This window comes from Paraburkholderia sediminicola, assembly GCF_046027355.1.
Taxonomy (GTDB): Bacteria; Pseudomonadota; Gammaproteobacteria; order Burkholderiales; family Burkholderiaceae; genus Paraburkholderia; species Paraburkholderia sediminicola_B.
Genome location: NZ_JAQQEK010000005.1, coordinates 228,734 through 411,424, shown reverse-complemented (window position 1 = coordinate 411,424; position 182,691 = coordinate 228,734). Strand labels below are relative to the sequence as shown.

Genomic DNA, 182,691 nt, shown 5'->3' with positions numbered 1-182,691 from the left:
GGCGCTGTGGGTTGGCGCTGTGGGTTGGCGCTGTGGGTTGGCGCTGTGGGTTGGCGCTGTGGGTTGGCGCTGTGGGTTGGCGCTGTGGGTTGGCTGGTTTGGGCGGCAGCGGCTGGGCTGCCTGTGGCTGTTGCGGACGGGCTACACAGCGCGGCGGGACGATGTTGCCATCGCCCCGCCGCGCTGCACCGCTAAAGCACGTGGCTTACGCCGTCGCCTCTTTCACCGCGCCGGCAATCGACTCCGCATGATGAAGCGCGTCGGCGACACTTTCCGCTTCCACCATCACGCGCAGCACCGGCTCGGTGCCGGACGCGCGGATCAGCACGCGGCCGCGGCCGTTCAGCGCGCTCTCGGCGCTGGCGATGGCACGGCGGATCAGGTCACTGCTCTTCCAGTCCGCGTCGGGCTTCATGCGCACGTTGATCAGCTTCTGCGGGAACAGCGTGACGCCGTCGAGCAGGTCGGCGAGCGATTTGTCGCTGCGCTTCATGGCCGCGAGCACCAGCAGCGCGGAGACGATGCCGTCGCCCGTGGAATGGCGGTCGAGTGAGAGAATATGGCCGGAGCCCTCGGCGCCGAGCTGCCAGCCGTGTTCGCGCAACTGCTCGAGCACGTAGCGGTCGCCGACCGCCGCGCGGACGAACTTCACGCCGGCTTCCTGCAGCGCCATTTCCACCGCCATATTCGTCATCAAGGTGCCGACTGCGCCGTCCACCTTGCCGTCGGTCGCAATACGGTCCTTGACCAGCACGTACAGCAGTTCGTCGCCGTTATAGAGGCGCCCTGCCGCATCGACCACCTGCAGACGATCGGCGTCGCCATCGAGCGCAATGCCGAGGTCCGCGTGATTCGCGCGCACGGCGCGCACCAGCGCATCCGGCGCGGTCGCGCCGACGCCGTCGTTGATGTTGAAGCCGTTCGGCGCGACGCCGATTGGAATCACATCGGCGCCGAGTTCGTGGAACACGTGCGGCGCGACGTCATACGCGGCGCCATGCGCGCAGTCGACCACCAGCTTCAGACCGCGCAGATCGAACGCAGCCGGGAACGTGCTCTTGCAGAACTCGATGTAGCGGCCCGCCGCGTCGTCGAGACGCCGTGCCTTGCCGAGTTGCTCCGATGCCGCGCAGGCAAGCGGCAGATCGAGTTGCTCCTCGATCAGCGATTCCACTTCGTCCGGCAGCTTGTTGCCGTCGGCGGAGAAAAATTTGATGCCGTTGTCGTAGTACGGGTTGTGCGATGCGCTGATGACCACGCCCGCGGCGAGCCGCAACGCGCGCGTCAGATAGGCGATGCCGGGGGTCGGCATCGGGCCGGCCAGCATCACATCCACACCGGCCGCGGAGAAGCCCGATTCGAGCGCGGCTTCGAGCATGTAGCCCGACACCCGCGTGTCTTTACCGATCAACACGGTTGGCCGCGTGCCTGTCCTGGCCCAACGGTCCGCACCTGCCAACACCTTGCCGGCCGCGTAGCCGAGCCGCAATACGAACTCCGGCGTGATAGGTCCTTCGCCGACTTTGCCCCGAATGCCGTCCGTTCCGAAATAACGACGTGCCATGTTTTATCTTCCTCCTTGGCTTGTGGGTTCAGCCGCGCGCGCGGCTGTGCTTCGCCGCGTCGCGCATGGCTGCCCATACTTTCAATGCATCTACTGTTTGCGCGACGTCGTGCACGCGCAGAATCGCAGCGCCCCGTTCAGCGGCGCACACCGCCGCCGCAATACTGCCCGCGACGCGTTCCGGCGCCGGGCGTCCCACCACCGCGCCGACCATCGACTTGCGCGACATGCCGGCAAGAATCGGGTACGGCGGCTCCGCTCGCGGCGCCGTTTCCGGCAGGTGCGCAAGCAGCGCGTAATTATGCTCGACTACGGCCTTGCCGAAGCCGAAACCTGGGTCCACGCTGATACGAGCACGTGCGATGCCCGCCTGCTTCAGCGCCGCGACACGCTCCTCGAGAAAGTCGCGAACCTCGCTCACCACATCATCATAGACGGGCTCGCCGAGCTGCATGGTCCGCGGCTCGCCCAGCATGTGCATGACGCACAGGCCGCATTCACTGTCGCGCACCGCGTCGATCGCGCCGGGCATCCGGAAGCCCCAGATGTCGTTGATCAGATCCGCGCCCGCAGCCAGCGTGTGGCGCATCACTTCGGGCTTGTACGTGTCGATTGACAACGGCACATTCGCGCCGCGCAGTTGCTCGACGAGCGGGATCACCCGCTCCAGCTCTTCGTCGAGCGGCACCGGCGGCGCGCCGGGACGCGTCGATTCGCCGCCGATATCGATGATGTCCGCGCCGTCGAGCATCATGCGCTCGGCCTGGCGCAACGCATCGCCGCGCATCGCGTACTTGCCGCCGTCGGAAAAAGAATCGGGCGTGACGTTCAGAATGCCCATGATCAACGGGCGTTCAAAGGTCAGCTTGAAGCGGCCGCATTGCAGCGGCTCGGGAATAGGCAGAAAAGGGAATTCGACTTTCGACACGTGGTGGTGCTTCACGCAAAACGGATAAATGCAAAACGGGCCGGTGTGAAACACACCGGCCCGCACTTTCTACTGGTCGCCTATCAGGCCGGCGCGGTCGCGCTGCCCGGCTTGACCTCGGTGCCCGGGCTGCCGCCCGACGAGGCGTCGCTTGCCGACGGCGCCGAGCTCTTCGGCGAACGCGGCGGACGGCCTGCCATGATGTCGTTGATCTGATCGGCGTCGATCGTTTCCCACTCCATCAGCGCGGCGGTCATTGCCTCGACCTTGTCGCGGTTCTCGTCCAGCAGACGCTTCGCGAGGTTGTACTGCTCGTCCAGCACACGACGGATTTCGGCGTCGACCTTCTGCTGCGTCGCTTCCGAAATGGTGCGCGTGAAACCGCGGCCAAACGGCGTGGCGTCGTTTTCGTCGTCGACGTAGACCATCGGTCCGAGTGCGTCCGTCATGCCGAAGCGAGCCACCATGGCACGCGCCGTTTGCGTCGCCTTGTTGAAGTCGTCAGAAGCACCGGTGCTGATCAGGTTCAGGAACAGCTCTTCCGCGACGCGGCCACCGAACAGGATCGCCAGACGATCCAGCAGGTAGTCCTTCGAATACGTTTCGTTGTCATGCTCCGGCAACTGCCACGTCACGCCCAACGCACGGCCACGCGGAATGATCGTGACCTTATGCACCGGATCGGCCTTCGGCAACAGCTTGGCGATCACCGCATGACCCGACTCGTGGTACGCCGTGGCACGCTTCGATTCTTCGCGGATCACGGCCGACTTGCGCTCCGGACCCATGAAGATCTTGTCCTTGGCATCTTCGAAGTCGTTCATTTCAACGATGCGCTTGCCGCGGCGAGCGGCGAACAAAGCTGCTTCGTTCACGAGGTTCGCGAGGTCCGCGCCCGAGAAGCCCGGCGTGCCGCGTGCGATCACCGCTGCGTCGACGTCGTTCGAAATCGGCACCTTGCGCAGGTGAACCTTCATGATGTGCTCACGGCCGCGGATGTCCGGCAGACCGACATACACCTGACGGTCGAAACGGCCCGGACGCAGCAGCGCCTTGTCGAGCACGTCCGAACGGTTCGTTGCAGCGATCACGATCACGCCGGAGTTCGCTTCGAAACCGTCCATCTCGACGAGCATCTGATTCAGCGTCTGTTCGCGTTCGTCATTACCGCCGCCCATGCCGGCGCCGCGATGACGGCCGACCGCATCGATTTCGTCGATGAACACGATGCACGGTGCGTGCTTCTTGGCCTGCTCGAACATGTCGCGCACACGAGCCGCGCCGACACCGACGAACATTTCGACGAAGTCCGAACCCGAGATGCTGAAGAACGGCACTTTCGCTTCGCCGGCGATAGCACGCGCCAGCAGCGTCTTACCGGTTCCCGGCGGGCCGACCAGCAGCACGCCGCGCGGAATGCGACCGCCCAGCTTCTGGAATTTCTGCGGATCGCGCAGGAAGTCGACCAGTTCGGAGACTTCTTCCTTGGCTTCGTCGCAACCGGCGACGTCGGTGAAATTGATTGCGTTGTTGTTTTCGTCGATCAGACGTGCACGGGATTTACCGAACGAGAACGCACCGCCTTTCCCGCCCCCCTGCATCTGTCGCATCATGTAGAACCAGAAACCGATGATCAGGATCGTCGGCCCGAGGTAGTACAGCGCGGACACCAGCGCATTGGGTTCGTCATCAGCCTTGCCGCTCACCTGAACGCCATACTTCATCAGATCGCCGACCATCCAGATGTCGCCGGGCGACACGATCTGGTACTTCTGGCCGTCTGCTGGAGTGACCGTGAGGTTCCGCCCCTGGACAATGACGTTCTTGACTTTGCCGTTCTTCGCGTCGTCCATGAACTGCGAATAGGAAACGCCTTCCTGGACACGGGGCTTGTCGAACTGCTTGAACACCGTAAACAGCACCAGTGCGATAACCAGCCACACTGCTGCTTTCGAAAACATATTGTTGTTCAAAGCACCACTCCTTCACTTAGACGGGCGCCTACATTTGCCTTGCGGCACCACGAAAGCATTCTAATCCAGTCCGCAGACCCCTGCCATAAGGTTTCACTACCACAGAAATAGGACAGCGGGTCATTGCCGCACCCATTTCCAAGGCCATGATCGCATTATCGGCAGATGCGGAACCGTCCTGCAGCGCCTCTATGCGGGCCGCTTGAGATGCTTACCCAAAATAAACGTTTCTGACGACTTGTCCCGCGAGGCTTTCGGCTTACGGGCCGCCACCACCTTGAACTGATGCTTGAACTTTTCGACAATCTGGCTGTAACCGCTGCCGTGAAAGCATTTGACTAAAAGGGCACCATCCGACTTCAGGTGATTTTGTGAGAATTCCAGCGCGAGATCGCATAAATGCTCGATTCGCGCGGCATCCGCCACCGCCACCCCCGACAGGTTGGGCGCCATATCCGAAATTACAAGATCAACCTGACGTTCTCCGACCAATTCTTCCAACTGGTTCAGCACCGAGTCTTCGCGGAAGTCGCCTTGAATGAACGTGACGTCGGCGATCGGCTCCATCGGGAGGATATCTAGCGCGATGATTGTGCCCTCGATGCCACCTTCGCGCTCAGCGTCGCGCTGCGAACCCTTGGCGAGCTTGTTACGCGCGTACTGACTCCAACTGCCCGGCACCGAGCCGAGGTCGACGATCACCTGCCCCGGACGGATCAGCTTGTCCTGTTCATCGATTTCCTTGAGCTTGTAGGCTGCGCGGGCACGGTAGCCCTCTCGCTGCGCCATTTTTACGTACGGGTCGTTGATGTGATCATGCAACCACGCCGTGTTGAACTTGTTTTTTGCCATTAAGCGTTGAACTCTTGCTGCGTTATGACACGCTTTAGGGGATAATACGCGGTTAATTCGCGCGGACACCGCCAAAACTGGCAGTCATCCGCGATTCTGTTGTTCTGACGCGCCGCCCTGCGCTATTGGCCGAATCTCTCGGAAATGCAGGTGCCGCCATTTTAGTCGAGTCTCCCACTTTCCATGCCCGCCCTCAAAGTCTCTTCCGACCAACGCGCCGAGTTGCGCTCCCAGGCACATGCGCTCAAACCGGTCGTGCTCGTCGGCGCCGAAGGCTTGACCGACGCTGTGCTCTCCGAGATCGAGGTCCACCTTGGCGCTCATCAGCTCATCAAAATCCGCGTGTTCGGCGACGAACGCGAAGAGCGCATCGCGATCTATGAGGAAATCTGCGACAAGCTGAACGCCGCGCCCATCCAGCATATCGGCAAGCTGCTCGTGATCTGGAAGCCGGAAGCCGCACAACCGGCGGTGAAGACCAAACGCGGTGCCTTGCCGAGTGCCCGCGAAGCCGCGGTGGAAGCCAAACCGGGTAAAGGCCGCGCCCCGCGCGTCGTGACCGTGGTGAAACCCAGCGAAATCCCGATGCGCAAACCCAAGGCCAAAGCGGTAGTTGTGCGCGGCAATGAGCGCGTGACGCAAGGCGGCAACATCAAGCGCGCCAAGAAGCGCCAAACCAGCGCGAAGCGCTCGCATCAGTCGTCGAAATAAGCGAATGATGAAAGGTGCGGGCGGCGTCCGCACCTTGACGTGGGCTGCTTGAGCAAAACCTGAAAGCTCAACGTTACCCAGCAAGCTCGCAGCGCCCGTTGGCAAGCTCAGGCGCCGCAAAGCAGCTTCGGTGGCTTGCCTCAGCCGGCAACCTTCCCCGCCGTGCCGCGAACGCCCTGCTCCGCCGCCGCAACGCCTGCGCCCGCAGGCAGTTTCCACACCAGCGCCACGCCCAGCAGGCTTTCGATCAGATAGAACAGACTCGACACGCCGTGCAGAATGCCGAAGCGCGTCGCATAAGCCGAATGTCCGACATCGCTGCCCGCTTCGAGCGCGGCGATACGCATTGCATTCATGAACGGCTGCAACGCGAAGTAACCGACCAGCACACACACCAGCATGCCGGCGATCAGCCAGCGCAAACGGCGATACGCATCGCTGCCGCGCCGAACCAGCACGTTCGCGAGACCGAGCAGCAAAATGCCGCACACCGCGCCCAGTACGCCTTCAATGCGAAACAGTTGCGCCGCCACCGCGCCGGCCGTCATGCGGTCGAGCGAGGTGAACAGCACGGGTGCGACGGCATAGCCGATAGTCAGCAGACTACCGACCCACACTACCGTCAACAAACGGAAAAATCGATGCGGCATCAGGGACACCGGAGCCGCCTTCAAACGTAGCTAACCGCGATGATTTCGTATTCGCGCACGCCGCCCGGTGCCTGCACCGACGCAACGTCGCCTTCCGACTTGCCGATCAAGGCGCGCGCGATCGGCGAACTGATCGAGATCAAACCATGGTCGATATCCGCTTCGTCGTCGCCGACGATCTGGTATTTGACCTTCGCGCCCGAATCGAGGTCTTCGAGTTCGAGCGTCGCGCCGAACACCACGCGGCCGTCCGCTTCCACCGCCGCCGGGTCGATCACTTGCGCGCCGGCCAGCTTCGATTCGATTTCAGCAATCCGGCCTTCGATAAAGCCCTGCTTTTCCTTCGCCGCGTCGTATTCCGCGTTTTCCGACAGATCGCCCTGGGCACGCGCTTCCGCGATCGAATTGATCACCGAAGGACGCTCAACCGATTTCAGGCGCTGCAATTCATCGCGCAACATTTCCGCGCCGCGCTTCGTCAATGGAACAGTGCTCATAAACAACTCTATGCAAAAAACAGCCGTAAAAAAAATCACCGCGGTTAAGTGCGTTCCGCGGGGGCCAGAGCGCCGGGCAAAGCCCGGTGCCAAGCACCTGCGGAACGCCGCTTAACCGCGGCACTTACATCTTGGACAGGTATTCGAAGCCTTAGTTTAGGCGAGCGTGGAGGCCTTGTAAATCATAGACTTCCAGGTCCTTCAAATAGCGCAAACCTTCGACGGCAGCACGCGCACCCGACATGGTCGTGTAGTACGTGACCTTGTTCGCCTGCGCGCTCATGCGGATCGAGCGCGAGTCGGCGATCGCGGCGCGGGTTTCGTCGACGGTCGTGAAGACCAGCGCGATTTCGCCGTTCTTGATCATGTCGACGATGTGCGGACGGCCGTCCTTCACCTTGTTGACGACCTTCACCGGCACGCCGGCCGCTTCGATCGCGGCGGCCGTGCCCTTGGTCGCGACGATCGGATAGCCGAGTTCGTGCAGCATGCGCGCGACTTCGACGGCCTTCGGCTTGTCCGCGTCCATCACGGTCAACAGCACCGTGCCCGACTCCGGCAGACGCGAACCCGCCGCGAGCTGCGACTTGAACAGCGCTTCGCCGAACGTCTGACCCACGCCCATCACTTCGCCGGTCGAACGCATTTCCGGTCCGAGCACCGGATCGACTGCCGGGAACTTGACGAACGGGAACACGGCTTCCTTCACGCTGAAGTACGGCGGCACGATTTCCTTCGTCACGCCTTGCTGCGCGAGGGTCTGGCCGACCATGGCGCGCGCCGCGATCTTCGCGAGCGGCAGGCTGGTCGCCTTCGACACGTACGGCACCGTGCGCGAGGCGCGCGGGTTCACTTCGAGCACGTAGATGACGTCTTCTTTCGAGCCGTCTGCCTGCGGCACCTGCTGAATCGCGAACTGCACGTTCATCAGGCCGACCACGTTCAGCGCCTTCGCCATCGCGCCGGTCTGGCGCTTCAGCTCAGCCACGGTTTCCTTCGACAGCGAATACGGCGGCAGCGAGCACGCCGAGTCGCCCGAGTGCACACCGGCCTGTTCGATGTGTTCCATCACGCCGCCGATGAACACGGCTTCACCGTCGGAAATGCAATCCACGTCGCATTCGATCGCGTCGTTCAGGAAGCGGTCGAGCAGCACCGGCGAGTCGTTCGACACCTTGACGGCCTCGCGCATGTAGCGCTCGAGGTCGCGCGGCTCGTGGACGATTTCCATCGCGCGGCCGCCCAGCACGTACGACGGACGCACCACCAGCGGATAGCCGATTTCGTCGGCGAGCTTGAGCGCTTCGTCTTCGGCGCGCGCGGTGCGGTTCGGCGGCTGACGCAAGCCGAGGTCCTGCAGCAGCTTCTGGAAACGCTCGCGGTCTTCGGCGGCGTCGATCATGTCCGGCGACGTGCCGACGATCGGCACACCGTTCGCTTCGAGATCGAGCGCGAGCTTCAGCGGCGTCTGACCGCCGTATTGCACGATCACGCCGACCGGCTTTTCCTTGTCGACGATTTCGAGCACGTCTTCGAGTGTCAGCGATTCGAAGTACAGACGATCGGACGTGTCGTAGTCGGTCGAAACGGTTTCAGGGTTGCAGTTGACCATGATCGTTTCGTAGCCGTCCTCGCGCATGGCGAGCGCGGCATGCACGCAGCAGTAGTCGAACTCGATGCCCTGGCCGATCCGGTTCGGGCCGCCGCCCAGCACCATGATCTTCTTGTTGTTGGTCGGGTTCGCCTCGCACTCTTCCTCGTAGGTCGAGTACATGTAGGCGGTTTTCGTGGCGAACTCGGCCGCGCAGGTGTCGACGCGCTTGTACACCGGACGCACGTTCAACTCGATACGGCGTTGACGCACTTCCGCCGGCTTCGCGCCGAGCAGCTTGGCAAGGCGACGATCCGAGAAGCCGCTTTGCTTCACGTACTTCAGTTCTTCCTTCGAAAGGCTCGCGAGCGTGCGGCCTGCCAGCGCCTTTTCCTTCAGGATGATCTGTTCGATCTGCGCGAGGAACCACGGGTCGATCGAGGTTTCTTCGAAAATCTCTTCGGCCGTCATGCCGACGCGGAACGCGTCGCCCACGTACCAGATGCGATCCGGACCGGCTTCGCCGATCTCGCGGATGATCTCGTCGCGGTTATCGGTCTTTTCGTCCAGACCGTCGACGCCGACTTCCAGACCGCGCAGCGCCTTCTGGAACGACTCCTGGAAGGTGCGGCCAATGGCCATCACTTCGCCGACCGACTTCATCTGCGTGGTCAGGCGCGAGTCGGCTTCGCGGAATTTCTCGAACGCGAAACGCGGGATCTTGGTGACGACGTAGTCGATCGTCGGTTCGAACGATGCCGGGGTTTGGCCGCCGGTGATTTCGTTCTTGAGCTCGTCAAGCAAGTAGCCAACCGCCAGCTTCGCGGCGATCTTCGCGATCGGGAAACCGGTCGCCTTCGACGCCAATGCCGACGAGCGCGACACACGCGGATTCATTTCGATCACGATCATCCGGCCATCTTTCGGATTGATCGAGAACTGCACGTTCGAACCGCCGGTGTCGACGCCGATCTCGCGCAGCACCGCGAGCGATGCGTTACGCAGGACCTGATATTCCTTGTCGGTGAGCGTTTGCGCCGGCGCGACGGTGATCGAGTCGCCGGTGTGGATGCCCATCGGATCCAGGTTTTCGATCGAGCAAACGATGATGCAGTTGTCCTTTTTGTCGCGGACCACTTCCATCTCGTACTCTTTCCAGCCGAGCAGCGACTCTTCGATCAGCAGCTCGCGCGTGGGCGACAGATCGAGACCGCGCTTGCAGATCTCTTCGAATTCGTCGCGGTTGTACGCGATGCCGCCGCCCGAACCGCCCAGTGTGAACGACGGACGAATCACGACCGGATAGCCGCCGCTGCCCGTTTGCGCGGCGATCTCAGCCTGCACCTGGAGCGCTTCTTCCATGGAATGCGCGGTGCCCGATTTGGCCGAACCGAGGCCGATCTTGGTCATCGCGTCCTTGAACTTCTGGCGGTCTTCCGCCTTGTCGATCGCTTCCGGCGACGCGCCGATCAGCTCGACCTTGTACTTCTCCAGCACGCCGTGCGCGTGCAGATCGAGCGCGCAGTTCAGCGCGGTCTGGCCGCCCATCGTCGGCAGGATCGCGTCCGGGCGCTCCTTCGCGATGATGCGCTCGACCACTTCCCATGTGATCGGCTCGATGTAGGTCACGTCGGCCGTGTTCGGGTCGGTCATGATCGTCGCCGGATTGCTGTTGACGAGAATGACCTTGTAGCCTTCCTCACGCAGCGCCTTGCATGCCTGCGCGCCCGAATAATCGAACTCGCACGCTTGGCCGATGATGATCGGACCCGCGCCGATGATGAGGATGCTCTTGATGTCTGTCCGCTTGGGCATAACGCTCTCGCTAATGTATTCCTGAATTCTTTCCGTCGGCGCGCGCCGCTGTGACGTTGCGCGCGCTCTGCTCTGTCTGGTGCGGCTCGCCGCGTTTGCGTCGCATTTGCGTCGCGCTTGCGTCGATGACGCGCGGCGCGGCGCGAGCCGTGCGCCGCCGAGACTTGTTGCCGCTTTATGCCGCTGCGGTCTTGCCAGCCTTCTTCGTATCCATCAACGCCGTGAAGCGATCGAACAGATAGGCGATGTCATGCGGGCCGGGCGACGCTTCCGGGTGACCCTGGAAGCAGAACGCCGGCTTGTCGGTCAGCGCGAAGCCTTGCAGCGTGCCGTCGAACAGCGAGACGTGCGTGGCGCGGGCGTTGGCGGGCAGCGTGTCGGCGTCGACAGCGAAGCCGTGATTCTGCGACGTGATCACCACGCGGCCGTCGTCCAGATCCTTCACCGGATGATTCGCGCCGTGGTGGCCCGTCTTCATCTTCATGGTTTTGGCACCGACCGCGAGGCCCATGATCTGATGGCCGAGGCAGATGCCGAAAGTCGGAATACCGCGCTCGATCAGTTCCTTCGTGGCGCGAATCGCGTAGTCGCACGGTTCCGGGTCGCCCGGGCCGTTCGACAGGAAGATGCCGTCCGGATTGAGCGCGAGCGCGTCAGCGGCCGTGGCTTGCGCCGGCAGCACGGTGACGTGGCAGCCGCGTTCGGCCAGCATGCGCAGGATGTTGTATTTGACGCCGTAGTCGAACGCCACGACGCGGTACTTCGGCGCCTTCTGCGTGCCGTAGCCCTCGCCCAGACGCCATTCGGTCTGGGTCCACTCGTAGGTTTCCCTGGTCGACACGACCTTCGCGAGGTCCATGCCCGAGAGGCCCGGGAACGAGCGCGCGAGTTCGATCGCCTTGGCTTCGTCGTCCGAACCGGCGAGGATCGCGCCGTTCTGCGCGCCCTTGTCGCGCAGCACGCGGGTCAGCATGCGGGTGTCGAGACCGGCGATGGCGACCACGCCTTCGTCCTTCAGGTATTGCGGGAGCGTGCGCTCCATGCGGAAGTTCGACGCGAGAACCGGCAGATCACGGATGATCAGGCCGGCGGCATGGACTTTCGTAGCTTCGACGTCTTCGGCGTTCACGCCGACGTTACCGATATGCGGATACGTGAGGGTCACGATCTGGCGCGCGTAGCTCGGGTCAGTCAGGATTTCCTGATAGCCGGTGATAGCGGTGTTGAACACGACTTCGCCGATGGTATGCCCGGGGGCTCCGATCGAGTAACCACGAAAGACCGTGCCGTCGGCGAGCGCGAGCAGAGCGGGAGAAAATGACGGCAACACGGGAGACTCCTTGGGGGAACACCCTGTTGCCGACCTGTCTATCCGACTGCGAGCCGCAGCGAAACGCATCCGGGATGCGTGCGCAGACTCGCTCGCGAACTGCCGTTGACGTTGCAAGGGGCGCGAAGGGTCCATTGTGTGGACGGATCGGCTGGGGACGGGGCCCTGCTTGCTACGCCGGTGGCGCGCGGCGGATGAACGGTATGGGAGAGGTAGGCGCTAGGGTGCGGGTTGATAAGCTCAAACCTTGGAATTATAGCGTGAAACTACCCTTCCCTCCAAATCCGAGATGGCTTCGACCCGTGGGACAGTGCGACTCGAAATCGCTGAAAGCCTTGCTGCGGCTGGCGCGGGCATCGCTCTGCGGCGTTTCTGCGAGCCCGAATCGGGATAGTGCCGGCAGATGGGGCACGACCGGCGCAATACCGGTGGCAAGCGGGGTGACGACCGGCGAATCGACGTGCCCGGCGGCATCAACACGGACTCGCCTCAGCCTCAAGCGTCCTGTTCGACGTGAACCTCAGCCGGACGAACCACCTTGCGGCCCGGCAATACGTACCAGATCGCGCTCAACACCTGCAGCGTGACCAGAATGCCCCACGCGGTCAGATGCGCGGCCGCCGGATAGTGGCCGCCGCTCGCCGGCCAATGCGACAGCACCGCACCGACACCGATCTGGAAGCCGAAAATCAGCAGGAAGATGATCAACGTCAGCGTGGTATTGACGCGGCCGATCATCTGCGCCGGGAAGTGCCGCGCCATGACCGCGTAACTGAGAATGCCGGTGCCGCCGAAAATCCCGTACGCCGCCCACAACAGACCCGCGGGCAGCGGCGCCTTGAACATGATCAGCAACTGCGTCAGAACGTACAGCGCCATGCCGATGCCGCAAAACGCATGGAGTGAGATGCCGCGCCGCTCGAGACTGCGCGCCGCCGCGCCGAAGCCCACGCAGCCGGCCATCATCGCGAAGCCGAGAATGGACACGAGCGCGGCGGCCTCGCGCGGCTCGAAGCCTTGCACGTCACGCAGCCACGCGCCGACCCAAAGCGATTGCATCGCGTAAAAGACGCCTTGCGTGACGACCGAGAACGACGCGATCTTCCAGAACGCCGCGCTGCGCAGAATATGCAGCGTGCCTTTGAACTGGGCGCCGATACTGGCCTGGCGATGCGTTTCCTTCGTGTCGGGCGCGAGCGTCCACTGAGCCAGCGCAACCAGCACGGTCAGCAAACCCAGCCCGATGCAGACCGCGCGCCAACTCGCGAACGTAAGGACCCACGTCAGCGGCGAACCAACCATCACGCCGCCGAAGCCGCCGATCGCCATCACCAGACCGTTCATCAGCGGCAGACGCGCCGCGGCGAAGTGCTGCGCCAAGGCCTTGAACGCGGCGCCAAGACACACGGAGACGCCGACGCCGATCAGCAGTCGCCCCACCATCATCACGCCGACGCTCTGCGCGGCGCCAAACACCCAGATGCCGAGCGCGGCAAATAGCAGCGTGACGGCCGTGACACGCCGCGCGCCGTAGTGATCCAGCAGCACGCCGGCTGGAATCTGAGCACCCGCGAACCCGAGGAAATAGAGACTGGTGAGCAAACCCAGATCGGCGGCCGACAAACCGAGATCGTGCGTGATGAACGGCGCAAAGCCGAGGTTGACGCCACGGAACACGTAGGAAACGAAATACCCGGCGGAGAACAGCAAAAAGACGCGCAACTGGGTCGACGACATGAGCTTTGAATTAGGCGCTGGCTGAATGGGTTTGAGCGAAGCACGAAAGATAAAGGAAAAGCGCCGGCTCTGCCCGAAATGATCTGCACAATGAAAAACGCCGTCACCACAGGTGACGGCGTTGGAAAAAGCACGGCGCGTGATCGGAGCGCAATTCATGCGCTGCCCCCGCAACGCATGTGGTCACTACCGTGTGAGCCGCTATTGGTCTACTTACCCTTCTTCGCGTTGGCCACGGTCTTCGGGCGGCTCTCTGCCGCAGCCTTCGACGCCTTGCTGGACGTGGAAGCCGACACCTTGGTCACCTTGCCCTTATTGGCGCCGGATGCCGTCGGCTTGCTGACCTTGCCTACCGGCTCGGAGACTTTCACCACCTCCGTCCGGCCACGACCCTTCTTCTTATCGTAGCGCGATTCGCTGCGCGTGTCTGCGACGCGGGTGCCGATCTTCTCGACGCCGCCGCCTTGCACGTCGGTCGCGATGCGCTCCGGACCCGGCTCGCTCGGCATGGCCTTGCCGACCGGCACGTGCAGCACGATCACCTGACCGCGGGATACGGCATCGCGATGCGTGCGGTTCCATGCCTTCAACTGGCCAACCGACACGCCGTAACGCACAGCGATGGCCGCCATCGACTGATTGCGGCGCACGCGGATCAGCATCTTGCGCGTATCGGGGACGTCCGGCTCCATGGCCAGCACGGCGCTTTCGGCGACGTCGGCGCTGATGTCTTCGTCATCGTCCGTACCGCGCGGCACCACGATCGTGGAGCCGGGTTTCAAGCGCATGCCGACCGGAATCTTGTTCACTTCCATCAGCGTGTCGGCGTCGACACTGATCTTCTGCGCGATTGCCGCGGGTGTCGCGCGTTCGGTGACCGTGTACGTGGTCCACGACGACAGCGAGCCGGAGTACGTCTTCAGATTGCGTTCGAAGGCGCTGGCATTGTCGAACGGCAGCAGGATCTGCGGCTGCGTGGCGCCGAGAATCACCGGCTTCCTGAACGACGGATTCAGCGAGCGGAATTCGTCAGCGGACAGATTCGAGAGCTTGGCGGCCATGTCCACGTCGATGTCGTGCGAGGTGGTCACCGTCACGAAATACGGGTGGTTCGGAATGCTCGGCAGCGTGAGCCCGTACATTTGCGGGTTCATCACGATGTTCTTCACCGCCTGCAGCTTCGGCACGTAGTTGCGCGTCTCGTTCGGCATGCGCAGGCTGAGGTAGTCGGTGGGCAAGCCCGCCGCTTCGTTGCGCGCAATCGCGCGCTGCACGTTGCCCTCGCCCCAGTTGTACGCCGCGAGCGCCAACTGCCAGTCGCCGAACATGTCATGCAGACGCGACAGATAGTCGAGCGCGGCGCTGGTCGAGGCCAGCACGTCGCGGCGCTCGTCCTGCCACATGTTCTGCTTGAGGTTGTAGGTGCGGCCCGTGCCCGGCATGAACTGCCACATGCCGGCCGCCTTCGCCACCGACAAAGCCTGCGGGCTATACGCCGATTCGATGAACGGCAGCAACGCGAGCTCGGTCGGCATATGGCGCGCCTCGAGCTCTTCGACGATGTGGTACAGGTACTTCTGCGAGCGCTCGGTCATGCGCTGCACGTAATCAGGACGCTGCGCATACCAGTTGACCTGCATGTCGACGAGGTCGGTTTGCAGGTCCGGCATCTGGAAACCACGGCGAATACGGCCCCAAAGGTCGGCGTCGGCGCTCGTCAACTGAGTGACGGAGCCTTGGTCGACGTTAATCGTCTCTTTGGCGGTGGCTGACTTGCGAAGGGCGTCTGCTACGGCTTGCTGACTAGCGGGGTTGGTTGCGGTGTTCGGAATACTCGTCGTCGGTCCCTGGCTCGCGCAGGCGGCAAGCGTCAGGACCAGCAACGCACTAAAGATAAATCGCATGAAAATCTCGGCTTCCACAAGGGCTGGAATTTGCAGCCGATAGTACGAAACGGCAACGTTTACGTCAATCGGAAAATTACGAAAAAATCAAGTAAATCTTGGGCTTGGCGAATTTTTCCGATTCATCGCGTGAGGAATACCCTTCCTGGGATCGGGTCAACGGAAGCGGTTTTTCCATTCGCGCATCAAGGTAAAGGCCGTCAATCGATCCGGCACCTTCTCGTGCAACTGCTCCTGCAAGCTAGTCTGCACCGCCGGATCCCCTGCGCGTAAAAACGGATTCACGGCGCGTTCGTGGGCGATGGTGGTGGGCAGCGTGGGCACGTCGCGCGCGCGCAGTTCGGTCGCTTTGTCCCGCCAGGCTTGCAGTTCGACGTTGCCCGGCTCGCAGGCGAGCGCGAAGCGGATATTCGACAGCGTGTATTCGTGCGCGCAGTGAACCTCGGTCGCGCCGGGCAGCGCGGCGAGCGCATCCAGCGAGGCGAGCATCTGCTTCGGCGTGCCTTCGAACAGCCGGCCGCAACCGCAGGCGAACAACGTGTCGCCGCAAAACACGTGCGGCGTGCCTTGCGGGTCGGCGGCCTGGAAATAGGCGATGTGGCCGCTCGTGTGACCCGGCACGTCGAGCACGCTCAATTCGAGCGCGGGCGCCGCAATCGACACGTGATCGCCATTTTTCAGACGGCGCGTGAGATGCTCGATCGCTTCACCGGCGGGGCCGTAGACGGGTACGGCCTGGCCATTCAGCAGATCGGCCACCCCGCCGACGTGGTCTTGATGATGGTGCGTGAGTAAAATAGCGCTCAGCCGCCAACCCCGTTTCGCCAGATAGGCTTTTACGGGGGCGGCCTCACCCGGATCGACGACCACCGCGCGGTGTCCGTCGGAAACGACCCAGATGTAATTGTCATCAAACGCCGGGACCGGTACGTACTCGAGCGCATTCATAGGCGACGCATTCTTTGATATGACTGACCGAGCGATTATAGACTGGCCCGCCTGGACCGACTCGCCACCTGGCCGATACGTACTCGAGTGGGAGCAAACCCAGCTCGACCGCGTGGTGTCGGACGTGTTCGGTTACCATGCGCTGCAACTCGGCTTGCCGCAACTCGACGCCTTGCGTGAGAACCGCATGCCGTGCCGCGGGCTCGTGCTCGACGCCGCGAGCGGGGCGAGCGCGCCATACGCGTATCCGCGCGGCGCGGGGCGTACCGGCAATGGCAATCGCAACGGTTCGAGCAACGGCGCGGCGCAAGGCGCACTCGCGGGTTTGCCGGCGCCAGATGGACGCAGCGCCGTGTGGTGCGACCTGCTGGACCTGCCGTTCGAAGCGCAAAGCGTCGATCTGATCGTCATGCCGCACACGCTGGAGTTCACGAGCGATCCGCACCGTCTGTTGCGCGAAGCCGAGCGCGTGTTGATGCCCGAAGGCCAGTTGATCATTCTCGGCTTCAATTCGCTGTCGCTGTGGGGCGCGCGGCAATCGGTCGGCAAGATGACCGGCCGGCCGTTCGTGCCGGCGGCCGTCGACCTGATCGCCTTTACGCGCCTGAAAGACTGGATCAAGCTGCTAGGCTTCGACCTTGAACGCGGGCGCTTCGGCTGCTATCGTCCGCCGCTTGGCAGCGAACAATGGCTCGCCCGCTACGGTTTCATGGAAGCCGCCGGCGACCGCTGGTGGCCGATTTTCGGCGCCACCTACATGATCAAGGCGATCAAGCGCGTGCGCGGCATGCGTCTCGTCGGCCCGCTGAAAGTGAAGAAACCCGTCCTCGCCGCGGGCCTCGCGCCCGCCGCTACACCGAACACACGCAACCATACTCAATGACTTCCGATCTCATCGATATTTATACCGACGGCGCCTGCAAGGGCAACCCCGGCCCCGGCGGCTGGGGCGCGTTGCTGCGTTTCGGCGACCAGGAAAAAGAACTGTTCGGCGGCGAAGCCAACACCACCAACAATCGCATGGAGTTGATGGGCGTGATCGCCGCGCTCGAAGCATTGAAGCGTCCCTGCAAAGCGGTCGTGCATACCGACTCGCAGTACGTGCAGAAAGGCATCAGCGAGTGGATCCACGGCTGGAAGAAGAAAGGCTGGATCACCGCCGCGAAGCAGCCGGTCAAGAACGCCGACTTGTGGAAGCGGCTCGATGCGCTCGTCGCGCAACACGAAATCGAATGGCGCTGGGTGCGCGGGCACAATGGCCATCCGGAAAACGAGCGCGCCGATCAGTTGGCCAATCGCGGCGTCGCGTCACTCGCGCACGTGTAATTCCTGCTGCGACGGCCGGGCGCGCCGGCTAACCGCGCGCGTCATCTTTTTGCTGAAATTATCTTAAGCAGGCTAATCCGACATGCGTCAACTCATCCTCGATACCGAAACCACCGGATTGAATGCCCGCACCGGCGACCGGATCCTTGAACTCGGTTGCGTCGAAATGGTGAACCGCCGGCTGACGGGCAACAACCTGCACTTCTACATCAATCCAGAACGCGATAGCGATCCGGGCGCACTGGCTGTGCACGGACTGACCACCGAGTTCCTGAGCGACAAGCCGAAGTTCGCCGAGATCGCCGATCAGTTTCGCGACTTTATCCAGGACGCGGAACTGATCATTCATAACGCACCGTTCGATATCGGCTTTCTCGATGCCGAATTCGCGCTGCTGGGCTTGCCGCCGGTGAAGACCTATTGCGGCGAAATCATCGACACGCTGGCGCGCGCCAAGCAGATGTTCCCCGGCAAGCGCAATTCACTCGACGCACTGTGCGATCGCTTCGGCATCAGCAACGCGCACCGCACGCTGCACGGCGCCCTGCTCGACTCGGAACTGCTCGCGGAAGTCTATCTGGCAATGACGCGCGGCCAGGAAAGCCTCGTCATCGACATGCTCGGCGAGTCGCATGGCGGCGGCGATGCGCACGCGCCGCGCATCGCGATCAGTTCGCTGGATCTGGTCGTGATCGCCGCCAGCGACGAGGAACTCGCTGCGCACCAGACGGTGCTCGACGGTCTCGACAAGGCGATCAAGGGGACAAGCGTGTGGCGCCTCGAACCCGCGCCCGCCGCGGATGAGCAAACCGCTTAAAAAGTACTGGACGAGGCCGAAAATCCCTGGCATAATTCGGCTCTCTTCGGGTGGTTAGCTCAGCGGTAGAGCACTGCCTTCACACGGCAGGGGTCACTGGTTCGATCCCAGTACTACCCACCAGAATTTTGGTGTGTCGATCACCGAAGACAAAAGGGCTCACGTAGAAATGCGTGAGCCCTTTTTCATTTCCTGCCTGAGCGTGTGAAAACCGTATGGAATGCCAGGCAGATTCCGGCGCTCAACATCCGGCTCAGCCGTCAACTCCGGATCTTCGTACGTTTGCGGACGCCAGACACTGCTGATATAGTTGGCGCTCGGGCATTCGCCCCGTCCATTTTCTTCACTTCATTCGACCATAGGGAGGCGCCACATGTTTGCAATGCGTATCGCCGTCCCCGGCATGGTCTCGCGAGCGGTTTCGCGATCTTAATCCGTCCGCCGTCCGATTAAGTCGCCGAATCGCCGTTCACGTGGTGTCGCCTGAAAAGGCGCTCCGCGCAATTCCCAGACAGTCCGCAGCTCAATCGCCGATGCATTCCGGCGCGTTTTGACTGTCTCGTCCTTTCGCTTCTGACTGGAACCTCGGTGCGCTCGTGCGCCACCGGGTCGTGGCAAATGACCAGAAAAAAACTCGACTTTCGCGGACAAGCCTTCAAGGACGTCCTCGGTTTTACCTTCCATCACTGGGCGCAGCAGCCGTGGCGCATTGTCGTCATTACGGCGCTGGTGCTGCTCTCGGCATTGGCCGACGTACTCACGCCGATGTACGCGGGACGGCTCGTCGACGCCATCGCGTCCGGCGCGGCGAGCAATGCCGTCGCCTGGCACGCAGCGGTCACGGCCTTCTGCGTGCTGGGCGCGCTGGGCCTCGGCGCCACGTTGCTTCGGCAAGGCGTGTACTTCAACATCATCCGGCTCACGCTCAAGATGATGAGCGAGATCGCCGCGAACGCGTTTCATCGCGTGCAACGCTTTTCGACCGACTGGCACGCCAACAGCTTCGCCGGCTCCACGGTACGCAAGATCACTCGCGGCATGTGGGCGCTCGACCTGCTCAACGACACGCTGCTGATCGCGCTGTTGCCGTCGCTTGTGATGCTGGCCGGCGCGACCGTCCTGCTCGGCTGGCGCTGGCCGATGATGGGCGCGGTTGTCGGCATCGGTTCGGTGCTGTATATCGCGGTGACGGTGGCCATGTCGCTCGGCTTCGTCGCGCCGGCCGCGCGCCTCGCGAATGCGTGGGACACGCGCATGGGCGGCGCGCTCGCCGACGCGGTCAGTTGCAACGGCGTGGTCAAGGCGTTCGGCGCGGAAGAGCGCGAAGAACTGCTGCTGTCGCGCGTGATCGGCAAGTGGCGGCACCGCACGCGCCGCACGTGGATGCGCGGCACGATCAACGGCGGCGTCCAGGGCGGCATGCTGGTGGCGATCTAGGCCGCGATTCTCGGCGCGGCGCTGCTGTTGTGGGCGCGCGGCGAAGCCGGCGTCGGCGACATCACGTTCGCGCTGACCATGTTCTTCATGCTGCAAGGCTATCTGCGCGACGTGGGCATGCACATCCGCAACCTGCAACGTTCGGTCAACGACATGGAGGAACTGGTGTCGCTGGAGAGCCAGCCGCTCGGTATCGAGGACCGCCCCGGCGCGGGTCCGATCAAGATCGGCAAAGGCGAGATCCGGTTCGAGCACGTCACCTTCCACTACGGAACGAACGGCCAGCCGCTTTACGACAACTTCTCCGTGCGCATCGCGCCGGGCGAGCGTGTTGGACTGGTCGGGCATTCGGGCTCGGGAAAGACCACGTTCATCAAGCTGATCCAGCGGCTCTATGACATTTCGGAAGGCCGGATCACGATCGACGGTCAGGACATCGCCCAAGCGCGGCAAGCGTCGTTGCGCAGCCAGATCGCGATCGTGCAGCAGGAGCCGGTGCTGTTTCACCGCTCGCTCGCCGAGAACATCGCGTATGCGCGGCCCGGCGCGAGCCGCGCCGAGATCGAGCGCGCCGCGAAGCTCGCGAGTGCGCACGACTTCATCGCGGCGCTGCCCAATGGCTATGACACGCTGGTCGGTGAACGCGGCGTCAAGCTCTCGGGCGGCGAACGTCAGCGCGTCGCCATCGCGCGGGCGTTTCTCGCCGACGCTCCGATCCTGATTCTGGACGAAGCGACGTCGAGTCTCGACAGCGAAAGCGAAGTGCTGATCCAGCAGGCCATGGAGCGCCTGATGATGGGCCGCACCACGCTGGTGGTGGCGCACCGTCTTTCCACCGTGCGTGCGCTGGACCGGCTGCTGGTGCTGGATAAGGGCAAGGTAATCGAGGAAGGCAGCCACGAAGCGCTGATCAGACTCGAGAACGGTTTGTACCGGCGGTTGTTCGAGCGTCAGGCGTTGGAGCTGATCAAGGGGCTGGGCGAGCCGGAGATCACGAGCCGGGTCGCGGCGCGGCCGAGCGTGAACCGGACGGACGATTCCAGCTTGTTGGTCGGGAAGTAGATTGAACTGGGCGTGTGGGACGTCGACTGGAAACCGCCGATATGGCGGCGCTTTCGGTTGACGTTCCACCGCCCGTTTTTTATGAGCGCGAGCGAGCGCCAGTCAAACACCCCGCGTGATCTGGAAATCGCCGCGCCGGTAGGCGGCGCTTCCCATTGTCGATCTGCCGCACTTTTTTCGCACGCGAAAGTGCGAGCGCGTAAGCGCCGCCCTGCTCGCGCCGACTACGCAAGCGCCCGCACCGCCCTTACACCACGCCCGCCGGCAATCCCACGCCGCGCGCCATACCGGTGGCCGCAAACACCATCAGCACCAGCAATATCGTCTGAATCACGCTGTAGCGCGCATAGGAGCGCGCCTTGTGCAGATCCGGCACAGTGCCTTTCCTTACTGCGGCGCGCCAGCGCATCAGCGCGAGCATCGATGGCACTTCAAGAATGAGAATGATGACGAGCAGCGTCATCTTGAGATGAAAGAGCGGTTCGTGGAGGTAGTAGTCGGCGCCCTTTTCGTAACCGCCGAAAGCGCGCATCAACCCGGTGACGACCAGCACCAGCGCCGAAATGCCCCACCTCGTATCCGCCCGGAACAAGGAGCGCAGCGCGGCTGGCACGGTGGCGCGGCGTAGCGCCCACGTGCGCCGCAGAATCGACGCGAGCGCGAAGCCATAAGCAAGCAGATGGATGGCGGCAAGCAACCAGCGAACCAGCATAGCGACTCCTGCAAAGGACGCGATACGATCGTTGTATGTCTCACTCGCCCGCGCTGAAGCGCCGGGCGCCATGACTTCATTATCGACTACGGCTCAATCTACAACGCCTGCTTCGGCCACGGGGTGTGGCCGACTGCACAAATCGGCAGACTCAGACCTGCTGCAAGGATGTATCAAGCGCGCGGGCGGCGACCCGATCGCCCTCGGTCGTCAACGCTGTGCGGAATACGGTTTGCCTGTTGTGTCCCGCGGCGGCCGGCGAATCCCACAGCAACTCGATCTTCGGACGGCGCCCGAAGGTGCCGTGCGCCAGCGACGGCGCAGCGGCCGAGCCCAGCGACGCGCCGGATGCGCCCGGCTCGCCCGCGGCGCCGAACGCCACGGCGGGCGTAGGCGTCGGCGTCGTTCGCACGCCCTGCCCGGCCGCCCAGCGCACGGACAATTCGCGCGCGTCGTACTGCCCCACCTTACGGCGCTCCGCCCACACGATCACCGTCCGCGTGACCGGATCGAGCGCGACCGCATAGCGGCCGATTGCGAAACGGCGCGCGGCGATATTGGTGCGCCACAGCGCGCGCGGCCGGCAGATCCACAGCACGGCCGCATACAGCGCCGGCGCGGCCAGCAACCAGCCGTTGGAGGCCGCCACCGCGTTGGCGGCACGCCGCCAGCCGGCGCTCGCGGTAAACGCGCCGACCGACCAGACCGCAAACAGGAACCCGAGGAAAGCGAACAGACGCAGCGTTTGCCGCAGCCATTGCGGCAGCGGATGAAACGGGCGCTCGGCCACGGCGCGCGCGCCCGGAAGGAAGATCAGCAAGAACAGGAAAACGAGGTTGATGCACGCCCAGGGCGAGGACAGCATGGCCAGCATCGACGCGCCCGCATCCATGTCCGCCATTGAAAAAAGCCAGCGAGCAAGGATCACGAGACCGATGGCGCGCAACGCGAAAATCGTTCCGGCGCCGGGCGCCGCGTTCGCACGCGTCTCTTTCGTTCTCGCCAAGGCATCCTCCTGTCGTCGGCGGCGCCGCAGCCAAAATTGCGGCAGGGCCATTATAGGGATATTACGGAGAGTGGCTCGTTCTTACCGGCTGAAACGCGCACTTTCGTCCGTTGATTGAGAAAAACGCGGCGCGCTTGCAACAACGCCCCGTGAGCGAGTGGCGCACGGGGCGTTGCTGGCGGCCGACGGAGCGCCCTAAGCCGCTCCTCGAGCCGATGCGACTTTTTACCTGTCGCGCATTAGCTGGCGTTGACTTCGCGCAGCACGGTACGGTGCTTCTGACGCAGCAGTTCTTCGTAGGTGGCGACGTAGTTTTTCGCCATGACCTTCGACGAGAAGCGCGCTTCGAATGCCTTGCGCACACCGGCGCGTGACAGCGTGTGCAGACGCTTGACTGCGGCGACCGCGCTGATTTCGTCTTCGACGACAAAACCCGACACGCCGTTTTCGATCACTTCCGGCACCGAACCGCGATTGAACGCGATCGCCGGCGTACCGCACGCCATCGCTTCGATCATGACCAGACCGAAGGGCTCCGGCCAGTCGATCGGGAACACCAGTGCATGCGCGTTGCCGAGGAACTCACGCTTTTCGCCTTCGCCGATTTCGCCAATGTATTCGACGTGCGGGAGCGCCATCAGCGGCTTGATCACTTCTTCGTAATAGGCGCGGTCGGCCTTGTCGATCTTGGCGGCGACCTTGAGCTTCATGCCTGCCTGGCCGGCGATGCGGATCGCGCGGTCGAGGCCCTTCTCCGGCGAGACGCGGCCGAGGAAAGCGAGGTAGCCCGGCTCGACGTTGGAGATCGGCGTGAGCACGTTCTCCGGCAGACCGTGATAGACGGTTTGCAGCCAGTTCGCCTGTTGCAGCGGAATGCGCTGGTTGTCCGAAATCGACACCACCGGCACGTCGCTGAACGTATTGAAGATCGGCTGCAGTTCCGGCAGATCGAGACGGCCGTGCAGCGTGGTCAGGAACGGCACCGGCTGGCGCGCGAACAGCGAGAACGGGTAGTAGTCGATGTGGAAATGCAGCACGTCGAACTCGTCCGCGCGGCGGCGCACTTCTTCGAGCAGCAGCATGTGCGGCGCCATTACGTCGCGGATGGTCGGGTCGAGGCGCAGCGCCTGCGGCCAGAAAGCCTCGAGTTTCGCCGAGGTCTGCGAATCGCCGCTCGCAAAGAGCGTGACGTCGTGGCCCTGCTCGACCAAAGCTTCAGTCAGATAGGACACCACGCGTTCCGTACCACCATACAGCTTGGGAGGAACCGCCTCGTGCAACGGAGCGATTTGAGCGATTCGCATATGAAGAACTCCTCGTAAAAAATCAGGCAAAAGTACTGCGTTTGGTAAAAGCGACTCGCTTGCTCGCCAGGGCAGTCGGGCCGGACATGCCGGCGCGGGCCTGATTCTTTCGAGAAATCCTGCGATGGATCGCTTGGGTAGTGAGCCCAGACCCGTGATCAATGTCTGCGCATGTGCCGGTAAACGCACACATGACACCTACGTTGACAAACTGTCAGAAAATTCGGTGGGCCTACAGAGCATGCATTATCAATGCCGGGATTCTCGCTGCACCACAACATTTCAAAGTCTTTACGTTGTTACAAGGGCGAAACACTTTGCAAACCCTTGTTTTATAAGACAGTTCTACAGTGGCAACTGGCTTGCGGCACGGACCGCCGACGCGGCGTCGTAAGCTCCCGCGTCAACTTTGCCGGCAAGCGTTGAAGAAATGCCGCATCGCGGTTGAATGCAATTTGTAATTATATCCCGAAATGTTGCGCAGCCTGCGTGAACCCTGGCCCCATAGAGGGGTCGAGTAGCAGTGGGTCGCGGACGTCTATCGCGAAATCAATCGCGTCAAGGCCCGGATACACAGGGCGCAATCGCTTTTGCATGTTTACAATGCGAAGCATCGGCTTCGCGGCGAACCTTTTCCATGTGGCCCACGCTTTGCATGCACAACCCGAAACACATCAACCTCACGATCAATTGGAACATTTAACCATCGCCCAGCGTAATGCCGAGAACGCAAAGCTCGCGAGCTATGCGCACCGGCCGCTTGCGTTCCTTTTCCGCTTCATCCGCCGCCATCCGCTCGCGCATGCGATCGTCCTGTGCAGCGTGTTTGCGGCCGTGGGCTGTGCGCTCGCTTCGCAATACGCGATCAAACATCTGATCGACGTGCTCGGCGAAGGCCGGCACCACCCGGGCCCGCTGTGGGGCGCGTTCGCCATCCTGGTTGGCCTGATCGCCGCCGACAACCTGCTGTGGCGGGTCGGCGGCTGGGTCGCCGCGCATACATTCGTCGCCGTGACCGGCGACCTGCGGCGCGACCTGTTCCAGTATCTGAGCGGACATTCACCCACCTACTATTCCGAGAAGCAGCCGGGCATGCTCGCCAGTCGGATCACGGCGACGTCGAACGCGGTCTACACGGCGGAGAACACCACCGCGTGGAACGTGCTGCCGCCGTGCATCGCGGTGTTCGGCGCGATCGTCATGATCATCGCGGTGAATCCGCTGATGGCCTGCGGCCTGATGCTGTGCTCGGCAATTCTGTCGGTCGTGCTGTACAAGCTGGCCGGCCGCGGCTCGGCGCGCCATCACCATTTCGCCACCAAGGCGGCGTCGGTGGACGGCGAGCTGGTCGACGTGATCAGCAACATGGGCCTCGTGCGCGCCTTCGGCATGACGTTTCGCGAGCAGCAGCGGTTCGGCGCAACGGTCAAGGCCGAGATGGACGCGCGCCAGCAGAGCCTGCTGTATCTGGAAAAGCTGCGTCTGCTGCACGCGGTGATCACCGCGCTGCTGTCGGCGGGCTTGCTGGGCTGGGCGCTCTGGCTGTGGGATCAAGGCAAGGCGACTTCGGGCGACATCGTGCTCGTCAGCTCGCTCGGCTTCACGATCCTGCACGGCACACGCGATCTGGCCGTGGCGCTCGTCGACGTCACGCAGCACGTGGCGCGTCTCGCTGAAGCGGTGCGCACGCTGCTCGAGCCGCACGGCATGCCGGATCGTGACGGCGCGAGCGAACTCGTGCCGCAAGGTGGCCGCATCGATTTCGAAAGCGTGACGTTCGCCTACCCGCGCCGCCGCCCGATTCTCGATCACTTCGACCTGCATATCGAACCCGGCCAGCGTGTCGGCCTGATCGGCAAGTCGGGCGCGGGTAAATCCACGGTACTGGCGCTGTTGCAGCGTTTCTACGAGACGCAAGGCGGCGCGATCAAGATCGACGGCCAGGACATCGCCACGATCACGCAGGACAGCCTGCGTCACGCGATCGCGCTGGTGCCGCAGGACATCTCGCTATTCCACCGCACGGTGTACGAGAACATCGCCTACGGGCGCCCGGAGGCGAGTCGTGAAGAAGTGGTCGCCGCCGCGCGCGAGGCGCGTTGCGCGGACTTCATCGAGGCCATGCCGGAAGGCTACGACACGATCGTCGGCGATCGCGGCGTGAAGCTATCGGGCGGCCAGCGTCAGCGGATCGCGATTGCACGCGCGATCCTGAAGAACGCGCCGATCCTGTTGCTCGACGAAGCGACCTCGGCGCTCGACAGCGCGTCGGAAGAAGCGATCCAGAAGGCGCTCGACCGGCTGATGGTCGGCCGCACCGTCGTCGCGATCGCGCACCGTCTGTCGACGCTGAACAACTTCGACCGGATCATCGTGATGAGCGCCGGCAAGGTCATCGACGACGGCAGCCCGGAAGAACTGCGCCAGCGCCCCGGCCTGTATCGCGATCTGCTCACCAAGCAGTATGGCAAGGGCCACACGCTGCACATCGGCGGCAAGAAGGTCGACGAACAGCACGTGGTTTGAACTCGCGCGCGGCATGCTTCGAGCCGCGAGCCGTCACCGCCAAAAGAAAAGCCGCTCTCGAGCGGCTTTTCTTTTTCTTTTACACGCGCTGCAAGCAGCTTCGAACGCAGCCTATCCAGCCTGAGTTTCGCGCGCCGCCTTTTTCCCCGGCGCGGCGCGCGCCTTCCCGCTTCGGGTGCTCTTTGCACCAGCGACGCCCTGCAAATCGCGCATGAAGTTATCGCGCCACACCGACACATTGTTCTCGCGCAACTGCACCATCATGTCGCGATGACGCGCCTGACGCTCCGCGAGCGGCATGTCGAGCGCCCGCGCGAGCGCCTCGGCCATGCCGTCGATATCGACCGGATTGACGATCAGCGCGCCGTCCAGTTCCTGCGCGGCGCCGGCAAAGCGCGACAGCACGAGCACGCCGGGATTCTCGGGATCCTGCGCCGACACATACTCCTTGGCGACGAGGTTCATGCCGTCACGCAATGGCGTGACATAGCCGACGTGGGCGGTGCGGAACAGCGCCGCCAATACCGAGCGCTCGTACTGCTTGTGGATGTAGAGAATCGGCGTCCAGTCCAGTTCGGCGAAACGTCCGTTGATACGCCCCGACTCCCCTTCGAGCTGCAAGCGGATGTCCTGATAAGCGTGCATGTCGGCGCGCGTCGGCGGAGCGATTTGCAGGAACGACACCTTGTTGCGTTGCGCGGTCGCGTGTTCGAGCAGCCGCTCGAACGCGCGAAACCGCTCGACCAGTCCTTTCGAATAATCGAGCCGGTCGACGCTCATGATCAGCTTGCGCGAATGCAGCGTCGCTTTCATCGTTCGCACCGGTTTGCCGCGCTCACCCGCTTTTGCGAGTTCGGCAATCTCGTCCGGATAGACGCCGATCGGATACGCCGCCGCGCGCAGCGTGCGGCCGAATGCGTGAATCGTCAGCGGGCCTTTCGCCGATGCGTCGACCGTGCCGTTCGCCTCATTGACGATGTAGTCGCAGAACGCGCGCAGATCCGGCGCGGTCTGGAAGCCGAGCAGATCGAACGAACACAGCGCTTCCACCAGTTCACGATGCGGCGGCACCGCCAGCAGCACCTGCGAAGCCGGAAACGGAATGTGCAGGAAGAAGCCGATGCGATTCTTCACGCCCGCCGCGCGCAGCGCCTGCGCGAACGGAATCAGATGGTAATCGTGGACCCAGATCACGTCGTCTTCGCGCAGCAGCGGCACGAGCTGTTGCGCCAGCCACGCGTTGACGCGGCAGTAGCCCTCGAAGTCGTGCCGGTCGTATTGCAGCAGGTCGGCGCGGTAGTGGAACGCGGGCCACAGCGTGGCGTTCGAGAAGCCACGATAGTACTGATCGTAGTCGCGGCGCATCAGCGCGATGGTCGCGAACGTCACCGGGCCGCGCTCCTCGACCTTGATCTGCGGCTGGCCCGAGGTGAGCACGTCGCCGCTCCAGCCGAACCACATGCCGCCGGTTTCCTTCAGCGCGTCGTACACGCCGACCGCCAGACCACCCGCCGCCGGGCCGCCCTCCGAGATCGGCGCCACCCGGTTCGATACGATGATCAGTCGACTCATGAAGCCCGATTCCCGATGCAGTGCGTTGTTTGCCTTGAGCGATGCGGCGCGGCGATCATGCTGTGCGCGCTGCCGCGACGATCGATGCGAGCCAGTCGAGCAGTCCCGACACCGAGTCGATGCGCGTATGCGCCATCGTCTCGCCCGGACCGACCTTGATCGACACGCCGCCGCGCTCGTTGACGACGGCAAAGCCTTTCTCGTCGGTCAGATCATCGCCGGCAAAGACCGGCTTGCGGCCGACGAACGGCGGTTCGTCCAGGAACGCGCGCAGCGCGCGGCCCTTGTCGACATCTTTAGGTTTGATTTCGTAGACCATCTTGCCGGGCTGCAGAACGTAGGAGCCGGCGTAATCGGCCACCAGCCGCTCGGTCGCCTCGCGCGCCACTGGCTCGCGATCCGGCGCATTCCGGTAGTGCAGCGCCACGGCCGCGCCCTTGATCTCGAGCAGCATGCCGGCGTTCTCGTTGACCACCTGCGCGAGCACCTGCTCCATGCGCAGCAGCCGCTCGTCATGAAAGCCGATGCGCTGCGTGTCGCCGTTCGAGTCGCGCCGCTCGGCGCCGTGCAGGCCGGCAATCGGCAGATCGGGCATGTTGAGAAAACTGTCGATGCTGTCGATACCGCGACCCGACACGACCGCGACCGCGCCGTTCGTCAAGCTGCGCAACTCGCTCAGCAAGTCGTTCACGCGAGGTTGGACCAGCACGCCGTCCGGCGTGGGGGCGAGTTCGACGAGCGTGCCGTCGAAATCGAAGAAAAATGCCGTCTCGCTCGGAGACAGAACAGCCGGAAGTGCTTGCATCGGTTAGTTTTGCCTTTCAGCCTTCTGCGGCCGGAAAAGTGTGCGCATCTTACCGCGCATCCACCAATTTTTCGAGAAAGTAAGGCTGGGCATAAGCCCAGCCGGGCGCCGCGCGCGAGCCTCGCCGGCGATTGCGTTCAAAACGGGAACAATCGGGCTTCACCCAGCTTTCAGCCGCCTGCGTCAAATTGCCTCGCAAACCGCGCGCCCGTGGGCGCTGCGCGACGCCATCGGGAAATTTGCGCTAAAGTCGCAGCCACGCGGATCATTGCCGTTACGACCATATTTGCACACTATGACCGCGCACGCGCCGCATGCATCGAGCGGCGCCGCAATTCAATCGAGTCACTGAACCCTGCTTTGTTCCCGATCTTCTCATCCCGGCACCCGCAACCGCACCTCGCATTGTCACGCAGGCCGTGGTCCGCGCGCCTGTTTGCGGTGACGGTGATGCTGGGCGCACTGACGGCGCTCGCCGGCTGCACGCATCGCACGGAAACCTGGCAGTTGACGAATGTGACCGGTCACCTGCCGGATCTGGATTTCACGCTGACCGGCGACGATGGCCGCCCCGTCAACGGCGATTCGTTCAAGGGCCGCGCCTCGCTCGTCTATTTCGGCTACACGCATTGCCCGGACGTCTGCCCTGAAACGATGGGCCGGCTGATGCAGGTGCTCGGCAAGCTCGGCCCCGACGCGCAGAAGGTGCGCATTCTGTTCATCACCGTCGATCCCGCGCGCGACACGGCGCAGGCGTTGCACGATTACGTCGGCGCCTTCGACGCGAAACATGCGGAAGGGCTGACCGGCACCGACTGGCAGATCGAGTCGCTCGCCAAGCGTTACCGCGTCGCCTATCAGATGGAAAAGCGCGACCCCGGCGGCAACTACGAAGTCACCCACAGTTCCGCCGTCTACGTGTTCGACAGCCAAGGCCACGCACGCCTCCTGGCCACCGACCATGACACGCCCGATGCGATCGCACAAGACTTGCGCCGCATCGTCGATGACCGTTCCTGACCTTTCCCGAGTTCAACCATGTCGATCAAGATCAAAACGTTCGCTGCACTGAGTTGCGCCCTCGCCCTTTCGTTCGGTGTCGCATCGACCGCGCAAGCGGCGGGCGCCAATGCGATCAGCGCGAAGGACGCGTGGGTCCGCTGGCTGCCCAACAATCTGCCCGCCGCCGGCTATGTGACGCTCGTCAATGCGAGCGACAAACCGGTCGACCTCGTCGACATCTCCAGCAACGACTATGGTGACGCGATGCTGCATCAGACCGTGTCGAACGGTTCGTCGCAGAAGATGGTGATGGTCGACAAGCTGACGGTGCCCGCGCACGGCCAGGTCGCCATCGCACCCGGCGGCTATCACGTGATGCTCGAAGACGCGAAGCACAAGGTCGCGCCGGGCGACACCGTGCATCTCACGCTCAAGTTCTCCGACGGCGAAACGCTCGACACGCCGTTCGCCGTCAAGTCGCCGGCGCAAACCAAGTAACCGGGTAACGTGCCGCGATGAACCTGCTCTACTGGCTCGATCCCTGGGAGTTTTCGCCGACCGTCGTGATCGCGCTGCTGGTGCCCGCGATCCTGTTCGTACGCGGCGCGCGCAAAGCGAAGGTGACGGTCGCGCGGCGTATTTCCTTCTGGTTCGGGCTGGTGGCGCTGTATGTCGCGTTGCATACGCGGCTCGATTATTTCTTCGAGCATGAGTTCTTCATGCATCGCGCGCAGCATCTGGTGCTGCATCACCTTGGGCCGTTTTTTATCGCGCTGTCGTATCCGGGCGCCGCGTTGCGCGCGGGTATTCCGTTCAGTTGGCGGCAGCGTTTCGTGCGGCCCGCGCTGGAAACGCCGCTGGTGCGCAAACTGCTCGACGTGGTGATGCATCCGGTCGTCGCGGTAACCTTGTTCGTCGGGTTGATCTACTTCTGGCTGATGTCACCGATTCATTTCATGGCGATGCTCGACTGGCGGCTTTATCGCGTGATGAACTGGAGCATGGTGATCGACGGCCTGCTGTTCTGGTGGCTCGTGCTCGATCCGCGTCCCGCGCCGCCCGCGCGTCTGTCGCCGGGCAAGCGCGTGCTGGTGGTGATCGCCGCGATTCCGCCGCAGATCATTCTCGGCGCGTTCATCTTCTTCACGCCGCACGAGCTGTATCCGATCTACTCGATCTGCGGCCGCGCGTTCACGTGGTTGAGCCCGATGCGCGATCAGCAGATCGGCGGGCTGTTGCTGTGGATTCCGGGTTCGATGATGAGCGTGATCGGCGCATTGCTCGCCTTGCGTCACTGGATGCGGCTGTCGGCGCGCGGACGTTTGCATAGCGAACGGCGTGCGAAAGCCAGGCAGTCTGTGGCCCACACCGTTTCGGCGCCGGCGCGCGGTCAACACTGATATCCACGTCGAGGCAAACCGACGCGCCCGCGCCGGGCTCAGCTCGATTTAGCCGCTTCAGGCCGAACGCATCCACACATGCGGGATGCCGTCTTCTTCGTGAATGTCTGAAACGGGCGCAAAGCCGAACGCGCCGTAGAACGCTTGCAGATGTGCCTGCGCATGCAATCGAATCGGCGTGCCGGGCCACTGCGCGCGAATATGCGTCAGCGACCGTTCGAGCATCGCATTGCCCAGACCGATGCCACGGAATTCGGCGGTCGTCAGCACACGGCCGATGCGGATATCGGTGTCGCCCGCATCGGGCAACAGCACGCGCAAATAACCCGCGAGCGCCGGCCGTTTTTCATCGGGGCCATAGACCAGCAGATGCCACGCATCCATATCGAGTCCATCGATATCGCCGTACAAGCAGTTCTGCTCAATGACGAACACCGCGCTGCGTGCGCCCAGCATCGTATAGACCTCGAGGCCCGTGAGTTCGTCGAAGGATTTCCAGCGCCAATCGAGTTGCGCCAGCCGCGTGGCGGCGCTTTGCTGCGGTTCGTTCATGACAACGTTCTAAAGAAAGAGTCGCACCGCACGGAGAGCGGCGATGCGTGATTATGCCGCGCGCGACGGCTTTTTTTTCGCCGCCGTGCCGCGCTCAGTTGCGATGCGCGGCGCGCGCCTTCGACGCCTGTTTGTGGCTGTACATCGCGGCGTCAGCGGCCGCCAGCAGCTCGGCAACCGATACGTGCCGGGCAGGATCGTATTGAATCTGTCCGACGCTATAGCGGATGTCATAGCCGCGCTGCGCTTCAGCATTGCGCTCGTTCAGCAACTGAGTGAGGCGCTGCGTCACTTCCTGCGTGGCGCCTCTGTCCGAATCGGTGAGCAGCACGACGAACTCGTCGCCGCCGAGCCGCCCGATCACATCGCTTTCGCGCAGCGCGGTGCGCAAGACGTCGGCGAAGGTCTGCAGCGCGCGATCGCCTTCGGCGTGGCCGAGCGTATCGTTGATCTGCTTGAAATCGTTCAGATCGAAGAACAATAGCGACGCCGGTTTGTGCATCCGCTTGCAAACGTTCAGCGCATGTTGCGCGAGTGCCTCGAAACCGCGCCGGTTCGACAGCAGCGTCAGGTCGTCGAGCGTCGCCAACTGCACCGCCGCCAACTCCTGCTCGGCCATGCGCGCCAGATCGCGCAGCAGTTCGCGCTCTTCTTCGTCGAGGCCACGCGGCTTGGTGTCGATCAGACAGAGCGTGCCGAGCTTGCTGCCGTTGGGCACCGTCAGCGGACAGCCGGCGTAGAAGCGGATATTCGGGTTGTCGGTGACGAGCGGATTGTCGTGAAACCGCTCGTCCGCGAGCGTGTCGGGCACCATCAGGATTTCGTCGCCGAGAATCGCGTGCGCGCAGAACGAGACGTCGCGCGAGGTCTCGCTCGCCGTCAGGCCGACGCACGACTTGAACCATTGACGGTCCGCATCCACCAGACTCACGAGCGCGATGGGCACACTGAAGAGTCGCTTGGCGAGCCGGGTCAGCCGATCGAAGCGCTCCTCCGGCAACGTATCGAGAATATGCAGCGCACGCAGCGTGTCGAGACGGGCGCTTTCGTTACTGGGCGTCGGTGGGACATGCATGTTGTATTCCCTAGGGCGACCGGCGTGGCCGAAGTGGCAGGCGGGTAGTGTATAGCGGCGTACTTTACGTTGGGGCAAAACCACGGCGCGAGAGTTCCCTCCGATTTCGTGCGCGCCGGATCCGCATTCGAACCGATGCAGGCCGCATCGGGCTGCCACGCTCGCGCGGCGATGAGTTCGCTATAGGTCGGCGAAGACCGGTTCGACGGGCCGCGCGAGACAGTCGATCAGATTGCCGGGGCCGCACAGATGCAGCGCGCCGACGACCACCAACGTGCGCTCCGGCCGCGCGAGGAACTCGGTCAGCCGCGCCGCCCATGCGCGATTGCGCGCGTCGAGAATCGCGTGCCGGATGCCCGGCAGATTGAACATCGGCGACTCGATGGCGATCTGGTGCACGGCGAGCAGGTCGCCATCCAGCCAGGCCGCGTGCATTCGCTCGAGCGTGCGCTGCGGTTCGTCGAGATCGGCCATCAGCAGGCCGAGCGCCGCGCCGACAGCATCGAGCGGAATCGATTCGAGCGCCGCCGCTACCTCTTGCGCGCTCTCGAGATAACGATAGGGCTTGGCCTGCGTGATCGCCGAGCGCAGCATGCGCGGCTCGACACCTTCGACGACCTGTTGGAACAGCGTCGGCGCGACGATCAGCGCGGCCCACGGACGCAGATCGGCGAGCGGCGCCAGCGGCCCTTCAACGGGCCATGCTGCGTGAAGTTGCCGCCATGCGTCGGCGGATAGCAAGGGCTGCAGTTGATCCGCGCCGCCTTGTTGGTCGGCTTTCAGAAACGGCAGGATCGTCGGCGGATCGGACTCGAAGACGAGCGCTTCGGCCCAGTCATACGCTTCGGCGATCCACGGCGGCGTTCTTCGGCTCGTCGCCGGAAACAGATGCATCGAGCCGAGCAGGCGAACATGGGTGCCGGTGAGTTGTAGGTACATGCAGCCTCGGTGTGGACAAGCAATGACGCAAAGCAGGCGCGCCGGTTCACAGCCTCTCGCCAGGCCGTACGGACCGTAAACGCGACGAACAGTTAGATATAGAAAAGATAAAGCCCCAACGATGGAGCTCTATTGTGCGGAAAAAATCTGTGGCTGAGTATTCGCATGCGAGGGGCTTGTTCGACGCTTTCTTGAACGAGCTACCCCAGTCGCCTGCCGCTTCGACCTTGATCGTCTGGAATATGCCCGCCGGCACTTCGACTAGCAATGAGAACTCCTGCCGCGCCAGTATCTGCATCAACCCCCCGCCGAAGAAACCGACGCCGGAAAAAGAAAAGCCCCGACAAGTCGGGGCTTTTCTTTACATCAACTACTGGAGGCGCGAGCCGGAGTCGAACCGGCCTAAACGGCTTTGCAGGCCGCTGCATAACCGCTTTGCTATCGCGCCGCAAGCGGACTGGAACCTAGCAACAGATTCGCAGATTTTGTTTAGCGGACAACCGGAAGGACCGGGCCACCAAACAAAAAGGGAAGCGTTGCTTCCCCTTATGTATGGAGCGGGAGACGAGGCTCGAACTCGCGACCTCAACCTTGGCAAGGTTGCGCTCTACCAACTGAGCTACTCCCGCATTGAACTGCTTCACAACGCCCTGCGTCGCATTTGCCAAACTACGCTTCGCCAAACAATACGTTGCTTCGAAAATTTGGAGCGGGAGACGAGGCTCGAACTCGCGACCTCAACCTTGGCAAGGTTGCGCTCTACCAACTGAGCTACTCCCGCATTGTGCTGCTTTTGCCTTACTACGTTCTGCCTTGTTACTGCAACTACTCTCTTACTGCCACCGATGTTTCGAACTGCGTGCATCGGAGAAACGAGATTATGGAGAAACGACTGAAACGTGTCAACCCCTTTTGCGAATCTCTTTTACTGAACAGATTTCACTCATGCGGCAGCGAAGTTCGGACACGCTGCGGGTGTCCTCCACGACTGCGGAAACTCAGACCACGCCGCCCCGCTCGCGAATCTGCGGCCACGCGAGCTTCATGTAGTAGAGCATCGACCAGATCGTCAGGAACGCGGCCAGATAGATGAGCCACAGGCCCCACACGCGCGTATCGACCACCACGCCGCCGCCGAACGACAGCGGGCCGTAGAACAGAAGCATGGGAATCGCCACCATCTGGCAAACGGTCTTGAACTTGCCGAGCGAATTCACCGCGACGCTCTTCGACGCACCGATCTGCGCCATCCATTCGCGCAGCGCCGAGATCGCGATCTCGCGCCCCACGATCACCAGCGCAATCGCCGAATCGATTCGCGCGAGTTGCACGAGCACGAGCAACGCGGCGGTCACCATCAGCTTGTCGGCGACCGGATCGAGGAACGCGCCGAATGCCGAGGTCTGATTCCACTTGCGCGCCAGATAGCCGTCGAACCAGTCGGTCAGCGCCGCCAGAATGAAGATCGTCGCGGCCGCCAGATTGCGGTGGGCGGGGCTCATCATCATGTCGGGCAAATAGAACACACCGACGACGAGCGGGATCAGGACGATCCGCAGCCAGGTCAGGAAAATCGGGAAATTAAACGGCATGGGCAGGCGCAGCGTCTGGCAAGGGAGATGCAATTGTGCCGTGTCATAAGGCCTGCCACAAGCAAAGCGGCGGCAAAGCGGCGCGCCGGGCTGGCCGCGCGCGCCGCGGCGGCGGCGCTCGACGGTGGCTGAGCGGGCAGCCGAAGCCGCCGCGATCAGTGCAATTGCCGGTAAATCTGCTCCGCGAGCGCCTGCGAAATGCCTTCGACGCTCGCCAGATCCTCGACACTGGCGGCGACCACGCCGCGCAGTCCACCAAAACGCGCGAGCAGCCGTTGGCGCCGCTTCGCGCCCACGCCTTCGAGTTCTTCGAGCCGCGAGGTCTGGCGCGTCTTGCTGCGCTTCGCGCGCATGCCGGTGATGGCGAAGCGGTGCGCTTCGTCGCGGATCTGCGCGACCAGCATGAGTGCCGCGCTTTCCTTGCCGAGTTCGAGCGCCGCGCGGCCGTCGGCGAAAATCAGGGTTTCGAGGCCGACCTTGCGCCCCTCGCCCTTCGCGACACCGACCAGCATGCCGGTATCGAGACCCAGTTCCGTGAACACCTGGCGCGCGATTTCGACCTGGCCCTTGCCGCCGTCGATCAGCACGATAGTCGGCAGGATGCCGCCGGCCGCGACCGGCTCCGCGGCGTCCGGCGTGAGCGACGGATCGGCGGCCGCGTCGTTTTGCAACTCGGCGGCTTCGTCAGCGGCATTCGCGGCGGCTTGCTCGACCATCTTCTCGTAGCGGCGCGTGAGCACCTGGCGCATCGCGGCGTAATCGTCGCCGGGCGTAATGCCGGTGATGTTGTAGCGTCGGTATTCCGACGACTGCATCTTGTGATGGTGATACACCACGCACGACGCCTGGGTCGCCTCGCCCATCGTATGGCTGATGTCGAAGCATTCGATGCGCAGATGCGCGAGATCGTCGCACTCCATGCCGAGCGTGTCGGTGAGCGCGCGCGTGCGGGCCTGCTGCGAGCCCTGCTCCGAGAGCAGGCGCGCGAGCGCGAGCCGCGCATTCTGCTCGGCCATCGCGAGCCAGGCGCGCCGTTGGCCTTGCGGCTGGCGCAGCACGGTGACCTTGTGGCCGGCCTGCTCGATCAGCACGTCGACCAGTTCGCGGTTGGCGGGTGCGTGGCTGACAACCAGCACCGGCGGCACCCGGTTGCCCAAGTAGTGCTGCGCGATGAACGCTTCGAGGACTTCGGCTTCGATCCCGCCGGTTGCGCGGCCCTTGCGCGGTTTCGCGGGCTCGGAATCGGCTTCTTCGGGTACGTCGTCGGCTTCATCGGACGCGTCGTCCTCTTCGTCTTCCGATGGCATCTCTTGCGCGATTGCGAGCGCATCGGCGGCATCGGCCGGCTCCGTTTCACCATTCACGTCTTCTTCCGCGAGCGGGACGGAAGCGCTAGCGGCACCGGCCAACGCCGCGTCGTCGTCCAGTCCGCCCTCGTCGGCTGTCAACGCGCTTTCGACATGCGCCGGGAAATACGCCTTGTCGCCCAGATGCCGGCCGCCGCGCACCATCGCCAGATTCACGCACACGCGGCCGCCCAGCGCGACCACCGCGAGAATATCGACGTCGCTGTCGCTGCCCACTTCGATCGCCTGCTGATGCAGCACCGTCGACAGCGAGCTCATCTGGTTACGCACTGCCGCGGCCTGCTCGAACTTCAGCTCGCTCGCGAACGCGTGCATCTTCTGCTCCAGCTCCTTCATCACCTCGCCCTGACGGCCGAGCAGAAAGCGCGATGCGTTGGCAACGTCGCGCGCGTAATCCTCTTCAGTGATCGCCGCGACGCACGGCGCCGTGCAGCGGCCGATCTGATGCAACAGACAAGGCCGCGTGCGGTTGTTGAACACGGAGTCTTCGCAGGTGCGCAACTGGAACACGCGCTGCAGGATCTGGATACTCTCGCGCACCGCCCACGCACTCGGAAACGGACCGAAGTACTGATTCTTGCGATCCACCGCGCCACGGTAGTACGCCATGCGCGGAAACTTGTGTCCGGTCAGCTTGAGGTAGGGATACGACTTGTCGTCGCGAAACAGAATGTTGTAGCGCGGCGCGAGCGCCTTGATCAGATTGTTTTCGAGCAGCAGCGCTTCGGCCTCGGAACGCGTGACGGTCGTTTCGATACGCACAATGCGCGTCACCATCATCGCGATGCGCGGCGACAGCAGCGTCTTGGTGAAGTAGCTCGAGACGCGCTTCTTCAGATCGCGCGCCTTGCCGACGTAAAGCACCGCGCCGTGCGTATCGTAATAGCGATACACGCCGGGCAGATGCGGCAGTTGGGCGAGCACTTTTTTCGGCTCGAAAGCGTCGGTTGCTTCGGGTTCGGTCATGCAGAATCGGTTGGGTGGGACGGTCTCGCGAAGCCTTGTTCTGCGTGCCGCGCGCCTAGGCGAACCGGAATACGCCACGCGCGCGCAATCGTGAACGAGTGCTTTAGAATCGCCAGTTTAGAACATTCCGCGTGCGTCCGAACGCTGTTGCCTTGAATCGGGTGACGCGTCGGCAGCAGTGGATCGGCGCGCAACGCAGCGCGGCGCCGAGGCGCCACTCGCACCGCCCCGCTCCTTCCATCTGTTCGAATCCGCGACCCAGGCCATCATGTCTTCCGCTACGCCCCATTCCGAGCAAGCCGCTGACGCGCCCACGGCGATCGCCTGCGATATCTTCTGCGCGGTGATCGACAATTTCGGCGACATCGGCGTGTGCTGGCGGCTCGCGCGCCAGCTCGCGAGCGAACACGGGTGGCAGGTGCGCGTGTTCGTCGACGACCTGCATGCGTTCCAGAAGCTGTGCCCGTCGCTGACGCTGGAGCACGCTCGCCAGACGGTGGGCGGCATCGTCGTCGAACACTGGCACGAGCCGGCCCATGCGGGCGATACGCTCGAAGTCGCCGACGTCGTGATCGAGGCGTTCGGCTGCGAACTGCCGCACATCTACGTCGCCGCTATGGCGGCGCGCGAACGCACGCCGGTGTGGTTCAACCTCGAATATCTGAGCGCCGAGGATTGGGTCGCGGATTTTCATCTGCGGCCCTCGCCTCATCCGCGCTATCCGCTGACCAAGACGTTCTTTTTCCCTGGACTCGGCCCCGGCACCGGCGGCGTGCTGAAGGAACGGCATCTCGACGGCACGCGCGCGGCTTTTGAAGCATCGCCCACCGCGCACGAAGCATGGTGGCAACAAACCACCGGCTACGCGCCGCCACCCGCCACGGCAACCGTCGTCTCGCTGTTCGCCTACGAAAACCCCGCCGTCGACAGCCTGCTCGAACAATGGCGCGACAGCGCGGAGCCGGTCGTGCTGCTGGTGCCCGAAGGCCGCATTTCAGGCGCGGTGGCGCGCTTTTGCGACCTGCCCGCGTTCGCCGCCGGCTCGCACGCGGTGCGCGGAAACCTCAGCGCGCACGCCCTCGCCTTTACCGACCAGCCCGGCTACGACGCGCTGCTGTGGGCGAGCGACATCAATTTCGTGCGCGGCGAGGATTCGTTCGTGCGCGCCCAATGGGCCGCCAAACCGTTCGTCTGGCACATCTACCCGCAAGCCGACGACGCCCATCTGCCGAAGCTCGACGCCGCGCTCGCGCACTACGCGCGCACCCTGCCCGCCGACGCACGCGACGCCCTTGCGCGCTTGTGGCACGCCTGGAACGGGACAGGCCGGCCAGACTGGGCGGAATTCCAACGTCACTTGCCGGCGCTCAAGCAACGCGCAGCCGAGTGGGCCGGTGAACTGGCTCAAGTGGGCGACCTCGCCGGAAATCTGGCCTTGTTCGCAAAAACTCAGTTAAAATAAGCGGTTATCCAACGGCCGACGACGCAAGCGCGGCCCGATCGCAGCGGCGGAATCCGGCCAACTCGCTTGAGCGGCCCGCCAACCCGGCATCGAAAGATGCGAGACCTTCCCCCACATCAAAGCGCGATAGGTGGAAATGTCAAAAAGGGACGTATGCTGCGGATCGGCGCCACTCGTGTACACGCCCGCACAGGGTAAAAAGCAGGTAACGGATTGCTGGGAATGGCTGAGACCGCGAGTTTGCGGCGCTCCCGCCGCTCCCCGCGGCAAGCCGGCCACGCTTGACTCGCTCGCGACCCGCCGAGCCGCTCCGGCGGCGCGGCGCGCGGTGAGCGAAGCGCCGAAGCCGCTTGCGCCGTATGCCGTTGAGCACAAGTTGAAGCTACTAATTTCGTACAGGACAGTTTTATGAAGACCGCACAGGAACTCCGCACCGGCAACGTCGTGATGATCGGCGCAGACGCAATGGTTGTGCAAAAGGCCGAATACAACAAATCGGGCCGCAACTCCGCAGTCGTCAAGATGAAGTTCAAGAACCTGCTGACCGGCGCAGGCATGGAAAGCGTGTACAAGGCCGACGACAAGTTCGACGTCGTCGTACTGGAACGCAAGGAAGTCACGTACTCGTACTTCGCTGACCCGATGTACGTGTTCATGGACGCCGACTACAACCAGTTCGAAGTCGAAGGCGAAATGATGGGCGACGCTCTTCATTACCTCGAAGACGGCATGGCTTGCGAAGTCGTGTTCTACAACGAGAAAGCCATCTCGGTCGAACTGCCGACCACGCTGGTCCGCGAGATCATCTACACGGAACCGGCAGTCAAGGGCGACACGTCGTCGGGCAAGGTGTTGAAGAACGCCAAGCTGAACACCGGTTTCGAACTGCAAGTGCCGCTCTTCTGCAGCATCGGCGACAAGATCGAAATCGACACGCGTACGCACGAGTACCGCAGCCGCGCTTAAGCGCCCTGCTCGCCTGAATCCAGCGCCCCAACCCGGGCGCTGCGAAAAAAATGGCAAAAAAAGCGCCCAATTTGGGCGCTTTTTCTTTTTTGCGCCGCCGTGTATGGTTGAGGAAAACTTTACCGGCGTGCTTCTCGAAATTGCCATACCGCGACCTCAAATTTCCCGCATGCCGCTCAACAGAGCATTGATAAGTTTAAATAAATTGTCGTGGCACAGTCCATGCTTCTCTCTGGATACAGGCCAGTACGGCTTTATTTTCTTCAACTCCGGAGGTGCGACATGAATAACGACATCGCTGAAGGCAAGTGGAAGCAGATGATAGGCAAGGCCAAGACGGCATGGGGTGAACTGACGGACGACGAGTTGGCCAAGGCCGAAGGCCGCGCTGATAAGCTCGCCGGCCTGATCCAGGAACGTTACGGCAAAACGCGCGAACAAGCGGAACTCGAAGTACGCCGTTTCTTCGACAGCAACCGGGATTTCTGACAGCCCGAGTGAAGGAAATACAGGCGCCCGTCGACGCTTACAAAACGTCAGGACGAGCACCCAAATTAATAACGCAAAGGACCTGAACGACTTGAGTCGAACCGCCGCCTTTCTGCCCGGTGCCGTGCTTGGTGTGCGCGCCGGACGACCTGCCTGCGTCAACCGCGGCCGTTCATGCGCCGCGCAAGTCAAGGTTGCGCGCGCGGCGCTAGATTCGACTCAGAATTCGACCGACAGTACCGGCCAGCATCGCGCCCGTGCCGCGCGCCAACGTATCGGCGCAGCGCGTCGGGTATTCCATCCATCTAAAAATTGCGCTCGCCATGCCACACGCCCTGATTGTTGAAGACGATCCCAATAGCCTGTCAGGCCTGTCCGCCATCCTTGCCGCCGACGGCTTCTCCGTCGACACGGCGACCACGATCGCGGAGGCCCGGGCCGCCCTGACACGCTTCATTCCCGACGTCGTGCTGGTCGACCTGAACCTGCCGGACGGCAGCGGACTCGACCTGTTGCAACATCTGCCCGCGCATCCGCCCGGCGGCGCCTTGCCCGTGATCGTGATGACCGGCAATGCGACGGTGGAAAGCGCGATCGAAGGGTTGCGACACGGCATCTGGGACTACCTGCTCAAGCCGGTCAACATTCCGCGTTTGCGCAGCCTGCTCGCGCGCATCCCGCGGCCATACGAACTGACCGAAGAAGTGCAGACGCTGCGCGCGTCGCTGCGTCAACTCGGCCGTTTCGGCTCGATGCTCGGCCGCAGCGGCGCGATCCAGCACGTCTACGACACGATCGAACATATCGCGCCGACTGAAGCCGCCGTGCTGATTTCCGGCGAAACCGGCACCGGCAAGCAGATCGCGGCGCGCACGATGCACGACATGAGCCGGCGCCGTAAAGGTCCGTTCATCACGTTCGACTGCCGCAGCGCAAACAGCGCGGCCGCGCAACGCTCGCTCGACAGCCTCCTGTTCGGTCACGAACGCGGTGCGTTCAACGGCGCCGAGCAGCGCGAACCGGGCCTGTTCGAGCAGGCGAGCGGCGGCACGCTGTTCATCGACGAAATCGCCGAGTTGCCGCGCGCCCAGCAGGAAGCACTGTTGCGTGCGCTCGATTCGCAGACCTTCATGCGCGTCGGCGGCACGAATCAGGTGGTGACGGACTTCCGGCTGATCGCCTCGACACGAAAGGTGCCACGCGCCGCGGTGGCCGACGGCAGCCTGCACGAAGATCTGGCGCTGCGCCTCGAAGCGGCCGCCGTGACGCTGCCGCCGCTGCGCGAGCGCGGCGAAGATCCGGCGCTGATCGCCCAAGCGGTGGTCGACGAGTTGAATCACGAAGGGATGACGCGCGGCACGGCGGAGACCGCCAAGCAGGTCGCGCCGAACTTCCTGCGCGAGTGTCTCGCCTATGAATGGCCGGGCAATGTGCGCGAATTGCAGGATCGCGTGCGGCGCGCGTATCACGCGTCCGGCGACGTGCTGGAATCGCTGCGCGCCGACGAAGCGGGCTCGGCGAACGGCCGCGATCTGAACGGCAGCCGCGTGCAAGTGACCGTGGGCACACCGCTCGCGGACGTCGAGGAAATGCTGATTCGCGCCACGCTCGATGCAGTCGGCGGTACACGTCACCGGGCGGCGTCGCTGCTGGGCATCAGTCCGAAGACTTTGTACAACAAGCTGCAACGTATGCGGTTGAATTGAGGCTGCTGCTAGGCTAGGTCAAAAAAAACGGCGCCTTCATTTTGAAGGCGCCGTTTTTTTGCTTGCTTGCCGACTGTTCGGCGGCTTATGCAAACGCACTACGCAGCAGCGCCTGCGCTTGCAGATACTGCGGATCGGCGACCAGCCTGCTCCACTTCAACGCTTTGCCGCGCGGCCGCATGCGCTTGAGCCGCCGCTGCGATTCCTTCGACGGCGTGAAGCGCAACGCATCCAGCACCTTTTCCGCTTCGTCCGGCTGATTGCAGATCAGCACCATGTCGCAACCGGCTTGCAGCGCGGCGGTCGCGCCTTCGGTGAGCGTGCCGCCCTGGCGCGCGGCTTCCATCGAAAGATCGTCGCTGAAAATCGCGCCTTCGAAGCGCAGCTTGTTGCGCAGAATCTCCTGCAGCCAGACGCGCGAGAAACCCGCCGGCTTCGAATCGACCTGCGGATAAATCACATGCGCGGGAATCACCGATCCCAACGACAAGCCGAGCCAGTCGTACGGCGCCACGTCGTCGCGCAGAATCTCCTCGAGCGAACGGTCGTCGACCGGCATGGCGACATGCGAATCCGCGTGCGCGAAACCATGACCCGGGAAATGCTTGCCGCAATTGCTCATGCCGGCCAGCGCGAGTCCGTGGTTGAGGCTCTTGGCGAGCAAGGTCACCACGCGCGGATCGCGGTGGAACGAGCGGTCGCCGATCACCTGCGATTGACCGTAGTTCAGATCGAGCACCGGCGTGAAGCTCATGTCGATGCCGCACGCGCGCAACTCCGCCGCGAGGATATAGCCGACGGCCGTCGTCACCTTGGTGGCGTGCAGCACGTCGCTGTCCCATAAGGTGCCGAGCTTGCCCATCGCCGGCAGCACGGTGAAACCGTCCGTGCGAAAGCGCTGCACGCGCCCACCTTCGTGGTCGACGGCGATCAACAGATCCTCGCGAATCTCGCGGATCGAATCGGTCAGTGCGATGAGTTGCGCGCGGCTCTCGTAGTGGCGCGCGAACAGGATTACGCCGCCGGTCATCGGATGGGCAAGGCGGCGCTTGTCGTCGTCGTTCAGCGTTTTGCCGACCACGTCGAGCATCACCGGTCCGGGAATGGTTTTCATCGATTTCCGCTGGAAAAAAGCCTGGAGCAAGGAGAGACGCGGCCGGCCTGCGCCGCGTTCAAGGTATTTTCTATTCGGCGACGTCGTCGGGCGTACCCGCCTGCGCTGTTTCCGCGATCACGAACGACACCGCGTAATCGCGCTCGTCGCTGATCGTGACGCGCGCTGTAATGCCACGGGCGTCGAGCCATTCGGCGAGCTCACCGGACGCGACCACCATGGGCTCGCCGCTCGGCTTGTTGAGCGTTTGCAGCGCGCGCCAGGTCATCGGCCAGTGCATGCCGAGGCCGATCGCTTTCGAGAACGCTTCTTTCGCCGAGAACCGCGTGGCGAGAAACGCCAGCCCGCGCGCCGCCGACCGCGCGTGACGTGCGTGATAGACGCGCAGTTCGTCCGGGCCGAGCACCTTTTCGGCGAAGCGGCCGTTGGTGCGCGTCATGACCGCCGCCACGCGGCTGACCTGAACGATGTCCGTACCGATGCCGTAGATCGCCATGGGCGACGCCGCCGGGTTACGCGCGCGCGCCGAGACGCGCGGCGACCATGATCGCCTTCATCTCGCGCACTGCGTTGTCCCAACCGGCGAAGATCGCATGCGCGACGATCGCGTGGCCGATATTCAGTTCGTCGATACCCTCGATCGCCGCAATCTGCTGGACGTTCGTGTAGTGCAGGCCGTGGCCCGCATTGACCTTGATGCCGAGTGTCGCGCCGAATTCGACGGCGCTCACCACGCGCTCGAATTCGCGCTGCTGTTCGGCGGGATCGTGGGCTTCGGCGTAACGGCCGGTGTGCAGTTCGATCACCGGCGCGCCGGCTTCGTGCGCGGCGCGAATCTGCGTTTCATCCGGATCGATGAAGAGCGACACGCGCGAGTTCGCGTCGGCAAGCTGTTTGCACGCGGCGCGCACGGCTTCGAACTGGCCGGCGACATCGAGTCCGCCTTCGGTCGTCAATTCCTGACGTTTCTCCGGCACGAGGCATACGTCGTGCGGCTGCACTTCGCAGGCGATGTCGAGCATCTCCTGCGTGACCGCGCACTCGAGATTCATGCGCGTCTTCAGAAGCGGGCGCAGCTTGCGCACGTCGGCGTCGACGATATGACGGCGATCTTCACGCAGATGCAGCGTGATGACGTCGGCGCCGGCCTCTTCGGCCATCAGCGCGGCGCGGATAGGATCGGGATAGGACGTGCCGCGCGCGTTGCGCAGCGTGGCGACGTGATCGATGTTCACGCCCAGGTCAATCACATTCGGCGACGTAAGAAAGAAGCTCATAAGTTCTGCAAGTCGATCAGGATCTGGCGCGTCGCGAGCGGCGTGCCGCCAAGGTAAGTATTGAGCAGAAAGCGCATTAGCGTTTTGCTTTGCGCCACGGTCTGCGCTCGATGGTAATCGTCCTGTTCCATGTCGAGCAAGGTTTGCCCCGCGACTATCGGCCATTGCGCGGGCAGATCGTCGGAGGCTTCGCGTACGCCGCGCTCCGGGTCGAACACGTAGCGGCCTTCGGCCAGCACCGCTTTGCGCGCGACGGTGCGGTCCAGCGCCATCGCGTAACCGGTTTCGCGCAGCAGCACACGCTCGAACGAACGCAGCACCTGCACGGGCGGCTCGTCGTGCGCGAGACGCGTCATCGTGACGACGTAGTGATGGAACAGTTGCGGATGCGGATCTTCGCGCGCGCAGAACTTGACCAGCAGTTCGTTGACGTAGAAGCCGCACAGCAGCGCGTCGCCGGCCAGCGGCAACATGCCGCCGACCCATTCGGCGCCGGTCAGCGTGCGCACTTCGGATTTGCCCGACCACGACAGCGCGAGCGGCTGAAACGTCTGCAACACGCCGCGCAGCGCGGAGTGCGGACGCTTCGCGCCCTTCGCGACGAGCGCGAGACGGCCGTGATCGCGCGAGAGCACGTCGATGATCAGACTGGTCTCGCGATACGGATAGCTATGGAGAACGAAGGCGGGCTGCTCCGCGATCCGGTAGTCGGACGCGGAGGTGCGCGGCGTGCGGCGAGTTGGCGCTTTGCGTGGTTCGCCTTCGGCGCCCTGGGCGCTTTTAGTCGAGGATTTTCTGGTGCTACGCGCGGGTTTGGACGGCTCGCGCGCCGGCGCGGCCGGCTCCGAATCGTCCGGGTCAGCGTCGGAATTCAGCGTCATCCACGCGTCATTCGTACCCATACGCACGGAGTCCGGCTTCGTTGTCGGCCCAGCCGCTCTTCACCTTGATGAAGGTTTCCAGATACACCGGACCGTCGAACAGCTTTTCCATGTCGAGGCGCGCTTCGGTGCTGATCTGCTTCAGCTTGGCGCCCTTCTGGCCGATGATCATCGCCTTGTGCGTGTCGCGGTCGACCATGATGGTTGCGAAAATCCGGCGCAGGCGCCCTTCGGTTTCGAACTTTTCGATCAGCACGGTGCTCGTGTACGGCAATTCGTCGCCGGTCCAGCGGAACACTTTCTCGCGCAGGATTTCCGCGGCGAGGAAGCGCTCGCTGCGATCGGTCAGGTCGTCTTCGCCGTAGATCGGCGCGCCTTCCGGCAGGAACGGCTTGACGGTCGCCATCAGACGCTTGATGTCGTCGGGATTTTTCGCCGACAGCGGCACGATCTCGGCGAACTTGTGCAAGCCGCTGACCTGCTGCATGAACGGGAACAGCGAATCCTTATCCGACACGCGATCGAGCTTGTTCGCGATCAGCAGCGTGGGCACCGACGGCGGAATCAGGTCGAGCACCTTCTGATCGTCCGGGCCGAAACGGCCGGCTTCGATCACGAACAGGATCGCATCGACCGAAGTCAGCGTGGACGTGACCGCGCGGTTCAGCGAGCGGTTCAGCGCGCCGCTGTGCTTGGTCTGAAAACCCGGTGTATCGACGAAAATGTATTGCGCGTCTTCGAGCGTGTGAATGCCCGTGATGCGATGGCGCGTGGTCTGCGCCTTGCGCGACGTGATACTGACTTTCTGGCCGACCAGCGCGTTCATCAGCGTGGATTTGCCGACGTTAGGGCGGCCGACGATCGCGACCATGCCGCAGCGAAAACCAGTGGGAGTGGGAGCGTTCATATTCGGGCTACGGCAAGTTTCAGATCGACGCGCGGGAATGGCGCGCCGATGGCAATCAATGGCCCGCGTCGGCGACGCGCGTTTGCACCGCGTCGGCTACGCCGGGTTCGTGTTCGGTTGGTGCCGCTGCTGCGCTCGGCGCGGGCACGGCGGGACCGGGTGTGGCTTCGCGGCTGCGGTGTTTGTCGACGCTGCGGACCGCGGCGGCTTCCGTTTTGGCTTCGGCAGGCTTAGCTTCGGCGGGTTTTGCATCCGCGGCCTTGGTGTCGAGCTTTTCGGCGGCTTTTTCCGCTGCGGCTTTGTCAACGGACTTGTCGCCCGTGTGAGCGGCCGTCTTCTCTGCCTTCTCGGCGCGCTCGGTCTTGTCCTGTCCGCTGTACTCCACGTGCGCGGCGCGAATCACCGCCAGCGGCGCGGCGGTGGCTGCCGGCGTGGGGCGTTCGGCTGCCGGTTCCGCGGCGGCGGTCGCGCGGCTCTCACCACGCCCCGCTCCGCGCTCGTTCTTGCGATCCGGGCTGCGCAAATCCAGCGCGGCCTGCACGCCGGTCACGCCGGGGACGATCTCCGGCTCGGCATTCTTCGCCGCGCGAGCGCCTTTCGAGCGCTTGGGCTTGGCGACCACGGCAGGCGCCGCGGCCATCACTTCGTCGAGTGCCTTCTTGGCCGCCGCCTGCTCCGCCGCGCGACGGCTCGCGCCGGAACCGGAGACTTTCACGTCCAGTTTCGGCACCGTGCATTCGACTTCGAATTGCTGATTGTGCGCTGCGCCATGCGTGGCGACGACCGTGTAGGTCGGCAGCGCGATCTTGTGACCCTGCAGATACTCCTGCAGCAGCGTCTTGGCGTCCTTGCCGAGCGTGCGCGGGTCGATATGGTCCAGAATGGGCACGTAAAGACGCTTGATGACCGTCTGGGCGGCCTCGAAGCCGCCGTCGAGGAACACTGCGCCCAGCACCGCTTCGAGCGTGTCAGCGAGGATCGAGGGCCGCCGGAAGCCGCCGCTGCGCAACTCGCCTTCCCCCAGCCGCAAGCCTTCGGAAATATTCAGGGCCTGAGCGATTTCGTAAAGCGACTGCTGTTTGACCAGATTGGCGCGGACGCGCGACAGGTCGCCTTCGTCCAGTTTGCTGAAACGTTGGAACAAAAGCGCAGCCACCGCGCAATTTAGAACGGAATCGCCAAGAAACTCGAGCCGTTCGTTATGCGTGGAACTGTGACTGCGGTGCGTTAAAGCCTGGCGCAACAATTCCGCATTGCGAAATTCGTAGCGCAGACGGCTTTCCAACGGAGATAGGGGCATGGGCAGAGTATAACGCGGGCGCCAGACCCGGCGAAAACGCGGGACGGCCAGCGGAAAAAGCGTGGTGAAGCGACGTTACCGCGGGATCTTAAAGTAGCGTGATAACACGCCGCGGCTCAGGTGACCTGGTGAAGGTCAACTGCGGGCCCACCGCGCGGCGTGTCGTGCAATCGACGCACACGAACTCAGTTGAATGAGCCGATGCGTTTCAGATTGCTGAAGTTCATCCAGATAAAAAACGCGCGGCCGACGATATTCTTGTCCGGCGCAAAACCCCAGTAACGGCTGTCCGCGCTGTTGTCGCGGTTGTCGCCCATCATGAAGTAGTTGCCCGGCGGCACCTTGCAGATCACGCCGCGTGCGTTGTACGTGCAGTTGTCGCGATACGGATAATCTTCGGCGCCGACGATGAACGGCGGCACGGCCGAATTGTTCAGAATCGCGTTCTTGCGGCCGTCGAGATCTTCTTCGAACTGCTTCGCGTAGCCCATGCGTTCGTCATCGAGGTAATCGGGCAGCGGCGTTTCCGGCACAGGCTTGCCGTTGATCGTGAGCTGCTTGTCCTGATACGCGACCGTGTCGCCCGGCAGGCCGATCACGCGCTTGATGTAATCGACCGATTCGTCTTTCGGGTAGCGGAACACCACTACGTCGCCGCGTTGGAGCGGACGGCCTTCGGTGATCTTCGTGTTGGTGATCGGCAAACGGATGCCGTAGTCGAACTTGTTCACGAGGATGAAATCGCCCACCAGCAGCGTCGGCACCATCGAACCCGAAGGAATCTTGAACGGCTCGACCACGAACGAGCGCACCACGAACACCACCAGAATCACCGGGAAAAAGCTCGCCGAATATTCGAGCCACCACGGTTGGCGCAGCTTGTCGTCACGCAGACGCGCGCGCGTTTGCGCCGCGTTTTCGTCGGCGAAACGCTCGCCGATGCGTGCCTGCTGACGGTCGAACTCGGCGACCGCGGCTTCTGCCGCGCGGCGCCGTTGCGGCATGAAAACCAGTTTGTCTGCGACCCATGCGACGCCCGTCAAAATGACGAGCACAAAAAGAATCAGCGCAAAATTCATAGGGTTCCGTTGTTCGTCTTATTTGTCTTCGACACGCAGGATCGCGAGGAAAGCCTCTTGCGGGATCTCGACCGATCCCACCTGCTTCATTCGCTTCTTGCCTGCCTTTTGCTTTTCCAGCAGCTTCTTCTTACGTGAAATGTCGCCGCCGTAGCATTTTGCCAGCACGTTCTTACGCAACGCTTTAATGTTCTCGCGCGCGATAATGTTCGCGCCGATGGTGGCCTGAATCGCGACGTCGTACATTTGACGCGGAATCAGTTCACGCATTTTCGACGCCACTTCGCGGCCGCGATACTGGCTTTGTGAACGGTGCACGATGACCGACAGCGCGTCGACCTTGTCGCCGTTGATCAGCATGTCGACCTTCACGACGTCTGCCGCGCGATATTCCTTGAACTCGTAATCCATCGACGCGTACCCGCGCGAGATCGACTTCAGACGATCGAAGAAATCGAGCACGACTTCGCCCATCGGGATTTCATAGGTCAACTGCACCTGACGGCCGTGATACTGCATGTTGATCTGCGTGCCGCGCTTTTGCGTGCACAGCGTGATCACCGAGCCGACGTAGTCTTGCGGCATGTACAGATTCACGGTGACGATCGGCTCGCGCACTTCTTCGATCTTCGACGGTTCCGGCATCTTGGCCGGATTCTCGACCATGATGGTCGTGCCGTCGCGCTGCAGGACTTCGTACACCACGGTCGGCGCCGTGGTGATCAGGTCCATGTCGAACTCGCGCTCGAGACGTTCCTGCACGATCTCCATGTGCAGCAGACCGAGGAAGCCGCAGCGGAAACCGAAGCCGAGCGCCTGCGACACTTCCGGCTCGTACATCAGCGAGGCGTCGTTCAGCTTCAGTTTTTCCAGCGAATCGCGCAGCGCGTCGTACTGGTTTGCTTCGACCGGATAGAGACCGGCGAACACCTGCGGCTTCACTTCCTTGAAGCCGGGCAGCGGCTCGTGTGCCGGACGGTTCACCAGCGTAACGGTGTCGCCCACCTTCGCCGCAGCCAACTCCTTGATGCCGGCGATGATGAAACCCACCTGCCCGGCCGACAGCGATTCGAGGTTCTTCGACTTCGGCGTGAACACGCCGACGTGCTCGACCGGATACTGCGCGCCGGTCGCCATCATGCGGATCTTGTCCTTGGGACTCAGCGTGCCGTTGACGATACGCACCAGCATCACGACGCCGACGTAGTTGTCGAACCACGAGTCGATGATCAGCGCCTGCAACGGCGCTTCCGGATCGCCCTTGGGCGGCGGCACTTTGGCGATCAGCGCCTCGAGCACGTCTTCGACGCCGAGGCCGGTCTTCGCGCTGCAATGCGTGGCGTCGGTCGCGTCGATGCCGATCACGTCCTCGATTTCGGCGATGGCGTTTTCAGGGTTCGCCGCCGGCAGATCGATCTTGTTGAGCACCGGAATCACGTCGACGCCGAGTTCGATCGCCGTGTAGCAGTTGGCGACGGTTTGCGCTTCCACGCCCTGGCTCGCGTCGACGACCAGCAGCGCGCCTTCGCATGCGGACAGCGAGCGGCTGACTTCGTACGAGAAGTCGACGTGGCCCGGCGTGTCGATCATGTTCAGGTTGTAGATCTGCCCGTCACGGGCCTTGTACGTCAGTGCGGCGGTTTGTGCCTTGATCGTGATGCCGCGCTCGCGTTCGAGATCCATCGAATCGAGCACTTGAGATTCCATCTCGCGGTCGGACAGGCCGCCGCAGATCTGGATGATGCGATCGGCGAGCGTCGACTTGCCATGGTCGATGTGCGCAATGATCGAGAAGTTACGAATATGATCCATTCAGTGCCGATCAAGCAAAAAAGGCGCGCTCGGACAATAGCGGAGCACGCCTTGTAAGTAGGTGAAAAACCTATCTATTTTAGCCGAAAAGGCTATCGCCCGGCGCATCTTGCGAAGCTCGGGCGGAAAAGACGGCTTAGGAGAAGCGTGAAACCGGGTGTAATGGCGCGGCGTTGGCGCTGTGTTCGAACCCTTGAGCCGAGCTCAAGGTGTCGCCGCAACCCGTGTGGCGAGCGCGGCACGAACCCGCGCTTCGTCGAGGTGATAGTGACACAGTTCGACGCCGTCGCAGACCAGAACCGGCACCAGTTCGTTGTAACGGGCTTCCAGCAACGGATCGGTGTCGACGTCGAGCACCTCGACCTGCGCGCCGAATTCGGCCAGCAAGGGCTCGAGCGCGGCACGCATGTCGTCGCAAAGGTGGCACCACGCGCGCCCGTAGAGCGTGAGCGGCGCCGCCTTCGTCATTTCTGGACGCTGCGCGGGCGGACCGGCACGAACTGCGTGTTCTCGCCGCGGCGAACCAGCAGCGCGACCATCTTCTGCGAATCGAGGTGCGAGGTCACATCGTCGAACTGCTTCGCGCTGGTGATGTCCGTATCGCCCACCCGCAGAACGATGTCGCCCTTTTGCAGGCCGACGCGCACCGCGGGACCGTCCACGGCGTCGATCTGCACGCCGTTGTGCAGTTTCAGCGCCTTCAGCTGATCAGCAGGGATATCGCTGACGGCCAGCCCCAGCGCGTTGGTGGCGCGCTGCTTCGGCGGCTGTGGCTTCTTCTGATCCGCCTTGGCCGACTTATCCGGCTGCATCTCGGCGATCGTCACCGGCAGATCGCGCGTCTGGCCCTTGCGCCAGATCGTGATCGTCGACTTGGTGCCCGGCTTCGTGTCGCCGACCATGCGCGGCAGGTCCGTTGCCGTGTCGACCGAATGGCCGTTGAACTTCAGGATGATGTCGCCCGGCTGCACGCCGGCTTTATCCGCCGGGCCGCCCGGTTCGACGCTGCTGACCAGCGCGCCCTGCGCCTTCGGCAGCCCGAGCGAGTCGGCCACGTCCTTCGTCACTTCGCCGATCGCGACCGCAATCCGGCCGCGCACCACCTTGCCCGACGCTTTCAACTGATCGGCCACGCGCATCGCTTCGTCGATCGGAATCGCGAACGAAATGCCCATGAAACCGCCGGTGCGGCTGTAGATCTGCGAGTTGATGCCGATCACCTCGCCCTGCATGTTGATCAGCGGACCGCCCGAATTGCCCGGATTGACGGCCACGTCGGTCTGGATGAACGGCAGATAGTCGCCCGTATCGCGCCCCTTGGCGCTGACGATGCCGGCCGTCACCGTGTTCTCGAGACCAAATGGCGAGCCGATCGCCACCACCCACTCGCCCACGCGCACCTTGTTCGAGTCGCCGATCGTGATGGTCGGCAGATTGGCGGCGCTGATCTTCACGACGGCAACGTCGGTCCGATCGTCCACGCCGATCAGCTTCGCCTTGAATTCGCGCTTGTCGGTGAGCGTGACGTAAATGGTGTCCGCGTCGTCGATGACGTGCGCGTTGGTCATCACGTAGCCGTCCGCCGACAGGATGAAGCCCGAGCCGACGCCGCTGTTCTGCTCGGCATCGCTGTTATCCGGCGAGTCCTGGCTGCCGCCACTGCCGCCGTTGTCCCCGCCGCGCGGCGTACCGGGCGCACCCGGCGATTGCGGCGACTGCGGCAACGGAATGCCGAAGAAGCGGCGGAAAAACTCCGACATGTCGCCGTCGTCCATGCCCGGCGGCAGCCCGCCGCGAGCACCGCTGTTCGACACGCGTGTAGTCGTGCGAATGTTGACGACCGCCGGGCCGACCTTGTCGACCAGATCAGTGAAGTCGGGCAGATTGGCGGCAGGAGCCGCCGACGCCATATGCGGCACGAGCGGCAAACACGCCGCTACCACCGCGGCCGCGAGGAATTTGCGCACCGAGAAAGTCGTCATATCGTAGCAAGCCGAGGGATTCAGGATTCGGAGGATTACTTGGGAGCTTTGTATTCTATGGCAGACGCAAATTGCTGTAATGTGGTCTGGGGCACTTCACCAAGCAGAGTAATCCAGAAGTCGCCGCGACGCTTGACGAGCACGTGCGTGGCGCCGCTGCTTCCCGCGCCTTCCTTGCGCGTGTTGTTCTCGACCGGTTCGACGAACACCGATATGGCCGCGAGGCCGTCGGAGAACACCGCCTGATCCACCGGAATAGTCGGCTGACCCGGATCGCGCGCGGCCATGGGACGGCGCAGTTCACGAATCTTGCGGAAGCCCGGCACCGTCGGCGTGATCTGCCAGCCTTGCGCGGCCATGTCGACCGGCTCGACCGGCGGACGCACCACGGTCCAACCCGCCGTATTACGAATACCGCTGACGATGCCGGCCTTGTCGACCGGCACGCCGATGCGAATCTGGGAAAACGACAGTTGCTCGAGCACCTGGCCGTTCGGGTCGAGCGTCTGGGCACGCAGCAGGAGACCGGTCTTCTTGTCGGCCCACAGCTTATAGGCGAAGCGATACGCGTCTTTCGGATCGAGTTCGATCACCTGGCTGTCGACGCCCGCGACGCGGTCGTCGCCGAGCAGCTTGGGCTCGTAAACGGACAACACCTGCTCGCCGCTCACGGCCAGCAGGGCGGGAAACGAATCTTTGTTCTGCCGCTTCTCGACGACGCACAGATGCCGCTCCGGCACGAACGTGTAGAGCTCCTCGTTATGACGCAGCATTTTGCGCGGCTTGCCGTCGAGGCTTTCGAGCTGCTCGAATTCGCCGTCCGAGCGGGTCGCATAGTGCGCGATCCGCGACGTCTGAACGAAATTACCGCGCTGGTAGACGAACGCGCCCTCGTAATTTTGCTGCTGCGCGGCCTGATGGATGCGATCGAGCAGATCCGCGGCCGTGCGACGGGCGACGAGCGGATCGTCGGTTTGGGCAAAGACCCGCGGTGTAGCGGACAACAATACGGCTGCGCAAAACAGAAATGCCGGCAGCCGCCCCCAGATAGTCGTTTTATTCAACCGCGGAGTCTGCATCAAACTATTGGCCTTGCGTAGAGACGGCGGCAGCGCGAATCAGCGGCATCGAGCCCGGCATGACCGGTTGTTGCGCGAATTGCTGGTGAGCTTCCAGATACTGATCGAGACTGGCGTCGCGAATGATGTTGGCGTCTTGCACGGCCGGCTGGACCGCAGATGTCGGCACTGGCGCCATGGCCACGCGTTGCAGCGCGTCACCATGCGACTGGACCGACGCGAGTTGCGCCGAGCCCGGCACGCCTTGCAGTTGCGGCACGACGATCCACGTCAGCGTAGCGGCGGCGGCTGCAACGGCAAACGCCGGTACGACACGGCGGCGCAGCGCCAGCAAACGGCGCGCGACCGGCATGGCGGCAGGCGCCAGCACGTGCGGCTCGTTGTCGAAGCGCGCGGCAAAACCGTTCAGGAACGCGCTGCTCGCCGCCGGGCTGACCGCCAGATCGTCGGAACGCAACGCGTCGCCGATCAGGTGATAGCTCGACCAGGCGGCGCGATCCTCGCCGTTCAGCCCGGAAATAAACGTGTCCAGATTCAGATGCTCTTCGCCGAACAGCTCACCGTCGACAAAAGCGGACAGACGCTCGCCGCGCGAGCTGGCTTGCGATTGCATCGAGACCGACCCCATGATGCTCCCCATCTTACAAATACCCCGTAGTGACACCACTAATCCAGATATTGCACCCGCGCCCCGTCCAGCCGACTGGTGGTTTACCAGCGCTTGCCTTCAGGTGTGTCAAGCAACGGACGCAATTTTGCCGCAATGGCTTCGCGAGCGCGGAAAATTCGTGATCTGACTGTGCCAATTGGGCAACCCATCATCTCAGCGATTTCCTCGTAGCTCAAACCTTCAATTTCACGAAGAGTAATGGCGGTGCGCAACTCTTCCGGTAAAACCGCCATCGCAGCATTGACCGTCTCAGCGATCTGCTTGCTCATCAACATCGACTCAGGCGTGTTGATATCCCTTAGTTGGTCCGCGTCCGAGAAAGTTTCAGCTTCTTCAGCATCTGCTTCGGTCGAGGTCGGCGCGCGCCGTCCTTGGGTCGCAAGGTAGTTCTTTGCCGTGTTGACGGCAATCCGGTACAACCACGTATAAAAGGCCGATTCGCCGCGAAACTGCGGCAACGCCCGGTACGCCTTGATAAAGGCGTCCTGAGCCACGTCTTCCACTTCGGCGGGGTCCCGCACGAGGCGCGAGATCAGCCGGAGAATCTTACGGTGGTATTTGGAGACCAGAAGCTCGAACGCGGCCTTGTCGCCCTTCTGAACGCGCTCGACCAGCACCTGATCAATTTCTTTTTCGCTCACCTGATAAATCCGTTAACTATAGGGCGCATGGCGGGGCACCATTGTAGCGTTCCCGTCATCCGGGCACGTTACGCCGGTAACAGCGGTTACAGTCGTTACAGTCAGGCGCCGGCGCCGCGCCGGCCAAGCACGGCCAGCTCCCGGAAGATGGGGGCCGGGAGTGCGTCGGCGGCAAGCAGCAAAGTGCGCGGGCGCCCCCGTTCGGGCATCAGCGCCAGAATCAGCAAGCGGCCGCTCCACTGCGAACAACCGGCAATGCGGCCCTGCGCCAGCAGCGCGCCGGTGCGGCCCCAGACGGACAAGCCGTCCAGCCCGATTTTCAGCGCGACGGGCTGCGCACGCTCATACCGGAGCGCGCAAAGCGCGAGCCACGCCCATACGACGAGCGTCAACGGAACCGCCTGCCACACACCCAGATGCGACGCGAAGCAAGCAAAGACAGCCGACGTCGCCGTCAGAACGAAAACCCCCAACGCAGCCCAGATGGCGACGGAGCGCCGCAGCGCAATCCGCTGCGGCGCTCCGTCGAACGTGGCCGATTCAGGGGAAAGCACCGGCAGAGCCGGCGCCGTCGACTGGCGCGTCACCAACTATCAGGCGATCAGGCGCGCTTGAAGACCAGCGTGCCGTTCGTGCCGCCGAACCCGAACGAGTTCTTCAGCGCGACGTCGATCTTCATCTCCCGCGCGGTGTTGGCGCAGTAGTCCAGGTCGCAGGCCGGATCCTGGTTGAAGATGTTGATGGTCGGCGGCGACACCTGATGATGCACGGCCAGCACGGTGAACACCGATTCCAGACCGCCGGCGCCGCCCAGCAGGTGACCTGTCATCGACTTGGTCGAGTTCACGACCATGTCTTTGGCGTGGTCGCCGAACGCGCGCTTGATGCCGGTGGTTTCAGCCAGGTCGCCGAGCGGCGTGGACGTGCCGTGCGCGTTCAGGTAATTCACCTGATCCGTGTTGATGCCCGCGTTCTTCAACGCAGCCAGCATGCAGCGGCGAGCGCCGTCGCCGTCTTCCAGCGGCGCGGTCATGTGATAGGCGTCGCCGCTCATCCCATAGCCGCTGACTTCGGCGTAAATCTTCGCGCCGCGCGCCTTCGCGTGTTCGTACTCTTCGAGCACCATCACGCCGGCGCCCTCGCCCAGCACGAAACCGTCGCGATCCTTGTCCCACGGACGGCTCGCCGTGGCCGGATCGTCATTGCGTTGCGACAGCGCGCGCGCCGCCGCAAAGCCGCCGATACCGAGCGGCGACACGGTCGATTCCGCACCGCCCGCGATCATCACGTCGGCGTCGCCGTATTCGATCAGGCGCGAAGCCTCGCCGATACAGTGCAGGCCCGTGGTACAGGCCGTGACGATCGCCAGATTCGGACCCTTGATGCCGAACTTGATCGACAGATGGCCGGAGATCATGTTGATGATCGACGCCGGCACGAAGAACGGCGAAATACGGCGCGGGCCGCGATTGAGCAGTTCGGTTTGCGTCACTTCGATCATCGGCAAGCCGCCGATGCCCGAACCGACCACCACGCCGATACGCTCCGAATTCTCGTCGGTGACTTCGAGGCCGCTGTCCTGCATCGCCTGGATGCCTGCAGCCACGCCGTAATGGATGAACGTATCCATATGGCGCGCTTCCTTACCGGGGATGTAGTCCTCGATATTGAAGCCCTTCACCTCGCCGGCGAAACGAGTCGAGAAGTTCGACGCATCGAACTTCGTGATATTGGCAATACCCGACTTGCCGGCGACCAGATTGGCCCAGCCGTCGGCAACATTATTGCCAACAGGCGAAATCAGCCCCAGGCCTGTAACAACAACACGACGGCGGCTCACGGTAACCCCTTTTTCATAGATGACAAAAGCAAAAGCCACAGCGGCCACAGGAACCTGCCCTGTGTGCCCTGTGGCTGTTAACCGCCCCCGAATCTGGTGCTTCGCACCAGCCCCCCGAGGGGGGCGCAAGAAAACTTGGGGCGGCCCGGCGTTTTCTTGAAATCCGGCAATCGCGCGAAAACTTGCGCTGTCAACATCGCTGGCTCCTGCACGGCAAAAAGCACCAACCCTGCTGGCGTCGGCAACCGACACGACAGGGCGTCATACGCCGCCAACGCAGAAACGCGGGCGCGAATGACCTTAGGCCTTGACGTTCGCGCGAGCGTAGTCGATCGCTTGCTGAACGGTAGTGATCTTCTCGGCTTCTTCATCCGGAATTTCCATGCCGAATTCGTCTTCGAGGGCCATCACGAGTTCAACGGTGTCGAGCGAGTCGGCGCCGAGGTCGTTGACGAACGAAGCTTCGTTCTTGATCTCAGCTTCTGCAACGCCCAGTTGTTCTGCGACGATCTTCTTGACGCGCTGTTCGATATTGTCCATTACCCCTCCAAGGGAAAAGAAGTTCAAAAATACAGGTGCGCGCATTTTATCAGGTTTGACCCGGCAAAAAAGCGGCGCATCGGGTTACTGTCAAGGCATGCGCCTTACGCATTTACAAACGCATCAAGGCGCGGATAGTAACCGAATTTGGTTACGCCATGTACATTCCGCCGTTCACATGCAGTGTCGTGCCGGTGATATAGCCGGCTTGCGGCGACGCCAGAAACGCCACGGCGTGCGCGATATCTTCCGGGCTGCCCAGGCGGCCCAGCGGAATCTGCGTTTTCAGCGCCGTTTGCTGCTCTTCCGGCAGAGTCTTGGTCATGTCGGTATCGATAAAGCCCGGCGCGACGCAATTCACCGTGATGCCGCGGCTGCCGATCTCGCGCGCGAGCGCGCGCGTCATGCCAGCCACGCCCGCTTTCGCGGCAGCGTAATTGATCTGCCCAGGATTGCCGGCCGAGCCGACCACCGACGTGATGTTGATGATGCGGCCGCCCTTCGCCTTCATCATGGGACGCAGCACCGCGCGCGACAGACGGAACACCGACTTGAGGTTGGTGTCGACCACCGCGTCCCAATCGTCGTCCTTCATGCGCATGGCGAGCTGATCCTGCGTGATGCCGGCGTTATTCACCAGCACATGCAGCGCGCCGAATTCCTTTACCGTGCCGTCGATCAGCGCTTCCACCGCAGCCGCGTCGTTCACGTTGAGCACCGCACCGCGGCCGCTCACGCCGGCTGCGTTAAACGCTTCGCTGATGGCGGCCGCGCCGCTTTCGGTGGTCGCCGTGCCGATTACCGTCGCACCCTGGCGCGCCAGTTCCATGGCGATCGCACGGCCAATGCCGCGCGAAGCGCCGGTGACGATTGCGATCTGCTTGTCGAGAGTCTTTTCCATCTGTCAGTCCGGATGCCCTTCGGAGGGCTGATTGATTCTTGCTGTGCAGTCCTGATGCCGTCGTTAAGCGCCTGCTGCCAGGTACCGCGCGACGTTGCGTTCAGCCTGCCTTCACGAGTTTGAGCGTTTCTTCGAGCGAAGCCGGATCGAAAATCGAAGCACCGACCAGGTTGCCGTCGATGCGTTTGGTCAGACCCGCAAGGACCTTGCCCGGACCGCATTCGATCACGTGCGTCACACCTTGAGCCGACATGGCCTGAACGCTTTCGACCCAACGCACCGCGCCGGCCGCCTGACGCACCAGCGCGTCCTTGATCTTGGCCGGCTCATTGACCACGGCGACGTCGACGTTGTTGATAACCGGAATCGCCGGCACCTGCACGTCGACACTTGCCAGATACTCGCGCAACTGGTCCGACGCGGGTTTGAGCAGCGACGAGTGGAACGGCGCCGAGACCGGCAGCGGCAATGCGCGCTTGGCGCCCTTCGCCTTCGCGACTTCGCAAGCCTTTTCGACCGCGGCCTTATGGCCCGCGATCACGACCTGCGCCGGCGCATTGAAATTCACCGCTTCGACGACGCCCGCGACCGACGCTTCGGCGCACACTGCGCGCACCGTGTCGTCGTCGAGACCGAGAATCGCGGCCATGCCGCCTTCACCGACCGGCACCGCCGTTTGCATGGCTTGCGCGCGAAAGCGCACGAGCGGCACGGCATCGCGAAACGCGATTGCGCCGGCCGCGACCAGCGCCGTGTATTCGCCGAGGCTGTGACCCGCGACGATCGCCGGCTTCGGCCCGCCAGCCTGCAACCACGCGCGATACATCGCGTAAGCGGCGGTCAGCATGACCGGCTGGGTGTTGGTGGTGAGGTTCAGATCTTCGGTGGGGCCTTCGGCAATCAGCTTGCCGAGGTCCTGATTGAGCGCATCGGAGGCTTCCTGAACCGTTTCACGCACGATCGCGTGATCGGCGAATGCGTTGAGCATGCCGACCGACTGCGAACCTTGCCCAGGAAAAACGAACGCAAATTTCATATCGTCCCCAAAATCGATTTAGTCAGATGTGGGCGGCGCGCCCAGTTGACGACGAGCGCGCTCAAGCGTAGTCGAGCGCCGCGAAGCGCGCTCGCCATAACGTCGCCGCTATCAGTAGCGGATAACCGACGCGCCCCACGTGAAGCCGCCGCCGACACCTTCGATCAGCACGTTCTGGCCGCGCTTGATGCGGCCGTCGCGCACCGCGACGTCGAATGCGAGCGGAATGGACGCAGCCGACGTGTTGCCGTGCTCGCCCACCGTGACGACCATGCGTTCCTGCGGCAAGCCGAGCTTGCGGCAGGTGCTTTGCATGATGCGGATATTCGCCTGATGTGGAATCAGCCAGTCGATCTGCTCAGCCGACAGATTGGCTTTCTCGAGCGCTTCGACCGCGACCTTTTCGAGCACGTTGACGGCGAGCTTGAACACGGCTTGCCCGTCCATATGAAGGAACGCGCTGCCGGCGACCACGCCGCCATTCACGTTGCCCGGCGTGCAGAGAATGTTCGAATGGCTGCCATCCGCGTGCAACGCGCTTGCCAGCACGCCCGGTTGTTCGGACGCCTGCAGGATCACCGCGCCCGCGCCGTCGCCGAACAGCACGCAGGTGGTGCGGTCGTTGAAGTCGAGAATGCGCGAGAAGGTTTCCGCGCCGATTACGAGCGCCGTGCGATGCTGACCGCTGCGAATGAAGCTGTCCGCCGTGGCCACCGCATAAGCAAACCCGGAACAGACGGCCTGCACGTCGAATGCCGCGCCGTGGTTCTTGATGCCGAGCTTGTTCTGCAACAGGCACGCCGTGCTCGGAAACACGAAGTCCGGCGTGGAGGTGGCGACGATGATCAGATCGATGGATTGCGGGTCGATGTCCGCGGCTTCGATCGCGCGTTGCGACGCGATGAGCGCGAGATCGCTGGTCGTGACATCAGGGTCCGCGAAGTGGCGCGCATGAATGCCCGTGCGGGCGACGATCCACTCGTCGCTCGTCTCGACGCCCTGCCTGGCGAGACGTTCGGCCAGATCCTGATTGGTGACGCGGTTGGACGGCAGATAGCTGCCGGTGCCCAGCACGCGGGAATAAATTGTCGATTGAGCCATTATGCCTTCGAGGATTGCGCAGCGTAGGGCTCGGCGGCCTGGCCTGCGATCGGGCTTGCGTGACCCGCACCGCTCGCATCGCGCGCCGCCTGTTCGAGAGAACCCGCATTCTCTTCCATCGCTCGCGCAAGGCGTTCCAGCACGCCGTTTTTGACGGCATCATACCCGCGTTTGATAGCCCACTCAAACCCGTAGGCATCCGCCGAACCGTGGCTTTTGATCACCAGCCCGCGCAGGCCGAGCAACGCGGCGCCGTTGTATTGCCGATGATCGACGCGTTTCTTGAAGCGCATCAATACCGGCAAGGCGAGCACCGCCATCACCTTGGTGAGCCACGAACGCCCGAACTCTTCCTTGATGATGTTGGACAGCATTTGCGCGAGGCCTTCCGACGTCTTCAGCGCGACATTGCCGACAAAACCGTCGCAGACGATCACGTCGACCGTGCCCTTGAAGATATCGTTGCCTTCAACGTTACCGTGAAAGTTAAGTGTACTCGCGCGCAGCAGTTCGCCGGCACGTTTGATGGTGTCGTTGCCCTTGATGACTTCTTCGCCGATGTTGAGCAGGCCGATGGTAGGCCGATCCTTGCCCTCGAGCGCGGACACGAGCGCGTGCCCCATCTCCGCGAACTGCAGCAGATGCTGCGGCTCACAGTCGACGTTGGCGCCCAGATCGAGCATCATCGTGTAGCCATTGGGATTGGGCAGTGCCGACGCGATGGCCGGGCGTTCGATGCCCGACAGCGTTTTCAGCACATAGCGCGAGACCGCCATCAGCGCGCCGGTGTTGCCGGCGGAAATGCAGGCTTGCGCCTCGCCTTCCTTGACGCGGTTCAGCGCCACGCGCATGGACGAATCTTTTTTCTTGCGCAGCGCGACTTCGACCGGATCGTCCATGGCGACGATTTCGGAAGCGGATACGACGGTCAGCGCCGGCAGGTCCTGAGCCTTCAACTTCTTCAGCTGCGCACGAATCGCACTTTCAATGCCGACGAGCAGCAGCTCAGCATCGGGATGCGAACGAACGAAGTTGACGGCAGCGGGAACGATCACGGACGGGCCGTGGTCGCCTCCCATGCAATCTATCGTGAGCTTTACTGTCATGGAGTGCGACGAATTTCAGACGCCCTGCATGGGATCGCAGTAAGCGCTAAAGCACCAACTGCAATCGACACAAAAAAGCGGCAGTTGAATGCCGCCTTTTTGCCGAGCCGGGAAAATGTCAAGCGAGCCGATCGCCACGCGAAACGCCACAGGGCGACACGCAGTGAAACGCGCAGTGAAACGATTAATCGTTCTTCGTCTTGACGACTTTCTTGCCGCGATAGTAGCCGTTCGGGCTAACGTGGTGACGCAGATGCACTTCGCCCGTGCTCGGCTCCACGGCCAGCGGCGCTGCCGTCAGGAAATCGTGCGAACGGTGCATGCCGCGCTTCGACGGCGACTTCTTATTTTGTTGAACTGCCATGACTAACTCCTAAAAATTTTCCGAATTCTAACACAGCCCGATCCGGTCTCCGCCACTGGCCGAATGGCCAATGCGCCCGCATCGCGCTCCCATGCAACTGTTCAGTGCTTCTTGTCGTCCGGCTCACCGCGCTTGAGACTCTGGAGCGCCGCAAACGGATTGGGCCGTTCGGGCTCGCCGCCCTCATCAGCTTCGTCCGGTGCGCCCTCGCCTTCAGCACCGGCCACACCAGAGACGAGGCTCTCGTGCACTTCGGGACAGACCTCGTGCTTGGGCACGAGTGGCAAGGAAAGCAGCAACTCTTCTTCGATCAAGTCGATGAGATCGAAATGGTTCGAACCCACGATCACTTCGACTTCATCCTCGTCGAGCGGAAACTCTTCGGCTTCCGCCTCAGTGTTGACGATCCGGTAAGTTGCATCGACGTTGAATGCCTGCAAGTACGGTGTCATGCACCGCTGACATTCGAGCCATGCAGCGCCGTGAATCGCCATCCTCAAATAAGGCTGGGGACCCTCGGTGCCGTCGTCCTGCAATTCCGGCTGCGTCGTCCCTTCGGCTTGCCAGGTGAACGCGGTATCGCGGTCTGGCGCTTCTGCCGGGACTTCGTTTAACATGCGCGGCAGTTGCGAGACGCGCACGACACCCGCGGCCTGACGCCCACTCCGCGCAAATTCGAACAGATCGATATCGTGCGGGTCGGACAGACCTGCAGGGTTGCCAGGATGTTGAGTCATGTGCGCTCCTGCGTCGGCAAGGATTTCGCCGGGGTATAAACCGCGAGGTATAACTGGATTTGCGAGACAGCCCGCGAGACCCATGTGTTACCCACAGTTAGCACTGCGGTTGACACACACCGAGACCCGCTAAGCGCAAGCATACCGATCAAAAGCCCAAAATCATATCCGTTTTGTCTTTTCGAGTCAAACACTTAAGCCCGTACACGCGCGAGCTTCGCGCAAGCCCGTACGCCCCGCCTCTCTAGCCGTTGATTGCCCATGCCAGATTCCCCCAATCGCCCGCCACGCCTGATTCTGGCGTCGAGTTCGCCGTATCGTCGCGAACTGCTCGAACGCCTGCGCGTGCCGTTCGATGTCGTCGTGCCCGCGATCGACGAGACGCCGCTCGCCGGCGAAACGCCCGAAGTCACCGCGCTGCGGCTCGCGCAAGCCAAAGCTCGCGCGGTAGCCGGCGGACTCGGCGCCGGTGAAGCGGCGCTCGTGATCGGCTCCGACCAGGTCGCCACTTACGACGGCCTGCAGATCGGCAAACCCGGCACGCACGACAAGGCGCTTGCCCAGTTGCAGGCGATGCGCGGCCGCGAAGTGCTGTTTCATAGTGCGCTATGTCTGTTCGACAGTCGCTCGGGAAACGTACAAGCCGTCGACGTGATCACCCGCGTGCATTTCCGCGATCTGCCGGATGCCACGCTGGAAGCCTATCTGCTGGCCGAAACGCCGTACGACGTCGCGGGTAGCGCCAAATCCGAAGGGCTCGGCATCGCGTTGCTCGAGGCCATTCATTCCGACGACCCGACCGCGCTCGTCGGCCTGCCGTTGATCGCACTGTCGCGCATGCTGCTCGCGGTGGGTTATCCACTATTGGGGGCTCAATGAGCGGCACGCTCTATCTGATTCCAAACACGCTGGGCGAAGGGGACGCCGAGGCGCTCGACGCCGTCCTGCCCGCGCCGGTGCGTGCCCGCGCCGCCTCGCTTCACTATTACATCGGCGAAAACGCGAAAACCACGCGCGCTTTCCTGAAGAAAGTCGGCACGGAACGGCCGATCCAGGAAATCGAAATTCGCGAACTGAATGTGAATACGCCGGCCGGCGAGATCGACAAGCTGCTCGCGCCGCTTCTCGCCGGCACGGACGCGGGCCTCGTTTCCGAAGCAGGCTGCCCGGCGGTCGCCGACCCCGGCGCCCTGCTGGTGCGCCGCGCTCATGAACGCGGCGTGAAGGTCGTGCCGTTTGTCGGCCCGAGTTCGATCCTGCTGGCCTTGATGGCGTCAGGGCTCAACGGGCAGAGCTTTGCATTCCACGGCTACCTGCCGGTCGATGCCACGGAGCGCGCCAAGCGTCTGCGAGACCTGGAGCAACAGTCGCGCAAAGGCAAGCAAACGCAGATTTTTATCGAGACGCCCTACCGGAATCGCGCGTTGCTCGACACGCTGCTGGCGACGTGCGCGCCGTCCACGCTCGTTTGCGTGGCGGTCGATCTGACGCTGGAAACGGAGACAATCGCCAGCCGCACCGTGGCTGACTGGAAGAAAAAGCCGGTGATCGATCTGCACAAACGACCGGCTATTTTTCTGATCCTGGCCGTTTGACCCAAGCCGGATAGAAAAACCAAGCGGAAAACAAAAGCCCCGCGCGATCATCGAATACCGATCGCGCGGGGCTTTTTCAATAGCGACAACAGATCAACGCAGATTCATCTTCCCGCCAAGCGCCATGGCGTGAACCGCGCCACTGCCAACCGCAGCGCCGAATTTGCGCGCAACGCGGTCCGTAATGCTCTCTTTCACCGTGTAGTCGACGATATCCGGCGCCTTGAACAGGTCACGCGCCACGTAATCCGCGTCGCCAAAACCGTCGGCAAGGCCGAGTTCGACGCTTTTCTGGCCCGTCCAGAAAAGGCCCGAAAACATATCCGGCGTTTCATGCAGACGCTTGCCGCGCCCTTGACGCACGGCGTCGATGAACTGCGCGTGGATCTGATCGAGCATATCCTGAGCATGTTCGTCCATCTTCGGCGTTTCCGGCGAGAACGGATCGAAAAAGCCCTTATTCTCACCCGATGTGTGCAGACGCCGCTGAACCCCGAGCTTATCCATCAAGCCGGTAAAACCGAAGCTGTCCATCAACACACCGATCGAACCGACGATGCTCGCCTTGTCGACATAAATCTTGTCGGCCGCCGCAGCCGCGTAGTAACCGCCCGACGCGCACATGTCGCCCACGACCACATACAGCGGAATCGACGGATATTTGGCGCGCAAACGGCGAATTTCGTTATAGATGATGCCCGCCTGCACCGGACTGCCGCCCGGGCTATTGCAGCGCAGGATCACGCCGGCGGTGCCAGCGTCGTCAAACGCGCTTTGCAGCGCCGTGTTGACATCTTCCGCGTTCGCGTTCGTATCCGCCGATATCTCGCCGTCAAGCGTGACCATAGCCGTGTGACGGCCCGTGGCGGCGACCTTGTCGCCGGAGAAGTCGATGGCAACCCATATTGCCAGCACCAATACGATCAGAAAAACGAAACGAAAAAAGATCCTCCAGCGCCGCGCCGCGCGCTGCTCGTTGATCGCCGCGAGCGCGATACGCTCGAGCGCGGCGCGTTCCCAGCCCGGCTCATCGGCAGGCGTGCGGGGGCGGCCTGTCAGGGACGGTTCCTTCGGCTCGGGAGTCAAATTGTCGGACATGCGGTGCAGTGGAAAGGTCGAAAGGGAGAAAAATCAGAGTGTGGCCGGGCGCAGTTCGCCGTCGGGCAGCCAGAATACGGCACGGCCTTCCGGCGTATCGCGCTCGTCCACCTGGACCGGCCGCAATCTGCCGCCGCGGCACGGACCACCGACGCATTTGCCCGTATCCGGCGCGTAAATCGCGCCATGTGTAGCGCACATCAAGTATAAACCGGACGATTCGAAGAACTGTCCTTCGGCCCAATCCAGCTCCATCGGTACGTGGGCGCAGCGGTTCAGGTAGCCGTATGCGCGGCCATCATAGCGAACGAAAAACACCACGACGTCGCCGCCACCGAGCTTCGCCGCGTGGCGCACGCCCGCGCCGCCGTCGACCAGTTCGTCCGATGCGCAGACGCGAACCGCCTCTGCCGGCGCTTGCGTGGCAGCGGTGCTCATGCGTTCTCTCGCAGCCAGCCCGACAGCACACTGACGCTCGACGCAACGAATTTCGGCGACAACGCGCTCAACGAATCCGCAGGATGCGCCCCGTATGTGACGCCAATGCCCGCGACGCCCGCGTTGATCGCCATTTGCAGATCGTGCGTCGTGTCGCCGACCATCACCGTACGCGCGTTGTCCTGCCCCAGTTCGCGCGTCAATTCGTGCAGCATCGCCGGGTGCGGCTTCGAGAAGGTCTCGTCGGCGCAGCGGGTGCCGTCGAACAGGCTCGTCAGGCGCGACTGGTCGAGCGCGCGATTCAGCCCGACGCGGCTCTTGCCCGTCGCCACGGCCAGCAAGTAGCCCTGATCGCGCAATTCCTGCAACATCTCGCGCACACCGACAAACAGTTCGGTGGTCTGATCCTTCACCAGATAATGGAAGCGATAGCGCTCGGCCAGCCGCGGATAGTCCGAAGGATCGAGCGTGGGCGCGGCGATTTGCAGCGCGTCGCGCAAACCCAGGCCGATGACATAGCTGGCCGCCTCGTCGGCGGGAACCGGCAAACCGAGATCGCGGCACGCCGACTGGATGCTGCGCGTGATGTGCGCGGTCGAATCCATCAGCGTCCCGTCCCAGTCGAAGACGATCAGATCAAATTGCTCTCTAGCCATGCGGTGTCGTCTCCGGGTGTGACCCATTTCGTAATTCGTTGAGCTGTGCGATGAAGCTGCGGCATTCGGCCGGCAACGGCGCCTCGAACTGCAGCGGCGCACCGGTTGCCGGGTGCGCGAGCTTCAGCCGGTAAGCGTGCAGGAACATGCGCTTCAGGCCAGGCTTGGCGTTGGCGCGCGCCAATGCCTTGTTCAGCGCGAAGTCGCCGTATTTGGCGTCGCCGACGATCGGCAGTTCCAGATGCTGCAAGTGGACGCGGATCTGATGCGTGCGGCCGGTCTTCAGTTCCGCCTCGAGCAGCGCGTACTCCGGCCAACGGTCGATCAGATTGAACACCGTGTGCGACGCGAGACCATCCGGCTGAACGCGCACGCGGCGCTCGCCGTCGGCCGTCAAATACTTGTGCAGCGGCTCCTTGACCGCGCGGCGGCGGCCCCAGTCGCTCGCCCAGTCGCCGTGAACGCAAGCATAGTAGCGCTTATCCATCTTGTTCTCGCGAATCTGCTCGTGCAGATTGACGAGCGCCGAGCGCTTCTTGGCGAGCATCAAAATGCCGGACGTCTCGCGATCCAGTCGATGCACCAGTTCGAGGAATTTCGCCTGCGGGCGCGCCTCGCGCATCTGCTCGATCACGCCGAACGCGACGCCGCTGCCGCCGTGCACCGCGACGCCGGCCGGTTTGTCGATCACGAGCAGGTGCTCATCTTCAAAAATAATTTTGAAATGCGCGGCCGGCACCGGCGCCTGGGCGGCCGCTTCGTTTGGTTGAGCGACGCGAATGGGCGGCACGCGCACCAGATCGCCGAGCTCGAGACGGTACTGCGCGTCTATCCGGCCCTTATTCACACGCACTTCCCCGCTGCGCAGGATGCGATAAATATGGCTTTTCGGCACGCCTTTGCAGACGCGTAACAAGAAGTTGTCGATGCGCTGTCCGGCCGCACTGTCGTCGATCTCGATCATCGAGACCTGGTCGCTTGCGACCGATTTCTGGGATATTTTGCCTAACTCTTTCATTCTGAATATAATTTGCCCAGCAGTCTGCGGCGGCCGGCGCAGTGTCCGGAATTCGGGCGGATTGCGCAGGTGCAAGCGATAAACCGTTATTTTACTTGCGCCGGGGTCTGGTTGCTCACCCTGAAAATGAGATGCAACAAGTTGCACGCACGAAGTCAGTGCCCGGCAGGGACGGCGCCCACAGGCGCGTTCGGTCAAGGTCGGCTTCGACGGTAACGGAATTTTGGTAAAAAAGAATTTAACTTTCAGCTTCGGTATCGGGCGGTCTGACGCCCTGCTGTCCGAAGCTGCGAGTCGCGAAAATACGGCGTGCGCCCGAGGCGTCTTGTAGAAAGTACAAGACATGGCGACGTCAAAATGAGGCGAGACACCCCCAGCAGGAAAAGACGCGCCGACTGCGCGAACTTCCCGCTGCGGCACGACCGCAGCCTTCGACCCTCCGGTCACGCGCCCAGTTGGCGCACCGGCGCGAGTGGACGAAGGCTTATGAAGGTCGGCCGGCAGAACCCGCGGCGTGTCGGGTCGTTATTTGAAGCCGTGTTCGCATGTGCCCTGCGGCACCGTGCCCATGTTTCAATGGGGCGGGCCCTCTCAGGCAATTCTCCCACCAGCTTTCCCGCTCCAGCGTGCTTGTGAAAACACAATAAGGCGCGGCATGCCGCTGCCCGCTTCGCTCTCGCGACTGACAACCGCGCAGCGAGGGGACAGGCTAAGCCGCTCTGGAGCCGTTCAATGAAACGAATGTTGTTCAACGCAACGCAGCAGGAAGAACTGCGCGTCGCCATCGTCGATGGGCAAAAACTCATCGATATCGACATCGAAACCGCCGGGCGCGAACAGCGCAAAGGCAATATTTACAAGGGCATCATTACGCGCATCGAGCCGTCGCTCGAAGCCTGTTTCGTCAACTACGGCGAAGACCGCCACGGCTTCCTGCCGTTCAAGGAAGTCGCCCGTCAGTATTTCCGCGACGGCGTCGACATGCGCTCCGCGCGCATCCAGGACGCGCTGCGTGAAGGCCAGGAACTGATCGTTCAGGTCGAAAAAGAAGAACGCGGCAACAAGGGCGCGGCCCTTACCACGTTCATCTCGCTCGCCGGCCGCTATCTGGTCCTGATGCCGAACAACCCGCGCGGCGGCGGCGTGTCGCGCCGGATCGAAGGCGACGACCGTCAGGAGCTGCGCGAAACCATGGCGCAGCTGCAATTGCCGGAAGGCATGAGCATCATCGCGCGCACGGCCGGCATTGGCCGCAGCGCCGAAGAACTGCAGTGGGACCTGAACTACCTGATGCAACTGTGGCGCGCGATCGAAGCCGCGTCGCAAAGCGGTTCGAGCGGCCAGCCGATGCTGATCTATCTCGAATCGAGCCTCGTCATCCGCGCGATTCGCGACTATTTCCAGCCGGACATCGGCGAAATTCTGATCGACACCACCGAAATTCATGACCAGGCACGCGCCTTCATGGATATCGTGATGCCGGACAATGTCAGCAAGGTGAAGCGGTATCACGACGACGTGCCGCTCTTCTCGCGCTTCCAGATCGAACACCAGATCGAAACGGCGTACTCGCGCACGGTGCCGCTGCCCTCGGGCGGCGCGATCGTGATCGACCACACCGAAGCGCTGGTCGCGATCGACGTGAACTCGGCGCGCGCCACCAAGGGCGCCGACATCGAGGAAACGGCCGCACGCACCAACCTCGAAGCCGCCGACGAAGTCGCCCGCCAGTTGCGCTTGCGCGACCTGGGCGGCCTGATCGTGATCGACTTCATCGACATGGAATCGGCCAAGAGCCAGCGCGAAGTCGAACAACGCCTGAAAGACGCCCTGAAGCACGACCGTGCGCGCGTCCAGATGGGCAAGATCTCGCGTTTCGGCCTGATGGAACTGTCGCGTCAGCGTCTGCGTCCGGCGCTGTCGGAAGGCAGCCACGTAACTTGCCCGCGTTGTAACGGCACGGGCCACATCCGCGATACGGAATCGTCCGCGCTGCAAGTGCTGCGGATCATTCAGGAAGAAGCGATGAAGGAAAACACCGCGGCAATTCATTGCCAGGTGCCGGTCGAAGTGACCGCCTTCCTGTTGAACGAGAAGCGCGCCGAGATCAACAAGATCGAATCGCGTTTCAAGGTCAATGTCGTTTTGATCCCGAACAAGCACCTCGACACGCCGCATTACAAGCTGGAGCGTCTGCGTCACGACGACGCGCGCCTCGACGAGCCGCGTGCTTCCTGGAAGATGGCCGAGGAAGCAGCCCGCGAACTGGAATCGGAAACCGGCTACAGCAAGCGTGCCGAGGAAGTGAAGCCGAAGCAGGAAGCCGCGGTCAAGGGCATCACGCCTGAAAAGCCGGCGCCGAGCGCGCCGGTTCGCCCGGTCGCCACCCCGGCTCCGGTCGCGGTCACGCCGGCGAGCGGTGGCTTTATCGGCTGGTTGAAGAATCTGTTCGGCATGCAGCCGGCCGCTCCGGCGCCTGCCGCGCCGGCGACGACCGAAAAGCAGACGCGTCCGCAGCGCGGCGAACGCACGGAGCGCGGTGAGCGCACCGGCGAACGCGGCGGCGATCGGAACCGTAATCGCCGTAGCGGCACGGGCACTCGCGATGCGGCGGGCCGTGGCGAAGGCACGACCGGCGGCCGTCAAGCCCAAGGCCAGCAACCGTCGCAACGCCGCGAAGAACGCGAGCCGCGTGAAGGCCGTGAGGTGCGTGAAGCACGCGAAGGCCGCGAGCCGCGCGAAGCACGTGAGGCGCGCGAACCGCGTGGCACTCGCGAGCCACGTGAAGCACGCGAAGGCCGTGAGCCGCGCGAGGCCCGTGAGCCGCGCGAGGGTCGCGAAAACCGTGACCGCGACAATCGCGGCGCGGAGCGCGCGGAAACAGCGGAGGCCGCACCGCGTGGCGAACGTCAGGAACGCGGCGAGCGCCGTGAACGTGGCGACCGTGCTGAACGTGGCGAACGCCGCAAGCCGCAAGCAGAAACCGCGGATGCACTGACGCAAAGCGAAACGCAAACGGCGGAAGAACTGGTGCAAAACCAGACCGCCTTGGGCGAAAACGGCGCGCCGATCGATCAGGAAGCGGTGGCGCGTGAAGGTGAAGAGCGTCGTCGTCGCCGTCGCGGCCGTCGTGGTGGCCGTCGTGAGCGTGAAGAGGACGTGAACGGCAATCTGGCCGCGGACGTCGCGGAAGCTGAAGGCGACAACGCGAGCGCAACCGACGAAGCACCGGTGCGCACGGCGCATCAGCCGGTCGAGCGCAAGCCGGAAGTCAGCGAGGCGAAGGACGTGACGCCGGTGGAAGTGGTGGTCGCTGCTGTCGCGACTGAAACCGCCGTGGTAACCGAACTGCACGCTGCAACCGAAACGCCGGCTCTGGCCGTCGAAAAGGCTGCGAAGACGGAAACGGTCGTACCGGTCGCGGAAGCGCCGGTTGCGCCAGCAGCCGTCGAGCCGGTCGCCGAAACGCCGATGGCGCAAGTCGCCACGGAGCAAGTCGAAGCAGCGCAAGCTGCGCCGGCCGCTAGCGAAACGGTTTCGCTGGTTGAACCGGTCGCACGTGCCGAAGCTCCGGCTGAAACCCAGGTCGAAGCACCGGCAGTTGCGCCTGTTGTCGAAGCGCAAGCCGCTGCGCCGGCTCCGGTCGAAACCGCGGCTCCGGCTGCGGTGGTCGAAGCGCCGGCCGTTCAGCCTGCGCCGCAGGCTGAGATCGTCGAACCGCAGCCGGTCGTGGCAGAGGTTGCGCCGGCTGTCGAGCCGGTAGCGATTGAACCGGCGCCCGTCGCCGTTGCGCCGCAACAAGCGCCGCGTCAAGTCGCCGTGTCGGCGGAAGCCCTGCAGCCGGTGCTGGAACAAGCCGGTCTCGTCTGGGTGAACACCGACGCCGACAAGCTGCGCGCGGCTCAGGAAGCCGCTGCGCAGACCGTCAAGCCGGCTCGCGTGGTGCGCGAACGCAAACCGCTGCCGCCGCTCGACGGCGCGCCGATGCAACAGGTGGAAACAGGCCGGCACCCGCAGTAAGCCGCCCTGCCGCACTCGAAAAGCCCGCCCTCACCGGCGGGCTTTTTTATGGACGCGCGCCGCAGCCCGAACGCGCCGCGATAAGCCACTCCCCGTATACCCCGACACGGCCTGGGGTACCCCTGCCACCGGAAGCATTTCCGATAGAATGAATATCTAGCTTTAATTTCAAGCACTAACCGAAGCAATTCATCGAAGCAATTCATGTCCCGACGCATCATCCCTGTTGCCGATCTCAGCGCCGTGCCGGTCATTGCCGGCCCCGTGCAGACGCCCAGCGGCGCGCTGCACGACACGCTTGCGCGGCCGTTGCGCGACCTGCGGATTTCGGTCACGGATCGCTGCAATTTTCGGTGCGTCTACTGCATGCCTCGCGCGGTGTTCGACAAGGACTACACGTTTTTGCCGCACAGCGCCTTGCTGAGCTTCGAGGAAATCGAACGGCTGGCGCGGCTGTTCGTCGCACATGGCGTCGAAAAAATCCGCCTGACGGGCGGCGAGCCGCTGTTGCGGAAAAATCTGGAATTCCTGATCGAACGGCTCGCGCAACTGACCACCCCGGCGGCCCGCCCGCTCGATCTGACGCTGACCACCAATGGTTCGCTGCTGGAACGCAAGGCGCGCAGCCTGAAAGACGCCGGTTTGAGCCGCGTCACGGTGAGTCTCGACGCGCTCGACGACACGCTGTTTCGCCGCATGAACGACGCCGACTTCGCCGTCGGCGACGTGCTGGACGGCATTGCCGCGGCGCACGCGGTGGGCCTCGCGCCGGTCAAGGTCAACATGGTTGTCAAACGCGGCACCAACGACAGCGAAATCGTGCCGATGGCGCGTCATTTCAAAGGCTCGGGCGCGGTGCTGCGCTTTATCGAATACATGGACGTCGGCACGTCGAACGGCTGGAACATGACTGAAGTGCTGCCGTCCGCCGACGTCGTCACGCGCATCGCCGAGCACTTCCCGCTCGCGCCGCTCGAAGCGCACAGCGCCGCCGAGACCGCGCAGCGCTGGGGTTACGTGGACGGCAGCGGCGAGATCGGCGTGATTTCGAGCGTGACGCGCGCGTTTTGCGGCAGCTGCACGCGAGCGCGTCTCTCGACCGAAGGCAAGCTCTACTTGTGCCTGTTCGCGTCGTCGGGTCACGACCTGCGCGCGCTGGTGCGCAACGGCGCGAGCGACGCCGACATCGCCACCGCCATCGCCGAAATCTGGCAGGACCGCGGCGACCGCTATTCGCAATTGCGCGGCAGCGCCTCGGCCGAGTCGCGTGCGCGGGATGGCCGCCGCGTCGAAATGTCGTACATCGGCGGCTGAGCGGCGGCGCATGAAGCCGACGCGCGAACACATCACCGGATTGTTGCTGGCGGGCGGCCGCGCCACGCGCATGGGCGGCGCCGACAAGGGCCTGCAAATGCTGTACGGCGAACCCCTCGCCGCCCACGTGCTCAAGCGCCTCGCGCCGCAAACCAGCGCCCTGCTGATCAGCGCCAATCGTCACCCTGAGGCTTACAGCGCGCTCGGCGCGCCGTTCGGCGCCACGGTGGTGGCGGATACGCTGCCCGGCTTTCCGGGCCCGCTGGCAGGCCTGCTCGCCGGGCTGCGCGCAGCCGGTAGCAGCTATGTACTCAGTGCACCCTGCGACTCGCCGTGGTTGCCCCCCGACCTGGCCGAGCGGCTCGCGCACGCGCTGGACTCGAACGGAGCCGACATCGCCACGGTCACCACCACCGACGCGCACGGCCAAACGTCCTTGCATCCCGTCTTCGCGCTCTTGCGCGCGAGCCTCGCGGACGATCTGTCGGCCTTCCTGGAAGCCGGCGAGCGTAAAGTTCGCGCGTGGTACGCGCGCCACAAGACGGTGGAAGTCGTCTTTACCGACGAGCGCGCGTTTTACAATATCAATTCGCTACAAGAACTCGCCGACCTCCAGCGTGATTGAGGCCCCGGTTGAAATCCCGCTCCGGCCGCACGGCAACCGCCGCTCCCGCCTTCGGTCGCGACGCCCAGCTCTTCATGACCACGCTTAACGAATTTTCCCGCTGCGTCGCGCAGTACGATCCTCACGCGCTGCCCGTACCGGCCGCTCAGGCGATTGTTCGTCAGTGGGCCGCGCCGGTCACGGCGGTTGAACGCGTGGCCTTGCGCGACGCGCTCGACCGCGTGCTCGCGGCCGATATCGTGTCGCCGATCGACGTCCCTTCGCACGACAACTCCGCCATGGACGGCTACGCGTTCAACCGCGCGGCGCTCGGCGCCGGCGGGACCACCGTCGAACTGGCGATCGTCGGCAAGGCGCTGGCCGGGCATCCGTTCGCGGGCCGCGTCAACGCTACACAATGCGTGCGCGTCATGACCGGCGCCTGCATGCCGGCGGACTGCGACACGGTCGTGCCGCAGGAACTCGTCGAGCGCGGCGCCGATTCCGTTTCAATCCGCTTCGCGGCCAACGCCGTGGCGGGGGGTGCAAACCGGCGCCTCGCCGGCGAAGACCTCTCGCGCGGCCACGCCGCGCTGCGGGCGGGCCGCATCATGCGCGCGTCGGACCTCGGTTTGCTGGCCTCGCTCGGCATCGGCGAAGTCACTGTCAGGCGGCGTTTGCGCGTCGCCTTCTTCTCGACCGGCGACGAATTGCGCTCGCTCGGCGAGCCGCTCGACCCGGGTTGCGTGTACGACAGCAACCGCTACACGCTGTTCGCCATGCTGCGGCGCCTGAACGTCGACACGCTCGACCTCGGCGTGGTGCGCGACGAGCCCGCCGCGATGGAAGCCGCCTTGCGCAGCGCCGCGGCGAACGCTGACGTGGTGTTGACCTCGGGCGGCGTCTCGGTCGGCGAGGCGGATTTCACCAAGCAACTGCTGCAAACTTTCGGCGACGTCGCGTTCTGGAGTCTCGCCATGCGCCCGGGCCGCCCGCTCGCATTCGGCCGCGTCTGGTCCGGCGAGCGGCCGGGTGTCGGGCTTCCCGCGTTATTCTTCGGATTGCCGGGCAATCCGGTCGCCGTGATGGTGGCGTTCTATCAGATCGTGCGAGAAGTGCTGCTGCTGATGTCGGGCGCCACGCCGCAACCGCTGCCGGTCATTCACGCCATGAGCCGCCGGGCCATCCGCAAACGCGCCGGGCGCACCGAATTCCAGCGCGGCGTAGCGGAACAGGACGCGCACGGACAATGGCACGTCACGCCGACCGGCTCGCAAAGCTCCGGCGTACTGAGTTCGATGAGCGAAGCCAATTGCTTCATCGTGCTCGGGCATGATGAAGGCGAGGTCGCCGAAGGAGAGCGCGTCGCCATCATGCTGTTCGACGGTCTCATCTGACGCACGGCTGAGGCTACGCACCCGCCGGCGTTCATTTGCTGCTTTACCCATTACCACTACGACACACGGGTTTGACTTACATGAAAAAACAGATCTCGTTCATTGCACCGGGACAGACGGCCAAAGCACTGATCCTCGTGTACCTGACGTTTTCGGTGCCGATCGTGCTGCTGGGCGTGCTGGTCGCATTCGTGCGCTATGGTTCGGTGGAACTGAGCACGGTGTTCAGCGCGCTGCTGCTGAATGCGATTCTCGGTTTCATCCTGCTGTGGATCGCATGTCACGCATACAACTGGGTGGCGTCGCGCTTCGGCGGCATTGAAATCCAATTGACCGACGCGCCGGAAGAGGCGTAATGCCCGCGACGATCCGCGCCGCCACGCCCGCGGACACCGGCGCCATCTTCGCGCTGACGTACGAGCTCGCGCAGTTCGAAAGCCTCACGCATGTCTTCGTCGCGACCGAAGACGGCTTGCGCGACGCGCTGTTCGGCGCGCGGCCGTCGATCGAGGCGCTGGTGGCGGAGAACGAAGGACGCATCGTCGGCTATGCGCTGTTCTTCCACAATTACTCGAGTTTCGTCGGCAAGCGCGGACTGTATCTCGAAGACGTCTATGTTCAACCCTCGCAACGCGGCAGCGGTCTCGGCACCGCACTGTTGCAGCGTCTTGCCGCATTGGCGGTGGAACGGCAATGCGGGCGGTTCGAGTGGACCGTGCTGGATTGGAACCAGCAGGCCATCGGCTTCTACGAAAAGATGGGCGCGACCGTCATGCCGGATTGGCGCGTGGTGCGCCTGGCAGGTGAGGCGCTTGAACGGTTGGCGGCGGCAAGCGCCTGAGCCGGCGCTACTACCAAACCGTTAGCCCCACTCCGTTATTGCTCGTCGGGATCCACGCCCGACAGCGCATCGCCGAGCAACCCGCTCGCCTCCTCGCCCGGCAACGCCTCGACGTCGCGCAATCTGCGGCTCATGACACGCGTGCGCGTTTCCGCCGCTTCGATAGACCGTGTGACGGTCTCCAGTTGCGCCTTCGTCTTGGCCAGCACATCGCCGAATTTGCCGAACTCCGTTTTTACCGCGCCGAGCACCTGCCACACTTCGCTCGACCGCTTCTCGATCGCGAGCGTACGGAAACCCATCTGCAAACTATTGAGCAATGCGGTCAGCGTAGTCGGCCCCGCAATCGTCACGCGATAGTCGCGTTGTAGCAGGTCCGTCAGGCCCGGCCGACGCAACACTTCCGCGTACAGGCCTTCGGTCGGCAGGAACAGCAGCGCGAAGTCGGTGGTGTGCGGCGGCGACACGTACTTCTCCGCGATCTGGCGCGCCTCGGCGCGGATCCGCGCTTCGAGCGCGCGTGACGCCTCTTCCACCGCGACCGGATCGGCGCGCTCCTGCGCTTCGATCAGACGCTCATAGTCCTCGCGCGGAAACTTGGCGTCGATGGGCAGCCAGACAGGTGTGGCCTCAGCGCCCTGTTCAGCGCGTCCCGGCAGCCTGATCGCAAACTCGACGCGCTCCGCGCTTCTCGGCACCGTCGCGATGTTCTTCGCGTACTGGTCGGCGGTGAGTAGTTGCTCGAGCAACGCTTCGAGTTGTACTTCGCCCCACGTGCCACGCGTCTTTACGTTGGTGAGCACCTTCTTCAGATCGCCCACGCCGGCCGCCAACGTCTGCATCTCGCCGAGGCCGCGATGCACTTGCTCAAGCCGGTCGGACACGAGCTTGAACGATTCGCCCAACCGCTGTTCGAGCGTGGCATGCAGTTTTTCGTCGACGGTGCGGCGCATTTCCTCGAGCTTGAGCGAGTTGTTCGCCTCGATATCCTTCAGCCGCTGTTCGATGGTCGCGCGCACTTCGGCGAAGCGGCGGTCGTTCGCCTCGGTGAGTTGCCCTAACTGCAGACTCAACGTGTCGCCGAACTGTTTGAGCGAGCGGCCCTGCTCGTCGCGCGCCTGCTGGGCTTGCGCCTGCAGACTATGGCGCATGGCGTCGAGCTGCTGGGCGAAGCCGTCGATCTTGCCGCCCTGCACCGTCGTCATGCTGCTGAACTGCGCGGCCAGCGTCTGCTGAAAGTGCGCGAAGCCGCTGCTCTGTTCAGTCCGCGACACGCGCGCCGTCTCGGTGATGTCATTGCGCAGTTGCCGTTCGAGGCGCTCGTAAGCGTGGGTTTGCGCGTCGGCCGTGACGTCCATGCGTTCGTTGAGCAATTCGAATTGCTCGCTGTCCTCCGCGCGGCCATGAGCACGCATCAGCAAAACCAAAGCGATAACCAATGCGACCGCCAGCACGGCGACGGCCGCCACCAGATACATTGTCATGAACGCGCCTTGCCGATGACCTCGGGGTTGACCGGATTCGGCGGCCGGCCCGCGCGCGGACCTTCACCCAGCCCCGCGATCAGATTGTCCGCGGCGAGATTCGCCATGGCGCGGCGCGTGGCTTCGGTCGCGCTGGCAATGTGCGGCGTGAGCACGACATTCGGCACGCTCAGTAAATCCTGATTCAGATTCGGCTCGCCTTCGAACACGTCGAGACCGGCGGCTGCAATCTGCTTCGAGCGCAACGCCTCGACGAGCGCCGCATCGTCGACGATGCCGCCGCGCGCGATATTGGTGAGCGTCGCGGTCGGCTTCATCAGCGCGAGTTCGGCCGCGCCGATCGTGTGATGGTTCTCCTTCGTGTACGGCAAAACGAGCACGACGTGATCGGCACGCCGCAACAAATCCTGCTTCGATGCGTACTCGGCATTGAGCTCGGCCTCGATCTCGGGCGCCACGCGCGAACGATTGTGATAAATCACCTGCATGTTGAAGCCCTTCGCGCGACGCGCGAGCGCCTGGCCGATGCGACCCATGCCGATCACGCCGAGCGTCGAGCCGTGCAGATCGCTGCCGAGAAACGCGTCATACGCCCACTTCTGCCACTGGCCCGCGCGCAGCCAGTGCTCCGATTCGGTGATGCGGCGCGCCGCCGCCATCATCAGCGCCCAGCCGAAATCCGCGGTCGATTCATTCAGCACGTCCGGCGTATTGGTGCCGAGCACGTTGGCCGAGTTGAAGGCGGCCATGTCGAAGTTGTTGTAGCCCACCGCCATATTCGCCACCACGCGCAGACGCGGCGCCGCCGCGAGTTCGGCCGCGCCGACCGGGTCGCCCGCGGTCAGCGCGCCGTCCTTATCCGCGAGACGGCGCGTCAGTTCGTCAGCGGGCAACACGTCGCCCTGATTCCAGTCGACGTCGAAATATTGTTTGAGCCGTTCGATCACATCGGGAAAGATCGGACGGGCGACGAGGATCTTCTGCATTGCAATTCTCCGTATAGCGCGTCGAGTTCGATTGCCTCGGCGTCAAAAAAAGAGCCAGCAGGTGACGAGAAAAAGCGGCAACAACACCACCGCGGACCAGCCCAGATAGGCGAAAAAGCTCGGCATGCGAACGCCGCGCGATTCCGCGATTGCCTTCACCATGAAGTTCGGCGCATTGCCGATATACGTGTTCGCCCCCATGAACACCGCGCCGGCCGAGATCGCCGCGAGCGTGGTGGCGCCGGTGGTCATGAGCGTCTGCGCGTCGCCGCCGGCCAGGTTGAAGAACACGAGGTAGGTCGGCGCGTTGTCGAGAAACGAAGATAGCAGCCCGGTCGCCCAGAAGTACATCAGATCGTGCGGCTGACCCGAGGCGTCGTTGACCAGATGGACGATGCCCGCGAACGCGCCCGCCTCGCCGGCGCGCAGAATCGTGATGACCGGCGCGATCGTCACGAAGATGCCGGCGAACAGTTTGGCCACTTCTTCGATCGGCGCCCAGTTGAAGTCGTTGCCCGCACGAGCCGCGCGCGGCGTGAGCGCTAACGAGAGCAAGGTGACGCCGATCAGCGCGGCATCGCGCACGGCGTTCTGTAAAGCCACGTGCGTGCCAAACACGTCGAATTCCACGCCGGGTTTCCACAGCCCGCTCATCAGCACGAGCGCGATCACTGCGGCGAGCAACACGAAATTGATCTTGCCGTCGATGCCGAGCGGCGGCGAATCGGGCGTCGGATCGAGAAAACGCGAGCGCTCTTCCTCCTTCCGATGAAAGTAGTACGAGTCCAGCGCATAGAACGCGATCAGCAGCACGCCGCAGATGAACAGCATCGGCAGCGCGAGATGCGTGGTGGTCCAGAAGAAACTCACGCCCTGCAGAAAGCCGAGAAAGAGCGGCGGGTCGCCCAGCGGCGACAGCGAGCCGCCTGCGTTGGCCACCAGGAAGATGAAGAACACGACCACGTGAACGACGTGCTTACGATTGTCGTTGGCGCGCAGCAATGGGCGAATCAGCAGCATGGCCGCGCCGGTCGTGCCCATGATGCTCGCGAGCAAGGTGCCGAGCGCGAGGATCGCCGTGTTCAGGCGCGGCGTGCCATGCAGATTGCCGCGCACGCAGATGCCGCCCGCCACGGTGTACAGCGCCGTCAGTAACACGATGAACGGAATGTATTCTTCGAGCAGCGCATGCACGAGCGAGCCGAATGCGACGCCCGTGCCGAAGCTGAATCCAAACGGTACGAGAAATACGAGCGCCCATGCAGCCGCGATCTTGCCGAAGTGGTGATGCCAGAAGGCCGGCGCGATCAACGGAAATACCGCGATCGACAGCAGCACGCCCGCGAACGGCAGCCCCCATAGCGCCGACAGAGTCGCGCCGTCGAGCGCGGCGGCCGACGCCAGTTGCGGCCAGCAAGCCAGCGTCAATGCAGCCGCGAGCCCCATGCCCGTCCAGACGGCACGTCCTTTCATAGGTTTGAAGTCCTTGTTTTTGCTTGCAGCCGAGCATCGGAACGTGCATCCGGTGGCACGGCCGCGCTTGCCGCTCAGGCGCCCTGCACGACGATCACATGCACCCGGTAAGGTCCGTGCGCGCCGAGCACGATGGTCTGTTCGATATCTCCGGTACGCGAAGGCCCGGAGACGAAATTGACCGCGCGCGGCAGTTCGCCGCGTTCCTTGCGGATCAGTCCGAACGCCTCTTCATGACCCGAGACGATGCGCGAAGCCGGCACGATGGCAATGTGCGTTTCCGGCAGCAGACCGGCCGACGCATACGTTTCCGGCCCGGACAGCAGCACCAGCGTGCCGGTCTCGGCGGTCGCACAGAAGCAGCCGGTGAGACCGACCACGTCGCCGTCTTGCGGCTTGCGAAATTCCACGGTGAGGCCGGCCTCGGCCCAGTGCAGATCCTGCAGCGTTTGCCAGGCGATGGCCTGCAGCGGCAACGCATGTTGCGTGAGGTAGCGATGCGCCGCGGCCGGCACGTCGCTCAATGCCTGAACCGAGTCGACCGTGGTGGCCAATTTCTGCGCTTCTTCGACAAAGCGCGCGACGAGGTCGGCCGGCATCTCCGGACGCGGGCCGGCAGGATGACGCGCCAGGTAGTCCGCGGCGGCCTCGCGCTCGGAAGCGGAAGGCTCGGGCTCACGCCCTTGTGCCGCGCGGATACGCGCCAGGATGTTGCGGCGGGCAATCGATGTGTCCATGTGCGAAATCCTCGTGTCGACAGCCGTGCGATATGGCGAGAATTATACCGGCCACCCTGCGCGCGAACACCCTGGCCGAACGGTCTATTGCCGCGCATCGCACCCGCGGCTTACGCTGTAGCCAGCTACGAACCGCGTTACTTCGCCGCTTCTTCCTCGGGCTGCGCAATGCCGAACACCTGGCGCAGATAAGCGAGGTAAGCCTTGTCTTCGCACATGTTCTTGCCCGGCGAGTCCGACAGCTTCGCCACCGGCTGACCGTTGCAGCGAACCATCTTGATGACGATCTGCAGCGGGTTGTAGCCGAGGTCGTTGGTCAGATTCGTGCCCACGCCGAACGCCAGCTTGCAGCGGCCGCGGAAGCGTTCGTAGAGTTGCAGCACCTTGGGGATGTCGAGCGCGTCGGAGAAGACGAGGATCTTGGTGCGCGGGTCGCAGCGGTTCGCTTCGTAGTGCTTGAGCAGGCGTTCGCCCCAGTCGAACGGATCGCCAGAATCGTGGCGCGCGCCGTCGAACAGCTTGCAGAAGTACATGTCGAAATCGCGCAGGAACGCCTCCATGCCGTACACGTCGGAGAGCGCGATACCCAGGTCGCCGCGGTATTCCTTGGCCCACATTTCGAAGCCGAAGATCTGCGAGTCGCGCAAGCGCGGACCGAGCGCCTGGCATGCCTGCAGGTATTCGTGCGCCATCGTGCCGAGCGGCGTGAGGCTGTGCTTCATCGCGTAGAAGACGTTGCTGGTACCGGCGAACTGCTCGCCGAGGCCTTCCTTGAGCTTGAGGATCACTTCCTCGTGCCATTGCTTCGAGAAGCGGCGGCGCGTGCCGTAGTCGGCGATCTTGCAGTCGGCGAATTCCGGACGCGCGCCGAGCAGCTTGATCTTGTCGACGAGACGGCCGCGCCCTTCGCTGTAGTCCGGCTTTTGCTGGGTGTTGCGGAAGTAGACTTCGTTGACGATCGCGAGCATCGGGATCTCGAACAGGATCGTATGCAGCCACGGTCCCTTGATCTCGATGTCGATTTCGCCATTGCCCTTCGGTGACGGTTCGATCGAAATGTATTTCTCGTTCAGATGGAACAGCGCGAGAAACTCGATGAAGTCGCCCTTGATGAAGCGCATGCGCCGCAGGTAATCGAGTTCGTCGTCGGTGAAGCGCAGTTGGCACAGCTTGCGCACTTCGTCGCGAATCTCGCCGATGTACGGCACGAGATCGACATTCGGCGTACGGCAGCGGAAGCGATATTCCACGTTCGCCGCGGGAAAGTGATGCAACACCACTTGCATCATCGTGAACTTGTACAGATCGGTGTCGAGCAGCGAAGTAATAATCATGATGGTGCGAACTGGACTGCGGAGAAACGGAAGGCCTGACACGAAGGCCCGACTCACCCATGCGCGTGGGCACGCCCCGTGCGCGCCGACCTGACGCATGTTACCCGAATGCGCCGGCATTCAGCGCGCCGGCGGACGCCCGCGCCGCGCGCCCCACGGAAGTCCCCCTGCGGACGCCATAAACTAATCACGAAAACGTATAAACGGTCTTGTGCGATGCTGCATGCGCCTCTTGACGTTACGATACAATAGCGCTTTTGGCGTTTGCGCCTCCCCAGATACCGCATGCAGGAGCTGCCTGAATGACTCACGTTGTGACCGAAAGCTGCATCAAGTGCCGCTATACCGACTGTGTCGATGTGTGCCCGGTGGACTGCTTTCGCGAAGGTCCCAACTTCCTCGCGATCGACCCCGATGAATGCATCGACTGCGCCGTGTGCGTGGCCGAGTGCCCGGTGAACGCCATTTATGCCGAAGAAGACGTGCCGGGCGACCAGCAGAACTTCATCGAACTGAATGCCGATCTCGCGAAGAACTGGCCGAGCATCACCAAGACCAAGGCGCCACTGCCGGAAGCCGACGAGTTCAAGGACGTGAAGGAAAAGCTCGAGCTGCTCGCACGTTGAGCCTCGCTGCCTGTCGCGTGCGCAGCCGAATTCGAATGAAATCGAGATGAACGCAAGGTATTGACAGGCGCTTAAGCTCCTCCTACAATTTCGTTTCTCTGCTGTTGTTGTTCTGTTCCTCGATAGCTCAGTCGGTAGAGCGCCGGACTGTTAATCCGTAGGTCCCTGGTTCGAGCCCAGGTCGAGGAGCCAAGAATTGCAAAGGCCCGTTAACCAAGACGGGCTTTTTTATGTAGATCAAGCTGTACTGCTGTTCCTCGATAGCTCAGTCGGTAGAGCGCCGGACTGTTAATCCGTAGGTCCCTGGTTCGAGCCCAGGTCGAGGAGCCAAAAAATTTGAAAGGCCCGCATCCGTGCGGGCCTTTTTCTTTTTGCGCGCCGCACGGCGCCAAACCATGTCGCTCTGGCCGATGCCATGCTCGCGCCGCTACAGCCGGCGCGTCGCCCGGGGAGCATCGGCCCTCTGACCCGCCGGCCGTTATACGATGGCGATTTCCTGGCGCACGTCCTGCGCCCAACCCAGGCGCTCAATTTCCGGCAATCCCATCCCATGAAACCCACTTTGTTGCGCATCGCATTTACGGCGGCGGCCGCCCTCCTGCTGCCTTCGGCACACAGCGAAGAAGTCGGCAGCGTCAATACCAATTTTCGCGTCACAGGCTCCGACCGCGTGGTCGTCGAGGCCTATGACGATCCAGTGGTTCAGGGCGTGACCTGCTACGTGTCGCGGGCGCGTACCGGCGGCGTCAAGGGTACGCTCGGCATCGCGGAAGATCCCACCGAGGCGTCGATCGCCTGTCGTCAGGTCGGCGAAATCCACTTCACGGGCCCGGTGAAGAAGCAGGCCGACGTGTTCTCGGTGAGCATGTCGTTCATCTTCAAGTCGCTGCATGTGGTGCGGGTGGTCGACGCGAAACGCAACTCGCTGGTGTATCTCACTTATAGCGACCGGGTGGTCAGCGGCAGCGCGAAGAACAGCGTGAGCGCCGTACCGGTGCCGGCGGGCACAACGATCCCGGTCAAGTAGGCGCCGCCCTACGGCAAAACGCAGCCGGCCGGCACGTCAGCGCATGACGCGGTAGGGTCGCGACGCGCTACACTGACCGGTCCAGCCGGACTTTCATCATGACCGCCGCCCATCGTTTCCAGGATTCCGCCCGCTACTGGCGCACGCCGCTTCTGCCCGGCGCGGACCTGCTCACGGCCGAATATCACGATCACGAGTTCACACCGCATTGGCACGACGCGTACACGATTCCGGTTATCGTGGCAGGCGCCGAGGGTTACCGGTATCTCGGTTCCGACTATGTCGCCGAGGCCGGCAGCGTGCCGATCATCAATCCCGGCGAGTTGCACACCGGCTCGAAGGCGGTCGAGGCGGGCTGGCGGTATCGCGTGATGTATGCGCCGGTGGATTTCATCCACGCCCTCGCGAATGAGGTCAGCGGCAAGCCGCAGGCCTTGCCGTGGTTCGCGCCCGGCGTGATCCGCGATCCGGATCTGGCCGCGCGGCTGGCGCGCGCGCATCGTCTGCTGGAGACGGGCGATGATGCCCTCGCCGCCGAGGCCGCCATGCTCGACGCCTTGTCCACGCTGCTGGTGCGCTATGCGCAAACGCAGCCGGCGTGTTCGAGCCTCGCCCGCGACGACGCTCGCGTGGCAATCATGCAGGAGCGCCTGACGGGCGACCTCGTCGAGCCCGTCACGCTCGCTGAAGTGGCCCAGGCGGCGGGACTCTCGCCATTCCACGCGGCGCGTCTTTTCACCCAAACGACCGGTCTGCCGCCCCACGCGTGGCGCAACCAGGTGCGCTTGCAGCGCGCGCTCGCGCCACTGCGCGCCGGCGTTTCCGTCACGGATGTCGCCGCCGCCAGCGGTTTCACCGACCAGAGCCATTTCACGCGACACTTCCGGCGCATGTTCGGCGTGCCGCCCGGACGCTGGCAAGGCGTCTGACGCGGTGCTGGGAAATGCGTTGTGCGGACCATCTTTGCGCATGCCGCATTAGCCAGCCCAGCCGCAAAACACGGCTTGGCGCCCACACCGCCACATCAAACCACCCCCAGCCGCAAGAACGTACAAGCCCCGCCCAGCCTCCACGGCTATGCTTTCCGAATCAAGGAGGCTAGATTGACCCATTCCACCGCAGGCCAGCCCACGAGCCCAGGCCATTTCAAAGAGTTCACCGCCGGCGCGCGCGACATCATTCCGATGATGGTCGGCGCGGCGCCTTTCGGCGTCATTTTCGGCACGCTCGTCGCATCCGGCCCGCTGCATCTATGGCACGGCCAGTTGATGTCGCTCGTCGTGTTCGCCGGCTCCGCGCAGTTCATCGCGCTTGGCCTGATCGCCGGACACGCGAGTTTCGCCGTCATCTGGGCGACCACGCTCGTCGTCAATTTGCGCCACGCGCTGTACAGCGCCACGCTCGCCCCGCACGTCGCGCATCTGCCGGCACGCTGGCGCTGGGTGCTCGGCGCGCTGCTCACGGACGAGGTCTTCGCCGTCGCGTGGGAGCACTACCGGCATCGGGAACCCGGCACAGTCGGCCCGCACTACTTCTTCGGCGCGGGCCTCGCCATGTACCTGAACTGGCAGCTCTGGACCCTCGCCGGCCTGCTGTTCGGCGCGGCTTTCCCGGGCCTGCAATCACTCGGCCTCGATTTCGCCATGGTCGCCACCTTCATCGCGATCGTCGTGCCACAACTCGTCGCGCTGCGCTATATCGCGGCCGCCGTTACCGCCGGCACGCTGGCCTTTTTCTGGCAGGCGTGGCCGTACAAGCTCGGTTTGCTCGGCGCGGTGTTCGCGGGCGTGGCAATCGGCGTCCTGCTGTCGACGTCGCGACCCAACCCGCGCGGCACGGGCAAGACCGCGGAGGCGTCGCGATGAACTACGTCGTCCTGATTCTCGGCATGGCGGCTATTACGTGGGTGATTCGCGCCGCCGTCTTCGTGCTCGGCGACCGGTTGGTGTTTCCGCCGCTCGTGCGCACCGCCCTCGGCTTCGTGCCGGTCACCGTGCTGACCGCGATCATCGTGCCGATGGCGGTTTCGCCGCACGGCGGCGACGCCGAACTGACCTGGCGCAATCCGCAACTGGTCGGCGCGCTCGCCGCGGTGCTGGTCAGCGCGTTGACGCGGCGGCCGCTTCTGACCATCGCCGTCGGGCTGACGGTGTTTTTTGTCTGGCAATGCGTCGTGCTCAAATAGGCGCACGCCGCTTTCAAGGCGGCATCGGCGTCGCCCGGCTCGCGCCACCCGCGCGCAGGCACGGCGACGCTTCCCTCTAAAGCGGGCGCCCCGCCCCGTACTCCCTTAAGTTTCCCGTCAATCCGCCGTTATGCAGTCGAGGTCCGCTCGTCGGGATACGTCCCGCTGGTTACGCGGCATCAGGCAGGAATCAAGCGCGCCGGCATCGAACGCCGCGTCTCCCAGGGCCCGCGCGGCCGGGCGGCGTGGCGAGGCCGCGCGGCAGGACCAAACGGGATAACACATGGGTCAAATCACCCTCACGCTCAAAGACGAGACCATCGCGACGCTGCGCAAGGATTTCGACGCTTTTCTGCGGGTATCGCTGAAGCTCGATCCGCAGTTCGCGACGCCGTCGTTTGAGGATTTTTTGCGCGCCAAGCTGCTCGACAATATGGTGCCGCTGACCGAACACGCGGTTCAGCGGATGTTGCAGGGCGGCCAGTACGCTTGGGCTAAACGCACGCTGGACAAGGAGTTTCCGGATGTCGTCGCGATTCTGATGCGGCAGGCGGGCGAGTTCGGCTTCGGCTTCGCGGCGCGCTCGGAATGGACGCCGGAGGAGCTCGCCAAGCAGTGCCGCGACTGGGCGGCGGCGATCGTCAAGGAAGCGGAAGGCGACGCCGTACTGATCGACCCGCTCGCGGCGCAGATCAAGAGCGCGGCGCAGGACATTCAGGCGCTCGAGGAAGTCATGCAGACTCCGGCGTGGCGGCTGGTGGAATCGCTGCGCCAGCGCGTCTACGAGGCCAAGGTGGCGTGCGAAACGAGCGTGGGCAGCACGGCGCGCGAAAAGCTCGGCGAACTGCGTGGGCTGCTGCGGCTGGGCATTTCCCACGGCTCGTTCCAGAAGCAGGAAGCGCAGCAGATCATGGAGTTCCTGCGCCTGCTCAAACCGGAGATTTTCGTGGAAGAGCCGTACGACGTGTTTTCGCGCATGGCGGCCTGGCTGCGCAATTTCTTCGTGCCGCCGCGTCCGGCGCCGCAGCAACAGCAGCAACGGCAATCGCGCTGACGCTAAAGACCCTAAGAACCAACACTGAGTCACCGGTAGCCAGCAACAGCAACCCGCCGCCGCTCAAGAGACGTAACGCCTACCAACGGACCGGGCCAACGGTCTTCACCCGCGCCCGTTGCTCGGCGTTGATCGCGTCACCGTTGTCACGCACGGGAGCGTGCGCCGCCGCGCTCTCAATCCCACATCTTTCTGAGTTTCACGCCGATCCTAACGTTCCCTTGAGCGGCGGCGGCCCGCCCAGCCGCCGTGGGCGCGCGCGGAGCCGGCACGCGTGGCCACGCATGGCATCGAACAGCGGCATCAGAGACGCGGGAATGAAGTGCGCGCGCCGCCGCGCTCTCAATCCCACATCTTCCTGAGTTTCGCCCCGATCTCGATCTTCGCCTGCGCCGCCGCGGCCAGCCCCGCCGCCGTGGGCGCGCTCGGAACCGGCACCCGCGGCCATGCATAGGCGTCGAATAATGGCATCAGATGCGCGGGAATGAAGCGCGTACGCGACGCCCACACGTGACGATCGCCCATATGCGTCTGGTTGTGCACGTAAAACCGCTGGGGCACGACGATATGCAGGTCCTCTTTCGCGCGCGTCATCGCCACGTAGAGGAGGCGCCGCTCCTCGTCGATTTCCTCTTCGCTGCCGGTGCCGAGATCGGACGGAATGCAGCCGTCCACGCCGTTCAGCACGAACACATTGCGCCACTCCTGCCCCTTCGCCGAATGGATCGTGGACAGGATCAGGTAGTCCTCGTCGATCAGCGGCACGCCGGATTCGTCGCTGGTGGCGTCGGGCGGATCGAGCGTCAACTCGGTCAGAAAGCGTTCACGCGATGGATACGTGCCCGCGATGCTCTCCATCTGCAGCACGTCCGCATGACGGATCGCCGCGTCCTCGTGATTGCGTTCGAGATGCGGCTCGTACCAGCGCCGCACCATTTCGAACTCGGCGGGCCACGGCGTCTGGCGCCCGTACACACTCGACATCAGCTTGACGAACGGATGCCAGTCCTCCTGCGCGCGAGCCGGCGCGGTGAAGGCGGCCAGTGCGCCGCCGGCTGTGTCGGCGGGATTGCCGCTACCCGCGCGCGCGACGATCTCGTCGAGCACCTTCGCCGCGGTGACCGGCCCCACGCCCGGCAGCAACTGCACGACGCGAAAGCCCGCGACGCGATCGCGCGGATTTTCCGCCCAGCGCAGCACGGCGAGCACGTCCTTCACGTGCACCGAATCGAGAAACTTCAACCCGCCGAACTTCACGAACGGAATGTTGCGCCGGGTCAGTTCGATCTCCAGCGCCGCGCTGTGATGCGCGGCGCGGAACAGCACCGCCTGCGACTTGAGCTTCATGCCCTGCTCGCGCGCTTCCAGCACCTGTTCGACGATGTAGCGCGCCTGGTCGGCTTCATCGGCGACGGTCACCAGACGCGGGCGCTGCGCCGACGCCTTGTCGGTCCACAGATTCTTCGTGTAGCGCTCGCTGGCCAGCTCGATCACCGCGTTCGACGCCGCCAGAATCGGTGCGGTCGAGCGGTAGTTGCGCTCGAGCGTGACCTGTTTGGCCGGCGGATCGAAATGCGCGGGGAAATCGAGAATGTTGCGCACGGTCGCGCCGCGAAACGAATAGATCGACTGGGCGTCGTCGCCGACCACGGTCAGGCCGCGGCCGTCCGGCTTCAACGCGAGCAGGATCGACGCCTGCAGACGGTTGGTGTCCTGATATTCGTCGACCAGGACGTGGTCGAAACGCGCCGACAAGTCGGCGGCGATGGCCGGCTCGGCGGCCATGTGCGACCAGTAGAGCAGCAGGTCGTCGTAATCGAGCACGCTCTGCTTCTGTTTCGCCTCGACGTAGGCCGCGAACAGCATACGCAGATCGGCTTCCCATTCACGGCACCAGGGGAACGCCTTGTCGAGCACCTGGCCGAGCGACGCGCCGGTGTTCACGACGCGCGAGTAAATGGCGAAGCACGTGCCCTTGGCCGGGAAGCGCCGCTCTTTCGCCGACAAGCCGAGTTCGTGGCGCACGAGGTTCATCAGGTCGGAGGAATCCTCACGGTCGTTGATCGTGAAGGCCGGCGCAAGGCCGATCAGATCCGCGTACTCGCGCAACAGCCGCGCGCCGACGCTATGGAACGTGCCCGACCACGTCAGCCCTTGTGCGAGCGCCGCTCGCGAACCGAGCGCCGCGCCGGCGATACGCGTGACGCGCCGGGTCATTTCGAGCGCCGCGCGGCGCGAAAAGGTCAGCAGCAGGATGCGGCGCGGATCGGCGCCCTTCACCACCAGATTGGCGACCCGATGCGCGAGCGTGTTGGTCTTGCCGGAGCCGGCGCCCGCGATCACCAGCAGCGCGCCGGGGGGCGCGGTGGGCGTGTCGGCGCCGTAGTCGACGGCTTCGCGCTGCGCGTCGTTGAGCTTCGCCAGCCAGGCGGCGGTGTCGGACGTCGAGGACGCCGGGGACGGCGAGGAAGGCGCGGATTCGGCGACGGAGAGCACGATTGATTTGGGCGTTGGATGGATTCAGAACGGCGACGCATACTGTATATCCATACAACCAGTGCAGACAAGCGACCCTTTTTTAGCCGCACGCGCTACCTGCATTTTCAAGCCGGCCGCGTGGGCGAAAACAAGCCAATAAAAAATGGCCCGACGCACCAATGCGCACGGGCCATTTTTCGCAGGCACAACAGTGGGACGTTCACGCGCCCCACGTCTGCCGCTTCCGCGAAGCCTGCTATTGCTTCTTCGCATCCTTCACATTGGCGTCGGCGCTGGCCTTGTCGGCGTCGGCCTGCGCATCGGTCTTCGTCTTATCGGCCTTGGCCTGCGCGACGGACGCTTTCTTGTCCGCCTTCGACTGTTCCTTGGCCGCCTTCTTGTCGGCATGGGTAACAGGCGCCGCAGCCGGATCGCTAGCCTGCGCGAACGCAGCCGACGACAGGCAACCCGCGATCAACGCGGCGACAAGCGTGGTCTTCGTGGACTGGGTAATGCTCATGCGATACCTCCATTCAAACGAGATGCCCGGACCTGAAAAGTCCGTTAAAGCGGCCGCGGCGGCAAACCACGCCGCCACGCCGCTCGATCAAAACTCAGCCTTAGTGCTTGACGTCGGCGCCGTCCGACTGGTCGCCCGTCTGGCCTTGCATGTTCATCTTCATTTCGTTGTTGGCGGTCTGCTTATCCGCCTTCTGGTTGGTCTTGGCGTCGCGTACCTGTTCCTTGTACTGGACCTTGGCGGCCTTCTGCTGGTCCTTCAACTCCGCCTTGGATGCCTTCTTCGACGCGCGATATTCGGCGTTAGCCTTCGCATTGGCGTCGCGCTTCTGCACCAGCGGATCGGTCGAGCCCGATGCCGTCAGACGCGTCGGTGCCGGCGTCACCGGTTGCACGCCTTGCGCGGCAGGGGCGGCGGTCGCGGCATCCGCGCCTTGCATCTGAACCTGCGGCTGACCGTCCGTACCTCCTGCCGGTTGCGCGGTCTGCGCAAACGCGGCCGTGGAAGCGAGAGCCGTAAGGGCGGTACCGATCAGAAGCGTACGAATCTGGGTCATGGCTAATCCTCTCTAAAGTTGTTGTGACGCGGGCGACCTGTCTGGCGCTGCGCATTTGAGCCGCTGCATGAGCGTGCTCTGCGTGCCTCGCCCGGTCTGCTCGCTGCCAGATAAAAATCCAGCAGGCTTTCCCTACTGATCTGTACTTTACGAGTGAAGTTCGTGTTTTACGACCGTCGTTACGGAACGTTTCACTTTCTGACAATCGCATAACATCTGCTTGCAGATGCTCACACAACGACGGCGCACACCGCGAACGTCATCCAGGGCAAGCTTCTGGCTTATGATGCGAACCCTTTGCCTGAAGGTGCAAACGCCATGCCCAACCTCGATTTCACGCTCACCGGCGACTACGTCGAACTGCACAATCTCCTGAAGATAACGGGGCTGGCGGACAGCGGCGGCTCGGCAAAAATGATGGTGGCGGACGGTGCGGTCATCGTCGACGGCCGGGTCGAAACGCGTAAGACCTGCAAAATCCGCGCGGGTCAGGTCGTGCTGCTCGGCGACACGCGGATCGCGGTCCACGAGGCTTGACACACGAGCCATCGCCTGTGGTCCGGAAACTCGGAGGAACGCGCGCACCAAAATCGTGCCTCTTCCATCGACATCGCCGCGTCTAAGCAATAAGCTGTCAGTTTCGACAAACAAACAATCGGCTGACACACCCGGCCGGCGGCTGCCTCGAGCATTCGCCGAGGCTCATCGAGCCGCCGCCCTCGCCACCGCCCGCGCGCTCGTCGCGCCCGCCGTCGCGCTGTCGCCACTTCCGCCGCCAGGCGCTCCATGACTCAATCCGGCATCACCCGGGTGGCCGCCCGGCCGCCGACCCTGACCCGCCACGCGGCGGACACCGCGCGGCTCGCCGCGCCGCTCGCCATCGCGCAACTTTCGCAAATGGCGATGGGCGTCACCGACACGATCCTGCTCGGCTCGCTCGGCCCCGACGCGCTCGCCGCCGGCGGCCTCGGCGCGAATCTGTTTTTCGTGGTGGTCACGCTGCTGCAAGGCGTGCTGACCTCGGTCAGCGTGAGCGTGTCGCACGCACGCGGCGCGCAGGACGAAGGCCGCGTGCCGCACATCTACTGGACCGGCTTCGTGCTGTCCGTGCTGCTGTCGGTGCCGGCGTTCTTCCTGCTCTCGTTCGCCACGCCGATCCTGCTCGCTTTCGGCGAACCCACGCTGCTCGCGCACAACGTCGGCGAATATTCGGCGGTGCTGCGCTGGGGCTCGCTCGGCAGCCTGATCGGGGTCGGCCTGATGCGTTCGTTTCTGCCGGCGATCGGTGCGGCGAAACGGCTGTTGTGGGTGTCGCTGGCGAGCGTCGGCGTGAACGGTTTTCTCAATTACGGGCTGATCCACGGCGCCTATGGTTTGCCGCGGCTCGGCTTCCTCGGTTCGGCGGCCGCGACCTCGATCACCGTCTGGCTGAGCGCACTCGTGTTGATGGCGCTGTTGCATTTGCGCCCGCGTTATCGCCATTTCGTCGTCGCCACGCGGCCCAACGTGCCGCTGATGGGCGAACTGTTCGGCATCGGCTGGCCGGTCGCGATCACCTACGGCGTCGAGTCCACCCTCTTTCTCGCCACCGGCCTGATGGTCGGCCTGCTCGGCGAGTCGCAACTGGCCGCGCATCAGATTGCACTGAACGTCGCCTCGGTGGCTTTCATGGTGCCGCTCGCGATCGGCCAGGCGGCCAACGTGCGCGTCGGATTCTGGTCCGGCGCCGGCCAGCCGCTCGCCGCGCGCCACGCCGGTTTTGTCGCGCTCGCGCTCGGCGTCGCCTTCATGACGCTGTCGGGCCTCGTACTGATCGCCGCGCCGCACTGGATCGTCGGCCTCTACCTGCATCTCGACGATCCGGCCAACGCGGCCACGGTCGCGCTCGCGAGCTCACTGCTCGGCGTGGCGGCGATCTTTCAGATCGTCGACGGCATGCAGACGGTCGGCTCCGGCTGTCTGCGCGGCCTGAAGGACACCCGTGTACCGATGATCGCCGCCGCGTTCGGTTACTGGGTGATCGGTTTTCCGACCGGCTACACGCTGGCGTTTCACTTCGGTCTCGGCGCGCGCGGTTTGTGGTGGGGACTCGCGGCCGGCCTCGCAAGCGTCGCGCTGCTGATGACGCTGCGTTTTCACAAGTTGAGCCTGCAGCGCGTGCCGGCCGCGTCTGGCGCGTCGCCGGTCAAACCCGTTTGACGCTGGGTTAGATGCGTGTGCTGGCCGCGCCCGCTGGGTCGCAGGGCAATCACGCGAGAAGCTGCGCCAGCGGCGCGGTCCGGCAACGCACGGCTCGTTGTCAGCCAAATCCGCGTGAAGCTGAACCTGCAACGCGGTGCGGCCACACTCGGCGCACCGCCGCCCAACCCCCGTCGAACGATGCGCGCCTAGTTGCGCGTGCAACCATAGAGGCACGAGGAATTCGCCGCAAACGGTAAAATATCGCGTTCCGGCGTAGAGACGCGCACCCGCGCCCTACGCCGACAACCCGCTCGCGCGCCTCAAAAAGGCCAGCGCCGCCCGAAGGCTCATCACCCGCCATCAAGGCTTGCCGCGCTCACGCGGCAGACTCCCGACAGTGCGCCACCATCGGTGGCGCACCGCTCGACCGCCCCTGCTTCTCGCGATAAAACATAACCAAGGACCACCCGTCATGCTTGCCCGCGTCACCCGTCTTTTCCCGCTCTGGGCCGTGCTCGTTTCGATTGCCGCGTACTTCTCGCCCGCGTCGTTCTCCGGCATCGCGCCGCACGTCACCGCGCTGCTGACAATCATCATGCTGGCGATGGGCGTCACGCTCTCCGTGGCCGATTTCCAGCGCGTCTTCACGCGACCCGCGCCTGTGATCGCCGGCATCGTGCTGCATTATCTCGTCATGCCGCTCGCCGCCTGGGTGATCGCCAAGGCGTTGCGCATGCCGCCGGATCTCACCGCCGGCATGGTGCTGGTAGGTAGCGTGGCAAGCGGCACGGCGTCGAACGTGATGATCTATCTGGCACGCGGCGACGTCGCGTTGTCGGTGACGATCAGCGCGCTGTCGACACTCGTCGGCGTGTTCGCGACGCCGCTGCTCACGCGTCTGTATGTGGACGCGTCGATCGCCGTCGACGTGCACGGCATGCTGATGAGCATTCTGCAGATCGTCGCGTTGCCGATCGTGGTCGGCCTGATCGTCAATCATCTGTTCGGCAAGGTCGTGCGCAAGATCGAACCGATCCTGCCGCTAATCTCGATGGTCGCGATCGTGCTGATCATCGGCGCGGTGGTGGGCGGCACGCAGAAGAGCATCGCGTCGGTCGGCCTCGTGGTGATGCTGGGCGTGGTGCTGCATAACGGCATCGGTTTGCTCGGCGGCTATTGGGGCGGCCGTCTGCTCGGTTTCGACGAAGCCGTGTGCCGCACGCTCGCGATCGAAGTGGGCATGCAGAACTCGGGTCTCGCCGCGACGCTCGGCAAGCTCTACTTCACGCCGATCGCGGCCTTGCCCGGCGCGTTGTTTTCGGTGTGGCACAACCTCTCGGGTTCGCTGTTGGCGGGGTACTGGGCAGGACGTCCCGCGAAAGGCTCCACGCATGTGGATGGCGAGCGGGCGTTGAACGCCGAACGCGGGTAACAGACACGCCGCGCGTGTCGCGATTGCTTCACGATCCCGACGCGCGCTGCCTGCACGATCGGCATTCAATAGCAGCTTCTGCCGGTGCGTCCACGACGTCTCGGCAGAGCCCGCAATGCACGCCGCCGAACGCGAAAGGCCCATCGCCGAGACCGTGTGCAAGAACAAAAATCCATCAGCCTGATTCCCCTTAGAATGCATTTCTCGACAGCGTGAGTCGCTCACCCGCTGTCGCCATGAGAAGCCTGCAAACTAGGGGAAAAGCGTGCCGTCGCATCAAGATCAAAGCTGGGCCGCACTGCAGCGCACGTGCGCGTCCAGCATGCCCCGAAGGAAGTCCCCTTGGGGGACCACGAGACATTTCTTCCTGCTGTGCTGCGCAACGGCATTTTTGACTGCCTGCGCGACCAGACCGCCCGCCACCGCGTTCGACCGTCAGGTTACCCACGCACTCCCCGTCACGGAAACGACTCCGCTGCACACGGCGCTCGCGCCGCTCGAAGCGGCACATCCGGGTCAATCCGGTTTCCGGGTTCTGGCGAGCGGCACTGACGCCTTGCAGATGCGCATCGCACTTGCGCGCGCCGCGACCAAAACGCTCGACATGCAGTACTACATCGCCAACGAGGACGCCACCGGCAAGCTGCTGCTCGGCGCCGCGCTCTATGCGGCCGATCACGGCGTGCGGGTGCGCATGCTGGTCGACGACCTGAACTTCAAGGACATCGACCAGGTGATGGCGGGCTTGAACTCGCACGACAAGATCGAGATTCGCGTCTTCAATCCGTTCGGCAGCGCGCAGGAAGGCGTGTTCGAACGCACCACCAACGTGTTCACGCAGATCGGCCATTTCACGCGCCGCATGCATAACAAGGCGATGATCGCGGACAACCAGATAGCGATCGTGGGCGGCCGCAATCTCGGGGACGAATATTTCAGCGCGAGCGAAACGCTGCAGTTCCGCGATCTCGACGTGCTGGCCGCCGGCCCGATCACCGCCGACGTCTCCGCAAGTTTCGACGACTACTGGAACAGCAGCATCGCCTATCCGCTGCGCGTGCTGAACAAGCAGAAGTTCGACGCGAAGGAACTGGACCAGACGCGCGACGACTTGCGTCAGCACTGGCGCACCAACGCCGATCCGTACAACGCCAAGCCGCTGAACGCCACGCCGCTCGCCTCGCAGATCGCCAACGATCAGCTCGGTTTGACCTGGGCGCCGGCCGAGTTCAAAGCGGACTCGCCGGATAAGATCGTACATCCGTCGCCGGATTATGTGAGTCCGCCGATGCAGCGGCTCGGCGAATTGATGCGCGATGCGCAGAAGGACTTCCTGATCATTTCGCCCTACTTCGTGCCGCACGATACGGGCGTCAAGGCGGCCGGCGAACTGACGCATCGCGGCGTGCGCATCGCCGTGCTGACCAATTCGCTCGCCGCCACCGACGCGGTCGCCGTGCAGGCCGGCTACAGTCCGTTTCGCGTACCGCTGCTGAAACAGGGTGTCGAGTTATACGAATTCAAGCCGCAGCAGAACACGCCGAGCGCGGGCCTTGCCGGCTCGCATTCGCGCGCCAGCCTGCATGCGAAAACGTATGTGATCGATCGCAAGATTCTGGTGATCGGCTCGATGAACCTCGACCCGCGTTCGGCCAATCTGAACACCGAACTGGCGCTGGTGATCCACAGTCCGCCGCTCGCCGAACAGGTCGCGCAGATCTTCGAGCGCGCCACGGCGCCCGAGGAAAGCTATCGCGTCACGCTCGCCGACGACGCGCAACTCGCCTATCTGCGCTCGATCGGCGCGCCACTCTCGCCGCTCGTGTGGACCGACGTCGATAACGGCGCGCGCCGCACCTACATATTCGATCCGCAGGCCGGTTTGTACCGGAATGCGCTAACAGGTCTATTCTCCCTATTGCCCGTCAACGCAGAACTTTGAACAGCGGAGTGGAACATGACAGAAGATGTACGAATGGAGCGTGACACGTTCGGCGAGATCGCCGTGCCGAACGCTCGTCTATGGGGCGCGCAGACTCAGCGCTCGCTGCAGAATTTCCGCATTTCGACCGAGAAGCAATCGCCTGAACTGATCACCGCGCTGGCCGTCATCAAGCGCGCCGCCGCCGAAGTCAACCTGGGCCTCGGCGTGCTCGACGAAAGCAAGGCGAAGGCGATCATGCAGGCCGCCGACGAGATCATCGACGGCAAGCATCCGGATGAATTTCCGCTCGCCGTCTGGCAGACCGGCTCCGGCACGCAGACCAACATGAACCTCAACGAGGTGATCGCGAATCGCGCGAGCGAGCTGCTCGGCGGCGAGCACGGCGAAGCGCGCAAGGTGCATCCGAACGACGACGTGAATCGCGGCCAGTCGTCGAACGACGTGTTTCCGACCGCCATGCACGTGGCCGCGGCGTATGCGATCGTCAAGCATCTGCTGCCGGCGCTGAAGACGCTGCGCGATACGCTCGACGGCAAGGCGAAGGCTTTCGTCGACATCGTCAAGATCGGCCGCACGCACTTGCAGGACGCCACGCCGCTCACGCTCGGTCAGGAGTTTTCAGGCTACGTCGCGCAACTCGAGCACGGCATTCGTCACGTGGAGTCGGCGCTGCCGCATCTGTACGAACTGGCGCAGGGCGGCACCGCGGTCGGCACCGGTTTGAACGCGCATCCGCAGTTCGCTGACAAGGTCGCGGCGGCGATCGGCAAGCAGACCGGTTTGCCGTTCGTCTCGGCGCCGAACAAATTCGAAGTGATGGCCGCGGCCGACGCGCTGGTGTTCGCGCATGGCGCGTTGAAGACGGTGGCGGCGAGCCTGAACAAGATCGCCAACGACGTTCGCTGGCTGGCGAGCGGCCCGCGCTGCGGCCTGGGCGAACTGTCGATTCCGGAGAACGAGCCGGGCAGCTCGATCATGCCGGGCAAGGTCAATCCGACCCAGTCCGAGGCGTTGACGATGCTGTGCTCGCAGGTGTTCGGCAACGACGTCGCGGTGAATATCGGCGGCGCGAGCGGCAACTTCGAACTGAACGTGTTCCGGCCGATGATCGCGCACAACGTGCTGCAATCGGTGCGCCTGCTCGCCGACGGCGCGCACAGTTTCAACGACAACTGCGCGGTCGGCATCGAGCCGAATCACGAGCGCATCGATACCTTGCTCAACGAATCGCTGATGCTGGTGACGGCGCTCAATCCGCACATCGGCTATGACAAGGCCGCGAAGATCGCCAAGAAGGCGCACAAGGAAGGCACCACGCTGAAGGCGTCGGCGCTCGCGCTCGGCTTTGTCACCGAGCAGCAGTTCGACGAATGGGTGCAGCCGAAGGATATGGTGGGGAATTCGGCGGGTTGACCGACTGCGTAATCACGCACGGGTGGCGGCCGGCTTGGCAGCGAGCCAACGCGCTCCCTCCAGGCCAGCGTGATTCGAACAACAGCGGGCCGCGCGGATATCAGCTTCGCGCGGCCCGCGAGCGGCGCCTGCGGGCGTCGCTCAAACCTTCCCCTGCGCCACTTCTTCCGGCTTCAGTTCGACGATCGCGTCGAGCGCTTCCTTCACGTCGATCGCGTACCTGGCGAGGCGCTTCTGTTCGTCCGTCTCCGGCACGAAGGCCGGCACGGGCACTGGCTGGCCGTTCTCGTTGACGGCGACCATCACGATCAGACAATCCGTGGTTTGCAGCAGCTCGCCGCCCTTCGGATCGCCCGCCTGCACCGACACATGAATGTGCATGCTGGTGCGGCCCGTGGCCACGACCCGCGCGCGCAACTCGACCAGGTTGCCGACCAGAATCGGCCGGCGAAAGCGGATATTGCCCACGCTGACCGTCACGCAATAGCGACCGGACCACACCGCCGAGCACGCGTACGCGGTCTCGTCGATCCACTTCATCAACGCGCCGCCGTGCACCTTGCCGCCGAAGTTGACCGAGCTCGGCTCGGCCAGAAAGCGGAAAGTGGTTTCGGAACGGTCCAGCGGCGCTACGGGAGGGGTGCTCATCTTGACTCCGGTCAATCGGATGCATTGAAAGGAGGCGATTATACGAGCGCAATATTGGCCCGTCGTGGGTGGGATGCGGCGGGCGGGAGAAATCCGGTGGGAGCGCGGGTTTTGCTTTCGGGAAGCTTTCGTTTTGCGTTCGCGCGACGTTTGCCTCGGCAACTTCGGAGGCGGCCTCGCCTCGACGCGCTTTCGTTGCGCGTGCGTTCAATTCGCCTGGAGAATCTCGGAGCCGGCCTCGCTCCGAGGCGCTTTGCTTGTGCGCGCGCGTTCAGCTCGCCTCGGCAATCTCGGAAGCGACTTCGGCAATAGCTCCGCTTCGCGGCGCAACCGCCGACATGAAGCGCTCGCGATAATCGAGCGGCAGCACGCCGAAACGTCGCAAAAACGCCCGCCGCAAGTTCTGTTCGCTGCCGAAGCCGCAGTCGAGGGCGATCCGCTTGAGCGGCCGGCGCGATTCGGCGAGCGCACGCGACGCCGCTTCGAGCCGCAGCGCCGAGACGGTTTTAGCCGGCGTGCGGCCGACTTCGTCGACATAGCGCCGCGCGAAAGTGCGCGGGCTCATCCGGGTTCGCTCGGCGAGCCGTTCGACCGACAGGTCGTCGCGCAAGTGCGCCGCCATCCAGCTATGCAATGCCTCGAACGGGCCGTTCGCCGAGGCCTGGGCCGCCAGCGCCGCACTGTACTGCGACTGGCCGCCGGGCCGCTTCATGAAGACCACCAGCCGCCGCGCCGCCTGCATCGCGACCGCATGGCCGACGTCCTCCTCGATCAGCGCCAGCGCCAGATCGATGCCCGCCGTCACGCCTGCCGAGGTCCAGACCACGCCTTCGCCTTCGTGGCGCCCGGCATCGCGGATAAAGATCGGATCCGCATCCACGTGGACGTTAGGAAAGCGGCGCGCGAGGCGCGGGGCGTCGCGCCAGTGCGTGGTCGCGCGGCGGCCGTCGAGCAGCCCCGCCGCCGCCAGATAGAACGCGCCGGTGCACACCGAGCATACGCGCCGCGCACGCGACGCATGGCGACGGATCCAGGCGACGAGTTCCGGCTGCAAGCTGCAGTGTTCGTCGATCGGGACGCCGGGAATGATCAACGTGTCGATCGGTTGGTCGTCGAGTGAATCGAGCCGTTCGGTGACGATCGGCAGGCCGGGGAAAGTCTGAAGTATGCCGCCGTCGATCGACGCGACCGTCGTGCGGTAAGCCACGGGCTGTGGCGCGCTGCGACCAAAGCTCGCCGCACTGGCCGAACTGGCTGAACTATCCGAATTAGCCGAACTGGCCGAACTGTCCGAACTGTCCGAATTTGCCCCACTGCTCGATATACCCGATCGGCCCGCGTCGCGGGCGACTCCCTCGCCACTGTCCACGGCTTGGGCGACACTCGCTCCCGCCATCCCGGCGACTGTCAACTCCGCGCGCCAGAACGCCTCCAGCGGCCCGCAAGCGTCGAGCAGCACCAGATCCGGTGCGACCGCGAAAACGATATGACGCACCGCCATCAGGACACCTCCGCGGCTAACCGCCGCTTACGCGACCACGCGTAGCCGAGCGTAGCCAGCGCCGCCGCCGCGAGCAGCGGAAAAATCGCGACATTGATCGTCGCCCAGCCGAAGCGCGCCAGCAATTGGCCTGCAAACAGAGAACCCAGCGCGGAAAACGCGAACGTCGTGAATTCGCTGGTCGCCTGCGTCTTGGCGCGCTCCGACGGCCGGTACGACTGCGCGAGCAACGTCGAGCCGCCGACGAACATGAAATTCCAGCCCACGCCGAGACAGGCGAGCGCCGCGTAGAAATGCGGCAGATCGGTCGACCGCAAGGCGAGCACACCGCACAGCGCCGACAGCGCAATGCCCGCGCCGATCACCTGCAGCACGCCGAAGCGTTTGATCAGCCGCGCGGAAAAGAGCGACGGCGCGAACATGCCGACCAGGTGCCACTGGATGATCGCCGCGCCGTCGCCGATCGTGTGGCCGCAGGCGACCGCGGCAATCGGCGTCGCGGTCATCACGAACATCATCACGGCGTAGCCGAGCGCATTGTTGGCGAGCGCCGCCGCGAAGATCGGCTGCCGCACGATCTCGCCGAGCGGCCGCGCCGCCTCGTGAGTCGCCGTCGTGCTCACGATGGGCGCCGCGTCGCGATACAGGAGCGCCAGCAAGGCAATCGATAAAAGCCCGAAGCCCGTCACCAGCGCATACGAACCCGCGAACGCGACCGGCGCCAGCCAGTCCTTGCTCCACGCCGCAAGCAGCGGCCCGCAGACGGCGGCCACCACGCCGCCCGCCAGCACGGTCGAAATCGCGCGGCTTTTGTCTTCGACGCCGACCGCATCGGCGGCGGCGAGCCGGTAATACTGCGCGAACGCCTGGAACACGCCGACCGTCGCCGTGCCGGCGCAGAAGGCCCAGAAACTGTGATGAAAGATCGCCCAGACCGAAACCGCGCCGCCGAGCGCGCCGACGCCCGCGCCGAGCACGAAGCCCGCGCGCCGGCCGACGCGCGCCATCAGGAACGACGCGAAGATCGTCGTGAGCGCCGCGGCGACGGTGATTAGCGAGAACGGCAGCGTGGCGAGCGCCTTGTCGTCGGCGAGCGTGTAGCCGACCAGACCGGTTAAGGTCAGATCGATCGATACCGATGAGGTGTACAGCGCCTGGCAGACAGCCAGCACGCGCGCGGCGCGCCGGTCGTGCGGATCGGAGTCGCGCAGGCCGGTCGAATGGGTGGGAACGGGGGAAGCAGCAGAAGCGGCGGATGGCGGCATCGAAAGGTCCCAGACTGCGGAAGTGAGATGACCTGATCGTCACATGAGCGTCGATGGCAGAGATGACAATGATGCATCAATTTCTGCCAAGCGTGACGAATCGCTGACCGCCGTCTGTCGAGGTGCTCGCCAGCCGCCTATTTGCGGACGGTGATGCCTTCGTCGATTGTGCCGTACATCGTGATACTACCGGTGCCCGCGCCCGAACCGCCGCCGCCTTGTGCGCATGCACTGAGCAGCAACGCCGTGGCAACGACGGCCAGAAGAGTTTTCATGACAGCATGTTTCCTGCTAGGACAGGTTTCGATTCTAGCCTGGCGGCCGTGCGCGGCACCTAAGCTCGGCATGCATCTCCGGCGGCGGTCCTCCGCGACACCCAAGCTCGGCATGCGCCACCGGTGGCGGCTCTGCGCGCCATCAAAGCGCGGCTTGGATCAGCGGCAGCGGCTCTGTCCTGCGCCCGTCGCCAAAGCGCGGCTCTCGGGCGCCTGCGCTCATCAGCGCTGCGCGCCACACCTGCCGTGTTTTCGTAGCTGCTGCACTCGACAGTTCACGCTAAGCTGAAACATCGAATCGCGCAGCCCGATACAGTGGACTGCATGGCGCCTTAACCGCGCCGCCCTCTGGAGACGTCAAATGCCCGCCATCCTCGCAGACGAACAGAACCACTTTCCCGGCTTGAGCCGCATCGGCGCGTTGCTCGCCGACCCCGGCCGCGCCGCCATGCTGTGGGCGCTGATGGACGGCAGCGCCCGCCCGGCCGGCGAACTGACGATCATCGCCGGGCTCTCGCCATCGGCGGCCAGCGCCCATCTCGCGCGCCTGACCGACGGCGGCCTGCTCGCGCTCGAAGTGCGCGGCCGGCATCGCTATTTCCGGATCGCGTCGCCGGATATCGCCGCGTCGATCGAAGCGCTCGCCAACGTCGCGCAGGTCAGCGCACCCCAGCGTCCGGTACCGCGCCCCGTGCGCACCGTGCCGCTCGACATGCGTTACGCGCGCACCTGCTACGACCATATGGCCGGCGAATTGTCGGTGCGCGTGTTCGAGCGGCTGGTCGAACGCGGGCTGCTGACGCTGCACGGCACGTCGCTGGAAGCCACCGCCGACGGCGCCGCCCGCCTCGCCGACTGGGGCATCGACATGTCGGCTCAGAAGAGCCGGCGCCGCCGCTTTGCCTGCACCTGCCCCGACTGGAGCGAACGGCGTCCGCACCTGGGCGGCGCCCTCGGCGCGGCGTTGCTGGATTCGTGGACGTCGCATGGCTGGGTGGAGCGCGCCGAGCGGCCGCGAATCCTGCGCATCACGCCGGCCGGTCATCGTCATTTCGATGCGTTCCTCGCCGCGTGAGGCGCGCCTGACTGCCTGATGCGGTTACGGGAATTCGGCAATCCGCTTACGAATCGCCTTATCGAGACCTTTTGTTACACGGTGGTGAGGCGGCCTTACAAAAGTGGGGGCCTTGAAACAAACGCCGCGGGTACAGTGACTGCACGGATGCCGCAAGATGCCGCGTCCGTCGGAGCCAAATCATGAGAACAGTCACCCCACACCGCCCTTCGAACCGCCGGGTTGTCGGCTATACGCTGATCGCAGCCGCCACGTTCCTCCTTGCAGGCCAGACCACCTTCGCTCAGGAAAGTCAGGAGGCGCCGCAGAACGCCGCCGCCACGCAGAACACCGATCCGCCCGGCCGCGTCGCGCGCCTGAACTACACGGCGGGCGCCGTGACCACCGAACCGGCTGGCGCCACGGACTGGTCGTACGCGCAGATCAACCGCCCGCTCACCACCGGCGACCAGTTGTGGAACGATCAGAACGCGCGCTCGGAGCTGCACATCGGCTCGACCGCGGTGCGCCTCGGCCCATCCACCAGCCTCGATCTGCTGAATCTCGACGACAACAGCGCCCAGCTCAAAGTCGCGCAGGGCACGTTGTCGGCGCGCGTGCGCGAACTCGCGCCGGGCTCGTCCTATGAAATCGATACGCCGAATCTCGCGCTCAGCCTGGACGGTCCCGGCGACTATCGCGTCGACGTCGCGCCGGACGGCAGCAGCACCACCGTCACCGTGCGCAGCGGCGGCGCGACGGTCTACGGCGACAGCGGCCAGGTGCCGGTCGCGGCCGGCCAGCAGATCCGCTTCGGCGGCACCAACCTGCAACAGGTCGCCGACAACGGCGCGCCCGGTCTCGACGGTTTCGATCAGTGGGCCGCCAGCCGCGACGCCGCGGAAGACCGCTCGGTGTCGGCGCGCTACGTGTCGCGCGACATTCCCGGCTACCAGGATCTCGACGCCAATGGCACGTGGCAAAGCACGCCGCAATATGGCGAAGTGTGGGTGCCGCGCGGTACGCCCGCTGGCTGGGCGCCGTATCACGACGGCCATTGGGTGTGGCAGGCGCCGTGGGGCTGGACCTGGGTCGACGACGCGCCGTGGGGCTTCGCGCCCTATCACTACGGCCGCTGGGCTCAGGTCGACGACACGTGGGCGTGGGTGCCGGGACCGGTCGCGGTCAGCGAGCCGCCGGTCTACGCTCCGGCACTCGTCGCCTTCGTGGGCGGCGGCGGCGGCGGCGTGAACTGGGGTGTGGATCTGGCGATCGGCGGCACGATCGCGGCCGGTGTCGCGTGGTTCCCGCTCGGCCCCGGCGAGCCGTGGCATCCGCATTGGGGCGGTCACGATCACTGGAGCCCCGGCTACTACAACCGCGTCAACAACTACAACCACAACGTGAATGTGACCAACATTCACAACACGTATATCAACTACCGCGCGCCGGGCGGCGTGACCGCAGTGCCGGCGACAGCCTTCGTGCACGGCCAGCCGGTCGGGCGCTTCGCCCAGAAGGTCGATCCGCGGCAATGGCGCAATGCGCGGATCAACCCAGGCGGCCCGGGAATCGCGCCGGTGCGGGAGAGCTTCGGGCCGGGCCAGCGCAATGCGAATTACCGCCCGCCTGCAGCGGTGATGACGCGGCCTGTGGTGGCGACGCGTAGCCCCGCGATGCCGGCGGCTTACCACGACAGTCTCGCCCAACGCTTCGCGCAAAGCGGCGGACGGGTGCCGGGCGCGGGTCAGCCTATCGTGCGGACCTCGGTGCCGGCGCACATGGCGGGCGGCCCGAGCGCGCTGCCAGTGCAGAATGTGCGGCTCGTGCAGTCGCATATCGCCGGACGTGCGCCGGGCATGGCGCCTGGCGCGCCGGTTGTTGGACCTAACGGTATGCAACAGCAGGCCGGACAGCGGCCGGGTGAGGCGCCGCATGGCGGCGAACCGCAAGCACGGCCGGGCATGCCGCCGGGTGGACCGGGCGCCATGCAACAACAAGCCGGGCAGCGGCCGGGTGAAGCACCGCATGGTGGCGAACCGCAAGCGCGGCCGGGTACGCCGCCGCAGATGGTCAACCAGCGGCCACAGCCTGGTGAGATGGGACATCCGTCGAACGGTGTTCCGCGTCCGCCGCAAGCGAACCTGGGCAATCCGGCGGCGATGGCGCAGCAGCAGCGCGGTATGCCGCAACAGGCGGGTCAGCCGCCGGGTGTGAACCCCGGTGTCAACGGGCGTCACGAGCCGGCCTGGACTCAGCCGCACACGCCGATGGCGCAGCAGGCACAGCAAGCACAGCAGCATGGCGGTCCGCAACCGCAAGCGGGACGGCCAGAGTTTGTGCAGCAGCCCGGTGTGCAACAGCACGGCGCGCCGCGTCCTGTGGAGAACCCGGCGATCCAGCAACAACAGCAGCAGGCGCGTCAGCAGGAGGTTCGGCCGCAGCCACAGCCGCAGGCCCAAGCCCAGGTGCAACGGCAGCCTGAGCCGCAGGCGCCGCGTCCGGCGGAAATCCAGGCGCAACAACAACCGCGTCAGGAATATCATCCGCAGCCCGTCCAGCAGCCGATGCAACAGCCGCGTCAGCAACAGGCGCAGCAACAACCTCGGCCGGAATTTAATCCACAGCCGCAGCAGCCACGTCCCGAGCCGCGTCAGCAGCAGGCGCAGCAACAACCTCGGCAGGAATTTAATCCACAGCCGCAACAGCCACGTCCCGAGCCGCGTCAGCAGCAGGTACAGCAACAACCTCGACCGGAGTTTCATCCGCAGCCGCAACCGCAGCCACGTCCCGAGCCGCGTCAGCAGCAGGCGCAGCAACAACCTCGGCAGGAGGTTCATCCGCAACCGCAACCGCAGCAACAGCCGCGTCCGCAGCAGGTTCAGCAGCCACATCCTCAAGCGCAGCCGCAGCATGGCGAGCAGCATTCGGGCGGCGGCAACCGCGACGAACATCACAAAGGCTGAGCGCCTCCCGCCTGTGAGTTGGCAGGAAGCATAAAAAAACCGCCGCGATTCGCATCGCGGCGGTTTTTCTTTGTGCGGGCCCGGGCCGCTTACCGACCCGGCCGACGATCAAACGGCCATCGGCGCCGTGAGCGGCTCGTGATGCCGGTAGCCAACCAGCGAGAAATCCGACGGCTCGATCTTTTCGAGCCACTCCGGCTCATACACGCCGGTTTTCGCATACTCCGGCACGCGGTCCGAAATCGCGAAAGCTGGGCTTTCGTACGGCTCACGCTTGAGCTGCTGCTGCAACATGTCGAGCTGATTCTCGTAGATATGCGCGTCGCCGATGAAATAGGTGAACCAGCGCGGCGTGTAACCCGTCAGACGACCGACCAGATGCAGCAACGCCGCGCCTTCGGTCAGATTGAACGGCGTGCCGAGACCGACGTCGTTGCTGCGGATGTACAGGCACAGCGAAATCTCCTTGCTCACCACATTCGGCAGGAACTGATACAGCAGATGGCAAGCCGGCAGCGCGATCTGATCCAGCACCGCGGGGTTCCAGGCATGAAACAAAATGCGCCGGTCAGCGGGGTTCTGCATGATCGTGTCGAGACACTGGCGCAACTGGTCGATCGCCTTGTACAGCAGGATTTTGTTGCTGCCGTCTTCTTCGAATTCGGTCACCACCTGGAAGCCGCGTGCGGTCGCATCGGCAAGCTGAGCGCTCGCGTTCGCGTCCAGCACCTTGTAGGCCGGCCACTGGCGCCACTGCACGCCATACACGTCGCCGAGATCGTCCGGACCCTGACGATACGGATTGGCGAGCCACTGCGGATTCTGGTTGGCGTTCGCGTCCCACACCTTGCAGCCGAGGTCGCGGAAATCCGCGGCACTGCGCGAGGCGCGCAGGAACCCGACCAGTTCGCCCACCGCCGATTTGAACGCCAGCTTTTTCGTGGTGACCGCAGGAAAGCCTTCCTGAAGGTCGAAGCGCAACATCGCCCCCGGCATGCTGATGGTGCGGATGCCAGTGCGGTTCTCCTGCCACGTGCCGGTGTCGAGAATCGTGCGGACGAGGTCGAGGTATTGTTTCATGCGGGTTCCTTCGACGGGACGCTGACCGGGTCGATCCGGGCGCCACGGAGATTGAGCGGAAAACCCGATTTTAACAAGCGCGGCCGGTCGACGCCCGGTCATGGCGCACGGCATCGAAAATATCGAGGGAAAAGGTGAAGCGAGGTGGTGCGAGCGGATGAGATAAAGCCAGCCATAGAACCGCTTAACGCACGCTGGACGAACCGCTGAAATCGTTTACCGGCCCACGAGACCCGCGAGGCTCGTCAAACGATTTACAGATGCGGCACCGAAGCCGGCAATTCGCCGTGCGGCGTGGCGAGCGGCTCCCCTTCCATGTGGCGCATGCCATGCGAGCACAGCAGCCGGTACAACGTGACGCGCGAAATGCCGAGTTCCTGCGCGGCGTCGCCGAGACGCCCGCGGTGACGCAACAGCGCCAGTTCGATCGCCTGACGTTCGGCCGCTTCACGCGCCTGCGCGAGCGACACTGGCACGATCTCCACATATTCCGCGAGTTCGAGATCGCGCGCCGTGATCGCGCGGCCTTCCGACATCACGATGGCGCGCCGCACGCGGTTGATCAGCTCGCGCACATTGCCCGGCCAGCCGTAGTTATGCAGCGCCGCGATCGCGTCCGGTGCGAAACCGCGCAAGCGACGGCTCGCATCTTTCTTGAAACGCTCCAGCATGTGCCGCGCGAGCAGTTCGATATCTTTGCCACGTGCACGCAGCGGCGGTTCATCAATTTGCAAAACGCACAGGCGGTGGTAAAGGTCGGAACGGAACCGTCCTTCGATCATCGCCGCCGTCATATCCACGTGCGTGGCCGAGATGATGCGCACATCGACGTCGATCGCGCCGTGGCCGCCCAGCCGCTCCACCTTGCGCTCCTGCAGGAAGCGCAGCAGGCTCGCCTGGCTTTCGAGCGGCAGGTCGCCGATTTCGTCGAGAAAGAGCGTGCCGCCGTTCGCCGCTTCCACCCGGCCGATCTTGCGTTGATTGGCGCCGGTGAACGCGCCACGTTCGTAGCCGAATAGTTCGGATTGCAGCAGATGCGGCGGAATCGCGCCGCAGTTGATCGGCACGAACGGCGCATTGCGCCGCGCCGAGCGTTCGTGAATCGCGACCGCCGTCAGTTCCTTGCCGGTGCCCGATTCGCCCGAGATGAATACCGGTGCGTCGGTCATCGCCACTTTGCGGATGGAGCGGAACAGCGCGAGCATGGCGTCGCACGAGCCGACCATTTCGCCTTCGGCGCCTTGCGATGCATCGTTGGAAGCCGTTTCGCCGAGGGAAATCATGCCGTAGGCATGACCCACCGAATCGACGATCCTGTCGCCCGAATACGGCACCGTCACGTAGTCGAAACAGTAGTCGCGCACGAGCCGGCGCAACGCGGCGTCCTGCAATTGTCCCGGCATGGTGGCCGCGACCCAGCCGACGTTCGGCATGGTCAGGCAGGATTCGAAGGCGGCGATTTCGTGTGGCTGAAATTCGCTAGACAGATCCAGCAGGCCGCCCGCCGCCATTCCGGCGCGAACCGCCCGGCGCACGTCGCGCGCCGACCCTACGACTTCCACATGCCAGCCGCGCTGGTGAAACCGAGTATTCAGCTCCGCGCTCGGATCGCGCGAAACGTAAATCAGTTGCCGCGTTGCGGGTTCCATTATTCAGATCCTCTCGTCAACGAACGTTAAGGATGACGCACGCACCTGAAACAAGTTCAGACACGCTGACTCATTCGGGATTCGCGATATGGCAAAAACCGAACGGCCATTCCATTCCGTGCGGACAGCTGATCCCCAAGAAAGCGGCGTGTGTGTTTGAGACGGCCCGTTAGCGGGCTTTTTTAAATCTGAAGCTCTTTTTCGAGAGCTTACTATACGCGCGCCGCTTGGAAAACAATTATGCGAATTTAATCGCGCACTCCTTACCCAGTGCCGCTCCGCGGGCGATAAACAGTTATTCAGCCGACGAATAAATCATTAGTGGAAGCGCTTTTCCTGGCGTAGACCCCAAGGTAGTTCGTACCGGCCAGATTAACGAATTACAGGTATTTCCTGCTCGCCGTTTCAGCGCTGAAACGTTTTTGTCCGATTTCTGAATTGTGACTCCCACGTTTTGACTCGCATCCTCATGCATCAATGGATTGCGAGCGATGGCACACGTTTCGCTAAATGCCGTGCACCAAGGAGACACATCATGCGACTCGCTTTCCGCATCGATCTGGGCAAGCTTGCACCATGCGCGGCACTTTGCACCGTCATCGCGCTGATCGTGCTGCCCATTGGCGCCAACGCACAGGAAGCCGGACAGGCTCCATCCGCCACGCTGACGGAATCCGCCGATGCAGGCTCCGCCACCTTCGCGACCGACACGATCGTCACGCCCACTTCATCTGACACGACGACGCGCGCCGCCACCGCATTCTCCCAGCTTGCCGCCAACGTGCTGAGCATTCCGGCCGATGGTGCATCCGTGAACGATTTTTCGCTCGACGACCAGGTGCTCTCGCGGCAACGCGGCGGCGCGGTCGGCATGGTGATGGTCGCCACCACGCCGCAACTCATGCGCGGCAATGGCGGCAGCGGCAACAACGTGACGCTGTGGGACGAGATCGCCCCGCCCTCGCCTTTACCGATCCCGATCGACGCGGCGCGTGCCGCCCAAGGCAACGTCGCCAACTACCAAAGAAAGTAGCCGAACAAATCAACGAAGCAAACAGGGGTGGCGGTGTGGCGGATACACCGCCCGCAGGCAAGACAACAAGACACAAGACGCAAGCAAGGACCGACATGACTACCTCCATCCGGACGCCGCGCGCACTCAGGTCGCGGGTGTCGCCGCACACCTCGTTGCCGGCGGCACTGGCAAGCGTCCTGGTCCTGCTCAGCGTCTCTTTTGCCGTCGACGCCACGGCGCAGCAGGCCGTCAATCCGGGCGACATCATCGTCGAGCGCACGGTTACGCCGCGCGACGCCTTCGTGCCGGTGCCGAAGAGTCAGGATCCGGTCGCCGTGCGCGCCACCACTTTCCCGGCCAATTCATTCAATCCGGCGGTCACTCAGATCGTGGGCGATACCGATCTGACGAATGCGCACGGGTCCAGCGGCGTGGCAGCCGGCGGCGTGCTCGGCGGCACCGGCATGCAAGCGGTCACCCAGATTCTCAGCGGCAAGGCGACTGGCAACAACGTGGCGCTCAATTCCGGCGGCATCGGCCTGCCCGCGCCGGGCATCGGCGGGACCATCACCTCGTCGGTGACGGGCTCGCTGGCGCCGCTGTCGAACGTGCTCACCGGTGCGCTCGGAGGGTTGAAATGAGCCCGCTCGTGAATCCGCACATCGGCCAGTTCAAGCTTCGTTCGCTACATGCGGCGCTGTGCCTTTGCATGGGCGCCGCCTTGGTGGCGAGCCACGCCCACGCGCAGTCGGTGCCAAAAATCGGCGCCACCTCGACCATCGCCAACGGCGCGGCAGCCGGCGTGACGGGCGCGTTCGCGGTCAACGAAACGGCCGGCCTGAACAACGCGCAGGCCAATCAGATCACGGTGTCGAACGGCGGCGTGGTCGGCAACGACAACGCCAGCCTGCAGAGCGCCACCGTGGCCGCGAAGGTCACGAACGCGCGGGCGTCGATCGAAGCCCATGCTTTTTCGAATTCATCCGGTGCGGTGCTGGTAAACCAGTCCGCCGGAGCAGGAAATCTGCAGCGCAACAGCACCCAATTGGGCACCGCGGCGCTCGGAGTCGAGACCGTCTCGGATGGGGAGCTATCCGCGACGGCCCCGAAAAACGGAGGTCTGGGGCAATCAGTGGGGGTTCATAGCGTACGCGAGGCAACCATTTCCAGCGATGCCTTCAAGAACATCAGCGGGATCGTGCAGATCAACCAGACAGCCGGCGCCGGTAATGCCACGGCGAACAGTTTTGTGCTCCGTCCCCCGGCGGGCACTTTTTTTAACTGAGCCACACTTAAAGTATCGGAGCGAATCATGAAGCGCACTCTTATTGCCGCAGCCGTTCTCGTTGCCGCATCCGGCAGCGCGTTTGCCGCACCGCAAAAGGCCTACCTGTTCAATGCCACACTGGTCGGCGAAGCGATCGGCATCGAAGGCTGGGTCGGCCTGTACGGCTGCGTCCATGTGTCCAGCACAGCAGGCGCGGTCGTCAACAACAGCCAGTCGGTCAACGTCAACGCGACGCTCAACCCGCAAGCGCAGAGCTACACGACCGGCCGGGTGACGACCACCTACAACAACAACACCTCGTCGATCAAGGGCAGCGGCTCGGTGTTCGCCGTGGCATCGCAAAGCCACTCGACTTCGTCGTCGGGCGCGCAGGGCTATCAGGCATCGGGCGGCTATGTGTATGGCAGCCAGAGCAGCTCGGTCGCGGGCGGCGGCTATCAGACCAGCCAGCAGGCAGCGGCGATCACCGGCGGCTTCACGCACACCAGCCAGAACGCCGGCGGCCATATCGCAGCCGGCGGCTCGATCGGCGGCAACTACAACTATGCGGGCATCAACACGCCGTTCGGCGGCGGCGGGACGTTCCACGCAGCCGGCGGACTCCAGGCCGGCTACCGGGAATCGAGCTACGCCAACACGTCGGGCGTGGCCGGCGGCTTCGAAGCATCGGAAGCATCCGGACAGGGCAAGGTGTGGGGCTACAAGGCTAGCGAAGGTTCGGGCTTCGCGGCGGTCGGCGAACAATCGTCCGGCTACTCGAGCAGCCGGACCTCGTCCACCGACGCTTATGCCGCCGCATTCGGCGTCGACGCAAGCCTCACCACGACCAACGTGACGACCCGTGGCTCGGTGACGCAGCACACCAACACGCAAGCGGCCGCCACGCTGACCGCCACCACCGGCGCCAACGCCGCCAACGGCGTCTCGGGCAACCTGGGCATCAACATCGCGGAAGGCATCAGCAACGCCCAAAGCAATGACGTGTCGCTCGCCTCGGTCGATATCGGCAACGTGTTCGGCAATGCGCAGATCTTCAGCACGCAATCGGCGAGCGGCACGGCCAGGATCAACAACTTCAATCTGAATGCGTCGATCGGGGATGGCTCGCTGTCGGGGGTGACGGGCAACGTCGGGGTGAACGTCGCCTCGGGCATCGGCAACGTGCAAAACAACAGCCTCGCCGGTGCGGTGACGACGACCAAGCCGGGCAACGCGCTGACCACGGCAATGGTCGCCACGGATGACAACTCGCAAACCGCCGGCATGACGGTCACGGGTCAATTCCAGGGCACCGCGATGCTGGGTGCCAACTCGTTGGCCAACGCGTCCGGCAACATCGGCGTGAATATCGCCGGCGGCGCGGGCAACCTGCAGCACAACGGCCTCGCGATCGCTGCGCTGAACAGCGGCCATTAAGCCGGCGACAGGCAGAAGAAAGAAGCCAGCAAGTGGTTGGGGGAGGACGCGCCGGCAGCCATCGCAGCGGCCGGCGCGTATAGAAGGGGGAGACCAGCATGTCGGGGTTCAGGAGGTACCCGGCGCTACGGTTCGCCGTAGCGCTGGCCAGCTGCACGTTGTGCGTGGGCCAAAGTTGCGCGCAGGCGAGCATCGACACGTCCACGCTGGCCGGCGTTCCGTTGAAAAAGACGGTCCGCTCGATGAAGGACATCCGCTACAGCCACATCGTCAATCAGCAGTTCGATTACAGCTGCGGTGCGGCGGCGCTGGCGACGCTCCTCAAATACGGCTATGGCATCGATATTCCGGAAACCGAACTGATCCGCCGGATGATGGTGTTCTCCACTCCCGAAGTCGTTGTCAAGAATGGCTTCTCCATGCTCGACATGAAGAAATTCGTCGAGACCATCGGTTTGCGCGGCCGCGGCTTCCGCGTCAACGCCGACGCGCTCCAGCACTTGCAGATTCCCGTGATGGTTCTGATGAACATCGACGGGTACGAGCATTTCGTGATCGTCAAGCATGCGCAGGATGGCCGCGTGTTCGTCGCGGATCCTGCCCTCGGCAATCGCATCCTGCTCGAAGAGGACTTCGTCCGGACCTGGAACGGTCTGGTGTTCGCGGTCCTCGGCAAACCCTTCAGGGAGGATTCCCCGCTCTTGCAGGACAACGAGTCGCTCGCGCTCAAGCTGCGCGCCAGCGCGCTGGCCAACGGCACCGCCGCGACTCCCTTTGTCGAGTACGGCTTGATCAAGGCAGACCTGTTCTGAACCAACCATGAAGCAACACCTCACCCAGCTCGGGCTCGCGATCTGCACCATGATGTGTGGCTTAAGCGGAATAAGCGGCAGCGCCCAGGCAGCATCAGGCACCGGCTCGCCGCCGTTGCCTGAATTTCTCGCTTCTCATGACAGCGGTTCCGCCGCCGTCAAGGTGCAGATGGTGGACGACGATGTCCTCGCCGGCCAGACCGGCAAGTATGCCGGCGGCACGATGATCTCCGGCTTCGTTCTGAACATCATCTCGCAATGGCAACTGCCCAACGGCGTGACCGCCCTCGCCCAGGGCACGCTCGGCGCGGCCCAGAACGCGCTCGGCCAGGTGACGACGACCGTCAGCACGCTCGCGAGCGTGACGGGCGGCGGCCCCGGCAGCCATGCCAATGCCGCCAGTTCGGGGGCCAATCCCAACGCTCAGGTCAACGGTGGCCAGAGCATTACGGTCAACGGTGTTTCACAAGTGACACAGGTGGCGGGCGACCGTAATAGCGGCGCCAACTCCGCGCTCATCGATTTCAACAACAAGGCCGTGACGCTGGCGGGCACCGCCAATGCCCCGTCAGCCGCGGCCAGCAATTCGACCGGCTCCGTCAAAGCCGGCATCTCGTTCGGCAGCAACGGCATCAGTGTCGCGCTGCAGACGCCGGCCGGGCTCGCCACCCAGACCGTCACACCGGGCAACGGGCAAATCGCCCAGTTGCTGCAGATTGCAGGCAATAACCAGCAAGTCGCCAACGCATTGCAGCTGCATTTGCAAACTCAGCCAATGTCGGCCTCGATGATCCGCCAGTTAGGCGTACTACAAGCTCTGCAGAACAGGAGATAAGCACGCGGGCCGCCACCCGCCGACCGTAGCAAGGCAGTACACGTAAGGCCGCGCGCCGTCTGGACCGGGGACGCGCGGCGCGAACACCGGGGGAACAGAAAATGAACAATCTTTCATCGAAGAAGGTGCCGCGCATGGCACTGGCGGCCATTCCGGCCGCCGTCATGCTATTCGCACTTTCGCAAGGGGCGAGCGCCCAGGCGCTTGCTGGACAATCGGTCGAAGAACGTTTGAACACGTTGATGCGGGTCGTCGACGAACAACAGCGGCAGATTCATTCACTCGAGCGTCAGGTGACCAATCTGGAGATGTCGCAACACGGCCGCGGCGTACCGGGCGCCGGCGCGCCGGCCGGCAGCGATACCGTGGCCGAACAGCCCGGTGCCGACGGCCTGCCGGTGCCGCTGCCGCCGCTCGCACAGATCAGTCCCGGCGCCCCCGCGACCGGCGGCAACACGGGCACGGCGACCGGCGTGCCCGTCTATCCGCCGCCGCCCGCAGGCAGCAGCGCGGGCGGCCTGCCGCCCGCGAGCGACGGCAGCGGCGCCATCGGCCAGACGCAAAAAGCGGCCGAACCGGTGCGCACGCAGGCGGAAGAAGCGGTCGTGCAGCGCGAGCATGCCCCGCTCTTCGACCACAAGCTCACGATGGACTGGGGCATCAGCGACACCTACTACGATCGCCGTCAGTTGCAGTTGTCGGGCTTCCTTGCGCTCGACGCGATTTTCCTCGGCAACATCAACCTCGGCGAGACCAAGTCGCACCAGGTGATGGCGGACCTCGATACGCGCTACGGCCTGACCGACCGCATGAGTATCGACGTCGACGTGCCGTACATCTACCGGCATAGCAACTTCATTGTCGGCGGCGCGGGCGGCGCGGCGAGCACGATGTCGGATGCGTCGGTGAACGGCAGCAATATCGGCGACGTCAACTTCGGGATCTACTACCAGTTCCTGAAGGAGACCAACAGCCTGCCGGACGTGGTCGGCAGCCTGCGCATCAAGGCGCCGACCGGCACCTCGCCGTTCGGCGAGAAGCTGGTGCAGCTGGACGCCAACAACACCAATCTGGTGGCGCCGAGCAAGCTGCCCACCGGCACGGGCTTCTGGAACATCACGGCCGGCGTCTCGCTATTGAAGACCTATGACCCGGTGGTGCTGTTCGGCAGCCTCTCTTACACCTACAACATCGCGCGCTCGTTCGCGGACATCTCGTCGGTGCAGGGGCAAACCCAGCCGGCGACGGTCAAGCTCGGCGACATCGTGCAGTTCGGCGGCGGCGTGGCGCTCGCATTCTCCGACAAGGACTCGGCCAGCATCTCCTACACGATGGCGCTCGCACCCGAATCGAAGACACGCGCGCCCGGGGGCTCATACGAAAAAGTGCCGGGCAGCGAGACGACCGCCGCGGCGCTCAATTTTGGCCTGAACCACGTCGTGAACAAGCACCTGACCATCAACGGCTCGGTCTCCGTGGGCTTAACGCCCGACGCGCCGAACTTCGTGGTCGGCATGCGGTTTCCCTACACATTCTGACGTGCCAACGATACGAGGTCGAACGTGCGTGAATCACCTCATCTGACCAGTGTTGCTCCGGTAGCCGGAGCGGGATCGGGAGCGCATACGACACGGGCGCTGCCGAACGAGATGGCGGCGAGCCACCCCGTCGATGTCGCGACAAGCCGGCCCTCGGCGGTGGTGGCGACGATCGGCGGCGCAGCGCCGTTGGGCGCGGTGGCCGGCTCCGGCGCCGAACGCCTGTTGCTGTACGTGGCCCGCACGCCGGACGACACGCTGATCGCGCATCTGAAAAGCCGTGGCTGGCACGTCGCGGCGGCGCGCTCGGCGCATGAACTCGGCCGTCTGTTGAAACCCGATGTGGCTTGCGCGGGCATCGTCGATCTGGCGAGCTTTCCGCCGCGCGATCTCGCCGGACTCGAAGCGAGCTTGCGTCAACAGCAGGTCGGCTGGATCGCGCTCGCCACTACCGAGCGGCTCAACGATCCGGTGGTGCGGCGCCTCGTGCGCCACTACTGCTTCGACTTCGTGAAGATGCCGGTGGCCAACGCCACGGTCGACTATCTGGTCGGCCACGCGTTCGGCATGGTGACGCTGTGCGATCCCGAAGTCGCGGCGCCCATGAGCGAGTCGGGCGACGAGGAAATGGTCGGCACCTGCGAAGCCATGCAGCAACTCTTTCGCACCATCCGCAAGGTGGCGAACACCGACGCCAGCGTGTTCATCTCCGGCGAGTCGGGCACCGGCAAGGAGCTGACCGCGCTCGCGATTCACGAGCGTTCGCCGCGCCGCAAGGCGCCGTTCATCGCGATCAATTGCGGCGCGATTCCGCACCACCTCTTGCAATCCGAATTATTCGGCTATGAGCGCGGCGCGTTCACCGGCGCGAATCAACGCAAGATCGGCCGCGTCGAGGCCGCCGACGGCGGCACGCTGCTGCTCGACGAAATCGGCGACCTGCCGCTCGAGAGCCAGGCGAGCCTGCTGCGCTTTCTGCAGGAAGGCAAGATCGAGCGGCTCGGCGGACGCGAATCGATTCCGGTCGACGTGCGGATCATTTCCGCGACGCACGTCGATCTGGAAGGCGCGATGCGCGACGGCCAGTTCCGCGCCGACCTGTTTCATCGACTCTGTGTGCTGCGTGTGGACGAGCCGCCGCTGCGCGCGCGCGGCAAGGACATCGAAATTCTCGCGCAGCACATCCTGCACAAGTTCAAGACCGACAGCGCGCGCAAGATCCGCGGCTTCACGCCGTCGGCGATCGAGGCGCTCTACAACTACAACTGGCCCGGCAACGTCCGCGAACTGATCAACCGGGTGCGCCGCGCGATCGTGATGGCGGAGAACAAGCTGATTTCCGCCGACGACCTCGATCTCGCGCACTTCACCGCGCAGCAGACCATGACGCTCTCGCAAGCGCGCGAGGCCGCCGAGAAGCGCGCGATCGAAGCGGCGCTGCTGCGTCATCGTCATCGGTTGAATGAGGCGGCGATGGATCTGAGTATTTCGCGCGTGACGCTGTACCGGCTGATGGGTCAGCACGGGTTGCGCGAATTGAGCGCCGCCGACGAGAAGGCGGCACTCGCCGCGGACGACAGCGCGCAGGAATGAGGCGGCGTGGGCTGGGCACGGCCGGCGGCGCCTCGTGGAGCTGGGTGAAGCCGCGTGATCAGGCAGCCGCGTCCGGCTGCGGCGCGCGCGTGGTTTGCACGGCGCGTCCCAGCCGGCTGCGCTGCCGCCGCACCGGCGGCTTCCGGGCCGAAACCCGCCACGGCGGTCCGGACCCGCGTGTCAGGTAGAATCAGTCCGGTTACGTTCCCCTTTCCATTCGATGACGACGCTCACCTTGATCGTCGCTCGCGCCAACAACGGCGTGATCGGCCGCGACAACCAGTTGCCCTGGCGACTTCCCGAAGATCTCGCGTTCTTCAAGCGCACGACCATGGGCGCGCCCATCATCATGGGCCGCAAGACGCATGAGTCGATCGGCCGGCCGTTGCCGGGACGCCGCAATATTGTCGTGACGCGGGATGCCACGCGGCGTTTTCAGGGCTGCGACGCGGCCACGACGCTCGAAGACGCGCTCAAGCTCGCCGCTCAGGATCAGGCGCCGGAAGCGTTTCTGATCGGCGGCGCGCAGTTGTACGCGGAAGGTTTGCGGCAGGCGGACAAACTGATCATCACCGAGATTTCCGCCGATTTCGAAGGCGACGCCACTTTTCCCGCGCTCGATGAAAACGAGTGGGAAGAAGTCGCGCATGAAACGCATCGCGCGGATGCGCCGAACGATTTCGACTACGCGTTCGTGACGTATAAGCGCAAAGGCGCCTGAGGTCACTGGCTCGCGGCGTCCTGCCGTCCATGCGCAGACAGCCGCCGCCAGCCTGATATAAAAAACGCCACGCAATCAATTGCGTGGCGTTTTCACTTCTACTAGCCAGCCAACAGGGCCGCTGGGATGCGGCTATAACCCGCTTACTGCCCCGCGATCGTCATCCGTTCGATCAGCACCGAGCCGGTCTGCTTGGTGCCGCGCGTGATCGTATCCGCGCCGATCGCGACGATGTGACGGAACATCTCCTGCAACGTGCTCGCCACCGTGATCTCCTCGACCGGATACTGGATCTTGCCGTTCTCGACCCAGAAGCCCGACGCGCCGCGCGAGTAGTCGCCCGTCACGTAGTTCACGCCCTGCCCCATCAGTTCGGTCAGCAACAGGCCGGTGCCGAGCTTGCGCAGCATCTCTTCGAAGTCGTCCTCGGGACGCGTGTTCGAGCTTCGCAGCGACAGGTTGTGCGAGCCGCCCGCGTTGCCGGTGGTCTGCATGCCGAGCTTGCGCGCCGAGTAAGTGGACAGGAAATAACCTTCCACCACGCCGTCCTTCACCACCGAACGCTGCTTGGTGCGCACGCCTTCTTCGTCGAACGGCGCGCTGCCCATTGCGCGGGCCACGTGCGGATCTTCGACCACCTGCACGTGCGGCGCGAACACCGGCTTGCCGAGGCTGTCGACGAGGAACGAGGTCTTGCGATACAGCGCGCCGCCACTCGTGGCCTGCACGAAGGCGCCGAGGATGCCCGCGGCGAGCGGCGCCTCGAACAGCACCGGCACCTTGCGCGTATCCAGACCGCGCGCGCCGATGCGCGCCAGCGCGCGTTGCGCCGCGTAACGGCCGACGGCTTCCGGATCGGCCAGTTCTTCGGCGCTGCGGGTGGACGTGTACCAGTCGTCGCGCTGCATGTTGCGGGCACTGCCCGCAATCGGCGCGCACGCGATGTAGTGGCGCGAGTACGGATAACCCGCCAGAAAGCCGCGTGAGGTGGCCAGCACGAACTGCGAGTGCTGTGCCGAGACGCTCGCGCCTTCCGAATTCTTGATCTGCGGATCGGTCGCGAATGCAGCGTCTTCCGAGCGGCGGGCGATTTCCACCGCTTCGTCCGCGGACAGATTCCACGGGTGATAGAGGTCGAGATCGCGCGGCGCCGTTTCCAGCAACTCCGCTTCGGCGAGACCCGCGCAATCGTCTTCCGCCGTGAAGCGGGCGATGTTGTAGGCCGCCGCGACCGTGTCCTTCAAAGCCTGCGACGAAAAGTCCGAAGTGCTCGCGTTGCCGCGCTTGTTGCCGATGAACACCGTCACGCCGACCATCTTGTCGCGGTTGTGCTCGATCGTCTCGACTTCGCCGCGCCGCACGGAGACGGACAGGCCGTCGCCTTCGGAAATCTCGGTCGCCGCGTCGGTACCGCCGAGCGACTTCGCGTGACGAAGGATGTCCGAGGCGATTTCCTTCAGTTCATCCTGGGTATGCGGAAAAAAGCGCTGCTTGACGTCCATGTCTGCTGCCATTGTCGTTGCCGTCCTGTTCGGGGCCGAGCGGCCCAATGTGTTCGCTGTGTTCGCACCGGTCACGCACATGCCTCACGCTTGCGCGCGCCGGTGTCTGCGCCTGTGTCCGATGACGTATCCCGCGATCATAGCAAGGTACGCGATGCCGTACCTGGCATTCGCTGCGCCTCGCCCGACTGTCGACTGAGCGCCGCCTGAGCGCCGCGTTGCCATCGCTTCGCAATGCGCGAGGCCTTGTGCGAGGCAGCACGGCGGGTTCGGTGGGCGCGGCACGCTACAATATCGGAATGACACGCAAAACCCGCATTCAACCCATCGAATCCGCCGAGCCGGAAGTCGACGAGAACGGCTACGACCGTCCCAGCAAGTCCCAGCTCAAGCGCGAAATGCACGAGTTGCAGGAACTGGGCGCGGCGCTGATCGCGCTGCCCAAAGACGCGCTCAAGCGCATGCCGATGCCCGAAAAGCTCGACGACGCCGTGCGCGAAGCGCGCCGCATCACCGATCACGAAGGCAAACGCCGGCAGGTGCAATACGTCGGCCGCGTGATGCGCTCGCTGCTGGACGAGGAAACCGCCGCGCTGCGCACGGCGCTCGACACCTATAACGGCGTCAACAAGGCGGAAACGGCCAAGCTGCACTGGATCGAGCGCACCCGCGAAAAGCTGCTCGCCGACGACGCCGCGCTGACCGATTTCATCCGCCAGCACCCGAACGCTGACCCGCAGCAAGGCCGCACGCTGATCCGCAACGCCCGCAAGGAAGCGCAGCAGAGCAAGCCGCCGCGCTACTTCCGTGAACTGTTCCAGTGGATCAAGAACGCGGACGGCCCGTCCGCTCAGACCGATTCCGACGCCGACGACGCCCTGGACGAAGACGACGATGACGACCGCGACGCCTAAGGCAGCACGTAAGCACCCCGACGAAATCGTGATCGGCCTCGTGTCGATCAGCGATCGCGCGTCCACCGGCGTGTACGAGGATAAAGGGATTCCGGCCTTGCAGGAGTGGCTCGGCGCGGCGCTGACTTCGCCGTGGCAAGTGGTCACGCGCCTGATTCAGGACGATGCGCCGACCATTTCCGCCACGCTGACCGAACTGGTCGACGAGGTGGGCTGCGATCTGGTGCTGACCACCGGCGGCACTGGCCCGTCGCGCCGCGACGTGACGCCCGAGGCGACGCTGGCCGTCGCCACCAAGGAAATGCCGGGTTTCGGCGAGCAGATGCGGCAGATCAGCCTGAATTTCGTGCCGACCGCGATTCTGTCGCGCCAGGTCGCGGTGATTCGCGAAACGGCGGACCATGCGGCGCTGATCATCAACCTGCCGGGTCAGCCGAAGTCGATCAAGGAAACGCTGGAAGGCTTGCGCGACGCCGAAGCAGGTGGCGCGGTGAAGGTGCCGGGCATATTCGCCGCCGTGCCGTACTGTATCGACCTGATCGGCGGGCCGTACGTGGAAACCAACGCCGACGTGGTGAAGGCATTCCGGCCGAAGAACGCGCAGCGCGCGCCCCGGCCGGCCTAGGCGCGCTTTTTTCTACTGCTTCGATTCCGCAGTTTTATTCCGCGCCGGCGGCGTCGTCCGGTGCCGACGGGATCAGGAAGTGCTCGCGGTAGTACTTCAGTTCGTCGATCGACTCATGGATATCGGCCAGCGCCGTGTGCATCGCGCGCTTCTGGAAGCCCTTATAGATTGTCGGTTGCCAGCGGCGGCACAGTTCCTTCAGCGTGCTGACGTCGAGATTGCGGTAATGGAAGAAACGCTCCAGATCCGGCATCCAGCGGGCCATGAAGCGGCGGTCCTGGCAGATCGAGTTGCCGCACATCGGCGATTTGCCAGGCGGCACGTAAGCACTCAGGAAATCGCGGATCTGGTCGGTGGCGTCGGCCTCGCTCACCGTGGACGCCTTCACGCGGTCGATCAGTCCCGAACGGCCATGCGTGTTCTGATTCCACTGATCCATTTTGGCGAGCGTCTCGTCGCTCTGATGAATCGCCAGAACCGGACCTTCGACCAACCTGTCGAGCGTCGAATTCGTCACCACCACCGCGATTTCGATGATGCGGTCGGAATCGGGCTCGAGCCCGGTCATTTCCATGTCCAGCCAGACGAGATTCATGTCGCTGCGCACGAGCGGCGGCTGTTCGGTGGATGCGAGGATGTCAGTCATGAAGGCAGCCCTGATGGCCGGGCAAACGGCTCGTCTGCAAGCCCGCCTGCCACGGCGATTGTTCGTTTGAGATTGGTTTGAGCGTGTTCCCGCCGCGCGGCGGGAAGAAACATATAATTCTCGCATAGATACCACGGAATCCCCGGATGCCTACCCTGTACTTCACCGTTCTGTTCGTCGTCGCCGTCGTGGCGATGGTCGGCACCAAACTGTGGCTCGCGTCGCGGCAAATCCGCTTCGTAGCCGGCCATCGCGAGCAGGTGCCGAGCCAGTTCGCCGGCACCATCGCGCTCACCGCGCATCAGCGCGCCGCCGACTACACCGTCGAGCGCACCCGCCTCACGATGATCGAAATCGTCGTCAGCGCGGCCGTGCTGATCGGCCTCACGCTGCTCGGCGGCGTGCAGGCGCTGGATCTCGGTATCTCCGACTGGCTCGGCCGCGGCTACATCGGCCAGATCGCGCTGGTCGCCGCGGTGATCGCGATCACCAGCGTGATCGACCTGCCGTTCGATTACTACCGGCAGTTCGTGGTCGAGCAGCGCTTCGGCTTCAACCGCATGAGCAAGGGCATTTTCTTCGTCGACCGGCTGAAGGGCGTGCTGCTCGGCGCCGCGTTTGGCCTGCCGCTGCTGTTCGTCGTGCTGTGGCTGATGAACCAGGCCGGCAGCCTGTGGTGGCTGTGGACGTGGATCGTGTGGGTCGCCTTTCAGATGCTCGTGCTGGTGCTGTATCCGTCGTTTATCGCGCCGCTTTTCAACAAGTTCGAACCGCTCAAGGACGAAGCGCTGAAAAGCCGCATCGAGGCGCTGATGCAGCGCTGCGGCTTCGCCGCCAAGGGCCTTTTCGTGATGGACGGCAGCCGCCGTTCGGCGCACGGCAATGCCTACTTCACCGGCTTCGGCGCGGCCAAGCGGATCGTGTTCTTCGACACGCTGCTCGCGCGCCTGTCGGGCAGCGAGATCGAAGCCGTGCTCGCACACGAACTCGGCCACTTCAAGCGTCGTCATGTGATCAAGCGCATGCTCGTCACCTTCGCCATCAGCCTCGCGATGCTCGCCCTGCTCGGCTGGCTCACCCAGTGCGTGTGGTTCTATGAAGGGCTGGGCGTGCGGCCGTCGCTGATCGGCGGCAATAGCGGCCTCGCGCTGGTGCTGTTCTTCCTCGCGCTGCCGGTGTTCCTGTTCTTCGTGACGCCGCTCGGCAGCCTCAGCTCGCGCAAGCACGAATTCGAAGCCGACGCGTTCGCCGCGACGCAGACCGATGCGCAAGACCTCGTCAACGCGCTCGTCAAGCTGTACGAGGACAATGCGTCGACCCTGACGCCCGATCCGCTCTACACCGCGTTCTACTATTCGCATCCGCCGGCGTCGCAGCGGATCGACCGCCTGCTGCGGCACGCATGAGCGGCCGCTCCCCGAAAGCGCCGCGCGCGCCGTCCAGCACGCGCGTCGGCGGCCTCGTGGTGGCCGCGCATGGCCGCCACTATCTGGTCGCGCCGGATGACGGCGGCGCCATGCTCCAATGCTTTCCGCGCGGCAAGCGCAGCGAAGTGGCAGTCGGCGATCGCGTGGTTTATGAGCTGGCTTCGGCGGACCAAGGCGTGATCGTCGAGATCGGCGAGCGGCGCAATCTGCTGTATCGCTCGGATCAGTACAAGTCGAAGTTGTTCGCTGCCAACCTCGATCAGCTATTGATCGTGTTGGCCACGGAACCGCATTTCAGCGAAGACCTGCTCGGGCGCGCACTCGTCGCGGCTGAGGCGAACGAGCTGAAGCCGCTGATCGTGCTGAACAAGACCGACGTGACTGCTGAACTCGAAGGCGCGCGCAAGCGGCTCGAGTCGTATCGCGCGCTGGGTTATACGGTCGTGGAAGTGTCGATCAAGATGCAGCCCGACGCCGCGCGTGCCGCGTTGATCGAACATCTGCAGGGTCATTCGACGCTGTTGCTCGGCCAGTCCGGCATGGGCAAATCGACGCTCGTGAATCTGCTGATTCCCGATGCCGAGGTCGCGACGCGCGAGATTTCGACGGCGCTGAATAGCGGACGCCATACGACGACCTTTACGCGTCTCTATCCGCTGCCGGATAGCGCGGACGGCGAAGGCGGCGTGTTGATCGACTCGCCGGGCTTCCAGGAATTCGGCCTGCATCATCTGACCGAAGGCCGGCTCGAACGCGCATTTCCGGAGTTCCGGCCGCTGCTGCCGAACTGCCGGTTCTACAACTGCCATCACCTGCATGAGCCCGGTTGCGCGATCCTCGAAGCGGTCGCCGATGGCCGCATCCGCCGCGAACGGCATGCGCTGTATGCGCAACTTGTGCACGAAGCCAGCCAGATCGTCCGCTGACATGAGACTCATGCGCGCGCCGAATCTGATCATCGGACAGCATTGGGTCAATGTGCTGGCCACGGCGGGCATTGCTTGCGAGCTACACAATCGTTATCTGAACGGCGCGCTCGGCGATATTCCGGCGGATCAGTGTTCGCCAGAGCTTTGGCTCGTCGATGAACGTGATGAGGCGATGGCGCGGAGACTGATCGACGCGGCGTTACATGGACCGGCGGCGGGGTCGCCTGGCTGGCGATGTCGTCAGTGTGGTGAGACGCTCGAGGCGCAGTTTACGGTGTGCTGGCAGTGTGGGACGGCGCGGGATCCGCGGGATGGGTGAAGGGGCGCCTTCTTGATTGGCCGGCCGTGGCATCGTGGCTGCGGTATAGGCAAATAAGCCTTGGCACCGCGCTTTACGGCGCGATTCTCCACGCCTGAAAAACAAAACCCTACGCTTCGATGAAACGTAGGGCTGGTCAGCGGTCTGAAGCCGGTTCTCTTGTTCGCCAGTACCAGTAGCGCTAGCTTGACGACATTAAGCCAGCCACACCGCGATCGTCAGCATCAGCAACAAAATCATCCACAGCACCACCGCGCGCCACACCAAGCCTACGGCCGATTGCAGCGTGCGCGGCGTGCAGTCGTCGCCGACCTGCATCGGGCCGCCGTCGCCGGTGGCGAGCGCGTCGAGGCTCGACGGTTCAGCCAGCGGCCCGCTCAGACGAGCGCCCAGGGCGCCGCTACCTGCCGCCAGCAACACGCCGTCGTTCGCATCCGGCCATTGGCGCGCATGGTTGCGCCATGCATAAATCGCGTCCTCGAAATTGCCGACGATCGCAAAGCCCAGCGACGTCAGCCGCGCCGGCACCCAGTCGATCACGAAGAAAGCGCGCTGCGCGAAGCTCGAAAACGCGACCGTGCGGTCATCGACCGGCCGCGCCCACGTGCGCGCCAGGTATTCGGCAATCCGATACAGCACCGCGCCCGCCGGGCCGACCGGAATCAGAAACCAGAAGAACACGCCGAACACGTGCCGATGCGAAGCGACCACCGCATGAATCAATGTATGGCGCACGATCTCGCTGACGGGCATGTCGACGGTATCAAGCCCGGTCCATTCGTTCAGGATCTCGCGCGCGCGCGGCACGTCGTCGTTATTCAACGCGAGGTGGATGTCCGTGAAGTAGTGGCTGAACTGGCGGAAGCCCAGCGTGAAGTACAGCACCGCGACGTTCCAAAGGAACGCCAGCGCAAAGTGAATGTGATAGAGCACGTAGTAGACGAGCGCGACGACCAGCGTCCAGGGCACCACCACCACGAGCCAGGCGAGCAAGCCATGCTTCGGCTTGCCGGCATCGAATCCGTGCGCCGCCGACTCCGCATGGTATTGAAGCAACGCCGACACCGGATTGTTCGGCGACAACGCGCGTACCTGTTCAATGATCAGAGCCAGCAATACGGAGAAAAAAGTCATGCGATGCGCCGTGCTTTTCGAGTTTTACGATTATTTTATAACGATAGCACAGGGTCGGATGCCACTGAGCGCGGACGTCGACAAACACCCGACAACTGCACAGTCCCGGGCAACTCAGGCCGCAAGGAAGCGATAGAAGTTACGCAGCATCGCCGCTGTCGCGCCCCAGATGAAATAGTGGCTGCCGACTTCGCTGCCATTCTCCTCAGGTTCAGCCGATGCGGCGCGCGGATACGGCATGGCGAAAAAGCGGCGCTCGCCGCCTTCATAGCGGAACACGCGCACTTCGTGGTGCACGGGATTCATCAGAAAGGCGAGCGGCACTTCGAAGACTTCGGCCACTTCGAGCGCGTCCGCCTTCACCGTGAACGGCGGATGCACGAGGCCGATCACCGGCGTCACACGAAAACCGGTGCCCGTCAGATAGTCGGGCAAGGCGCCGAGAATTTCCACACGCGATGGATCGAGGCCGACCTCCTCCTCCGCTTCCCGCAGCGCGGTGGCCGTGGCATCGGCGTCGAAGGGTTCGTGACGGCCGCCAGGGAAGCTCACCTGGCCGGCGTGATCGTTCAGATGGTCGGCACGCTGCGTCAGCAGCACGGTCAGGCCGTGCTCGCGGACCACCAGCGGCACCAGCACCGCCGCGACTCGCGGATCGGCGTGGGCATCGCGCCAGGGCGCATCGACGACGAGCTCGGGGGTCCAGGCAAGACGCTGCTCGAAGCGTGCGCGCAGGCCATCAGGCGTGAGACGGCCGGCCGCCACCGGCGGCAGATCGGCGCCGGTCGCTTCGACAGGCAGGGTTTCAGGCTCAAAGACGGGGCGGGTCAACGGGTCTCTCGAAATGAGCGGATAGGGGACATGCCGCTATTTTGACCTGGCAAACAAAAAAGCACCCGCGAGGGGTGCTTTTTCTTACAGCATTTACGCTTCGGCAGCGTTGCGATCTTTCTTCGCAACCAGCTTTTCCTTGATCCGGGCCGACTTGCCCGAACGGTCGCGCAGGTAGTACAGCTTCGCACGACGCACATCGCCACGACGCTTCACGACGATGCTTGCCAGCAGCGGCGAGTACGTCTGGAACGTACGCTCGACGCCTTCGCCCGACGAAATCTTGCGGACGATGAACGACGAATTCAGACCACGGTTACGCTTGGCGATCACGACGCCTTCGTAAGCCTGAACACGCTTACGCGTACCTTCAACCACGTTCACGCTGACGATCACCGTATCGCCGGGGGCGAATTCGGGGATGGTCTTCTCGCCGAGGGCGCGGCCGATTTCTTCCTGCTCGAGTATTGCAATCAGATTCATCACTGACTCCTAAGTCCATCTTGTCGGCGTTCGTACCTGCCTCGCGGAAAATGCTTGGCTACGGCCCCGATAGAGGATGGGTTCACATCAGGCGCCGTGCACGCATGCGCGGCGCCGCCTAATGTCCGCTCGAAAGACCCAAGGCTTTACGCCTTCGACTCTTCCTTCGCGAGACTCGTAAGCCATGCCTCGTCGGCACGGCTCAACATCTTGTTCTTTCTGGCCTTCACGATCAGATCGGGCCGCTTGTTCAACGTGTTGCGCAAGGCTTCACGCCGACGCCACGCTTCGATCTCCGCATGATGGCCGCCGAGCAGCACATCGGGCACACGCACGCCGTCGTATTCCTCGGGGCGCGTGTAATGCGGGCAATCCAGCAGCACGTCGACAAAACTATCCTGCACCGCCGACTGCGAGTCGTTGAGCACGCCGGGCAACTGACGCACCACGGCATCCATCAAGGCCATGGCGGGCAATTCGCCGCCCGACAGCACGAAGTCGCCAAGACTGACTTCTTCGTCGACGACACGATCGAGCAAACGCTGATCGATCGCTTCATAGCGCCCGCACAACAGGATCAGGCCGGGCTCGGCCGCGAATTGCATGACGCGGTCGTGATTCAGCGTGGCGCCTTGCGGCGACATCATCACGACGCGCGACGCGCCGATGCCCTGCTCCGCCTGCGCCGCTTTCGCCGCGCCGATCGCGTCTTCCAGCGGCTTGGCCAGCATCACCATGCCGGGTCCGCCGCCGTACGGGCGATCGTCGATCGTGCGGTAGTTGTCGGTCGTGAAATCGCGCGGATTCCACGTACGCAACCCGTAGCGCTCCTGCTTCGCCGCACGGCTGGTGATACCCCAGTCGGTCAGCGCGCGAAACATGTCAGGAAAGAGCGTGACGACATCGAACTGCATCGCTCTCTCCATTCAGCGAATGATTTAGTAATCAGCTTCCCAGTCGACAGTGATCTGCTTCGCCGCCTGGTCCACCGTTTTGACAAAGACGCCGACGAACGGGATCAAACGCTCGCCGGTGACCGGCTTGCCGCTTTTGTCGGTAGCCGGATATTCGATACGCATCACCGAGTGCGCACCGTTGTCGATCATGTCTGCAACCTTGCCGAGATTGACCCCGGCAACGTTCACCACATCCAGGCCGAGCAGGTCGACCCAGTAGAATTCGTCGGCTTCGAGGGCCGGAAATTCGCTGCGGCTGATATAGACGCGGGAGCCGCGCAGTGCCAGCGCCACATCACGGTCAGTGACGCCGCCCAGATGGGCAACCACACTGTCGCTATGCGTTTTCGCCTGCAATGACGGCGCCGACTTGCGCTCCTGGCCTTTGAGCAGCCACCAGCGCTTCGCGCTCAGCAATGCGTCGCCGCCGTGTCCGGCATCCGCATGGGCGGCTACCTTGACCCAGCCCTTGAGGCCGTAAGCGTCGACGATTGCGCCGACCTCGACCGCGTCGGCCGGCCAACCTTCCACCGTTTCCATGCGCATTTCCGCGGCACCGGATCCGGCGTTTGCAACTTGGGCTTTCGCCTTGCCTTCGGCTTTTTCGACCGGCTTGCGGACGAATGCACCGAACGGCGCCTGACCAGGCGTCTTCGCGCGCGGGGCTGCTGCCTTTACGCGACCAGAACTGCCGGAATCACGCTCAGACATAAGAACACCTCGAAGATAACCTCGCTGTCAGCTTCGACGCCTGCTTCAGCAAAACAACTCGCGCATCGGACTGCTCACGCACACCGCGCGAGCCGCCGGTCGAACCGACGACGATACGCATGCTAGCTACCATTAAGCAGCCGGCTGCGCCTTTGCAGCTTCCTTCACGAGACGCTCGACGGTCGGCGACAGTTGTGCGCCAACGCCTTGCCAGTACGTCAGGCGATCCTGAGCGATACGCAGGGACTCGCCCTTCGTAGCGACCGGGTTGTAGAAGCCAACGCGCTCGATGAAGCGGCCGTCACGACGGTTACGCGAATCGGTTGCGACGATGTTGTAGAACGGGCGCTTCTTGGAGCCGCCACGAGCCAAGCGGATGATGACCATACTAGAATCCTTGAAAACCGGGGTTCGGAACGACTGAAACACGCGATTATAGCGGGAAACCAACGCCATAACAAACACTTACCCGGATAAACTGAGCGACCGGGTTGCGCCGGCCATCCAGGCGGGAGCCCGGAACCACGTCGAAACGCCCGAATTACCTGACGGAGCGCCCGTGAAACTCCTGCCGCCAATTGTGTTTTTGCGCGCTTTTTTTACCGCCGCCATACGGTTTGCCGTCCCGGCGCGCGCTTTGCGAAGCCGGCGCCTGCGCACGGGCGTGGCTGTGTTGCTCGCGGCGACCGCCCTGCCGGCGCTCGCGGCGCTACCCGTGGATCGGATCAAACTGCCGCCGGGCTTCCATATCGAGGTTTTGTCGGACGCCGTGCCGAGCGCGCGAGCCATGGCGCTCTCGCCGAAGGGCATTCTTTATATAGGCAGCCTCGACGGCCACGTCTACGCGCTCGAACTGCAAAACGGACGCGTGACGGCGCGCCATGTGATCGCGTCCGGCCTGGAAACGCCGGCGGGCGTGGCATGGCACGATGGCGCGCTCTATGTGTCAGCAGTGTCGAAAATTGTACGCTTCGATGCGATCGACACCCATCTGAAAGATCCGCCCAAGCCCGCCGTCGTGATCGATACGTTGCCCACGGAGACGCACCACGGCTGGAAATTCGTCGCTTTCGGCCCGGACGGCAAGCTATACGTGCCGCAAGGCGCGCCCTGCAACGTCTGCCTGAAAGATCGCAACCGCTTCGGGATGATTGGCCGCATGGATCCGGACGGCAGTCACTACGAGGTCGTGGCGCGCGGCATCCGCAATTCGGTCGGCTTCGCGTGGCATCCCGTGACGCATGAACTGTGGTTCACCGACAACGGCCGCGACCTGCTTGGCGACGACGTGCCGGACGACAAGCTCAACCGCGCGCCGCGCGCCGGGATGGATTTCGGCTTTCCGTACTGCCATGGCGGCGACACGCCGGATCCCGAGTTCGGCAAGGACCATCCGTGCAGCGCGTTCACGCCGCCCGTGGTCAAACTCGGTGCGCATGTCGCGGCGCTCGGCATGCGCTTCTACAGCGGGTCGATGTTTCCGCCCGCTTACCGGAACAGTATTTTTATCGCCGAGCACGGATCGTGGAATCGCAGCAAGAAGGTCGGCTATCGCGTCGTGCATGTAACGACTGACCCGGACGGCGGCAACGCGCGCCAGGAAGTCTTTGCCGAAGGGTGGCTCGAGCCCGGCGAAACCGAGTGGGGCCGTCCCGCCGATGTGTTGCCGCTGCCCGACGGTTCGCTCCTGATCAGCGACGATTACGCCGGCGCGATCTATCGCGTCACATACTCGGCGCCGTAGCTTGCCTTAAGCGACTCACGGCTTCGAACGCCGGCCGCTCGAAAAGCCCGATCAGTCAACCGACCTCGCCAGCCTTGCCGCCGCCCCGATCCGGCGCGCCTGGTACACCGACCGCTCGGCCGACCGACCCGATCCGGCGCTTCTCACACAACCCGCCCCGCCGGCGCGACTACCCGTCACGTGACCGGCGGCACGCGGCGGGCGTAGAATGCGCGTCGGTCCGCGCGAGCCGCGCGCCGCTCCTTTCGACCGCCTGTCACTCTGCTCTGGCCTACATGTCCACCCTTGTTTCGACTTCCCCGCGTTTCAGATCCAAGACGATTACCGCCGCCCTGGCGTTCTTCTTGGGCAGCCTCGGCGCTCACCGTTTCTATCTGTACGGCATGCGCGACATCTACGGCTGGGCTCACGTGATCGGCACGCTGATCGGCATTCCGGGCGCCATGCTGTTGGTGGCCAGCGAACGCTCGTCGATGCTCGGCTGGGTGCTGGCCTTCCCCGGCGCGGTTTCGCTGCTCGCCGCGTTTCTCGCCGCGATCGTCTACGGGCTGCGCCCGGACGAAAAGTGGGACGCGCAGTTCAACGCCCAGACCCAGCGCAAAAGCCGCTCCGGCTGGACGGTCATTTTCATCGTGATTTTTTCGCTGCTGATCGGCGCATTCCTGCTGATGACAGGCCTCGCCATTTCGTTCCAGACCTACTTCGAAAGCCAGGTGCAGGCGGCCAAAGCCCTCTCGCAATGAGCCGCCGCGCGCCGCGCTAAAAAAGATCCAGCTGAGGATCGTCGCGTGCCGGTTCGCCGGGACGCGGCGCCTCGACCCGGCGAAAGTGCGACATATCCAGAATGCCGCGGTCACGCCGGTTCAGGCCTAGACGGCGGACCGCCTTGTGGAATCGCTGCTTGAGCAGATCCGCCCACAAGCCTTCGCCCTTCATGCGCGTGGAGAACGACGAGTCGTAGTCCTTCCCGCCCCGCATGTCGCGCACGCGGCTCATCACCCGGTCGGCGCGATCGGGAAAGTGCGCGGCGAGCCAATCCTTGAATAGCGGGGCGACCTCCCAAGGCAAGCGCAGCACGATATAGCTAGCATTGCTTGCGCCGGCCTCGGCACAGGCCTCTAGCACGCGCTCCATGTCCGGTTCAGTAACGAACGGAATCACCGGCGCGATGCTGACGCCGACTGGAATGCCCGCCTCGCTCAACGTGCGGATCGTGCGCAGCCGCCGTGACGGCGTGGCCGCGCGCGGTTCCAGCGTGCGAGCGATCCCGGCGTCCAGCGTGGTAATGGTGATGGCCGCCATGAATTGCCCGCGCGCCGCCATGGGCACCAGCAGATCGAGATCGCGTTCGATCAGCGACGACTTGGTGATCGCCGCGAACGGATGCTGACGTTCGCTCAAGACTTCGATCACTCTGCGCGTGAGCCGCAAGTCGCGCTCGGCGGGCTGCCAGGCGTCCGTGTTGACGCCTAGCGCGATCGGCTCCGGCACATACGATTTCTTCGACAGTTCCCGCTCGAGCAACTCCGGCGCATTGACCTTCGCGTAGATCCGGCTTTCAAAGTCGAGCCCCGGCGATAGCCCCAGATAAGCGTGCGTGGGCCGCGCAAAACAATAAATGCAGCCGTGCTCGCACCCGCGATACGGGTTCAGCGACACGCTGAACGGAATATCCGGCGATGCATTGCGCGTCAGGATCGTCTTGGCCCGCTCTTCGAAGACCTGCGTGCGCAAGACCTTGGGCTCGTCATCGTCTTCCGACGTCGACAACCAGCCGTCGTCCACCGCTTCGCGCTGGTCGACTTCGTAGCGGCCTTGCAGGTTCGTCACCGCGCCACGGCCCTTGCGAGGCGCGGGCGGCGCGATCGGAAATTCGTTGACGAAGTGTGGATCGGAGTCGGTCACGGGTGGAACACGCAAAAACAGAAAACGGCGCAAAATACCTGTACAAATATACAGTGTTCACGCCGTTTGTCGAGCCCCGCCGAGCGCTGTTGTGCCGCCTAATCCCCGACCGCGATGGTCAGCGTTTCCTTGATTTCCTCCATCACCACGTAGCTCTTCGACTGCACCGCGCCGGGCAGCTGCAACAGGATATCGCCGAGCAGCTTCCGGTAATCGGCCATTTCGCCGATGCGCGCCTTGATCAGATAGTCGAAATCGCCCGACACGAGGTGGCATTCCAACACCTCCGGGATCTTCTGCACCTCGCGGCGGAACTGGTCGAACATGTTGCCGCTCTTGTGATCCAGCGTGATCTCGACGAACACCAGCAGCGCCGCGCCCAACTCCGCCGGGTTCACGCGTGCGTGGTAGCCGGTGATCACGCCGTCGCGCTCCATCCGCTTGACGCGCTCGATACACGGCGTGACCGACAGTCCCACCTGCTCGGCCAGGTCTTTCATGGCCATGCGGCCGTCCTGCTGCAGCAGCCGCAGGATCTTGTGATCGAGTTTGTCGAGGGCCCGGACCGGTTGGCGTTGTGTACGCATGGTGTTTTTTCTGAAAATCTTGAAAATACAATAACAAAACCTACTTCACTGTTAATAGTATAGCGGTTAACACTGGGCGAACGGCATTACACCTCGTTAATCGAACGAATCCAACGAATCGACGAGCGCAGCGCCCTCAGACCTTATTTGAATACCTGGAGCAACTATGCGAGTCGTGGTTTTGGGCAGTGGCGTCGTCGGCGTGACCAGCGCGTATTACCTGGCGCGCGCGGGGCACGAAGTGACCGTGATCGATCGCGAGGCCGGCCCGGCGCTCGAAACCAGTTTCGCCAACGCCGGCCAGATCTCGCCGGGCTATGCGTCGCCGTGGGCCGCGCCTGGCGTGCCGCTGAAGGCCGTCAAGTGGATGTTCCAGAAGCACGCGCCGCTGGCGATCCGCCTCGACGGCACCCAATTCCAGCTGCAGTGGATGTGGCAAATGCTGCAGAACTGCACGTCGTCGCGCTATGCGGTGAACAAGGGCCGCATGGTCCGCCTCGCCGAATACAGTCGCGACTGCCTGCAAGCGCTGCGCGCCGAAACCGGCATTCAGTACGAAGGCCGCACTGGCGGCACGCTCCAGGTGTTCCGCACGCAGCAGCAATTCGACGGCGCCGCGAAAGACATCGCGGTGCTGCAGGAAGCCAATGTGCCGTATGAATTGCTGTCGCCGGCCGAACTCGCGCGGGCCGAACCGGCGCTCGCCGCCGTGTCGCACAAGCTGACCGGCGGTCTGCGCCTGCCGGGCGACGAAACCGGCGACTGCCAGATGTTCACCACGCGCCTCGCCGCGCAGGCTGAAGAACTGGGCGTCAAATTCCGCTACAACACGCCGATCGACGCACTCGCGATGGCCGGCGACCGCATCGCCGGCGTGAAGTGCGGCGAGGAACTGGTGCGCGCCGATTCGTTCGTCGTCGCGCTGGGTTCGTTCTCGACCCAGTTCCTGTCCGGTCTGGTGAAGATCCCGGTCTATCCGCTCAAGGGTTATTCGATCACCGCGCCGATCGTCAACGAAGCGTCGGCGCCGGTGTCGACCGTGCTGGACGAAACGTACAAGATCGCGATCACGCGTTTCGACGACCGGATCCGTGTGGGCGGCATGGCCGAGATCGTTGGCTTCGACAAATCGCTGCGCCAGGCGCGCCGCGAAACGCTGGAGCTGTGCGTGAACGATCTGTTTCCGGGCGGCGGCGATACGTCGAAGGCCACCTTCTGGACCGGTCTGCGTCCGATGACGCCGGACGGCACGCCGATCGTCGGCCGCACTCCCGTGCCGAATCTGTTCCTGAACACGGGCCACGGCACGCTGGGCTGGACGATGTCGTGCGGCTCGGGCCAACTGCTCGCCGATGTGATGTCAGGCAAGCAACCGGCCATCAAGGCGGACGATCTGTCGGTGCATCGCTATCTCGGCGAGACTGGCGGTGCGCATCGCCCGGCCTATGCTTAAGATTTAACGACGACGCTTCGCGAGAGCGGTTGCGCTGGTTTGTGATCTCACAGACCAGCGCGACAAAAACAAACGGCGCCAAGGCGCCGTTTGTTTTTTCAAGCGAAGTAAAAAGCAGCGTCAGAACTGATCTTCCGACAAAGCCAGCACACTCTCTCCACCCTTCGCGCTGACAATCGACGCCTCGAACGCCGACGCCAGCGGCAACACATGCTCCGCGTAGAACTGCGCGGTCGCGATCTTGGCGCCGTAAAACGACGGGTCTTCGTCGCGCTTCTGAGCCGCCACGAGCAGCGCACGCGCCATCTGCCAGCCGCCAAGCACAATGCCCGCGAGCTTCAGATACGGCACGCTGCCGGCGAACACCGCATTCGGATCGCCCTTCGTATTGGCGACAACGAAATCTACCGCCGCGCTCAACGAGTGATGTCCCTGCGTCAGATACTTCTTCATCGAGTCGAACGCCGGGCCTTGCTGCGTGCCGAGTGCCTCGATCGTTTCCGTCACATCGGCGAGCAGCGACTTCGCCACCTTGCCGCCGTCGCGCACGGTCTTGCGGCCGATCAGATCGTTGGCCTGAATCGCGGTCGTGCCTTCGTAGATCGTCAGAATGCGCGCATCGCGGTAGTACTGCGCGGCGCCGGTCTCTTCGATGAAGCCCATGCCGCCATGCACCTGCACGCCGAGGCTCGTGACGTCGATCGACAACTCCGTGCTCCAGCCCTTCACGATTGGCACGAGGTATTCATAGATCGCCTGATGTTCCGCGCGCGTGCCCTCGTCCGCGTGACGATGCGCGATGTCGCAGTGCGCCGCGGCCACATAAGCCAGTGCGCGCGACGCCTCGGTGAGGCCGCGCATGGTTGCGAGCATACGGCGCACATCCGGGTGCTGAATGATCGCGACCGGCTGCTTCGCGGAGCCATCCACGGGACGGCTTTGCACGCGATCTTTCGCGTACGCCACCGCCTTCTGATAAGCGCGATCCGAAATGCCGACGCCTTGCATGCCGACGGCAAAACGCGCCGCGTTCATCATGATGAACATGTACTCGAGGCCGCGATTCTCCTCGCCGATCAGATGACCGATCGCGCCGCCGTGGTCACCGAATTGCAGCACCGCGGTCGGGCTCGCCTTGATGCCGAGCTTGTGTTCGATCGACACGCAATGCACGTCGTTGCGCTCGCCGAGCGAACCATCTTCATTGACGAGAAACTTCGGCACGATGAAGAGCGAAATGCCCTTCACGCCTTCCGGCGCATCCGGCGTACGCGCCAGCACGAGATGCGCGATGTTCTTCGCCATGTCGTGCTCGCCCCACGTGATAAAAATCTTCGTACCGAACAGCTTGAACGAACCATCGCCCTGCGGCTCGGTGCGCGTGCGCACCAGCGCGAGATCGGAACCGGCCTGCGGCTCGGTCAGGTTCATCGTGCCGGTCCACTCGCCGGAAATCAGCTTCGGCACATAGGTTTGTTTTTGCGCTTCGGTGCCGGCGGTGAGCAGCGCCTCGATTGCGCCGTCAGTCAGCAGCGGACACAGTGCGAACGACAGATTCGACGCGTTGAGCATTTCGACGCACGGCGTCGCGATCAGCTTCGGCAGGCCTTGGCCTTCGTAGTCGACCGGATGCTGCACGCCTTGCCAGCCGCCTTCGCCGAACTGGCGAAACGCTTCCTTGAAGCCGGGCGTCGCGGTGACCACGCCGTCTTTCCAGCTGCTCGGATTGCGATCGCCTTCGACATTCAGCGGCGCCAGCACGCCACCGCACAGTTTCGCCGACTCTTCGAGGACGGCCTGCGCCGTCTCGAGGTTCGCGTCTTCGAAGCCCGGCAAGGTCGCGATGTCTTCGAGACCGGCCAGTTCTTTCATAACGAACAGCATGTCCTTGATGGGCGCCGTATAGCTCATTTCAGTTCTCCTCCCGCTTCTGATATGAAAAAAGGGCGCTGGACTTGATCGGTCCCGCGCCCTTCATGTGCTGCCAGACGCCTTTTAACGGCGCTACGGCGCTTAGCCGAGTTCGCTCACGAGTTCGGGCACGAGCGTGAACAGATCGCCCACCAGGCCGTAATCGGCGACGCTGAAGATCGGCGCCTCTTCGTCTTTATTGATCGCGACGATGACTTTGCTGTCCTTCATCCCGGCCAGATGCTGGATCGCGCCCGAGATGCCGACTGCAATGTACAGTTGCGGCGCGACGATCTTGCCCGTCTGCCCGACCTGATAGTCGTTCGGCACGAAGCCCGCGTCGACGGCTGCGCGCGATGCGCCCAGCGCTGCGTTCAGCTTGTCGGCCAGCGGCTCGAGAACCTTGGTGTAGTTCTCGCCGTTGCCCAGACCGCGGCCACCCGACACGATGATCTTCGCCGACGTCAGTTCCGGACGGTCCAGCTTCGTCACCTCACGGCTGACGAAAGACGAGATGCCGCTGTCGGCTGCCGCTTCGATCTTCTCGACCGTTGCACTGCCACCTTCTGCTGCAACCGGGTCGAAACCGGTCGTGCGAACCGTGATGACCTTGATCGGGTCAGCCGATTGCACTGTGGCGATCGCATTGCCGGCGTAGATCGGACGTTCAAACGTATCCGGGCTATCCACTGCCGTGATGTCGCTGATCTGCGCGACGTCCAGCTTCGCCGCGATACGCGGCGTGATGTTCTTGCCGTAGGCGGTTGCCGGCGCGAGGATGTGCGTGTAATCCTTCGCGATGTTCACCACCGTTGCTTCGATGTTTTCCGCGAGGCCCGCTTCGAGTTGCGGTGCGTCGGCCAGCAGCACTTTGCTCACGCCTGCGATCTTCGCGGCCGCATCAGCCGCAGCTTGTGCGTTGTGCCCTGCCACCAGCACGTGAATGTCGCCGCCAATCTTCTGCGCCGCTGCAATCGTGTTCAGCGTCGCGGCCTTGATCGACGCGTTGTCGTGTTCTGCAATTACCAGATTCGTCATTTTGCTCTGTCTCCGCGTTCTACTTAAAGCACCTTGGCTTCGGTCTTCAGCTTCTCGACCAGCGTCTTCACGTCCGGCACCTTCACACCGGCGGAGCGCTTCGGCGGCTCGACAACCTTCAGCGTCTTCAGGCGCGGCGTGACATCAACGCCGAGGTCTTCCGGCTTGACGACTTCCATCGGCTTCTTCTTCGCCTTCATGATGTTCGGCAGCGTCACATAGCGCGGCTCGTTCAGGCGCAGGTCGGTCGTGATGACTGCGGGAAGCTTTAAAGACAGCGTTTCCGCGCCGCCGTCCACTTCACGCGAGACGGTTGCTTTGCCATCAGCGACGACAACCTTCGAGGCGAACGTTGCTTGCGGCAGATTCGCCAGCGCAGCCAGCATCTGGCCGGTCTGATTCGAATCGTCGTCGATGGCCTGCTTGCCGAGAATGACCAGCTGCGGCTGTTCCTTGTCGACCAGCGCCTTGAGCAGCTTGGCCACCGCCAACGGCTGCAGTTCCTCCGACGACTCGATCAGAATCGCACGATCCGCGCCAATCGCCAGCGCCGTACGCAGCGTTTCCTGCGATTGCGTGACACCCGCCGACACAGCGATCACTTCCGTCGCCACGCCCGCTTCCTTCAGACGCACCGCTTCCTCAACCGCGATTTCATCGAACGGATTCATCGACATCTTCACGTTCGCGATGTCGACGCCCGTGCCGTCCGACTTGACCCGGACTTTCACGTTGTAATCGACCACTCTCTTGACTGGCACCAGGATTTTCATGCACACGCTCCAAAGTTACGAATACGTCAACCCAACGAACATTATAACGACTGCCCTCATGGCAGCCGTGTCGCGGGCGCTCTAGCAGGAGGATATCGCTCCTCAGCGGCGTGACGGCAATATCGAACGATCGTTCTATTTTAATCTCGAAAAAACCCGGGCGACAACCCCGGGTTAAGACCTACGACTCTAATTTTGCATCGCCGTCGTGTCTTGCTTGCTCTGCAGGCCGCCGACTCACCACGCGGTGATGACCGATCCGCCGAATTTGCTTTCAATGAACTGCTTCACTTCCGGCGAATGATACGCCGCGACCAGCTTGGCGACCCACGGCTTATTCTTGTCGGCCTCGCGGATCGCGATGATGTTCACGTAAGGACCTTTAGGGTCTTCCATCGCAATGGCGTCCTGCTTGGGCTTCAGACCCGCTTCCATCGCGAAGTTCGTGTTGATCGCCGCGGCGTCCACGTCGTTCAGCGAGCGCGGAATCTGCGCGGCATCGAGTTCGACGATCTTCAGCTTCTTCGGGTTGTCGACGATGTCGAGCGGCGTCGCCTTCAGGCCCGCGTCGGCACGCAGCTTCAGCAGACCCTGCTTTTGCAGCAACAGCAACGCGCGGCCGCCGTTGGTCGGATCGTTCGGCACCGCGATCTTCGCGCCCGGCTGCAGCTCGGCCAGCGTCTTCACTTTCTTCGAATAGATGCCCATCGGGTACGTGACCGTGTCCGCGATACGGATCAGTTTGTAGCCGCGGTCCTTCACCTGCGCCTGCAAATACGGGTCGTGCTGGTAGCTGTTCGCGTCCAGATCGCCGCCGGCGAGCGCGGCGTTCGGCTGCACGTAGTCGGAGAATTCGACGATCTTGATGTTCAAACCGTTCTTCGCCGCGACCGTCTTCACGACTTCCATGATCTGCGCGTGCGGACCGCCAGTGACGCCGACCTTGATCGTGTCTTCAGCGTGAGCCGCGTTGGCGGCGATGAGCGATGCGGCGCCGAGTGCGGCCGCCAGCTTGAGAATGAAACGACGTTGCATGATGGACCTTTCCGATGACTCTTGTTTTACTTATGGCTCAAACGACGCACGAGCCAATCCCCGAACGACTGCACCAACTGCACGAAGACGATCAGAATCACCACGACCGTCAACATCACTTCCGGCAGGAAGCGCTGATACCCATAGCGAATCCCGAGGTCGCCAAGACCGCCGCCGCCGATCGCGCCGGCCATCGCCGAATAGCCGACCAGCGAGACGAAGGTGATCGTCAAGCCGGCGACCACGCCCGGCAGCGATTCCGGCAGCAACACCTTGAAAACGATCTGGCTGGTGGTCGCGCCCATCGCTTGCGCCGCTTCGATCAGGCCGCGATCCACTTCGCGCAGCGCGGTCTCGACCAAACGCGCGATGAACGGCGCGGCGGCGATCGTCAGCGGTACGACGGCGGCCGCCGTACCGATCGACGAACCCACCACGAGACGCGTGAACGGAATCACGGCGACCAGCAGGATGATGAACGGCGTCGAACGGACCGCATTGACGATCACGCCCATCACACGATTCACGGCGATGTTCTGCAGCACGCCCTGGCGATCCGTCAGATACAGCAGCACGCCAAGCGGCAAACCCACAAGGGCGCCGACCAGTCCGGAAATGCCCACCATGACGAGCGTTTCCCAGAACGACTGGACGAACATATCGAACATTTCACTCAACATACGACAACTCCTCCACCACCACGCCCTGTTCACGCAGATACGTCAGCGCCTGCGCCACCTTCGCCGGTTCGCCGCCCGCGAGCACCGCGAGCGAGCCGAACGCCTGCCCCTGGATCTCGTCGATCTGGCCGTGCAGGATGTTGAAGTCGAGTTCGTAGCGGCGAATCGTTTCCGACAGGATCGGCTGATCGACGCCGGAGCCGGTGAACGCGAGGCGCAGCAAGTGACCGCTGCCGGTCTTGAGGCGTTCCGCGACGCGCGCCTTCATGGCGGGCGGCAGTTCCTGCGCGATCACGTCGCCGATCAAGGCGCGCGTGACTTCGTGATGCGGTTGCAGGAACACGTCGATGACCTTGCCTTCTTCGACCACACGGCCCGCGTCCAGCACGGCGACGCGGTCGCAGACCTGCTTGATCACGTCCATCTGGTGCGTGATCAGCACGATGGTCAGGTTCAGTTCGCGATTGATGCGCTTGAGCAGGTCGAGAATCGCCCGCGTGGTTTCGGGATCGAGCGCGGAGGTCGCTTCGTCGGAGAGCAGCACTTTCGGCTTGCTCGCGAGCGCGCGCGCGATGCCGACGCGCTGCTTCTGCCCGCCGCTGATCTGTGCCGGATACCGGTCTTTCTGCGCCGACAGGCCGACCAGATCGAGCAGCGGCAAGACGTTCGCTTCGATCTCGTCGCGCTTCATGCCGGCGAGTTCGAGCGGCAACGCGACGTTCTCGTACACCGTGCGCGACGACAGCAAATTGAAGTGCTGGAAGATCATGCCGATCTCGCGGCGCGCCTCGCGCAATTGCGCGGCGGGCAGCGTCGTCAGATCGCGGCCGTTGACGACGATATTGCCCTCGCTCGGGCGCGTCAGCAGGTTGAGGGTGCGCACGAGCGTACTCTTGCCCGCGCCGCTGCGGCCGATGATGCCGAACACCTCGCCCGCCGGAATCGACAGATTGACGTTGTGCAGCGCCTCGACCCAGCCCCGGGGCCCGGCGAACCGCTGGGAGATATTGCGTATTTCGATCATGGAAAAACGAAACGGCGGAGTCTGTCAGCGAGCGTGGTGTGCTCCCGACAAGCGGCCGCCGTTGCTTTTATTGGGATTTGAGCGCGCAATTCTACCGCAGCGTCGTCATTCCCTTTAATAATCAATTACGATCTTTTCATAACCTGAAAGCATTAGAGGCTTGCTCCGGGCGAGATGCTCGCGCGCGCATCACCGCTACGACTATGATCGGGCGGAACCAAATCAGGATAAGCGCGCGGTCATGGAGACATCTCAAAGCAGCAACGTGCGGTCCGTCGCGGGCAATGGCAACGCCGGCGAGCCGCAGCGCGCGTCGGTCACGACCGCCGACGGCGTGGAATTGCCGCTATACCGCTGGCCCGCCGCCGCGCCGCTACGCGCCACGGTCGCGCTGCTCCACGGACTCGCCGAGCACGCCGGCCGCTATGCTGCGCTGGCCGCGCGGCTGAACGCGGTCGGCATCGAGCTGGTGGCGATCGATCTGCGCGGCCACGGCCACGCGCCCGGCAAGCGCTCCTACGTGAAGCGCTTCGACGACTATCTGCTCGACGCACAAGCCTTGCTCGACGCCGCCGCGCAAAGCTGCGCCCCGCTCTTCCTGATGGGCCACAGCATGGGCGGCGCCGTGGCCGCGCTGTATGCGATTGAACGCCTTGAAGCGAGCGGCCGCCGCCTGAACGGCCTGATCCTGTCGAGCCCGGCGCTCGCGCCCGGCCACGACGTGCCGGGCTGGATGCTCAAGCTGAGCCAGGTGATCAGCCGTCTCTACCCGAGCTTCCCGGCGATGAAAATCGACGCCGCTTTGCTCTCGCGCCTTCAGCCCGTCGTGAACGCCAATCGCAACGATCCGCTCGTGCATCACGGCGCGATTCCCGCGCGCACCGGCGCGGAACTGCTGCTGGCGATGGCACGCATCGAGCGCGGCCGTGCCGGCTTGCGGGTACCGCTGCTGGTTTATCACGGCACCGCCGACAAGCTCACCGAGCCCGAACGCAGCCGCGAATTCGGCCAGCACGCAGGCTCGCCGGATAAGACGCTCACGCTGCACGAAGGCAGCTATCACGAGACGATGAACGACATCGACCGCGATCGGGTGATCGGCGCCTTGATCGAGTGGATTGAAAAACGGGTAGAGGTCAGAGCCTGAGCAACGCGCGGCAAGTCGGCGTCACGACTTCCAGTCGGGCGGCCGTTTGTCGATGAAAGCCTGCACGCCTTCGAGCGCCGACTCGTCCATCATGTTGCAGGCCATGGTCTGGCCGGCGAGCTGGTAAGCCGCTTCGATACCCATCTCCAACTGGCGATAGAAGAGGCCTTTGCCGGCGCTCACGGCTTCGATGGGCTTCGCGCAGATGCTGGTGGCGAGCCGCGCGATTTCCGAATCGAGCGCATCGGCCGGGACCACGCGGTTCACGAGACCTTGCTGCTTCGCCTCGGCGGCATCGATGAAATCGCCGGTGAGCAGCATTTCAAGCGCCGCCTTGCGCGACAGGTTGCGCGACAGCGGCACGGAAGGTGTCGCGCAGAAGAGCCCGAGGTTCACACCGGAAACGGCAAACCGCGCCGTGTCGGCCGCGACAGCCAGATCGCACATCGCGACGAGTTGACAGCCGGCCGCCGTGGCGATGCCCTGCACGCGCGCGATCACCGGTTGCGGCAAGCGCTGGATCGTCATCATGAGTTTCGTGCACCGGGCGAACAGCGCCTGGTAATACGCCAACGACGGCGCCGCGCGCATTTCCTTCAGATCGTGTCCCGCGCAGAACGCGCGGCCCGCGCCGGCAATCACCACCACGCGCGCATCCGCCCGCCCGATTTCGCTCAATGCGGTCTGCAGGTCGTCGAGCAAGGCCTCGGAGAGCGCGTTGAAGGCGTCGGGCCGGTTCATCGTCAAACGCACGACGCCCGGCACGCCGTACGCGCCGTGTTCGATCTCGACCAGTGAAGCGTTGCGCGCATCGGCATTCATGGCTCGCTCCTAATGCGTTTTGAGTGAATGCCGTCGCGCGGCGCGACGGCTTAGCGGCTCAGATGCCGGCCAGCGAGCGCACGTGGGCGACCACGCTGCGCCCGAGCGCGGACAGGTTGTACCCGCCTTCGAGACAACTGACGATCCGTCCATGCGCGTAACGCTTCGCGATCTCGCGCATCTGATCGGTAATCCAGGCGTAATCGTCTTCGACGAGGCCCATGTTGCCGAGGTCGTCTTCGCGATGCGCGTCGAAGCCGGCCGAGATGAACAGCATCTCCGGCTTGAAATCGTGCAGGCGCGGCAGCCACAGCATGTCCACCGCCTCGCGCACCGCCATGCCTTTCGAGCGCGCCGGCATCGGCACATTGCACATGTTGGGCGCCTGATTGTCGGCGCCGGTGAACGGATAGAACGGATGCTGGAAGATGCTGCACATCAGCACGCGCGAGTCGCCCGAGAAGGCCGCTTCGGTGCCGTTGCCGTGATGCACGTCGAAGTCGATGATCGCGACGCGCTGCAGGCCGTGCACTTCGAGCGCATGACGCGCGGCGATCGCGACGTTGTTGAAGAAGCAGAAGCCCATGGCGCGCGCCGGCTCCGCGTGGTGGCCGGGCGGGCGCACGCTGCAGAACGCATTATCGTAGCGGCCTTCGATCACCGCATCGGTCGCGGCGACCGCGGCGCCCGCCGCGCGCAACGCGGCTTGCAAGGTGTGCGGGTTCATCGTCGTATCCGGATCGATTTCGGCCGTGCCTTCAGCGGGCGAGCGGCTGCGAATGTAATCCACATGAGCTTGCGTATGCACGCGCAACAGCGCGGCATCGTCGGCGAGCGGCGGCGACTCGCGCTCGATCAGCGAGTCGATGCGGCTCGCGATCAACTGATCTTCGATAGCCTGCAGACGCGCGGGGCATTCGGGATGCCATTGCCCCATATCGTGCAGCAGACAGTCGGCGTGGGAATAGAAGCCTGTTGCCATGATTCTCTTTCTGCGACGTCACGCCTTCGAGGCGCGCGCGGCATGTCTCCATCCAGGGGTGCGCGCCCTCGGCGCGCCAACATGCATCAAGTTACCACACGATGCGGCTGTGACGCGTCAGGCACAGTTTTGCGCAGAGGCGTCGGGTATACTGCCCCGATCGGTTTTTTCCCCGTCTTTCCCTTGTCTCCTGCGCCACGCGCCTTTAGCTCACTATGACCGTCAAGCTTGCTCTGTCTGCACGAAACCGGCTAAGCGCCAGAACCATGGCCGCCGCACTGTCCGTCGCATCGTGCATGTTCATGGCAACCAGTCCGGCGATCGCGCAAAGCGCCGGCAAGAAACCGCCGGTGCTGCTCGCGCAAAGCCAACCGCAATCCGCGGTGCCGCAAGGGCAAACGTTTGAAGAAGAGATCATCCCGCAGCGTTACGCGAACAATGCCGATGTCAATGCGTTCATCAACGACATGGTCGCGCGCTACGACTTCGACGAATCCACGCTGCACTCGCTCTTTGCCGGCGTGAGCTATTCGGCGACCGCGGTCAAACTCGTGACGCCGTCGCCTTCGCCCTCGGTCAAGAACTGGCGCGTGTATCAGTCGCGTTTCCTCGACCAGATCCGCATCAATGCCGGCGTGCGCTTCTGGCGCGCGAACCAGGCCACGCTGCAACGCGCCTATGAAGAGTTCGGCGTGCCGCCGGAAGTGATCGTCGGCATCATCGGCGTGGAGACGATTTATGGGCGCTTCATGGGCAACTTCCGCGTGCTCGATGCGCTGACCACGCTCAGCTTCGACTATCCGAACACCGCGAATCGCGCGGATCGCCAGGCGACCTTCCGCAAGAATCTCGAAGACTACCTGGTGTGGACGCGCGACTCGCAGATCGATCCGACCACGGTGCTCGGCTCGTACACCGGCGCGATCGGCATTCCGCAGTTTCTGCCGAGCAGCATCGTCCAATACGCGGTGAGCTACGACGGCAACAAGCAGATCGACCTGCGCACGAGCCAGGCGGACGCGATCGGCAGCGTGGCGAATTATCTGCGTCAGAACGGTTGGGAAAACGGCCGGCCGGTGGTGTGGAAGATCGGTTCGGACGCCGGCAGCCTGGGCGTCGCGCAAGCCGCCGCAGACGGCCAACCGGAGCCGCACTGGCCGCTCAGTCAGTTGCTGCGCGCCGGGTTGTTACTGAACGAACCGGACGTCGATATCGCGTCGGAGGCCGGCACGCCGGTGACGGTGGTGGACCTGCCCTCGCCGGGACGTGGCACCGAGTTCATGCTGGGCTTGAAGAACTTCTACGTGCTGACGCGCTATAACCGCAGTTTCTTCTACGCTCTCGCGGTGTATCAGTTGGGCCAGCGGGTCAAGGCGCAGATGGAAGCCGGCGACGCGACGAACGCGGGCAACAACGCGGCGGCGCCGGTTGCGGCCTCGCAATAACTTTGATGCATGCGCCGCGTGCGCCTCGCGAATCGATGAAATTGAAAAGCGCCGGTCTTGAACCGGCGCTTTTTCGTTGGCGAGCGAGATTTTGAGCGACGCGCTTATGCGGGAAACACACCGGTCGACAAATAACGGTCGCCGCGATCGCAGACGATGAACACGATCGTCGCGTTCTCGACCTGCCGCGCGACGCGCAGCGCCACTTCGCAGGCGCCGCCCGAGGAGATGCCGGCAAAAATCCCTTCCACCGACGCCATGCGGCGCGCCATCGCTTCCGCGGCGGCCTGGCTCACGTTCTCGACACGATCGACGCGGCTGCGATCGAAAATCTTCGGCAGATAGGCTTCCGGCCATTTGCGAATGCCCGGAATACGCGAACCCTCTTCGGGTTGCGCGCCGATGATCTCAATCGCCTGATTCTGTTCTTTCAGATAAGTGGACACACCCATGATCGTGCCGGTCGTGCCCATCGACGACACGAAATGGGTAATGCGCCCTTCGGTGTCGCGCCAGATTTCCGGGCCCGTGCCCTCGACGTGCGAGGCCGGGTTGTCCGGGTTGGCGAACTGATCGAGGATGATGCCCTTGCCTTCGCGCTGCATCTGCTCGGCCAGATCGCGTGCGTACTCCATGCCGCCCGTGACCGGCGTGAGCACGATCTGCGCGCCGTACGCGGCCATGCTCTGACGGCGTTCCACCGACAGATCTTCCGGCATGATCAGGACCATTTTGTAGCCACGGACCGCGGCCGCCATGGCGAGCGCGATGCCGGTGTTGCCACTGGTCGATTCGATCAGCGTGTCGCCCGGCTTGATGCGTCCACGCGCTTCCGCTTTCTTGATCATCGACAACGCCGGGCGATCCTTCACCGAGCCCGCCGGGTTATTGCCCTCGAGCTTCGCAAGGATCACGTTATTGCGGCTGCGGATCTCGTCGTCGGGGAGCCGGACGAGTTGTACGAGCGGCGTATTGCCGATCGTGTCTTCAATCGTTTTGTAAGCCATATCGGTTCTGGTGCTGTCGATGCGCGGAGTCTTCAATCCATCGATTCTAAACCACCGTGCCCGCGGCTGCCGTGCGGCCCTTCTGCCCGCATGGATGCAGGCGCCCCGTCAGCGAGCGCACGCAATGCAAAAAGCCCGCGGCTGCGAACCGCGGGAGCCAGTCATCTGCATGACAGCTGAAGGAGTGTTACTGCCAACTCCGACCATGAAGGGGAACGACGGGGACGGACTCCGCGCGCGGGTCACGAGGCCCGCACGCAAAGTCCGCGTGAGGCTATTTCTTCACTGCCACCGTGGCGCTGTTCTTGGGCGTGGCGGCCGAAACGGCCGCGCCTTGGGTCTGTGCAGACGCCGTAGCCTGCGGGTTAGCAGCCGCGCCAGCCGGACCGACAGCGAGACCCTCCGCCTGCAGGCGCTCGACGGTATGCCCGCCCATGCCTTTGACGCGCTTGCCGAGGTCGGCCGGGTCCTTGAACGGACCATGCGCTGTACGCTCGTCGAGAATGGCTTTCGCTTTGGCAGGACCGATGCCCTTGATGCCGCGCAGCGCATCCTCATTAGCCGTGTTGACGTCGACCGCCGCATAAGCGTGGCCAAAAGCGGCGAGCATGGCCGCGGTAACCAGAATTTTTCGAAACATATGGAATCTCCCTCGTACAACCGGTTGGCGACCATCACCAAACGGGAGATTCCAGTTTAAAGAGGGATCCGAAAGATTTACACCTGGCCGAATAGCCAACGAACGTAACGATCGACACCTTCCTGAACACTCAGGAACGGCGCGTCGTAGCCGGCCGCGCGCAGCTTCGACTGATCCGCTTGCGTGAAGCACTGGTACTTGCCGCGCAACGCATCGGGGAACGGAATGTATTCGATCAGCCCGCGCTGCACCTGATCCGCGAGCGACAGCGCCGGTTCGTTGTTCAGCGAGCGCAACGTGTTGACCACCGTGCTGGCGATGTCGTTGAACGGTTGCGCGCGCCCGCTGCCCAGGTTGAAGATGCCCGACTTGTCCGGATTGTCGAAGAAGAACAGGTTGACCTTCACCACGTCTTCGACGGACACGAAGTCGCGCGTCTGCTCGCCCGCGGCGTAGCCGTTGTATTCGCCGAACAGCTTGACCTTGCCCTCGGCGCGGAACTGGTTGAAGTTGTGAAACGCCACCGACGCCATGCGCGCCTTATGCGTTTCGCGCGGCCCGTAGACGTTGAAATAACGGAAGCCGGCAATCTGGCTCTTCGCGGTGGGCAACACACGGCGGATCACCTGATCGAACAGGAACTTCGAATAGCCGTAAACGTTCAGCGGCTGCTCGACTTCGCGCTCTTCGACGAAACGGCTCGACCCGCCGTACGTTGCCGCTGACGACGCATACAGGAACTGGATGTTCTGCGCGAGGCAGACATCGAGCACGTCGCGGCTGTAGCGGAAGTTGTTGTCCATCATGTAGCGGCCGTCGGTTTCCATCGTGTCCGAACAGGCACCTTCGTGGAAAATCGCCCGCACCTTGCCGAAGTCGCCGCGCTTGAAGCGTTCGACGAACTCGGTCTTGTCGAGGTAATCGTCGATCTCGCAGTCGACGAGGTTCTTGAACTTGTCCGCGCGCGTGAGATTGTCCACGGCGATGATGCGTTGTTCACCGCGCTCGTTGAGCGCCTTCACGAGATTGCTGCCGATAAAACCGGCCGCGCCGGTGACGATGAGGGTCATGATTGATGATCCTGCGGTAGTGAGCTTGGCATTGGATCGGAGTCAGCGCTCTGCGCTCACTCCGATCGACAGGTTCAGTCGACGCCGCGCGGATCCTTTTTACACGCCGTTCATAAAAGTACAGCGAGGGACCCGGCGGGCCGCATCAGTGAAAAAGTTCGTCGTAGTCGACAGTGGCGGTGCCGAGTTTCCCGACCACGATGCCGGCCGCGCGATTCGCGAGCCCGACCGCCTCGACCAGCGTGAGACCCGCGCCGAGCATGGCGGCGAGCGTGGCGATCACGGTGTCGCCCGCGCCCGAGACATCATACACTTCGCGCGCGACAGCCGAGGCGTGCAGGATGCCGTCGTCCGAGAAGAGCGTCATACCCTCTTCCGAACGCGTCAGCAGCAGCGCCTTGAACTGCAGATCGGCGCGCAGCTTCGTCACGCGGGCAATCAGATCTTCTTCCGATTTCCACTGGCCGACCACCTCGCGCAACTCGGCGCGGTTCGGCGTGATCAGCGTGGCGCCGCGATAGCGTTCCCAGTCGTCGCCCTTCGGATCGACCAGCACCGGTTTGCCCGCCGCATGCGCCTTCGCGATCATCTGCGTGACGTGAGTCAGGCCGCCCTTCGCGTAGTCGGACATCAGAATCACGTCGTGCGACGGCAGCAGTTCGTCGAACCGGGCGAGACCCGCGAGCAACACTTCATGCGCCGGCGAGTTCTCGAAGTCGACGCGCAGCAACTGTTGCTGGCGCGACAGCACGCGCAGCTTGATCGTGGTGAGGAGCGCCGGATCGCGTTCGAGATGCGGCTTCACACCGCTTTCGGCCAGCAGTTGCACGATGCGCTCGCCGGGTTCGTCGTGGCCGACCACGCACAGCAAGCCGGCTTGCGCACCGAGCGCGACCGCGTTGCGCGCGACGTTCGCCGCGCCGCCGAGGCGGTCTTCCTGACGCTGCACGTGCACGACCGGCACCGGCGCTTCCGGCGAAATGCGGTTCACGTCGCCGAACCAGTAGCGATCGAGCATGACGTCGCCCACCACCAGCACGCGCGCGGCGGCGAGCTGTTCGCGCGGCACGACGGTGAGCTGCGGCGCGGGCGTGGACGGCGTGGCGCCGGGCACGGTCTCAGGCATCGGCCGGAAGTTCAGAGGGTTGGGCATAAGGGCGTCCAATCGAGTGGTAGTCGATGCCGAGTTCGGTCATCGCGTCCGGTTCATACAGGTTGCGGCCGTCGAAAATCTGCGGCGACTTCAGCACCGATTTCAGATGCACGAAATCCGGGCTCTTGAATTCTTTCCATTCGGTCACGATCACGAGGGCGTCGGCGCCCGTGAGCGTTTCGTCCTGCGTGGTCGTGAAGGTGAGGCGCGCGAACTGGTCCGGTGCATCATGCAGGTCGATGGCGAATACGCGGCGCGCTTCGGTCACCGCGACCGGATCGTACGCGCGCACCTGGGCGCCGCGCGCCAGCAGTTCCGCGATCAGGCGACGGCTCGGCGCCTCGCGCATGTCATCGGTATTCGGCTTGAACGCGAGGCCCCACACGGCAAACGTGCGGCCGCTCAGATCGTCGCCGAGCTTGTCCGTGATCTTGTGCACCAGCACGTCTTTCTGCTTGTGGTTCACTTCCTCGACCGCTTCGAGGATGCGCAGATTGTGACCGCTCTCGCTGGCCGTGCGGATCAGCGCCTGCACGTCCTTCGGGAAGCACGAGCCGCCATAGCCACAGCCGGCGTACAGGAAGTGATAGCCGATCCGCGGATCCGAGCCGATGCCGCGGCGCACAGCTTCGATATCCGCGCCGACGCGGTCCGCCAGATTCGACATCTCGTTCATGAACGAGATGCGCGTCGCGAGCATCGCATTGGCCGCGTATTTCGTGAATTCGGCCGAGCGCACGTCCATGTACAGCGTGCGTTCATGGTTGCGGTTGAACGGCGCGTACAGACGCTTCATCAATTCGCGCGCGCGCATGCCGGGTTCGTCTTCGTCAATGCCGATCACGATGCGGTCGGGACGCATGAAGTCGTCGACCGCCGCGCCTTCCTTCAGAAACTCGGGGTTGGACACCACCGAAAAACGATGCTGCGCGCTGGCGGCGAGCCCGCGTTTAGCCAGTTCTTCTTCGACCACCGTGCGTACGCGCTGCGCGGTGCCGACCGGCACCGTCGACTTGTCGACGATCACCTTGAAGCCGTTCATCGTGCGGCCGATGTTGCGCGCCGCTTCGAGCACGTATTGCAGATCCGCAGAGCCGTCTTCGTCCGGCGGCGTGCCGACCGCGATGAACTGCACGTCGCCGTGCGCGACGCTGGCTTCGACATCCGTGGAAAACGTGATGCGGCGCGCCGCCCGCGTGCGGGCGATCATCTCCTGCAAACCGGGCTCGTGAATGGGCACGCCGCCGTTGTTGAGGATTTCGATCTTGCGCGGATCGACGTCGAGACAGAAAACGTCGTGACCGATCTCGGCGAGACACGCGCCAGTGACGAGACCCACATAGCCCGTGCCGATAATGGTGATTTTCATACGCTTTCCGGTAGAGGGTTCCGGTGATGATTCCCGGTGATGAAGCCGGTCAGAAACACATTGCGAAATCCGCCCGCGCAGGGACGGTTGCCCTACGCCGGGCGGCGGCGCGACCGCGCGCCCGCAGCCGACGTTGCCGCCCGAGCATCAGTTCGACGCGGTGATCGGCTCGACGCGACGCGGCGCATAGGTTTCCCAACCGCTGCACCCCGGGCACTGCCAGTAGAAAAGCCGCGCCCTGAAACCGCAATTCTGGCACGTATACCGTGGCAGATTTTTGGTGCGCTGACGGATCAGCGTGCGCATCAGTTCGAGTTCGCTGCGCCGTGGTTCTTCCGCGACGGCTTCCTGCGCCTCGAGCAGCCGCGTCATGCCCGCCAGATTCGGCGACTTCTGCATTTGCGAGCGCGCCAGCGCGTGGGCGGCGTCCGGTCCGCGCAGCGATGCGACGTGCTGATAGGCGACATCGAGCAGGTCGTTGGTCGGATAGCGGTCGACCCACGTGGTGAGCAGATCGGCGCCATCCTGCGGGCGGCCGAGCGCCTCGTAGGCCTTCATCAGCTTTTCCGCGACCAGCGGCAGATAAGCCGGATTCTGCTCCTCCACGCGCCGCCATTGGGCGATGGCCGCTTCCTGCGCACCGCCGGCCGCGTCGACGTCGCCAAACAGGATCGTGGCGCGCACGTTGGTCGGGTTCGCCTTCAGCGCGAAGCCGAGCTGGCGGCGGGCTTCGTCCGGCTTCTTCTGTTGAAGCGCTTCCTGAGCGAGTTCGCAGTGGAACTGCGCAATTTCCTTGTCGAGCGACTCCGCGCCCATCGTTTCCAGATGGCGCGCAGTGTCGATGGACTTGACCCAGTCCTTCTCGATTTCGTAGATGGTGAGAAGCGCGCGCTGCGCGCCCAAGGCGTAGTCGCCGGTTTCGAGCGAGCGAAACGTTTCTTCCGCGCGATCGAGCAAACCCGCCTTCAGGAAGTCTTGCCCCAACTCGTAGAGCGCGTGATCGCGCTCGCTGACCGGCAGGTCGGCGCGGCTCAACAGATTCTGATGCACGCGAATCGCGCGATCCGTTTCACCGCGGCGACGGAACAGATTGCCCAGCGCGAAGTGCAACTCGACCGTTTCCGGATCGAGCTTGACCACTTCGATGAACGCATCGATCGCCTGGTCCGGCTGCTCGTTGAGCAGGAAATTCAGGCCGCGAAAATATGAGCGCGGCAGGTTGGCGCTTTCGGACAGCAGCGTCTTGAGGTCGTAGCGCGCGGCCATCCAGCCGAACGCGAAAGCGACGGGTATGACAAGCAGCCACCAGAAGTCTAGATCCATGCGATTAATGCAAATGTGCGGGAAAGCGAAGGCGGAAAGCCGCGCTCACGATGCGCGGCGGAAGAAATTCAGATCAACGGCGGCATGGGTGGTTGTTCGACCACGACCGGGGTTTCGCGCGCCACCCGCAACTCGCGCTTGAGCCGGCCATTCTCCATGCGCAAGCGCAGCATGGCTGGCATCGACGACACCAGCCCGGCCAGCAGCCCCACCACGAAGAACGCGAGGCCGATCAGGATCAACGGCGCCGACCATGCATAGCCGGCGAGGAAATTCAGCGTAGCAGGTTGTGTATTGGAGAGCGCCAGCACCAGCAGCAGCACAAACACCAGCACACGGATCAGCCAGACGATAAATTTCATGAATAGGTCTCTTGACGGCAGTTGCGGGGTGACGCCGGCTTGATGACGCGTCGCGCCACGGTGTTGCCCGCGCCGAAGTGACCCGTATTGTAATTGAAGCCCTCGCGGCTGGGCAGGAACTGGCGGATTGGGGGCTTACGCGGTTTTATCTTCTCGCGGGCGGGTGGGTCAGCTTGTCTGGGGTTTGACTGCCGTGCTTGTGTGCCGTGGGTCAAGCCGGGCGGAACGTCGCGGCGCAAAAACGCCAAACGCACAGACGAAAAAAAAGCGCCCGAAGGCGCTTTTTCTGGTCTTTTGCCGACTGGCTTTGGCCGCTGACGCTACCAATGCCACGCTGCAAACAGCACAGCGAAGCATTTACAGGTCGTCATCCGGCTCTTCGGCCTTCAACGGCTCACCCGCGCGACGATCTACCCGCTCGCGCAATTCCTTGCCCGGCTTGAAGTGCGGTACGTACTTCTCAGGTACCAACACCTTCTCGCCCGACTTGGGATTACGCCCGACGCGGGAGGGACGGCGGTTAAGCCCGAAGCTGCCGAAGCCGCGAATTTCGATGCGATGACCGTTGGCAAGTGCCTCAGACATCGCATCAAGCATCGTCTTCACTGCGAAATCCGCATCTTTAAGGACAAGTTGCGGAAATCGCGCAGCCAGCTGGGCGACCAATTCCGATTTGGTCATACTGCAGCAGACCTCTCAGGCTTACTGGTTCTGGCCGTCGAGCTTGGCCTTCAGCAGCGCGCCGAGGTTCGTCGTGCCGGTGGCAGCCGAGCTCGAGTCCGACGAAGCCAGGCCGCGAATCGCTTCCTGTTGCTCAGCCGAATCCTTAGCCTTGATCGACAGGTTGATGCCACGCGACTTGCGATCGATGTTGATGATCATCGCGTTGACCTTGTCGCCTTCCTTCAGCACGTTGCGAGCATCTTCCACGCGGTCTTGTGCGATTTCCGAAGCCCGCAGGTAGCCTTCGACTTCCGTCGACAACTGAACCACTGCACCCTTCGCGTCCACCGTCTTGACCACGCCGTCGACGATCGAACCCTTGTCGTTCATGGCAACGAAGTTGCTGAACGGGTCGCCTTCGAGCTGCTTGATGCCCAGCGAAATGCGTTCCTTCTCGACGTCGATGCCGAGAACGATCGCTTCCACTTCGTCGCCCTTCTTGTATTTGCGAACTGCTTCTTCGCCCGTTTCGCTCCACGACAGGTCCGACAGGTGAACCAGACCGTCGATGCCGCCCGGCAGACCGATGAAGACGCCGAAGTCGGTGATCGACTTGATTGCGCCTTGCAGCTTGTCGCCCTTCTTGAAGTTGCGGCTGAAGTCGTCCCACGGGTTCGGCTTGCATTGCTTCATGCCGAGGCTGATACGGCGGCGGTCTTCGTCGATTTCGAGAACCATGACTTCGACTTCGTCGCCCAGTTGCACAACCTTCGACGGTGCAACGTTCTTGTTCGTCCAGTCCATTTCCGACACGTGAACCAGGCCTTCGATACCCGATTCGACTTCGACGAATGCGCCGTAGTCGGTGATGTTGGTGACCTTACCGAACAGGCGCGTGCCCGACGGGTAACGGCGCGAAATGCCTTCCCACGGATCGTCGCCCAGTTGCTTGATGCCCAGCGATACGCGGTTCTTCTCTTGATCGAACTTGAGGATCTTCGCGGTCACTTCCTGGCCAACCGACAGCACTTCGCTCGGGTGACGCACACGACGCCATGCGATGTCGGTGATGTGCAGCAGACCGTCGATACCGCCGAGGTCCACGAACGCGCCGTAATCCGTGATGTTCTTCACCACGCCTTCCACGATCGCGCCTTCCTTCAGCGTTTCGAGCAGCTTTGCGCGCTCTTCGCCTTGGGTCGCTTCGATCACGGCACGGCGCGACAGCACGACGTTGTTACGCTTGCGGTCGAGCTTGATGACGCGGAATTCCAGCGTCTTGCCTTCGTACGGGGTCGTGTCCTTGACCGGACGCGTGTCGACCAGCGAACCCGGCAGGAATGCGCGGATGCCGTTGACCATGACGGTCATGCCGCCCTTGACCTTGCCCGTGATCGTGCCGGTCACGAGTTCGTTGTTGTCGAGAGCCTTTTCCAGCGACAGCCACGAAGCGAGGCGCTTCGCCTTGTCGCGCGACAGGATCGTGTCGCCATAGCCGTTTTCCAGCGCGTCGATCGCGACGGAAACGAAGTCGCCCGCCTGCACTTCTACCTCGCCCGCGTCGTTCAGGAACTCTTCGAGCGGGATGTAGGCTTCGGACTTGAGACCAGCGTTGACGACCACGAAGTTGTGGTCAACACGCACGACTTCGGCGGAAATCACTTCGCCGGCGCGCATGTCTTGCTTGGTCAGCGACTCTTCGAACAGAGCCGCAAAAGATTCGGTATTCGGGGTAGAGGTTTGCAGGTCGGACATAAAAATCAAAATTTGCATGGTTCTCGCGGTGCCAGGCTGGCCGGACGGTCAGCAACAACGGCCAAGAAAGCGAATGCCACGCGGGGTTAAAGGGTTAACACAACGCTTCGCGACGATCGCGAAGCACCTACTGACAACCGACTTCTACTGCGCCCACACCTGAAGCACAACGCGTACTTTCATCAGGCATGCGGGACTAAAGCTTCATACCACTGCACCACTTGCTCGACCGCCTGGTCGACCGACAATGCGGAGGTATCAAGCAGCTTTGCATCCGCTGCGGGCTTGAGTGGCGCGGCTGCGCGCTGACTGTCACGCTCATCGCGCTCACGCAAATCCCGGAGCAAGTCATCTATATTAGCAGAAAATCCTTTTTGGATCAATTGCTTATGCCGGCGCGCCGCGCGGGCCTCGACGCTGGCGGTCATGAACACCTTCAGCACGGCGTCCTGGAAGATCACGGTGCCCATGTCGCGGCCGTCCGCAACCAGTCCCGGTTCCTTACGAAAAGCCCGCTGACGCGCCACCAGTGCGGTGCGCACCGGCGCGTGGACGGCGATCGCCGAGGCGCGGCCGCCGACTTCCTCAGCGCGAATCTCGGCCGAGACGTCGACGCCGTCGAGCTGCGCCAGTCCCTCGCGAAACGTGATGTGCAGATCGTCGATCAGTTTTGCAAGGGCGACGGCGTCGCCCGCCTCGATGTTGTAGCGCAGGCTGGCAAGCGCGGCGAGACGATACAGCGCGCCGCTATCCAGCAAGTGGAAGCCGAGGCTCGCGGCAACCAGCGCGGCCACGGTGCCTTTGCCGGAGGCACTCGGGCCGTCGATCGTAATGACGGGCGTCTGGTGAAAGGGACGGGTCGGTTTCATCGAAAAAGTCGCACGTCAGGCGATTCGGGGTCGAATCAGGGTTGAGCGAGCGCCGCGAAGCGCTCGAAATAATCGGGAAACGTCTTGCCGACGCACTTCGGGTCGTTGATCCGCACCGGCACGCCGCCGAGGCTCACCAGCGAAAAGCACATGGCCATGCGGTGATCGTCGTAGGTGTCGATGGCGGCGTTCGGAATCAGCTTTTCGGGCGGTTCGATGACGAGGAAGTCCTCGCCTTCCTGCACCTTGGCGCCGACCTTGCGCAACTCCGTTGCCATTGCGGCGAGCCGGTCGGTTTCCTTCACGCGCCAGCTGGCGATATTGCGCAGCGTGGTCGCGCCGTCCGCGAACAGCGCGGCGACGGCGATCGTCATCGCGGCATCGGGAATCAGGTTGCAGTCCATGTCGATCGGCTCGAGCTTGCCGCTGTCGTGACCGACGCCGCGCACTTCGATCCAGTCATCGCCCATCTGCAGGTTCGCGCCCATCTTGATGAGCGCATCGGCAAAGCCGACGTCGCCCTGGATGCTGGCCCGGCCGACGCCCTCCACCTTCAGCGGCCCGCCGCCGAGCGCGCCGGCCGCGAGGAAATACGAAGCGGACGACGCATCGCCCTCCACCATGATCGTGCCCGGCGACTGATAGCGCTGCCCCGCCGGCACGACGAATTGATGCCAGCCATGGCGCTCGACCTTGATGCCGAAGCGCTCCATCAGCTTGATGGTGATCTCGATGTACGGCTTCGAGATCAGTTCGCCATCCACCTGCACGGTGCTCACGCCACTCTCGCTGCGCAAAAGCGGCAGCGTCATGAGCAGCGAGGTCAGGAACTGGCTCGACACATCGCCACGCACGGTGATTGGCGCGTCGGCGTTGATTTGCCCCGGACGAATCCGCAACGGCGGATAGCCTTCGTTCTCTTCATAGTCGATCTTGGCGCCGAGCTGGCGCAGGCCGTCGACCAGATCGCCGATCGGCCGCTCGTGCATGCGCGGCACGCCGTGAATGCGATAGTCGCCGCCGTTGACCGCCAGCGCCGCCGTCAGCGGACGCACCGCCGTGCCGGCGTTGCCGAGAAACAGATCCGCCGTGCGCGCCGTGAACGCGCCGCGCGTGCCGGTCACGACGCAGGTGTCGCCGTCGCGCTTCAGACGCACGCCGAGCTTTTCGAGCGCGTCGAGCATCACGCGAGTGTCGTCGGAGTCGAGCAGATTCGTGATCGTCGTTTCGCCTTCGGCGAGCGCCGCGAGCAGCAGCACCCGGTTCGAAATGCTCTTCGAGCCAGGCAGACGAATCGTGCCGGACGCGCGGGAAAACGGTCCGAGATCGAGGAATTCCATGATTAAGTCCAGTTTCCGGTTATTTCGACGCGTCGCTGTTGGCGACGCCGGCCGCGCGCTGTTCCTGCCATTCGGTGCGCGCCACGCGCGAGCGCGCGAACACGGCTTCGAGGGCGGCGCCGTCGGCGGCTTCGATGGCCGCGCGCAAGCGCGCGAGCACTGCCGTGTAGGCGTCGAGTTCATCGAGCAGCGCGACGCGGTTGGCGACGCACACGTCGCGCCACATTTCCGGGCTCGACGCAGCGATCCGCGTGAAGTCGCGGAAACCGCCCGCGGCGAACGAGAATTTCAGCGCGGCGTCGGGCGAATTGAGAATCTGCTCGACCAGCGCGAACGAGAGCACGTGCGGCAAATGGCTGACCGACGCGAACACGCGGTCGTGCTGCTCGGGCGCCATGTTGCGCACGAGCGCGCCGGTGGCGCGCCACATCGCCGCGACGCGCTCCACGTCCTCAGGTGCATTCTCAGGCAGCGGACACAGCACGACATTGCGGCCCACATAAAGGTCGGGCAAGGCAGCTTCCACGCCGCTTGCCTCGCGGCCGGCAATCGGATGCCCAGGCACGAACTGGGCGACGCGCGCGCCAAGCGCCGCACGGGCGGCGGCAACCACGTCCGACTTGGTGCTGCCGGCGTCGGTGACGATCGTGGCGTCTTCGAGAAACGGCGCGATACGCTCGAGTAGCGGCTGCGTCTGCGCGACGGGCGCGGCCAGCAGCACGAACTCGGCGCCGGCTAGCGCTTCACGCAGCGAGGCGTCGTCGTTCAACGCCGCCGAGCCGTCGATCACACCCAGTTCCAGAGCGCGCTCAGTCGACGCGGACGAACGCCCCACACCGATCACCTTGCGCGCGCCCTCGGCCTCGCCCCGCTCGCGCAACGCGCGCGCGAGCGATCCGCCGATCAGGCCGACACCGAAAATTACCAGCTTGTTAAATGAAAACGCGGCCACGTCGGTCACAGATAAAGCGCGCCTTTCATGCCAACGAGGCGCGCGGGTCAAGGGTTACCGCTTTCGCGGTGGCGAGCGTCTTTTCGAGCGCCGCGATGAATGCTTCATTTTCTTCCGGCAGGCCGATCGTGATGCGCAGCCATTGCGGCAAACCATAGTTGCCGACCGGACGCACGATCACGCCCTGCTTCAGCAACTCGAGGTTGACGCGGTTGCCGGCCGCGTCGTCGTTGCCGACACGCACCAGCACGAAATTGCCGTCCGACGGCACATACTCCAGGCCGAGCCTGTCGAACGCTTCGGTCAGACGGCGATAGCCTTGCGCGTTCAACGCCGCGCTCTTTTCCAGAAACGCCTTGTCGTTCAGCGCGGCGATCGCCGCAGCCTGCGCGAGCGTGTTCACGTTGAACGGCTGACGCAGGCGATTCAGCAGATCGGTCAGTTCAGGTTGCGCGATCGCAAATCCCACGCGCAAACCGGCGAGACCGAAGGCCTTCGAAAACGTGCGCGACACCAGCAGGTTCGGGTAGCGGCGCACCCACGCGATCGAGTCGTAGCGCTTCTCCTCCGGCAGATATTCCGTGTACGCCTCGTCGAGCACGACGGCCACGTGGCGCGGCACCTTGTCGAGAAACGCCTCGAGCTTCGGTCCTTCGATGAACGTGCCCGTCGGGTTGTTCGGGTTGGCGACGAAAATCAGACGCGTGTCGTCGGTGATGGCCGCGAGCATCGCGTCGAGGTCGTGACCGTATTCGACAGCCGGCACGACGATCGCGCGCGCGCCCAGGCCTTGCGTGGCCAGTGCGTAAACCGCGAACGAGTACTGTGCATAGACGATCGACTGACCCTTTTCCACAAACGCGTGCGCGGCGATTTCGAGAATGTCGTTGCTACCGTTGCCGAGCGTGACCCAGTCGGCCGGCACGCCGTAGCGCTCGCTCAGCGCCGCCTTCAACTCGAACGCGTTCGCGTCCGGGTAGCGGCCCAGTTCGCTGGCGGCCTGCGCCACGGCGCGCTGCGCCGACTCCGGCATGCCGAGCGGATTTTCGTTCGACGCGAGTTTCACGATGGTCGCTTCGTCCAGACCGAACTCGCGGGCCACTTCCGAAATCGGTTTGCCTGCGATGTAAGGCGCAATGGCGCGCACGTAGGAAGGACCGAAAGACGCTGTCATGAGAATCTCCGAACGACTATGAATAATTGAATGCGCGGCGGCTGCGGCCGGGATGCCACGGGCCGCCGCTTGACTGTCATCAACGGGCGCGCGGATACGAGCCCAGAATCTTCAGGAACGCTGCCTTCTCGCCGAGTTCGGTGAGCGCGGCGGCGACCGCCGGATCGTCGCGATGGCCTTCGACGTCGATGTAGAAGTAGTACTCCCACGTGCCGACGCGCGCCGGACGCGATTCGAAGCGGGTCATGGACACGCTGTGACGCGCCAGCGGCTCCAGCAGCTTGACCATCGCGCCCGGTTCGTTCACCACCGACACGATCAGCGACGTCTGGTCGTAACCGCTCGGGCCGGCCGGCTGCTTGCCGATCATCACGAAGCGCGTGCGGTTGTGCGGATCGTCCTGGATCAGCGCATAGGCCACTTGCAGGCCGTAATGGGTCGCCGCGCGATCGCCGGCGATCGCCGCCACGGTTGGATCTTCCGCCGCCATGCGTGCCGCTTCGGCGTTGCTCGACACGGCTTGGCGCTCCAGATGCGGCGCGTTGGTCGACAGCCAGCGCTGACACTGCGCAAGCGCCTGCGCATGCGCACACACGCGCGTCACGCCGGTGAGGCCGCCGTTCAGCGTCAACAGATTGTGGTGGATCGGCAAAGCCAATTCGCCGCCGATCGTGAGTTGCGTTTGCAGCAGCAGATCGAGCGTGCGCGACACCGCGCCTTCGGTCGAATTCTCGACCGGCACGACGCCGAATTCCGCAGCGCCGGCCTCGACCGAACGAAACACTTCGTCGATCGACGGACACGGCAGGCCTTCGATCGACTGACCGAAGTATTCGTGCATCGCCTGTTCGCTATAAGTGCCGACCGGGCCGAGGTACGCGGCCTTGATGGTCTTCTCGAGCGCGCGGCTCGCGGCCATGATCTCGCGCCAGATCGCGCTGATATGCTCGCTCGCGAGCGGCCCTTCGCTCATGTCCTGCAGACGCGCGATCACCTGCTGCTCGCGCTCCGGCCGGAACACCGGCGCGTTGAAATGCTTCTTGACCTCGCCCACTTCGAGCGCGACCGCGGCGCGCTGGTTGAGCAGCGCGATCAGCTGCGCGTCGAGCGCGTCGATGCGTTCGCGAAGGGGTTTGAGTCGGGTATTGAGTTCGTCGTCCATGCGTGAAAACGGCCCTGCCGGTAGCTGCTGCACAAATGCGTGCTGGAAAGGATGCGCGCGCCCCGATTACTCAGGCGCTGCGCTGTTCGAATTCCTTCATGTATTCGACAAGCGCTTTGACGCCCTCGAGCGGGACGGCGTTATAAATCGACGCCCGCATGCCGCCGACGGACTTGTGGCCCTTTAGCTGCACCATTCCCCGCGCTTTCGCGCCGGCCAGGAAATCTTCGTTGCGCGACTCGTCGGCGAGGAAGAACGGGACGTTCATCCGCGAGCGCGAGCCACGTTCGACCTTGTTCAGATAGAAGCTGCTCGAGTCGATCGCGTCGTACAGCAGCTTCGACTTCTCGAGATTACGCGCTTCCATCGCGGCAAGGCCGCCCTGCTTCTTCAACCACTTGAACACCAGCCCGGCGATGTAGATCGCATAAGTGGGCGGCGTGTTGTACATCGAATTGTTCTCGGCGACGGTCTTCCATTCGAACGCCGACGGGCAGATCGACTGCGCGCGATCCAGCATGTCTTCGCGCACAACGACCACCGTCACGCCGGCCATGCCGATGTTCTTCTGCGCGCCGCCGAACAGCACGCCGTATTTGGCGATGTCCATGGGACGCGACAGGATGTGCGACGAGGCGTCAGCCACCAACGGAATATCGCCGAGATCGGGAATCTCGAACGTCTCGACGCCGTGGATCGTCTCGTTCGTGCACAGATGCACGTAAGCCGGGTCGTCGGACAGTTGCCACTCCGAGCGCGCCGGCGCGCGGGTGAAACCGTCGGCCGTCTGGCCGCTCGCTGCCAGATGCACGGTGCCGTACTTCTGCGCTTCCTTGAACGACTTCTGCGACCAGGAACCCGTCACGACGAAATCCGCGCGCGGCTTCGCGCCCATCAGATTCATCGGCACGATCGCGTTCTCGCCGAGACCGCCGCCTTGCAGGAACAAAATGCGATGGCTGGCCGGCACCTCGAGCAAGTCGCGCAGATCGACGAGCGCTTCCTCGTGGATCGACATGAACTCTTTCCCGCGATGGCTCATTTCCATCACGCTCATGCCGCTGCCCTGCCAGTCGAGCATTTCGTCGGCGGCTTGACGCAGCACTTCTTCGGGCATGGCCGCGGGGCCGGCGGAGAAATTAAAGACGCGCATCGTGAGATCCTGGAAGCAGGCGCAAAAAAAGGAAGATCGCGCAAAGATCGGCGAAGTTGGCAGCCGGGCGAACAACCACCGTGAAGCTGACAACCCGATCTTGCCGGCGCGATTTTCTGACGCGGGTTTCAGGCCATTTCGCGCCGAAAAAGAAAATGGCCGTCTGCGCGTGTGCGCAAACAGCCATTATCGCATTGTCACCGCCAAGCCGCCAAACCCGGCGCGCCATCAGCCTACGAGGCGGGCCTGCCGGACGGCAACTGGCGCGATGTCAGCGCAGCCTTTCGACCTTGGGCTGACTAATTGGCTTTACTTAGCCGGCTTGACCGAAGCGACTTCCTTGTCGGCCTGGTCACGCGTTGCCTTGATCGATTGCGGCATGTACTTTTGCATCAAGCCGTTCACGACGTCGCGGCCAACCTGGTCTTGCACCTGGATGAACTTGCGGCCGGTCGGGCTCTTGTAGAACGTGGTCAGATCCTTGATTTCCGACGTGCTGTAGTACTTCGCGTAAGCGTCGTACTGAGCTTGCATGGCGTCCTGACGGAAACTGTCCGTGGCGAACACCTGGCCTGCGCCGTCAACCAGCTTCGGCACTGCGTTCTTTTGCAGCGTCGGGACGGAAGCCTGCTTCTGCTTGTCCGTCATCGTCTTGTTTTCGCTCAGCGCGTCCGACAGGATTGCCGGAACCAGCTGCTTGGCTTGCATCTGGGCGCTGTTGCCGATCGCGCCGACGAGCTTCTGCGCGTCGATGGCGTCCAACAGGTCCTTGATTGCAGCCTGCTTGGCCGGATCAACCGGTGCTGCGGCAGCAGCCGGAGCCGCCGGAGCCTGGCTCTGAAGCGCTTGAGCCATGGCAAAGGTCGGCACGAGGGCAGCCAGCAACATCAGTTGTTTGAATCGTTTTTGCATCATTACTCCCTAATAGAAATGAACTTGAGCAGCAAGCCGCGCGGGACACGTATCAGCCCGACACGCCATTATTCCCGGCGCAGCTTTCAACTAATCACTGAGACTGTAAGACGCTGACTCGAATCAGGCGGCACCGCCCTCTTCGCCACCGTTGTCACCTTCTGCGGGACCTTCGGCGTCGCCTTCAGCATCACCTTCTGCTTCCGCCTCAGCGACCTGTTGCAGACCTGAAAGCTTGGTCCCTTCGTCAAGGCTGATGAGTGTAACACCTTGGGTTGCGCGTCCCATTTCTCGAATTTCCGACACCCGCGTACGGATCAGCACGCCGGTATTGGTGATCAGCATGATCTGCGCTTCCTGATCCACCAGCGTGGCGGCGACGACCTTGCCGTTACGCTCCGACGTCTGGATCGCGATCATGCCCTTCGTACCGCGACCGTGACGGGTGTACTCGGTGATCGGCGTGCGCTTGCCAAAGCCGTTCTCGGTTGCAGTGAGCACCGACTCCTGCTCGTCGCCGGCCACTAGCAGCGCGATCACGTTTTGCCCGTCTTCGAGCTGCATGCCACGCACACCGCGCGCTTCACGGCCCATCGGACGCACGTCGTTCTCGTCGAAGCGAACCGCCTTGCCCGAATCCGAGAACAACATGACGTCGTGCTGACCGTCCGTAATGGCAGCGCCGATCAGGTAGTCGCCCTCATCCAGACCGACCGCAATAATACCTTTGCGCAACACGCGGCCAAAGGCTTCCAGCGGCGTCTTTTTTACGGTTCCTAACGCGGTGCCCATAAAGACGAATTTGTCCGCCGAGAATTCCTTCACCGGCAAGACAACCGTGATCTTCTCGCCGTCCTGAAGCGGGAAGATATTCACGATCGGACGGCCGCGCGAGTTGCGCGAACCCTGCGGCACTTCGTAGACTTTCACGCTGTACACGCGGCCGCGATTCGAGAAGCACAGAATGTGGTCGTGCGTGTTCGCGATGAACAGCGTGTCGATCCAGTCGTCTTCTTTCATCGCCGTGGCCTGCTTGCCGCGGCCACCCCGCTTCTGCGCACTATATTCGGACAGCGGCTGCGATTTCACGTAGCCGGCGTGCGACATGGTCACGACCATCTCTTGCGGCGTGATCAGATCTTCGGTGTTCAGTTCGGTAGCGTTCAGCTCGATCTTCGAGCGGCGCGCGTCGCCGAATTCGGCTTTGATCGACGTGAGTTCGTCGACGATGATCGCCGTAATGCGTTCCGGGCGAGCCAGGATGTCCAGCAGGTCGGCGATTTGCGCCATGACTTCGCGGTACTCGCCGATGATCTTGTCCTGCTCCAGACCGGTCAGGCGCTGCAGACGCATCTGCAGAATTTCCTGAGCCTGGGTGTCGGACAGTCGGTAGAGGCCGTCGGACTGCATACCGAACGACGGATTCAAGCCGTCAGGACGATAGGCTTCGCGACCACCCGCCGTCGCGTTTTCCGTCTCGGCGCGCGACAACATTTCGCGCACCAGCGACGAATCCCACGGACGCGCCATCAATTCCTGCTTCGCGATCGGCGGAGTCGGCGCGGCTTTGATGATCGCGATGAACTCGTCGATGTTGGCGAGCGCAACTGCCAGACCTTCGAGCACGTGGCCGCGTTCGCGCGCCTTGCGCAGTTCGTATACAGTGCGCCGCGTCAGCACTTCCCGACGATGCGACAGGAAGCACGACAGCATTTCCTTCAGGTTCAGCAGCTTCGGCTGGCCGTCGACCAGCGCGACCATGTTCATGCCGAAGGTGTCCTGAAGCTGGGTCGCCTTGTACAGATTATTCAGAACGACTTCCGGCACTTCGCCGCGCTTGAGCTCGATCACGACGCGCATGCCGCTCTTGTCGGACTCGTCGCGGATGTCGGAAATGCCTTCGAGCTTCTTCTCGTTAACCAGTTCGGCGATGCGCTCCAGAAGTGAGCGCTTGTTCACCTGGTACGGCAATTCGTCGACGATGATCGCCATGCGCTGGCCGCGGTCGATTTCCTCGAAGTGCGTGAGCGCGCGCATCACCACGCGGCCGCGGCCGGTGCGATAGCCGTCGCGCACGCCGGCCACACCGTAGATGATGCCGGCGGTCGGGAAGTCGGGCGCCGGAACGATCTCGATCAGTTCGTCGATCGTGGCTTCCGGGTTCTTGAGCAGATGCTGGCAGGCGTCGACAACCTCGTTGAGGTTGTGCGGCGGGATGTTGGTCGCCATGCCGACCGCGATGCCGGACGAGCCATTGATCAGCAGATTGGGAATGCGCGCCGGCAGGATGGCCGGTTCGTTTTCGCTGCCGTCGTAGTTCGGCGTGAAGTCGACCGTTTCCTTGTCGATGTCGGCCAGCAGTTCGTGGCCGATCTTCGCCATGCGGATTTCGGTGTACCGCATCGCCGCGGCATTGTCGCCGTCGACCGAGCCGAAGTTGCCCTGACCGTCCACCAGCATGTAGCGCAGCGAAAAGTCCTGCGCCATCCGGACGATGGTGTCGTAAACAGCCGTGTCGCCGTGCGGGTGATATTTACCGATGACGTCGCCGACAATACGCGCCGACTTCTTGTACGCCCGGTTCCAGTCGTTGTTCAGTTCGTGCATCGCGTACAGCACGCGCCGGTGCACCGGCTTCAGGCCATCGCGAACATCGGGAAGCGCACGCCCTACGATCACGCTCATCGCGTAATCGAGATACGAACGGCGCATTTCCTCCTCTAGGGAGATTGGCAGAGTCTCTTTGGCGAATTGATCCATTATCCGTATCTTTTACGTGCCAAGACGACGGCTTAACTTCACTTCGCCGCGCCTTCGCGTAAGCATTGCAGGCGCAACGCATCACGCGATTCTAACATGCCGCGAATCCGCTCCCGACGAACCTACGTATACCTATTAGTGGGACGCGCGCGAAGCGTTCCTGGACGCCCATTTTCGAGACGGGTCAGGCTCGATTCGTGCGTGGGGCAATTCGCCGCTCAGCCATGACTGGCGGAGCCTCCAGGGAATTGCTTTTGTTGCGCATGCACCACAATTGGAGGGTGATTCGATCGGGGGCAGATTTTTTTATCGTTGGAAGGGAACGATATGGCAAAATGCCAACGCACAAAGAGTTAGACACTGCTCGAAGTCTACACAGCACGTTTTTTGTTCTACACCGATGTTATACTTCGAGCAATGTATGACTTGTCTTCGTCAACAGGCTCGCAGTAAACCTGCGGTAATCTCAATTTCGAGAGGAGAAATATGAATAAACTTTCAAAGCTCGCGTTCATTGCAGCTACCGCGGTTATGGCTGCATCCGCCATGGCACAGTCGGTGCCGGCGTCGCGACAAGCTACGAACGACAACTGGGTGAATGGTACCGGCGAATACGTGTGGATGAACGGCACGAACGAGCTGTGCTGGCGCGATGCATTCTGGACGCCGGCAACGGCCAACGCAAAGTGCGATGGCGCTCTGGTTGCTCAAGCTCCGACTCCGCCGGCTCCGGTCGCACCTGCACCGGCTATTACGAGCCAGAAGATTACGTATCAAGCTGACGCACTGTTCGACTTTGACAAGGCAATCCTGAAGCCGGCCGGCAAGGAAAAGCTGGACGATCTGGCATCGAAGATCGGCGCGCTGAACCTGGAAGTCGTCGTCGCAACGGGTTACACGGACCGTATCGGTTCGGACAAGTACAACGACCGTCTGTCGCTGCGCCGCGCTCAAGCTGTGAAGGCATACCTGGTCAGCAAGGGCATCGAATCCAACCGTATCTATACGGAAGGCAAGGGTAAGCGCAACCCGGTCACGACCGGTTGCAACCAGAAGAACCACAAGCAACTCATCGCCTGCCTCGCACCGGATCGTCGCGTGGAAGTCGAAGTTGTCGGTACTTCGAAGCAGTAAGCTACAAAACTACCGCAGTATCAAAGCCCCGCTTCGGCGGGGCTTTTTTTATGTCCGGCTACTCGCGCGACGCCGTGCATCGGGACCCGGCCGGACCTCGAGCGGGCGGCATTTTGCCGCCCCGTCCCTCGACCTATATACTCAGGGTTTATCCTCGAGCGCCCGCTCACCGCTTTCTTCGAGGCAGCCTCCGTCATGACCAACGCCGATCCCCACGAACTGCAGAAATTTAGCGACCTTGCGCATCGTTGGTGGGACCCGAATGCCGAATTCAAGCCGCTGCACGAGCTCAATCCGATTCGTCTGAACTGGATCGACACGCACGCGCATCTCGCGGGCAAGACCGTGCTGGATATCGGCTGCGGCGGCGGCATTCTGTCCGAGTCGATGGCCGGCCTGGGCGCGCACGTGAAGGGCATCGACCTGTCGACCCAGGCTTTGGGCGTGGCCGATCTTCACAGCCTTGAAAGTGGTGTAACCGTCGATTACGAAGAAATCGCCGCCGAGGCGCTCGCCGCCCGCGAGCCGGGTACGTACGACGTGGTGACCTGCATGGAAATGCTGGAGCACGTGCCTCAGCCTGCTGCCATCGTCGAGGCCTGCAAGACGCTGGTGAAACCCGGCGGCTGGGTGTTCTTTTCCACGCTGAACCGCAACGTGAAGTCGTACCTGTTCGCCGTGATCGGCGCCGAATATATCGCGCGAATGCTGCCCAAGGGCACGCACGACTACGCGCGCTTCATTCGCCCGTCGGAATTGGCGAGCTTCGTGCGCGCCGCCGACCTGCGCACGGCCGATATCAAAGGCATCGTCTATAACCCGCTCAGCAAGCATTTCACGCTGTCCGCCGACACGAGCGTGAACTACATGCTCGCCTGCCGACGCGACGTTTGATCCGCCCCGACCTGCCGGACCTATCGAATCAATGAGCGATCCCACGCCCCTGCCCCAACGCGAAGACAACGAAGACGCACTCGGTCTTTGCCAAGCCGTCCTGTTCGACCTCGACGGCACGCTAGCCGATACGGCGCCCGACCTCGCGGCCGCCGTCAACAAGATGCGCCACGATCGCGGGCTGGAGATGGTGCCGCTCGAAGATCTGCGCCCGCTTGCGTCCGCGGGTGCGCGTGGGCTGATCGGCGGTGCGTTCGGCATCGGCCCCGATAGTCACGAGTTCGCGTCGATGCGCGAGGAGTTCCTCGCCAACTACGAAGCGGACCTGTGCATCGAGACCACGCTGTTTCAAGGCATTCCCGAAATGCTCGACGAACTCGACGCACGCGGCGTGCGCTGGGGCATCGTCACAAACAAGGTTGCGCGGCTCACCGAGCCGCTGATCGCGCAACTCGGTCTCGAAGAGCGCGCCGGTTGTGTCGTGAGCGGCGATACCACACCGCATTCGAAACCGCACCCGGCGCCGTTGCTGCACGCGGCGCGTGAACTGGACGTGGCGCCGGAGCGCATCGTCTACGTCGGCGACGATCTGCGCGACGTGCAGGCGGGTTTCGCCGCCGGTATGAAGACGGTCGCGGCGGCGTACGGCTACTGCGGCAACGATATTCCGCCGACCCAATGGCACGCGCAACACGTCGTCCAGTCGCCGGCTGAATTGCAGAGGCTGCTGCGCGACCTCGGCTGAAGCGCGGGCGGCAGGCAAAGCCAGGCCGCCGCGCCAATGAGTCAGGACGTGGCCGTTAATCTATTGTAAAATCTACGTCTGGCCCAGAAACTTGGGCAACGAACCGCGGGGGCGACCTGGTTTCGACAGGGGTTGCGAAGCGGCTAGGGCATGTCGAGGCCCCGTCACCTCGTAAATCAGCGGGAAAAACGTAACTGCAAACGACGAAACGTTCGCACTGGCAGCCTAAGGGCCGCCGTCCTCTGCCTAGTTCACTGACGGGCTAGAGTCGCAAGACCGGTAGCAATACCGACAGAGGTCATATACGTCAGTTAAGCCTTGGTGGTGTCACGACATCCGGGTCGAAAATCTAGTGAATCGCTGTAGCGCAGCGTGTTCGTCCGCGTCGCTCTGGTTAAATCAAATGACAGAACTACACATGTAGAACTAGTCGTAGAGTGCTTCTGGACGCGGGTTCGATTCCCGCCGCCTCCACCAGAACATGTTTCACGCTGCACCATCAAGTCTCATCGGAAACCCGTAAGCGGCCTGCTGCTTGCGGGTTTTTTCTTAGTCCCCGCGTCCTTCCCGCTGCGCTCTTTCCCGCACTATCCTTTTCTTATCTCATCTCCGCGCTGTTCCCTGGCGGACTCTAGCCCGATCCTCTCGCGAAGAAGTGATTGGAATAAAGGCATCCGCTCAGTCGTTTGATCCTCACGCGCGCACGCCGTGCCTCGCGTGAGACCAACACCAAAATCAGGAGCCGACATCATGCGCAAAACTCTCTTCTGCCTCGCCCTCCTCGCACTGCAACAAAGCGCTTTCGCCGAAGCACCGAAAATCGTCGACGGGCGCTTCGTCACTGCAGACGGCATGACGCTCTATACCTTCGACAAGGACACCACGCCCGGCGTGAGCGCCTGCACCGGCGGCTGCATGAACTACTGGCCCGCGGCCACGGCTAGCGCTTCGGACAAACCGTCCGGCGACTGGACGTTGATCACCGGCGCCGACGGCAAGCAGCAATGGGCGTACAAGGGCCATCCGCTGTATCGCTACGCGGCGGACAAGCAGGCGGGAGACATGAAGGGGGACAATTTCAAGGACATGTGGCACACGGCCAAGCCTTAAGCGCCAGCCGCAAGGCCACAACGCCAAGCTGAACCTGAGAGCCAAACGAAAGACGCCGGCAGAACGCCGGCGTCGCATCAACAACGGACACGAGCGTCCGCTTATTCGTCTTTAGGGCACTGCAGATTGCAGCCATTCGGATCGCCCATATCGCCTCGCTTGCGCATGGCCGATTTTTTGCCGGTCTGGTATTTGTCCGAGGGTGACGACGCTGCAAACGGCATTTGCGGATGCTCGGCAAGACGGAACTGATCTTGCAGGATGCCGCCCGGAACACCCGGCGAATTCTGTGCGAAAGCAACTGACGCGGTGGCGAGGAGCACACCAGCGGTCGCAACGGCAGCACATGCGTGAAGAATGACTTTCATATCGATCGGCGCGACGTAACGCGCGGTTAAGGCGGAAGCGGAAGCTTAGAGAGTATCCCAAACGGACACCATACGCAGCGCCAAACACAGCCTGACGTTTACGGCTGCTTACGCCACCGCTTCGCCCAAGCCTTCTTCGAGATCGACCACCTTGCCACAGTCTTGCGGGTCATAGCCTTCGAGCTGATCGACGCTATGGCGAAACGCGCTGCCGCGCAGCAAATCGAGCACCGTCGCGAGCGGCGCACGTTCGAGGCGTGCGCGGTCGCAGGCGAAATAATAGTCTTCGTCGACGACCGGAATGAAGTCGAGGCCGAAGTGATGCGCCGCGGGCTCCACGCCGAAACCCACATCCGCCATGCCGCTCGCGACGAACGCCGCAATCGCCGAATGCGTGAGTTCGGCTGACGCATAACCATTGACCCGATCCGGATCGACTCCGACTTTCCGTAGCGCGAGATCGAGCAACATGCGCGTGCCGGAGCCGGGCTGTCGATTCACGAAACGGATATCGTCGCGCGCGAGATCACCGAGGCCGGCGATTCCCTTGGGATTGCCCTTGCCGAGAAAGAGCCCTTGCTTGCGTCGCGTGAGATGCACGAGCACGTGACGCTGCGGATCGAGCCAGCGCCGATACGCATCCGCGCAGGCCGCGCGAAACTCGCCGAGCGGCAAATGGAAGCCGGCCAGATCGCATTCGCCGCGCGCGAGCGCGCTGACGGCGTCCGCGCTGTCGCGATACTTGATGTCGACCGGCAGATCGTTGGCGACCAGCGCCGTCACGAGCGCCGCCACCGCATAACCGTGCGACGCGAAGATGCGCACGTCGTCGGCGGGCGGGGCGAGCCAGCGGTTCAGATCGCTCGCCACTTCACTCGCGAGCGCCTGCATGTTGCCGTCGAGCCGCTCGCCGCACAGACGCTGCGCACGCAACACCGCTTGCCCGAGTTCGGAGAGCACCGAGCCGCGACCACGCTCTTTCGCGATCAGCGGACCGCCCAAACGCTCTTCGATGCTGCGCAGCAAACCCCACGCGTGACGGTAGGACAAACCCTTAAGCGTCGCCGCCTGCGCGATGCTGCCGGATTCATCCACCAAGGCGAGCAGCGGCACCACGTCCGACAGGCTTGCCTCGCGGCCGTCCGGACCCTTCACCACCAGCTGCGCCTGACACTCGATTCTGATCATATATGTTGAACTCTTTCCTATTGCATCGGCTGAATCGCCCGCCTATTGTTCGGCTATCCCATATCGAATAAACAAAGCATAAGTGCACGCATTATGAATAACAAGTGCATATATGACTTTGGAGGAGCCCCCACTTGGACGATTCCATCACCATCGCGCCGGAGCAACTGGTACAGCGTCACGCGCAGCCGGGCGTGTCGCTGCTAGCGGTCTTGCACGCGATTCAGGACGAAGTCGGTTACGTGCCACCCGCCGCGGTCGCGCCGCTGGCGCGTGCCATGAACCTGTCGCGCGCGGAAGTGCACGGCGTAATCACCTACTACCACCACTTCCGCACGCAGCCGCCGGCGCCTGTCACGGTGCAACTGTGCCGCGCGGAAGCCTGCCGCAGCATGGGCACCGAGGCCCTCGCGCAGCATATCGAGGCGCACACCGGTTGCCGTTTCGACGGCGAACACCAGCACGGCGCGATGGTGGAACTAGAATCGGTGTATTGCCTCGGCCAATGCGCGCTGTCCCCGGCGCTGATGCTCAACGGCACGCTGCACGCCAGAGTCACGCCGCAAAAGTTCGACGCAATCTTCGCGGCCGCCAGCAAGTGCGTGGAGGTGACGGCATGACGCGCATCTACGTTCCCCGTGATTCGTCGGCATTGGCGCTCGGCGCTGATGCGCTCGCTCAGGCGATCGAAGCTGAAGCCGCACGCCGCGGCGTTGAAGTCGAACTGGTTCGCAACGGTTCGCGCGGTTTGCTGTGGCTCGAACCGCTCGTCGAAGTGCAAACGCCTGAAGGCCGCATCGGCTACGCGAATGTCGAAACCGGCGACGTCGCTGCGTTGTTCGACGCCGGCTTCGTCGAAGGCGGGGCGCACGCGAGCCGCGTCGGCATCGTCGACGACATTCCGTATCTGAAGAAGCAGCAGCGCCTGACCTTTGCGCGCATCGGCATCACGGATCCGCTTTCCATCGACGACTACGTCGCCCACGGCGGCCTCGAAGGCTTGCGCCAGGCTTTGCAAACCGACGGCGACGCCGCCTGTGAAGCCTTGATCGAATCCGGCCTGCGCGGACGTGGCGGCGCGGCCTTCCCCGCCGGCATCAAATGGCGCACGGTGCGCGGTGCCAAGGCGGCGCAGAAGTACATCGTCTGCAATGCGGACGAAGGCGATTCAGGCACCTTCTCCGACCGCCTCGTGATGGAAAGCGATCCGTACGTGCTGATCGAAGGGATGATCATCGCCGGTGTCGTGACGGGCGCGACGGTCGGCCACATCTACGTGCGCAGCGAGTATCCGCATTCGATCGCGACGCTCGAAGCGGCCATCGCCAAAGCACGTGCCGCCGGCTGGCTCGGCGACAGCGTGCTCTCGACAACGCACCGCTTCGAACTGTTCGTCGCGAAAGGCGCCGGCGCCTATGTGTGCGGCGAGGAAACGGCCCTGCTCGAATCGCTCGAAGGCAAGCGCGGGATCGTGCGCGCCAAGCCGCCGGTGCCGGCGCTCGTCGGCCTGTTCGGCCAGCCGACCGTGATCAACAACGTCATCACGCTCGCCACGGTGCCGATCATCTTCGCGCGCAGCGCGGCGTTCTACAAAGACTTCGGCATGGGCCGCTCGCGCGGCACGCTGCCGTTCCAGCTCGCGGGCAATGTGAAGCAAGGCGGCCTGGTCGAACTCGCGTTCGGCGTGACACTGCGCGAATTGCTCTACGACTACGGCGGCGGCACGGCGAGCGGCCGGCCGGCGCGCGCGGTGCAAGTGGGCGGCCCGCTCGGCACGTATCTGCCGGAAAGCCAGTGGGACATTCCCATGGACTACGAGGCGTACGCGGCAGTCGGCGCGGTGGTGGGCCACGGCGGCCTCGTCGTACATGACGACACGTCGAATCTCGCCGAACTCGCGCAGTACGCCATGCACTTTTGCGCGCTCGAATCGTGCGGCAAATGCACGCCGTGCCGGATCGGCTCGACGCGCGGCGTCGAGGTGATCGGCCGGATTCGCAACGGCGATACGTCCACACGCCAGGTGCAGTTGCTGCGTGATCTGTGCGACACCATGGTGTCCGGTTCGCTCTGCGCGATGGGCGGCATGACGCCGTTCCCGGTGCTGTCCGCGCTCGATCATTTCCCCGAAGACTTCGGTCTCGCCAACGTGTCTCATCACGCGCCGAAAGCGGCCTGACCCAGGAGCCAAAACATGTCCGACCTGCTCAACTCCCCTGCCGGCGGCTGCGGCTCAGGCAATTGCGCATGCAAATCGCAGGCGCAGCAGCGCGCCACCCGCTCGTTTTTCGACGACACCGATTTCGGCACGCCCGAGCGGCACGCCGATGTCGACGTCACGCTGGAAATCGACGGCCAGTCCGTCACCGTTCCCGCTGGCACATCCGTGATGCGCGCCGCCGTCGAAGCAGGCGTCAACGTGCCGAAGCTCTGCGCGACCGATTCGCTGGAACCGTTCGGCTCGTGCCGTTTGTGTCTGGTGGAAATCGAAGGCAAGCGCGGCTATCCCGCTTCGTGCACGACGCCGGTCGAAGCCGGCATGAAGGTCCGCACGCAAACCGATCGTCTGCAGTCGCTGCGCCGCAATGTGATGGAGTTGTACATCTCCGATCACCCGCTCGACTGCCTCACCTGCCCCGCCAACGGCGACTGCGAACTGCAGGACATGGCAGGCGTCACGGGCTTGCGCGAAGTGCGCTACGGCTTCGACGGCGCGAATCATCTGAAGGACAAGAAAGACGAGTCGAACCCGTACTTCACCTACGACCCGTCGAAGTGCATCGTCTGCAATCGCTGCGTGCGCGCGTGCGAAGAAACGCAAGGCACGTTTGCGCTGACCATCACCGGGCGCGGTTTCGAATCGCGCGTGGCGGCCAGCGAAAACGTGCCGTTCATGGAATCGGAATGCGTGTCGTGCGGCGCGTGCGTGGCCGCGTGCCCGACCGCAACCTTGCAGGAAAAGACCGTCATCATGCTCGGCCAGGCCGAGCATTCGATCGTCACCACCTGCGCGTATTGCGGCGTCGGCTGCTCGTTCAAGGCGGAGATGAAGGGCAACGAAGTCGTGCGGATGGTGCCGCACAAGAACGGCCAGGCCAACGAAGGCCACGCCTGCGTGAAGGGCCGCTTTGCCTGGGGCTACGCGACGCACAAGGACCGCATCACCAAGCCGATGATCCGCGCGAAGATCACCGATCCGTGGCGCGAAGTCAGTTGGGAAGAAGCGCTCACCTACGCGGCGTCGGAATTCCGCCGCATTCAGGCCAAGCACGGCCGCGATTCGATCGGCGGCATCACGTCGTCGCGTTGCACGAACGAAGAAACGTATCTGGTGCAAAAGCTCGTGCGCGCCGCGTTCGGCAACAACAACGTCGACACCTGCGCGCGCGTGTGCCACTCGCCGACCGGCTATGGATTGAAGACCACGCTCGGCGAATCGGCGGGCACGCAGACGTTCGCCTCGGTCGATAAAGCCGACGTGATCATGGTGATCGGCGCGAATCCGACCGACGGCCATCCGGTGTTCGCCTCGCGTCTGAAGCGCCGCGTACGCGAAGGCGCGAAGCTGATCGTCGTGGATCCGCGCCGCATCGATATCGTCGATACGCCGCACGTGAAGGCCTCGCATCATCTGCAATTGCGGCCGGGCACCAACGTGGCGGTCGTGAATGCGCTGGCGCATGTGATCGTCACCGAAGGCCTGGTCAACGAAGCGTTCGTCGCCGAGCGCTGCGAAACCCGCGCGTTCGAACAATGGCGCGATTTCGTCGCGCTGCCGGAGAACGCGCCGGAAGCGACCGAGGCAGTCACCGGCGTGCCGGCCCAAGCCGTGCGCGAAGCCGCCCGCATCTACGCGATCGGCGGCAACGCCGCAATCTACTACGGCCTCGGCGTCACCGAACACGCGCAAGGCTCGACGATGGTGATGGGCATCGCCAACCTCGCGATGGCGACGGGTAACATCGGCCGCGAAGGCGTGGGCGTGAATCCGCTGCGCGGCCAGAACAATGTGCAGGGTTCGTGCGACATGGGCTCGTTCCCGCACGAACTGCCGGGCTATCGCCACATCAGCGACACAGTCACGCGCACGCTGTTCGAAGAAGCGTGGAACGTCACGCTGCAACCAGAGCCTGGCCTGCGCATTCCGAACATGTTCGACGCCGCCGTGCACGGCACCTTCAAGGGTCTGTACTGCCAGGGCGAGGACATCGTGCAGTCGGATCCGAATACGCATCACGTGTCGGCCGCGCTGTCGTCGATGGAATGCATCGTCGTGCAGGACATTTTCCTGAACGAGACCGCCAAGTATGCGCACGTGCTGCTGCCCGGTTCGTCGTTCCTCGAAAAGGACGGCACGTTCACCAACGCGGAGCGCCGCATCTCGCGCGTGCGCAAGGTCATGCCGCCGGTGCCGGGTTACGCCGACTGGGAAGTCACGGTGATGCTCGCGCGCGCCCTCGGCTATGAAATGGACTACACGCATCCGTCGCAGATCATGGACGAGATCGCGCGTCTCACGCCGACCTTCCACGGCGTCTCGTACAAGAAGCTCGACGAGCTGGGCAGCATCCAGTGGCCTTGCAACGAAGAGGCGCCGGACGGCACGCCGACCATGCACATCGACACGTTCGTGCGCGGCAAGGGCAAGTTCGTGATTACGAAGTTCATCGCGACGCCCGAGAAAGTCACGCGCAAATTCCCGCTGCTGCTCACCACGGGCCGCATCCTGTCGCAATACAACGTGGGCGCGCAAACCCGCCGCACCGAAAACTCGCGCTGGCACGACGAGGATCGGCTGGAACTGCATCCGCACGATGCGGAAGAACGCGGGATCAAAACCGACGACTGGGTCGGCATCGAATCGCGCGCGGGACAAACCGTGTTGCGCGCGAAGGTGACCGAGCGCATGCAGCCGGGCGTCGTCTATACGACGTTCCATTTCCCCGAATCAGGCGCGAACGTGATCACCACCGATAGCTCGGATTGGGCGACCAACTGTCCGGAGTACAAGGTGACCGCGGTGCAGGTGATGCCGGTCGAACAGCCGTCGCAATGGCAGAAAGACTATTCGCGTTTCAACACCGAACAGCTCGATCTGCTGAAGCAGCGCGAGCTGGCCAACGCGACATCGGGCAAGTGAGGTCAGGCATGGACAATCAGAACCTGATCGACATGGCCAACCGGATCGGCGACTTTTTCGATTCGATGCCCGACCGCGAGGAAGCGCTCGCCGGTATTGCCGACCATATCCGCCGTTTCTGGGAGCCACGCATGCGCCGCGCGTTGCTGGCGGCGCTCGATGAGCCGGATGCGAGTGGCATTGAGATGTCGAGCATCGTCGAGGAAGCGCTCATCAAACATCGCGAGCAACTGACGCCGGCCGCGCCTACGACGGTGTGAACCGGGGCAGCGCTCACGCGCTTGCGCAATCAATACTCAGGCGGCCCACGTCACAGGGCCGCCTGCTCCGGTATCTCGCCATTCACCGTGAACCAGGCTTCGCAGTGCCGCAACAGGCCGTGCAGATCGGAGCCGGTGCGTCCGCGCGCGCTGATATAGCCGTCCGGCCGCACGAGATAGAACGACGGCCGCGTGCGGCCATACGATTCGGAGAGCGCCGGGCCGCCATCGCCGGTGGTGTCCGTGATGCGCCAGATGCGCACCGCGCCCGGCAGCAATCGTTCGACTTCCGCCGCCACACGCTCCATTTCCGCGTCCGGCGGCGGCGCATGTTTCGCCGCGGGATCGAGCGGCGTTTCGTCGACGGGCAGCGGCGGCACGAGCAGGAACAGCGAGAAGAACGCCGGATCGTGCAGATCGAAAATGCAGCCGACGCCAGGCGCGCGGCCCAGCGGCCCGTCCACCACATGCACCAACGCATCGGGTGCGCGCTCGCCGGCACGCGGTCCGCCGTCGAGCACACGTTCGAGCGTCAGCGGACTGCGCCGGTACTGGATCGACAACTCGCTGATGGTGGCACGCGCGGCGTCGCGCAGCGGACCCAGCGCGGCGAGGACCGGCATCACACGTTCGCGCAGCAACTTGAGCGGCCCGTGATCGGCCTCGGCCATGTGCGTGATAAAGCCGGTCTGACGCAGCACGTCACGTTCGATCGGATGACGTTCGAGGTGATAGGTGTCGAGCAGGCGGTCCGGCGCCGCGCTCTTCAACACGCGCGCCAGCTTCCAGCCGAGATTGAACGCTTCCTGAATGCCGGTGTTCATGCCTTGCGCGCCGGCCGGGCTGTGCACATGCGCGGCGTCGCCGGCGAGGAAGATGCGGCCGACGCGCAGCCGGTCGACCATGCGGCTGTTCAGATGGAAATACGAGGACCAGGCCAGGTCCGACACGTCGACCCGCTCGCGCACGCGCCGGGCGATCAGCGCCTTGCATTCCTCGAGCGACGGCGAAGGCACCTTGTTCAGCGGCGGTTCGCCCAACACGGCGGGCGTCGCGGACGGCGCGACGGCGGCAGGCTCGACGGCATGATCCGCGATCAGACGATGCCGGCCGTGGCCCATCGGAAACAGCGCCACCAGTCCTTCGCCGGACGCGAAGATATGAAACTCGTCTTCGGGCCAATCGGTTTCCGCGTGCAGATCGGCGAGCAGGAAAGTCTGCTCGAAGGTCTTGCCTTCGAAGCTCAGACCCAGCCGGTGACGGATCGTGCTGTGCGCGCCGTCCGCGGCGATCATGTACGACGGGCGCATCGTCTCCGTGTGGCCATCCGCGCGGCGCAGCGTCGCCTGAATGCTGGCGGAGCCTTGCGCGAACATCGTCAGCTCGACGCCGCGTTCGATCGTCACGCCGAGCGTCGCGAGATGCTCCGTCAGCAACCGCTCGGTCACGGACTGATCGAGAAACAGCAGATACGGATAGCGCGTGTGCAGTGGATCGAAGTCGAGTTGCGCGAGACGCATGCCGTTCGAAAACAGATTGGCGATGCGCGCGCGATGGCCGAGTTCCAGAAACGGTTCGACCAACCGATGCTGCTCGAGCAACTCGAGCGTGCGCGCCTGGATGCCGATGGCCCGCGAATACGGGTTCGGTTGCATGGCTTTGTCGATCAGACGCACGGGAATGTGGGCACGCGCCAGACTCATCGCCGCGGCGAGCCCCGTGGGCCCCGCCCCGACGATCAGCACCGGCGACGCATCGTTTGCGGCAGCGTCCATGCGGAACTCCGGAAACAACAATGCGTTCTAGTGTACGCCCGCAGGAAGTCGCCTTGGAGCGCCGCCACCAACGCGCTGACGGTGCGCTGCATCAATCACGCGATTGGCTTGGGCTTGCTGTGAGCTTGCTGCGCGTTCCGGTTTGCCTCAATGCGCGTGGGGCGCATGATCCATTGCGCACCGGTGCTGCGTGGTGCCGAGGTCGACTTGCAGCGTCGCGTGCTGCATCGAAAAGCGTTCGCGCAGCATGACGACGATGCCGTCAAGCGACTCGTCGCCGGGGTGGCCGGCCGGCATCACCAGATGCGCGCTGAGCGCGTTGCCGGTGGTCGACAGAGCCCACACGTGCAGATCATGCACGTCGACGACGCCGGGCTGTCCCGCCAGATAGTCGCGGATGCTTTGCAGATCGACGCCGGGCGGCACGGCGTCGAGCGCGAGGCGCACCGAATCGCGCAACAGGCCCCACGTGCCGACCACCACGACCGCCACCACGAGCAAGCTCATGACCGGGTCGAGCCACGTCCAGTTGGTGTAGAGAATCACGAGGCCGCTCACCGCGACCGCCGCGGAGATGCCGGCATCCGCCGCCATATGCAGGAAGGCGCCGCGAATGTTCAGATCTTCCTTCTGCCCGCGCATGAAGAGCCACGCGGAAATTCCGTTGACCACCACGCCGACGGTCGCAACGACGAACACCGCGAGCCCCGCCACCGGCGCCGGATTCATCAGCCGCCCGATTGCCTCGGCGACGATCACGCCGCACGCGAATAGCAACAGCCCGGCATTGACGAGCGAGGCGAGGATCGACGAGCTGCCATAACCGAACGTGTAGCGCGCCGACGGACGGCGCGTCGCGAGCCAGGAGGCGCCCCAGGCGAGCAGCAGGCCGAGGACGTCGGAGAGATTGTGGCCGGCGTCGGCGAGCAGCGCGGTGGAATGGGCGAGTACGCCGTAGACGGCTTGCGCGATCACGATGGCGATGTTCAACACGACGGCGAGCGCGAACGCGCGGCCGTGGCCTGCAACGGGGGCGTGAACGTGGTGGTGGCCGGCGTGGCCGTGACTGTGAGTGTGGGTGTGACCGTGGGTATGTTCATGGCCGACGTGGCCATGCCCTTCGTGGTCGTGCTCGTTTTTCTTCATGACGCGTCCAGAGATTCATCGCCGGCCGGTTCGGCCACGTGTTCGAGCATGCCGGCCAGCATCGCACTGATATGGCGGTCGGCGGCGAGATAGAAGACCTGCTTGCCCTGCCGCTCCGCGCGCACGATCCGCGCCGCGCGAAGCAGCCGCAAATGATGGCTCACCAGCGACGGCGACAAACCCAGCCCCTCGGCAATCGCGCCGACCGCGCGCCGCTCGTCGAGGCACGCCAGCACGATGCGCAATCGCGTCGGGTCGCCGAGCAGGCGAAACAGGTCGGCGAGCGGCACGATGGTGTCGACCGAGCGATCGTCAAAGCTGGCAAACGAAGTGGCTGACGCGAATGAAGAAGCCATGGCAGGCGGCGTTGCGGAAGGACATATGAACATGTATTCATATGTTATAGATATTGAGACAACCGGTCAAATCGGAGTGCGGTCCGGCGAGTGTGGGAAAATGCGGCCTCTGCCTCACCCGAATGCCATCCCCCGTCATGCAACCTGTATTTGACCGCGCTTTCGCGGCGCATCGTGACGGCCGCCTCGACGACGCCGAACGCGGCTACCGCGCGACGCTCGACGGCAATCCCGCGCACGTCGATGCGTTGCACCTGCTGGGCGTCCTGCGCCACCAGCAGGGCCAGCACGCCGAAGCCGCCGCGCTCGTGCGGCGCGCGGTGAACCTGCGCCCGGAAGACGCCGCGCTGCAACTGAACCTGGGCAACGCGCTGAAAGCGCTGGGCCAGATCGACGACGCCATCGAACAGTTTCGCAATGCGCTGACGCTCGCGCCGACGTTCCCGATGGCGCACTACAACCTGGGCAACGCATACGCCGCGGTGGGCCGTCATGAAGACGCCGCCGACGCGTTCGAAAAGTCGTTGCGCCTGCAACCGAACGACGCTTCGTCGCATAACAACCTCGGCAATGCGCTGCACGCGCTCGGACGCCATACCGAAGCCATCGCCGCGTTCCGGCGCACGCTCGAATTGCGTCCCGGTCATGCCGGCGCGCTCAATAACATGGGCATGTCGCTGAACGCGCTCGGTCGCGCGGAAGAGGCGATCCCGTGTTTCGAGACGGCGTTGGCGGCCGAGCCGCGCTTCGTCGCCGCGCACTTCAATCTCGCCAACACATTCGACGCCACCGGCCGCCATGCCGAAGCGGTCGCCTCGTTCAGGGCGGCGCTGGCCTTGCAGCCGAACCTGCCACCGGCCATCTTCGGCATGGGTAACGCGCTCGCGGCATTGGGACGGCACGCCGAGGCGCTGCCATATCTCGAACGCGCGGTCGGTCTCGATCCGCAATTCGCGCTCGCGTGGCTAAGCCTGGGCACCGCGCACCAGGCGCTGGGCGCGCATGGCCCGGCGGTGCGCGCCTTCGATCAGGCGCTGCGTCTGCGCCCCGACCTCGCCTCCGCGCACATGAACCGCGCGCTCGCGTGGCTCGCGTTGCGCGATTTCGCGCGCGGACTGCCGGAGTACGAATGGCGCCTGCAGTCCACGGCGCAGCCGGTGATCCAGACGCTGCCGCGCTGGCACGGCGAGCCGATCGCGCAACGTACGCTGCTGGTCCACGCCGAGCAGGGTTTCGGCGACACGCTGCAATTCGTGCGCTTCGTCCCGCTCGTCGCGCAGCGCGCGGCGCGCGTCGTGCTCGAAGTGCAGCCGCAACTGCTGCCCTTACTGGCCCCGGCCGCGCAAGCCTGGCGCGTGACGTTGATCGGCCAGGGCACGCCGCGCCCCGCCGCCGATCTGCAATGCCCGCTGCTGAGCCTGCCGCTCGCACTCGGCACGACCTTCGACACCATTCCTGAGCGCACACCCTACCTCAGCGTGCCAAGCGCGTATGGCCGCAAATGGCGCGGCTCGCTCGGCGGCCAGGCGAAGCGCAAGATCGGCATCGCGTGGTCGGGACGCATCCAGCAAAACGAAACCCGTTCGATGCCGCTCGCCGCGCTCGATCCGCTGTTCGCACTCGAAGGCATCGACTGGATCGTGCTGCAGCCCGAGTTGAGCGCCGACGAACGCGTGGCGCTCGACGCGCATCCGCGTGCGGCGTCGATTCATCGCTTCGACAAGCGGATCGGCGACTTCGCGGACACGGCGGCGATCATCGAACGGCTCGACGCGGTGGTGTCGATCGATACGTCCATCGCGCACCTGGCCGGCGCGCTGCGTAAGCCGCTCTGGTTGATGCTGCCGTTCGCCGCGGACTGGCGCTGGTTTGCCGGCGAGACACGCAGCCCGTGGTATCCGGGCGCGACGCTGGTGCGTCAGCCGCAACCCGGCGCGTGGGGCGACGTCGTCGAGGCCGTGGCGAACGAATTGCGCAACGGCTAGCGCGGACGCCGCTCGGCGAAATCAGCCGCCACCGCCGCCGTGCCAAAAACAAAAGCCCCGCGTTCGTGAGAACGCGGGGCTTTTACTTGCCCGAATGAATGGTGAACGATGAAGCTCAGGCCGTCCGATATTGATTGCGTGATTCCGGCGTGCGATACAGCACCAACGTCGCGATCAACCCGCAAATCGCCGCCACACCCAGGAACAGACCCGGCGCCGCCTTGTTGCCGGTAGTGTGAATCAACAACGTCGAGATAGCCGGCGTGAAGCCGCCGATCGTCGTGGCGAGGCTGTAGGCGAGCGAGAAACCGGCGGTGCGCACTTCGACCGGCATGACTTCGGTCAGCGCCACGACCATCCCGCCGTTATAGCTGCCGTACAGGAACGACAGCCACAGTTCGACCTCCAGCAGACGCGCGAACGACGGGTCCGCCACCAGCCACTGCAGCGCCGGATACGCGGTGATGATGGTCAGAATCGTGAACACCAGCAGCACCGGACGCCGGCCGATACGGTCGGACAGCGCGCCCGCGAGCGGCAGCCAGATCAGATTCGACAGGCCGATACAGACCGTGACGACGAGCGTATCGATCGACGACAGCTTCAGCACTTCCTTGCCGAAGGTCGGCGTGTACGCCGTGATCATGTAGAACGACACGGTGGTCATGATCACCATGCCCATGCCGCCGAGCACGATGCCCCAGTTGGCGGCCATCGTCTTCATGATCTCGCCCATCTTCGGATGATGCTTGCGCGCCTTGAATTCCTCGGTTTCCTGCAGCGAACGGCGGATCAGGAACAGGAACGGCACGATCAGGCAGCCGATCAGGAACGGCACGCGCCAGCCCCAGGCGCTCATCTGGTCAGCCGGCAACAGCTTGTTCAGGAACACGCCGATCAGCGCGGCGAACACCACGGCAACCTGCTGGCTGCCCGATTGCCACGCGCAGTAGAAGCCCTTGTTGCCCTTGGTGGCGATCTCCGACAGATACACCGACACGCCGCCCAGTTCGACCCCGGCGGAGAAACCTTGCAACAGCCGTCCGCCCAGAACGAGCACGGGTGCCAGCAAGCCGATCGTCGCGTAACCTGGAATCGACGCGACCGTGAGCGTGCCGAGCGCCATCAAACCGAGGGTGAGGATCAGGCCCTTGCGCCGGCCGTGATGATCGATGTAGGCGCCGAGCACGATCGCGCCGAGCGGCCGCATCAGGAAGCCCGCGCCGAACACCGACAGCGACAGCATCAACGAGGCGAATTCGTTGCCGCTCGGGAAGTAGGTCTTGGCGATCGCTGAAGCGTAATAGCCGTAGACCATGAAGTCGTACATCTCAAGAAAGTTGCCGCTGACTACGCGGAATACTGTCTTGACCTTGGATTCTTGGGATGAGGAAGTGGCGTGTGACGCAGTAGACATGAGATTCTCTGATGGGCCTGTCGCCACGAAAAAAAACGGCGGCGGGCAGGCAGTTGAAACGATCCACTGGGTTCGGCAAAGCGGATGCCTCGGGCGGATAGAACAACGCGCCCGGGGGCGCTGCATTTTCATGCTGAACGCACCCTCACGGTATCAGGGTAAACGTTGTGAATCATGCGGCGCCCGCTCCACGTAATGTTACCGTTGAAGCCGCTGTCGCGTAATGCATACAGTTTCCTTACGCGTGTCGCCGGTCGTCGCGCTAACATTTGCAGTCAGGCATTTCCGTTGATCACTCCCCCGATGCGAACCACCCCCGCTCTTTCGCTGCGCCCCGCGACTCTCGCGGATGCCGCGCTCATTGCTTCGATCCACAGCACCAGTTGGCAGGCCACCTATCGCAACCTGCTGCCCGACGCCTTTCTCGACGGCGAAGTCACGCGCGAGCGCGCAGCCTATTGGGAAGCGCGCCTGAGCGCGCCCGGCGGCGAACGCCGCATCGTACTGATCGCCGAACTCGCGGGCGAGCCGACGGGTTTTGTCTGCGTCGAACGTCAACCGGAGTCCGCGTGGGGCGTGCTGCTCGATAACCTGCACACGCTGCCGGACTATCAGGGCATCGGAGTCGGCAAGCTGCTGATGCATGCCGCCGAGGATTGGGCTCGCGCGCAGGGCGAGGCGCAACTCTATCTGTATGTGCTCGAAGGGAATACGCCGGCGATCGGCTTCTATGAACGGCAAGGCTGGCAGTTCGTCGGCGCCGAACCGGATCATATGGGCGGCGTGGATATTACGGCGTTGCGCTACGTCTACAGGCTCGATCGATAGGGCAAGCGTGGCTCGATTGAGCAGCGTCCAGGCTTGACCCGATCCTGGACGGATCGGCATATCTTTTCGGAACTGTCCGATCGCCAGGTCGGCTGCTTCCAGGCATCATCCTCCGCACCCCGCTGGCTTCACAGTGACCCGCCCATGCGCCCATGTGCTTGTCCAGAGCACGACGCTGCTGTTCGGCGTCAACGTGCGGCGTGCATGCCAGGCGTTTCCGCGCATCGCACCGAGGCCTGAGTCCCCGCAGATCCCGGGGCCGCCGATCGGCGGCCCCTTTAAGAGGCGCTGGAAAGACCGATGTCCACCATTCCTTTCACCCCGATCCAAGGCTATCTGGCCATGCCGCGCTTGCGTCCGCTCGGTCATGTGCCGGCGCCCTTCGGCCGGGACTGGGCACTGCTCCCGCCTGGCTACAGTTTGCGGGCGGAACTCAAGGCACTCTACGCCGCCATGCTGCGCACGTTCTGCATGAGCGATCAGGCCATTCGCTCGCTTTGCCGATGGTCGCCGACAGACGTGCGGCGCGCGGCTGCGGTGCCGGAGCCGGTGTTTGAAAAGCCATTCGACGCTGCCGCGCACATGGCCGCGGCCGCTGCGGCCGTGCCGCCGGTTCCGCTGCATGCGTATGCAACAGCGG

165 protein-coding genes, 6 tRNA genes, 1 other RNA gene and 1 pseudogene (1 of these 173 running past the window's edge) are annotated in these 182,691 nt (G+C 63.7%); 68 read left to right on the top strand and 105 right to left on the bottom strand.

What is annotated here, in order from left to right:
* Nucleotides 1-205: 205 nt before the first annotated feature.
* From glmM to PQR42_RS12095, 4 genes are all read right to left on the bottom strand, one after another.
* Nucleotides 206-1,564 carry a phosphoglucosamine mutase gene (gene glmM, locus PQR42_RS12110; protein ID WP_408206735.1) on the bottom strand — a complete coding sequence of 453 codons (1,359 nt, stop codon included), beginning with the start codon at nt 1,562-1,564 and terminating at the stop codon, nt 206-208.
* 28 nt (nt 1,565-1,592) lie between these two features.
* On the bottom strand, nt 1,593-2,492 hold the full coding sequence (gene folP / locus PQR42_RS12105; protein ID WP_459252316.1) for a dihydropteroate synthase: 900 nt from the start codon (nt 2,490-2,492) through the stop codon (nt 1,593-1,595).
* 83 nt (nt 2,493-2,575) lie between these two features.
* Nucleotides 2,576-4,465: an ATP-dependent zinc metalloprotease FtsH gene (ftsH, locus tag PQR42_RS12100; protein WP_408206737.1), complete on the bottom strand. Its 1,890-nt coding sequence runs from the start codon at nt 4,463-4,465 to the stop codon at nt 2,576-2,578.
* A gap of 189 nt (nt 4,466-4,654) precedes the next feature.
* A complete protein-coding gene (locus PQR42_RS12095; protein ID WP_408206739.1) occupies nt 4,655-5,317 on the bottom strand; it encodes an RlmE family RNA methyltransferase in 663 nt (220 codons plus the stop codon).
* Between the two features lie 183 nt (nt 5,318-5,500).
* Between PQR42_RS12095 and PQR42_RS12090 the strand changes: the two genes are divergently transcribed.
* A complete protein-coding gene (locus PQR42_RS12090; protein WP_408493638.1) occupies nt 5,501-6,028 on the top strand; it encodes a YhbY family RNA-binding protein in 528 nt (175 codons plus the stop codon).
* A 140-nt stretch (nt 6,029-6,168) separates the two neighbouring features.
* Here PQR42_RS12090 and PQR42_RS12085 read toward each other — a convergent pair whose 3' ends face one another.
* The 7 genes from PQR42_RS12085 to gloB all read right to left on the bottom strand — a co-directional run bounded on the left by PQR42_RS12085 (nt 6,169) and on the right by gloB (nt 16,500).
* Nucleotides 6,169-6,678, bottom strand: coding sequence for a DUF4149 domain-containing protein (locus tag PQR42_RS12085; RefSeq protein WP_408385874.1), 510 nt, complete (start codon nt 6,676-6,678; stop codon nt 6,169-6,171).
* A 20-nt stretch (nt 6,679-6,698) separates the two neighbouring features.
* Nucleotides 6,699-7,175, bottom strand: coding sequence for a transcription elongation factor GreA (gene greA / locus PQR42_RS12080; protein ID WP_054036257.1), 477 nt, complete (start codon nt 7,173-7,175; stop codon nt 6,699-6,701).
* Nucleotides 7,176-7,326: 151 nt separating this feature from the next.
* Complete coding sequence (gene carB / locus PQR42_RS12075) at nt 7,327-10,581, bottom strand: carbamoyl-phosphate synthase large subunit (RefSeq protein WP_408206744.1); 3,255 nt, start codon at nt 10,579-10,581, stop codon at nt 7,327-7,329.
* 175 nt (nt 10,582-10,756) lie between these two features.
* Nucleotides 10,757-11,911 carry a glutamine-hydrolyzing carbamoyl-phosphate synthase small subunit gene (carA, locus tag PQR42_RS12070; protein WP_408206746.1) on the bottom strand — a complete coding sequence of 385 codons (1,155 nt, stop codon included), beginning with the start codon at nt 11,909-11,911 and terminating at the stop codon, nt 10,757-10,759.
* A 495-nt stretch (nt 11,912-12,406) separates the two neighbouring features.
* A complete protein-coding gene (locus PQR42_RS12065; protein ID WP_408385871.1) occupies nt 12,407-13,648 on the bottom strand; it encodes an MFS transporter in 1,242 nt (413 codons plus the stop codon).
* 209 nt (nt 13,649-13,857) lie between these two features.
* A complete protein-coding gene (locus PQR42_RS12060) occupies nt 13,858-15,552 on the bottom strand; it encodes a transglycosylase SLT domain-containing protein (RefSeq protein ID WP_408385869.1) in 1,695 nt (564 codons plus the stop codon).
* Nucleotides 15,553-15,708: 156 nt separating this feature from the next.
* Nucleotides 15,709-16,500 carry a hydroxyacylglutathione hydrolase gene (gloB, locus tag PQR42_RS12055; protein WP_408493637.1) on the bottom strand — a complete coding sequence of 264 codons (792 nt, stop codon included), beginning with the start codon at nt 16,498-16,500 and terminating at the stop codon, nt 15,709-15,711.
* A gap of 19 nt (nt 16,501-16,519) precedes the next feature.
* On the opposite strand from gloB, the gene PQR42_RS12050 reads away from it, so the two are divergent.
* From PQR42_RS12050 to PQR42_RS12030, 5 genes and pseudogenes are all read left to right on the top strand, one after another.
* Nucleotides 16,520-17,383, top strand: coding sequence for a class I SAM-dependent methyltransferase (locus PQR42_RS12050; RefSeq protein ID WP_408206754.1), 864 nt, complete (start codon nt 16,520-16,522; stop codon nt 17,381-17,383).
* Nucleotides 17,380-17,826 (top strand): ribonuclease HI, encoded by a 447-nt coding sequence (gene rnhA / locus PQR42_RS12045; RefSeq protein WP_408206756.1) that lies wholly within the window; start codon nt 17,380-17,382, stop codon nt 17,824-17,826. Before PQR42_RS12050 ends, rnhA begins: the two co-directional genes overlap by 4 nt.
* 82 nt (nt 17,827-17,908) lie before the next feature.
* Nucleotides 17,909-18,643, top strand: a complete 735-nt coding sequence (gene dnaQ / locus PQR42_RS12040; RefSeq protein WP_408206759.1) for a DNA polymerase III subunit epsilon — start codon at nt 17,909-17,911, stop codon at nt 18,641-18,643.
* A gap of 48 nt (nt 18,644-18,691) precedes the next feature.
* Nucleotides 18,692-18,766: transfer RNA gene (locus tag PQR42_RS12035), tRNA-Val, on the top strand.
* 495 nt (nt 18,767-19,261) lie between these two features.
* Nucleotides 19,262-21,142, top strand: a pseudogene (locus tag PQR42_RS12030) (ABC transporter ATP-binding protein).
* Nucleotides 21,143-21,389: 247 nt separating this feature from the next.
* Here PQR42_RS12030 and PQR42_RS12025 read toward each other — a convergent pair.
* From PQR42_RS12025 to PQR42_RS12015, 3 genes are all read right to left on the bottom strand, one after another.
* Complete coding sequence (locus PQR42_RS12025; protein ID WP_408206763.1) at nt 21,390-21,854, bottom strand: DUF2214 family protein; 465 nt, start codon at nt 21,852-21,854, stop codon at nt 21,390-21,392.
* Nucleotides 21,855-22,005: 151 nt separating this feature from the next.
* Nucleotides 22,006-22,860 carry a hypothetical protein gene (locus PQR42_RS12020; protein ID WP_408206765.1) on the bottom strand — a complete coding sequence of 285 codons (855 nt, stop codon included), beginning with the start codon at nt 22,858-22,860 and terminating at the stop codon, nt 22,006-22,008.
* Between the two features lie 239 nt (nt 22,861-23,099).
* Entirely contained in the window at nt 23,100-24,164 is a 1,065-nt protein-coding gene (locus tag PQR42_RS12015) for a glycosyltransferase family 4 protein (protein ID WP_408206767.1), read from the bottom strand.
* Nucleotides 24,165-24,854: 690 nt separating this feature from the next.
* On the opposite strand from PQR42_RS12015, the gene PQR42_RS12010 reads away from it, so the two are divergent.
* Nucleotides 24,855-26,690 carry an ABC transporter ATP-binding protein gene (locus PQR42_RS12010; RefSeq protein ID WP_408206769.1) on the top strand — a complete coding sequence of 612 codons (1,836 nt, stop codon included), beginning with the start codon at nt 24,855-24,857 and terminating at the stop codon, nt 26,688-26,690.
* A gap of 111 nt (nt 26,691-26,801) precedes the next feature.
* On the opposite strand, the gene otsA is transcribed toward PQR42_RS12010, so the two are convergent.
* Nucleotides 26,802-28,262, bottom strand: a complete 1,461-nt coding sequence (otsA, locus tag PQR42_RS12005) for an alpha,alpha-trehalose-phosphate synthase (UDP-forming) (RefSeq protein WP_408206771.1) — start codon at nt 28,260-28,262, stop codon at nt 26,802-26,804.
* A gap of 55 nt (nt 28,263-28,317) precedes the next feature.
* Nucleotides 28,318-29,067 (bottom strand): trehalose-phosphatase, encoded by a 750-nt coding sequence (gene otsB, locus PQR42_RS12000; protein ID WP_408385861.1) that lies wholly within the window; start codon nt 29,065-29,067, stop codon nt 28,318-28,320.
* A 450-nt stretch (nt 29,068-29,517) separates the two neighbouring features.
* Between otsB and PQR42_RS11995 the strand changes: the two genes are divergently transcribed.
* The 3 genes from PQR42_RS11995 to PQR42_RS11985 are packed head-to-tail and all read left to right on the top strand — an operon-like array spanning nt 29,518 to nt 31,469.
* Nucleotides 29,518-30,087, top strand: coding sequence for an SCO family protein (locus PQR42_RS11995; RefSeq protein ID WP_408385859.1), 570 nt, complete (start codon nt 29,518-29,520; stop codon nt 30,085-30,087).
* An 18-nt stretch (nt 30,088-30,105) separates the two neighbouring features.
* Nucleotides 30,106-30,567 (top strand): copper chaperone PCu(A)C, encoded by a 462-nt coding sequence (locus PQR42_RS11990; RefSeq protein WP_408253182.1) that lies wholly within the window; start codon nt 30,106-30,108, stop codon nt 30,565-30,567.
* 17 nt (nt 30,568-30,584) lie between these two features.
* On the top strand, nt 30,585-31,469 hold the full coding sequence (locus PQR42_RS11985; RefSeq protein ID WP_408206779.1) for a cytochrome c oxidase assembly protein: 885 nt from the start codon (nt 30,585-30,587) through the stop codon (nt 31,467-31,469).
* A gap of 57 nt (nt 31,470-31,526) precedes the next feature.
* Here PQR42_RS11985 and PQR42_RS11980 read toward each other — a convergent pair whose 3' ends face one another.
* The 8 genes from PQR42_RS11980 to uvrC all read right to left on the bottom strand — a co-directional run bounded on the left by PQR42_RS11980 (nt 31,527) and on the right by uvrC (nt 37,960).
* Nucleotides 31,527-32,021: a GNAT family N-acetyltransferase gene (locus PQR42_RS11980; protein ID WP_408385857.1), complete on the bottom strand. Its 495-nt coding sequence runs from the start codon at nt 32,019-32,021 to the stop codon at nt 31,527-31,529.
* 94 nt (nt 32,022-32,115) lie between these two features.
* A complete protein-coding gene (locus tag PQR42_RS11975; protein ID WP_408385855.1) occupies nt 32,116-33,096 on the bottom strand; it encodes a sensor domain-containing diguanylate cyclase in 981 nt (326 codons plus the stop codon).
* Between the two features lie 180 nt (nt 33,097-33,276).
* Nucleotides 33,277-34,035, bottom strand: a complete 759-nt coding sequence (locus tag PQR42_RS11970; RefSeq protein ID WP_408385853.1) for a TraB/GumN family protein — start codon at nt 34,033-34,035, stop codon at nt 33,277-33,279.
* A 374-nt stretch (nt 34,036-34,409) separates the two neighbouring features.
* Nucleotides 34,410-34,483: transfer RNA gene (locus PQR42_RS11965), tRNA-Cys, on the bottom strand.
* Between the two features lie 105 nt (nt 34,484-34,588).
* Nucleotides 34,589-34,664: transfer RNA gene (locus PQR42_RS11960), tRNA-Gly, on the bottom strand.
* A 76-nt stretch (nt 34,665-34,740) separates the two neighbouring features.
* Nucleotides 34,741-34,816 (bottom strand) — tRNA-Gly (locus tag PQR42_RS11955).
* 217 nt (nt 34,817-35,033) lie between these two features.
* The gene (gene pgsA, locus PQR42_RS11950; RefSeq protein ID WP_408206939.1) at nt 35,034-35,627 is read right to left on the bottom strand and encodes a CDP-diacylglycerol--glycerol-3-phosphate 3-phosphatidyltransferase; all 594 of its coding nucleotides are present in this window, start codon (nt 35,625-35,627) and stop codon (nt 35,034-35,036) included.
* A 155-nt stretch (nt 35,628-35,782) separates the two neighbouring features.
* Nucleotides 35,783-37,960 carry an excinuclease ABC subunit UvrC gene (gene uvrC / locus PQR42_RS11945; protein ID WP_408385851.1) on the bottom strand — a complete coding sequence of 726 codons (2,178 nt, stop codon included), beginning with the start codon at nt 37,958-37,960 and terminating at the stop codon, nt 35,783-35,785.
* Nucleotides 37,961-38,228: 268 nt separating this feature from the next.
* Here uvrC and earP point away from each other — a divergent pair, with 268 nt between their 5' ends.
* The 4 genes from earP to PQR42_RS11925 all read left to right on the top strand — a co-directional run bounded on the left by earP (nt 38,229) and on the right by PQR42_RS11925 (nt 42,583).
* Entirely contained in the window at nt 38,229-39,422 is a 1,194-nt protein-coding gene (earP, locus tag PQR42_RS11940) for an elongation factor P maturation arginine rhamnosyltransferase EarP (protein WP_408385849.1), read from the top strand.
* Between the two features lie 408 nt (nt 39,423-39,830).
* Nucleotides 39,831-40,388, top strand: coding sequence for an elongation factor P (gene efp / locus PQR42_RS11935; protein ID WP_201644888.1), 558 nt, complete (start codon nt 39,831-39,833; stop codon nt 40,386-40,388).
* 282 nt (nt 40,389-40,670) lie between these two features.
* Nucleotides 40,671-40,877 carry a CsbD family protein gene (locus PQR42_RS11930; protein WP_408206790.1) on the top strand — a complete coding sequence of 69 codons (207 nt, stop codon included), beginning with the start codon at nt 40,671-40,673 and terminating at the stop codon, nt 40,875-40,877.
* Nucleotides 40,878-41,200: 323 nt separating this feature from the next.
* Nucleotides 41,201-42,583 carry a sigma-54-dependent transcriptional regulator gene (locus tag PQR42_RS11925; RefSeq protein ID WP_408385847.1) on the top strand — a complete coding sequence of 461 codons (1,383 nt, stop codon included), beginning with the start codon at nt 41,201-41,203 and terminating at the stop codon, nt 42,581-42,583.
* A gap of 85 nt (nt 42,584-42,668) precedes the next feature.
* On the opposite strand, the gene nagZ is transcribed toward PQR42_RS11925, so the two are convergent.
* The 22 genes from nagZ to PQR42_RS11815 form a co-directional block, all read right to left on the bottom strand.
* The gene (gene nagZ, locus PQR42_RS11920; RefSeq protein ID WP_408385845.1) at nt 42,669-43,697 is read right to left on the bottom strand and encodes a beta-N-acetylhexosaminidase; all 1,029 of its coding nucleotides are present in this window, start codon (nt 43,695-43,697) and stop codon (nt 42,669-42,671) included.
* 70 nt (nt 43,698-43,767) lie between these two features.
* Nucleotides 43,768-44,193, bottom strand: a complete 426-nt coding sequence (gene acpS / locus PQR42_RS11915) for a holo-ACP synthase (RefSeq protein WP_408206796.1) — start codon at nt 44,191-44,193, stop codon at nt 43,768-43,770.
* A 16-nt stretch (nt 44,194-44,209) separates the two neighbouring features.
* Nucleotides 44,210-44,974, bottom strand: a complete 765-nt coding sequence (gene pdxJ, locus PQR42_RS11910) for a pyridoxine 5'-phosphate synthase (RefSeq protein WP_408385844.1) — start codon at nt 44,972-44,974, stop codon at nt 44,210-44,212.
* Entirely contained in the window at nt 44,971-45,876 is a 906-nt protein-coding gene (gene recO, locus PQR42_RS11905; RefSeq protein ID WP_408206797.1) for a DNA repair protein RecO, read from the bottom strand. The genes pdxJ and recO overlap by 4 nt, the downstream gene beginning before the upstream one ends.
* Nucleotides 45,863-46,762 carry a GTPase Era gene (era, locus tag PQR42_RS11900; protein ID WP_408385842.1) on the bottom strand — a complete coding sequence of 300 codons (900 nt, stop codon included), beginning with the start codon at nt 46,760-46,762 and terminating at the stop codon, nt 45,863-45,865. The genes recO and era overlap by 14 nt, the downstream gene beginning before the upstream one ends.
* 55 nt (nt 46,763-46,817) lie before the next feature.
* Nucleotides 46,818-48,062, bottom strand: coding sequence for a ribonuclease III (rnc, locus tag PQR42_RS11895; protein WP_408206800.1), 1,245 nt, complete (start codon nt 48,060-48,062; stop codon nt 46,818-46,820).
* Between the two features lie 185 nt (nt 48,063-48,247).
* Nucleotides 48,248-49,141: a signal peptidase I gene (gene lepB / locus PQR42_RS11890; RefSeq protein WP_408206802.1), complete on the bottom strand. Its 894-nt coding sequence runs from the start codon at nt 49,139-49,141 to the stop codon at nt 48,248-48,250.
* Between the two features lie 18 nt (nt 49,142-49,159).
* Nucleotides 49,160-50,953, bottom strand: coding sequence for a translation elongation factor 4 (gene lepA / locus PQR42_RS11885; RefSeq protein WP_408385840.1), 1,794 nt, complete (start codon nt 50,951-50,953; stop codon nt 49,160-49,162).
* 204 nt (nt 50,954-51,157) lie between these two features.
* Nucleotides 51,158-51,421 carry a glutaredoxin family protein gene (locus PQR42_RS11880; RefSeq protein ID WP_408206805.1) on the bottom strand — a complete coding sequence of 88 codons (264 nt, stop codon included), beginning with the start codon at nt 51,419-51,421 and terminating at the stop codon, nt 51,158-51,160.
* Complete coding sequence (locus tag PQR42_RS11875) at nt 51,418-52,935, bottom strand: DegQ family serine endoprotease (protein WP_408385838.1); 1,518 nt, start codon at nt 52,933-52,935, stop codon at nt 51,418-51,420. The genes PQR42_RS11880 and PQR42_RS11875 overlap by 4 nt, the downstream gene beginning before the upstream one ends.
* 35 nt (nt 52,936-52,970) lie before the next feature.
* Entirely contained in the window at nt 52,971-54,014 is a 1,044-nt protein-coding gene (locus PQR42_RS11870; protein ID WP_408206941.1) for a MucB/RseB C-terminal domain-containing protein, read from the bottom strand.
* Nucleotides 54,015-54,018: 4 nt separating this feature from the next.
* A complete protein-coding gene (locus tag PQR42_RS11865) occupies nt 54,019-54,642 on the bottom strand; it encodes a sigma-E factor negative regulatory protein (protein ID WP_408385836.1) in 624 nt (207 codons plus the stop codon).
* An 83-nt stretch (nt 54,643-54,725) separates the two neighbouring features.
* Nucleotides 54,726-55,325 carry an RNA polymerase sigma factor RpoE gene (gene rpoE / locus PQR42_RS11860; protein WP_006051939.1) on the bottom strand — a complete coding sequence of 200 codons (600 nt, stop codon included), beginning with the start codon at nt 55,323-55,325 and terminating at the stop codon, nt 54,726-54,728.
* A 101-nt stretch (nt 55,326-55,426) separates the two neighbouring features.
* Nucleotides 55,427-55,912 (bottom strand): hypothetical protein, encoded by a 486-nt coding sequence (locus PQR42_RS11855; protein ID WP_408385834.1) that lies wholly within the window; start codon nt 55,910-55,912, stop codon nt 55,427-55,429.
* A gap of 14 nt (nt 55,913-55,926) precedes the next feature.
* On the bottom strand, nt 55,927-57,165 hold the full coding sequence (gene fabF / locus PQR42_RS11850; RefSeq protein ID WP_106283835.1) for a beta-ketoacyl-ACP synthase II: 1,239 nt from the start codon (nt 57,163-57,165) through the stop codon (nt 55,927-55,929).
* 300 nt (nt 57,166-57,465) lie between these two features.
* Complete coding sequence (gene acpP, locus PQR42_RS11845) at nt 57,466-57,705, bottom strand: acyl carrier protein (RefSeq protein WP_004197638.1); 240 nt, start codon at nt 57,703-57,705, stop codon at nt 57,466-57,468.
* A gap of 151 nt (nt 57,706-57,856) precedes the next feature.
* Entirely contained in the window at nt 57,857-58,606 is a 750-nt protein-coding gene (fabG, locus tag PQR42_RS11840) for a 3-oxoacyl-ACP reductase FabG (RefSeq protein ID WP_408206814.1), read from the bottom strand.
* A 100-nt stretch (nt 58,607-58,706) separates the two neighbouring features.
* Complete coding sequence (fabD, locus tag PQR42_RS11835; RefSeq protein WP_408206816.1) at nt 58,707-59,642, bottom strand: ACP S-malonyltransferase; 936 nt, start codon at nt 59,640-59,642, stop codon at nt 58,707-58,709.
* Between the two features lie 111 nt (nt 59,643-59,753).
* A complete protein-coding gene (locus tag PQR42_RS11830; protein WP_408385832.1) occupies nt 59,754-60,743 on the bottom strand; it encodes a beta-ketoacyl-ACP synthase III in 990 nt (329 codons plus the stop codon).
* The gene (plsX, locus tag PQR42_RS11825) at nt 60,743-61,849 is read right to left on the bottom strand and encodes a phosphate acyltransferase PlsX (protein WP_408493636.1); all 1,107 of its coding nucleotides are present in this window, start codon (nt 61,847-61,849) and stop codon (nt 60,743-60,745) included. The genes PQR42_RS11830 and plsX overlap by 1 nt, the downstream gene beginning before the upstream one ends.
* A gap of 184 nt (nt 61,850-62,033) precedes the next feature.
* Nucleotides 62,034-62,213: a 50S ribosomal protein L32 gene (gene rpmF / locus PQR42_RS11820; protein ID WP_006051932.1), complete on the bottom strand. Its 180-nt coding sequence runs from the start codon at nt 62,211-62,213 to the stop codon at nt 62,034-62,036.
* A gap of 101 nt (nt 62,214-62,314) precedes the next feature.
* Nucleotides 62,315-62,950 carry a DUF177 domain-containing protein gene (locus PQR42_RS11815; RefSeq protein WP_408206822.1) on the bottom strand — a complete coding sequence of 212 codons (636 nt, stop codon included), beginning with the start codon at nt 62,948-62,950 and terminating at the stop codon, nt 62,315-62,317.
* Nucleotides 62,951-63,211: 261 nt separating this feature from the next.
* On the opposite strand from PQR42_RS11815, the gene PQR42_RS11810 reads away from it, so the two are divergent.
* Nucleotides 63,212-63,829 carry a Maf-like protein gene (locus tag PQR42_RS11810; protein WP_408206824.1) on the top strand — a complete coding sequence of 206 codons (618 nt, stop codon included), beginning with the start codon at nt 63,212-63,214 and terminating at the stop codon, nt 63,827-63,829.
* Nucleotides 63,826-64,545, top strand: a complete 720-nt coding sequence (locus tag PQR42_RS11805) for an SAM-dependent methyltransferase (protein ID WP_408385829.1) — start codon at nt 63,826-63,828, stop codon at nt 64,543-64,545. Before PQR42_RS11810 ends, PQR42_RS11805 begins: the two co-directional genes overlap by 4 nt.
* 93 nt (nt 64,546-64,638) lie before the next feature.
* On the opposite strand, the gene PQR42_RS11800 is transcribed toward PQR42_RS11805, so the two are convergent.
* Genes PQR42_RS11800 through PQR42_RS11785 form a run of 4 tightly spaced genes read right to left on the bottom strand, consistent with a single transcriptional unit; the run spans nt 64,639 to nt 67,755 of the window.
* The gene (locus tag PQR42_RS11800) at nt 64,639-65,643 is read right to left on the bottom strand and encodes a S49 family peptidase (protein WP_408385827.1); all 1,005 of its coding nucleotides are present in this window, start codon (nt 65,641-65,643) and stop codon (nt 64,639-64,641) included.
* A gap of 33 nt (nt 65,644-65,676) precedes the next feature.
* On the bottom strand, nt 65,677-66,081 hold the full coding sequence (locus PQR42_RS11795) for a Rieske (2Fe-2S) protein (RefSeq protein WP_132373564.1): 405 nt from the start codon (nt 66,079-66,081) through the stop codon (nt 65,677-65,679).
* The gene (locus PQR42_RS11790; RefSeq protein ID WP_106309894.1) at nt 66,078-66,737 is read right to left on the bottom strand and encodes an HAD-IA family hydrolase; all 660 of its coding nucleotides are present in this window, start codon (nt 66,735-66,737) and stop codon (nt 66,078-66,080) included. Before PQR42_RS11790 ends, PQR42_RS11795 begins: the two co-directional genes overlap by 4 nt.
* Nucleotides 66,730-67,755 (bottom strand): RluA family pseudouridine synthase, encoded by a 1,026-nt coding sequence (locus tag PQR42_RS11785; RefSeq protein ID WP_408206943.1) that lies wholly within the window; start codon nt 67,753-67,755, stop codon nt 66,730-66,732. Before PQR42_RS11785 ends, PQR42_RS11790 begins: the two co-directional genes overlap by 8 nt.
* 732 nt (nt 67,756-68,487) lie before the next feature.
* On the opposite strand from PQR42_RS11785, the gene PQR42_RS11780 reads away from it, so the two are divergent.
* From PQR42_RS11780 to PQR42_RS11755, 6 genes are all read left to right on the top strand, one after another.
* On the top strand, nt 68,488-71,775 hold the full coding sequence (locus PQR42_RS11780) for an Rne/Rng family ribonuclease (RefSeq protein WP_408385825.1): 3,288 nt from the start codon (nt 68,488-68,490) through the stop codon (nt 71,773-71,775).
* A gap of 204 nt (nt 71,776-71,979) precedes the next feature.
* A complete protein-coding gene (moaA, locus tag PQR42_RS11775) occupies nt 71,980-73,089 on the top strand; it encodes a GTP 3',8-cyclase MoaA (RefSeq protein ID WP_408385823.1) in 1,110 nt (369 codons plus the stop codon).
* A gap of 10 nt (nt 73,090-73,099) precedes the next feature.
* The gene (gene mobA, locus PQR42_RS11770) at nt 73,100-73,714 is read left to right on the top strand and encodes a molybdenum cofactor guanylyltransferase MobA (RefSeq protein WP_408385821.1); all 615 of its coding nucleotides are present in this window, start codon (nt 73,100-73,102) and stop codon (nt 73,712-73,714) included.
* A gap of 74 nt (nt 73,715-73,788) precedes the next feature.
* The gene (gene moeA / locus PQR42_RS11765; RefSeq protein WP_408385819.1) at nt 73,789-75,090 is read left to right on the top strand and encodes a molybdopterin molybdotransferase MoeA; all 1,302 of its coding nucleotides are present in this window, start codon (nt 73,789-73,791) and stop codon (nt 75,088-75,090) included.
* An 80-nt stretch (nt 75,091-75,170) separates the two neighbouring features.
* A complete protein-coding gene (locus PQR42_RS11760) occupies nt 75,171-75,446 on the top strand; it encodes a hypothetical protein (protein WP_006053283.1) in 276 nt (91 codons plus the stop codon).
* On the top strand, nt 75,446-75,931 hold the full coding sequence (locus tag PQR42_RS11755; RefSeq protein ID WP_408385817.1) for a GNAT family N-acetyltransferase: 486 nt from the start codon (nt 75,446-75,448) through the stop codon (nt 75,929-75,931). Before PQR42_RS11760 ends, PQR42_RS11755 begins: the two co-directional genes overlap by 1 nt.
* A gap of 35 nt (nt 75,932-75,966) precedes the next feature.
* Here the strand turns inward: PQR42_RS11755 and PQR42_RS11750 are convergent, their stop codons facing one another.
* The 5 genes from PQR42_RS11750 to pncB all read right to left on the bottom strand — a co-directional run bounded on the left by PQR42_RS11750 (nt 75,967) and on the right by pncB (nt 81,945).
* Nucleotides 75,967-77,415: a DNA recombination protein RmuC gene (locus tag PQR42_RS11750; protein ID WP_408385816.1), complete on the bottom strand. Its 1,449-nt coding sequence runs from the start codon at nt 77,413-77,415 to the stop codon at nt 75,967-75,969.
* The gene (locus tag PQR42_RS11745; RefSeq protein WP_408385814.1) at nt 77,412-78,401 is read right to left on the bottom strand and encodes a 2-hydroxyacid dehydrogenase; all 990 of its coding nucleotides are present in this window, start codon (nt 78,399-78,401) and stop codon (nt 77,412-77,414) included. The genes PQR42_RS11750 and PQR42_RS11745 overlap by 4 nt, the downstream gene beginning before the upstream one ends.
* Nucleotides 78,402-78,443: 42 nt before the next feature.
* Nucleotides 78,444-79,874 carry a sodium:proton antiporter gene (locus tag PQR42_RS11740; RefSeq protein ID WP_408493635.1) on the bottom strand — a complete coding sequence of 477 codons (1,431 nt, stop codon included), beginning with the start codon at nt 79,872-79,874 and terminating at the stop codon, nt 78,444-78,446.
* 74 nt (nt 79,875-79,948) lie between these two features.
* Entirely contained in the window at nt 79,949-80,611 is a 663-nt protein-coding gene (locus tag PQR42_RS11735; protein WP_408385810.1) for a LutC/YkgG family protein, read from the bottom strand.
* A gap of 137 nt (nt 80,612-80,748) precedes the next feature.
* Nucleotides 80,749-81,945, bottom strand: coding sequence for a nicotinate phosphoribosyltransferase (pncB, locus tag PQR42_RS11730; RefSeq protein WP_408206849.1), 1,197 nt, complete (start codon nt 81,943-81,945; stop codon nt 80,749-80,751).
* A 302-nt stretch (nt 81,946-82,247) separates the two neighbouring features.
* Between pncB and fdxA the strand changes: the two genes are divergently transcribed.
* The 8 genes from fdxA to PQR42_RS11690 all read left to right on the top strand — a co-directional run bounded on the left by fdxA (nt 82,248) and on the right by PQR42_RS11690 (nt 86,837).
* Entirely contained in the window at nt 82,248-82,571 is a 324-nt protein-coding gene (gene fdxA, locus PQR42_RS11725) for a ferredoxin FdxA (RefSeq protein ID WP_168794833.1), read from the top strand.
* A 116-nt stretch (nt 82,572-82,687) separates the two neighbouring features.
* A tRNA-Asn gene (locus tag PQR42_RS11720) sits at nt 82,688-82,763 on the top strand.
* A 62-nt stretch (nt 82,764-82,825) separates the two neighbouring features.
* A tRNA-Asn gene (locus PQR42_RS11715) sits at nt 82,826-82,901 on the top strand.
* Nucleotides 82,902-83,121: 220 nt separating this feature from the next.
* Complete coding sequence (locus PQR42_RS11710) at nt 83,122-83,598, top strand: CreA family protein (protein ID WP_408206852.1); 477 nt, start codon at nt 83,122-83,124, stop codon at nt 83,596-83,598.
* Nucleotides 83,599-83,696: 98 nt separating this feature from the next.
* Nucleotides 83,697-84,527, top strand: coding sequence for a helix-turn-helix transcriptional regulator (locus PQR42_RS11705; RefSeq protein ID WP_408385806.1), 831 nt, complete (start codon nt 83,697-83,699; stop codon nt 84,525-84,527).
* 174 nt (nt 84,528-84,701) lie between these two features.
* The gene (locus PQR42_RS11700; RefSeq protein ID WP_408385804.1) at nt 84,702-85,463 is read left to right on the top strand and encodes an AzlC family ABC transporter permease; all 762 of its coding nucleotides are present in this window, start codon (nt 84,702-84,704) and stop codon (nt 85,461-85,463) included.
* Nucleotides 85,460-85,783, top strand: coding sequence for an AzlD domain-containing protein (locus tag PQR42_RS11695; protein WP_168794836.1), 324 nt, complete (start codon nt 85,460-85,462; stop codon nt 85,781-85,783). The genes PQR42_RS11700 and PQR42_RS11695 overlap by 4 nt, the downstream gene beginning before the upstream one ends.
* 283 nt (nt 85,784-86,066) lie before the next feature.
* Nucleotides 86,067-86,837: a DUF4088 family protein gene (locus tag PQR42_RS11690; protein ID WP_132373549.1), complete on the top strand. Its 771-nt coding sequence runs from the start codon at nt 86,067-86,069 to the stop codon at nt 86,835-86,837.
* A 342-nt stretch (nt 86,838-87,179) separates the two neighbouring features.
* Here the strand turns inward: PQR42_RS11690 and PQR42_RS11685 are convergent, their stop codons facing one another.
* The 3 genes from PQR42_RS11685 to PQR42_RS11675 form a co-directional block, all read right to left on the bottom strand.
* Nucleotides 87,180-89,333, bottom strand: a complete 2,154-nt coding sequence (locus PQR42_RS11685) for an ATP-dependent helicase (protein WP_408385802.1) — start codon at nt 89,331-89,333, stop codon at nt 87,180-87,182.
* Between the two features lie 238 nt (nt 89,334-89,571).
* Nucleotides 89,572-89,835 (bottom strand): hypothetical protein, encoded by a 264-nt coding sequence (locus PQR42_RS11680; RefSeq protein ID WP_408206862.1) that lies wholly within the window; start codon nt 89,833-89,835, stop codon nt 89,572-89,574.
* Nucleotides 89,836-89,935: 100 nt separating this feature from the next.
* Complete coding sequence (locus PQR42_RS11675; RefSeq protein WP_408385800.1) at nt 89,936-90,391, bottom strand: hypothetical protein; 456 nt, start codon at nt 90,389-90,391, stop codon at nt 89,936-89,938.
* A gap of 318 nt (nt 90,392-90,709) precedes the next feature.
* On the opposite strand from PQR42_RS11675, the gene PQR42_RS11670 reads away from it, so the two are divergent.
* The 5 genes from PQR42_RS11670 (at nt 90,710) to fumC (ending at nt 97,362) form a co-directional block, all read left to right on the top strand.
* Nucleotides 90,710-90,928, top strand: a complete 219-nt coding sequence (locus tag PQR42_RS11670; protein WP_408385798.1) for an RNA-binding S4 domain-containing protein — start codon at nt 90,710-90,712, stop codon at nt 90,926-90,928.
* 249 nt (nt 90,929-91,177) lie between these two features.
* Nucleotides 91,178-92,590 (top strand): MATE family efflux transporter, encoded by a 1,413-nt coding sequence (locus tag PQR42_RS11665; protein WP_408385796.1) that lies wholly within the window; start codon nt 91,178-91,180, stop codon nt 92,588-92,590.
* A 454-nt stretch (nt 92,591-93,044) separates the two neighbouring features.
* A complete protein-coding gene (gene panS / locus PQR42_RS11660; RefSeq protein WP_408385794.1) occupies nt 93,045-94,004 on the top strand; it encodes a ketopantoate/pantoate/pantothenate transporter PanS in 960 nt (319 codons plus the stop codon).
* A 322-nt stretch (nt 94,005-94,326) separates the two neighbouring features.
* Nucleotides 94,327-95,946, top strand: a complete 1,620-nt coding sequence (locus tag PQR42_RS11655; protein ID WP_408385792.1) for a phospholipase D family protein — start codon at nt 94,327-94,329, stop codon at nt 95,944-95,946.
* Between the two features lie 15 nt (nt 95,947-95,961).
* A complete protein-coding gene (fumC, locus tag PQR42_RS11650; protein WP_408385790.1) occupies nt 95,962-97,362 on the top strand; it encodes a class II fumarate hydratase in 1,401 nt (466 codons plus the stop codon).
* Nucleotides 97,363-97,503: 141 nt separating this feature from the next.
* Here the strand turns inward: fumC and PQR42_RS11645 are convergent, their stop codons facing one another.
* The 4 genes from PQR42_RS11645 to PQR42_RS11630 form a co-directional block, all read right to left on the bottom strand.
* A complete protein-coding gene (locus PQR42_RS11645; protein ID WP_310814291.1) occupies nt 97,504-98,010 on the bottom strand; it encodes an acyl-CoA thioesterase in 507 nt (168 codons plus the stop codon).
* 271 nt (nt 98,011-98,281) lie between these two features.
* Entirely contained in the window at nt 98,282-99,511 is a 1,230-nt protein-coding gene (locus tag PQR42_RS11640; protein WP_408385788.1) for a GlxA family transcriptional regulator, read from the bottom strand.
* A complete protein-coding gene (locus PQR42_RS11635) occupies nt 99,511-100,776 on the bottom strand; it encodes an MFS transporter (protein WP_408385786.1) in 1,266 nt (421 codons plus the stop codon). The genes PQR42_RS11640 and PQR42_RS11635 overlap by 1 nt, the downstream gene beginning before the upstream one ends.
* A gap of 137 nt (nt 100,777-100,913) precedes the next feature.
* Nucleotides 100,914-101,051: a hypothetical protein gene (locus PQR42_RS11630; protein WP_408206879.1), complete on the bottom strand. Its 138-nt coding sequence runs from the start codon at nt 101,049-101,051 to the stop codon at nt 100,914-100,916.
* Nucleotides 101,052-101,412: 361 nt separating this feature from the next.
* On the opposite strand from PQR42_RS11630, the gene PQR42_RS11625 reads away from it, so the two are divergent.
* Both PQR42_RS11625 and PQR42_RS11620 read left to right on the top strand, forming a co-directional pair.
* On the top strand, nt 101,413-102,126 hold the full coding sequence (locus tag PQR42_RS11625; RefSeq protein WP_408206881.1) for an ArsR/SmtB family transcription factor: 714 nt from the start codon (nt 101,413-101,415) through the stop codon (nt 102,124-102,126).
* Between the two features lie 182 nt (nt 102,127-102,308).
* Nucleotides 102,309-105,071 (top strand): DUF6600 domain-containing protein, encoded by a 2,763-nt coding sequence (locus PQR42_RS11620; protein WP_408385785.1) that lies wholly within the window; start codon nt 102,309-102,311, stop codon nt 105,069-105,071.
* 108 nt (nt 105,072-105,179) lie between these two features.
* On the opposite strand, the gene PQR42_RS11615 is transcribed toward PQR42_RS11620, so the two are convergent.
* Together PQR42_RS11615 and PQR42_RS11610 are read right to left on the bottom strand one after the other, a co-directional pair.
* The gene (locus PQR42_RS11615) at nt 105,180-106,151 is read right to left on the bottom strand and encodes a thymidylate synthase (RefSeq protein ID WP_408206885.1); all 972 of its coding nucleotides are present in this window, start codon (nt 106,149-106,151) and stop codon (nt 105,180-105,182) included.
* A gap of 254 nt (nt 106,152-106,405) precedes the next feature.
* Nucleotides 106,406-107,800: a sigma-54 dependent transcriptional regulator gene (locus tag PQR42_RS11610; protein WP_106283797.1), complete on the bottom strand. Its 1,395-nt coding sequence runs from the start codon at nt 107,798-107,800 to the stop codon at nt 106,406-106,408.
* Nucleotides 107,801-108,335: 535 nt separating this feature from the next.
* Here PQR42_RS11610 and PQR42_RS11605 point away from each other — a divergent pair.
* The 9 genes from PQR42_RS11605 to PQR42_RS11565 all read left to right on the top strand — a co-directional run bounded on the left by PQR42_RS11605 (nt 108,336) and on the right by PQR42_RS11565 (nt 117,018).
* Nucleotides 108,336-108,833, top strand: a complete 498-nt coding sequence (locus PQR42_RS11605) for a hypothetical protein (protein ID WP_408206888.1) — start codon at nt 108,336-108,338, stop codon at nt 108,831-108,833.
* A gap of 95 nt (nt 108,834-108,928) precedes the next feature.
* Nucleotides 108,929-109,456, top strand: coding sequence for a FapA family amyloid fibril periplasmic chaperone (locus tag PQR42_RS11600; RefSeq protein WP_408385783.1), 528 nt, complete (start codon nt 108,929-108,931; stop codon nt 109,454-109,456).
* Complete coding sequence (locus PQR42_RS11595) at nt 109,453-110,100, top strand: FapB/FapC family functional amyloid domain-containing protein (protein ID WP_408206892.1); 648 nt, start codon at nt 109,453-109,455, stop codon at nt 110,098-110,100. The genes PQR42_RS11600 and PQR42_RS11595 overlap by 4 nt, the downstream gene beginning before the upstream one ends.
* A 27-nt stretch (nt 110,101-110,127) precedes the next feature.
* On the top strand, nt 110,128-111,519 hold the full coding sequence (locus PQR42_RS11590; RefSeq protein ID WP_408385781.1) for a FapB/FapC family functional amyloid domain-containing protein: 1,392 nt from the start codon (nt 110,128-110,130) through the stop codon (nt 111,517-111,519).
* 98 nt (nt 111,520-111,617) lie between these two features.
* Complete coding sequence (locus PQR42_RS11585) at nt 111,618-112,331, top strand: C39 family peptidase (protein ID WP_408385779.1); 714 nt, start codon at nt 111,618-111,620, stop codon at nt 112,329-112,331.
* Between the two features lie 7 nt (nt 112,332-112,338).
* Complete coding sequence (locus PQR42_RS11580; protein WP_408385777.1) at nt 112,339-113,166, top strand: peptidase C39; 828 nt, start codon at nt 112,339-112,341, stop codon at nt 113,164-113,166.
* Between the two features lie 101 nt (nt 113,167-113,267).
* The gene (locus tag PQR42_RS11575; RefSeq protein ID WP_408385775.1) at nt 113,268-114,704 is read left to right on the top strand and encodes a hypothetical protein; all 1,437 of its coding nucleotides are present in this window, start codon (nt 113,268-113,270) and stop codon (nt 114,702-114,704) included.
* A gap of 24 nt (nt 114,705-114,728) precedes the next feature.
* The gene (locus tag PQR42_RS11570) at nt 114,729-116,297 is read left to right on the top strand and encodes a sigma 54-interacting transcriptional regulator (RefSeq protein ID WP_408385773.1); all 1,569 of its coding nucleotides are present in this window, start codon (nt 114,729-114,731) and stop codon (nt 116,295-116,297) included.
* A 220-nt stretch (nt 116,298-116,517) separates the two neighbouring features.
* The gene (locus PQR42_RS11565; protein WP_106309958.1) at nt 116,518-117,018 is read left to right on the top strand and encodes a dihydrofolate reductase; all 501 of its coding nucleotides are present in this window, start codon (nt 116,518-116,520) and stop codon (nt 117,016-117,018) included.
* 143 nt (nt 117,019-117,161) lie between these two features.
* On the opposite strand, the gene pmbA is transcribed toward PQR42_RS11565, so the two are convergent.
* Nucleotides 117,162-118,532, bottom strand: coding sequence for a metalloprotease PmbA (gene pmbA / locus PQR42_RS11560; protein ID WP_408206902.1), 1,371 nt, complete (start codon nt 118,530-118,532; stop codon nt 117,162-117,164).
* 287 nt (nt 118,533-118,819) lie between these two features.
* Here pmbA and yjgA point away from each other — a divergent pair, with 287 nt between their 5' ends.
* Together yjgA and mog are read left to right on the top strand one after the other, a co-directional pair.
* Nucleotides 118,820-119,434, top strand: a complete 615-nt coding sequence (yjgA, locus tag PQR42_RS11555; RefSeq protein ID WP_408206904.1) for a ribosome biogenesis factor YjgA — start codon at nt 118,820-118,822, stop codon at nt 119,432-119,434.
* Entirely contained in the window at nt 119,415-120,059 is a 645-nt protein-coding gene (gene mog / locus PQR42_RS11550; protein ID WP_408385771.1) for a molybdopterin adenylyltransferase, read from the top strand. Before yjgA ends, mog begins: the two co-directional genes overlap by 20 nt.
* Before the next feature lie 34 nt (nt 120,060-120,093).
* Here mog and orn read toward each other — a convergent pair whose 3' ends face one another.
* Entirely contained in the window at nt 120,094-120,705 is a 612-nt protein-coding gene (gene orn / locus PQR42_RS11545; RefSeq protein WP_408385769.1) for an oligoribonuclease, read from the bottom strand.
* 146 nt (nt 120,706-120,851) lie between these two features.
* On the opposite strand from orn, the gene PQR42_RS11540 reads away from it, so the two are divergent.
* Genes PQR42_RS11540 through PQR42_RS11530 form a run of 3 tightly spaced genes read left to right on the top strand, consistent with a single transcriptional unit; the run spans nt 120,852 to nt 123,380 of the window.
* On the top strand, nt 120,852-122,111 hold the full coding sequence (locus PQR42_RS11540) for a M48 family metallopeptidase (RefSeq protein WP_408385767.1): 1,260 nt from the start codon (nt 120,852-120,854) through the stop codon (nt 122,109-122,111).
* On the top strand, nt 122,108-123,058 hold the full coding sequence (gene rsgA / locus PQR42_RS11535; RefSeq protein ID WP_408385765.1) for a ribosome small subunit-dependent GTPase A: 951 nt from the start codon (nt 122,108-122,110) through the stop codon (nt 123,056-123,058). The genes PQR42_RS11540 and rsgA overlap by 4 nt, the downstream gene beginning before the upstream one ends.
* Nucleotide 123,059: 1 nt before the next feature.
* Entirely contained in the window at nt 123,060-123,380 is a 321-nt protein-coding gene (locus PQR42_RS11530) for a putative signal transducing protein (RefSeq protein WP_408206914.1), read from the top strand.
* A gap of 195 nt (nt 123,381-123,575) precedes the next feature.
* Here the strand turns inward: PQR42_RS11530 and PQR42_RS11525 are convergent, their stop codons facing one another.
* From PQR42_RS11525 to rpsP, 6 genes are all read right to left on the bottom strand, one after another.
* Nucleotides 123,576-124,514 carry a CobD/CbiB family protein gene (locus PQR42_RS11525; RefSeq protein ID WP_012433946.1) on the bottom strand — a complete coding sequence of 313 codons (939 nt, stop codon included), beginning with the start codon at nt 124,512-124,514 and terminating at the stop codon, nt 123,576-123,578.
* Between the two features lie 114 nt (nt 124,515-124,628).
* On the bottom strand, nt 124,629-125,345 hold the full coding sequence (locus PQR42_RS11520) for a CoA pyrophosphatase (protein ID WP_408385763.1): 717 nt from the start codon (nt 125,343-125,345) through the stop codon (nt 124,629-124,631).
* Between the two features lie 93 nt (nt 125,346-125,438).
* Nucleotides 125,439-125,828 (bottom strand): 50S ribosomal protein L19, encoded by a 390-nt coding sequence (rplS, locus tag PQR42_RS11515; RefSeq protein ID WP_106283809.1) that lies wholly within the window; start codon nt 125,826-125,828, stop codon nt 125,439-125,441.
* A gap of 146 nt (nt 125,829-125,974) precedes the next feature.
* Nucleotides 125,975-126,742, bottom strand: coding sequence for a tRNA (guanosine(37)-N1)-methyltransferase TrmD (gene trmD, locus PQR42_RS11510; protein WP_408206921.1), 768 nt, complete (start codon nt 126,740-126,742; stop codon nt 125,975-125,977).
* Nucleotides 126,743-126,766: 24 nt separating this feature from the next.
* A complete protein-coding gene (gene rimM / locus PQR42_RS11505; RefSeq protein WP_408385762.1) occupies nt 126,767-127,495 on the bottom strand; it encodes a ribosome maturation factor RimM in 729 nt (242 codons plus the stop codon).
* 132 nt (nt 127,496-127,627) lie between these two features.
* The gene (rpsP, locus tag PQR42_RS11500; protein WP_007180912.1) at nt 127,628-127,882 is read right to left on the bottom strand and encodes a 30S ribosomal protein S16; all 255 of its coding nucleotides are present in this window, start codon (nt 127,880-127,882) and stop codon (nt 127,628-127,630) included.
* A gap of 172 nt (nt 127,883-128,054) precedes the next feature.
* Between rpsP and PQR42_RS11495 the strand changes: the two genes are divergently transcribed.
* Together PQR42_RS11495 and PQR42_RS11490 are read left to right on the top strand one after the other, a co-directional pair.
* A complete protein-coding gene (locus PQR42_RS11495) occupies nt 128,055-129,239 on the top strand; it encodes a PQQ-dependent sugar dehydrogenase (RefSeq protein WP_408385760.1) in 1,185 nt (394 codons plus the stop codon).
* A gap of 275 nt (nt 129,240-129,514) precedes the next feature.
* Nucleotides 129,515-129,982, top strand: coding sequence for an NINE protein (locus PQR42_RS11490; RefSeq protein ID WP_408206927.1), 468 nt, complete (start codon nt 129,515-129,517; stop codon nt 129,980-129,982).
* Nucleotides 129,983-129,998: 16 nt separating this feature from the next.
* On the opposite strand, the gene PQR42_RS11485 is transcribed toward PQR42_RS11490, so the two are convergent.
* Together PQR42_RS11485 and PQR42_RS11480 are read right to left on the bottom strand one after the other, a co-directional pair.
* Nucleotides 129,999-131,144 carry a PA0069 family radical SAM protein gene (locus PQR42_RS11485; protein ID WP_408385758.1) on the bottom strand — a complete coding sequence of 382 codons (1,146 nt, stop codon included), beginning with the start codon at nt 131,142-131,144 and terminating at the stop codon, nt 129,999-130,001.
* Nucleotides 131,145-131,242: 98 nt separating this feature from the next.
* Complete coding sequence (locus tag PQR42_RS11480; RefSeq protein WP_007180908.1) at nt 131,243-131,731, bottom strand: Lrp/AsnC ligand binding domain-containing protein; 489 nt, start codon at nt 131,729-131,731, stop codon at nt 131,243-131,245.
* Between the two features lie 166 nt (nt 131,732-131,897).
* Here PQR42_RS11480 and PQR42_RS11475 point away from each other — a divergent pair, with 166 nt between their 5' ends.
* Nucleotides 131,898-133,184 carry a D-amino acid dehydrogenase gene (locus tag PQR42_RS11475; RefSeq protein ID WP_408385756.1) on the top strand — a complete coding sequence of 429 codons (1,287 nt, stop codon included), beginning with the start codon at nt 131,898-131,900 and terminating at the stop codon, nt 133,182-133,184.
* A gap of 120 nt (nt 133,185-133,304) precedes the next feature.
* Here the strand turns inward: PQR42_RS11475 and PQR42_RS11470 are convergent, their stop codons facing one another.
* The 6 genes from PQR42_RS11470 to PQR42_RS11445 all read right to left on the bottom strand — a co-directional run bounded on the left by PQR42_RS11470 (nt 133,305) and on the right by PQR42_RS11445 (nt 139,645).
* On the bottom strand, nt 133,305-135,095 hold the full coding sequence (locus PQR42_RS11470) for an acyl-CoA dehydrogenase (protein WP_408493634.1): 1,791 nt from the start codon (nt 135,093-135,095) through the stop codon (nt 133,305-133,307).
* 102 nt (nt 135,096-135,197) lie between these two features.
* Nucleotides 135,198-136,133, bottom strand: coding sequence for an electron transfer flavoprotein subunit alpha/FixB family protein (locus tag PQR42_RS11465; RefSeq protein WP_408385752.1), 936 nt, complete (start codon nt 136,131-136,133; stop codon nt 135,198-135,200).
* A 23-nt stretch (nt 136,134-136,156) separates the two neighbouring features.
* Nucleotides 136,157-136,906: an electron transfer flavoprotein subunit beta/FixA family protein gene (locus PQR42_RS11460; protein WP_408385750.1), complete on the bottom strand. Its 750-nt coding sequence runs from the start codon at nt 136,904-136,906 to the stop codon at nt 136,157-136,159.
* 237 nt (nt 136,907-137,143) lie between these two features.
* A complete protein-coding gene (locus PQR42_RS11455; protein ID WP_408385748.1) occupies nt 137,144-137,941 on the bottom strand; it encodes a MetQ/NlpA family ABC transporter substrate-binding protein in 798 nt (265 codons plus the stop codon).
* A gap of 26 nt (nt 137,942-137,967) precedes the next feature.
* Complete coding sequence (locus PQR42_RS11450; protein WP_132373517.1) at nt 137,968-138,621, bottom strand: methionine ABC transporter permease; 654 nt, start codon at nt 138,619-138,621, stop codon at nt 137,968-137,970.
* The gene (locus tag PQR42_RS11445) at nt 138,611-139,645 is read right to left on the bottom strand and encodes a methionine ABC transporter ATP-binding protein (protein ID WP_091800121.1); all 1,035 of its coding nucleotides are present in this window, start codon (nt 139,643-139,645) and stop codon (nt 138,611-138,613) included. Before PQR42_RS11445 ends, PQR42_RS11450 begins: the two co-directional genes overlap by 11 nt.
* A 241-nt stretch (nt 139,646-139,886) precedes the next feature.
* Between PQR42_RS11445 and PQR42_RS11440 the strand changes: the two genes are divergently transcribed.
* Nucleotides 139,887-140,792, top strand: coding sequence for an alpha/beta hydrolase (locus PQR42_RS11440; RefSeq protein WP_408493633.1), 906 nt, complete (start codon nt 139,887-139,889; stop codon nt 140,790-140,792).
* Nucleotides 140,793-140,813: 21 nt separating this feature from the next.
* Here the strand turns inward: PQR42_RS11440 and PQR42_RS11435 are convergent, their stop codons facing one another.
* A complete protein-coding gene (locus PQR42_RS11435; protein ID WP_408216042.1) occupies nt 140,814-141,614 on the bottom strand; it encodes an enoyl-CoA hydratase in 801 nt (266 codons plus the stop codon).
* Between the two features lie 58 nt (nt 141,615-141,672).
* Complete coding sequence (locus PQR42_RS11430; RefSeq protein ID WP_408385744.1) at nt 141,673-142,596, bottom strand: histone deacetylase family protein; 924 nt, start codon at nt 142,594-142,596, stop codon at nt 141,673-141,675.
* 296 nt (nt 142,597-142,892) lie between these two features.
* On the opposite strand from PQR42_RS11430, the gene mltB reads away from it, so the two are divergent.
* A complete protein-coding gene (gene mltB, locus PQR42_RS11425) occupies nt 142,893-144,041 on the top strand; it encodes a lytic murein transglycosylase B (protein ID WP_408216250.1) in 1,149 nt (382 codons plus the stop codon).
* Between the two features lie 104 nt (nt 144,042-144,145).
* Here mltB and cysM read toward each other — a convergent pair whose 3' ends face one another.
* The 17 genes from cysM to gyrA form a co-directional block, all read right to left on the bottom strand.
* Nucleotides 144,146-145,048, bottom strand: coding sequence for a cysteine synthase CysM (gene cysM, locus PQR42_RS11420; protein ID WP_106283257.1), 903 nt, complete (start codon nt 145,046-145,048; stop codon nt 144,146-144,148).
* A 274-nt stretch (nt 145,049-145,322) separates the two neighbouring features.
* A complete protein-coding gene (locus PQR42_RS11415) occupies nt 145,323-145,688 on the bottom strand; it encodes a ComEA family DNA-binding protein (protein ID WP_408385742.1) in 366 nt (121 codons plus the stop codon).
* Between the two features lie 77 nt (nt 145,689-145,765).
* Nucleotides 145,766-146,758, bottom strand: a complete 993-nt coding sequence (gene rfaD, locus PQR42_RS11410) for an ADP-glyceromanno-heptose 6-epimerase (protein WP_106283259.1) — start codon at nt 146,756-146,758, stop codon at nt 145,766-145,768.
* A 145-nt stretch (nt 146,759-146,903) separates the two neighbouring features.
* Nucleotides 146,904-147,911 carry a D-glycero-beta-D-manno-heptose-7-phosphate kinase gene (rfaE1, locus tag PQR42_RS11405; RefSeq protein WP_408216052.1) on the bottom strand — a complete coding sequence of 336 codons (1,008 nt, stop codon included), beginning with the start codon at nt 147,909-147,911 and terminating at the stop codon, nt 146,904-146,906.
* Complete coding sequence (locus PQR42_RS11400; RefSeq protein WP_408216055.1) at nt 147,877-149,280, bottom strand: UDP-glucose dehydrogenase family protein; 1,404 nt, start codon at nt 149,278-149,280, stop codon at nt 147,877-147,879. Before PQR42_RS11400 ends, rfaE1 begins: the two co-directional genes overlap by 35 nt.
* Nucleotides 149,281-149,427: 147 nt before the next feature.
* Entirely contained in the window at nt 149,428-150,603 is a 1,176-nt protein-coding gene (gene lapB, locus PQR42_RS11395) for a lipopolysaccharide assembly protein LapB (protein WP_106313802.1), read from the bottom strand.
* Between the two features lie 68 nt (nt 150,604-150,671).
* Nucleotides 150,672-150,965, bottom strand: a complete 294-nt coding sequence (locus PQR42_RS11390) for a LapA family protein (protein ID WP_095418546.1) — start codon at nt 150,963-150,965, stop codon at nt 150,672-150,674.
* A gap of 357 nt (nt 150,966-151,322) precedes the next feature.
* The gene (locus PQR42_RS11385) at nt 151,323-151,646 is read right to left on the bottom strand and encodes an integration host factor subunit beta (protein ID WP_012433973.1); all 324 of its coding nucleotides are present in this window, start codon (nt 151,644-151,646) and stop codon (nt 151,323-151,325) included.
* Between the two features lie 21 nt (nt 151,647-151,667).
* Entirely contained in the window at nt 151,668-153,401 is a 1,734-nt protein-coding gene (rpsA, locus tag PQR42_RS11380; RefSeq protein ID WP_106283263.1) for a 30S ribosomal protein S1, read from the bottom strand.
* Nucleotides 153,402-153,565: 164 nt separating this feature from the next.
* Nucleotides 153,566-154,252, bottom strand: coding sequence for a (d)CMP kinase (gene cmk, locus PQR42_RS11375; protein ID WP_408216061.1), 687 nt, complete (start codon nt 154,250-154,252; stop codon nt 153,566-153,568).
* Between the two features lie 35 nt (nt 154,253-154,287).
* Nucleotides 154,288-155,592, bottom strand: coding sequence for a 3-phosphoshikimate 1-carboxyvinyltransferase (gene aroA, locus PQR42_RS11370; RefSeq protein ID WP_408385740.1), 1,305 nt, complete (start codon nt 155,590-155,592; stop codon nt 154,288-154,290).
* Nucleotides 155,593-155,611: 19 nt separating this feature from the next.
* Nucleotides 155,612-156,553, bottom strand: a complete 942-nt coding sequence (locus tag PQR42_RS11365) for a prephenate dehydrogenase (protein WP_408385738.1) — start codon at nt 156,551-156,553, stop codon at nt 155,612-155,614.
* A 16-nt stretch (nt 156,554-156,569) separates the two neighbouring features.
* Nucleotides 156,570-157,718, bottom strand: a complete 1,149-nt coding sequence (gene hisC, locus PQR42_RS11360) for a histidinol-phosphate transaminase (RefSeq protein ID WP_408385737.1) — start codon at nt 157,716-157,718, stop codon at nt 156,570-156,572.
* Nucleotides 157,719-157,797: 79 nt separating this feature from the next.
* Nucleotides 157,798-158,880 carry a prephenate dehydratase gene (pheA, locus tag PQR42_RS11355; protein WP_012433979.1) on the bottom strand — a complete coding sequence of 361 codons (1,083 nt, stop codon included), beginning with the start codon at nt 158,878-158,880 and terminating at the stop codon, nt 157,798-157,800.
* A 70-nt stretch (nt 158,881-158,950) separates the two neighbouring features.
* Nucleotides 158,951-160,033, bottom strand: a complete 1,083-nt coding sequence (gene serC / locus PQR42_RS11350) for a 3-phosphoserine/phosphohydroxythreonine transaminase (RefSeq protein WP_408216075.1) — start codon at nt 160,031-160,033, stop codon at nt 158,951-158,953.
* Nucleotides 160,034-160,342: 309 nt separating this feature from the next.
* Nucleotides 160,343-160,945 (bottom strand): DUF2059 domain-containing protein, encoded by a 603-nt coding sequence (locus PQR42_RS11345; protein WP_011489486.1) that lies wholly within the window; start codon nt 160,943-160,945, stop codon nt 160,343-160,345.
* A 123-nt stretch (nt 160,946-161,068) separates the two neighbouring features.
* Nucleotides 161,069-163,705, bottom strand: a complete 2,637-nt coding sequence (gyrA, locus tag PQR42_RS11340) for a DNA gyrase subunit A (RefSeq protein WP_408216078.1) — start codon at nt 163,703-163,705, stop codon at nt 161,069-161,071.
* Between the two features lie 486 nt (nt 163,706-164,191).
* On the opposite strand from gyrA, the gene ompA reads away from it, so the two are divergent.
* The 5 genes from ompA (at nt 164,192) to PQR42_RS11315 (ending at nt 167,588) form a co-directional block, all read left to right on the top strand.
* Nucleotides 164,192-164,839: an outer membrane protein OmpA gene (gene ompA / locus PQR42_RS11335; RefSeq protein WP_028200089.1), complete on the top strand. Its 648-nt coding sequence runs from the start codon at nt 164,192-164,194 to the stop codon at nt 164,837-164,839.
* Between the two features lie 195 nt (nt 164,840-165,034).
* Complete coding sequence (gene ubiG, locus PQR42_RS11330) at nt 165,035-165,733, top strand: bifunctional 2-polyprenyl-6-hydroxyphenol methylase/3-demethylubiquinol 3-O-methyltransferase UbiG (protein ID WP_408216081.1); 699 nt, start codon at nt 165,035-165,037, stop codon at nt 165,731-165,733.
* 31 nt (nt 165,734-165,764) lie between these two features.
* Nucleotides 165,765-166,478, top strand: coding sequence for a phosphoglycolate phosphatase (gene gph / locus PQR42_RS11325; RefSeq protein WP_408216084.1), 714 nt, complete (start codon nt 165,765-165,767; stop codon nt 166,476-166,478).
* A gap of 107 nt (nt 166,479-166,585) precedes the next feature.
* Nucleotides 166,586-166,955: a transfer-messenger RNA gene (gene ssrA / locus PQR42_RS11320) on the top strand.
* 273 nt (nt 166,956-167,228) lie between these two features.
* On the top strand, nt 167,229-167,588 hold the full coding sequence (locus PQR42_RS11315) for a COG4315 family predicted lipoprotein (protein ID WP_408216087.1): 360 nt from the start codon (nt 167,229-167,231) through the stop codon (nt 167,586-167,588).
* Nucleotides 167,589-167,689: 101 nt separating this feature from the next.
* Here PQR42_RS11315 and PQR42_RS11310 read toward each other — a convergent pair whose 3' ends face one another.
* Together PQR42_RS11310 and PQR42_RS11305 are read right to left on the bottom strand one after the other, a co-directional pair.
* On the bottom strand, nt 167,690-167,956 hold the full coding sequence (locus PQR42_RS11310; RefSeq protein ID WP_408353923.1) for a hypothetical protein: 267 nt from the start codon (nt 167,954-167,956) through the stop codon (nt 167,690-167,692).
* Between the two features lie 108 nt (nt 167,957-168,064).
* Nucleotides 168,065-169,144, bottom strand: a complete 1,080-nt coding sequence (locus tag PQR42_RS11305) for a substrate-binding domain-containing protein (protein WP_408216092.1) — start codon at nt 169,142-169,144, stop codon at nt 168,065-168,067.
* Between the two features lie 134 nt (nt 169,145-169,278).
* On the opposite strand from PQR42_RS11305, the gene PQR42_RS11300 reads away from it, so the two are divergent.
* Genes PQR42_RS11300 through PQR42_RS11285 form a run of 4 tightly spaced genes read left to right on the top strand, consistent with a single transcriptional unit; the run spans nt 169,279 to nt 174,544 of the window.
* Entirely contained in the window at nt 169,279-169,764 is a 486-nt protein-coding gene (locus PQR42_RS11300; protein ID WP_408385732.1) for an NAD(P)H-dependent oxidoreductase subunit E, read from the top strand.
* Entirely contained in the window at nt 169,761-171,323 is a 1,563-nt protein-coding gene (locus PQR42_RS11295) for a formate dehydrogenase beta subunit (protein WP_408385729.1), read from the top strand. The genes PQR42_RS11300 and PQR42_RS11295 overlap by 4 nt, the downstream gene beginning before the upstream one ends.
* A gap of 15 nt (nt 171,324-171,338) precedes the next feature.
* The gene (gene fdhF / locus PQR42_RS11290; protein WP_408385727.1) at nt 171,339-174,284 is read left to right on the top strand and encodes a formate dehydrogenase subunit alpha; all 2,946 of its coding nucleotides are present in this window, start codon (nt 171,339-171,341) and stop codon (nt 174,282-174,284) included.
* 8 nt (nt 174,285-174,292) lie between these two features.
* On the top strand, nt 174,293-174,544 hold the full coding sequence (locus PQR42_RS11285; protein WP_408216104.1) for a formate dehydrogenase subunit delta: 252 nt from the start codon (nt 174,293-174,295) through the stop codon (nt 174,542-174,544).
* A gap of 50 nt (nt 174,545-174,594) precedes the next feature.
* Here the strand turns inward: PQR42_RS11285 and PQR42_RS11280 are convergent, their stop codons facing one another.
* From PQR42_RS11280 to PQR42_RS11270, 3 genes are all read right to left on the bottom strand, one after another.
* Nucleotides 174,595-176,319, bottom strand: a complete 1,725-nt coding sequence (locus PQR42_RS11280) for an FAD-dependent monooxygenase (protein ID WP_408385725.1) — start codon at nt 176,317-176,319, stop codon at nt 174,595-174,597.
* Between the two features lie 147 nt (nt 176,320-176,466).
* Complete coding sequence (locus tag PQR42_RS11275) at nt 176,467-177,465, bottom strand: cation diffusion facilitator family transporter (RefSeq protein WP_408385723.1); 999 nt, start codon at nt 177,463-177,465, stop codon at nt 176,467-176,469.
* Nucleotides 177,462-177,821 carry an ArsR/SmtB family transcription factor gene (locus PQR42_RS11270; RefSeq protein ID WP_408216113.1) on the bottom strand — a complete coding sequence of 120 codons (360 nt, stop codon included), beginning with the start codon at nt 177,819-177,821 and terminating at the stop codon, nt 177,462-177,464. Before PQR42_RS11270 ends, PQR42_RS11275 begins: the two co-directional genes overlap by 4 nt.
* Before the next feature lie 137 nt (nt 177,822-177,958).
* Here PQR42_RS11270 and PQR42_RS11265 point away from each other — a divergent pair, with 137 nt between their 5' ends.
* Nucleotides 177,959-179,806 (top strand): tetratricopeptide repeat protein, encoded by a 1,848-nt coding sequence (locus PQR42_RS11265; RefSeq protein WP_408385721.1) that lies wholly within the window; start codon nt 177,959-177,961, stop codon nt 179,804-179,806.
* A gap of 115 nt (nt 179,807-179,921) precedes the next feature.
* On the opposite strand, the gene PQR42_RS11260 is transcribed toward PQR42_RS11265, so the two are convergent.
* Nucleotides 179,922-181,223 (bottom strand): MFS transporter, encoded by a 1,302-nt coding sequence (locus PQR42_RS11260; RefSeq protein ID WP_408385719.1) that lies wholly within the window; start codon nt 181,221-181,223, stop codon nt 179,922-179,924.
* Between the two features lie 303 nt (nt 181,224-181,526).
* Here PQR42_RS11260 and PQR42_RS11255 point away from each other — a divergent pair, with 303 nt between their 5' ends.
* Complete coding sequence (locus PQR42_RS11255; RefSeq protein ID WP_408385717.1) at nt 181,527-182,051, top strand: GNAT family N-acetyltransferase; 525 nt, start codon at nt 181,527-181,529, stop codon at nt 182,049-182,051.
* Nucleotides 182,052-182,351: 300 nt separating this feature from the next.
* Nucleotides 182,352-182,691, top strand: partial view of a hypothetical protein gene (locus PQR42_RS11250; RefSeq protein WP_408385715.1) — the 5' end (the start) only. The gene runs 773 nt beyond the window's last position; only the first 340 of its 1,113 coding nucleotides appear in the window; its start codon is at nt 182,352-182,354; the stop codon falls past the right edge of the window.

What these genes read in the sequence shown, in the direction of transcription:
- glmM (WP_408206735.1), bottom strand. Translation starts at nt 1,564, where the DNA reads ATGGCACGTCGTTATTTCGGAACGGACGGCATTCGGGGCAAAGTCGGC.
- PQR42_RS12095 (WP_408206739.1), bottom strand. Translation starts at nt 5,317, where the DNA reads ATGGCAAAAAACAAGTTCAACACGGCGTGGTTGCATGATCACATCAAC.
- PQR42_RS12090 (WP_408493638.1), top strand. Translation starts at nt 5,501, where the DNA reads ATGCCCGCCCTCAAAGTCTCTTCCGACCAACGCGCCGAGTTGCGCTCC.
- PQR42_RS12085 (WP_408385874.1), bottom strand. Translation starts at nt 6,678, where the DNA reads ATGCCGCATCGATTTTTCCGTTTGTTGACGGTAGTGTGGGTCGGTAGT.
- greA (WP_054036257.1), bottom strand. Translation starts at nt 7,175, where the DNA reads ATGAGCACTGTTCCATTGACGAAGCGCGGCGCGGAAATGTTGCGCGAT.
- carB (WP_408206744.1), bottom strand. Translation starts at nt 10,581, where the DNA reads ATGCCCAAGCGGACAGACATCAAGAGCATCCTCATCATCGGCGCGGGT.
- PQR42_RS12065 (WP_408385871.1), bottom strand. Translation starts at nt 13,648, where the DNA reads ATGTCGTCGACCCAGTTGCGCGTCTTTTTGCTGTTCTCCGCCGGGTAT.
- PQR42_RS12060 (WP_408385869.1), bottom strand. Translation starts at nt 15,552, where the DNA reads ATGCGATTTATCTTTAGTGCGTTGCTGGTCCTGACGCTTGCCGCCTGC.
- gloB (WP_408493637.1), bottom strand. Translation starts at nt 16,500, where the DNA reads ATGAATGCGCTCGAGTACGTACCGGTCCCGGCGTTTGATGACAATTAC.
- PQR42_RS12050 (WP_408206754.1), top strand. Translation starts at nt 16,520, where the DNA reads ATGACTGACCGAGCGATTATAGACTGGCCCGCCTGGACCGACTCGCCA.
- rnhA (WP_408206756.1), top strand. Translation starts at nt 17,380, where the DNA reads ATGACTTCCGATCTCATCGATATTTATACCGACGGCGCCTGCAAGGGC.
- dnaQ (WP_408206759.1), top strand. Translation starts at nt 17,909, where the DNA reads ATGCGTCAACTCATCCTCGATACCGAAACCACCGGATTGAATGCCCGC.
- PQR42_RS12025 (WP_408206763.1), bottom strand. Translation starts at nt 21,854, where the DNA reads ATGCTGGTTCGCTGGTTGCTTGCCGCCATCCATCTGCTTGCTTATGGC.
- PQR42_RS12015 (WP_408206767.1), bottom strand. Translation starts at nt 24,164, where the DNA reads ATGCGAATCGCTCAAATCGCTCCGTTGCACGAGGCGGTTCCTCCCAAG.
- otsA (WP_408206771.1), bottom strand. Translation starts at nt 28,262, where the DNA reads ATGAGTCGACTGATCATCGTATCGAACCGGGTGGCGCCGATCTCGGAG.
- otsB (WP_408385861.1), bottom strand. Translation starts at nt 29,067, where the DNA reads ATGCAAGCACTTCCGGCTGTTCTGTCTCCGAGCGAGACGGCATTTTTC.
- PQR42_RS11995 (WP_408385859.1), top strand. Translation starts at nt 29,518, where the DNA reads ATGCTGGGCGCACTGACGGCGCTCGCCGGCTGCACGCATCGCACGGAA.
- PQR42_RS11990 (WP_408253182.1), top strand. Translation starts at nt 30,106, where the DNA reads ATGTCGATCAAGATCAAAACGTTCGCTGCACTGAGTTGCGCCCTCGCC.
- PQR42_RS11985 (WP_408206779.1), top strand. Translation starts at nt 30,585, where the DNA reads ATGAACCTGCTCTACTGGCTCGATCCCTGGGAGTTTTCGCCGACCGTC.
- PQR42_RS11980 (WP_408385857.1), bottom strand. Translation starts at nt 32,021, where the DNA reads ATGAACGAACCGCAGCAAAGCGCCGCCACGCGGCTGGCGCAACTCGAT.
- PQR42_RS11975 (WP_408385855.1), bottom strand. Translation starts at nt 33,096, where the DNA reads ATGCATGTCCCACCGACGCCCAGTAACGAAAGCGCCCGTCTCGACACG.
- PQR42_RS11970 (WP_408385853.1), bottom strand. Translation starts at nt 34,035, where the DNA reads ATGTACCTACAACTCACCGGCACCCATGTTCGCCTGCTCGGCTCGATG.
- pgsA (WP_408206939.1), bottom strand. Translation starts at nt 35,627, where the DNA reads ATGCCGTTTAATTTCCCGATTTTCCTGACCTGGCTGCGGATCGTCCTG.
- uvrC (WP_408385851.1), bottom strand. Translation starts at nt 37,960, where the DNA reads ATGACCGAACCCGAAGCAACCGACGCTTTCGAGCCGAAAAAAGTGCTC.
- earP (WP_408385849.1), top strand. Translation starts at nt 38,229, where the DNA reads ATGTCTTCCGCTACGCCCCATTCCGAGCAAGCCGCTGACGCGCCCACG.
- efp (WP_201644888.1), top strand. Translation starts at nt 39,831, where the DNA reads ATGAAGACCGCACAGGAACTCCGCACCGGCAACGTCGTGATGATCGGC.
- PQR42_RS11930 (WP_408206790.1), top strand. Translation starts at nt 40,671, where the DNA reads ATGAATAACGACATCGCTGAAGGCAAGTGGAAGCAGATGATAGGCAAG.
- PQR42_RS11925 (WP_408385847.1), top strand. Translation starts at nt 41,201, where the DNA reads ATGCCACACGCCCTGATTGTTGAAGACGATCCCAATAGCCTGTCAGGC.
- nagZ (WP_408385845.1), bottom strand. Translation starts at nt 43,697, where the DNA reads ATGAAAACCATTCCCGGACCGGTGATGCTCGACGTGGTCGGCAAAACG.
- acpS (WP_408206796.1), bottom strand. Translation starts at nt 44,193, where the DNA reads ATGGCGATCTACGGCATCGGTACGGACATCGTTCAGGTCAGCCGCGTG.
- pdxJ (WP_408385844.1), bottom strand. Translation starts at nt 44,974, where the DNA reads ATGAGCTTCTTTCTTACGTCGCCGAATGTGATTGACCTGGGCGTGAAC.
- recO (WP_408206797.1), bottom strand. Translation starts at nt 45,876, where the DNA reads ATGGGTACGAATGACGCGTGGATGACGCTGAATTCCGACGCTGACCCG.
- era (WP_408385842.1), bottom strand. Translation starts at nt 46,762, where the DNA reads ATGAACGCTCCCACTCCCACTGGTTTTCGCTGCGGCATGGTCGCGATC.
- rnc (WP_408206800.1), bottom strand. Translation starts at nt 48,062, where the DNA reads ATGCCCCTATCTCCGTTGGAAAGCCGTCTGCGCTACGAATTTCGCAAT.
- lepB (WP_408206802.1), bottom strand. Translation starts at nt 49,141, where the DNA reads ATGAATTTTGCGCTGATTCTTTTTGTGCTCGTCATTTTGACGGGCGTC.
- lepA (WP_408385840.1), bottom strand. Translation starts at nt 50,953, where the DNA reads ATGGATCATATTCGTAACTTCTCGATCATTGCGCACATCGACCATGGC.
- PQR42_RS11880 (WP_408206805.1), bottom strand. Translation starts at nt 51,421, where the DNA reads ATGACGAAGGCGGCGCCGCTCACGCTCTACGGGCGCGCGTGGTGCCAC.
- PQR42_RS11875 (WP_408385838.1), bottom strand. Translation starts at nt 52,935, where the DNA reads ATGACGACTTTCTCGGTGCGCAAATTCCTCGCGGCCGCGGTGGTAGCG.
- PQR42_RS11870 (WP_408206941.1), bottom strand. Translation starts at nt 54,014, where the DNA reads ATGCAGACTCCGCGGTTGAATAAAACGACTATCTGGGGGCGGCTGCCG.
- PQR42_RS11865 (WP_408385836.1), bottom strand. Translation starts at nt 54,642, where the DNA reads ATGGGGTCGGTCTCGATGCAATCGCAAGCCAGCTCGCGCGGCGAGCGT.
- acpP (WP_004197638.1), bottom strand. Translation starts at nt 57,705, where the DNA reads ATGGACAATATCGAACAGCGCGTCAAGAAGATCGTCGCAGAACAACTG.
- fabG (WP_408206814.1), bottom strand. Translation starts at nt 58,606, where the DNA reads ATGGAAAAGACTCTCGACAAGCAGATCGCAATCGTCACCGGCGCTTCG.
- fabD (WP_408206816.1), bottom strand. Translation starts at nt 59,642, where the DNA reads ATGAAATTTGCGTTCGTTTTTCCTGGGCAAGGTTCGCAGTCGGTCGGC.
- PQR42_RS11830 (WP_408385832.1), bottom strand. Translation starts at nt 60,743, where the DNA reads ATGGCTCAATCGACAATTTATTCCCGCGTGCTGGGCACCGGCAGCTAT.
- plsX (WP_408493636.1), bottom strand. Translation starts at nt 61,849, where the DNA reads ATGACAGTAAAGCTCACGATAGATTGCATGGGAGGCGACCACGGCCCG.
- rpmF (WP_006051932.1), bottom strand. Translation starts at nt 62,213, where the DNA reads ATGGCAGTTCAACAAAATAAGAAGTCGCCGTCGAAGCGCGGCATGCAC.
- PQR42_RS11815 (WP_408206822.1), bottom strand. Translation starts at nt 62,950, where the DNA reads ATGACTCAACATCCTGGCAACCCTGCAGGTCTGTCCGACCCGCACGAT.
- PQR42_RS11810 (WP_408206824.1), top strand. Translation starts at nt 63,212, where the DNA reads ATGCCAGATTCCCCCAATCGCCCGCCACGCCTGATTCTGGCGTCGAGT.
- PQR42_RS11805 (WP_408385829.1), top strand. Translation starts at nt 63,826, where the DNA reads ATGAGCGGCACGCTCTATCTGATTCCAAACACGCTGGGCGAAGGGGAC.
- PQR42_RS11800 (WP_408385827.1), bottom strand. Translation starts at nt 65,643, where the DNA reads ATGTCCGACAATTTGACTCCCGAGCCGAAGGAACCGTCCCTGACAGGC.
- PQR42_RS11795 (WP_132373564.1), bottom strand. Translation starts at nt 66,081, where the DNA reads ATGAGCACCGCTGCCACGCAAGCGCCGGCAGAGGCGGTTCGCGTCTGC.
- PQR42_RS11790 (WP_106309894.1), bottom strand. Translation starts at nt 66,737, where the DNA reads ATGGCTAGAGAGCAATTTGATCTGATCGTCTTCGACTGGGACGGGACG.
- PQR42_RS11785 (WP_408206943.1), bottom strand. Translation starts at nt 67,755, where the DNA reads ATGAAAGAGTTAGGCAAAATATCCCAGAAATCGGTCGCAAGCGACCAG.
- PQR42_RS11780 (WP_408385825.1), top strand. Translation starts at nt 68,488, where the DNA reads ATGAAACGAATGTTGTTCAACGCAACGCAGCAGGAAGAACTGCGCGTC.
- moaA (WP_408385823.1), top strand. Translation starts at nt 71,980, where the DNA reads ATGTCCCGACGCATCATCCCTGTTGCCGATCTCAGCGCCGTGCCGGTC.
- mobA (WP_408385821.1), top strand. Translation starts at nt 73,100, where the DNA reads ATGAAGCCGACGCGCGAACACATCACCGGATTGTTGCTGGCGGGCGGC.
- moeA (WP_408385819.1), top strand. Translation starts at nt 73,789, where the DNA reads ATGACCACGCTTAACGAATTTTCCCGCTGCGTCGCGCAGTACGATCCT.
- PQR42_RS11760 (WP_006053283.1), top strand. Translation starts at nt 75,171, where the DNA reads ATGAAAAAACAGATCTCGTTCATTGCACCGGGACAGACGGCCAAAGCA.
- PQR42_RS11755 (WP_408385817.1), top strand. Translation starts at nt 75,446, where the DNA reads ATGCCCGCGACGATCCGCGCCGCCACGCCCGCGGACACCGGCGCCATC.
- PQR42_RS11750 (WP_408385816.1), bottom strand. Translation starts at nt 77,415, where the DNA reads ATGACAATGTATCTGGTGGCGGCCGTCGCCGTGCTGGCGGTCGCATTG.
- PQR42_RS11745 (WP_408385814.1), bottom strand. Translation starts at nt 78,401, where the DNA reads ATGCAGAAGATCCTCGTCGCCCGTCCGATCTTTCCCGATGTGATCGAA.
- PQR42_RS11740 (WP_408493635.1), bottom strand. Translation starts at nt 79,874, where the DNA reads ATGAAAGGACGTGCCGTCTGGACGGGCATGGGGCTCGCGGCTGCATTG.
- PQR42_RS11735 (WP_408385810.1), bottom strand. Translation starts at nt 80,611, where the DNA reads ATGGACACATCGATTGCCCGCCGCAACATCCTGGCGCGTATCCGCGCG.
- pncB (WP_408206849.1), bottom strand. Translation starts at nt 81,945, where the DNA reads ATGATTATTACTTCGCTGCTCGACACCGATCTGTACAAGTTCACGATG.
- fdxA (WP_168794833.1), top strand. Translation starts at nt 82,248, where the DNA reads ATGACTCACGTTGTGACCGAAAGCTGCATCAAGTGCCGCTATACCGAC.
- PQR42_RS11710 (WP_408206852.1), top strand. Translation starts at nt 83,122, where the DNA reads ATGAAACCCACTTTGTTGCGCATCGCATTTACGGCGGCGGCCGCCCTC.
- PQR42_RS11705 (WP_408385806.1), top strand. Translation starts at nt 83,697, where the DNA reads ATGACCGCCGCCCATCGTTTCCAGGATTCCGCCCGCTACTGGCGCACG.
- PQR42_RS11695 (WP_168794836.1), top strand. Translation starts at nt 85,460, where the DNA reads ATGAACTACGTCGTCCTGATTCTCGGCATGGCGGCTATTACGTGGGTG.
- PQR42_RS11690 (WP_132373549.1), top strand. Translation starts at nt 86,067, where the DNA reads ATGGGTCAAATCACCCTCACGCTCAAAGACGAGACCATCGCGACGCTG.
- PQR42_RS11680 (WP_408206862.1), bottom strand. Translation starts at nt 89,835, where the DNA reads ATGAGCATTACCCAGTCCACGAAGACCACGCTTGTCGCCGCGTTGATC.
- PQR42_RS11675 (WP_408385800.1), bottom strand. Translation starts at nt 90,391, where the DNA reads ATGACCCAGATTCGTACGCTTCTGATCGGTACCGCCCTTACGGCTCTC.
- PQR42_RS11670 (WP_408385798.1), top strand. Translation starts at nt 90,710, where the DNA reads ATGCCCAACCTCGATTTCACGCTCACCGGCGACTACGTCGAACTGCAC.
- PQR42_RS11665 (WP_408385796.1), top strand. Translation starts at nt 91,178, where the DNA reads ATGACTCAATCCGGCATCACCCGGGTGGCCGCCCGGCCGCCGACCCTG.
- panS (WP_408385794.1), top strand. Translation starts at nt 93,045, where the DNA reads ATGCTTGCCCGCGTCACCCGTCTTTTCCCGCTCTGGGCCGTGCTCGTT.
- PQR42_RS11655 (WP_408385792.1), top strand. Translation starts at nt 94,327, where the DNA reads ATGCCCCGAAGGAAGTCCCCTTGGGGGACCACGAGACATTTCTTCCTG.
- fumC (WP_408385790.1), top strand. Translation starts at nt 95,962, where the DNA reads ATGACAGAAGATGTACGAATGGAGCGTGACACGTTCGGCGAGATCGCC.
- PQR42_RS11645 (WP_310814291.1), bottom strand. Translation starts at nt 98,010, where the DNA reads ATGAGCACCCCTCCCGTAGCGCCGCTGGACCGTTCCGAAACCACTTTC.
- PQR42_RS11640 (WP_408385788.1), bottom strand. Translation starts at nt 99,511, where the DNA reads ATGGCGGTGCGTCATATCGTTTTCGCGGTCGCACCGGATCTGGTGCTG.
- PQR42_RS11635 (WP_408385786.1), bottom strand. Translation starts at nt 100,776, where the DNA reads ATGCCGCCATCCGCCGCTTCTGCTGCTTCCCCCGTTCCCACCCATTCG.
- PQR42_RS11630 (WP_408206879.1), bottom strand. Translation starts at nt 101,051, where the DNA reads ATGAAAACTCTTCTGGCCGTCGTTGCCACGGCGTTGCTGCTCAGTGCA.
- PQR42_RS11625 (WP_408206881.1), top strand. Translation starts at nt 101,413, where the DNA reads ATGCCCGCCATCCTCGCAGACGAACAGAACCACTTTCCCGGCTTGAGC.
- PQR42_RS11620 (WP_408385785.1), top strand. Translation starts at nt 102,309, where the DNA reads ATGAGAACAGTCACCCCACACCGCCCTTCGAACCGCCGGGTTGTCGGC.
- PQR42_RS11615 (WP_408206885.1), bottom strand. Translation starts at nt 106,151, where the DNA reads ATGAAACAATACCTCGACCTCGTCCGCACGATTCTCGACACCGGCACG.
- PQR42_RS11610 (WP_106283797.1), bottom strand. Translation starts at nt 107,800, where the DNA reads ATGGAACCCGCAACGCGGCAACTGATTTACGTTTCGCGCGATCCGAGC.
- PQR42_RS11605 (WP_408206888.1), top strand. Translation starts at nt 108,336, where the DNA reads ATGCGACTCGCTTTCCGCATCGATCTGGGCAAGCTTGCACCATGCGCG.
- PQR42_RS11600 (WP_408385783.1), top strand. Translation starts at nt 108,929, where the DNA reads ATGACTACCTCCATCCGGACGCCGCGCGCACTCAGGTCGCGGGTGTCG.
- PQR42_RS11595 (WP_408206892.1), top strand. Translation starts at nt 109,453, where the DNA reads ATGAGCCCGCTCGTGAATCCGCACATCGGCCAGTTCAAGCTTCGTTCG.
- PQR42_RS11590 (WP_408385781.1), top strand. Translation starts at nt 110,128, where the DNA reads ATGAAGCGCACTCTTATTGCCGCAGCCGTTCTCGTTGCCGCATCCGGC.
- PQR42_RS11585 (WP_408385779.1), top strand. Translation starts at nt 111,618, where the DNA reads ATGTCGGGGTTCAGGAGGTACCCGGCGCTACGGTTCGCCGTAGCGCTG.
- PQR42_RS11580 (WP_408385777.1), top strand. Translation starts at nt 112,339, where the DNA reads ATGAAGCAACACCTCACCCAGCTCGGGCTCGCGATCTGCACCATGATG.
- PQR42_RS11575 (WP_408385775.1), top strand. Translation starts at nt 113,268, where the DNA reads ATGAACAATCTTTCATCGAAGAAGGTGCCGCGCATGGCACTGGCGGCC.
- PQR42_RS11565 (WP_106309958.1), top strand. Translation starts at nt 116,518, where the DNA reads ATGACGACGCTCACCTTGATCGTCGCTCGCGCCAACAACGGCGTGATC.
- pmbA (WP_408206902.1), bottom strand. Translation starts at nt 118,532, where the DNA reads ATGGCAGCAGACATGGACGTCAAGCAGCGCTTTTTTCCGCATACCCAG.
- yjgA (WP_408206904.1), top strand. Translation starts at nt 118,820, where the DNA reads ATGACACGCAAAACCCGCATTCAACCCATCGAATCCGCCGAGCCGGAA.
- mog (WP_408385771.1), top strand. Translation starts at nt 119,415, where the DNA reads ATGACGACCGCGACGCCTAAGGCAGCACGTAAGCACCCCGACGAAATC.
- orn (WP_408385769.1), bottom strand. Translation starts at nt 120,705, where the DNA reads ATGACTGACATCCTCGCATCCACCGAACAGCCGCCGCTCGTGCGCAGC.
- PQR42_RS11540 (WP_408385767.1), top strand. Translation starts at nt 120,852, where the DNA reads ATGCCTACCCTGTACTTCACCGTTCTGTTCGTCGTCGCCGTCGTGGCG.
- rsgA (WP_408385765.1), top strand. Translation starts at nt 122,108, where the DNA reads ATGAGCGGCCGCTCCCCGAAAGCGCCGCGCGCGCCGTCCAGCACGCGC.
- PQR42_RS11530 (WP_408206914.1), top strand. Translation starts at nt 123,060, where the DNA reads ATGAGACTCATGCGCGCGCCGAATCTGATCATCGGACAGCATTGGGTC.
- PQR42_RS11525 (WP_012433946.1), bottom strand. Translation starts at nt 124,514, where the DNA reads ATGACTTTTTTCTCCGTATTGCTGGCTCTGATCATTGAACAGGTACGC.
- rplS (WP_106283809.1), bottom strand. Translation starts at nt 125,828, where the DNA reads ATGAATCTGATTGCAATACTCGAGCAGGAAGAAATCGGCCGCGCCCTC.
- trmD (WP_408206921.1), bottom strand. Translation starts at nt 126,742, where the DNA reads ATGCAGTTCGATGTCGTCACGCTCTTTCCTGACATGTTTCGCGCGCTG.
- rimM (WP_408385762.1), bottom strand. Translation starts at nt 127,495, where the DNA reads ATGTCTGAGCGTGATTCCGGCAGTTCTGGTCGCGTAAAGGCAGCAGCC.
- rpsP (WP_007180912.1), bottom strand. Translation starts at nt 127,882, where the DNA reads ATGGTCATCATCCGCTTGGCTCGTGGCGGCTCCAAGAAGCGCCCGTTC.
- PQR42_RS11490 (WP_408206927.1), top strand. Translation starts at nt 129,515, where the DNA reads ATGTCCACCCTTGTTTCGACTTCCCCGCGTTTCAGATCCAAGACGATT.
- PQR42_RS11480 (WP_007180908.1), bottom strand. Translation starts at nt 131,731, where the DNA reads ATGCGTACACAACGCCAACCGGTCCGGGCCCTCGACAAACTCGATCAC.
- PQR42_RS11475 (WP_408385756.1), top strand. Translation starts at nt 131,898, where the DNA reads ATGCGAGTCGTGGTTTTGGGCAGTGGCGTCGTCGGCGTGACCAGCGCG.
- PQR42_RS11470 (WP_408493634.1), bottom strand. Translation starts at nt 135,095, where the DNA reads ATGAGCTATACGGCGCCCATCAAGGACATGCTGTTCGTTATGAAAGAA.
- PQR42_RS11465 (WP_408385752.1), bottom strand. Translation starts at nt 136,133, where the DNA reads ATGACGAATCTGGTAATTGCAGAACACGACAACGCGTCGATCAAGGCC.
- PQR42_RS11460 (WP_408385750.1), bottom strand. Translation starts at nt 136,906, where the DNA reads ATGAAAATCCTGGTGCCAGTCAAGAGAGTGGTCGATTACAACGTGAAA.
- PQR42_RS11455 (WP_408385748.1), bottom strand. Translation starts at nt 137,941, where the DNA reads ATGCAACGTCGTTTCATTCTCAAGCTGGCGGCCGCACTCGGCGCCGCA.
- PQR42_RS11450 (WP_132373517.1), bottom strand. Translation starts at nt 138,621, where the DNA reads ATGTTGAGTGAAATGTTCGATATGTTCGTCCAGTCGTTCTGGGAAACG.
- PQR42_RS11445 (WP_091800121.1), bottom strand. Translation starts at nt 139,645, where the DNA reads ATGATCGAAATACGCAATATCTCCCAGCGGTTCGCCGGGCCCCGGGGC.
- PQR42_RS11440 (WP_408493633.1), top strand. Translation starts at nt 139,887, where the DNA reads ATGGAGACATCTCAAAGCAGCAACGTGCGGTCCGTCGCGGGCAATGGC.
- PQR42_RS11435 (WP_408216042.1), bottom strand. Translation starts at nt 141,614, where the DNA reads ATGAATGCCGATGCGCGCAACGCTTCACTGGTCGAGATCGAACACGGC.
- PQR42_RS11430 (WP_408385744.1), bottom strand. Translation starts at nt 142,596, where the DNA reads ATGGCAACAGGCTTCTATTCCCACGCCGACTGTCTGCTGCACGATATG.
- mltB (WP_408216250.1), top strand. Translation starts at nt 142,893, where the DNA reads ATGTTCATGGCAACCAGTCCGGCGATCGCGCAAAGCGCCGGCAAGAAA.
- cysM (WP_106283257.1), bottom strand. Translation starts at nt 145,048, where the DNA reads ATGGCTTACAAAACGATTGAAGACACGATCGGCAATACGCCGCTCGTA.
- PQR42_RS11415 (WP_408385742.1), bottom strand. Translation starts at nt 145,688, where the DNA reads ATGTTTCGAAAAATTCTGGTTACCGCGGCCATGCTCGCCGCTTTTGGC.
- rfaD (WP_106283259.1), bottom strand. Translation starts at nt 146,758, where the DNA reads ATGACCCTCATCGTCACCGGCGCGGCCGGTTTTATCGGCAGCAATCTC.
- rfaE1 (WP_408216052.1), bottom strand. Translation starts at nt 147,911, where the DNA reads ATGCCCAACCCTCTGAACTTCCGGCCGATGCCTGAGACCGTGCCCGGC.
- PQR42_RS11400 (WP_408216055.1), bottom strand. Translation starts at nt 149,280, where the DNA reads ATGAAAATCACCATTATCGGCACGGGCTATGTGGGTCTCGTCACTGGC.
- lapB (WP_106313802.1), bottom strand. Translation starts at nt 150,603, where the DNA reads ATGGATCTAGACTTCTGGTGGCTGCTTGTCATACCCGTCGCTTTCGCG.
- PQR42_RS11390 (WP_095418546.1), bottom strand. Translation starts at nt 150,965, where the DNA reads ATGAAATTTATCGTCTGGCTGATCCGTGTGCTGGTGTTTGTGCTGCTG.
- PQR42_RS11385 (WP_012433973.1), bottom strand. Translation starts at nt 151,646, where the DNA reads ATGACCAAATCGGAATTGGTCGCCCAGCTGGCTGCGCGATTTCCGCAA.
- rpsA (WP_106283263.1), bottom strand. Translation starts at nt 153,401, where the DNA reads ATGCAAATTTTGATTTTTATGTCCGACCTGCAAACCTCTACCCCGAAT.
- cmk (WP_408216061.1), bottom strand. Translation starts at nt 154,252, where the DNA reads ATGAAACCGACCCGTCCCTTTCACCAGACGCCCGTCATTACGATCGAC.
- aroA (WP_408385740.1), bottom strand. Translation starts at nt 155,592, where the DNA reads ATGGAATTCCTCGATCTCGGACCGTTTTCCCGCGCGTCCGGCACGATT.
- hisC (WP_408385737.1), bottom strand. Translation starts at nt 157,718, where the DNA reads ATGACAGCGTCTTTCGGTCCTTCCTACGTGCGCGCCATTGCGCCTTAC.
- pheA (WP_012433979.1), bottom strand. Translation starts at nt 158,880, where the DNA reads ATGGACGACGAACTCAATACCCGACTCAAACCCCTTCGCGAACGCATC.
- serC (WP_408216075.1), bottom strand. Translation starts at nt 160,033, where the DNA reads ATGCGCGTCTTTAATTTCTCCGCCGGCCCCGCGGCCATGCCCGAAGAA.
- PQR42_RS11345 (WP_011489486.1), bottom strand. Translation starts at nt 160,945, where the DNA reads ATGCAAAAACGATTCAAACAACTGATGTTGCTGGCTGCCCTCGTGCCG.
- gyrA (WP_408216078.1), bottom strand. Translation starts at nt 163,705, where the DNA reads ATGGATCAATTCGCCAAAGAGACTCTGCCAATCTCCCTAGAGGAGGAA.
- ompA (WP_028200089.1), top strand. Translation starts at nt 164,192, where the DNA reads ATGAATAAACTTTCAAAGCTCGCGTTCATTGCAGCTACCGCGGTTATG.
- ubiG (WP_408216081.1), top strand. Translation starts at nt 165,035, where the DNA reads ATGACCAACGCCGATCCCCACGAACTGCAGAAATTTAGCGACCTTGCG.
- gph (WP_408216084.1), top strand. Translation starts at nt 165,765, where the DNA reads ATGAGCGATCCCACGCCCCTGCCCCAACGCGAAGACAACGAAGACGCA.
- PQR42_RS11315 (WP_408216087.1), top strand. Translation starts at nt 167,229, where the DNA reads ATGCGCAAAACTCTCTTCTGCCTCGCCCTCCTCGCACTGCAACAAAGC.
- PQR42_RS11310 (WP_408353923.1), bottom strand. Translation starts at nt 167,956, where the DNA reads ATGAAAGTCATTCTTCACGCATGTGCTGCCGTTGCGACCGCTGGTGTG.
- PQR42_RS11305 (WP_408216092.1), bottom strand. Translation starts at nt 169,144, where the DNA reads ATGATCAGAATCGAGTGTCAGGCGCAGCTGGTGGTGAAGGGTCCGGAC.
- PQR42_RS11295 (WP_408385729.1), top strand. Translation starts at nt 169,761, where the DNA reads ATGACGCGCATCTACGTTCCCCGTGATTCGTCGGCATTGGCGCTCGGC.
- fdhF (WP_408385727.1), top strand. Translation starts at nt 171,339, where the DNA reads ATGTCCGACCTGCTCAACTCCCCTGCCGGCGGCTGCGGCTCAGGCAAT.
- PQR42_RS11285 (WP_408216104.1), top strand. Translation starts at nt 174,293, where the DNA reads ATGGACAATCAGAACCTGATCGACATGGCCAACCGGATCGGCGACTTT.
- PQR42_RS11280 (WP_408385725.1), bottom strand. Translation starts at nt 176,319, where the DNA reads ATGGACGCTGCCGCAAACGATGCGTCGCCGGTGCTGATCGTCGGGGCG.
- PQR42_RS11275 (WP_408385723.1), bottom strand. Translation starts at nt 177,465, where the DNA reads ATGAAGAAAAACGAGCACGACCACGAAGGGCATGGCCACGTCGGCCAT.
- PQR42_RS11270 (WP_408216113.1), bottom strand. Translation starts at nt 177,821, where the DNA reads ATGGCTTCTTCATTCGCGTCAGCCACTTCGTTTGCCAGCTTTGACGAT.
- PQR42_RS11265 (WP_408385721.1), top strand. Translation starts at nt 177,959, where the DNA reads ATGCAACCTGTATTTGACCGCGCTTTCGCGGCGCATCGTGACGGCCGC.
- PQR42_RS11260 (WP_408385719.1), bottom strand. Translation starts at nt 181,223, where the DNA reads ATGTCTACTGCGTCACACGCCACTTCCTCATCCCAAGAATCCAAGGTC.
- PQR42_RS11255 (WP_408385717.1), top strand. Translation starts at nt 181,527, where the DNA reads ATGCGAACCACCCCCGCTCTTTCGCTGCGCCCCGCGACTCTCGCGGAT.